The following is a 227,174-nucleotide window of genomic DNA, read 5'->3' as shown; positions in this document are numbered from 1 at the left end:
AGGCCATCGCCGAGAAGACCCTGCGCGACTCCGGCTACGAGGTCGACCCCGCGCAGGTCCTGGTGACCAACGGCGGCAAGCAGGCCATCTACGAGGCCTTCGCCGCCATGCTGGACCCGGGCGACGAGGTCATCGTCATCGCCCCGTACTGGACCACCTACCCCGAGTCCATCAAGCTCGCGGGCGGCGTGCCGGTCTTCGTCGTCACCGACGAGAGCACCGGCTACCTGGCCAGTGTGGAGCAGCTGGAGGCGGCCCGCAGCGAGCGCACCAAGGTCCTGGTGTTCGTCTCCCCGTCCAACCCGACCGGCGCCGTGTACCCGCGCGAGCAGGTCCGCGAGATCGGCCGCTGGGCGAACGGGCACGGCCTGTGGGTGCTGACCGACGAGATCTACGAGCACCTGGTCTACGGGGACGCCGAGTTCTCCTCGCTGCCCGTCGAGGTGCCCGAGATCGCCGACCGCACCGTCATCGTCAACGGCGTGGCCAAGACCTACGCGATGACCGGCTGGCGCGTGGGGTGGATCATCGGCCCCAAGGACGTGGTCAAGGCCGCGGGCAACCTCCAGTCGCACGCCACCTCCAACGTCGCCAACGTCTCGCAGGCCGCCGCCCTGGCCGCGGTCTCCGGCGACCTGGACGCCGTGGCGACGATGCGCGAGGCCTTCGACCGCCGCCGCAGGACCATCGTGCGCATGCTCAACGAGATCGACGGCGTGGTCTGCCCCGAGCCGCAGGGCGCCTTCTACGCCTACCCCTCGGTCAAGGGCGTGCTGGGCAAGGAGATCCGCGGCCGGACGCCGCGGACCTCCACCGAGCTGGCCGAGCTCATCCTGGAGCAGGCCGAGGTCGCCGTGGTGCCCGGTGAGGCCTTCGGCACCCCCGGCTACCTGCGCCTGTCCTACGCGCTCAGCGACGAGGACCTCGCCGAGGGCGTGAGCCGCATCCAGAAGCTGCTGGCCGAGGCCAAGTAGCAGCGCCTCTCTGGGGCTCCGCTGCGCTTCGCCCCGTGTCCGGGCGCCCAAGGAGCGGGAATCGGGTTGAAGCAGGCACAGTGGTGTCTCCGGCGGGTTCGCGCGTTCCTCGCGAACCCGCCTCCGCCACCTCCAGAACCCCGCGGGCACCCGGCCAGAACCCCCTGAAGCCGGGCACGCAGTCACCGACTCCGTTGACGCGCCCCGGGGACCGGTTCCCGGGGGCGCGTCCGCGTGTACGGGGCCGGTCCCCGCGCACCGAAGTGGGGCGTCCTGGCACCGGGGGCACGCCGTATACGGCAGGCTTACGTCATGGAGACACCGACCAGCGCCCGCCGGTTGGACCGGCTGCCCAAAGCACACCTGCACCTGCACTTCACCGGGTCGATGCGCCATCCCACCCTGGTGGAGCTGGCCGCCGAGCACGGCATCCACCTCCCCCAGGCCCTGGTCGAGGAGTGGCCGCCCAGGCTCCGCGCCACGGACGAGCGCGGCTGGTTCCGCTTCCAGCGCCTGTACGACATCGCCCGGTCGGTGCTGCGCAGACCCGAGGACGTGTACCGGCTGCTGCGCGAGGCGGCCGAGGACGAACGCGCGGCCGGGTCCGGCTGGCTGGAGATCCAGGTGGACCCGAGTGGTTACGCGTCGCTCTTCGACGGGCTCACCGCCACCCTGGAACTGTTCCTGGACGCGGCCCGCGCCGCTGAGCGCGCGACCGGCGTACACGTCGGCCTGATGGTGGCGGCCAACCGCACCAGGCACCCGCTGGACGCCAAGGTGCTGGCCCGCCTGGCCCGCCAGTACGCGGGCAGGGGCGTGGTGTCGTTCGGCCTGAACAACGACGAGCGGCGGGGCCGCGCCCTGGAGTTCGAGGGGGCCTTCCGGATCGCGCGCCGGGCCGGGCTGCTCTCCGCGCCGCACGGCGGTGAGCTCCAGGGGCCCCGCAGCGTGCGCGAGTGCCTGGACGTGCTGGACGCCGACCGGATCGGACACGGGGTGCGGGCCGTGGAGGACCCGCGGCTGGTGGAGCGCATCGCCGAACGCGGGGTGACGCTGGAGGTCTGCCCGACCTCCAACGTGGGCCTGGGGGTGTACGACGACCTGGGGCAGCTGCCGCTGCGCACGCTCTTCGACGCCGGGGTGCCGGTCGCGCTGGGCACCGACGACCCGCTGCTGTTCGGGCCGCGCCTGGTGGAGCAGTACCGGATCGCCCGCGAGGTGCTCGGGTTCTCCGACCCGGAGCTGGCCGAGCTGGCACGGATGTCGGTCCGCGGCTCGGGCGCGCCGGAGTCGCTGCGCAAGGAGCTGCTGGCCGGGGTGGACGCGTGGCTGGCCGCCGACCCGGAGCCCGCCGGGGACTGAGCCGCCCGGGGCGCGGTCCCGTGCCCGCCGGAGCGGCCCACCTCCCGGCTCAGGGCTCAGGGCTCAGGGCTCAGGGCTCAGGGCTCAGGGCTCAGCCGAGGAGCATCCAGGCGCCCTGGCCCAGCATGGCCGCGCCCGCGACGAAGAACAGGACGGCCGCGCCGATCTGGATGGCGCGCTCGGGCAGCTTCTTGCCGAGCACGGCGCCCAGCGCGATGGCGATGGCGTCGGCCGCGACCATGCCCACGGTGGAGCCGATCCACACGGGCAGCCAGTGGTACTGGGTGCCGACCGTGATCGTGGCGAGCATGGTCTTGTCACCGAGTTCGGCGACGAGGAAGACCACGAAGACGGTCGCGAACGCGGAGCGGATGCGCCGGGAGGCCGCGCGGGCCTCGTCCTTGTCGCTCATCTCGTCGCCGCGCAGGGTCCACGCGCCGAAGAACAGGAACGCGACACCTGCGGCGAGGGTGAGCCAGTCGGTGGGCAGCGCGGCGCCCAGGACCTCGGACAGCAGGACGCTGCCCGCGTGCACGACGGCGGTGGCGGCGGTGATGCCGAGGACGACCGTGAGGGCCCGGTAGCGGGTGGCCAGGGACATCGCCACGAGTTGGGTCTTGTCACCCATTTCGGCGATGAAGATGGCGAAGGCGCTGAATACCAGCCCGGCGGTGAACCCCGTCATGTTTCCCCTTCCGTCCGACTGTGTCTGGGCAGAAGGCGGCGGACGCCACTTCAACCCGGTCTTTTCCGGGTCAAAGGTCTCGTCCGCTCCTGGCTCGGCACGTCTGGCCTGGCCGGGCTCGTACGACCGGGCCGCGGGGCGGCCAGTGTGTCGATCGCACGCATTGGGGACTACTCCCCTTCGACGCCTCCGACTTTATGGCAGGACAGAAGGGGAATGCAATTCATGGCTTTACTGAATTGTTTTATCAGTCAGCCCTGAAAAACAAGTTCGCCGCGCCCAACTCCGAAATTGGGCGCGGCTGGGGCCGGGGCGGAACCCCGGGTCAGAGCGAGACGCCGACCATCACCGGCTCGTTGACCAGGCGGACCCCGAAGGCCTCCTCCACGCCCGCCCGCACCTCGCGGGCCAGCTCCAGGAGGTCCCCGGTGGTGGCGCCGCCGGGGTTGGTCAGGGCGAGGCTGTGCTTGCCGGAGATGCGCGCGGGACCGTCGCCGTACCCCTTGGTGAACCCGGCGCGGTCGATCAGCCAGGCCGCGGAGAGCTTGACGTCCCCCCGCGCGTCGGGGTGACCGGGCACCTGCACGTCGGCGCCCAGGCGGGCGGCGGCCCGCTCGCGCACGGCCGCGAACTCCTCGGCGGTGACGACGGGGTTGGTGAAGAACGACCCGGCGCTGCGGGTGTCGGGGTCGGCGGGGTCCAGGACCATGCCCTTGCCCCTGCGCAGCCCCAGGACGGTCTCCCGCGCCTGTTCCAGCGGCACCCGGGCGCCCGCCTCGGCCCCCAGGGTGCGGGCCACCTCGGCGTAGGCGACGGGACGGCTGAGCTTGGATCGGCGCAGCGCGAAGACCACCTCGCACACCACATAACGGTCGTCGCCCTTGAAGACGCTGTCGCGGTAGCTGAAGCCGCACCCGGCGTTGGTCATCCGGCGCCGCTCGCCGGTGCGCCGGTCGTGGACGAGCACCTCGCGGATGGTCTGGCTGACGTCCTGGCCGTAGGCGCCCACGTTCTGGATGGGGGTGGAGCCGACCCGGCCGGGGATGCCCGACAGGAACTCCAGCCCGCTGAGGCCCTCGGCGACGACGCGCTCCACCAGCGGGTCCCACTCCACGCCCGCTTCGGCGCGCAGCAGCACGACCGGTTCGCCCGCGTCGTCGGTGCCCGCCTCCTCGAAGGAGACCCCCTTGGAGTCCACGAGGACCACGGTTCCGGGGAACCCGGCGTCGGAGACCACGAGGTTGCTGCCGCCGCCCAGGACGAGGACGGGCTCACCGGCGGCGTCGGCCCCGGAGACCGCGGCGACCAGTTCGTCGGTGGTGCCGGCGACCCGGAAGGTCCGCGCCGGGCCGCCCAGGCGCAGGGTGGTGTACTCGGAGAGTGCGGTCACGTCTACCTCGCCAGGCGCACGGTGGCCTTGGACTGCACCAGGACCTTGGCGCCGCCCGACCGCGCGGTCAGCAGCACCGTGACGGTGCCGTCGTCGTTCTTGGTCTTGACCTTGCCGCCGACGGTGATCTCGGCGCCCTCGTCGTCGTCGGGGACCACCACGGGCGCGGAGAAGCGCACGGAGTAGTCGACGACGCAGCCGGGGTCGCCCGCCCAGTCGGTGAGCACCCGCGCGGCCTCGGCCATGGTGAACATGCCGTGCGCGATGACGTCGGGCAGCCCGACCGACTTGGCGAAGCGCTCGTTCCAGTGGATCGGGTTGAAGTCGCCCGAGGCGCCCGCGTAGCGGACCAGGTCCAGGCGGCGGACCGGGAAGGTGCGCTCGGGCAGCTCGGTGCCGACCTCGACGTCGGCGTGGCGCAGCCTGCTCATTCCTCTCCTCCTCGCGCGACCAGCATCATCGTGGCGGTGACCACGTGCTCGCCGTCGGCGTCGTGGGCCGCGGTCTCCAGGGTGATCAGCTCGTTGCTGCCCAGGGCCCGGATGGCCGTGATGCGGGTGACACTGCTGAGGACGTCTCCGGCGTGCAGCGGACGGCTGTAGCGGAAGCTCTGGTCGCCGTGCACGACCCGGGAGAAGTCCAGGCCGAGGCTGGGGTCGGCGATGGCCTGCGCCGAGCCGGCCATCCCCAGGATGACCGGGAAGGTGGGCGGGGCGACCACGTCGGGGTGCCCGGCCGCCCGGGCCGAGGCCTGGTCGGTGTAGACCGGGTTGGGGTCGTTGACCGCCTCGGCGAACTCCCGGATCTTGCCCCGGGTGACCTCGTAGGCCTCCGGCGCGGGGTACTCCCGGCCGAGGTAGTCAGGGTTGATCGCCACGCTCTCTCCTGTCGTGAAGGGGCCCGGACACGCGAACAGCCCGGTGAGCGGATCGCTCACCGGGCTGGAAGCCTTCGAGAACTGCCTCTGCGACGTCGCGGCGGAGACGATCGCGCTCGACAGGGACGCTCGCGCGGGACTAACGGGTCTCGCGGTGCTCGTTGTGCTTGCGGCAGTTCGGGCAGAACTTCTTGATCGCGAGACGGTCGGGGGTGTTCCGACGGTTCTTGCGGGTGATGTAGTTCCGGTGATTGCACTCCTGGCAGGCCAGGGTGATCTTCGGCCTCACGTCGGTGGCAGCCACTTCGGAGTGCCTTTCTCGCTGGAAACAGTGGTAAACGCCCGCGACGACCCCTGAGATGTGGGCTCAGGGGTCAGCGGGTTGGTAGCGGGGGCCGGACTTGAACCGACGACACAGCGATTATGAGCCGCTTGCTCTACCGACTGAGCTACCCCGCCCCGATCAACGGGCACAACCCTAGCAGGGCTGTGACCCGGCGCAGGCCGGCGGATGCTCCCTCCGGCCACCCACCTGAGTGGACCGTACCCCGTCAAGTGGTGGAGCCCCTTTACGGAATCGAACCGTAGACCTTCTCCTTACCATGGAGACGCTCTGCCGACTGAGCTAAAGGGGCGCGCTGGTGGGGCTTTCTCTCGTCCGCCCCGGGGGTGTTGCCCCCTTGCGCTGGTCATGACTATACAGGGATCCGGGGGTGCTCTGCCAAATCGAATACCCCCGGACCGCGCCCGGGCGCCGAAACCCCTGTTCACAGGGGTTTCGGCGCCACGACTGTGACTCAGACCGCCTCGACCCACACGTTGGACATGGCGTCCCGGTTGATCGTGCGGATGTTCGCGGGCAGGCCCAGCCTGCGCAGGGCGTCGGACAGGCGGGTGTCGTGGGTGAACACGATCAGCTGCCGGTGCCTGCCCACCTCCGCCAGCACCGCGGACAGCCCCTCCACGGTCTCGGTGTCCATCGCCTGGACCGGGTCGTCCAGGACCAGGAAGCCGAAGGGGTTGCCCTCCACCAGGGTGCGCGGCAGGCAGATGGACAGCGCCAGCGCCTGGAACTCGCCCTGGCTCAGGAGTCCGGGCGCGCTGGTCTGGTCCCCGACCCCGTCGACCGACACGTCCACCTCGACCCGGCGCCGGGCGCCCCGGCCGATCAGCCGCATGCCCTGGAGGTCGATGTGGCGCTCCTGGCGCAGGCGGTACCAGACCTGCTCGGCCTGTGCGGCGACCGGTCCCAGCCGCTCCTCGCGTAGGATCCTCGCCTGCTCCGACAGCCAGGTCAGCGCGGCCTCGGCCCCGTTGAGGGCATCGCTCGCCCTGAGGGCGTCCTGGGCGTCGTCCAGCCACCCCGAGAGCTGCTCGGCCAGCTCCGACCAGCCTCCGGTCGGGTCCTCCAGCCGCTCGCTCGCGTCCCGGCGGGCGCTCACCGCGGCCGCGCGCAGCCTGCGGCCGACCGCCTCGACGTGCTCGGCCAGCTCGGCCAGGTCGTCGATGTCCGCGCCGGACTCCCACAGCGACCACACCTGGCCCAGCTCGCTCTCCGGCGGCAGCCAGCCCGGCGCCGGTGACATCAGGAAGCGGGCCTGGTCCCTGGCCGCGTCGGCGCGCTCGTAGGCGGCCGAGACGACGGCCGCCTGCGGCTTGAGGGCGCGCAGCTGGGCGTTGGCCCGGCGCACCCAGTCGGCTCCCAACGGCGCGGTGCACGTGGGGCACTCGGTCTCCGAGGGGTGGCGCTGGTGGTGTTCGAGGGCCTGTTCCAGGAGCCTGACCACCCCGTGCGCGCGGTCGCCCTTGCTGCCCGCGGCCATGGCCAGCTCCATGGACGCGCCCCGGAGCTCGTTGACCACGTCGGACATCAGCGCCCGCTCGGGCACGGCCAGCCGCCGCAGGCGGCGCAGGACCGTGTGCAGCTCGGGGTCGCTGGGCCCGGTGTCGGACGCGAGCCTGCGCAGGGCGTCCATGTCGAAGTAGGAGGCGGTGAGGAGCTGGACGGCCTGGGCGGACCTGGGGTCGTCGGAGGCCCGGAGCGCGTCGAGCAGGTACCGCAGCTCCCGCGAGGGCCGGTCGCGGCGCTTGACGAGCCCGTCGCACACCTTGGCCAGGCGGCGTTCGGCCTCCGCCAGGCCGCTGAGCCCGAGCAGGCCGGTGAGCGTGTCGTACAGCTCGGCCGAGCGCCCGGTGACCGTGCGGCCGAGTTCGTCGTAGGACAGGAACGGGCGGTAGCGCACGAGGTTGTCGCCCCAGTCCATGGTCCTCAGGGGGGAGACCTCGCCGTCCGGGCGGACGACCTCGCCGCGCGCGGAGCGGACGCTCTCGCCCGTCCACCTGCGGGTGATGCGGGTGGAGCCCTCGTCCCCGGCGACGCGGACGTCCACGGTCGCCTCGGTGCGCTCGTCGTAGTGGAGGTTGCGCCAGCCGTCGCGCCAGCCCGTGGGCATGGCGTCCCACCGGGGGTTGCGGCCGGTGAGGGCGGCCTCGGCCGCCTCGGCGAAGCTGGACTTGCCCGAGCCGTTGCGCCCGACGATCACGGTGAGCCCGGGGCCGGCGTCGAAGGTGAGTTCGGCCGGGCGTCCGATGCCCCGGAAGCCCTGGACCCTGATCCCCGTGAGGTAGGTCCGCCGGACCCTGCCCGCGGGCGGCTCGGCCTCGGGTTCCGGCTCGGGGACGCGCTCGCCCCTCAGGCGGGCCTCCAGGGCGTCCTCGCCCCACAGGGCCGCGCTGACCCAGGAGCTGACCTCCCGGGGCAGCCCGGAGCGCGCCAGAGCGTCCAGGAGCGCCGTCCCACCCTCGAACGTCTCGGGTACCCGAGTCACTTCGTCACCCCGTTCATGTGTGGTCTCTGAACAAGCAGACTAGGACAGGCCGGGAGGAAGCACCCGCCGAACGTCCCTCATCGCAGGACACGGCACCCGGCTCCCCCCGCCCCGGGGTTCCCGTTCCTCGGGCGCCCGAACCAGGAGAACACCGCGCGTAGCGCCCGTCGGGGGCGGTGGCCCGCCCCGGCGCGAAGCGCCCCCGCGGGCGGTGGCGGGCGACGGGCGGGCCGAAGCGGGGCGGAGCCCCCGAGGAGTAACCCCTACACCCCCACCAGGCGTCTCCTGCTCCCGTCCCACGTGAAGTGCAGGGTGGCGATCCCGGGCACGTTCGGGTCCCGCAGGCACTCGTAGATGTTCAGGCTGGGGACGCTGGCGAAGCAGCCCCACACCCGTTCCGAGGTCAGGACGAAGTCCAGGTCCAGTTCGACCAGCAGACCCAGCAGGCGCCCGTGCGTGGGCTCGTCGACCTTGGCGAAGGCGTCGTCGAGCAGGATCAGCCTCGGCGCCCACGGCGCCCGGGCCGCCAGGGCGTCGAAGTGCGCGGCGGCGGCCGCGAACAGCACCAGGTAGGCCACCACGCGCTGCTCGCCCTGGCTGAGCGCCGTGCGGTGCCCCAGGCGCCGCTCGTCGCCCGCGCCGTCGGTGACGTACACGGTGAAGGTGAACCAGGACCGGTAGTCCAGGGCCGCGCGCAGCTGCGCGCCCCCCGTGGCGGTGGGGTCCAGGCGGCGGATGGCCTCGATGCAGCGCCGGAGCGCGTCGCGCAGCCGGGTCGTCTGCACACGGGTCCGCTCCCGGGCCGGGGTGGCCAGGAGCGGCACGACCGCCTCGATGTCCGCGCCCGCGTCGGGGGCCAGCCGCCAGTCCAGGCGCACGCCCAGTCCGGCCGAGGTGGTGACGTCCTTGAGGACGTCGTTCATGGTGGCGATGAGGGCCCTGGCCTCCTCCACCTGGCGCGCCAGGTGGCCGGCCAGCTCTCCCAGCAGGTGCCGCTCGAAGGCCTCCTCCTCCGCGATCGCGACGCTCTCCTCGGCCCCGGCGACCGCGGCGGCGATGTGCTCGGCGTAGGCGGTGACGTCGTGCGCGCCGTCCTCGTCGTGGACCGTGAGGCGCTTGACGCCCCGCGGTTCGCTCATCTCGGTGCGTACCTGCGTCCAGCCCGCCGAGGCGAGCACCCGGTCCAGGTCCTCGCGGCTGGCCAGGACCATGCTGTCGTCGACCCGCGGCACGTCCGTCGCGTCGTCGCCCTCAGGGGCGATCAGGCCCTCCTCCATCCGGACGACGAAGGCCTCCAGCAGGGCGAGGCGGGCGTCGGGCCCGGGGGGCGCGGTCTCGGCGCGGGCGGCCAGGTAGGCGGCCAGGGGCGCGCCGTCCTCGGCGCACGCGCCCAGTCCTGCGGCGCGCAGCAGCACGGCGTCGGGGGCCTCGGCCCCGGACTCGTCGGTTCCGGTGACCGCGGAGACCAGCCCGTCCCCGGCCGCGAGCGCGCGGCTCACCAGCTCGGCGCGCTCGCGCGTGGCCGCGGCCAGGCGCGCCTCGGCGCTGACCCGCTCGTCCCGGGCGCGCTGGGCGTCGCGTTCGAGCTCGGGCAGCCGTTGGGCGGCCTCCTCGGCCCTGGCCCCGACCTGCTCGCGGGCGGCGTCGAGCTGTTCGTCGGCCACCCCCCGCGCCCGGTCGCCGAGCTCGATCTGGCGGCGGACGGTGATCATGTCGTCGATCGCCGCGGCGCGGGCGTCCTCGGCCAGCGCCCGGTCGGCCCGGACGGCCCGCCAGGCGGCGACGTGGTGCTCGTGGTCGGCGAGCTCCCAGGCCAGGACGTCCAGGTCGCGCAGAGCGGAGGCGATGAGGACGCGCAGGTGGTCCAGGGCGCGCAGGGCGCTGTCCAGGTCGGCGCGCGCGGTGGGCAGGTCCTTCTCCCCCTCGGCGGGCCCGCCCTCCTCGGTGCCCTCCACCACGGAGGAGCGGCGCAGCCTCTCGCGGACGTCGAGCAGTTCGGCCCGGCAGTCCTCGGCCGTGTCGCGGGCCACGTCGTGGGCGCGGCGCGCGGCGGCCACGTCGTCCCGGGCGGCCTCCAGGGCGGCCCAGGCGCGGATCAGGGGGGCGGCGTCGGGCAGGTCGCGGGAGACCTCCAGGAGTTCGGCGTAGGAGTGCTCGACGGCCCAGCGGCGCTCGCCCGCCTCGGCGAGCAGGGCCTCGGCGATCGCCATGCGCCTGTCGGTGTTGGCGGTGGTGCGGTCGCGGGCCCGTTTGCGTGCGGCCTCGCCGATGTACTCGGGTTCGCTCTTGTAGTGGGCGCCGGAGGCCACGCCCAGGCGCCAGCCGCCGGAGAGGGACATGGCGCTGGAGAGGGCGACGGAGCCGGGGCTGTCCTTGCGGTGCCGGGGCTCGGCCTCGGAGTCCTCGGGGTCGCGGGCCCGTTCCGCCTCGGAGTCCAGGGCGATGGAGGAGAGCAGGGCGCGCAGGGTCTCGGGGGCGACGCCGCGGCCGGTGGTGGGCCCCGCGGCCGGGACGAGCACGTCGAACAGCGTCCGGCCTCGGACGGGGCGCGACAGCGCGGGGACCGGTACCGGGGAGACCATGAGGTCGCGCGTGGTCGGGTCGTGCAGGGAGCCGTCGGCGCGGACCCAGCCCGCCAGCAGTCCGCTGGCCTCCAGGGCGGCCTCCAGCCCGGCCTGCTCGCGCGTGCTGAGCCCGTCCGCGAAGTCGACGGCCAGGTAGAGCGGGACGCCGTCCCCGTCGGGGCGCGGGTAGGTGGCCCATCCGGGGCGCTCGGGTGCGTGCTCGGCGTTCTTGGTGCGCCGGTCCGCCAGTTCCGCGAGTTCGCCGGAGAGCTGGCCCTCCTCCCCGACGGCCACGTCGCGGCGGGCGCGCAGCTCCTCCAGGAGGGGGTCCACGGCGGCGTGCGCCAGGCGGGCCACCCTGCCGGGGACCGCGGGGTCCAGGACTCGCAGCGCGTCGTCGATGGGCAGTTCGACGCTGCCCTCCAGCTCGTGGATGGCCCCGCCCAGGGCGTGCGCGTGGCTGGAGTCGCGCAGCCGGGCGGACCAGTCCCGGACGCCCTCGGCGTAGGCCGCGCTCTGGCGCCGTACGAGGCCGATGGCGTCCTGCTCGCGCTGGTGTGCGCGTTCGAGTACGGCGTCGGCGGACTCGGCCTCGCTGGTCAGCGCGACGAGGCGGCGGTCGGCGGCGGCCTCGACGGCGGTGAGTCCGGTCAGGCGGGCGGCCAGGTCGGCGCGGTCGGCTGCGCGGTCGGCGGCTCCGGTGAGGCGGTCGTGGAGGCGGCCCAGGCGCTCGCGCAGGCCGTCCAGGTCCACGCCCTCGACGGGTTCGCGTTCGACGGCCTGTTCCAGCCCCCGCAGGTCGACCCGGGTGGTGCTCTCGCGGGGCGCGTGGACGGTGGCGACCGGGTCGGGGACGGTACCGAGGACGCCGGGGTCGATCCCCGCCGCGGAGGCGGCGCGCGCGGCCTCGGCGTGGGTCTGGCGCAGGACGTCGAGCGCGCGCTCGATCGTGGCGGTGTCCTCGCCGATCCGCTCGACGGTGTGGCGTTCGACCCGTTCGGCGTGCTCGGCGGCGACCCAGGCGGCCTCGGCCGCGCGGATGTAGGCGCCCACGGCGGCGTCGTAGGCGCGGCGCTCGCCGTCCGTGGCCGTGGCGGCGCCGCCCTGGGCGGCGGCGAGGGTCGTGTCGTCGGACCGGGCGGTGTCGCGGGTGCGGCGGGCCTGGTCGCGCTCCTCGGAGATCTGGCTCTCCGCCGTGATGAGGCTGTCCAGTTCGTCGCGCAGCCGCGCGGTCTCCTCGGTCCGGTCCGCGGCGGCGTCGATCTGCTCGCGCACCTCGGCGGCCCGGGCGCGCAGGGTGTGGACGAGGTAGCCCCGGTAGTCCTCCAGGAACGCGGTGACTCCCGCCCCGGCCTCGGTGAGGGCGTCCTTGTCGGAGCGGGCCCGCTCCAGGTCGGCGATGTTGCGGGCGACCTCGTCCAGGATGGTCTCGTCCATGGGCGGCAGCGCCTCGGACAGGACGCCGACGAGCTCCCCGGCCTCCAGGCGGTCGCCGATGGTGGGGCGGCGCAGCCGGTAGAGCAGGTGGACGAGGTTGCGGTAGCGGACGGAGTCGTCGATGCCGAACAGGTCGTGCATCACGCGGGCCCGGTAGGGGACGGGGCTGGTGAAGCAGTTGTCGGCGCCGATTTCCGAGCGGAGGCGGTCGACAGGCTTGGGACGGCCGTCGGTGACGAGTTCGAGGTCGTGGCCGACCCTGCGGTCGGTGACGAAGAACACGCAGCGCGGGTCGGAGTCGCCGACCGCCATGACGGCCGCGCCCAGGGTCAGGTGGCTGGGCGGGGCGTCGGGGTCGCGGGGCTCCGGCTCCCGCGCCGCCGCGTCGGACTCGGCGGCGGCACTGGCCGCCGCGCTGGCGGCGAGGAGGGCTGAGGCGCTGTTGGCGCCGGCCCCGGCGAGCAGCGCTGAGGCCCCCCGGCCGGTTCCGGGGCGGGCCGCGGCGTCGAGTCCGCGGTCGCCGCGCTCGGTGGTGAACTCCACCCACAGGTAGCCGAGCCGGGTGGCGGGGCCGGAGTCCTCCTCCCCCGCGGGGTCGCCGGACGCGTCGGCGCCGTGCTGGCCGTCCGCGGGACCGTCCTCCGCGTCGGGGCCGCCGAGCAGGTCGGGACCGCCCTCCTCGGCCCCGTGGAGGCGGCCCGGCCGCGTGTCCTCGGCCATGAGCCAGCGCAGGCTGGTGCGGTTGGTGCCCGTGGTGTCCAGGCGGCGCACGTCGCCGTCGAGCAGGAACGGGAGCAGCATCTCCAGCGCCTTGGACTTGCCCGCGCCGTTGCGGCCGCGCAGCAGCAGCCGCCCCTCAGCGAAGTCCAGGACGTGGTCGTCGTACTGCCAGACGTTGCGGATGCCCGCGCGTTCGAGCCGGTAGCGGGGGACGCCGTCGGAGGCGCCGGTACCGGCGGAATCAGCCGGACCCGTCGCCGCCGCCGCTTCCGGGGCCTGGCTGGTCTCCTGAGTCACCACTGGTCGCGCTCACCTTCTCGTTCGCCACCGCTTGCAGCACGGACGCCACCCGGCTCAGGTCGCCGCGGGGATCGGCGGGAGCGTCGGGTTCACCCTCGTCGTCGCCGGGGACACGCACCGGGTCGGGGTGTGTCCGGCTGTCTTCGTCATTGTCCTGGATCGGGGGGACGCGGACGTCCGTTTCGGCTCCGTAGCGGGCGGCCGCGGCGGTGAGCCGCCACCGCCCGGGGGCGCCCCGCAGCAGTCCGAGGTCGGTCAGCAGGACCAGGACCCGCTCGCGGAGCCGTCCGGGATCGGGGACCTCGGGTCCCGCGGTGCGGGCCCACTCGGCCCGCGCGGGTGCGTCGGCGCCGCAGAGGGCCTCCAGCGCGGCGTCCAGCTCCTCCTCCGGAACGGGGGATGAGGTGGCGGGGCGACCGGGGTGCAGGCGGCCGGAGAGGTGGCGGACCAGGGCCAGGGCGACCTGTCCGACGGGGTCGTCGGAGGGGAAGGCGTGGCGGGTCCCCGCCTCGTCGGGCATCACGAGGGCGACGCCCTCGGCGCGGACCTCGGTGTCGCAGCCCAGGAGGTTGCCCAGGGCCGCGGCGGCCCGCCACTGGTGCGCGGCGAGGCGGTCGCGCTGGCGGTCGGGGAGCTCCTCGCGGTAGACGACCGCGGTCTCGGCGAGGAGCCTGCGCAGGGCGGTCTCACTCTGGTGGTCGCCGTCGGGGTCGGTGTCGCGGGCGGCGGCGAGGAAGGAGTCGGGGTCGTCGGAGGCACGGGGCAGGTGGGCGGCGACCGAGCGCAGGACCTGCGTGTGCGGGATCAGCTCCGCGTCGGCGGAGGGGTCCTCCTGGTGGTCGGCGATGGTGCCGAAGTCCTCGGTGAGGGCGCCGAGCGCGACCAGGTGGAGCAGGGCGGCGCAGAAGGCGCGGCGCTCGGCCAGGCCGCGCGTGGGATCGGCGTCGACCCCGGCCTCGTGCGCGGCGGAGCGGACGCGTCCGGCCAGGCCGCGGACGGTGACGGGGCCGTGCTCCTCGACCAGGACGGCCAGGGACAGTGCCAGGTAGGTGTGCGTGCGCGGGGTGAAGGGGGCTCCGGTCCCGCGCGCGAAGGGGCGCGCGACCTCGGTGACGAGACCGCGTTTGACCAGGCGGGCGTGGTCCTCGGCGACGGTCAGGCGGTAGTCGAGCACGCGCTGGAACCGCTGGACGAGCCACTCGGTGTGGGAGCGCACGAGGGCGAGCTCGGCGGGATGGGTGCGCTCGGTGAGCAGGGGGTGCGCCAGGAGGGCGCGGGCCGCGGCCTGGCGTTCGCCGATGAGCGCGGCGTCCTCGCTGTAGGTGTCCGTCTCCATCACTCCCACGATCGCGTCTCGGGCGGATTCGCGGACAGGTCGTCCGGACCGGGGGTGTCCGGGTCCGGCCCAGGGAGGTTACCGGTGGGTTCGGTGTCCTCGGGGCGAGGCGCGGGGGCGGCGGGGGCCGGAATCCCCAGGATGTCCGCGTAGGAGGGGGCGGCGGGGGTCCCGAGGATCTCCGGGGCGGACGGGACACCGGGGTTCGCGGAGTACGGCGGGGCTGCCGGGGACTGGGGGAAGGAGGCTTCTGCCGAAGCCGCCGGGGTCTCGGAGGTGCCGGACGCGGCCGGGGACGGTGGGGTCCCCGTGCTTTCGGGTGCGGCTGGAACCCGTGGGTCGAACGGGGCCGCGGGGCCGCCGGGCGCGGCCGGGGGTTCAGGGGCACCCGTGTTCTCGGAGCGGTCCGAGGCAGTCGAGAGCCGGGGGTCGAAAAGGGGTGCCGGGGCCTCGGGATTCTTTGGGTCTGCCGGGGCGGAGGGAGCCGTCGGGACCTCTGCGTCAGCGGAGCCAGCAGAGGCGTCTGTGCTCACGGAGCGATCCGAGGCGGCAGAGTACCGGGAGACGGTGGGGCTAAGCGGGTCGTTTGAGGTCTCAGCGCTCTCAGGTGCGGACGGGACCTCGGGGTTCGCGGGGTACTGCGGGGCTGCCGGGAAGTGGGGGGAGGAGGGTTCCGTCGAAGCGGCCGGGGCCTCGGGGGTGCCGGGCGCGACCGGGGACGATGAGGTCTCCGGGCTCTCGGGGGTGCCGGGGACCCGCGGGTCGAGCGGGGCCGCGGGGCCGCCGGGCGCGGCCGAGGACGATGGAGCCCCTGAGCTCTCAGAGGCGACCGTGGTGAACGGGGTCCGGAAACCGAACGGCACGGACGGGGCTGCCGGGACACCAGGGGACGCGGGGACGGCGGAGCCGGTGGGGGCCTGCGGGTCCTCGGACGGCTTTTCGGCCTCCTCGGAGAGGTCCTCGTGGTCCTCGGCGGCAGGCGGGTCCGCTTCGGTGGCGGCGGAGCCGAGCGGGTCCGCGTCGGCACCGGCGGCGAGCGGGTCCGCGTCGGCACCGGCGGCGGAGGCGTCCTCCTCCGGAGAACCGTCGGCGAGGGGGTCCGCGTCGCCCTCCTCCGGCTCCTCGGGGAGCGGGGCGAGGTCGCCGGCGCTGTGCTGCTCGTAGGAGGTCACCAGCAGGCGCAGCCCCTCCAGGGTCAGCTCTCCGCCCTCCCCCCGGATGGTGACGTCGGCGCCCGGCGCGGCGACGACGTGCAGGCGCAGCGCGAACTCCAGGTCCCCGGCGGAGGTGGGGCGCCTGCTGGCGTCGCCGGACCCCAGGGCCGCGGTGAGGAGCTCCATCAGGACCTCCATCCCGGCGCCGGACAGGTCCAGGCGGGTGCGGCGTCCCGTGGGCTCGGTGAGCAGGGAGCGGATCTGCGCGGCACCGGCGCGGCGCCAGTGGGCGGAGGACTCGGCGGCGTCGCGCAGGCGCGCCTGCTGGGCGCGGTGGTCGCTCACCGGCTCGGGCGGGCGGGCGCCCGGGTGCTCGGTGACGGTGCTGCGGTCGGCCTCGGCCTGCCACCAGCTGGTGGTGGCGGCGACGCCCTCGTCCACCCTCCCCTCCAGGTGGAGCGCAGGGTGGAGGGCGTACGCGGCCGCAGCGAGGGCGTCGGCCCGGTCCGGGTCGGCCTCCTCGAACCAGGCGGCCAGGCGCAGCAGCGAGGCGCGGCCGTGCCGTGGCGTCGGCCGCCCGTCGGCGCCGCGTCCGTCGTCCGCGTGGTTGTCCGTCCACTGGTTGAGTCCCACAACTCAGCAGACTAGAGACCTCGCGGGCGCGCCACGCCCGTTTCGGCGCCGCCCGGTCCCGGGAAGAGGGCCGCGTCACCCGTTTTGATCAGGCGTTATGTTCTTTTGAGGAACTTTGGCATGATTCTGCGGAGGGAGGCGAAGCTCACTTCCGCCGGATGCGGCGGCGTGGACTCGGCGTCCGGTCCGGATCACCCGGCGCTCGGCAGCAGCAGGGTCCCGTTGTCGACCTCCTCCAGCGTCCCGATCATCTCCTCGGACATCTCCTCGCCGTAGTCGGTGATCGTGTACGTGGAGAAGTACATGGTGCCGTCGACGTCCACCGGGTCGCCCAGCTCGACCTCGACCTCGTAGGGGTCGTCCTGGCACCCCTCCTGCATGCACCAGGTCCCCTTGACCCCTCCCTCGCCGCGCGCGACCTCGTCCGCCCACGTGCCCCACTCCATGTCGGTGAAGGTGGTGGACTCCGTGGCGACGTACTCGGTGGGGGTCTGGTCGTCGAACCCGTTCTCGTTCCCGTAGCGGTTGAGGACGAAGGTCCCGCTGCTCTGGTTGGTGTCCTCCTCCGGAGCGGGCTGCGTCCCCTGCGGGCTGGCCTGCTCCTGCGGGCCGGCGGTCTCCCCCCGCGGGCTCTGTTCCGCCTCAGGGGCGCTGGTGCCCTCGGGCAGGTCGGGCGTGCTCACCTGCTCGCCGCAGCCGGTGACCGCCAACAGCAGCACCGCTCCCGTCAGGATCGTGCGCCTCATCTGGCATCTCCCCCCACGTCGGTTCCCTCAGTTGTCCTACCTGCGACAAGGCCCTCCGGCAGGCTGCCGGAGGGCCTCGACGAACCACTCGCGTTCCGTCACTGCGGGATCGGGGACCCCGCCACTCGAAGGTGGCTAGTACCCGTTGTCCCCGTCCTCACCCTCGCCCTTGTGACCCTCCTGGGAGCCGCTGTCGTGGCCCTCGGAGCTGTCGTGCTGGACGTTGGTGGTGGCGGGGCCGTTGATGCAGTCACCCGTCGTCTGTGGCGACAGGATGGGCACGTTGACCCCGGCCACCCCCACGGCCAGTTCGGCGTTGCAGATCTGGACCGGAACCAGCTGGAGGTTCTGGTTGAACTGCTGACCGCCGCCGTGCGAGCTGGCGAACACGGGCGAGGAGGCGAGCAGCGCGCCCAGGGCGACACCGGCGATGGCGGTGGCCGCCGTGAACTTGCGCAGCATGGGCCGTCCCCTAATCGATGTTGGTGCTGACCGGGCCGTTGACGCAGTCGCCCGTGGTCTGCGGCGACAGGACCGGCACGTTGACCCCGGCCAGGAGGCCGACCACCAGCTCGGTGTTGCAGAGCTGGACCGGAACCAGCTGGAGGTTCTGGTTGTACTGCTGGTCGCCGCCGTGCGAACCGTGCGCCTCACCCGCGGAGGCGGGCGTGGCGGCCAGGATGGCGCCCAGGGCGATCCCGGCGACGGCGGTGGCGGTGGTGAACTTGCGCAGCATGTCGGGACCCCCTAGTCGATGTTGGTGCTGACGGGGCCGTTGGTGCAGTCGCCGGTGGTCTGCGGCGACAGGACCGGGATGTTGACCGCGACCAGGCCGACGACGGCCTCCGTGTTGCACAGCGAGACCGGGATGGCCTGGAGGTTCTGGTTGTACTGCTGGTCGCCGCCGTGCGAACCGCTGGCGGAGGCCGGGGAACCGGCGAGGACGACACCGAAAGCAGCACCAGCGACGAGGCCGGCAACTCCGAGCTTACGCAGCATTGAATTACCCTTCGAGAAAGTTTGAGATAGCGTTTCTTGCGGACGGATTGCCGGAACTAGCTGATGTTGGTGCCGACGGGGCCGTTCACGCAGTCGCCGGTGGTCTGCGGCGACAGGATCGGGATGTTGACCGCAACGAGGCCGACGCTGGCCTCCAGGTTGCAGGACTGGATCGGAACCAGCTGGAGGTTCTGGTTGAACTGCTGGTCACCACCGTGCGAACCACTGGCGTGAGCCGGGGCTCCCATGAGGAGCGCGCCCATCGCGGCACCGGCGACCAGGCCAGCAGCGGCCATCTTCTTGAACATGACTTCCCCCGAGAATCGGTTACGAGGTATTGACAGAAAAAGACTCAGGCGCTTGTTGCACCTGTGTCGCGGTGGACTGGGGCAATCATCATCCGCCCCTCAGTTTTTGTCAACGCCGAAACTCGGAAAGCAATTTGTCCAGATTGTCGCGACCATTCTTTTCGCGCCGACCGCGAATGGCCGCATTGGCCTCCTTTTCGCTCGACACGCTCAAAGGGCCGACGCCGGGCCAAGACGGAGCCGGACCGGCGAAGCGGACACACCACCCGCTATCCGCACAGCCGGGACGGAACTCGCGCGCCAGCCTTCCGAGGGCAGCGACGAAACCGCAGGTCAACGCCCATGCGGGTAGGCATCCCGCGCTCAGCGCACCCACAGGGAGAGCGGAAATCCTCGTTATCCGCCCGTGTCCCGAACGCGATGGATCCGCGATCGGCCGAATCCGGAAAACAGCGCCGCCCGGGGTCCGGAACGCCTTCCGTCCTCCCGGCGGCACAGGGAATGTGACCCGCGTCTCCCCACTGTGGGGCGACACGCCCGCCCCTGGGCGGAGGCGCGCCACGGCCTGGGAGTGTTCCGTGACTGTTCCATGAGCGGTCGTGAACGACCGGGAACGCGAGAAGGCCCCGGTGTCCAGCGTCTCCGCTGGTCACCGGGGCCTTCTCCCCGTGTGGCAGGTCAAGGATTCGAACCTTGGAAGGCAAAGCCGACGGATTTACAGTCCGCTCCCATTGGCCGCTCGGGCAACCTGCCTGGGCTGCGGCGACGTGTTCGTCGCGGCGCATCACCGAGAATAGCGGATGATCCGCCCGAACCTGAAATCGGTTGTTCGGGCGCGCCCCGGACGGGCACGTCGGGCACCCGATCGGCGCGCGGCTAAGCTCTGAGGACCGTCCGCGCAGGATCCGGCGCGGACGACGAGAACCCACGCGGGCGTCCACGGACGCCCGCGACCCATGAAGACCTAGCGGGGTGTGAGCGAACGTGGCCGCCGAATCCAGTTTCGACGTCGTGTCCAAACTCGACCGTCAGGAGGTCGACAACGCGCTGAACCAGACCGCCAAGGAGCTGGCCCAGCGGTTCGACTTCAAGGGCACCGGAACCACCATCGCCTGGCAGGGCGAGGACGGGATCGAGGTCAGGGGCAACTCCGAGGAGCGGGTCAACGCCGCCCTGGACGTCTTCAAGGAGAAGCTGGTCAAGCGCAAGCTCTCCCTGAAGATCCTGGACCCCGCCGACGAGCCCAGGCTCTCGGGCAAGGAGTACCGCCTTCCCGTCGGCCTCAAGGAGGGCATCACCTCCGAGGACGCCAAGAAGATCTCCAAGCTGATCCGCGACGAGGGCCCCAAGGGCGTCAAGGCCCAGATCCAGGGCGACGAGCTGCGGGTCAGCTCCAAGAAGAAGGACGACCTCCAGAACGTCCAGAACCTCATCAAGGAGAAGGACTTCGACCTGGCGATCCAGTTCGTCAACTACCGCTAGCGGTGGCGGACCGGCAGGCGTAGCCGACGGCGAGAAACACGACGGCCGCCCTCCCCCTCGGGGACGGGCGGCCGTCGCCGTCCCGCTTCGCGGTCCTTACCTGTTGGTCTTTCCTTGCCTGCCTGTCGGCCTTTCCCGACCTGCCTGTTGGTCCGTCCTGGCAGACCGTCCCGCCTGTGCTGACTCACCGCACCGGCTCACCCCACCGGCTCAGCGCGCCGTCCCACCGGCACCGCCTCAGTGGCCCAGGTCCCAGCTGCGGCGCAGCTCCCGCAGGCGCCGGACGCGCTCCGCCGTCGGCGGGTGCGCGGCGAACAGGCGGCCCACGCCACTCGGGAACGGGTTGGTGGTCATCAGGTGCGCCGAGGCCAGCAGGCTGCGCTCCCGGGGCAGCGGGTACCGGAACGCGCCCACCTCCAGCTTGCGCAGGGCGTCGGCCAGCGCCAGCGGGTCGCCGGTCAGCCGCGCGGCCTGCTCGTCGGCCCGGAACTCGCGCCGGCGCCCCACCCCGCAGTAGACGACCATGGCCGCCAGAGGCGCCAGCAGCACCGTCATCAGGCCGCCCAGCAGGGTGGGCATGTCGCTCTCCTCGGAGTCCCCCAGCGGGACGAGGAGGGTGATGGCGGTCGTCGCCGTGATCACCGCGGTCAGGGTGGTCGCCACCGAGCTGATCAGCGTGTCGTTGGCCCGGATGTGCGCCAGCTCATGGGCGATCACGCCGCGCAGCTCGCGCTCGTTCAGCGTGCGCAGCAGCCCCGTGGTGCAGCACAGGGAGGCGCGGCGCGGGCTGCTGCCGGCGGCGAAGGCGTTGGGCGAGCGCACGGGCGACAGGTAGAGCCGGGGCATCGGCTGCCGGGCGGCCGTGGCCAGCTCGCGGACGATCCGGTACAGCTCGGGGCGCTCGATCTCGCTCACCGGCCGCGCGCGCATCGCGCGCAGCGCCAGGGACTCCCCGAAGAGGTAGACCAGGACCCCGGCGCACAGCACCAGGGCCACGGAGAACTGGGCGCCCTTCTCGGCTCCGCACAGCCAGCCGACCAGGACGACGAGCACCGCGGCACCGACGAACAGACCGGCCGCGCGGGCCACGCTGACGTGCACGCCACCACCTCCTCGTTCAGCCGACGATGAATGCGTACATGGTGGCAAACGTGCGGGTCGCCGCTCCGCGTTCCCGTTACGGGTCCAACGTCCCAGGCATCACTGATCTCCCCCTCACCTGCTGTCTCCCCCGCACCACCCGCATCTCCATCCACAGCCGCACCCCTCCGAACCCCCTCCGTGTGAGAATGGCCACCCGCCCGCGGTCTCGGCGCCCCCGACGACTTATAGTGCGAACGTGGCCCTCATCACTCCGCGTACCAGGCCGTCGGGACTCCAGCCCCTCGGTCCGGTATGCGGGCGGCCGTGTCGTTGAAGGCTGGCCCCTTCACGACCCGGCCGTCGCGGCGCGGCCGCACCGCGCGAGACCGGGTTGGCGCATCCGGCGATCGCGAGGGCCGCGAACGCTGTCCCCACGTCCCCGAGCCAGACACCCGGCCCGCGACGGCGCGGTCCGGTCGGGGGCGACACCCGAGCGCCGCCGCCCGTCACGACCGGCGGCTCACCAAGGAGGTCGTCGATCTCAGTGGCCAAACAGATCGAACAGCTCGACCGCGTCATCATCCGCTTCGCCGGGGACTCCGGCGACGGCATGCAGCTGACCGGTGACCGCTTCACGCAGGAGACCGCGTCGTTCGGCAACGACCTGTCGACCCTGCCGAACTTCCCCGCGGAGATCCGCGCTCCCGCCGGGACCCTGCCCGGGGTGTCCAGCTTCCAACTGCACTTCGCCGACCACGACATCATGACGCCGGGGGACGCCCCGGACGTACTGGTGGCGATGAACCCCGCGGCCCTCAAGGCCAATCTGGGCGACCTGCCCCGGGGCGCCACCGTGATCGTCAACACCGACGAGTTCACCAAGCGCAGCCTGGCCAAGGTCGGGTACACGGTCGACCCGCTGACGGACGGGACGCTGGACGCGTTCAAGGTGAGCGCGGTGCCGCTGACGTCCATGACGGTGGAGGCGCTGTCCGGCGCCGACATCTCCAAGAAGGACGCGCAGCGGGCCAAGAACATGTTCGCCCTGGGCCTGCTGTCGTGGATGTACAACCGGCCGACGGAGGGGACGACCTCGTTCCTGAAGTCGAAGTTCGCCGCCAAGCCCGACATCCTCGCCGCGAACCTGACCGCGTTCCAGGCGGGGTGGAACTTCGGCGAGACCACCGAGGACTTCGCGGTCTCCTACGAGATCAAGCCCGCGCGGCTCCCGGCGGGCACCTACCGCAACATCACCGGGAACCTGGCCACGGCCTACGGGCTGATCGCCGGGTCCGAGCGGTCGGGACTGCCCCTGTTCCTGGGCTCGTACCCGATCACCCCGGCGTCGGACATCCTGCACGAGCTCTCCCGGCACAAGCGGTTCGGGGTGCGCACGTTCCAGGCCGAGGACGAGATCTCGGGTGTGGGCGCCGCCCTGGGCGCGGCCTTCGGCGGCTCCCTGGGCGTGACCACCACCTCGGGCCCGGGCATGGTGCTCAAGCAGGAGACGGTGGGGCTGGCGGTGATGACCGAGCTGCCGCTGGTCATCGTGGACGTGCAGCGGGCCGGTCCGAGCACCGGCATGCCCACCAAGACCGAGCAGACCGACCTGCTCATGGCCCTGTACGGGCGCAACGGCGAGTCGCCGGTGCCCGTGGTGGCGCCCGCCTCCCCCGCGGACTGCTTCGACACCGCGCTGGAGGCTGTGCGGATCGCGGTGCGCTACCGCACGCCGGTGGTCGTGCTCTCCGACGGGTACCTGGCCAACGGTTCGGAGCCGTGGCGGCTGCCGGAGGTTTCCGAGCTGCCGCGGATCGACCCGGCGTTCGCGACCGGGCCCAACGGGCCGGGTGAGACCTTCCTGCCCTACCTGCGCGACGAGGAGACGCTGGCCCGTCCGTGGGCGGTACCGGGCACGGCGGGGTTGGAGCACCGGATCGGCGGTATCGAGAAGCACGCGCAGAGCGGCGACATCTCGTACACGCCCGCCAACCACGACCTGATGGTCCGCACACGCCAGGCCAAGATCGACGCGATCGCCCGCGACATCCCCGAACTGGCGGTGGATGACCCCGGCGGGGAGGCGGACGTGCTGGTCCTCGGCTGGGGCGGCACGTACGGGTCGATCACCGCGGCGGTGCGCCGCGTGCGCCGCGCGGGCGGCCGGGTGGCGCAGGCGCACCTGCGCCACCTCAACCCGTTCCCGGCCAACCTCGGCACGGTGCTCAACCGGTACGAGCGGGTGGTGGTCCCCGAGATCAACCTGGGCCAGCTGTCCCTGCTGCTGCGCGGCAGGTACCTGGTCGACGTCATCGGCTACAACAAGGTCCGCGGCCTGCCCTTCAAGGCCGAGGAGCTCGCGGGCGTGCTTCAGGAGGTCATCGACCGTGACTGAGAACGTGACGGGTCCCGGCGGCAACGGCCACGTCCACGGGGTGCCGGAGGTCCCGGGCGGACTGCGCCTGGTGCCCAGGACCGACACCGCGTACAGGATGAAGGACTTCAAGTCCGACCAGGAGGTGCGCTGGTGCCCGGGCTGCGGCGACTACGCGATCCTGGCCGCCTTCCAGTCCTTCCTGCCCGAGCTGGGCGTGCCGCGCGAGAACATCGTGATGGTGTCGGGCATCGGCTGCTCCTCGCGCTTCCCGTACTACCTGAGCACGTACGGCATGCACTCGATCCACGGGCGCGCCCCGGCGATCGCGACCGGGCTGGCCACCAGCCGCCCGGACCTGTCGGTGTGGGTGGTGACCGGTGACGGCGACGGACTGTCCATCGGCGGCAACCACCTCGTCCACGCGCTGCGCCGCAACGTCAACATCAACATCCTGCTGTTCAACAACCGGATCTACGGGCTGACCAAGGGCCAGTACTCCCCCACCTCCGAACCCGGGAAGATCACCAAGTCCTCGCCCGTGGGCTCGCTGGACCACCCGTTCAACCCGCTGTCGCTGGCGCTGGGCGCGGAGGCCACGTTCGTGGCCCGCACGGTCGACTCCGACCGCAAGCACCTCACGTCGGTGCTGCGGGCGGCGGCCGACCACCCCGGCGCGTCGTTCGTGGAGATCTACCAGAACTGCCCGATCTTCAACGACGACGCGTTCGAGCCGCTGAAGGACCCGGCGGCGCGGGACGCCCGGCTGCTGCGCCTGGAGCACGGCGAGCCGCTGCGGCTGGGCCCGGACCGGGGCGTGGTCGCCGGGGAGTTCGGCGGCCTGGAGGTCGTGGACGTGGACTCGGTGGGAGAGGACCGGCTGCTGCGGCACGACGCGCACCGGGAGGACCCGGGGTACGCGTTCGCGCTGTCGCGCCTGGACCAGCCCGCGTTCGAGCACGTGCCGATCGGGGTGCTGCGGGACGTGCGCCGCCCGGCCTACGACGAGCTGGTGAACGAGCAGGTCGCCGACGCGCGCGCCGAGCGCGGCGACGGCGAGCTGGCCGCCCTGCTGGCCAGCGGGGACACCTGGAGGGTGGAGTAGGGAGAGGGTGGAGTAGGGACGTGTCCGGGCCCCGTGTGCCCGGGCCCCGCCTGGTGTGGGGGCCCGGGCACACGGGGATCCGTGCGGCCGGGCCCTCCGCCGCTGGTGGGCGGGGCCGACCGTCACCGGTCCCGGACGCACGCGGCGCCGCGCCACCCGCTGCCCGTGGACCGGGCCAGGACACACGGAGAAGCGGGTTGTGACCCGGCGGACAGGGTCGCTACCCCGCTCACCGCCCCGCGAGGGCATACGCTCTCCCCCATGCGTATCGTCATCGCCGGAGGACACGGGAAGATCGCGCTGCGGCTGGCCAGGAAGCTGGCCGACCGAGGTGACGAGCCCGTCGCCCTCATCCGCAACCCCGACCACACCCAGGACGTCGTCGACGCCGGTGCCGAACCGGTCGTGATCGACCTGGAGAAGGCCACCGTCACCGAGCTGACGGAGAAGGTCATGAACGCCGACGGCGTCGTGTTCGCCGCGGGCGCGGGCCCTGGCAGCGGCACCGCCCGCAAGGGGAGCGTCGACCACAAGGCCGCCGTGCTGACCGCCGACGCGGCCTCCCTGGCGGGCGTGCGCCGCCTGGTCCAGGTGTCGGCCATCAACGTGGACGAGCCCGTGCCGGAGGGCACGGACGAGGTGTGGGCCGCGTACGTGGAGGCCAAGCGCGCGGCCGACGCCGACCTGCGCGAGCGCGACCTGGAGCTGGACTGGACGATCCTGCGCCCGGGCCGGCTGACCGACGACCCGGGCACCGGCAGGGTGGAGCTGGGCGGGGAGGTCGAGCGCGACGCGGTGACCCGGGACGACGTGGCCTCGGTGATCGTCGCCCTTCTGGACGAACCGGGGACGGTCGGCAGGGTTCTCAACCTGGTGAACGGGGAGACACCCGTCGCCGAGGCCGTCCGCGCCGCTGCCGCCTCCTCCTGAGGGGGCGCCCACGGCTTTCTGTGGCCAGATGCGCCTCCAGGGGGCATGATGGTTGCGGAGCCCGGCGGAGTCCCGCCACGGTGGACGCGGATGACCGGGTGTCAGCCCGACGAGTACGGCAAGCTCCACGCAGAGCAGATGGGTACGGTTATTCATGAGCGTCACGCAGGTCGTGAGGGACAGCACGGTCGTCGAGCACGCCAAGGTCGCCGCGCAGCAGAAGCGCCGGATGTTCGTCATCCAGCTGGAGGTGAACGCCTACGACGAGGCCTCCAGCAAGCTGCGTCCCGGGCTGACCCGCATCCTGGAGGGGATCGAGGAGGCCGGGTGGCGCCTGGACCTGATCACTCCGGGCGACGAGGGTGACAAGCCCGCCCGTCTGTTCATCTTCCGCCCGGACCCCGACAGCAGGAAGGGCGACGCCGCCAGGGCCGAGCAGCAGCACCAGCAGGAGCCCTCGGGCCAGCAGCACGCCTACCCGCACCCGCCGACGGGCGCGCAGCCGCAGGACCCGTACGCGGGTTACGGCCAGCAGCCCGGATACGGGCAGCAGTACCCGGGCTACGACCAGCAGCAGTACCCGGGGTACGGGCAGCAGCAGCCGGGGTACGGCCAGCAGCCCGGATACGGGCAGCAGTACCCGGGGTACGGGCAGCAGCAGGGCTGGTAGTCCTGCGGCGAAGCTCGTCCCACAGCGAGGCACCAGGCCCGCACGGTCAGCCGTGCGGGCCTTTTTCGTGCGTCTTTCGTGCGTCTGATGTCGGACAAATCCAGGTTCCGTTACATTCGCCGGTCATCGCCTCCGGCCCTGCTTTCGGTTGGGTAAAACCTGTCCCCGGCGAAGCGGCTATATGTCCGGCATGTCCACCCTGAAGCCGAGGAAACTCCAGGGAAACTCTGGATTCTCCCCTGAAAGTACTCCAAGCGCGCTCGCGACTACGCTAAGTTAATTCCGGCGGATGCAGCCACCCTGTTTGGAACTTCCGAAAGGTAAGAAGAATGTCCCGTATTGCCAAGGTTTCCGGATTCGTCCTCGCCACCGGCCTCGCGTTCGGTGCCTTCACCGGGACCGCCGCCGCGGACAACAACGCCGAGGTCCAGAACGTGACGATCCCGATCTGCCTCGACGTCCTCGCGGCCTCCGGCGTCAGCGGCAGCGACTGCAACGTCGTGAGCTGGGAGGACACGAGCGGCATCTCCGTCGAGGACTAGGACCGGGCCGCCCTCGCATTCGGCTCCGTCGCAGCGGGACCCGTGGGTCCTGTCAGCACCAACCATCACACCACGAACCGAAAAGGACCAACACCATGAAGCGTTTCGCCTCCGTCTCCGGCCTCATCCTCGCCACCGGCCTCGCCCTGGGCGCCATGTCCGGCACCGCCTCCGCGGACAACAACGCCGAGATCCAGAACCTCACCGTGCCGATCTGCGCCGACGTGCTGGCCTTCGACGGCTTCACCCTGGGCGGCGACTGCAACGTGGTCTCCGGCGACAGCACCTCCGGCATCTCCGTCGAGGACTAACCGGTCAACCCGACGAACCTCTTGCGTACGACCTTCTGTGGGGGTGGACGCGGGGCACGGCGCACGCCGCGCCCCGCGTTCCGTGTCCGCGCCGGGCGCGACGGTCAGGGCGCGCAGGGCCGCGGTTCGACGCCCTCCACCGGGTCGGTGGCCAGCCGGGCGTGCGCGCCCGTGTCGAAGCGCTCCGCGCCGTAGCGCAGCTTGCTCCGCTCGATCCCCTCCGGACGGAACCCGGACCGGCGCGCCACCAGGCACGACCCCGGGTTGTTCAGGCGGTGCCCCAGCTCCAGCCGGAACAGGCCCGCCTCGGCGAAGGCGTACTCGCTCACCAGCAGCGTCCCGGCCGTGGCCACGCCCCGGCCCCGGGCCTCGGCCAGGGTCCAGTAGGAGACCCAGCCGGTGTCGTGGTTCCTGCTGGTCACGGTGACCTGGACGTGTCCCAGCACCGGCCCGCCCTCCTCGACGACCGCGAAGCCGAAGGCCGTGCCCTCCTCCGCCCGGGCGCGCTGCCGGTCGATCCACGCCGCGGCCAGCTCGGGGGTGTCGGGGACCTCGGGCGACTGCCAGGCCAGCTCCGGCTCGGCGAAGGCCTCCAGCACCCGGTCGGCGTCCCCCGGCTCCCACGTGCGCAGTCGGTACACAGCGGCTGCCCTCCTCCTCGTCCGCGCTCTGACCGCGCCACGCTACTACTGTCCCCGCCTTCGGAAAGGGTGCGCCGACGGGACCCCGCCCACCGGCGGGAGCGTCCCGTCCACCGGACGGGTGGATCCGTTTCGCGGCCGGGGGATGTCACGTACGGACGGAACTGGTACGTCTGCCTGTCATGACCACCGATGTCTTCGAAGAGCGCCGCTCCCTCCTGACCGGCGTCGCCTACCGCATCCTCGGCAGCGCCTCCGACGCGGAGGACGTCGTCCAGGAGGCCTGGCTGCGCTGGTCCTCCGTCGACCCGGCCGCGGTGGACGACCCGCGCGCCTACCTGGTCACCGTCACCTCCCGCCTGGCCATCGACCGGCTGCGCAGCGCCCGGGCCCGGCGGGAGTCCTACGTGGGCGACTGGCTGCCCGAGCCGGTCAGCGACGTCCCCGGCGGGGCCGAGTACGCCGAGCTCGCGGACTCGGTCGAGTTCGCGCTGCTGGTGGTCCTGGAGACCCTCAGCCCGCTGGAGCGCGCCGTGTTCGTGCTGCGCGAGGCCTTCCAGATGCCCTACGCCGAGATCGGCGCGGTGATCGGCCGGGAGGAGGCCGCCACCCGCCAGCTCGCCCGGCGGGCGCGCGAGCACGTACGGGACAGGCGCCCCCGGTTCGAGGCCGACCGGGCCGTGCGGCGGCGGATGACCGAGCGCTTCCTGGGGGCCTGCCTGGAGGGCGACCTGGAGGGGCTCACCGGCCTGCTGGCCGACGACGTCACGCTGGTCAGCGACAGCGGGGGGCGGACCAGGGCGCCGCGCCGGACGCTGGAGGGCGCGGCCAAGGTCGGCCGGTTCCTGTCCGCGCTGTCGCAGCCGCGCAACACGGAGCGCTTCCTCCTCTCGGCGGGCCTGGGAGGCGCGGAGGAGCTGCGGCCCGTGGTCACCGAGGTCAACGGCGGTCCGGCCGCGGCCGTCTCCGTCGGGGGCAGGGTGATCGCGCTCCTGTCCCTGGACATCGCCGACGGCCGTGTGCGGCACGTGTACCTTCTGGTCAATCCCGACAAGATGTCACGTCTGCGGTTGCCCGAACCGTCCTAGGGGCATGGACATCACCGTTGTGGGCGGTGGGCTCGCCGGACTGACCGCGGCCATCGCCAGCGCCGAGAGGGGCGCGAACGTCACCCTGCTGGAAGCGCACCGGACCCTGGGCGGGCGGGCCCGCTCCACCGAACCGCCGTACACGGCCAACGAGGGGCCGCACGTGCTGTACGACGACGGTCCGATGTTCGCGTGGCTGGCCGAGCGCGACCTGCTCCCGCCGTACCTGCCCTTCCCCGCGCGCGGCGTGCCCCGGGTGCGCGTGCGCGACCGGGGACGCGTGGGGGCACCGCCGGTCTCCCTTCTCCGGGCCGCCGCGCGGCGGCGGCTGCGCGCTCCGCACGACCGGGACTTCGGCGCGTGGGCGCGGGAGGCCCTCGGGGAGGAGCCCGCGCGCGTGGCCGCGAACATGATGGGCGTGGCGCTGTTCGACTCCGACCCGTCGCGGTTGTCGGCCGCGTTCGTCTGGGAACGGTTCCTGCGGGTCACGAACCCCGGCTGGCCCTCGCCGAAGTACCTGGTCGGCGGCTGGTCCTCGCTGGTGGGGCGGCTGGCCGCGCGGGCCCGGGAGATGGGGGTGCGCGTGGGGACCGGGGAGCGGGTGGACGCGCTCCCGGGTACCCCGGCCATCGTCGCGACGTCGCTGGCCTCGGCCCGCGCGCTGCTCGGCGACGACTCGCTGGAGTGGGAGAGCGGGCACACCCTCATGGTGGACCTGGGGCTGCGGCGCGGCCGGGACCCCTTCCTCGTCTTCGACGCCGACGAGTGCGGTTTCCTGGAGCGCTACTCGCTGGTGGACCGCACGCTCGCCCCCGCGGGCGAGGAGCTGGTCCAGGCGCAGCTGCCGGTGCGGCCGGGCGAGTCCCGGGCGGGGGTCACCGAGCGGCTGGAGCGGTTCCTGGACCTGTCCCTGCCGGAGTGGCGGGAGCGGGTGACGTGGCGGCGCGACCAGGTGGCGCGCGGCCGCACGGGCGCGCTGGACCTGCCGGGCTACACGTGGCGGGACCGCCCGGCCGTCGACCGGGGCGACGGCGTCTACCTGGCGGGTGACGCGGTGGCGGCGCCCGGCCTCCTGGGCGAGGTGTCGCTCAACAGCGCGGTCGCGGCGGTGGAGGCGGCCACGGGCAGACGCGCCGTCCGCGCCGCGTAGGCGGCCGGGGGCGCCGGTCCGGTTGGGGCGGCGGAGGCCCGTGGAGGCCTCCGCCGTTCCCGTCGCCCGGATCCCGGTGGTGTGCTTGGTCAGGCGGGACGACAGGGTTCGCGGCCGCTCGCGCCGTGGCGTGCTCCAGGCCGGACCGGTCAGGCGGGTGCGTGCGCGACGGCCTCGACGTTGTTGCCGTCCGGGTCGCGGACGAACGCGCCGTAGTAGTGCTCGTGGTACTCCGGCCAGACCTTCGGCTCGTGGAGCACCTCCGCGCCCGCCTCGACGGCCGCGGAGAAGAAGGCGTCCACCGCCGCCCGGTCGGGCGCGGTGAAGGCGAAGTGCGACTCACGGGCCTCACCGGGCGCGGGCGCGGGTCCGATCCAGAAGTCGGGATCGGAGGTGCCGTAGCCGATGGTCTCGCCGAAGTCGAGGATGCGGCGCGCGCCCAGCGGGGCGAGGACGGCGTCGTAGAAGGCGGCGCTGGCCGCGGGGTCACTGACCTGGATTCCGAGGTGGTCCAACATGAGCCGAGTGTGACACGGGCCACGGACACTTCCAGGCGTAAGGGACCAGGTGCCAGGGCGGTTTTCGGACACCCTTGCGAGGCTTTCCCTGCGAAACCCGCCGGTAACCGAGCGTGCATCACCATACTGGCCCTCATGAAGCCGAGGAGGCATGATGTTGGTCATGGCTACCAGGCACCCGGAAGCACCCGAACGACGCCTGACCGTGGACGACCTGGAGAACACGCCGGACGACGGTCGGCGGTACGAGCTGGTCGACGGGCGGCTTGACGTGTCGCCAGCCCCCAAGCCCCTGCACAGCGTCGTGGACTCCCGGCTGACCATGCACCTGGCTCTCAAGGCACCGGACGAGTTCCTGGTCCTTACCGGCCCAGGGGTCAACCTCAACGGAGAGCGAACTCATCACCGTGTTCCTGATCTGGCGGTCTTCGACTGCGAGTTGCCGCCACAGGGCTACTTCGATGTTCCCCCCCTTCTCGCCGTGGAGATCGTCTCCCCGGAGAGCGTCCTACGGGACAACCACACCAAGCGCCACGAATACGCTGCGTTCGGCGTCCCCTCCTACTGGATCATCAACCCCCTCGCCGACAAGGTCGGGCTCGTCGAACTCCGTCTGGAGGACGGCTGCTACCAGGAGGTCATCCAGGTCCACGGCGAGGACGTCTTCGAGACCGCCCTCCCCTTCCCCGTGAGGCTCGTGCCGCACTGGCTGGTGGCCAACGGGCCGTGGAGGAAGCACATCGGCGGCGGGTCCGAGGAGGCTCAGGGCGTCCAGCGGTAGAGGTGTTCGGGGCGGCCCGCCGAGCCGTAGCGCATGCGCAGCTCGGCCCGGCCGACCGCGCACAGGTGCTCCAGGTAGCGGCGCGCGGTCACCCGCGACACCCCGGCGCGTTCGGCCACCTCCGAGGCCGACACGTCCCCCTCCGCGTCCCGCAGCACTCCCGCCACCAGGTCCACGGTGGTCGCGGTCAGCCCCTTGGGCAGTGACCGGCCCCCGGCCGGGCGCAGCAGCCCGAACAGCCGGTCCACCTCCTGCTGGGTGGCCTCACCGTCCGCGTCCATCCTCCGGCGCGCCACGGCGTAGCGCTCCAGCTGGTCGCGCAGCACGCTGAGCGGGAACGGCTTGAGCAGGTAGTGGACCGCCCCGCCGTGCATGGCCGAGCGCACCTGGCCGATGTCGCGCACGGCGGTGATCATCAGGAAGTCCGTCCGCTGGGGCGCGGCGCTGGTGGCGGCGGCACGCAGGGCGCGCATCACCGAGATCCCCGAGGCGTCGGGCAGGTGCAGGTCGAGCAGCACCAGGTCGGGCTGGTGCCCCCGGATCTGGGTGAGGGCGGAGGCGGCCGTGTGCGCCACCCCCGCCACGGTGAACCCGGGCAGCGACTCCACCAGCTCCTGGTGGTTGCGCGCCACCCGCACGTCGTCGTCCACGACCAGCACACGGATCATCGGGCCGCCCCCTGCGGCGCCCCCGACAGGGGCAGGCAGGCGGTGAACACCGCGCCCTCGTCGGCGTCGGGCGCCTCCATCTCCACGCTTCCCCCTCTTCCCTCGCAGACCTGCTTGACCAGTGCCAGGCCCAGCCCGCGCGTGCCGCCGTCCCGGGACGCCTTGGTGGTGAACCCGAGCCGGAAGATCTCCTCCGCCACGTCGTCGGCCACCCCGTGCCCGGAGTCGGTCACCCGGATCTCCAGCAGGTCGTGCGGCAGGTCGGTGCCCTCGGCCCGGTGCAGCCGCACCATCAGCTCCACCCATCCGTGCGGGGACGAGGCCACCGCGTCGAGCGCGTTGTCGACCAGGTTGCCGAGGACGAGCAGCGCGTCGGAGCGCACCTCCCTGTCCAGCGCGGGGGCGCTGGTGAGGGGGGACAGCCGCAGGTCGACGCCCAGCTCGGAGGCCTGCGCGGACTTGGCGATGGTCAGAGCGGCCAGCGCGGAGTCGCCGACGTGCCGGGAGATGTCCTCGCTGGTGCGACTGTGCGTCGCGGACAGGTCGGCGAGGTAGGCGCGGGCCTCGTCGTGGGCGCCGAGTTCGAGCATCCCGGCGATGGTGTGCACCCGGTTGGCGAACTCGTGGGTCTGGGCGCGCAGGCCGCGGGTGACCGTGCGCGCTCCGTCGAGCTCGCCGGTGAGCCGGTCCAGCTCGGTGCGGTCGCGGAAGGTGACGACCGCTCCGGCGTCCTGGCCGCGCACGTGGACCGGCATCCGGTTGGCGACCAGGATGCGGTGCCCCGCCAGGAGGAGGCGGTCGTCGCCGGGGTCGGCGCCGGAGACGATGTCGCGGACGCGCTCGGACAGGCCGAGTTCGTCGAGTCCGCGGCCCTCGGCGTCCTCGGGCAGGCCGAGCATCTCCCGGACGGGCGGGTTGGCCAGGACGAGGCGGCCCGAGCCGTCCACGGCGAGCACGCCCTCGCGGACCGCGTACAGCAGGGCCTCGCGGCTCTCCAGCAGAGAGGTGATGTCGGCGGGTTCGAGGCCGTGGGTCTTGGTGCGGACCTGGCGGGAGAGGGCCCACGCGCCGGCCACGCCCAGGACCAGCACCACGGCCACCGTGCCCAGTATGGCGGGGATCGCGGCCCTGGCCTCGGTGGCGGCGCTGGAGGCGAGGATGCCCAGGGAGACGTAGCCGACCACCTCGCCCCGCGCGTCGCCGCCGTTGACCGAGCCGCCGCCGGAGAACACCGGGACCTTGGCGCGCACGGTGCGCCCCCGGGTCCCCTCCTGCACACCGGTCCACTCCCGTCCCTCCGCGGCGGGTCCGGGCGGGGTGGACACGGTGCGGCCGATGAGTTCGTCGTCGGGGTGGGAGTAGCGGATCCCCTCCGGGGAGGCGATGACCACGAACTCGGTGCCGGTGGCGGAGTCGATCCGGTCGGCCAGGGGGGAGAGCCCGTCCGCCGGGTCGGCGGACTGGAGGCCCTCGACGACCTCCGGCATCACGGCCACGGAGCGGGCCAGGCTCAGGACCCGGTCGGCGTAGTGGCGGTCGGTGGCCCGGTCCATGTGGACGGCCCACAGCGCACCCACGGCGGTGAGGGCCAGTGCCAGCAGGAGCACGTAGCCGATGAACAGGGAACCGGTGAGCGACAGGCGAAAGCGCGCGGGGTACGTGATCATGTGTTCTCCAGGCGCCGTGGCGGGGGACGCGGAAGCCCCTGCCGGGCGAACCCGCAGGTGGGCGTTGCACGAACAATACGACCGAACGTGACGCGGGTGTTAACAGAATCCTGACACGCGCGTGACCCGTGTCACCATCCAGCCTGTTTCGCGGCACTCGGGGAGAGGGCCGGAGGGGGTCGGGACGTGCCGGTCGGGGCGGCGGACCTCAGGCGGCGACGCGCCGGAAGACCTGCCTGAAGTGCCAGTCGACATGGGCGGGTTCGACGGCGGGGCGCCCCGGTACCGGGCTGAGGAGTTCGCGCCCGGCGAGGGAGAGGACGGTCGTCTCGGCCGCGGGAGAGCGGGCCTCGAACCGCGGGGACACCGCGACGGTGAGTTCGCCGGTGAGCCCGAGGACGCCGCGGTCGAACAGCAGGTGGTGCGTCGGGCACAGGCACAGGCCGTTGTCCAGGTCGTTGGGGCCGTCGTGCGACCACCAGCGGATGTGGGCGGCCTCCAGTCCGACCGACACGTCGTCCAGCCGCCCCTCGTACCCGCAGAACGCGCACCGGTGCTCGTAGGCGGTCAGTACGGTCTCCCGGAACCGGGGGTCGCGGACGCCGCCCTCCCCCGGTGCGGGAACCGGCCCCTGGCCCACGCGGAGACCGGTGAGGGCGATGATGCCCTCGTGCAGCGAGGGGGCGAAGTTGTCGTCGAGCAGGTGGCGGCCGATACGGGCGGCCAGAGCGGGGTCCTCCCGCAGGGCCGCGTCCAGGTCGGCGCTCAGTCTGCCCCGCGCCTCCTTCCCGCGCAGCAGGGTCACCCCCGAGCCCGGCGAACCCTCGCCGTCCACCGTGGTGACCCGCCAGAACCCGTCGGTCTCCAGGTGGTGGAAGGGGTAGCCGGGCTTGGTGCCGTTCGCGGGGCCGAACTCCCGCAGGAGCCTCGCCAGCCGGGCCTCGGCCTCGCTGTAGACGATGGGGGTGTTGCCGTGCCGCTGGTGGTGCGCGAGCGCGTACAGCAGCAGGAGGGGCTTATGGGGGGCGCGGACCCCGGCGCGGGTCCACCGCTTGACGGATCCGAGCCTCTGGGTCCAGTCCATAACGGCACACCCTAGTACGGGGCCCCCGTCCACCGCCCCTTCCCCCGGGCCGAGGCCGACCCGGGCCCGGCAGGCCGCGGTACCAGGAACTATCGACGCGGGTCCCCGAAGCCCGGCGGACTACCATCTTCACCATGACAAGCGGGAGCACGGGTCGAAAACGCCCCACGATCAGCGATGTCGCCCGTCGGGCGGGCGTGAGCAAGGGCGCTGTGTCACGGGCGTTGAACACCGGTACCGGTACCAGCGCCAGTACCCGTGAACGCATCCGCCAGGCGGCGGTCGAACTGGGCTGGAGCCCGAGTTACGTCGCACGCGCGCTCAACGGCAAGTCGCTGGGCACCATCGGCCTGGTCGTACGCCGCTCCCCCGAGATCCTCGACTTCGACGCGTTCTTCCCGTCGTTCCTGTCCGGTATCGAGTCGGTGCTCTCCGGCGAGGAGCACGCCACCGTCATCCGCTTCGTACCCGACGAGCGGACCGAGACCGCCACCTACGAGCGGCTGTTCAACGACCACTTCGTCGACGGTTTCCTGGTCACCGACCTGCGGACGGACGACGGCCGCCCCGCGATGCTGCGGCGTCTGGGCGCGCCCGCCGTCGTGGTCGGCGCACCGGAGGGCTCCTCCGACTTCCCCACCATCACCAATGACTCCAGGGAGGCGATCCGCGGTCTGGTCCGCTGCTTCGTGGAGGCGGGCCACCAGCGCATCGCCCACGTCCAGGGCGACCCCCACATGCTGCACGCACTCCAACGCCGACGCCACTGGGAGCAGGCGGTGCGCGAGTTCGGGCTGGAGCCGGGGCCCGTGGAGGAGAACGGCGGCTACACCATCGCGGGCGGGGCCCAGGCCACGGAGCGCATCATCGCCGGGCGCGACGGCGAACGCCCCACCGCCGTCTTCTACGGCAGCGACCTCATGGCCATAGGCGGTTACTCCGTGCTGAGGGAGGCGGGTCTGACCGTCCCCGACGACATGGCGGTGGCCGGGTTCGACGACATCGCCCTGGCCTCGTTCGTCACGCCACCGCTGACGACCGTCCGCAACAGGCACCGCGCGCTGGGCAGTGTCGGCGCCCGCATCCTGTTGGACATGCTCAAGGGGCAGGAACCGCCGCTGTCGACCGTGCTCACCGGCGAGCTCCGCCTGAGGAAGTCGTCCGGACAGCCGGACCCTCACTTGTAACGGTTCCACAACTGACTCTCCTGCCTTTCTGTGATCTCGCCTACACTGGCCAGGTAAACCGGTTTACCTAATCGTCGGACCACGCAGAGCGACATGTGTGGCCCACGGTTTTCGATGCTCTCGCCCGCAGGTCCACGGGCGCGTCCGACCTGCCCGTTCCGTCATCGCCGAGGCTGACGACGGGCCCACACGGCACACAGAGAAACGGAGACGGCCGTGAAGACACCCCCCACAGCACTCCTGTCCGCTTCGACCGCGCTGGGACTGGCCGTCGCGCTGACCGGCTGCGGCTCCGGCGAGGACTCCGGGGACCAGACGCTGACCTACTGGGCCAGCAACCAGGGAGCGAGCGTGGAGGAGGACCGGGAGGTCCTCCAGCCCGCGCTCGACCGCTTCACCGAGGAGACCGGCATCGAGGTCGAACTGGAGGTCATCCCCTGGAGCGAGCTGTACAACCGCATCCTCACCGCGGTCAGCAGCGGCGACGGGCCCGACGTGCTCAACATCGGCAACACCTGGGCGGCCAGCCTCCAGGAGACCGGTGCCTTCGTGCCCTACGAGGGCGCGGACCTCGAGGCGGTGGGCGGCGAGGAGCGCTTCGTCAGCACCAGCTTCGCCACCGGCGGCGCCGAGGGCCAGCCGCCGACGTCGGTGCCGCTCTACGGACTGTCCTACGCGCTGTTCTACAACCCCACCATGTTCGAGGAAGCGGGCATCGAGGCGCCGCCCGCGACCTGGGAGGAGTTCGTCGACACCGCGGACGAGCTGACCAGGGACACCGACGACGACGGTGAGGTCGACCAGTACGGCTTCGTGCTGGAGGGCGGCAACGAGCGGCAGAACTCCCACATGGCCTTCATCCTCGGCCAGCAGCAGGGCGGACGGCTGTGGGGGGAGGACGGGCCCAGCTTCTCCTCCGACGAGCAGGTCACCGCGGTCAAGCAGTGGGTGGACCTGATGGCCGTGGAGGAGGTCGTCGACCCCAGCAGCGCCGAGTTCAGCGACGGCACCCAGGGCATCAGCGACTTCGTCGACGGGCGCGCGGCCATGATCATCGTGCAGGGCAGCGCCCGCACCAGCATGGCCGCCCGCGGATTCGAGGACTACGAGGTCGCCCAGGTGCCCATGCTCGACCCGCTGCCGGGCGAGCCCATCCAGAGCCACGCGGCCGGGATCAACATCAGCGTCTTCAACGACACCGACGACAAGGAGGGCGCCCTGCAACTGGTCGAGCACCTGACCAGCCCGGAGGAGCAGGTGTACCTGTCCCAGGAGTTCCAGACGCTGCCGGTGGCCACCGAGTCCTACGACAGCGAGGAGCTGCGGGGCGACGAGTCGATGGAGACCTTCCGCACGATCCTCACCGAGCACTCCGCACCGATGCCGCTGATCCCCGAGGAGGGCCAGATGGAGACGGTGCTCGGCGAGGCGATCGGCCGGCTCTTCGCCGAGGTGGCGACCGGAGGCGAGGTCACCGAGGCCGACGTCCGCCAGGCCATGGAGGAAGCCGAGACCCAGATGGACGCCGCGAACTAGGCGGTGTGTCCCTTCGGTCGCCCCGTCCCCGCGGCGGGGCGGCCGTCTGATGGAGGCGCTAGATGTCGACTACAGAAGAACAGGGGCCCGGTACCGCTGAGGTCCTGCCCGGGGCCGGCCCCGTGGAAGAACCGGGCAGGCGGCGCACGCGCCGCCCGGGGTGGTTCCTGCCGTACGGCATGCTGCTGCCGGCGGCGGTACTGGAGCTGCTGGTCCATATCATCCCCATGGCCCTGGGGATCTACATCGCGTTCACCTCGCTGACGCAGCTGACCATCCGGCGCTGGACGACGGCGCCGCTGGTCGGCCTCGACAACTTCGTCCGCGGTCTCGATCCCGGGAACGCCCTGGGCAGCGCCCTGTTCGAGAGCCTGTTCCGCACCACCGTCTACACCGTGCTGGTGGTCGGGGTGTCGTGGGTGCTGGGGATGGCCGCCGCTGTCGCGCTGAACACGAAGTTCCGGGGGCGCGGCGTACTGCGCACCCTGTTCCTCGTGCCCTACGCCCTGCCGGTCTACGTCGCCGCGATCGTCTGGGCGTTCATGTTCAACCAGCGCGACGGCATGGTCAACCGACTGCTCGTGGAGGATCTGGGACTGCTGGACGAGCGTCCGTTCTGGCTCATCGGTGAGAACGCCTTCTGGGTGCTGGTGATCGTCTCGGTGTGGCGGCTGTGGCCGTTCGCGTTCCTGATGCTGCTGGCGGCGCTACAGAGCATCCCCGAGGACATGTACGAGGCAGCCGCCATCGACGGCGCCTCGACCTGGAGGCGCTTCACCGGCATCACGCTGCCCATGGTGCGCTCGGCGAACGCGGTCGTGCTGCTCGTCATGACGTTGTGGACGTTCAACGAGTTCAACATCCCCTTCCTGCTCTTCGGCGACACCTCACCCGAGAGCGCGCGGCTGATCTCACCGCTGATCTACGAGCACTCCTTCGTCAACTGGAACTTCGGACTGGGCTCCGCGATGAGCGTGCTGCTGCTCGTCGCGCTGGTCATCGCGTCGGCGGTCTACGTCCGGATGGTGCTGCCCAAGGGGAGTGGCAATGAATGAGACACGGGGATTCCGCTGGTTCCGCCGGATCGTCCTGACCTTCCTCACCGTGTTCACCGTGCTGCCCCTGTACGTGCTGGTGGTGACCTCGGTGAAGCCGCTGGAGAACGTCCGGGGAATGTTCACCTGGTTTCCGGACCGCGTCACCCTCCAGCCGTACGTGGACATGTGGACGACGATCCCGTTGGCCCGCTACCTCACCAACAGCCTGGTCGTCACCACCACGGCGACGGCCCTGGCTCTGGTGGTGGCGGTGCTGGCCGCCTATCCGCTGTCACGGCTGCGCTTCCGCGGCAGGCGGCTGTTCAGCATGACGGTGCTCTCGACGCAGATGTTTCCCGGCATCCTGTTCCTGCTGCCGCTCTTCCTGATCTTCGTACGGATGGAGGACCTCACCGGCATCGAGTTCACCGGCTCCTACACCGGGCTCATCATCACCTACCTGACCTTCGCCCTGCCGTTCTCGATCTGGATGCTGGCCGGGTACTTCAGCGCCATCCCCGAGGGCCTGGAGGAAGCGGCGATGATCGACGGCACCAGCAGGATCGGCGCCCTGGTCCGGGTCATCCTCCCCGTGGCCCGCCCGGGCATCCTCGCCGTCGGGGTGTTCGCGTTCATCACCGCCTGGGGCGAGGTGCTGTTCGCCTCGGTGCTCACCGACACCGAGACCCGCACGCTCTCCATCGGGCTGAAGCTCTACACCAGCCAGACCGACACCCTGTGGAACGAGCTGCTGGCCGCGTCGGTGACCATCTCCCTGCCGGTGGTCGTCGCCTTCATGCTGGTCCAGCGCTACCTCGTGTCCGGGCTGTCGGCGGGCGCTGTGAAGTAGCGCGCGGGCCCCGCCCGTCCCGGCCCCGCCGTCGGCGGGGCCGCGGGGCGCCCCACAGGGCGGTCGGGGCCCTCGTCCCGCCGGGCGCCTCCGACCGGCCCGGCGGGCCCGGCGGCGCCGTCACGCCGACGCGGGCCTGATCGGAGAGGACCCTGCTCACTCCGTGGGCGCCACGCCGATCGGGCAGCTGGCACCGGTCCCGCCGATCCCGCAGTAGCCGTTGGGGTTCTTGGCGTCGGACAGGTACTGCTGGTGGTAGTCCTCGGCGAAGTAGAACGCGCGCAGCGGCGCGATCTCGGTGGTGATCGGCCCGTAGCCCGCCCGGGCCAGCACCGGCTGGAAGGCGTCGCGGCTGGCCTCGGCCGCGACCCGCTGGGCGTCGTCGTGGTACAGGATCGCCGACCGGTACTGGGTGCCCACGTCGTTGCCCTGGCGCATGCCCTGGGTCGGGTCGTGGCCCTCCCAGAACACCTTGAGGATCTCCGCGTACGAGATGCGCTCGGGGTCGAACACCACGCGCACCGCCTCGGTGTGCCCGGTCAGTCCCGAGCACACCTCCTCGTAGGTCGGGTTGGGCGTGTAGCCGCCCGCGTAGCCCACCGCGGTCGTGATGATCCCCCGCTCCGCGCCCAGGCGCCAGAACACGCGCTCGGCGCCCCAGAAGCAGCCCATCGCCACGTCGGCGACCTGGCTGCCCTCCGGGTAGGGCGGGGTGAGGCTGGTGCCCAGCACCGTGTGCCCGAAGGGCACGTCCATCGGGGTGTCCCGACCGGGCAGGGCGCGTGCTGGATCGACCATGGTCGTCTTTGTCCCGAACATGCTCCCCAGGGTATCCACGGGCCTGGTCCGGCGCACGGACGCGATCGAACCTGTGGACGGACGCGGACGGCGGAGGTCACCGCCGCGTCCGCGGGGAAGACACTCCGGACAATTCGTCCTACCATTGCTGGCGTGCCGGAATCCAAGCGTGGTGTCGTCCTCGGGGCGGCCGCCTTCCTCCTCTGGGGTGTGGCGGCCCTGTACTGGCCCCTCCTCTCCTCCTCCGAACCCAGCGAGATCCTCGCCCACCGCATGGTGTGGGCCCTGCTCGCGATGTGCGTCGTCCTCCTCGTCACCCGCCGGGGCTGGTCCTGGTTCCCCTCGGTGCTGCGCAGCCCCCGCCGCCTGCTGCCGGTGGCCGCGGCGGCGGTGCTGATCTCCGTCAACTGGTGGGGGTTCATCTACGCGGTCTCCACCGAGCAGACCCTCCAGGCCTCGCTCGCGTACTTCATCAACCCGCTCATGTCGGTGTGCCTGGGGGTGATGCTGTTCTCCGAGCGGCTGCGGACCCTCCAGTGGGTGGCGGTCGGCCTCGGCGTCCTGGCCGTGGCCGTGATGACCGTCGCCTACGGCGTGGCCCCGTGGCTGTCGCTGCTCATGGCCTCCTCCTTCGCCGCCTACGGCGCGGTGAAGAAGTACGTGGACCTGGACGGCGTGCAGAGCCTGACCATCGAGACCCTGGTGATGTTCCTGCCGGCGCTGGGCTTCGTGGTCCACCTGGAGGCCACCGGTGCCGGAACCGCGTTCTCGGTGTCGGCGGGCCACACCGCCCTGCTGGTCGGCGGCGGCTTCGTGACCGCCCTGCCGCTGCTGCTGTTCGGCGTGGCCGCGCGCCAGGTCCCCCTGAGCGTCATCGGCATCCTCCAGTACATCGCCCCGGTCATCATGTTCTTCGTCGGCTGGCTGGTGCAGGGCGAGGACATGCCGCCCGCCCGCTGGCTGGGCTTCGCGCTGGTGTGGCTGGCGCTGTGCGTGTTCGTCGTCGACCAGGTCCGCGACGTCCGTTCCCGTCCCCGGCCACGCGCCTCCGACCGGGACGGGGAGCAGACCGAGGAACAGCCCGAGGAACAGCCCGGGAAACAACCCGAGGAGCCGACCGGGAAGCAGGACGGGGGCCCCGACGACCAGCGGCGACGGGAGCTCGGGTCTCCCCGGAAGCCGCTTCCGGGGGGACCCGCCCGGCCGGAGCCCGCGGACTGACCCGGCATTCCCTGGTTGCGGAAAACCCAAACTACCCTCTGTGACTCTGTGCTAACGTCAGGTCGCGAGCCGGGGGCCTCTCCCGGCTCGGACCAGGCCGCACGTCCCGGAGGGCCCTCCCATGCCTCGCACCAGCCGAACGGCACGCGCCACGCGCGCCGCCGCGGCCGTGTGCCCCGAGGCGCCCTCCCTGCTCCTGCTGCCGCTTCTGGCCGGGGCGCTGCTGGTCGGCCTGTGGCTGCTCGGCGCGGCCCCCGCCTCCGCTGACTCCGGCGGCTCCGACTCCAGCACGGGCGCCTCCCGCCCCCTGCTCGGCGAGGGTTCACTCACCGCCGGTCGGCTGTCGGACGGCTTCTCCGGCGCCTCCGGGAGCCATGACCGCGCCTCCTCGGAGCGCACCGCCCCGCACCACACCCTGCGGGACCGCGCTTCCTCAGGCCTCGCTTCCTCCGACCGCGTCTCCCTGGACAGCGCGTCCCTGGACGCCTCCTCCCTCCGGCTCGGGGACTCCGGCCGCCTCGGCGAGGTCGTCCCCGAGGGCGTCGGCCAGGTGACCGAGCCGGTCGCCTCCACCCTCGGCACGGTGCACCAGCGCCTCGAACACGGGGCCGGGCGCACCGCCGCCGGGACCGCCGTGGTCCTGCCCGAGGGCGCGTGGCCGGTCGCCGGGATGGGCGAGGGCGCACGGGGCGCGGTCCGCGGACTCGACCGCGACGGCCGCACCGCCGGAGGACTCCTCTCCGCCGTGGCCTCCGCGGTCTCCGACCCCGGCCCGGAGCCTGACGGCGACGGCTCCGGGACCGAACCGCGCGAGCGGGCGGAGGACGACGGCGCCGTTGGCGGGACCGCGCACGGGACCGTCCACGGGCACGGCGCCGTCCTCCCCGCGGACACCGCCGGGGCCCCCGCCGGGGAGGACCTGAGCGAGCGGCCGGGCGCCGCGGCCGCGGTCCCCGGTTCCTCCGCCCACCAGCTCACCACCGGTTCGGCCGCGCCCGCCGGGGGCTCCGCCCCCGTTCCCGCCGTCGCGGGCTACCTCACCGCGGCGCCCGTCACCGCGCCCTCCGCCGACGCCGTCCTGCTCGCCGCCCGGGCCCTGCTCACGGTGCCCGGCGGCCCCAGCGACGACCCCACGGTCTCCCCCGACTAGGACGCGCCCCTCCCGCGCGGACGCACGCTCCCGCGCACGGACCCGTCCCAGCCCGGCCCTCTGGGAGCTGACCTGAGTCCCGTGCCCCGTTCACGGAATTCACGCCAGCCGGTGGTCCACCCCGGCTCCGGCCGAGCGCGCCCCACGCGTTCGGCCCCCGTATCCACTGATCCAGAGCACAACCTCCGAAGGGAAACCCATGACGCAGGTCAAGCGCGTATCAGCCAGGGCCGTCCTCCTCGCCGCCGGAACGGCGGGCTTCGTCGCCCTCGGTGCCGGGGTCTCCGGTGCCGAGAGCCTCTCCTCGCCCGTCCACGAGATCGCTCCCGTCGTCGAGCGCGCCCTGGTGGAGGGCGTCGCCCCCACCGTGAACAGCCTGGCGCCCGAGGGCGTCGGGCCGATCGCCGACAGCGCCCTGTCGGAGCTCCAGGAGACCGCGCACAACCCCGACAAGCCCGCTCCCGACCTCTCCGCCCCGCTGCCCGCGGGGGAGGACATCCGGACCCCGCTCGGCGAGGTGCCCAACCCGACCTCCGAGCTGGCCGACACCGTCTTCGAGGTCCAGGACGCCACCGGCCTGGACGGCGACCCCCACGACACCATCGGCCACGACGCCGGGCGGGCCCTGGAGCACGGCGGCCACCGGGCGGGTGAGGCGGTGGAGGAGACCGCCGTCACGGTGCTGCCGCACACCCTGGAGTCGGTCTACGGGCTGCGCGAGCAGGTGGACCTGCCCCGGGTCGACCAGGTCGCCCAGCTGCCGGACACCTCACGGCTCCACGACGTCGCCAGGCTGCCCGACACCTCGGACCTGTCCTCGGTGACCGGCGGCAACAGCCTGGCGCTGGACGGCGCCGAGGCCCCCGCCCTGGAGGACGCCCTGGGCCTGGGCGGCCCCTCCACCGTGCGGCAGAGCGCGTCGGCGCCCGCGACGCCCGGCCTGGGCGACCTGGCCGACGCCCTCAGGAGCGGTTCCGAGAGCGGCGACCTCCGGACCGCCGAGCTCCAGCCCCTGAACGTGGAGGGCCCCCTGGCCGAGTCCGGGGTGCCCCGCCTCTCCGGCACCGGTGTGCCCGTGGTCGACGACGCGGTGGACTCCGTCGTGCCGCAGCTCGCCGACGCCGGGGTGCCCGGGGTCGCGGAGGGCGTCAACACCGAGACCGCCGAGGACCTGGTGGCCGCGCTGAGCCGGGGCACGGACCTGCTGAACGACGTGGACACCAGCGACCTGCTGTCCGTCGAGGGCGGCACCGTCCCGCAGGAGACCCCGGCGGGCATGACGCAGCACCCGACCTTCATGGACCTGCCCGGTTCCGAGGCCCTGCCCGTCGTGAGCTAGGGCGCGACCCCGCACAGCCGGCGGGCGCGACGGCTCTCCCCCGCCGCGCCCGCCGGTCCCGGGGCGGTCCGCCGGGCACCTGAACGGAATCCCACCGCGACACCGGCGCGGCCTCCCCGCACGGCGGGGCTGAGAGAACGGCGACGGCGCCGCCCCACCGGGCGGCGCCGTCGTCGCGTCACCCGCGCCGGCCCCGGGCCGGAACGCGTTGGTAGCGTCGTCGGGCCCCGACACGGCCCGCTCCGGGCCACGTTCCGAACGCCGAGGTGCCCGAATGAACCCGCACGCCGACCTGTACTGCAAGGTCTTCGTCGGAGGGACGACCGCGACCGACGCGCGGGCCCTGCTGTCCGCGCTCCTCGGCGTCGGTTTCAGCAGGGGCACGGCACGCCTCGGCGACCTCTTCGTCGACGTCCGCCGGAACAAGGAGCACGTGGCGGGCGAGACGGACTTTCTCTTCTGGCCGGTGGTCGTGGAACTCGACAGCGGGGAGAGGGCGGCCGAGGAAAGACTCGTCGAGACGACCGCCGCCGTCCTGCGGGCCCTCTGGAGCGCCGGGTGCCCCGCGATCGCCGCATGCGACTTCGAGGACGTCCTGCCCTGGAACGGGGGCATCGGGAGCCCGGTCATGCCACCGGAGGACGCCTGACGGCCGTAGGGAGCCGCGCGGGGCCCACCCCGCCCCACGAGGAGGGAGAGCGTGACGGACGCCCGGCCCTCGCGCGTCTGTCGAACCTGGAACGTCCACCGGTGGGTACCGAGTTTGGACTGGCCGGAAACGTTGCTGGCGTGATGCAAGGGTTCTGACCTGTGATGATCTTGTACTTATAGCCAACCTCGACGGTCGAACCTCGCTATAAGTACAAGATCACGGCGAAGAGGGCCGCTGCCGCCCACACACGCGGGCGGACGTGCGGAGTGCTGCCCACCGCCCGGGCACAGCGAAACGGCGCCGCCCCACCGGGCGGCGCCGTCGTCAGTCCTTGGGTCCCTTGCCCCTCGGCCGCCGCAGGCGCCCCTGTGGACACCCGCGGGAGGTCAGCCCGAGCGCTCGACCACGTAGTCGCACAGCGCCTCGAAGGCGCCCCTCGCCGGGCTCTGGGGCAGGGTCGCCAGCTCCGCGCGCGCCTTGTCGGCCCAGCCGCGCAGGGTGGCCTCGGCCTCGGTCATCGCCGGGTGCACCCGCAGCAGCGCCAGCGCCTCCTCGGCCTCCTCGTCCCCCAGCGGGCGGCCCAGCAGCGACTTGAGCCGCTCGTCCGCCGCGTCCTGGGAGCGCAGCGCGTAGAACATCGGCAGGGTCAGCACGCCCTCGCGCAGGTCCGTCCCCGGGGTCTTGCCCGAGTCCGTGCTCTCGCTCGCCACGTCCAGCAGGTCATCGGCCAGCTGGAAGGCCATCCCCAGCGCGTCGCACGCCCGCGTGACCGTCCCGATCGTCTCGGGGTCGACCTTGCCGAACATGCCGCCGAACTCCGCCGACGACGCGATCAGGGACGCGGTCTTGTCGCTGATCACCCTCAGGTAGTGGTCCAGCGGGTCGGTGCCCTCCTGCGGACCGGAGGTCTCCAGGATCTGCCCCTGCACCAGGCGCCCGAACGTGGTCGCCTGGAGCCGGACCGCCTCGGTGCCCAGGTCGGCGAGCATCTCCGAGGCGCGGGCGAACACGTAGTCGCCGGTCAGGATGGCGACGCTGTTGCCCCAGCGCTGGTTGGCGCTGGGCTCGCCGCGCCGCAGCTCCGCCTCGTCCATGACGTCGTCGTGGTAGAGCGTGGCCACGTGGGTGAGCTCCACCACGGCCGCGGCCGGGATGAGGTCGGGCACGGACGGGTCCCCGAAGTGGGCGGCCAGCAGCACCAGGGTCGCGCGGAAGCGCTTGCCCCCGGCCGCCAGCAGGTGGGACGCCGCCTCGGTCAGCAGGGGGTCGCTCGACGCGACCGACTCCCGCAGCAGGTCCTCGACCTTCTCCAGGTCGTCCTGGACCTCCCGGGCAAGGGCATCGTCGACTCTCGGCAGAGCGAGAAACCCGCTCGGGACAGCACCGCTCACCGTACAGCTCCACCTGTCGAACGGCACGGAGGTGACCCCGGGTGAGGGGGCCGCCGCGTGCTCAGCACATGAACATGATCCGACTTGCCACGGTATCCGACCCGGAATGAACAGCCAAAGCCACACCCGGGTACGGAACCGGCAGGTGACGAATCCCAGGTCAGACCCGGTAATTGGTCACTCTGCCGGTCACTTGGGGTCAGCGTTCGCACCCGCCTCGGACCCCGCGCCCGTACCCGCCGGTCAGCGCACGTCCACGGCCGCCGGTCACTCCGCGCCTCCGGCGGATCCGGTCTCCGTGGACGCCTGGTCCACCATCACCGAGGTCGGAGCCTGGTCGGCGTCGACCGAGGGCAGCAGGTTGTCGAGCACCGCGCCCGGGTACACGCCGAGCAGCAGCGTCGCCGCCACCCCGATCGCGATGACCCCGCCCGTGGCCGCACCCGCGCGCACCACCGTGGGGCCCTCGCCCTCCGGGTCCCGGAAGAACATCACCACGATGATCCGCACGTAGAAGAACGCGGTCACCGCGCTGCTCAGCACACCCACCACGACCAGCGGAACGGCACCGGCCGCCACCGCCGCCTCGAACACCGCGAACTTGCCGATGAAGCCGCTCGTGAGCGGGATCCCGGCGAACGCCAGCAGGAACAGCGCCAGCGCTCCGGCCAGCACCGGCGAGCGGCGTCCCAGCCCCGCCCACCGGTCCAGGTCGCCCAGCTCCTGGCCGCCGTCCTTGGTCCGCACCAGCGTCACCACGGCGAACGCGCCCAGCGTGGTGAACCCGTAGGCCGCCAGGTAGAACATGGCGCCCGCGAGCCCGTCCGTGCTGCCCGCCACGACCGCGGTCAGGATGAACCCGGCGTGCACCACCGACGAGTAGGCCAGCAGCCGCTTGACGTCGCGCTGGGTCACCGCGATGACCGCGGCCACGACCATCGTCAGGACGGCCACCGCCCACAGCATCGGCTCCCAGGTCTGGGCCGAGCCCCCGAAGGGCACGAAGAACACCCGCAGCAGGGCGCCGAACGCGGCGACCAGCGTGCAGGAGGCCATCAGGGCCGTGATCGGGGTCGGCGCGCCCTGGTACACGTCCGGCTTCCAGTTGTGGAAGGGCACCGCGCCGACCTTGAACAGCAGGCCGACCGCCACCAGGCCGATGCCCATGAGCAGCAGCGGCTCGCCGTCGCCGCCCCGGAAGATGTCCGCGCCGCCCGCCTCGACGGCCGCGCGGATCTCGCCGAAGTTCACCGAGCCCGCGTAGCCGTAGACCATGGCGGCGCCGAACAGGAAGAACGCCGAGGAGAACGCGCCCAGCAGGAAGTACTTGACCGCGGCCTCCTGCGAGAACAGGCGGCGGCGCCGGGCCAGTCCGCACAGCAGGTACAGCGGCAGGCTCATGACCTCCAGCGCGATGAACATCGTCAGGAAGTCGTTCGAGGCCGGGAACATCAGCATCCCCAGCACCGCGAACATCACCAGCGGGTACACCTCGGTGTGCTGGGAGCCCGCCATGATGTGCGCGCGCTCCTCCTCGCTGCCGGGCACCGTCGCCGCCTGCGCGGCGAACGCGTCGCGCCCGTCCCGGCGCTCGGAGATCAGCAGCAGGCTCACCAGCGCCAGCACGGTGATGGTGCCCTGGAAGAAGATCACCGTCCGGTCCACCGCCAGCGCCCCGACGCCGACCGTCACCCCCGGCGCGTCCTCGGGCAGCGAGCCCACCTGGAGCACCAGCAGGACGAACACGGCCAGCAGCGCGAGCGCCGCGAGCCCGATCTGGATGCCGCGGCGCCGCTCCCGCGGGACGAACGCCTCGAACAGCACGCCCAGCACACCGGCGGCGAACACCGTGAGCAGCGGCGCGAGCAGCCACCAGTCCAGCTGCGGCGGCGCCTCGGTGATGACGGGAAGGTCCATGTGGGGGATCACTCCGCGTCTCCTTCCTCTTCCTGGGCGCCCGCGGCGCCCCCGGTCCCGCTGTCAGGGCCCGCGCCGACCTCCACGGTGCGCTCCACCGCGGGGTTGATCACGTCCAGCACCGGCTGCGGGTACAGGCCGAGCAGGAGGATGAGCGCGAGCAGCGGGGCCACCGCCCACGTCTCCCGCGCGGACAGGTCGCGCAGTCCGGTCAGGTCCTCCCTGGTGGGTCCGTTCATGGTGCGCTGGTACATCCACAGGATGTAGAGCGCGGCCAGGACCACACCGACCGCCGCGATGACCGCGGGGGCCGGGCTGAACGCGTACACGCCGACGAACACCAGGAACTCGCTGACGAACGGAGCCAGCCCCGGCAGCGCCAGACCGGCCAGGCCCGTCACCAGGAACACCCCGGCCAGCCGGGGCGCGATCCGCTGCACGCCGCCGTAGTCGCTGATGAGCGCGGAGCCGCGGCGGGCGATCAGGAAGCCCACGACCAGGAACAGCGCCCCGGTCGCGAACCCGTGGTTGACCATGTACAGGGCGGCCCCGGCCTGCCCCTGCGCGGTCAGGGCGAAGATGCCCAGGGTGATGAAGCCGAAGTGGGAGACCGACGTGTACGCCACCAGGCGCATCATGTCGTTCTGCCCGATGGCCAGGATCGCACCGTAGATGATGCTCACCAGGCTCAGCGCCACCACCGGCCACACGAACCAGGACACGGCCGCCGGGAAAAGCTCCAGGCAGTAGCGCAGCATCCCGTAGGTGCCGACCTTGTCCAGCACGCCGACCAGCAGCACGGCGGTGCCCGGGCGCGAGGCGCCCGCCGCCGAGGGCAGCCAGGTGTGCACGGGCCACATCGGCGCCTTGATCGCGAAGGCGATGAAGAAGCCGAGGAACAGCCAGCGGGCCGTGGCCGGGTCCACCGCGGCCAGGGCGCTGCCCTCGCCGACCAGGTCGCTCCACAGGAAGGTGCCGCCGACGACGTACACGCCGATCACCGCGACCAGCATGACCAGGCCGCCGGCGAGGCTGTAGAGCAGGAACTTGACCGCGGCTCTGGCCCGGTCGTCGCCGCGCCCGTAGCGCCCGATCATGAAGTAGACCGGGATGAGCATGGCCTCGAAGAACACGTAGAACAGGAAGACGTCGGTGGCGGCGAAGACGCCGATCATCATCGCTTCCAGGACCAGGATGAGCGCGAAGTACCCGCGCCCCCCGTCCTCGCGGTCGTCGTGCTCGCGCCAGGCGGCCAGGACCACCAGGGGCACCAGCACGGCCGACATCAGGACCAGCGCCAGGGCGATGCCGTCCACGCCCACGGCGTAGCTGACGCCGAAGCGCGGGATCCAGGGGTGGACCTCCTCGAACTGGAGGGCTCCCGCCCGGGAGGTGTCGAACTGGAGGGCCATGGCCCCGAGCACGAGCAGGGTGGCGAGCGAGAAGCCCAGCGTGAGCCGCTTGGCGGTCTCGGCCGGGGCCCCGGCCGCGGCGGCGGGCCGCACGGCCGTCGCCGTGGCGGTGGCACCTCCGGAGGAGGCGGTGGCGGACGAGGCGGCCGAGGCCGCGGCCGTCCGCTCCGTGGCGGTCCTGGCGGTGCGCGGCAGCGCCCAGACCAGGACCGCGCCGACCGCGGGGAGCGCGATCGCGATGGTGAGCCAGGGGATCATGTCAGAACCTCACAGCCAGCGTCGCGGCGACGATGACGGCGCCGAAGAGCATGGTGAGCGCGTACGTGCGGGCGAACCCGGTCTGGACCCGGCCCAACCCGCTGGAGGAGTCGCGCACCCCGGCGCCCAGTCCGTTGACCGCCCCGTCGATGACCTTGTCCTCGATGACGAGCAGGGCCCGGGTGAGCTGTTGTCCGGGCCGCATGAGCAGGCCCTCGTTGATCTCGTTGCCGTACAGCTCGCGGCTGGCGGCGACGGTGACGAGGTTGCCCCGGGGCGCGGTGCGCTCCACCGGCCTGCGCAGGTACACCGCCCAGGCGGCGGCCACGCCCAGGACCATGACGCCCAGGGCGGCCAGTCCGTAGGGCGCGGTGAACGCGTGCACGACGTCGAAGTGGTGCGGGTGGGCCCCGGTGGACGGGGCCAGGAAGCCCGCGAACCGGTCGCCGAGCGTGAGGAAGGCGCCCAGCGCGACCGACCCGACGGCCAGCACCACCATGGGGGCGGTCATGCTGACCGGTGACTCGTGCGGGTGCACTCCCTCGTCCCACCGCTTCCTGCCGAGGAAGGTCATGAAGACCATCCGCGACATGTAGAAGGCGGTGAGCCCGGCGCCGACGATGACGGCGGTCCCGAGCACCATGCCCTGGGTGCCGCCCACGCCGAAGGCCGCGGAGATGATGCTCTCCTTCGTCCACCAGCCCGACAGCAGCGGGAAGCCGATGATGGCCAGGTAGCCCAGGCCGAAGGTGACGAAGGTGACCGGCATGACCCGGGCCAGCCCGCCGTAGCGGCGCATGTCCACGCCGTCGTTCATGGCGTGCATGACCGATCCGGCGCCCAGGAACAGCCCGGCCTTGAAGAAGCCGTGGGTGACCAGGTGGGCGATGGCGGCCACGTAGCCGACCGGGCCGAGCCCGGCGGCCAGGACCATCATGCCGATCTGGCTCATCGTGGACCCGGCCAGGGACTTCTTGATGTCGTCCTTGGCCGAGGCGATGATCCCGCCCGCCAGCATGGTCGCGGCGCCCACGACGGTGACCACGGTCTGGGCCACCGGGGCGCCCTCGAAGATGGGTCCGGCGCGCACGATGAGGTACACGCCGGCGGTGACCATGGTGGCCGCGTGGATGAGCGCGGACACCGGGGTCGGGCCCTCCATGGCGTCGAGCAGCCACGCCTGGAGCGGCAGCTGCGCGGACTTGCCGCAGGCGCCCAGGAGCAGCAGCAGTCCGATCGCGAGCAGCACGCCGTCGCCCGCGCCCGGGACGGCCGCGAACACGTCGCTGAAGCTGACCGCGCCCAGCACCGCGAACATGATCATGATCGCGATGAGCAGGCCCATGTCGCCGACGCGGTTGATGAGGAACGCCTTCTTGGCGGCCACCGCGGCGGAGGGCTTGTACTGCCAGAACCCGATGAGCAGGTAGGACGCCAGGCCCACACCCTCCCAGCCGAGGAAGAGCAGCACGAAGTTGTCCGCGAGCACCAGCACGAGCATGGCGGCCACGAACAGGTTGAGGTAGGCGAAGAAGCGCCGCCTGCCCGGGTCCTCGGCCATGTAGCCGACGGAGTAGATGTGGATGAGCGACCCCACGAAGGTGATCAGCAGGACGAAGCTGATCGAGAGGGGGTCGACGAGCAGGTCCACCCCGGCGGAGAACTCGCCGACGGAGAACCACTCGTAGACGGGGACGGAGACGCTGCGCGCGTCGGCCGCCCTGCCGAGCAGGTCGAACAGGACGAGGAGCGCCCAGGCGAAGGAGGCGACCGGCAGGGCCGTGGCCAGCCAGTGCCCCCACTTGTCGGTGCGCCTGCCGCCGAGCAGCAGGATCGCCGCGCCCGCGAGCGGCAGGGCGATGAGCAGCCATGCGCCCGACAGCACGGCGCTGTCGGCCGCGGTCGCCACCACGGGTTCGGCGGCGAGGTACGCGTGAGATGTCACAGCCACGTCGCCTTCTAGTGCTTGAGCAGGTTGGCGTCATCCAGCGACGCCGACCTGCGGGTTCGGAAGATCTGCATGATGATCGCGAGGCCCACGACCACCTCCGCGGCGGCGACGACCATCACGAAGAAGGCGATGACCTGCCCCTCGATGTCCCCGTGCATCCGGGCGAACGCGACGAACGCCAGGTTGCAGGCGTTGAGCATCAGCTCCACGCACATGAAGACGATGATCGCGTTGCGCCGGACCAGGACGCCGACGGCGCCGATGGTGAACAGCAGCGCCGCGAGGACGATGTAGTTCATCGGGTCCACGAGGACTCGACCTCCTGCCCGTTGCCGTTGCCGTTGCGCGGTCCGTCCACGTCGTCGGGACCGCCGGAGCCCTCGGCCCCGCCGGGGCCGTCGCCCTCGTCGGCGTCGCCCTCGACCCGCGTGCCGGTCTCCACCTGGCCCCCGGGCGCCTCCGCCGCGGGCCGGGCCCGGTCGTCGGCGGCCGGCTCGGCCGTCTTGGACCCGACCGAGTCCGAGGCCCCGCCGGGCAGCGCCGCCTGGCCGGTGCGCACGGTCTCGGGCACCCGGGACTGGTACTCGGGGTCTCGCGCGGTCAGGACGGGGTTGAGCGAGAGCTGGGAGACCGAGCCGTCCGGCAGCAGCGCGGGCATGTCGATCGCGTTGTGCCGGGCGTAGGTGCCCGGTCCCGGCAGCGGTGTCGGGTGGTCGCCACGGATGCGGTCCTCGGCGATCTCCCGCTGTGTGCGGCGCTTCTTGGTGCGGGCGGTGTGCGCCAGGACCATCGCGCCCAGGACCGCGGTGATGAGCAGCGCGCCGGTGGCCTCGAAGGCGACCACGTAGCGCAGCAGCAGCTCGCCCGCGATCCACGGGATGGTGCCCCCGGCGGCCGCGGCTCCCTCGGTGAGGCCGACCGGGTCGCCCACGGCGATGCGGGTGATGCCGGTGGCCAGGGCGCCGACGAAGGCCAGGGCGACGACGGCCGTCATGACGCGCTGTCCGCTGATGGTCTCCACCAGGGAGTCGGCCGAGCTGACGCCGATGAGCATCAGCACGAACAGGAACAGCATGAGGACGGCGCCGGTGTAGACGACGATCTGCACGACCATGAGGAAGGGCGCCGCGTTGATGCCGTAGAACACGGCCAGGCCGAGCATGGTCAGCGCCATGGACATCGCCGAGTGCACGGCCTTGCGGGAGAAGACCACGCCCAGGGCGCCGAGGAGGACCACGGCGCCCAGGATCCAGAACGCGGTCGCCTCGCCGCCGCCGATCGGCGCGGCCAGGTACAGCGGCTGGTCGGACGGCGGGGCGGCGGGGACGCTGGTGAGCGGGTTCAACGGACCGCCTCCGGAGTCTCGGGCGCCTCGTGGCCGTCCTGTGAGCCGTGCTGGCCGCGCCCGGTGGCGTAGTAGTCCTGCTCGGTCTCGCCCAGGCGCATGGGGTGGGGCGGCTGCTCCATCCCCTCGCGCAGCGGGGCCAGCAGCTGCTCCTTGGTCCAGATCAGGCTCTGCCTGCTGTCGTCGGCCAGCTCGTACTCGTTGGTCATCGTCAGGGCGCGTGTGGGGCAGGCCTCCACGCACAACCCGCACAGGATGCACCGCAGGTAGTTGATCTGGTAGACCCGGCCGTAGCGCTCGCCGGGCGAGTACCTGTCGTCGTCGGTGTTGTCACCGGCCTCCACGTAGATGGCGTCGGCCGGACAGGCCCAGGCGCACAGTTCGCACCCGATGCACTTCTCCAGGCCGTCGGCCCACCTGTTCAGCTGGTGCCGTCCGTGGAAGCGCGGCGCCGTGGGGCGCTTGACCTCCGGGTACTCGACGGTCGGCACCTTCTTGAACATCGTGTGGAAGGTGACACCGAAACCCTTGACGGGGTTGAGCCACTCAAGCACCGGTAACCTCCTCACCCTTCTTGTTGCGGTCGGCGGCGGCCGGGGCCGTCCGCGGCGGTTCGGCGAGCATGCTGCTGCCGTAGTGCGGGGCGGCGCTCGGCGGAACCGGGAAGCCGCCGAATGCGGGGTCCCGGTGCGCCCGTCGGGCGTTCTCGGCGCGCTGGCGGGCCTCCTCGGCGCGCTCGCGGCGCGCGTGGCGCAGCCAGGCGGCGAAGGCGGCCACGGTCGCGGCGGTGAAGGCGGCGACCACCGCACCGACGACCACCGGGGAGGCGCCGTCCAGGACGAGCATCCGCACGACGGCGACGGCGGTGATCCACACCAGCTGGATCGGGATGAGCACCTTCCAGCCCAGCTTCATGAGCTGGTCGTAGCGCACCCGGGGCAGGCTGCCGCGCGCCCAGATGAACAGGAACATCACGCAGACGAACTTGAGCAGCCACCACAGGGCGGGCCACCAGCCCTCGTTGGCGCCCGGCAGGAACGCCGTGATCCCGGGCGGGGCGAGCCAGCCGCCGAGGAAGAGCGTGACGGACACGGCGGCGACCGTGCACATGTTCACGTACTCCGCGAGGAAGAACATCGTGAACTTCATGGACCCGTACTCGGTCATGAAGCCGCCGACGATCTCGCCCTCGCCCTCGGCCAGGTCGAAGGGCAGCCGGTTGGTCTCGCCGACCATCGTCACCAGGTAGATGAGGAAGGACGGCAGGAGCAGCACGGCGAACCACAGCCCGCGCTGGGACTCGACGATCCCCGAGGTGGTCAGGGTCCCGGACATGATGAAGACCGCGACGAAGGACAGGCCCATCGCGATCTCGTAGCTGATCACCTGCGCGGAGGCGCGCAGGCCGCCGAGCAGGGCGTAGGGAGACTGGGAGGCCCAGCCGCCGAGCACGAACCCGTAGACGCCCAGCGCGGCGGTGGCCAGGACCACCAGGGCCGCGACGGGCAGGTCGGTGAGCTGGAGCGGGGTGATGACCCCGAACAGGTTCACCTCGGGCCCGATCGGGATCACCGAGAAGGCGATGAAGGCGGGCACGGCCGCGATCACCGGCGCGGCGATGTAGACGAACCGGTCCACCCCGCGCGGGATCAGGTCCTCCTTGAGGGAGAGCTTGATGCCGTCGAAGAGCGACTGGAGCAGGCCGAAGGGGCCCATCCGGTTGGGTCCGTGGCGCTGCTGCATCCGGCCCATGACCTTGCGGTCGGCCATGATCATCATCAGCACGCAGAGCATGAGGAAGACGAAGATCGCCAGCGCCTTGATGGTGGTGATCCACCAGGGGTCGCCGCCGAAGGCGCTCAGTGTCTCCTCGGAGGCAAGGTGGGCGGTGACGCGCGGATCGAGAGCGGCGGGGGTCACTGCTGCCTCCCGTTGGTGCTGGAGGACCCGTTGCTGGCGGTTCCGTTGCTACCGGTTCCGTCGCTGGCGGTTCCGTTGGTGGTGGACGCGGCCAGCAGGACGGTCTGCCCGGCGCCGCCGCCCAGGTCGCGGGGCACGTCGCACCCGTCGGCGTTGGCCGGGAGCCAGACGACCCGGTCGGCGATGTCGGTGACGATGACCGGCACGGAGACCGAGCCGCGGGCGCCGGTGACGTGGAGCGTCCCGCCGTCGGGGACGCCGACCTCGTCGGCCGTGGCCTGGGACAGGTAGGCGCGCGCCTGCCGGGCGGTCCCGGCGAGGTAGGGCTCGCCGTCCTCCATGCGGCCGGTGCCGAGCAGCTGGCGCCAGGTGGACAGCAGGGCCTGGCCTGGCTCGGGCCGCACGACCTCGGCGGGCCGCACGCGGGGTCCGTCCGCGCGCTCGCCGGTCCACAGGCCCAGCTCCATCAGCTCGCCGTAGGCGGACGCGGCGTCGGGCAGGCCCAGGTGCACGTCCATCTGGTCGGCGATCGCGGAGAGCACCCGCAGGTCGGACAGCGCGCCGGGCACCCTGAGCGCGTCGCCGAAGGGCCGGTGGCGGCCCTCCCAGTTGACGAAGGTGCCGGACTTCTCGGCGACGGCGGCCACCGGCAGCACCACGTCGGCGCGGTCGGTGACGTCGCTGGCGCGCAGTTCGAGGCTGACGACGAACGGCACCCGGGCCAGGGCCGCGCGGGCGGCGTCGGGGTCGGGCAGGTCGTCCAGCTCCACCCCGGCGACCACCAGGGCGTCCAGCTCTCCGGCGGCGGCCGCCGCCAGGATGGCGGCGGTGTCGCGTCCGGGGGCCTCGGGCAGGGAGCCCGTGTTCCAGACCCGGGCGACCTCGGCGCGGGCGGAGGGGTCGGTGACCGGTCGGCCTCCGGGCAGCAGGCCCGGCAGCGCTCCGGCGTCGACGGCCCCGCGCTCTCCCGCGCGGCGCGGCACCCACGCCAGGCGGGCGCCGGTCCGCTCGGCCAGGGCCGCGGCGGCGGTCAGGGCGCCGGGCACGGCGGCCAGGCGCTCGCCCGCCAGGATGACCGCGCCCTCCTCGTTCAGGGCGGCCACGACGCCGGGGTCGTCGGTGTCCAGGGCGTTGAGGACGCGGGCCTCGTCGCCGGGCACGGCCCTGACCAGGGTTCCCCGGGTCTTGGTCAGGCCCAGGCTGGCGTGGGAGCCGACCGAGTAGACCTTGAGGCCGCGCTTGCGCACGCCCTTGCGCAGCCGCAGGAAGACCAGGGGCGACTCGTCCTCGGGCTCGAATCCGGCCAGCAGGACCGCGGGCGCCTTCTCCAGGGCGGTGAAGTCCACGCCGACCGGGGTCCCGGCCACGTGGGCGGCCAGGAAGTCGGCCTCCTCGGGCGAGTGCGCGCGGGCCCGGGCGTCCACGTCGTTGGTGCGCAGGGCCACGCGGGCGAACTTGGCGTAGGCGTAGGCGTCCTCGTAGGTGAGGCGGCCCCCGGTCAGGACGCCGACCCGGCCGCGCGCGGCGGCCAGCCCCTGGGCGGCGAGGCCGATGGCCTCGGACCAGGAGGCGAACTCCAGGGCCCGGGACTCCTCGTCGCGCACCAGCGGGCGGGACAGGCGGTCGGACTGGGTGGTGTAGCTGAACGCCCACCGGCCCTTGTCGCAGTTCCACTCCTCGTTGACCTGCGGGTCGTCCCCGGCCAGGCGGCGCATGACCTTGCCGCGCCGGTGGTCGGTGCGCTGGGCGCACCCGTCGGCGCAGTGCTCGCACACGCTGGGCGTGGACACCAGGTCGAAGGGGCGCGACCGGAACCGGTAGGCGGAGCCGGTGAGCGCGCCGACCGGGCAGATCTGCACGGTGTTGCCGGAGAAGTAGGACTGGAAGGGCTCGCCCTCGGCGATGCCGACCTGCTCGTCGGCGCCGCGCTCCATCAGCTCGATGAGCGGGTCGCCCGCGACCTGCGCGGCGAAGCGGGTGCAGCGGGCGCACTGCACGCAGCGCTCCCGGTCCAGCAGCACCCCGGTGGACAGCGCGATCGGCTTGGGGAAGGTCCGCTTGACGTCGGTGAAGCGGGTCTCACCCCGCCCGGTGGACATGGCCTGGTTCTGGAGGGGGCACTCGCCGCCCTTGTCGCAGACCGGGCAGTCCAGCGGGTGGTTGATGAGCAGGAACTCCATGATCCCGCGCTGGGCCTTCTCCGCCACCGGGGAGGTCAGGTGGGTGTTGACCACCATCCCCTCCATGACGGTGATGGTGCAGGAGGCCTGCGGCTTGGGCATGCCGCGCCCGTTGCCCATGTCGGGGATCTCGACCAGGCACTGGCGGCAGGCCCCGACCGGGTCCAGCAGCGGGTGGTCGCAGAACCTCGGAATCTGGATGCCGAGGAGTTCGGCGGCCCGGATCAGGAGGGTCCCCTTGGGCACCTGGACCTGGAAGCCGTCGATGGTGACGGTGACGAGGTCCTCGGGCGGCGGTGCGGGCGCGGCGCCGCCGGAGGAGTTGGAGGTGACGGTCACTGGTGTCCTCCCGTCGTGGTCGGCCGGTCGCCCCAGAGGGTGGCCCGGGAGTGGTCGAAGGGGCAGCCGCCCCGCTCCACGTGGTCGATGTACTCCTGGCGGAAGTGCTTGATCGAGGAGGTGACCGGGCTGGTCGCGCCGTCGCCGAGGGCGCAGAAGGAGCGGCCGAGCAGGTTGTCGCAGATGTCCAGGAGCTTGTCGAGGTCGGCCTCGGTGCCCTGCCCGTTCTCCAGCCGGTCCAGGACCTGGACCATCCAGAAGTTGCCCTCGCGGCAGGGCGTGCACTTGCCGCAGGACTCGTGGGCGTAGAAGGCGATCCAGCGGCCGACGGCCTTCACGACGCAGGTGGTCTCGTCGAAGATCTGGAGGGCGCGGGTGCCGAGCATGGACCCGGCGGCGCCCACCGACTCGAAGTCGAGCGGGGTGTCCAGGTGCTCCTCGGTGAAGATCGGCGTGGAGGAGCCGCCGGGCGTCCAGAACTTGAGCCGGTGCCCGGGCCGCATCCCGCCCGACATGTCGAGCAGCTCGCGCAGGGTCACGCCCAGCGGGGCCTCGTACTGGCCGGGGTTGGCCACGTGCCCGGACAGGGAGAAGAAGCCGAACCCGGCGGACTTCTCGGTGCCCATGGACGTGAACCAGTCGGCGCCGTTGGCCACGATGCTCGGCACGCTGGCGATGGACTCGACGTTGTTGACCACGGTCGGCGAGGCGTAGAGCCCGGCGACCGCGGGGAAGGGCGGCTTGAGCCGGGGCTGACCCCGGTAGCCCTCCAGGGAGTCCAGCAGCGCGGTCTCCTCGCCGCAGATGTAGGCGCCCGCCCCGGCGTGGACGACCACGTCGAGGTCGAAGCCGGTGCCCAGGACGTCCCTGCCGAGCAGCCCGGCCTCGTAGGCCTCGGCGACGGCCCGGCGCAGGCGCCGGATGACGTGCACGACCTCGCCGCGCACGTAGATGAAGGCCTGGCTGGACTTGATCGCGTACGCCGCGATCGCCACCCCCTCCACCAGCGCGTGCGGGTTGGCGAGCATGAGCGGGATGTCCTTGCAGGTGCCCGGCTCGGACTCGTCGGCGTTGACGACGAGGTAGCGCGGGTTGGGGTTGTCCGCGGGCAGGAAGCCCCACTTCATCCCCGTGGGGAACCCGGCGCCGCCGCGGCCGCGCAGGCCGGACTTCTTGACCAGGTCCACGATGGCGTCGGGCTCCATGGCCAGCGCCTTGCGCAGCGCGCCGTAGCCGCCGGTGGCCCGGTAGCCCTCCAGGGTGAAGGAGTCGGGGCGGTCCCAGTCGCGCGACAGGATCGGGGTCAGGGTGGTCACTTGGCGTCCTCCTCACCCTGGTCGGAAGGCTTGGCGGGGAGGTTGTCCGGGTCGGGCGCGGTCCAGCCGCGCTCCCGGGCCAGCTTCAACCCGGCCAGGGAGGGCGCGGCGGCCTGGACGCCCTCGCCCGCGCGGCCGTCGTCGAACCCTGCCAGCACCCGGGAGGCCTGCTTCCAGGTGCACAGGCTGGCGGGGCCGCGCGTGGGCGCGACGTCCCTGCCCAGGCGCAGGTCGTCCACGAGCCGCCTGGCCGTGTCGGGGGTCTGGTTGTCGAAGAACTCCCAGTTGACCATCACGACCGGCGCGAAGTCGCAGGCCGCGTTGCACTCGACGTGCTCCAGCGTGACCCTGCCGTCCTCGGTGGTCTCGTTGTTGCCGACCCCCAGGTGGTCCTTGAGGCTCTGGAAGATCTCGTCGCCGCCCATCACCGCGCACAGGGTGTTGGTGCACACGCCCACCTGGTAGTCGCCGCCGGGGCGGCGGCGGTACATGGTGTAGAACGTGGCGACCGCGTTGACCTCGGCGAGGGTGATGCCGAGCTGGTCCGCGCAGAAGCGCATCCCGGCCTTGCTGACGTGCCCCTCCTCGGCCTGCACCAGGTGCAGCAGCGGCAGCAGCGCCGACCTCGGCCGCGGGTAGCGGCCGATGATCTCCTTGGCGTCCGGCTCCAGCCGTGCGGTGACCTCGGCGGGGAACGCCTCGCGAGGCTCGGCCGTCCCCGCGGTCTCGGTGGTCTCGTGCTCGCTCACCGGTCCACTCCTCCCATCACCGGGTCGATACTGGCCACGGCGGCGATGACGTCCGCCACCGTTCCCCCCTCGCACATGGCCGCGACGGCCTGGAGGTGGGTGAACGAGGGGTCGCGGAAGTGCACGCGGTGGGGACGGGTGCTCCCGTCGCTGACCGCGTAGCAGCCGAGTTCGCCCTTGGCGCTCTCGACGGCCGCGTAGACCTGGCCCGCGGGGACCCGGAAGCCCTCGGTGACCAGCTTGAAGTGGTGGATGAGCGCCTCCATGGAGCTGCTCATGATGTGCGCGATGTGGTCGGGCGAGTTGCCCAGGCCGTCGGGTCCCAGCGCCAGCTTGGCGGGCCAGCCGATCTTGGCGTCCTGGATCATCACCGGGCCGGGCTGGAGCTTGTCCAGGCACTGCTCGATGATCTTCAGGCTCTCGTCCATCTCGGCTATGCGCACCCGGTAGCGGGCGTAGACGTCGCCGCCGTCGGAGACCGGGACGTCGAACTCGTAGTCCTCGTAGCCGCAGTAGGGCTTGGCCTTGCGCAGGTCCCAGGCCAGGCCGGAGGCCCGCAGCAGCGGTCCGGTGACGCCGAGCGCCATGCAGCCGGGCAGGTTGAGGTGGGCCACGTCCTGTGTGCGGGCGAGGTAGACGGGGTTCTCGTCCAGGAGCTTGCGCATGACGGTGATGCGCTTGGGCATCTCCTTGAGCAGCTCGCGGACCTTGCCGACCGCGCCGGGCGGCAGGTCCTGGGCCACGCCGCCGGGGCGGACGTAGGCGTGGTTCATCCTCAGGCCGGTGACCAGCTCGAAGATGTCCAGGATCATCTCGCGTTCACGGAAGCCGTTGGTCATGACCGTGGTCGCGCCCAGCTCCATGCCGAAGGTCGCCATCGCCACGAAGTGCGAGGCCATCCGGTTGAGCTCCATCATCATCACGCGGATGACGTTGGCCCGCTCGGGGATGCGGTCCTGGATGCCGAGCAGCTTCTCGACCGCCAGGCAGTACGCCGTCTCGTTGAACAGCGGCGTCAGGTAGTCCATGCGGGTCACGAACGTGGTGCCCTGCGTCCACGTCCGGTACTCCATGTTCTTCTCGATACCGGTGTGCAGGTAGCCGATACCGACGCGTGCCTCGGTGCAGGTCTCGCCGTCGAGGGTGAGGATGAGCCGGAGCACGCCGTGTGTGGAGGGGTGCTGGGGACCCATGTTGACGACGAGGCGTTCGGCGCTGGTGGCCTGCGCCTTCTCGATGACGTCGTCCCAGTCCCCGCCGGAGGCGTCGATGTAGTCCTCGGTGACGGTCATGCCGGGCCTCCCTTCGTGGCGGAGTGCGTGGGGTTGGCGGGGCTCACTTGTAGGACCTCCGCTCGTCCGGCGGGGGCACGGTGGCCCCCCGGTACTCGACCGGGATGCCGCCCAGCGGGTAGTCCTTGCGCTGGGGGTGGCCGTGCCAGTCGTCGGGCATCTGGATGCGGGTCAGCGCCGGGTGGCCGTCGAAGACGATCCCGAAGAAGTCCCAGGCCTCGCGCTCGTGCCAGTCGTTGGTCGGGTAGACCGACACGATCGAGGGCACGTGCGGGTCGGCGTCGGGACAGGTGGTGGCGACGCGGATCTCGCTGTTGTGGGTGATCGAGCGGAAGTGGTAGACCGCGTGCAGCTCCCGGCCGGTGTCGTCGGGGAAGTGCACCCCCGCCACGCCCGTGCACAGCTCGTAGCGCAGGGCCGGGTCGTCGCGCAGCAGGCGGGCCAGCTCCGGGAGCGCCTCGCGGCGCACGTGGAAGGTCAGCTCGCCGCGGGCGGCCTCGACCCGCTCGACCGCTCCCGCGTCCTCGCCCAGGGCGGCCTCCAGGTCGTCGGCCACCCGGTCGAAGTCGGCGGTGCGCGGGTCCTCGGGGTCGGTGAAGGGGCGCTGGCTGTGCGCGGGAGCGCTCCCCCGCACCCGCAGGCCGCCGAATCCCGAGGTGTCGCCGGTGGTCGTGGCGCCGAACATCCCGGTGCGCCGGATCGGCGCGGCCAGCCGCTCGCGGCCCAGCTTGTCGGGGAGGTTCGCCGCTTCCTCGTCGCGTTCGCGTTCGTTCTCGGTGCTCATGTCAGTCCTTGCTCACCAGCGGCAGCGAACGGCGGAGCATCCGCTCCTCGTTCTCGGTGATCTCCTGCTCCCGGTGGGCGCCGAGCTTGGTGTTCTGCACCTTGTCGTGCAGCTTGAGCACGGCGTCCAGGAACATCTCCGGCCGCGGCGGGCAGCCGGGCAGGTACATGTCGACGGGGACGATGTGGTCCACGCCCTGGACGATCGCGTAGTTGTTGAACATGCCGCCGCTGGAGGCGCACACGCCCATCGCGATGACCCACTTGGGCTCGGGCATCTGGTCGTAGATCTGGCGCAGGACGGGGGCCATCTTCTGGCTCACCCGCCCGGCGACGACCATCAGGTCGGCCTGGCGCGGGGTGGCGCCGAACTTCTCCATGCCGAACCGGGCCAGGTCGTAGTGCGGGCCGCCGACGGACATCATCTCGATGGCGCAGCAGGCCAGGCCGAACGTGGCGGGCCACATGGAGCTCTTGCGGGCCAGGCCCACGACCTGCTCGACGGTCGTGAGCATGATGCCGGTGGGCAGTTTCTCCTCGAGTCCCATCAGCTGTGCTCCTCCTCCGGGCTGGACTGCGGGGTGTGGTCTGCGGAGACCCGGGGCGAAGCGGCGCGGAGCCCCAGGGAAGTACCGGTCAGTCCCATTCGAGGCCTCCGCGGCGCCACTCGTAGGCGTAGGCGATGGAGACGTTCACCAGGAAGAGGACGATCGCGACCAGTCCGAACCAGCCCAGGGCGTCGAAGTGCACGGCCCAGGGGATGAGGAAGATGATCTCGATGTCGAAGACGATGAACATCATGGCCGTCATGTAGTACTTGACGGTGAAGCGGCCGCCGCCCGCGGGCTGGGGCGTGGGCTCGATGCCGCACTCGTAGGCCTGCATCTTGGCCCGGTTGTAGCGCTTGGGCCCCAGGACCGCACCGGCGACCATCGACACCACGACGAACGCGGCGCCGATCCCGCCGAGCACGAAGATCGGTGTGTACAGCTCCACGCTCACCCTCCTCCTGGCTGCTGGGCACGCCCGCGCGGCGTGCCGGGGGCGCTTGTGATTGCTTTCACTTGTGCGGACTCATCTCCGGTCGTCCCGTGTGTCCTGTTGTGGAGCCGGGCTCGACCGCCCGGTGGGTTGTGTGTCCGCCTGGTCCGGCGCCCCGTGTCCGGGGGTCTCGGTGCCGCGGCGCCCGGTTGGCGGCGCTCGTGCGGCTCCGGCCCTCCCCGGGTCGGGCCCCGTCCGGGCGGGTCCGGGCGCGGGCGCCCGGACCCGCCCGTCAGGCCGCGGGGGCGATGCGGGACAGGCCGTTGATGACCCTGTCCATGGCGTCCCCCTGCGTGGGCTCGGTGAGGTTGGCCAGCATCTTCAGCGCGAACTTCATGAGGGTGCGCTGGCGCAGGCCGTACCTGGTCGCGTACTTCATGAACTCGGGCTGGCCGATGACCTTCACGAAGTAGCGGCCGAGCGTGTAGTAGCCGCCGTAGGTGTCGGCGAGCACGTCCGGGTAGCGCAGCAGGGCCCGCTCGCGGGTCTGCTGGGTGGGTCTGCCGTGCGCCTGCACGATCACGTCGGCGGCGATGTTCCCGGCCTCCATGGCGTAGGCGATGCCCTCGCCGTTGAAGGGGTTGACCATGCCGCCCGCGTCGCCGACGAGCATGAGGCCGCGGGAGTAGTGCGGCACCCGGTTGAAGCCCATGGGCAGCGCGGCACCGCGGATGCCGCCCTTCTGGTTCTCCTCGGTGAAGCCCCACTCCTCGGGCATGGAGTCGGTCCAGCGGCGCAGGAGCTTGCGGTAGTCCACGTCCTGGAAGGAGGCGGTGGAGTTGAGGATGCCCAGGCCGACGTTGCTGGTGCCGTCGCCGACGCCGAAGACCCAGCCGTAGCCGGGCAGGAGGACGTCCTTGTCGCCGCTGCGGTCCCACAGCTCCAGCCAGGACTCCAGGTAGTCGTCCTTGTGGCGGGGGCTCTCGAAGTAGGTGCGCACGGCCACGCCCATGGGGCGGTCGTCGCGCTTGCGGATGCCCATGGCCACGGACAGCCGGGAGGAGTTGCCGTCGGCGGCCACGACCAGCGGCGCCCGGAAGGTGACGGGCTCGCGGTCGGCGTCCTTGGCCCGGACCCCGACGATGCGGTTGCTGCGCTCGTCCATGAGGGGGCCGGTGACGGTGGTGCGCTCCAGGAGCTTGGCCCCGGCGGCCACCGCGCGGTTGACCAGGATCTGGTCGAAGTCGTAACGGGTGCGCACGAGGCCGAAACCCGGGTAGGCGGCCAGGTCGGGCCAGGGCAGTTCCAGGCGCACGCCCGCGCCGACGATGCGCAGGCCGTGGTTCTTGATCCACCCCTCGTCCTCGAAGGTGACGCCCATGGCGGTGAGCTGCTTCACCGCCCGGGGGGTGAGTCCGTCGCCGCAGACCTTCTCCCTCGGGAAGGAGGTCTTCTCCAGGAGCAGGACGTCCAGTCCTGCCTGGGCCAGGTAGTAGGCGGTGGTGGAGCCGGAGGGACCTGCGCCGACCACGATCACGTCGGCGTCGTACTCGGTCCGCTCCCGGCCTCGGGGAGAGGAGGTGGCTGTCTCGCTCACGGGTGGGTCCTCGACTGCTCGCGCGGATGCACCGTGGCGGGCCTGCCTGCGGGATGGACCCGCTCACGGGGGGAGTTGTATGGGTGCTGTGGAGAGTCCGTTATGTCCGACATAGAGGCATGTGTCCTATACCTCCTAGACTTGTGAAGCACTTCACAAGCCTCTTTTCGGCAGTCTAGACCCTCCTGGAGTCCGAGGCGAGTCCCCGGGGGGTATTCAGACGGCCTGCTATCAAAGGGGACATAGGCCCCCAGAAGGCTTCACGAGCCCCGAACTGCGCCACTCTCCGTCAGAGCCCCAGATCAGAATGGTGAGCGCCGCCTCAGGCGCCACACGGGCAACACGAAAATCCCGAGGAGCGGGGTGCTCCTCGGGATTACGGAATCCTTATGCCTGATGTGCTCTGGTCGCGCGCGGGGGCGGGCTCATGGGGCCCGCAGGGGCCGCGGGGGCGCAGAGGCCCGCAGGGGTTTCGGCGGCGCGGGAGAGGGACGGCCTTCTCGGCGTGATCTTGCTACTGGAGGCGAGTTCGCAGCCGACTTTGACTCCAGTAGCAAGATCACCGCAGGGGGAACCCCGCGTTTCCCACCGGCCACACTTGCGGCGGGGCCGCTACTCGTCGCGGAAGCCGCGGTGCAGGGCGACGATCCCCGTCGACAGGTTGCGCCAGGCCACCCGCGACCAGCCCGCGCCCTGGAGGCGGCGCGCCAGCTCGGGCTGCTTGGGCCAGGCCATGATCGACTCGGACAGGTAGTCGTAGGAGTCGCCGCTGCCGGACACCATGCCCGCGATCTTGGGCAGGGCGCCCATGAGGTAGGTGGAGTAGAGCCGGTCCACGAACTCGACCGGGATGTGGCTGAACTCGCAGATGACCAGCCGCCCGCCGACCTTGGTGACCCGCCGCAGCTCGCGCAGCGCCTGGTCCACGTCGTTGACGTTGCGCAGGCCGAAGGAGATCGTGACCGCGTCGAAGGTCTCGTCGGCGAAGGGCAGGTGCAGGGCGTCGCCCGCCACGAAGGTCACGCCGCCCCGGGAGGCTCCCCCGCGCCGCCGCACTCCGGCGCGGAGCATGCCGAGGGAGAAGTCGCAGGCCACCACGCGGGCGCCCTTCCTGACGAAGGACTCCGAGGAGGTGCCCGTGCCCGCCGCCAGGTCCAGGACGAGTTCGCCGCTGTAGGCGTCGACCGCGTTGACCGCGGCCTTGCGCCAGATGCGGTCCTGGCCCAGCGAGATGACGTCGTTGACGAGGTCGTACCTGTCGGCGATGCCGTCGAACATCGCCGCGACGTCCTGGGGCTGCTTGTCGAGTTTGGCGCGGGTCATGGGCACAAGACTAAGGGTGCGGCCCGAGCGCCCCGACCCCGCGGGCCCGTACGGGGCGGACTCCGTGGCGCGGAGCGGACAACCCCCTGGGCAGACCGACTGTCCGCGCGCGAGAATAGGGTGTGCACGAGGTTTCCCGAACCACCGCGGGCCTTCGGACGTCACAACGGACGGACACGGCCCGGCTGAGAGGGGGAGTACATGAAGTTCGACCTGGTGGAGCCGAGCGACGAACAGGCCGTCGTCGACGAGGAGCGGCCCGAGGACCCCCGCGAGGGGGCCGCCCGCGGCGTCCACCCCAGGCTCGTCATGGCCTCCGCTCGGATGCGCTCCCGGATCCGGGACGACCTCGCCGCCCTGAACGCGTCCCTGGGCATGCTCAACGAGCAGATCCAGGCCGTCCAGCACCGGGAGGGTTCCGCGACCGCGGACGCGGACGCGGTGCCGCCCGCGAACTTCCGCTCGGGCGCCTTCTCCCGCCCCAGCGACTCCTGAAGCCCCCCGAAGCCCCGGAGAGGAGAGGATCCCGATGTCCAAGTGGAACATCCAGCCCGCTGATGTGGGCGCCGTGCTCACCAGCGTCGCCGGACACATCGGCGAGGAGGGCGGCAGCGACGGTCTCGTCGGCGCCATGACCTCCGCCGAGAGCCTGATCACGGCCATCAACGAGGAGGCGAACAGCGCGCCCGTCAGCGTCGCGCTGGGCGAGTTCGCCGAGCACAACTTCGGTCTCATGGGCGACATGGCCGGGCTGACCGTGAGCGCCGTGACCGGGGCCAGCGAGGCCACCACGCACTACTTCAACGGCAACACGGAGATGGCCGCCGAGGCGCAGGCCAACGCGGGCGTGGTCCCCGAGCCCGAGCCACCCCAGCAGTACGGACCCCACGCGCCCGTGTAGCGGGCACCACGCGGCCCGTGCGGCGGACCCCGCCGCACGGAACCCCGCGCCCCGCCCCCGCTCCTCCCCTGGTCCCCCAGACCCCGGAGACCCCCGACGACCCCACCCTCCCTCCGGTTCCTCAGATGGAGACACCCCTGTGACCGAGATGTGCGTCCCCACGGGCGGCGTGATCGACCCCCGGAACTTCCCCGTCCCCACCGCGAGCCCCGCCACCCTGGAGAGGCAGGCCAGAGACCTGCGCCGAGAGGGATCCAACGTGGCCGGGATCGGCGGCGACATCAAGAGCGCGTGGTCCGGCCTGTCCTCCTGCTACTTCGCCCCCGAGGCCGAGACGCTGTACGCGGTGGTCGACCCGGTGGCCACCGACGGCGACAAGGTGGAGACCTCCTTCGACAAGGCCGCGAGCGCGCTGGAGACCTTCGCCGAGGCCGTCCGCGACATCCAGGCCAAGTGGACCACGCTCACGAGTGACGCCTACACCTTCCGCAACTCCATCGAGGGCGACGACGACTGGCGCGAGGCCGACGGGTTCTTCAACAGCCTCCTGGGCCGCGAGAGCGACAAGGTCGAGGAGCACCAGGCGCTGCTCGACCGCGCGGACGCGCTGCGGCGGGAGTTCGAGGCCGCCGAGATCGCGTGCGCCAACGCCATCAACGCCGAGATCCCCGACCGCACCAACTTCATCGCGGGCGACGGCGACGGGGAGTCCGCGACGGGCGTGTTCGAACACGGCTACGACGGCTACCTCGGCGACGTCGCCATGGCCTGGGGCGGCCCCATGGAGACCGACCACGGCTGGTGGGTCGACGCGGGGGCCGCTGTGGGCGACTTCTTCGTGGGGATCGCCGAGGACGTCGGCGGGATCACCGGGATGTACAGCTCCGAGGGCTGGTTCGAGATGTCCTGGGGCGACGCCATGTGGGAGTACCACGAGGGCAACCTCCAGTCGCTGGCGTCGCTGGCGGGCATGTACGACTCCGAGAGCGACAGCTGGGGCTGGTCGGGCTGGGACACCGTCGGCAACGCCTGGAAGGACGCCGCGCACGCGGTGGTGCCCTGGGAGGAGTGGGGCGAGCGGCCCGGCTACGTCATCGGGACCGCCCTGCTCAACATCGGCGCGACCGTGGGCGGCGCCGTCCTGACCGCGACCGGCGTGGGCGCGGTCGTGGGCGTGCCGCTGATGGCCTGGCGCGGTTCGGCCATGCTCAACAGGATGGGCGGGGACGGGCCGAGCGTCCCCGACGTGGACGTGCCGGACATGAGCCGGATCAACCTGAGCCTGCCGCGGTTCGGCAACGTCTCCCTGGCCGACCTGAGGATCGACCTGGGCCAGCTCCGGGAGGGCGCTTTCAGCACCTCCCGGCTGTCGGAGATGCAGAACCTGCTGAGCAGGTTCACCGGCGGGGGCCTCTTCGGCGGTGGCGGGGACGGCCCGGGCGGTTCCGGCAACGGCTCCGGCGGGGACGGGAACGGCTCCGAGGGTTCCGACGCCCGGCGCGTCGCGAACCACCACGGCGACGAGGAGGGCGACTCCGCCAACACCCGCCCCGCCGTGAACCCGACCACGCGCCAGCTCGACGACAGCCGGGAGCTCCTGGAGCTGCTGGCCTCCCGCCCGGACGCCACCGAGCTGGGCGAAATCGGCCGCCGGGTCCTCGGTGAGGAGGGCGGTGACAGCGGCGCGCCCGGGTCGGACCGTCCGACGCGGTCCGACCTGGAGGAGCTGGGCCTGGACCCGTCCCTGGAGGCGGTGTTGAACGACATGAACGCGCACGCCTCGGACTACCCGGCGTGGGAGGCCAGCCAGTCCCCGGACGGCCCGGACTCGGGCAGGGTGCCCGCCCTCGTCGGCGGCGGCAACAACGACACGTTCGACGCCCAGGCCGATGCGCCCCGTCCAGACACGGTCATCGGTGATCGCAGCGTCATCGACGTCTCGGGCCTCGACGACCTCGGCGACCGGTTCGACGCCGATGGTGCGCAGATGAGCAACACCATGCCGGAGGTCACCAACCGGGACGGCAACGGTGGTGACCCGCTGGACACCGACGGGAACTCCCCCGGCGGCACGGACGTCCTGGACCGGCCCGGCGACGGCGGCACCAGTACGGGCGGCGAAGGCGGAGGCGACCGGCCGGGCGTCCCGGGCACGCCCGTGCTCAACGGGGACGGGACCTCCGGCGGCCGGGGCGGCGACAACGGCGGGGAGAACAACGGCCCGACGAACGCGGACGAGTTCAGGACCCACTCGTGGGGGGACAGGAACGACCCCGCCAATCAGCAGCGGTTCATCGACGACCTCCGACGGCTCCTCAACGAGCGTCAGGGCAACCGCGAGTACAACGACTTCTACCGGGAGTTCTACAAGGAGAACAACGGTCACCGGAAGCGGGCTGACACCGTGGTCGGCGCGGAGAACTGGGAGCTCCCCCGGATCAGCCGGGCCGACAACGGTGACTGGGTTCCGCTGAAGCCCGCGGAGGCTCCGAACTACCTGGGCGAGAAGACGGAGATCCGCCTCGACAGCCAGCGCTTCATACCGGAGAGGGGGGACAACCTCTCAGCCGAGGAAGCGGCACGAATCGACACGGAGATCGCCCGACGCGAACAACTCCGAACCGATCTGGAGGGGCTGGACTCTCTGACAGAAAGGCGGCGCATGGCCATCGACGAGGCCATGGCCGCCGATAAGCACCTGAAGGACATGGAGGAACAGTACGGCAAGTTCAAGGAGGGCGGGCCCAACCATCCCCTGGTGGAAGCCGCCAAGAAGGACTACAGGGAGGCCCATAGCCACTCCACGGACCTCTCCGAGGTGTTCGGCGAGATGACTGCCAGATACGGCGCCAGGTTCGAGTTCGACGGCAGCCCCATTCTGGACAACGACGGCAATCCGCTGATGAGGCACGAGGTCGACGCTAACGGTGACACCGTCTACGAGAACGGTGAACCCAAGCTGGTCGAGCTGAGGCCGAACCTCGAAGGGGCGACCGAGATCCCGGCCTCACCGTTCGCCCCAGGGAACGGAAACCACCAGTTCGACCAGATCTACCGCACCGTGGACGGCGACTTCGTCATCGTCGAGGCGAAGAGCAGTACCAGGACCGAACTCGGCGAGCGCGAGATCAAGGTGCCCGGTGAGGATCCCCGTCTAGTGAGCCAGGGTACGCGAGCCTACCTGGAGGACATCCTCAAGAAGATGGAGGAGAGGGGCAAAAAGCCGGGGAACATCCAGGAACTCATGCTCGCCGATGAGATCCGGGAGAAACTCAAGCAGGGTCGCGTCGTCTACACGGTGTTCAAGGGCGACCCCGTGGACTCCTACCAGCTGAACGAAAAAGGCGAACGGGAGTGGACCGGGGAGTCCACTGCCAACGGCTACGATCATCGCATCTTCGACCTGTCAGATAAGGAGGCCTCGTGACCGTCCACGTCTCCCGGCACGAACTGGACCACGGAGTGGACCAGGACCTCATCGCGTACCAGACCAAACGTCGTGCGAAGTTGGTCAGCAGGTTGGAGCAGGACTGCTCCAACATCGACCTGGACCTGTACCCCATCTTCGACGCAGCACAGACGAGGCTCCTGGTGGACCCCGAGGCCGCGGAAGTGGAGACCTGGGAGGCGTGGACCGTCGCAATGCAGGTCCACAGCGCTGTCTTCGCCGTCTCCGAGGCGGAGAAGGGGACACAGGTCGCGTACCTGATCGACCATGAGGTCCGTGCGCTCACGGCACCCGGGATGCTCCACTGCGCCGACCCTGCCACGTGGGAGAAGGCGTTCTACCTGGCGGTCGTCTGCCGCGACAACGCCCGCGCCGACGCCCTGTGCCGCGTCCCCGTGGAACACCTGCGCCGCGCGGCCGAGGGCGCGAAGGTGCGGTACAACGAGTACACCTACCACTGGATCGCCGCCCTCCAGGCCTACGTCAACGGCACCGATGACCTGGTGAGTGAGCTGCGGTCGGCCATGGAACTGTCCTCTCCCCGAAGCGGCGCATTCGGCGACGATAGCCTCGACCTGTTGGTCTTCCCGAAGATGGAGGTCTTCCGCCGTCTGCTGATGGGTGACTCCACCAAGTTCAACGAGGCGCTCGTCTTCGCTCTGGAGAGTTACAAGCGGTACAACACCACCGAGGAGGCTCAGGCCGGGGTCCAGGGCATCGTTCCGCTGGGGTTGCTGGCGTGGGCCTGCCTGGCCTACGACAAGTCCCAGCGCGGCGACTTCTCCCTCGACGTGGAGTCGGAGTACCTGCCCAAGCACCTCGTACAGCGATCCTGGTACGGCGAGTTCCCCGTCTAGGAACCTACGGCGGAACCCGGGGAGCCGCCCCGGCTACGGAGGACAACCGAGCGGTGAGCCATTTCCAGCGCGGACATCTGGGACCGGAAGAGCAGCAGAAGGTCCTCACGCAGATCGGTGGACGCATCCTCGATGAAGCCCCCGAAGGATGGACAAGGATCTTCTACACCAGGAAATCCGTTATCGAACAGTCCACGAGCACCCTCGTCGTTGAATTCGAGGACGGAACCAGTCAGAGGGAGTCCGTTCCGAGCGGCATGGGGCTGATGCTCGACGATCTCAGGGCGGGGATGTACCAGGAGGGCAAGGGCACCTGGTTCTCCTTCGAGTACGTCATCACCCCGCCCGGCAGGTTCAACGTCACCTACAACTACGACGAGGACCCCGGCATCACCTTCCCCACCGCCTTCGGATTCACCAACGACCTCAAGTACTTCCCGCGCGACGAGGAGTACATCCCCGGCTGGCTCCGCGAGAAGCTCCAGGAAGAGGCCGAAGGCCGCGCGATGGAGTGAGTGCTCCCTTCCTTCGGTCGTGCCCATGTGACACGGCCGAAGGAGCCCCCGTTACACACAGCGGTCCAGAACGCTCCTGACCGGTGAGGCGGCCTTCTCCGCCGCCCACAGTGAACACTCCGTGTAACCAACTCTGCCCGATTTCAGGAATCCCGCGCAGCGCCTGGATTCCCCGGAAAACCTTGCGCACAAGGTGAACCAAAGCCGCGCACCTCCCATCTGACAATACGGACGGTGATCAACAGCGGAGCCGGGGACCTTCCCCGAAGCCACCGCCGAACCACCGCACCAACCGTCGTCAAGAAGGGAGAACCACCGTATGACCAGCTGGAACATCCAACCCGCCGAAGTCGGTGGAGTCCTGACCGCTGTCGTCGGCCACATGGGCGAAGAGGGCGGCGGGGAGGGCCTGATCGGCGCCGCGAACGGCTTCGGGCAATACCTCTTCCTGTGCTTCGAGTCGTCCAACAGCGGCCCCGTCCAGACCTCTCTGGAGGAGTTCGGCGCACACCACCTCGGCCTGATAGGCGACATGGCGGCCCTGGCCTCCAGCGCCGTCCAGGGGGCGAGCCAGGCCACCATGGCCTACATCAACTCCCAGACGGATATGGCCTCCCAGTACGAGGCGGCCGCGGGCGTGGTCCCCGAACCGGAGGACCCCACCGCGGGTCACAGCGAACCGCTCTAGCCGAACGCCCTCGCCCTTCCCCGGGAGAAGATCCCTCCTCCTGCCCTGGCTGAGGCCGCTTTCGCCCCTTCCCCCTCTTTCTCCTCCCCCGCCCCAGGTCCCGGGCGCCCCATCCCACACCCCCCTGGCATCGGATGGAGACACCCCCATGACCGGTGAGTCCGTTGAATCCTGTGTGACCGGCGGCCCGATCAACCCCGCCACCTTCCCCGTCCCCGACATCCACCCCGGCCAGTTGGAGTACCGAGCGGGTCGGCTCCGGGCCAAAGCCGCCGACGTCTCACAGGCCGGGAGCGACATCAAGAGCTCCTGGGCGGGACTGAGCTCCTGCTACTCGTCCCCCGAAGCCGAGACCCTCTACGCCGTGGTCGACCCCGTCGCCACCGACGGGGAGAGCGTCGCGACCGGCGCGGACAAGGCGGCCACCGCCCTGGAGGCCTTCGCCGAGGAGGTCCGCGGCATCAAGGAGCGCTGGGCCGCCCTCACGGCGGACGCCAACGCCTTCCTCGCCAGTGTCGAGGGCGACGACGACTGGCAGAAGGGCGGGTGGTTCGGCGGGGAGAGCGAGAAGGTGGAGGAACACAACCGGCTCCTCGCACGCATCGACCCGCTCCGCCGCGCGTACGAGACCGCCGAGATCGAGTGCGCCAACGCCATCAACGCCGACCTCGCCGTGCGCACACACTTCGTCCACGGCGGCGAAGGCGTCGACGCAGGAGTGCACGAGTACGTGCACGGATACGACGAGGACCTCAGCGGCTACGACATGCCGTGGGGCGGACCGATGGACACCGACGACCGCTGGTACGTGGACGTGGCTCATTCGGTAGGGGACTTCGCCACCGGGGCTCTGGAGGACCTGGGCGCCAAGGCCGGCATGTACAGCTCCGAGGGCTGGTTCGAGATGTCCTGGGATGACGCCATGTGGGAATACCACGAGGACAACATCAGGACCCTCGGCGCGATGGCGGGCGTGTACGACCCCGAGAACGGCACTTGGGGCGAGGTCGACTGGGAGACCTTCGGAAACACCTGGACGGAGGTGGCGCACGCGGTCGTCCCATGGCGGGAGTGGGACGAGCGGCCCGGGTACGTCATCGGCACGGCCGTGCTCAACATCGGCTCGATCGTGGCCGGAACCGTGCTGACCGCGACCGGCGCGGGTGCCGTCGTGGGCGTCCCGTTGCTGCTGTGGCGCGGCTCGGCCATCCTCGACAAGGTCGACCTCGACCTCCCCCGGGGCATGGACGGTTCCTCCCCGAACGGCATCGACGTGCAGCTGCGGCTCAACCTCCCGTACTTCGGCAACGTCGGGGCACCGCTGGCCAGCTTCCGTCTCGATCTGCCCGGCCTGGGGAACTCCCTGAACCCGTCCGAGATGGCCGAGCTCCGGGACGCCCTGAGCCGGCTGGAACAGGCGAACGACGGGGACACCGCGGTCCCCGACCTACCGGACGATCCCACCACCCGTGGCCTCGACGACGGCCTGATCGTCGAGGACGTGCTCAACCCTGCCTCGGCTGAGGCCACCCGTCTGCGGGAGAAGTACGAGGGCGACTTCCTGGAGAACGACGTGCGCGGCGACGGCGCTCCCGACAGCTGGGAGGCCTCCGAGACGGGCGGCGGGTCGAACAACGGCGACCACGACGGTAGCGACGAGAACCGGGTACCCGCCCTGGTCGGCCCACGATCGGACCCGGGTGAGTCGGCCGGAACCCCGGACCCGTCCCCGGACCGGCCGGTCGACCTCACCGGGAACGGCGACGGCTCCCTGGACATCGCCGGCGGCGACAGCCGGGTTCCCGTCGTCAGCAACAGCGTCGACAACGGCCACGCCGCCGATACCCCGGCCCATGACGACCGCGGGTTCACCCATCACGGGAACGACGGGGGAATCCCCTCCGACGGCGGCGGTGGCGGTATCCGCCCGGGCGACGGGTACGGCCCGGACCACGGTGACACCCGCCCGGGCAGTGCCGGGGGCGACCTCACCAGCGACCGGAGCGAGAACGGGCCGGATACTCCTCTGACGGACCAGCCCGCGATTCGCCACGACAGCACCGACCCCGAGATCCAACGACTCGTCCCCGGACGGGGACGGCGCTTCGGCGACGGCGTCGACCTGGAGCCCAACAGCAGATACACACTGTACGCGGACGACAACAAGCGGCACACCGAGTACATCACTGACGCCGACAGCAATATTCGGGAGATCAGGGTCGATTCCGAGGGTTGGGGAAGCAGGCATCCGGAGTTCATGGACCCTCGACCCGATATGACCTACAACGTGGACGGATACGTCTACAGAACCGACGGCCTCAGCCGGACCGTCTCCGTGGAGGGAACGCTTCGCGAGGGGAAGAACGCCCGTAACGACAACGAGCAGAAAATAGTCAACAATCAGGGCTCGCTTTACTATGAAGAACTGAACAAATATAACCAGGAAAAACTCGGCAGCGAAGCCCCACAGTACCGGGAAATCGACTGGAACGGCGGGCACCTGATCGGGTCCAGCGAGTTCTTCGGGATCGGCGAGCGCCTGAACCAGGTCCCGATGCGGTTCGATGTGAATCGGACCCAGCCCTTCAAAGCGCTTGACAAATTATCCGTAGAGCAGCGCAGAAGCCTCGGAGGCAGCTTCCGGAACATAGAGCGCACCTGGAGCGGTCTCATGCGAAAGGGCGAGAGATGGCACGGGTTTCACAATTCGCGCTTCAATGACGGCACCTGGAGCGAAGCCCTCAAAAGCGGACCAGAGAAACCAGAGGAACCCAAGAAAACGAAGATCGATGTGAAGATCACCAACATCTACGACCCTCAGATGCCCGTACTTTCTCACCCGAGCAAGTCAAATAAAAAAATCCTGCCGCCGCCGAGCATGATCGAAGTACAGTGGTCGATCAACGGGACGGCCATGAAGACTCAGACATACAACAACGTCCCGCCCCGTGCCAACTAGGAGGAAGAGGCGAAAGAATGGTCACCCATAGTTTCGAGCGAGGCCATCTGGACCCGGAAGATCAGCAGAAGGTTCTTACCCAGATCGGCCAACGGATCCTCGGCGAGGCGCCCGCAGGGTGGAAGAGCCTGTCCTACCGGGCCCAGACCGTCATCGAACACGGAAGCAGCGAACTCGTCGTCGAGTTCGAGGACGGCTCGACCCGCAGGGAGTTCCCTCCGCCCGGCATGGGCATGCTGACCGACGGCCTCAGGGCGGGGATGTACCAGGAGGGCAAGGGCACCTGGTTCTCCTTCGAGTACGTCATCACCCCGCCCGGCAGGTTCAACGTCACCTACAACTACGACGAGGACCCCGGCATCACCTTCCCCACCGCCTTCGGATTCACCAACGACCTCAAGTACTTCCCCCGCGACGAGGAGTACATCCCCGGCTGGCTCCGCGAGAAGCTCCAGGAAGAGGCCGAGGGCCGCGCGATGGAGTGACCTCTCCGCCCTCATCCTCCGGTCGCGCTCGGCGTGCGCGGCCGGTCCAGCTCGAACCACACCGTGGTTCGACCCCGGTCGTGGAAAGCAGACCTGGAACACCGCGAACGCGCCCGACGCACTACCGGCCGGGTACACCGAGGTCGGCCAGCTGGAGCGCGAGGCGCCTGAGCGAGCAGATCGCGCAGGTCCTGGCCCTGATCGACAGGGAGAGGATCCGCTTCCAGGTGGTCCCCGCCGACGCCGAGTGCCACGCGGGCGGTTCCAGGCCCTTCCGGCTCCACACCTTCCCCGACAGGCACACGGTCACCTCAGCGGAGCACATGGAGGGCGAGCAACTCATGGATGGCATGATGCCGGTGCAGCACTGCGCGACGCTCTTCGGCGTTCTCCAGTCGGAGGCGCTGTCGCCCCGCGCGAGTCGGGATCTGATCAGCAAGGTCAAGGAAGAACTCGATGACGAAGCGTGAACCCCACTGGCGCAAGAGCAGCTACAGCGGCGGATCGGGAAGCTGCGTCGAGGTAGCCGAGGGACAGTCGGTCCTGGTCCGCGACACCCAGAACCGCGAGCGCGGCCACATCGACTACACCCCGGGAGCCTGGACCGCGTTCCTGCGCCACACCTCCCTCACAAACTCCTGAAAACAGGGCATAACAACGGCCGACCAGAATTCTGGTCGGCCGTTTTCTCATTTCCCCCCATATTACTCCCCAGTATTTTGGCATTCCACTCCCACCACCCCTTATCCTCTCTCTCGAACACACAACCCAAATGACCCCGCGACGACTAAATACCGCCCGGGGCCGTGGCCAGCAACATCCATCCCTTTAGCAACAAGGACTGCTAGCATGCGCCAGTTTAGCGCTGCCCTTCTCAGCCGTGCCCTCGGCCCGCTGATCGCCTTCCTCTCCGCGCCCTGCGGACGCCACTCCACGGTGGCCGGTCGCCGCCGACGCCGCTCCACCCGCGTCCGCCGCTACGTCCCCGAAGCCCCGCACGTCTCCGTCCCCGCCGCACCGCGCCTGACGTCTGCGCGCGAGGTCGTCCCGGCCGAGGACGTGGCTCTGGTCCGCCCCTACTTCGCCGCCCACGAGCTTCTGCGCGCGTCCGAGCCGGGCGTCCCCGCGCCCCGGAGTCCCGAACCCGCTCCGGAGACGGACGAGGTCCGGCGCGCGTTCGCCCTCGTCCAACAACGCGCCGCCGCCCTGGTTCGGCAATGGCGGGAGGACCCCGGCGGCGACCTGCTCGGCGAACCCGCACCCCGCTTCGGCGTCATGCGCCCCACCAGGCCCGCGAAGCCCACCGCGCCCACCCGCTACGCCGAGTGGGACGAACTGGCCTCCCTCATCCGGATCTGGGACGAGCAGCGACAGGGGGTTCCGGCATGAGCGCCTCCGGCCCCGACTCCGCCGTCCGCCGCGCCCACGTCCACTGGGAGCACCGCGTCTACCCCGGTTCGCTGTCCCGGCTCTCCGAGGTCCGCGCGGACCTGGCCCGCGACCTGTCCGGCTTCGACCCCGACCTGGTCGACACGCTCACCCTGGTCACCAGCGAACTGTTCGCCAACTGCTGCAAGTACACCGATTCCGGCCGGTCCGACGGCGATGTCCTGCGCGCGCTGTCGATGCCCGGCCCCGGCACCCTGCGCGTGGGCCTGTCCGACTGCGGCGGCGGGGGCGGCGTTCCGGCCGTCCCGCACCAGCGCACGGCCGACGAGTGGGACTGGGCCGAGGGCCAGCGCGGCCTGCTCCTGGTCGAGAACCTGTCCGCCGCCTGGGGCCACTACCGCCTCGCGCCCTGGGCCGACCTGGGCACCCACGTGTGGGCCGCCTTCCCCGTGGACCCGGTCGCGGTGCCGTCCGGCCTGCGCTCCTTCGTGTTCACCCGCTGACCGCGCCGGGCGGACGGGAGCTCGCACCCCGTCCGCCCGGCTACCGGCCCCAGGGAACGGTCGGCTGGAGCACGGCCTCGCTCAGGGCCTCGGTGCGCAGGTGGGTGATTCGCTGGTACTCCGGATCGGCGACCATGCGGCTGAACGCCTCCCGGCTCGGGTAGCGCACGAGCAGCACCGCGTCCCATGCCTGCCCCTCCTCGGCCACCAGGGGCGACGCGCCGTCACCGGCGTAGAGCAGTTCGGCCCCGTAGCGCTTGAGGAACCCGCCCGCCCGCCGTGAGTACTCCTCGTACGAGGGGCGGCCGTCCGGCTTGAACCGGAGCAGGTTGAGCATGACGACCGGGCCGCCGGGGTCCTCGTCCATCAGACGTGCGAGATCCGGTCCCGAGGGGTCGACTGCCATCGGTGCCTCCTTGGCCATCGTCTTCCGTGTCACGAGTGGCAGAAGTCTAGGTGTGCCGCACCCCTTTTGCATACCGTCCGGTTGGTATCTCATGCGAGCGCCGCAACCGGAGACCGCCGCGGCCCCGACTCCAGCCGTGGGACGCCATGGACCATGGCCAGCGCGGTCCGCGTGCGATCATCGCGTTGTGTCAGAGAACGAGGAGGTCCGGGAGCTCCCGGACCGCGCTGGCGCAACTGGACCCCGTGGTCCCAGTCCCGGGCGGTGCGCTCGTTCACCCCTACTTGCTGCGCGACCTCTGGCCGGGACAGTCCCTGGTGAGCGCAGCCGGTGGAACTGCGCCATCTCTGGGCGCGGGAGCCGTTGGGAGCCCAGCCCGGCCTTCCTGGCCCGTGAGAAGGCGGTGTTGCGGTTCACCTCGAGGCGGGCTGCAACCTCAGAGACGCCACCGATCTCGTCCATCAGTCACAGGAATCCGGTCCTGAGTGCCTGGCGGTCCTGCGCAAACGACATGGTGGTCGCAACCCCCTGGAAATCAGGGTGTTGCGCCCACCGCTAGAACCCAAGAACCCAGCGGGCCGTGCCAACGCTGTCCGCCGAACACCCCGGCCGGTTCAACGGACCCGTCGAAGGCACAGGTCGAATCGCAGGATCAGGGGTTCGCGCGGTCGGCGGTCAGCACTCTGGGAGTCTCGTCGAGCAAGGTGCGCAAGCGGCCCGCGGAGAGGGGCGCACCGGGATCCCCGAAGATGTCACCCGGCGGGGTGCGGCCAGCTTGGAGCGCCTTCTTGACTTCGGCCTCGGCGGCCTCCAGGTTGCCGGGGTCCTGGAAGTACGGCACCGCGGACGCGAGCGTCTCCGGTTCGAACCGCCAGCTCTCGGCCAGGGGACCGACATCGACGGTGTCGAAACCGAGTTGGCTGATCAGCTCCGCAGCGGCCGCCTTGGCCCGGAGGCTGTTGCCGGCGATCGGCAGGGCCGAGCGCTCGGCGGAACCCACGGGCCGGGCCAGCGTGAGGATGTGCGTGTCGAGGAGGTTGGTGAACGCCTTGACGGTGTGAGCGTCGGCCAGTTGCTCCTGGACGAACTCGGCCGTGGTGATCCTGCCCGAGTCGAGCACATCGATGTACCCGTCGCGCCACGACGGGTAGTAGTTCGTGGTGTCCAGCACGGTCTTCCCGGCCAGCGCGGTAGCCGGGAGCCGTGGGACGGCTGCGAGTGGGACGCTGACCACCACCCAGTCACCTGCCTCGGCAGCCTCCGCAGGGGTCGCGGCCCGGGCGTTTCCGCCGAGTTCGGCGACCGTTTCCGCAAGGCTCTCCGGGCCTCGGGAGTTGGACAGTACGACGTCGATACCCGCCGCCGTCGCGAGCCGGGCGATCTTCAGACCGATGTTGCCACTGCCGATGAAGCCAAGTGCTGCCATGGACGTCCTGCTCCCCGGATGGATGAACGGATCGAATGGCCTACCACAAAACGGAGCATGTGCTCCGCTTGAATGTAGCATAAGCGGAGCACATGCTCCGATACGTTCGGGCTTGTAATCTGACCTCGTGAGCAAAGCCGATCACCCCGGGAGCGAACCCCTCCCGGCCAAGCGCCCTCGGCGTGCGGATGCCGAGCGCAACCGCAATGCCATCCTCGAAGCGGCCGACCAGGTCTTCGCCGAGCGGGGCAGCGCGGTCGACGTCCGCGAAATCGCCCGCCGCAGCGGCGTCGGCATGGGCACGCTCTACCGTCACTTCCCCACCAAGAACGCTCTGTTCACCACGGTCATGGAACGCGAGTTCAAGGCTTGGGTCACCAACGGTCACCGTGTGGCCGCCGCGACTGAGGACCCATGGCTGGCTCTGACCAGATTCTTCGAGCACACCCTCACTCATCAGGCGCGCAACCGCGCGCTGGTCGAGAGCTACCTCGACACTGGAGGACCCACCCACGAATGCGCCCGGCTCCGCGACTCCTTCCTGGAGGAGCTACATGCCCGCTGCCTCGATGCCGGCGTGCTGCGCGCCGGTGTCACCAGCGCCGATCTGATCTTGCTTCTCGCCTCGCTGAGCCAGGTGGCCCAGACGCCGGGCGATGGCCGCTCTGGTCGGTGGCGCCGCCTACTGCGCATCTCCCTGGACGGTTTGAAGAGGCACAACACCGATCCGCTGCCGGACATGTCGAGTGAGCACGACCCCGGAAGCAACTCATCGGCCTGACCCTCTCGGTGACCTCGGGTGAAGGTGGCCACTCGACCGTTGTGCGACCAGACCCATACGCCCTGCGCACCCCGCTCACCCAGCCGCTGGCCCGCTGGGTCGTGCGCGCCGAGGACGGGAACTGCTTCGACGGTGTCAGCGGCCTCCCCCTGCGCTGGGACCCCGTGCACGCCTACGTTCCCGTCCCGCCCAAGGACGGCGCGCCCGAACCGGCGGAGGGGTTCCTGGACGACTCGCCGACGGGCGCGCACCTGGTCGTGGACCTGTCGGTGCGCCACCGCGGGTCCTTCGCCCCGCCTCTGGGCCGGGCCGTGGAGGTGGTCACCGAGCACCTGGCCGGGACGCTGCCCGCCGGGTGGGGCGAGCACGAACCGGCGCTCGCCCCCTGGGAGCGCGAGCGGCTGGGGCGGGGGGCGGGGCACCGAGCGGATCTCCATGGCCGTCGGCTACGAGGACGCGTCGGCGCAGCCCCTCGACGCGCTGCCCGGCCTGGTGGCGGCCCTCGCTGAGGAGGGTCTGCTGGACGTGCTCCACGTCCGCAGGGCGCGCGGACGCCGCGACGTCACGTACGAACCCCGCTGGCACGGGCTGGCCGTCCCGGTCGGCATGGCCCTGGGCCCGGACGGGGTGCGCCGCGCGGGCGTGGAACACGCGCTGGGCGGACCGCTCCCCGGCACCCTGTTGGGCGGGGAGGGCGCCCCCGCGGTCTGGTACCCCGTACCCGAGGACGCGCCGCGCCACCTCAGGAACCGGGTCGTGGCCGCGCAGACGCGGCACCTGGCGGCGGCTCCGTCCGCCTGACCGGCGCGTCCGGCCCCCTCCACGTCCTGACCGACGCGTCTGGCCCTCTCTGCGTGAGGAAGCCGGAGTCGACCGCGCCACTCTGGTTACTCTTTGTGATTTTGTGGCGACTCTTTGCGAGAATGCGTTCAGTCCTCCTGCCGGTCACCACGCCGACCCGCACACGGTTCGCACGACCCGCACGACCCGCACGACCAAGGGAGAATCCTCCGTGAAACCCAGCCGCCCGCTGCTCGCCCTGACCATGGGCACGCTGCTCCTGCTCCCCGCCGGGGCCGCGACCGCGGCGCCCGCCGCGCCAGCCTCAGACGCCGACCACTCCCGCGTGGTCAGCGAACAGCCCGTGCGGTGGACGCCGCACGTCCTGGACGGGGCGGTCAAGGACATCCTGCGCGTCGGCGACACCGTCCTCGTCGCCGGAAGCTTCACGCAGGTCAGCGCGACCGAGGGGGGCCGCGCACACGACCTGCCCCACCTGTTCGCGTTCGAGCACGGCACCGGGCGGATCCTCCACGGGTTCGAACCCGAACTGGACGGCACGGTCACCACGCTGGCCCCCGGGCCGGACGGAACGGTGATCGCGGGCGGGGACTTCAGCTCGGTCGACGGCCGGCCCTCCACGGGGCTGACCCGGCTGTCGGCCGACGACGGCGACCGGGTGCCGGGGTTCCGCGCCGAACTCGACGGGGGCCGGGTCCACCGCGTCGCCAGCGACGGCGGGCACCTGTACGTGGGCGGCAGCTTCCCCGGCGTGAACGGCGTGGAGCAGCCCGCGCTGGCCCGCCTCGACGCCCGGAGCGGCAAGGTGGACACCGGCTTCACGCCCAGCGTGTCCGAGGAGCGCAACGGCGTACTGAAGGTCCAGGAGCTGGCGCTGAGCCCGGACGGGCGGCGGCTGGTCGTCAACGGGTCCTTCACCAAGGTGGACGGCGAGGACCGCTACCAGATCGCCATGATCGACACCGCGAGCGGTGCGGTCGCCCCGTGGTCCACGTCGGCCTACGAGGCCCCCTGCGAGGACGTGCGGCTGCACACCTACATGCGGCGGATGGACTTCTCCCCGGACGGCTCGTACTTCGCGGTGGTGACGGCGGGCGGCCCGGAGGTCAAGCCGGGCCTGTGCAAGTCCGTCGCGCGCTTCGAGAACACCGACACCCCGGACTCCGACCCCACCTGGAGCAACAAGACCGGCGGCGACTCGCTGTACTCGGTGGAGATCACGTCGGCGGCGGTGTACGTGGGCGGGCACCAGCGCTGGATGGACAACGAGGAGGGCGCCCTCAACCCCGGCCCCGGCTCGGTGGCCCGCGAGGGCATCGGGGCCGTGGACCCCGGGACCGGCAGGGCACTGCCGTGGAACCCCGGCCGGACGCGCGGCCACGGCGTGGAGGCGATGCTCGCCACCTCCGACGGGCTGTACGTGGGCAGCGACACCGAGCGCCTCGCCGGTGAGTACCACGCCCGGCTGGGGATGTTCCCGCTCTCCTGAACCGGGGAGGTCAGGACACGGGGGCGTCCCTGCGGCGCCCCCGGCGTCCGCCGGGCACCGGCGTGTCCACGCCCTTGAGCAGCTGGTGGACGCGCTGGTGCGAGAGGTCGACGACGTCGGCCATGGCCCGCTGGGTGACGCCCTCCCTCCGCATGGTCTCCAGGACACGGGCGCGGGCCCGGTCGCGCTCGGCCTGGGAACGCCGGAACTCCTCCTCCGCCACGAGGTACTGGATGACGTCCTCGGTCACGTCCTCGCCGCCGAACTCGTAACGCCAGGTGATCGTGAAGTCCTCCGGCGCCGACCTCGTCAGGTCGGCGATGAACTCCGGCACCTCGTCCTTGATCTCGGAGAAGTGCAAGTAGTCGGCCACTCCCGCAACGTTCTTCGGTAGACCGTCGATGGTGACGGCCCAGAGGTCATCGTCTCGGATGACGGTCACGGTGTAGTCAGTCATGACTTTTCCCTCCACTTCTCTCCGAACAGATGCTTCAGGCTGTCCTCGACACCTTTCAACACAGTCCAGCTCAGCTTCCTGGGATGGTCCGTTAGACCGAAGTAACCCACTTCCTCCCCTTCGGCACTGACGACGACGTAGTGCTGGTGGGACCCCTTTCCTCGCCGGTGCAGTTCTTCGACACGCAAGTCGTTCTTGCGTGCCATTCGGCGCACCAGGGCGAGCAGGACCCGCGCCTTCATCCGCTTGTTGGCCATGAGCCTCAAGCTAGGCCGGTTGCCACTCAAACGCCTAGGAAACCAGATACATGACTCACGGGCCCAGGGGTTCCGGATTGCCGGAACCTTCCCAAGACTTGTTGGCCAACAACCCTTGGCCAACAACCCTTGGGCGTTTACAGTGAGCGCATGAACGACTCCGCCCCCCGCGACAGCGAGATCCCCGACCGAGCCGACGAGCGAGCCGACGACCGCACCCCCGACCCGGGCCCAAGCCCCGTCCCCGATCCCTTCGCCCGCGCGGCGACCCTCGACGCCCGTTCCCTTCGTGGGCTGGCCCACCCCCTGCGCATCCGCGTCCTCAACCTCCTCCAGCAGCGCGGACCCGCCACCGGCAAGACCGTCTCGGAGCGGTTGGACGTCTCCTCGGCCTCGGCCAGCTACCACCTGCGGCAGCTGGAGGCCCACGGGTTCATCGAGGAGGACCCCTCCCTGGGCTCCTCACGGGAGCGCTGGTGGCGCTCCCGGCACAGGGGCTTCCGCTTCCCCGAGCACCTGGACACCGACGAGCCCGAGCTGAGCACCGCCGTGCGCATGGCCCTGGCCGCCAGTTGGAGCGAGGAGCTGGCCGCGGCCGTCAACATGTGGGCGGCCCAGCCCGAGGGCTGGCGCGAGGCGCAGGTCATGTCCGGGCGGCGCACCGAGCTGACCCTGGACGAGCTCACCTCCTTCCGGGAGGAGGTCCGCGCGCTCTTCGACCGCTACGCGCGCGAGACCGGCGCCCCCGGCAGCCGGCCGGTGCACATCCAGTTCGCCGCCTTCCCCGACCCCGAGGACCGGAACCCGGACGGAGAGGACGCCGGGAGGGGCGTCGGGGAGGCGGGGACGTGAGGGGCGTCGGCGGGCTGGTCGCCGCCCAGGCCCTGTGCTACACCGCCACGCGGCTGGCGATGATCGCCATCCCCTGGTTCGTCCTGGAGACCACCGGCGACCCGGCGTCCATGGGGGTGGTGGCCTTCTTCGAGATCGGCTCCTACACCCTGGCCCGGCTGCTGGGCGGACCGCTGCTGGACCGCATGGGCCAGCGCGCGGTGAGCGTGCGCGCCGACCTCGTCGCCGCCGCGGCGGTGGCCTGCGTCCCGCTGCTGCACGCGGCCGGGCTGCTGTCCTTCCCCGTGCTCCTGGCGCTGGTGACCGTGATCGGCCTGGCCACCGGCCCCGCCGAGGCCGCCAAGGTCTCCATGGCCCCGGCCGTCGCCGAACGCACGGGGACGCGCCTCGAACGGGTCACCGGGCTCACCGGAACCGTGGACCGGCTGTCCACGACCGTCGGTCCGGTGGTCGCGGGCGGACTGGTGTCCCTGCTCGGCGCGCTCCCTGCCCTGTACGCGAACGCCGCGCTGCTCGCCGCGGCGGCGGCGGTGCTGGCCGTCACCCAGCCCGGGGACCGCCCCGCCCCCGGCGAGGACCCCGAGGCGGACGCGGGCTACCTGGCGAGGCTGCGCACCGGCTGGCGGGCGGTCTGGGGCGACGCCACCCTGCGCGGCCTGGTGGTCGTGCTCGCGGTCACCAACATGATCGACATGTCCGTGGCGTCGGTGCTGCTGCCGGTGTGGGTGGACGAGAACGGCATGGGACCCGCGGTGGTCGGGCTCCTGGGCGGCGTGATGGGCGCGGCCTCGGTGGCGGGTTCGCTCGCGGCCACGGCTGTCGGGCACCTGCTGCCCCGGCGGGCGGTGTTCTTCACGGGACTGGTGCTGGCCGGGCCGCCCCGGCTACTCGTGCTGGCCCTGGACGTGCCGCTGTGGGCGGTCCTGGCGGTGTGGGGCCTGTGCGGGCTCGCGGGCGGGGTGCTCAACCCGATCCTGAGCGCGGTCCTGTTCGAGCGCCTGCCCCGCCACACCGTGGGGCGCGGGACGGCGACCATCGGCGCGCTGGCCCGGATGGCGGCGCCGTTGGGCGCGCCCGTGGCGGGCGCGGCGGCCGGGCTGCTCGGAGCGGCGCCGGTGCTGCTGGTGTGCGCGGCCCTCTACCTGGCCGCGGTCCTGCCGCCGCTCGTGGGCCGCGCGGCCGAGGGCATCGACAGGCGCGGGTCGGGGTCGGACCGGTCGCCGGACGGAGCGGACACGGGCTGAGGCGCCGGTCGCCCCGGTCGGGGCACACGGACGCGGGCCGGTGTGCACGGGAGCGCGGAATCCGGCCCCGGCCGGGATGCGGGGACAGCACCGGCAGTCCCCGGCCGGGATGTGCGGGGGCGCGGCGCCCGGTCAGGACTCCCTGGCCGCGGTCGGCGCGTCCTCGCCCTCCGTGCCCTTCCCGGCCCTGGCCTCCTCGGCACCGGAGCCGGCGTCGGCGTCCGTCCCGGCCGGGGCCTCCCCGTGGTCCGGCGCCTCCCGGTCCGCCGCTTCCTGGGCCGGTGCTTCCTGCAAGCCGTCCTCACGGGCGGAGGCGGCCGACAGGCGCTCGGACACGCTGCCCGCCTTGCGGCGCTCCATCCGCTCCACCGCGCCCGCCGAGATCTTGTCACGCATCCCGGACAGCAGGACATAGGAGGCCAGGCCGCTGACCAACCAGGCCAGGATCAGGGCGATCCACGCACGGGCGCCGAAAAGGTAGACCACTCCGAAGGCCGCCGCGAACAGCCCCAGGCGGGCGGCGGTATAGGTCAGCAAGCTACGCATCCAAAAGCCTCACAACAGACGATTACCTGGACTAGATTGGTCGCTACGCCCATCGGCGGCGCGGAACGCCCGGTCAACACCTGTGTCCGGACGTTCCCACACCCGGCACGGGTCGGGCTGACGGCGTCCCACAGGTCCTTATCTCCAGGTTAAGGGCGTGCCCGCTGCGACGGGCATCGGGTCGGTGTGTCGCCTGCGGCACAGGGGAACTGGACATAGGCGAACACGATTCGCATAGTCATGGGATGTTTCCAATCCCGACAGCAGGGTCCGAACATCACGTTCCGGTCACATATCCGGTACTCCTCCCCCCAACACCGCAATTTCTCCGAAAACTAGGGAGGAAACGGTCCAACTCGTGCACACTAGGGGATCAAACGCCCGCCGCCCCCACAGTCCGAGGCGGGCACGATTGGGGGAATGTGAAGGTGGAACGAGCAAGCGAACGCCTGTTGACCCCCGGGGAAGTGGCCTCACTCTTCCGGGTTGATCCCAAGACCGTCACGCGCTGGGCCGCCTCCGGGCGGATCAGCAGCATCCGGACTCCGGGCGGGCACCGCCGCTTCCGCGAGTCGGAGGTGCGCGCCCTCCTGCTCGGGGAGCCGAGCGAGAGCACACCCTGAGTCAGAGCGCCCTGAGACCGAGCGCCCCGAGACAGCCCATCCGGCGGGAGCCAGGGCTCCAGGAGCCACGGGGCTTTCCGGCCGCCCCGTCGGCCGGGCAGCCGCCCCGCGGTCTCCCCCTGCCCTCCGGCCCGGTGTCCCGACCGTGAGGAGTCGACTGCAAGAGTTAGGCTGGAACCATGGTGTGGCTTGGTGGCCTGATCACGCTCGTATCGATCGTTCTCTGGGTGTACGCGTTCTTCGACGCGCTCACCACCCCTTCCTCTGAGGTGCGTACTCTGCCGAAGGTGCTGTGGGTGTTCGTCATCGTGCTGTTCGTGCCCGTCGGCGCCGTCCTGTGGCTCCTCCTCGGCCGCCCGCGCCAGGCGGCCGCGCCCCGCGGGAGCGCGCCCTCCCCGGAACAGACCACGGCCTCGGCCGACGATCTCGACCCGTCCGACTTCACCAAGCCCTCGGGCAGCCCGCACCCGCTCGGACCGGACGACGACCCCGAGTTCCTGCGACGACTCAACCGGCGCATCGATCCGGAGGACTGACCCGGACACGACCGACCCGGACCGGCGCATGACGAAGGTGGGGGCCGCCCGACAGGAGGCGGCCCCCACCGTTGTGTACGGAGCCAGGTACGGAGCGGTACCGGCGTGTTGACCGGAGGCGTCGCCGTCGGGGCGCGGGCGGAGTCCGGAGCCCCGCCCTCCGCCCCGGCGCTCTCCTCGCGGGCACCGGCCGAACGGACCAAACGTCGATGTCACATCCCCGCATCGAAGCCACCGGCCCCGGAACCCGCTCTTCGCGTTCGGCGTCCAGACCCCTGCACGTGTCACCGAGAGTTGAGGAGGCCGCGATGCGGCAGGCCGGACGTAGTCGAATCATCACCGGAACGATGCTGGGCGCGGTGTCCCTGTTCATGGCCACCGGCTGTTCGTTCGAGTTCAGCGCCGGCGGCCCCGCCGCGGTCGACGCCGAGCAGGTCGCCGAACGGTCGAGCGAGATGCTGGCCGAGCAGGTGGGCCAGACCCCCGACGACCTCACCTGCGCCGAGGACCTCCCCGCGGAGGTGGGCGCCGAGATCCGCTGTGAGCTCACCGCCGACGGCCAGACCCTCGGCGTGACCGTCACGACCACCTCGGTCGACGGTGACGACGTCCAGTGGGACGTCAAGGTCGACGACGCCCCGACCGGGGACAGCGCCGCCGAGGAAGGCGCCGCGGATGGCGGCGCGGGCGAGGGCGCCGGCGGGGACGACGGCGCCGCCGCGAGCGACGGAGTCGTCCCCGCCGACCAGGTCGCCCAGCAGTCGGCCGCGCAGCTGGAGGAGGTGGTCGGCCAAGCCCCCGAGGACTTCTCCTGCCCCCAGGGCCTCCCCGCGGAGGTGGGCGCCGAGATCCGCTGCAACCTCGTGGACGGCGGCATGAACTACGGCGTGACCGTCACGACGACCTCCGTCGACGGTACCGACGTCCAGTGGGACATCAAGGTCGACGACCAGCCCCTGTAGCGGCGGCGGTCCGCCCGGCCGGGACCGGGCGGGCCCGCCCCTCGCCACGTGATCACGCCGGGAGTGCCGGGCTCAGAGCAGTCCGGCGCCCGCCTCACGCGGCACGCCGCGGACCGCGTGCACCGGCTCCACCCGCGTGGAGTACTGCGGCACCCAGGTCAGGTCGGTGCCCAGCGCCTGGTCGGGGTAGGCGTCGTTGTGCGCCTCCACCAGGTCGACCTCCGTGACGCGCCCGCGGCCGTCCTCCATCACCGCGTTGCCGTGCTCCACGATGTCGGTGCCGCCCCAGTTGGCGACGACCTCCCCGGCTCCGATGCCGTCGCGCAGGTCGAACAGGTTGTTCTCCGCGTACAGGTGCGACTCGAAGCCCACGCCCAGGCTGTACTGGTACAGGTCCGTGGCCACCGTGTAGTGGTTGTTGTAGACGTGCACCTGCCCGTAGCGCACGCGGGGCGCGCGCTGGCCCAGGCCGTCGAAGTGGTTGTGGTGCCAGGTGGTGCGCAGGTACCCGCGGTCGGTGGTGCGGCCGTCGCTGTTGCCCACCAGGATGGCCTTGTCGCGGCCGTCGAAGTGGTTGTACGACACCGTCACCAGGTCGCTGGCGCGCACGATGTCGAGCAGGCCGTCGTGCACCTCGTACCTGCGCCCGAAGTACTCCGGCAGCTCCGAGCCCGGGTTGTCGCCGTCGTCGAACGTGTTGTGGTCGATCCACACGTTCGTGGAGCCGGAGACCTCCAGGTGGTCGTACTCGGAGTTCCAGTTGCCCTCACCGCCGTCGCCGGGGTCCCAGCCGGGGAAGCAGTCGTGCGTGTCGGAGAGGGTGAGGTTGCGCAGGATGACGTTGCGCGCGCCCACCACCCGGATGCTCATCCCGGTGATCTCGGCGCCGTCCCCGGCCCCCACCACGGTCGTGTTGGAGCCGACCTCCACCCGGATCCGCTCCGCCTGGGCGGCGGACGAGGCCTCGCGGGCCTCCTCCAGCGGGCCGCTGGGGTCCTGCCAGCCCCACACCTCGGGGTCGTAGGCGGCCAGGTAGTTCTCCAGCGTGTAGCCGTCCACGGCGTAGTCCCCGCACGACAGGGGCGTGCCGTCCGGTGCCGTGTTCGCGTCGATGAGGCCCTCGACGTGGACGATCTTGGGCTCGTCGCCGCTCACCGCCTCGCGGAACTCCTGTGCTGTGGAGACGCGGAAGACGTTCTCCGGGGAGGCGTCCGCGCCTCCCGTCGTCCCGCCTCCGGCCGAGGCCCAGCCGTCGCCCTCGGGCAGGACCTGCCTGCCCACGTCGGGCGCCGCCTGGACGGGAGCGACCGCGGTCATCACCAACACCGCGCTCAGAGGGAGTACGAGCCTGCGCATGGTTCTGCTCCTCAGGGGGGAAACTGCAAACGGTTGCAAGAACATCTCCCAGGAGTCGGATCCGCGTCAACCCCTCCCACCCCGGAAAACCCCGGAAAACCAGGCACCGCCCCCCAAAGCACGCACTGGTCAACCACAACCGGTTGCCAGTAACCTCGAACCGTTCCCCACTGAAGGAGGCCACGGGTGGCCGTGACCATCAAGGACGTCGCCCTGGCGAGCGGGGTGCACGTCTCCACCGTCTCCCGGACCTTCTCCGCCGCGCACCTGGTCAACCCCGACACCCGGACCCGCGTGCTCGCCGCCGCCAGCGCCCTGGGTTACCGGCCCAACCGCGCCGCGCGCGCCCTGTCCACCCGCCGCACCGGCAACCTGGGGCTGATCGTCGCCGACATCGCCAACCCCTTCTTCCCGCCCCTGATCAAGGCCGCGCAGGCCCACGCCCGCCGCAGCGACCACCACGTGTTCGTCGCCGACACCGACGAACAGGCCCGCGTGGAGGAGGAGCTGATCCGCTCCATGGCCACGCAGGTGGACGGCGCGCTCCTGGTGGCGCCGCGCCTGAGCAACCGCCTGATCGCCGAACTCAGCGCCGACGTGCCCTTCGTCGTGGTCAACCGCCAGCCCGTCGGGCTGCCCGCCGTCCTCATGGACGTGGCCTCGGGCGCCGCACAGGCCGTGGACCACCTCGCCTCCCTCGGCCACCGCGAGATCGCCCTGCTCACCGGCCCGCGCGCGTCGTGGACCAACCAGCGCCTGGAGCGCGCGGCGGAGGAGGCCGCCCTGCGCCGCGGCCTCGTCCTGCACAACGTGGGCCCCAACCAGCCCACCGAGGAGGGCGGTGCCGCCGCTGCCCCCGGGGTGCTGGCCCTCGGCGCCACCGCCGTCCTGGCCTACAACGACCTGGTCGCCCTCGGTCTGGTCCAGGAGCTCCGCGCCCTGGGCGCGTCCGTGCCCGGCGACCTCAGCGTCGTCGGCGTCGACAACACCCACACCGCCCGCCACTGCGGCCTGACCAGCGTCGACATGCCCACCGCCGCCGCCGGGCGCTCCGCCATCGACCTGCTGCTGCACCGCATCAGCAGCGAGGACTCCCCCGGCACCGTCACCCTGGACACCCGCCTGGTGGTGCGCGGGTCCACCGCTCCCCCGCCCGCCTGAACACGGGGGGCACCGCGCGTAGCGTCCGTTGGGGGCGGTGGCCCGCCCCTGCGCGAAGCGCCCCCGCGGGCGGTGGCGGGCGACGGGCGGGCGGAGCCCCCGGGCAGGCGCGTCCGGGCACCCGCGGGGTTCTGGAGGCGTCGGACGTGGGGCCGCGAGGAACGAGCCATCACACGGGAGGCGGCGAGGGTTCCCGCTCTCCGGACGCCCGGACACGGGGCGGAGCGGAGCCCCGGAGCAAACGGGGCCCCGCCGTGGCGGGGCCCCGTGCGTCAGTCGGGATCAGGCGTAGGAGTGCAGACCGCTGAACATGTAGTTCACCGCGAAGAAGTTGAACAGGATGGTCGCGAAGCCCACCACGTTGATCCACGTGGCCTTGGGCCCGCGCCAGCCGCCGGTGGCGCGGGCGTGCAGGTAGGCCGCGTAGATCACCCAGGAGATGAACGACCAGACCTCCTTGGGGTCCCAGCCCCAGAAGCGGCCCCAGGCCTCGTCCGCCCAGATGGAACCGGCGATGATGCCGAAGGTCCACAGCGGGAAGGCGAAGAGGATGAACCGGTGGGAGATCCGGTCCAGCAGCTCGGGGCTGGGCAGGCGGCCCGCGATACCGGCCACCTTCTCGCCCAGCGCGCGCTTGGCCTCGGCCCGGTGCGCCACGAGGTAGGTGACACCGGCCGCGCCGGAGACCATGAAGGCGCCGCCCGCGATGATCGTCGCGGTCACGTGGATGGGCACCCAGTACGAGTGCAGGGCGGGGATGAGCGGGCCCGGGTCCACGTACAGCCAGCGGACGCCGATGCCCAGCAGGACGAGCACCGGGACCAGCACGAACGCGCCCAGGAAGCGCGCCTGGTACCGGTAGGAGGCGAAGAGCAGACCGCCCACCGCGACCAGGCACAGGGCCACGACGAACTCGAACATGTTGCCCCACGGCCAGCGCCCGGCGGCCAGGCCGCGGGCGATGATCTGGGCGACGCCCATCACGAAGCCGAACGTCGTCACGCCCAGGGCGATCTTGCCCAGGACGCTCTGGGAGGCCCTGGCCTCCGCCTCGGTGCTGCGGACGTTGACCTCGATGCCGTCGTCGGCGCCGGACTCGGCGCCGGCGTTGACCGGCATGAGCCGACCGGCCCTGAGCTTGGTGCGTCGTCCGTAGGCGGCCTCGATGGCGAAGAGGAACAGCGCAGCCGCGTACGTGACGATCATCGCGATGATCAACGAGTCACTGACTGACGTCATCACCTCGTCCACCTGTGCGGCGAGCGTGTACGTCACCGGTCACTCCCTTGTGTCGTCGACTCTGGCGGGTCGGATGGCGGATGGGGGTCGGAGCCCGGAGCCGGGTCCGGGTCGAGGTCCGGCTCGGGGCCCGGAGGGCTGTCCGGTGCGGAGCCGGGGTCCCCGTCGGACCGGCTCCGGAGCCGTCCGGCGAGTTCCGTGGTGAGTTCGTGGAACTCCACGTTGTTGCCCGCCGCCTCGGTCTTGCCCAGGGCGGCCAGCTCCACACGGGTGCGGCCGTCCCCGCCCCTGGTCGCGCGCACCCACACGCGGCGCGGACGGACGAACAGGGTGATGACCAGCCCGGCCACGGCCAGGGAGGCCGCGGTCAGCGCGGGCAGCCGCGCGCCGTCCCGGTTCATCTGGAGGCTGACGTACTCCTTGTAGCCGGAGAAGGTGATCGACCCGGCGCCCTCGGGCAGCTCCCAGGTGTCCCCGATCTCCATCACGGGGGAGCTGCCGAGCTCCTCCATGCCGCCGGTGCGCAGCTGGTAGACCGACTGCGGGTCGACCAGGCCCAGGTCGCCCTGGTAGCCCTCCAGCGTGATCCGGGGGTTCTCGGCGCCCGGGAAGTTGGACACCAGCTCCCCCTCGGACGTCTCCACCGCGCTGGGCAGGAACACGCCGACGAAGCCGAGCTGCTCGCCCCCGGTGTCGGGCACCTTGACCACGCCGTCGGAGGTGTAGGAGGCCGTGTCCCGGTGCAGGAAGGGGACCGCCTGGTCGAAGACCACGTCGCCCTCGCCGTTGCGCACCTCGAACTCCGGCGCGTACCCGTGGCCGAGCAGGTAGACCTGCACGCCGGACACGCTCAGCGGGTGGTTGACCTCCAGCCGGTGCCGCTCCTCCCGCGCGTCGGGGGTCTCCCTGTAGGTGAGGTCGGCGACGTAGGACTCGGCCTGCCCGCGCAGGTCGCCGTCCTCGATGAAGGAGGCCTCGAAGTCGTCCAGGTGGATGGAGAAGGGCTCCAGGGAGTCGGTGTCGGTCCAGTGTCCGGGGTAGATGGCGTCGTAGGAGGTCAGGGTGTTGGCGAACCCGTCGCCCTCCACCAGGAGCATGTTGCCGCGGTAGCCGAGGAAGGACCCGGCGGCCAGCGCCAGCAGCAGGCCCAGCAGGGCCAGGTGGAACAGGACGTTCCCGGCCTCGCGCAGGTAGCCGGTCTCGGTGGAGAGCGAGTCGCCGTAGCGCTCGGCCCGGTAGCGCCGCAGGACCTTGCGGGACTGCTCCAGCACCGTCTCGGGGTCGGCGTCGGTGGTGAACGAGGCCGCGTAGGGCATCCGGCCCAGGTTCTTGGGCGTGCGCACCGGGCGGGCCCGCACCGCGCGGGCGTGCGCCAGCGCGCGGGGGAGCACGCAGCCCGCCAGGGAGACGAACAGCAGCAGGTAGATCGCCGCGTACCAGGGCGAGGAGAACACGTCGAAGAGGTAGAACCGGTCCAGCCAGGGCGCCAGTTCGGGGTTCTCCTGGAAGTAGGTGTTGACCTCGTCGACGCTCACCACGTTCTGCGGCAGGATCGAGCCCGGGATGGCCCCGACCGCCAGCAGGAACAGCAGGATCAGGGCGGTGCGCATCGAGGTGAGGGTGCGCCAGATCCAGCGCAGCCAGCCGACCGCGCCCAGGCCCCTGGGGCTCGGCCGGGCGCTCTCCTCGTCGTGGGAACCGGTTCCGGTCCCCTGGTCGTTCGCGGTCGTGCTCATCAGATCACCGTCTGGAAGTCGGCGGCCCAGCCCTGCATGGCGATGGTCAGCTGTGTCCACAGCCCGGTCACCATCGCCAGGCCGACCAGGACGAGCATGGCCCCGCCGATCACGGTGACCGTGCGGGTGCGGCGCTTGAGCCAGTCGAAGGTGCCCAGCGCGCGCCGGTAGAGGAGGGAGGCCAGGACGAACGGCAGCCCGAGGCCGACGCAGTAGACCAGGGACAGCAGCATGCCGCGCCCGGCGCCGCCCTCGACGAAGGCGAGGGTCTGCACGGCGGCCAGGGTGGGCCCGATGCAGGGGGTCCAGCCCAGGCCGAACAGGACGCCGAGCAGCGGCGCGCCCGCCAGTCCGGCCCGCGGCAGGCGGTGGAAGCGCAGCTCCCGCCCGAAGCCCGGGATGACGCCCATGAAGGCCAGGCCCAGGACGACGGTGAGGACGCCGAGCACCCGGGTGATGGGGTCGGTGTAGTCCATGAGGAGCTCGCCGAGCCAGCCGATGAAGCCGCCGACGGCGACGAACACCAGGGTGAACCCGGCGATGAACAGGACGCTGCCCGTGACCATGGTCCAGCGGCGGGAGGCCAGTTCGGCGTCGACGTCGGCGACGGTGGCGGTGCCGCCCCCCGCGGCCGAGGCGGTGCGCTCGCGGACCTGGGTGCCGCTCATCCCGGTCACGTAGGACAGGTAGCCGGGCACGAGCGGGAGCACGCAGGGCGAGAGGAAGGAGACCAGGCCCGCGGCCAGGGCCAGCGGGATCGCGGCCAGGAGGGAGCCGGTGAGGACGGTGGTGCCGATGGGGTCCATCAGCCCTCGCCCCCGGACCCGCCGTCGTCCTCCGCGTCGCCCGGGCCCGGGTCTGCGGAGTCCGCACCGCCGGAGCCGCCCTCCTCCTGGGACGCCGTCTCCTCGGCCTCCTGCTCCGCGACCCGGGGACGCTCCTCCGGGTCGCCGAAGTCGAACTCGACCACCAGCGGGTTGAGCAGCTCGGTCAGCTGGCCGTAGGTGGTCGGGCCGATGACGCGGGCGGCGATGCGGCCCTCGGGGTCGATGACGAGCGTGCTGGGGATGGAGCGCGGGGGCACGGTGTCGCGGAAGGCCTGGGGCACCGCACCGGGCTGGTCGTACAGGCTCGGGTAGGGGACCCCCATGCTCGCCTGGTAGGACCGCGCGGCCGTCTCGTCGTCCTTGATGTTCACACCGAGGAAGTCCACGCCCAGCTCCGCGTACTCGGTGTGGACCTCGTCCAGGACCGGCTGCTCCGCGCGGCAGGGGCCGCACCAGCTCGCCCAGACGTTGAGGACGACGATGCCGCCCTCGTAGTCGCTGAGGGAGACCTCCTCGCCGTCGAGGGTGGTGCCGGTGACCTCGGGCGCCTCGGTGCGGTCGGCGGTCTCGAAGGCGGTGGCGCTTCCGTCTCCGGAGATGAAGCGGTTCTCCTCGTCGCTGGCCTGGATCTCGTTGCCCCCGGCGCAGCCGGTCAGGGCGAGTACGGCGGCCAGTCCGGCCGCCGCCAGGCGCGGCACGGCACGGCCTCGGCGCGTGCCGGTGCTGGTTCTGGGCATCGAGGGGACCTCGCGAACGGGGTGTGAACAGGGCGGACTACAACAACGACAAAGTGTAGTAGATGCCCTGGAGCCCGTTCGGCCGCCCCGGCACAAGGGGGTACCGCGGCCGGTGGGGGTGGGGACGGCCCCGTCGTGCGCCGGACGGCGCGCGGTGAGGGGGTGGAGGACCCCGGCGGAGGGTGGAGACCCCGGTGGGGGCGGTGGCCGTCAGACACCGCCCCCCGGGTGTGTCGGCTGACCGGGGGCCGGGGGACGGCCCCGGTCGGCCGGGCCCTGCGTCAACCAGCCTCGACGAAAGCCTCGCGGAGGTAGTCGTGCACGGCCCGCTCGGGGACCCGGTAGGAACGCCCCACGCGAATCGCGGGGAGAACTCCCGAGTGCACCATTCGGTAAACGGTCATCTTGGACACACGCATGATCGTGGCTACCTCCGCCACGGTCAGGAACCTGACCTCTTCGAGAGGCGGCTTGCTCCCGTTCATCTTTCGACGCCCTCATTCCCGGACGTGAGCATTGTCTACCCTTGGGACCGGCGCGGTGTGCGGCGGCGACCCCGGTGTGCCCGCCCCAAACCACGCCAGCGTGTCACGCTGTCACTACTGACACGTCCGTTTTCAGAGTAGAGCCGAGTTCGCCTCAGCGAAAGGCCGTTGGGGCTGTCTTCGGCGCTATGTGTTGATGGCGGGTCGGATGAGGTTTAACGGTGGGTATAAATGGTCTTCCCCACTCACAGGAGACCGGCTCGTGCGAGAACGTATTCGCGCAGCGGGGCGTAGTCCTCGGTCAGGTAACCGTCGTCCAAAGGCACCGTGACCAGTAGTTTCCCCTCGGCCTCGGCGAGGAAGAGGGCGGGGTCGTTGCAGTCGGCGAAGCCCATCGCGGGCACTCCCGCCTCACCGGCCGCACCCGCGAACCCGTGATCGGCGATGACCAACTGCGGCCATGCCTCACCGCGGTCCGCGAGGTCCCCGAGGATGGCACGCATGGCGAAGGGGTGGTGGCTGTGGCGTGCGAGGCGACCGTCCGTGACGATGGCTATGTCGTCCTCCCACACCACGATCCTTCGGTTCGGAGGGCGTTCTGTGGTCACTTCGTAGGAATATCCGCCACCAGCGGTGATGATCTGGCAGCCGCGCTCGGCGAGGGCGTCCTTCCAGGCGCGGTAGGTCTCGCGGAGGTTGCGCGGGTGACCGGTGGCGAACATGACCCGCTCCCGGCGCTCGGCGGCCAGGGCCAGCCGGTCAGCGAGGGCCTCCAGGGCGTCGATGGTCAGGTCGGGGTCGATGGTGTCGATCCCCCACACGTAGTCCTCGTCGGCCACCACACCGCAGCGCTTGCTCATCAGCGCCAGGACCTCCGAGAAGGTCCAGTCGTGGGAGAAGGTGAGGCCGAACTGGTGGTAGGGGTCCTTCTGGACGAGCCGCCGGTAGTGCCGCAGGTTGTTCTGTCGCGGGGTGTCGACGTGCCCGGCGATTCCCGTGCGCACCAGATAGGTGATCAGTTCAGCGCGTGTCGGCGGCGTCACCTGGCGCTCCCCTTCCTCGTCTGCGCAGCGAGCGTGCGCCACGCTGGGCGGCCACCACGACGCCTGCTCCTGTTCGCCCGGTATTCAACCTCTGTCCTACCCGCTTCGGACGCGACACGCGCGGCTCCTCCGGAATTCACACCGGTCGACACCGGGGTGTTATGGGAGCCGTCCCGTGAGCTGTTCGGAGCCCCCTGAACCCCTGCCGACACCGGATCCGCGATCCGCGGCCCGGGTCACGGCGGAGCGGAAGGTCCGCTCCCTAGAGGCTCGGGTCGATCCCGTGGCTGGGGAAGACCGCGGTCCGGGTCGCGTGGATGGCCCGGTCCACCGGGTCGCCCGGGTCGTAGCCGTCCACGAAGTGGTCGAAGACGACCTCGCGCCCGTCGGTCATGTACAGCGGCGCCAGCTCCCCCGTGCGCTGTCGCACGAAGTCGCGCCAGCGCTGCGGGGTCTCGGTGTCGGGGTCGATGGGGCGGCCCGCGGCCTCGCCCAGCAGGTGGGTCCAGGCGCGGGGGACGACGTGGACCAGCCCGTACCCCCCGCCGCCGAACAGCAGCCACCGGCCGCCCGCGGTCTTGCGCGCGAGCTCGTGGAGCTCGGCGTAGGCGCGGCGCTGGCCGTCCACGCTCAGGGTGAGGTTGGCGAGCGGGTCCAGGGCGTGGGTGTCGCAGCCCTGCTGGGTCACCAGGATCTCGGGCTGGAACTCGTGCAGCAGCGGCGGCACGACGGCGTCGAAGGCCCGGTGCCAGCCGTTGTCCCCGGTGCCCGCGGGGAGGGCGACGTTGACCGCGTACCCCTCGGCGTCGGGGCCGCCGGTCTCGGAGGCCTGGCCGGTGCCGGGGAACAGCGTCGCCGGGGACTCGTGGAGGCTGATGGTGAGCACGCGCGGGTCGTTGTAGAAGGCGTTCTGGACGCCGTCGCCGTGATGGACGTCCACGTCCACGTAGGCGACGCGTTTGGCCCCCTGCTCCAGCAGCCAGGCGATGGCCAGGGCCGGGTCGTTGTAGACGCAGAAACCCCAGGCGTTGCCGCGCATGGCGTGGTGCAGGCCGCCCGCGATGTTGGCCGCGTGCGCGGTCTCCCCGCTCCACACGGCCCGCGCGGCGGCCACGGACGCGCCGGAGATGAGCGCGGCGGCGTCGTGCATGTCCTTGAAGACGGGGTTGTCGGAGGTGCCCAGCATGTGGGCGTCGTCGGGTTCCAGCGTGCGGCCCGCGCGCTTGACCGCCTCGATGTAGGCGGGATCGTGCACGAGGGACAGGAGTTCGTCCGAGGCCGGTTCGACGTCCAGGAGTCCGACCCCCGGCGCGTCCAGCACGCCGAGCTCGCGGCTGAGCGCCATGGTCAGCTCGACGCGTATCGGCGCCATCGGGTGCTGCGGACCGAAGTCGTAGGCCGTGAGTCCGTCGTCCCATGCCACCCGAAGCGAGCAGGACGTGCGCCCTCCCATGTGGTGACCCCCGTTTCAGGTGTGCGTGCTCCGAAGCACACAGTACGCACAACCGCACGCGTGGACGAACCCCGGGGTTTGGATGGCCCGGTCCGGCACGGGGCCGATCCCCGTGCCGGACCGCGCTGTCCGGGCCTCGGCGTCCGGGCTACTCGGTGACGAAGTAGCAGGACTCGTACAGGTCGCCTCCGGAGAAGTCGACGGTGCCGTGCAGGGGCGCCGCCCCGAAGAGCGAGTCCTTCGAGGTGAGCAGCACCCGGTACTCGCCCGGTTCGAGCTCGACGCGCATGACCTCGCCGTCGTCGAAGCAGGAGTTGCCCGTGGGCGGCGAGCTGTAGACCTCGCAGTTCTCGCACGCGGGGGTGATGATCTCCTCGTGGACGGCGTCCGGCCCGACGTAGAGGAACTGCATCTCGTACGGGGTGTTGTTGGTGATCTCCAGGACGCTCTTGTCGCTGCCGGAGCCGCCGGTGGGAGCGGGCGCGAAGTCGACCTCGCCGATCGAGGTCATGGCGTCCATCCTCTCCTCGATGCGCCCCGCGCCGATGTGGGTGACCATCCGCTCGACCTCGTCGGTCTCGTGGTCGGGGTACTCCGTCTCCAGGAGGACGACCATCTCGTCGGCGGTGTCGAGCGAGCCCCCGTCCACGCTCTCCCAGCCGCAGTTGAACGCGGCGTCGGGGCGCTCGGTGGTGATGCGCTCGGCGATCTCGGGAGCGGCGTCCCAGGCCAGGTCGGAGAACATGTCGATCTGGTCGAAGCCCGCGCACCAGTTCTCGGCGGCGTACTCGGCGGTGCCGGTGCCGTAGAGCTCGGTGAGCGCGGTGGGGACCTGGCCCGCGGCCTCGGTGCCCTCGTAGTCCACCGGGATCACGATGTAGATCTCGTGTGCCCGCCGCATGCTCTCGCGGTACTCGTCGGTGACCTCTCCGCCGAAGTCCTCCTCGGCCGAGGCCACCAGGTCCGCGGCGTAGGAGAGGTGGATGTCGGCGACCTCGCCGTCGGTGTCATTCCAGCGGGCGGAGGGGTGCTCGAAGTAGGCGGCGTAGGAGTCCAGGGCCTGCCCGTACTCCTCGGCGGCCACGTCGGACTGGGCGCGCTCCAGGAGCGCGCAGGCCTCGGCGCCCGCGCGGGCGCGCGACATGAGCGACGGGGAGAAGGAGAGCTGGAAGAGGTCCTCCACGCTCCCGTAGGCGGCGACGGCCTCGGAGGCGCCGCACTCGCCGCGGGCGTGGGCGGCGTCGGCGACGCGCAGCCGCCACTCCCCCGCCTGCCACACGCCGGTGAGGGCCGCCAGCAGGGCGACCGCCAGCCCGGCGGCGGTGAAGAGGGGAAGCGCCCGCCTGGATGGCTGTTCTCCCCCGCCGAGCAGGCGCTCGTCGCGGGAGCGCCCCGCGAACAGGCCGTGCACGGCCGCGGCGACGAACCAGGCCGCGAAGATCGACACCCACAGCAGGAGGTTGTCGGCGGCGCCGAGGACGGCGGCGGTGACCAGCAGGCCGAGGGTGATGACGAGCGCGGCGGCGAAGAACGGCCACTGGCGCAGGTAGGCGTATCCGGCCCCCATGCCCGAGGCGTTGAGCAGCGAGGTGCGCAGCGCGGACGGGGAGGAGAACAGGCCGAGCCTGGGCGGCTTCGGGGGCGGCGGCGGGCCGAACTGCCCCGGGGGCATGCCGCCGGGGGGCATGCCGCCCGGAGGCGGCATCATGCCGGGCGGCCTACCGCCGGGGGGCGGCCCCATGGGGGGCGGCCCCGTCGGAGGCCTCCCTCCGGGGGGCATCCCGCCCGGGGGCGGACCGGGCACACCGCCCGAGTGCATCCCGCCCGCGGGCGTGCCCCCGGCGGGCGCACCGCCGTGGAAGGCCCCTCCGGCTGGGTTGCCACCGCTCGGACCGCCCTGGGCGGGGTTGCCCCCCGTGGGGTTGGCGCCGCTCGGACCGCCCTGGACGGGGTTGCCCCCCGTGGGGTTGCCGCCGCTCGGGACTGAGGGCGTGTGTCCCGGGGGCGGGAAGCCTCCGCCGGGCGGCTGGGAAGGGTCGGGCGGGGGAGGGGAAGAAGTCATGGAGGACCCTGGGATCGGGAGATGGGGGAGATCCCGCGCGTACGGGACCGAGGGGGCCGTGTACACCCTTCACCAAAGACACTACCCAGGACCGCCGACGACGGACCCCGCAGGACGGGCCGCTTCCGGCCATCTCCCCTCGCCTCGTCCGCCGTGATCTTGTACTTGCAGCGAGGTTCGGACGCCGACATCGGCTACAAGTACAAGATCATCGGGGTCGGAACCCCTTGCGTCACACCACCACCGGTTCCGGGTAGCGCGTCAGCTGCCGGAGAGCGCGCCGCTACGGTCCCGGGCCGCCTCGATGGCGTCGGTGAAGGCCGTGCGCACACCGTGCCGCTCCAGCTCGCGCAGCGCGGCGGCGGTGGTGCCGCCCGGCGAGGTGACGGCCTCGCGCAGCACGACCGGGTGCTCGCCCGAGCCGTTGAGCATGGCGGCGGCGCCCGTGATGGTCTGGCCGACCAGCTTCTGCGCGGTGGCGCGCGGCATCCCCATCGCCACACCGGCCTCGATCATCGTCTCGGCGATGAAGTAGAAGTAGGCGGGTCCGCTGCCGGAGATGGCGGTGACGGTGTCCATGTGCTGCTCGCCCACGCGGATGACCTCGCCGACCGTGCCCAGCAGCGCCTCGGCGCGGTCCAGGTGGGACTCTCCGGTGTGGGCGCCGCCCGCGATCGCGGTCATCCCCTGCCCCATCAGGGCGGGCGTGTTGGGCATGGCCCGGACGACGGGGGTCCCGGCGGACAGGTGCTCCTCCAGCACGGCGGTGGTGATCCCGGCCGCGACGGAGATCACGAGGCAGGCGGAGGACAGGCGCGGAGCCAGGTCGTCCAGCAGCGCCACCATGTCCTGGGGCTTGAGCGCGAGCAGGAGGGTGTCGGCGCGCTTGGCCGCGTCCGCGGCCGGGACCACATCGACCCCGTAGCGGGCGCGCAGCTCCCCGGCGTGCTCCTCGCGCGGCTCGGTGACGAGGACGTCCTCCGGCGCGTGGCCCTTGGCCAGCATTCCGGCGAGCAGAGCCTCGCCCATCTTCCCGGCACCGATGATGGCGATCATGAAGGGTCCTTCCTGCGGATACCTCCACGCTAACGGCACGGACTACCCCGCGTGGACACCGCGTCCCACTCCGTGGACTCCCGGTGCGCCCCGGCCCTGCGGCGGGCCGGGCTCACTCGGGGTCGACGACGCCCTTGTCGTCCACGGTGCCGCCCTCGTCGACCGCGAAGCGGCGGGGCGGCTCCGAGGGGGCGCGGCGCAGCAGCGCGATGCGCTCGCGGCGGTCGCGCGTCCGGTCGCCGGGGCCCGCGGTCCGGGCGAAGTGCAGCCGGGTGAAGGCCAGGGCCTCGGCCAGCTCGCGCATGCGCGCCTGGCGGTCGGGGGCCTTGCGGGTGCTGACCTCCAGGACCAGCTGGCCTCCGAAGCCGTTCCCGGCCAGGTACTCCAGGAGCTCGCCCACCGGCTGGCGTCCGCGCCCGGGGATGAGGTGTTCGTCGAGGTTCTGGCCGCCGATGCCGTCGGCCACGTGGATGTGGGAGAGGCGGTCGCCCAGGCGCTTGGCCATGTCCATGGCGTCGGAGCCGGACATGGCGGTGTGCGACAGGTCGAGCGTGACGTCGGGGTAGTCCCGGTCGAGCGGGTTCCAGCTCGGCGCGTAGGGGACGACCTCGCGGTCGCGCACGCGCACCGGGTACATGTTCTCCACCGCGAAGACGACGTCGGTCTCGTCCTGCATACGGGAGATACCGGTCTCGAACTCACGGGCGTAGTCGCGCTGCCATCGGAAGGCGGGGTGCACCACGATCGTCTTGGCGCCCAGGGCCTCGGCCATCTCCTTGGAGCGGACGAGTTTGCCCCAGGGCTCCCTGCCCCACACGCGCTGGGTCAGGACCAGGCAGGGCGAGTGGACCGCGGTGACGGGGATCTGGTGGTAGTCCGAGAGGCGCCGCAGGAGGTCGATGTCCTGGCTTGCCGGGTCGGAGGAGACGAGCACCTCCACGCCGTCGTACCCCAGCTTCGCGGCGATCTCGAAGGCGGCCGGGGTCTTCTCCGGGTAGACCGACGCCGACGACAGGACGACGGGCGCGTCTGGGACCTGGATAGGGCTCACGCGACCCAGACTATGCGCTAACGCGCCTCGTGTGCGTACCGCCCGCGTGAACGCGGCGTGCCGTTCTCCCCACGCCCTCCCCCACGGAGGGTGCGGGTCCCCGTCGCGCGACGGTGGTGAAGGGGTCCGCGGGTGCACCCGCGGAGCCCTGGTTCGTGGTTGCCGACCGCCACGTCGTCGGGGCGGTCGTGCGGGTCGTGTCGCCCTCCGTGCCTGCCGCGCCGCCGTCGGGTCCGTGCGCGGGACCACGCGGCCGTGTCGCGGTGGAGGCGGGGCACCTGGTGCAGGGGTGCCGCTCGGGGCTGGCCGGGTTCACTCCCCGGGGCGTGCGGGGCGGCCGTCAGCGCGCTGCGCGAGGCCTGCCCGTCTCACAGCCGCACGGCACCTGCGAGATCGTGTTTGTGGACGCCCCGCTCACGGACGTGGTCCCCCGAGTTCGGCGCGTCGATCATGCGCCCGTCGCCGAGGTAGATGGCGACGTGGTAGGCGTAGCCGCCGCTGTCGGCCCAGTACAGGATGTCCCCCCTGCGGGCGTCGGAGTAGGGGACCCGCGTTCCGGCGCCGACCTGGTCGTGGGCGATGCGGGGCAGTTCCACCCCGGCCTGCTTGTAGGCCCACTGCACGAGTCCCGAGCAGTCGAAGCCGTTCGGGCCGGTGCCTCCCCAGCGGTAGGGGGTGCCCTTCTTCGACTCCGCGGCGCTGATGGCGTCCTCCACCGTCGACGTGGCCAGGGACAGGTGGACGCGTCGCGGTCCGGCGGAGTCCTGCGCGGTGGCCGCGGCCTGCTGCGCCGGTCGCACCGGCTGCGGCGGCTGGAGCGGCTGGGCGAGCGCGGGCGCCGTACCGGCGGTCAGGGCGGCCGCGGTGAGCGCGGCGACGGCGAGCGCGCGCCCGCCGCTCCGGCGCGGAGAAACGGGCGAGGCCTGCCGCCCCGGGTCCGTGGAACGACAGGCCTGCGTTTGCTCGTGGTGACGCGGTATTCGCATGACGGTGGTTCTCCCGCTCTCGCTCGGAGCGCCGCGGCGCCCACGTCACTGTGACGCGGATCTCCCTGTCGCGACGCCCTCACCATTCGTCACACAGACCACGCGATATGTCACTCTCCGTAGTTCGATCAGCCATCAAAGAAGGTAAAGAGTCCTTGACCTTCGGAGGACGAAAGCGGTCAGGTCACCATCGAACGGGCTCCCCTCCTCGGAGGTCGATCACCCTGGGCTACGCGGCGTCGTCCACGGGCACCGGCACCCCCAGCTCGGCCCCCACGAAGTCGGCCGTGGCCACCATGCCCTTGTAGTTCGGGTGCACCGGGGCCCCGTTCTCGGGGATCAGGCCCTCCACCCAGCGGGTGTCGGAGGACTGGCAGACGTCGTGGCCGCGCTCGAAGACGTCCACGAAGACCGCGCCCTGGGCCTCGGCCTCCTCCGCGATCATCGCGTTCAGCGAGGTCTGCGCCTCGTCCAGGAAGGGCACGTCGCCCACCGCGATGGGCGTGCTCGGCCAGCAGCCCCAGCTCTCGGGCAGGATCTGGAGGTAGCCCACGGCCAGGACGGTGGCGTCGGGGCTGCGCTCGGCGATGTCGGCGTAGACCCCCGCGACCACCGGGCGCAGGTCCTCGACGCGCTGGTCGAGTTCGTCGCCGTAGTGCTCGGCGCACGGGTCGCCCAGCGGGTTGGTCAGGCTCTGCTTGGCGCACTCCAGGAGCACCTCGGAGAAGCCGAAGTCGTTGCCCGCGATCCCGACCGTGACCAGGTCGGTCTCCGGCGTCAGGGCGTCGAACTGGGGCGGCGTGTCGTCGAACTGCGGCTCGTAGAGGTCGTTGACGACCGCTCCCGAGCAGCTGGCGTCCGTGAAGTCGGTGACGCCCAGCCGCTCGGCGAGCATCGTGGGGTAGTTGTTGGAGGTGCGCAGGCAGCCCAGCAGCGGCATGCTGCTGCTGACCCGCTCCTCCCGGATGAGCGGACCGGCGACGAAGGAGTCGCCGAGGGAGACGTAGCTGTCGAAGGCGGGCGCCTGCGCGGTCTCGGCGGTGGCGGGTGCGGCGGCCAGGAGCACCGACCCCAGCGCGGCGGCGGCCACGGGGGCCAGGGCACGGCGCGGGAATCGGGACGCGGCGGTGGCGGATGTACGGGGCACGCGGGTTTCCTCTCCGTGGAGCGGGGGCGTTGGAGCTGTCGGACCCTAGGAATTCTTTAACACGCCCTACGGGAGAAGGCCCCTAACTCGTAGGTAACTTTCATGTGTCTCCGAAAGGTCCCTTTACTCCTTCCGGCGGGGTTGTCCCAGGGAGCCGCTAGCGTTGCCACCATGGCGAAGGCAGCGAAGACCACGTTCCGGTGCGCCGAGTGCGGATGGAGCACCCTCAAGTGGGTGGGGCGCTGCGGCGAGTGCCAGGCCTGGGGCACGGTCGAGGAGGCCGGCGCCCCCGCGCCCTCCGCCGTCGCGCCCGCGCCCGTCACCTCCCGGGCCCGGCCCATCACCGAGATCAGCGTGGAGAGCGCCGAGGCCGTCCCCACCGGCGTCGACGAGCTCGACCGGGTGCTGGGCGGCGGCGCGGTCCCGGGCGGCGTGGTGCTGCTCGCCGGTGAGCCCGGCGTGGGCAAGTCCACCCTCCTGCTGGAGGTCGCCGCGATGCGCGCGGCCGAGGGGCCCGTGCTGTACGTGACCGGAGAGGAGTCGGCCGGACAGGTGCGGCTGCGCGCCGAGCGGCTCGGCGCGCTCTCCGACAAGCTCTACCTGGCCGCCGAGACCTCCATCGCCTCCCTGGCCAGCCACGTGGACGCGGTCGGTCCCCGGCTGCTCATCGTGGACTCGGTGCAGACCATGGTCTCCCCCGACACCACCGGCGTCCCGGGCGGTGTCACCCAGATCCGGCAGGTGACCGGCGCCCTGATCCAGATCGCCAAGGAGCGCGGGATCGCCACCGTCCTGGTCGGCCACGTCACCAAGGACGGGTCCATCGCCGGTCCGCGGATGCTGGAGCACCTGGTGGACGTGGTGCTGCACTTCGAGGGCGAGCGCCACTCCCAGCTGCGGCTGCTGCGCGCGGTCAAGAACCGCTACGGGCCCACCGACGAGATCGGCTGCTTCGAGCTGACCGAGTCCGGCATCGTCGGTCTGCCCGACCCGAGCGGACTGTTCCTCACCGAGCGCACCGACCCGGTCCCGGGCACGTGCGTCACCGTCACCCTGGAGGGACGGCGACCGCTCATCACCGAGGTCCAGGCCCTGGTCGCGCCGACCCCGCTGCCCGCGCCGCGCCGGGCCACCTCGGGCCTGGACACCTCGCGGGTGAACATGATCCTGGCCGTGCTGGAGAAGCGCACGGGCATGAAGCTGGCCAACATGGACGTGTACGCCTCCACGGTGGGCGGCGTGAAGCTGACCGAGCCCGCCGTGGACCTGGCGCTGGCCATGGCGGCGGCCAGCTCCAACAACGACGTCGCGCTGCCCGTCGGCTTCATCGCGATCGGCGAGGTGGGCCTGGCGGGCGACGTGCGCACCGTGAGCGGCGTGCGGCGCCGGGTGTCGGAGGCGCAGCGGCTCGGCTTCACCGAGGCGGTCGTGCCCAAGCACTTCGGCGACCCGATCCCGGGCATCCGCGTCCACGAGGTGGAGGAGCTGAGCGAGGCCCTGAGCCGGGTGGCCCGGCGGTCCCGGCGGGCCCGCGCCCCCCGGGACGAGGACTGAGCGCCAGCGCGCCCGGGTCGAGCAACCACTGGCGGACGCCCTGAGTACAAGAACATCACGGTCCGGGGCCCCGCGCCGCACCGGCGGCGCTTCCGGCCAGCGCGTCAGAAGTCGAAGACCGCGCCCTTCTCGCTCATGAGCACGCACTCGTTGGAGAACTCCTCCCGGTAGTCCTCGGTGCCGTAGGCCACGGCGACCACCGGGTCGTAGACGAACGGGCAGGCCTGCTCCTCACCCCTGACCTCCGCCAGCGAACCGGCCTCGGCGATGGCCTCGCAGGCCTCCTCGGCTCTGGGGTGCGTGCCCGCGGCGACGGGGGCGCACACCAGCGTGGCCTCCCGCGTCTCGCCACTGGTGAGGCCGTGGACGCGCAGGATGTAGCCGTTGTCGCCGGTCTGCGCCGCCTCAGCGGCGTGCGCGGGCACGGCGAGCGCCAGGGCGAGGACGGGAGCGGCGGCCAGGGCCGGGACGGTGCTATTCACGACAGCCTCCAGGGACGTGCGGATTCCAGACAGCACGGATGGTAATCGAACCATTACGCGAAGCTGCCACTTTTCCGCGAGGTCGCCGGAATTTCCCTGCGCCGGGGTTCCGGCCAGGCCCGATTTCCGGGCGAAAAGCAAGGAAATAGGGGTTATGTCGGAGTCCCCGTCACCCCCGTGCCGACACTCCCGCCAGGTGCCCCACGACTCCGTAGCCGTCGGGCCGCAGGTCTCCCCCCGCGTCGGCCGTCCAACGACTGACCGAGGCCGCCGCCGCGGGCTCCCCCCTGCTCACCCGCCACACCTCGGCCTCCTCCAGGCCCTCCAGGATCCCCCGGAGCAGGACCACGACCGGCTCGTGGGCGAACAGCAGCACACGCTCGCCCGGGTACTCCGCGCACAGGTCGCGCAGGAACGAGCGCAGCCGCAGCAGGACGTCGGCCAGGGACTCACCGCGCTCGGGACGGTGGTGCGTCCGGTCGGCCAGGCGCCGGGGCGCCTCGCCGGGGTCGTACTCGTCGACCATGGCCGGGGTCATGAACGTGAAGGGGCCGCCGTCGTGGTCGCGCAGCCGCTCGTCCGGGTGCACGGGCAGGTCCAGCCCGGCCGCCTCCAGCGCCAGCCCGGCGGTGCGGCGGGCGCGCAGGTAGGTGGAGGAGAACACGACGCCGGGCCGCCGGTCGCCGGGCAGGGGTGCCAACCAGCCCGCGCCCACGGCGCGGGCCTGGCGCTCGCCCAGCGGGGTGAGGTCCACGTCGGCGTTGCGCGCGGGCAGGTCCGCCGCGTCCAGGCGCCCGCCGTCGCGCGCGGCGGCGGCCAGGGCGGCGTTGAACACGCTCTGCCCGTGGCGGACGACCGTCAGCTCCGCCGGTCCGCGGTAGCGCATCGCCGCGCCCTCCTCCGTGTCGGCCCATGGGGCGCCAGTGGAGACTCCCTGGGAGGCGAGAGCGGGCACCCCCGGAGGAGCGCCCGCTTGGGAGCGCTCCCAACCGCAGGAAGAGTATCCCCCAACTCCGGTGGCGTAAAGGGGCCCTCCGCATCGCGGAACCGTCACCGCGGGGCCGGGGGGTCGCGCGTCCCCCGGCCCCGTGTCGTGCGGCGGCTCAGGCCTTGAGCTGGAACGGCAGCTCGGGCTGGTCCCCGGCGTAGTCCCCGTGCAGGTTGGCCCGGTACCAGCCGGGCTGGGCCGAGGCGTCGGTGCCGCGGCAGTCCTCGAAGGAGCGCAGCCGCTCCCAGGTGAACGTGTACTCGTGCGGGACGCCCCTGCTGATCTGGCGCTTCTCCGCGCTCTTGTTCTCCGCGCAGTCGGCGGTGGAGAAGATCCGGTCGTCACCCGAGTGGATGCGGATCTCCATGGCCCCGCCGCCCACGTCCACGGTGCAGGTCTGCTCGGCGGTGTTGACCACGGTGATCCTGAAGCCCGGGTTGACGCCGGCGCCGTAGACCTCCTGGCCCTCCTCCGCGTACTCGAAGGTCACCACGACGTCCTGCGGGCGGCAGAGGTCCTCGGGACGCTCCGGAGCGGGCACCTCGCCGCCCTCCCCGCCCCCGGCGGAGCCGCCGTCACCGGCCGCGGCGCCGTCGGAGCCCTCGGAGTCCTCAGCGCCCTCGGAGGGGTCGGCGCTCTCCCGCGCCCCCTCGGAGGGGTCGGCCCCGGGTTCCTCGCTCGCGTCCGCGGAGGGCTCGGTGGGTGAGACACTGGGAGAGGCCTCGATGCCCGCGTCCGAGCGGGTCGGCTCGCCGCTCCCGTCGCCTGAGGGACGGCAGGCGTACGCGATGAGCGCGAGCACCAGCAGGGCCCCGGCCAGCACGAAGGCACGCCGCTTCCAGTAGGTCTCGCGGCTGACGGCTCCTGGTTGTCCGGTACTTGACGCCATGCGCCGTAGTATTGCGGTTTTGCGTGTACCTCACCTACTCAACCCGCCGATTCCCAGTTAAAGATGAGCGATAACCCTTACAGCACCCCGGTTCTGGCGTGGTACGAGAGCCACGCCCGCGACCTTCCCTGGCGTCGGCCCGACGCCTCCCCGTGGTCGGTCCTGGTCAGCGAGATCATGCTCCAGCAGACGCCCGTGGTGCGCGTACTGCCCGCCTGGAGCGCCTGGATGGAGCGCTGGCCCACCCCCGCCGACCTGGCCCGGGAGCCCTCCGGGGAGGCGGTGCGCATGTGGAACCGGCTCGGCTACCCCCGCCGGGCGCTGCGCCTGCACGCGTGCGCGGTGGCGATCACCGGGGAGCACGGCGGGCGGGTCCCCGACGACCACGCCACCCTGCTGTCCCTGCCGGGCGTCGGCGCCTACACCGCCGCGGCGGTGGCGAGCTTCGCGTTCGGTCAACGGCACGCCATTCTGGACACGAACGTTCGACGTGTCCTGGCGAGAGCCGAAACCGGGGTCCAGTACCCGCCGAAAACACAGACGAAGGCGGAGACCGCCCTCGCCGAGTCCCTGCTGCCGTCCGCGCCCTCGGTGGCCGCCCGCTGGGGTGTGGCCGTCATGGAGCTGGGCGCGCTGGTGTGCACCGCGCGCACGCCCGCGTGCGCGGACTGCCCGATCGCCCACCAGTGCGCCTGGCGGCTCGCGGGCAAGCCCGCCTACGACGGCCCGCCCCGACGCGGCCAGACCTACGCGGGCACCGACCGGCAGGTGCGCGGACGGCTGCTGGCGGTGCTGCGCGACTCCGCCCACCCGGTGCCCAAGGGCGCGCTGGACGTCGTCTGGGACGACCCCGTCCAGCGCGAGCGGGCCCTGGACGCGCTGGTCTCCGACGGCCTGGTGGACCCCCTGGACGACGGCCGGTACGCCCTGCCGGGCTGAGCGCGCCCCGGCCCGGGCAGGCCGGTCGCCGCACGGCGTCCCGGACCGGCTCCGCCTTCGGTCAGCGGCCGGGAGGCGGGCGCGTCCTGCTCCGGTGCCGTCCCCGGACGACGCGGCCGGGGGCTCCTCAGGTCCGCGGGTCGGAGTACCGCGCCGCGGCGGTCCCGGTCTCCCCCGCGGGGTCGGCCTCGGTGCCGGAGTGGCCGTCGCTGCACGGCGCGCCCGGTTCGGGGGTGTTCTCACCCTGGACGAACTCGACGAGGTACTCCGCCAGGCGCGGGTCCTCCGGGTCCTCCAGGAGGATCTGGGAGCCCCAGGCCGACGCCACCACAGGGGCGGGCAGGCCCTCCACGGGGCTGACCACCAGGTAGTCGCCGGGCGAGTAGTACCCGGCCAGGGTCTGGACCTGGGCCTGGGAGAGCCCGGGGTCGTAGGCGATCCACACGGCGCCGTGTTCCTGGGCGTGCACGACGTACTCCGAGCGCAGGGGCTGGTCGTAGACGCCGCAGTTCTGCCAGATCGGGTAGTGCGCTCCGCCCGCGGGCGGGAACATCTCGTAGTCGACGGTCTCGCCCTCGTCCACGTGCTCGCTGGACAGGCCCTCGTAGTACCGCACCTCGCCGACGCCCTCCGCGGAGGCGCCGCCACCGCCACCGCCGCCGGAGAACAGTGACACAGCGGCGATCCCGCCGCCCGCCATGAGGACGACGACCAGGACGACGGCCCCGATGATCAGGCCGGTCCCGCCCCTCCTACGCGGCTGGGGCTGGTTCGGGTGCGGACCGGGCGGGCCGTAGGGGCCGTGGGGACCCTGGGGGCCGGGCGGACCTCCGTGGGGTCCCTGCGGCCCCATGGGCGGCGCTCCGCCCGGGGGGAACTGCCCTGGGGGGAACTGCCCCGGGGGAGGCGGCCCGCCGGCCGGGGGCTGGCCTCCGGGAGGCGGCCCGCCGACCGGGGAAGGGCCGCCGGGCGGGACCGCGCCGTGGTGTCCTGGGGACGCCTCACCCGGCCGGGGACCGTGGGGAGCGGGTCCGGGCTGCGGCTGCCGCGCCTGCCACGGATCGTGCTGTCGGGGATCTGGATGAGTCACGTTCGCACCTTAGAACATGTCCGGCGGCCACACACCCCGCTGTGCGACGGGCGGCGTCCGCCGGACACGTCCCGTCCCCACGACGAAGGGGGCACCCCCGAAGGGGTGCCCCCGATGTCAGGTGCGACCGGGCGGTACTACTCCCGCTTGCCCGCGGCCGACTCCTCGACCTCGGGCGTGTCCGGCACCTCGGCCGGCTTGGGCACGCCCTTGAAGGTGAACTTGGCGTCCGTGCCCTCGCCCTCGGCGTCGATCACCACGATCTGACCCGCCTTGAGGTCGCCGAACAGGATCTTCTCGGACAGCTGGTCCTCGATCTCCCGCTGGATCGTCCGGCGCAGCGGGCGGGCGCCCAGCACCGGGTCGAACCCGCGCTCGGACAGGACCTTCTTGGCCTTGGGGCGCAGCTCGATCCCCATGTCCCGCTCCTTGAGACGGCCGTCCAGGTTCGTGATCATCAGATCCACGATCTGGAAGATCTCCTTCTCGGTCAGCTGGTGGAAGACGATGATGTCGTCCACACGGTTGAGGAACTCGGGCCGGAAGTTGGTCTTGAGCTCCTCGCTGACCTTGGCCTTCATCCGCTCGTAGTTGGTCTGGGCGTCGTCCTCCTTGGCGAAGCCCATGGCCTGGCCCTTGGAGATGTCCCGGGTACCCAGGTTGGTCGTCATGATGATGACCGTGTTCTTGAAGTCGACGATGCGACCCTGGGCGTCGGTGAGACGTCCCTCCTCCAGCACCTGGAGCAGCGAGTTGAAGATGTCGTTGTGGGCCTTCTCGATCTCGTCGAAGAGCACCACGGAGAACGGCTTGCGGCGCACCTTCTCGGTGAGCTGGCCGCCCTCCTCGTAGCCCACGTACCCGGGCGGGGAGCCGAACAGCCGCGAGACGGTGTGCTTCTCCATGAACTCGGACATGTCCAGCTGGATCAGCGCGTCCTCGTCCCCGAACAGGAACTCGGCCAGCGTCTTGGACAGCTCGGTCTTACCCACACCGGACGGACCGGCGAAGATGAACGAACCACCCGGACGCTTGGGGTCCTTGAGCCCGGCGCGGGTACGGCGGATCGCCTGGGAGAGCGCCTTGATGGCGTCCTCCTGGCCGATGACGCGCCGGTGCAGCTCGTCCTCCATCCGCAGCAGCCGGGAGGACTCCTCCTCGGTGAGCTTGAAGACCGGGATGCCGGTGGAGGCGGCCAGGACCTCGGCGATGAGCTCCTCGTCCACCTCGGCCACGACGTCCATGTCGCCGGCCTTCCACTCCTTCTCCCGCTGCGCCTTCTTGCCCAGGAGCTGCTTCTCGTCGTCGCGCAGGGACGCCGCCTTCTCGAAGTCCTGCGCGTCGATCGCGGACTCCTTGTCACGGCGCACAGCGGCGATCTTCTCGTCGAACTCGCGCAGGTCCGGCGGAGCGGTCATCCGGCGGATGCGCATCCGCGAGCCCGCCTCGTCGATGAGGTCGATCGCCTTGTCCGGCAGGAACCGGTCGCTGATGTAGCGGTCGGCCAGCTGCGCGGCGGCCACCAGCGCGCTGTCGGTGATGGAGACCCGGTGGTGGGCCTCGTAGCGGTCGCGCAGGCCCTTGAGGATCTCGATGGCGTGCTTGATGGTCGGCTCGTCCACCTGGATGGGCTGGAAGCGGCGCTCCAGCGCGGCGTCCTTCTCCAGGTACTTGCGGTACTCGTCCAGCGTGGTCGCGCCGATGGTCTGGAGCTCGCCCCGGGCCAGCATGGGCTTGAGGATGGAGGCGGCGTCTATGGCACCCTCCGCCGCGCCCGCTCCGACCAGCGTGTGCAGCTCGTCGATGAACAGGATGATGTCGCCGCGGGTGCGGATCTCCTTGAGCACCTTCTTGAGGCGCTCCTCGAAGTCACCGCGGTAACGGCTGCCCGCGACCAGCGCGCCCAGGTCCAGCGTGTACAGCTGCTTGTCCTTGAGCGTCTCGGGGATCTCCCCCTTGACGATCTTCTGGGCCAGCCCCTCGACCACGGCCGTCTTGCCGACGCCGGGCTCACCGATCAGGACCGGGTTGTTCTTGGTCCTGCGGGACAGGACCTGCATGACGCGCTCGATCTCCTTGTCCCTGCCGATGACCGGGTCGAGCTTGCTCTCCCGGGCGGCCTGGGTCAGGTTGCGACCGAACTGGTCCAGCACCAGCGAGGTGGAGGGGGTGGACTCCGACGAGGCGCCGGTGGCCTGCGGCTCCTTGCCCTGGTAGCCGTGCAGCAGCTGGATGACCTGCTGGCGCACGCGGTTGAGGTCCGCGCCCAGCTTGACCAGGACCTGGGCGGCCACGCCCTCGCCCTCGCGGATCAGGCCCAGCAGTATGTGCTCGGTACCGATGTAGTTGTGGCCCAGCTGAAGCGCCTCGCGCAGCGACAGCTCCAGGACCTTCTTGGCCCGCGGGGTGAACGGGATGTGCCCCGACGGGGCCTGCTGCCCCTGGCCGATGATCTCCTCAACCTGCTGCCGAACCGCTTCGAGGCTGATACCAAGGCTCTCCAGAGCCTTGGCGGCGACGCCCTCACCCTCGTGGATGAGGCCGAGCAGGATGTGCTCCGTACCGATGTAGTTGTGGTTGAGCATCCTGGCCTCTTCCTGGGCCAGAACCACCACTCGCCGCGCGCGGTCGGTAAACCTCTCGAACATGTCTCGTCGCTCCTCTACAGAGCGGTCAGGCAGGGACGGTTCACTCCGACCCAACTCTTCCGCATATCGGCCCCACAGGGATGAACCGCCCCGGGGAGCGCTGTCGCACCCGTCCGAACGGTCGACCGGCTGCCGACCAGACGTAGGCCTCCGTACGGTCGGCCGCAGCCGTCCGTGCCAGAGACTTTCCCCGACGATAGGGCGTTCACCCAACATCCAACTACCAATTGCGGCGTCAGATTTCCCTGTACGCCGAAGGCGAACGGCCCAGGCTCTCCCTGTGTCACAGGAGTGCCCGGACCGCGCACGTGTAAGCGTTATCGGCTCTGAGCGAACAAGCCGCGTGTTGTTCTTCCGACCGGACCGTTCGGGCGGGGAAAGCGGAAAATGCGCGCCGTCGACCGGAGCCGGGAGGGGTGCTGCTCGGGTCCCGCGACCGGGGTCGCGGGACCGGAAGCGAGTGCCTTTCCCCGGCGCCGGGAGGTCGCGTGCGGTCCCGTCGCGTGCGGTCCCGTCATGCGCGGGCGGTCGCGCGCGGGCACGGCGTCGCGGCGCTCCGGCGGACTGCCCCGGCCCGCCTCGCCGTCCGGCCCAACCCGTGGGTGTGGCGGCGGAGGCCTGGAGCCGCAGGGCCGGAAGACCGCTGTCATCGGCGCGGAGCCCTGTCCGGTGCTCCGTACCGCCCGAAGGGCCCGGCGGGCCCGGTGTATCCCCTGGCATCCCGTGTCACTGGGCCGCTCCGCGGCCCGGGATGGTCGGGTTCGGGTGTCTCCCCTCGGCAGGTACCGACCGTAATTCGATCAAGACCTGACAACATTTCGGTGACCGGGGGTCGGCGGCAAACCTAGCCCTTGATGGCCTCATATTCGGCGACGATCGCCGCGGGGATACGGCCGCGCTCATTGACCGGCTTGCCCGCGGCCTTCGCCCAGGCGCGAATCTCGGCGCTGCGCTCACGGCTGGGAGCATTCCGGCTGCCGGTACGGCGGCCCGCGCTGCGGGACGCCTTGGCCGGAGCCTTGCGGGCGGCGTCGACGAACGGAGTAAGGGCCTCACGGAGCTTGGCCGCATTACCCGCGCTGAGGTCGATTTCGTACACGGAGCCGTCCAGACCGAACGTCACCGTCTCCTCGGCCTCGCCGCCGTCGAGGTCGTCGACCAGGAAAACCTGGACCTTCTGTGCCATGGAATCAAACCTTTCAGAAGAGCGGTGTCTCCACACCTGAATGTAAAGCTATCTCGCGAGAACGCGGAAGACAATTCCCGGCGTGCCTGAAATCACCCGGACACCGTCTCGGGTTTCGGGGGTCGCCGACAGGCGCGCGGGATCGGCGAGATGGCCCGCGCACGCGCGTGGCCGGTTCGCCGCGCCCCGCGGGCGCGTGATCGGTTGAGTACCGTATCAACGACCGTCGGATTCGGTGCGTTCCCCACCCTGGACAATCGGCGTCGCGTTCGCGGCTCCCGGCTCTGCGGCCCCGGAACCCTCCCTGCCCCCACCCTCACCCTCGGCGGCCCCGTCCTTGCTGACCAGGCTTCCGTCCATCCGGCGGGGCGCCATCTCCTTGCGCAGCAGCTGGACGACGAAGGTGCAGAAGACGGCACCGACGACCACCGGTGGGATGAGCGCCGACAATACGTCGATCAGTCCAGGGGGAAGCACCGACGACAAAAAGTTCCCCATCGAAGCCGTCCACCCTTCCTGGTTGTTACTTATTGCAGCAAATACCCGACTCCGTGTCGGCTGCTCCTGGGGGATGGCTCGCCGGGCACCCGGGCAAACGCATACCGGACATCATAGACATCGTTTGCCCCCGGTTTGACACCGGACGTACCCGAGACACCTCCGGCAAACCCGATGAGGGGTCAATGTCCGACCGTGCGTTCGGCGTCCTGGTGTGTCCGCGGGGGAACACCGTGTCCACCGGCGTCAAATCCCGACCCTTCGCCACCGCTCCGTGGAACTTCCTTCAACGTGTGGACGGGACCCTGCCCCCGGGGTACACATTACCCGCCCCCTTCCCCGGCCCCGCCATCCGGTTGTGCATAAGCTGCGCGGACGCGGGGAGGACGCGGTGTTGGCCCGGCTGCGGCCCGTATGGGGAACTTGGTCCCGAGTGAGCGCGAAAACCTTTAGGTCCGGGCGGTTCACGTTGCCGCGTCGAGGTGCACAAGCATGCGGGTGTTCCCAAGGGTGTTGGGCTTAACCCGCTCCAAGTCGAGAAATTCGGCGACGCCCTCGTCATAGGAACGCAGGAGTTCCTCGTACACGCGGGAGGAGACGGGCGTGCCCTGGATCCGGGCAAAGCCGTGTTTGGCGAAGAAACCGGTCTCGAATGTCAGGCAGAACACACGGCGCACGCCCAACTCCCGAGCGGTGTCGAGCAGCGCGGACACGATCCGGTGGCCGACGCCGAACCCGCGCAGGGAGGGGTCGACGGCAACGGTGCGCACCTCCGCCAGGTCCTCCCAGAGCACGTGCAGAGCGCCGCAGCCCACCACGCGGTACTCGGTCCCGGCGACGGGGGGCTCGGCGCGGTCCGCTCCGGGCACGGGGGCGCCGGGGAAGGGTGTGGCGGACGGGGAGGCGGGGTCCGGGGGGTCGGGCGCCACCTCGGCCTCGGCCACCCAGAACTCCTGGACGTCCTCGTAGAGGTTGACGGTGCTCTTGGAGAGCACGCGCCGGTCGACGGTGTAGGTGTCGACGAGGCGTCGGACGGCGGCGACGTCGCGCGTCCTGGCGCGGCGCACGTGAACATGGCGAACGGGCATAGCCGGACCAGACTACGCCCGGGCCCCGCGCCCGGCGGACGCGCGCGGTCCGAAAACGCGTCGGCACCCACCGGTGTTCCGGTGGGTGCCGTGGTGGGTGCCGCGCCCACCGGAGCGCTCTTCCTCCGGAGGGCGCCCCGCTCCGCCGTGCGCCCGCGGCCCCGTGCCGCGGACGGCTCAGATGAGCTGGCGCCGCGCGGCCCAGACGACCGCCTCGATGGGTGTGTTCACGCCGAGCACGTCGCAGATGTTGCGGATACGGCGACGCAGGGTGCGCGCGCTGAGTTCGAGGTGCCGGGCCGCCACCTCAGTGGTGACACCGGTGGCGATCTCGGCGAGCAGTTCGAGTTCCTCGTGGTTCAGTTCCACCGGCGCGTAGGGGCTGCTCACAGCCGTCTCACGCGGGCGGGCCTGCAAGGGGACCACGTTCTCCCGGTGCTCCCTCGTCTGAAGGGTGCCCTGGTCATCAGCGGTGCGTCGTACGAGTGTGGCCTGTTCCACTCCGTCCTCCCTCATCATGTGAGTGCGGAACATCGACTCGTCACCTGGTGGACGCGAGCGCGCCGGACACGGGTCTCCCCTGCTTCCGGCGCGACGGATACCCCCGGGCGCACCGCTGTCCCCCACGCATCCCTCTGGCACAGGGACTGGGGGCGGGCGCACGGACGTCGCAGGGGCCGGTTCGCTGGAGGCTGGGACGGACAGACTCCACCGAGGGCACACATGCGCGCGGGGGGCGCGGACCGCGTCCGGCGGCCCCTCTCCCCGCTTACCGTCGTTCTCGATCCACTTCGGCAAACTCCACGGGTCTCGACCCGCTCACAGCACGCTAGGCCGCAGAGATGGTACCGTCAAGACCCGATAAATCACCATGTGTAGTTATAGTGAGCCCTTCCGTGACAAAGTAATGGAAGGGAAAATACGCTGACTACATTGACCTGCGTAAACAATGTTGAGCGGAGAGTGGTCGCCTTCTCCCCGCCTCGCTCGGCAAAAACCTCGGAACTGTCCGGCGGGACACGCATCCGTGTCCGCCGGTTCGCCCGCCCTGTCCGGCCGGGAGGACGGAGCCCGTGGTGCGGGCCCTGTCCCGGCGGAGGGGACGGGGCCGCCGCACCGCGTGCGCGACGGCCCCGCTCCGCCTTTCGGTCATCCGACCGATGCCGTTATATCCCCGGTAAATCCGGGCCCATGGTGCTCCGGCTCAATCCCCGGAAGGCTTCACAAGCGGGAAAAGGACAGTTTCCCGGATGTTCTTTCCGGTGAAGGCCATGAGCAGGCGGTCGATACCGACTCCTACACCGCCGGTCGGCGGCATTCCGTACTCCAGGGCCCGCAGGAAGTCCTCGTCCAGCTGCATCGCCTCGGGGTCGCCCTCCGCGGCCATCAGCGACTGCCGGGTGAGGCGCTCGCGCTGCTCGACCGGGTCGACCAGCTCCGAGTAGCCCGTGCCCATCTCCATGCCGAACCCGATGAGGTCCCACTTCTCGGTGAGCAGCGGGTCCTCGCGGTGCTGCCGGGTGAGCGGGCTGGTCTCCACCGGGAAGTCGCGCACGAAGGTGGGCTGGACGAGCGTGCGCTCCACCAACTCCTCGAAGAGGTGCTCGACGAGCTTGCCCTGTCCCCAGGAGGGGTCGTACTCCACGCCCCGGGAGTCGGCCAGGCGGCGGACCTCGTCGATCGGCGTGCGCGGGTCGACCTCGGCTCCCAGCGCCTCGGACACCGCCCCGTACAGGGTGACCTGCGGCCACTCCCCGCCCAGGTCGTAGGTCCGCCCGTCCCGCTCGACCACCGTCGAGCCGAACACGGCGCGCGCCGCCTCCTGGATGAGCTCGCGGGTCAGGTCGGCCATGACGTTGTAGTCGGCGTAGGCCTGGTAGAACTCCAGCATCGTGAACTCGGGGTTGTGCGTGGAGTCCGCGCCCTCGTTGCGGAAGTTCCGGTTGACCTCGAAGACCTTCTCCAGGCCGCCCACGACCAGCCGCTTGAGGGACAGCTCGGGGGCGATGCGCAGGTACAGGTCCATGTCGTAGGCGTTGATGTGGGTGGTGAACGGGCGCGCCGTGGCGCCGCCGTGCACCTGCATCAGCATGGGCGTCTCGACCTCGACGAAGTCGCGGGAGGCGAGCCCCTCCCGGATCGCGCGGATGGCGGCCGAGCGGCGGCGCACCATCTGCTGGGACTCGGGGTTGACGATGAGGTCGACGTAGCGCTGGCGCACACGGGCCTCGGGGTCGGTCAGGCCCTTGTGCTTCTCCGGGAGCGGACGCAGGCACTTGGCGGTCAGTGTCCAGCCGGTCACCAGGATCGACAGCTCGCCGCGGCGGGAGGTGATGACCTCGCCCTCCACGCCCACGTGGTCGCCGAGGTCGACGTCGGCCTTCCAGGCGTCCAGGCGCTCCCGGCCCACCTGGTCCAGGGACAGCATGATCTGGATGTCGCCGGTCTCGTCGCGCAGGGTGGCGAAGCACAGCTTGCCGCCGGTGCGGTAGAGCATGACGCGTCCGGCGACGGAGACCTCCGCACCCGTGCGGGTGTCCGGCTCCAGTCCCTGGTGTTTGTCGCGCACGGCCCCGATCGACGTGGACCGCGGGAAGGTCACGGGGAAGGGGTCGGTGCCCTCCTCCCGCAGCCGGTCCAGCTTCTGGCGCCGGACCCGCATCTGTTCGGGCAGGTCGTCGTAGGTGTCGTCGTGCGCGTCATTCACGCGCACGATCCTACCGGCGGCCGCGGTCCGGCCCGACCGGTCGTCGCCCGCGGGCGGGCGGGCCGCGGCCCGCCCGGGGAGGGGCACGGTGGGCGCCGACGTGTCGCGGATCACTAGTATTGCGCTGCCCTGCCCCGCGCCTTCGCAGCCGAGAGCAGTACCTACCGAGAGATGGACCCCACTGGTGAGTGTTGAGGGAAGCACGAGAGCCGTCGTCACGGCGCTGTGCGCGAATCTGGGAATCGCCGCGACGAAGTTCGTGGCCTACCTCCTGACCGGCTCGTCGTCGATGATGGCCGAGTCCATCCACTCGGTCGCCGACTCCAGCAACCAGGCGCTGCTGCTCATCGGCGGCAGACGGGCCCGCCGGGGCGCCACCGAGGAGCACCCCTTCGGCTACGGCCGCGAACGCTACGTGTACGCGTTCATGGTGGCGATCGTGCTGTTCAGCCTGGGCGGCCTGTTCGCGCTCTACGAGGCCTGGCACAAGATCTCCCACCCCGAGCCGATCACGGCCTGGCAGTGGGTCCCCGTGGCCGTGCTGCTGGTGGCGATCGTGCTGGAGTCGTTCGCCATGCGCACGGCGGTCAAGGAGTCCAACGCGGTCCGGGGCAAGGCGACCTGGGTGCAGTTCGTCCGTCGTTCCAAGTCCCCCGAGCTGCCGGTGATCCTGCTGGAGGACGCGGGCGCGCTGCTGGGCCTGGTGTTCGCCCTGGCCGGTGTCAGTCTGACCCTGGTCACGGGCAACGGCCTGTGGGACGGCCTGGGCACCGCCGCCATCGGCGTTCTGCTGGTGATCATCGCGATCGTGCTGGCCGTCGAGGTCAAGAGCCTGCTCATCGGCGAGTCCGCCACGAGCGAGAACGTGCGGGCCATCCGCCGGGCCATCGAGTCGGTCGAGGACATCGACCGGCTGATCCACATGCGCACCCAGCACGTGGGCCCCGAGGAGCTGCTGGTGGCCGCCAAGGTGGCCGTGGACGCGCACGACGACGCGGGCCGGATCGCGCGGGCGATCAACGAGGCCGAGGAGCTCATCCGGACGGCGGTGCCCATCGCCACGCTGGTCTACATCGAGCCGGACCTGTTCCGGAGCGACGCCTCGCCGGAGGCGTCCCCCGGCACCGCCTCCTCGGGCTGAACCGGGGGGCGGTGGCGCGGCGGCCGGGACCGGTCGCCGCACCACCGCGGGCGCGGACCCCTGGCAACCGCTCACTTACACACAGCAACAGGCGCAACCTGGGTGTATGAGTCGCACCAACATTGACATCGACGACGAACTGGTCACTACCGCCATGGAACGCTTCCAGGTGGGCACCAAGCGTGAAGCCGTGGACATCGCCCTTCGCCGAGCCGTGGGCACACCTCTCACCAAGGAGTTCCTCCAACGCCTCACCGACGGCCTGATCCAGCTGTCCTTGGACAACAGGCTCGACTTCCACCATTCGGCGGGCATCTACCGTGAGGCCCGCTCCAGGGGCAAGAGGATTCGCAAGCTCTACGACTGCCTCATCGCGGCCGTGGCCCTGCGCACCGACGCGGTCCTCGTGCACTGCGACCGCGACTTCGACCACCTCGCCGAGGTGTTCCCCGGCTGCGCGTGCAGCGGCACGACCGGGCCTGAGCCCGCCGGGGCGGAAGACCCCCCGCTCCCCCCGCCCCGGGCACGGATCAGCCGACGTTGCGCCCGTAGACCAGGCGCAGGCCGATGAGGGTCAGCCACGGCTCGTGCAGGTCGACGGTCTCGCACTCGGCCACCACGATGGAGGCGAGCCCCCCGGTGGCCACCACGGTCACGTCGTCGGGCGCGTCGGTGAGCTCGGCGACCATGCGGTCCACGATCCCGTCCACCTGGCCCGCGAACCCGAACACGATGCCCGAGCGCAGCGCCTCGGTGGTGTTCTTGGCGATGGCCGAGCGCGGTTTGACGATCTCCACCATGTGCAGCTGGGCGCCGCGCCGGGACAGGGCGTCCACGGAGATGTCGATGCCCGGGGCGATGGCTCCGCCCACGTACTCCCCGCGCGCGCTGACCGCGTCGAAGGTCGTCGCGGTCCCGAAGTCCACCACCACCGCGGGGCCGCCGTAGAGGTGGTTGGCGGCCAGCGCGTTGATGATCCGGTCGCTGCCCACCTCCTTGGGGTTGTCCATCCGGATCGGCACCCCGGTCTTGACCCCGGGTTCGACGATCACGGCCGGGACGTCCCCGAAGTGGCGGCGGAACATGTCCCGCATCTCGTGCTGCACCGACGGGACCGAGCAGCACATGGCGATCCCGTCGATGTCCTCGGGGCGGCCCAGGCTGCTGCCGTCGACGAGTCCCCGCAGGACCACGGCCCACTCGTCGGCCGTGCGCCTGGTGTCGGTTCCCACCCTCCAGTGTTCGAGAAGGTCGTCGGATGCGAAGAGACCGAAGACCGTCTCGGAGTTGCCGACGTCGATCGCGAGCAGCATGCTGGGGGCCTCATCTGTGGTCGAAGTGGTGTGTTCTCAAGGAATCTTCCACCACCCGGGCCGCTCACAACAGGTCAAGTGCGATATCCAGCGCCGGGCTGGAGTGGGTGAGCGCCCCGACCGCCAGGTAGTCCACCCCGGTGCGGGCCACGTCACCCGCCACGTCCAGGGTCAGGCCGCCGGAGGACTCCAGCCGCGCGCGGCCCGCGACCAGCGCGACGGCCTCGCGGAGCCGTTCGACGGTGAAGTTGTCGAGCAGGATCTCCTCGGCGCCCGCGGCGATGGCGTCCTCGATCTGGTCGGTCCGGTCCACCTCGACCTCCAAAGGCAGGTCGGGGAAGCGCGCGCGGATGGCGCGGACCGCCTCGCCGACACCGCCCGCGGCGACGACGTGGTTGTCCTTGACCAGTCCGGCGTCGCTGAGGCCGTAGCGGTGGTTGACCCCGCCGCCGCAGCGCACGGCGTACTTCTCCAGCGCGCGCAGTCCCGGACGGGTCTTGCGGCTGTCCCGGATCCGGGCGCCGGTACCGGCCACGGCGTCCACCCACGCGCGGGTGGCGGTGGCGATTCCGGACATGTGGGTGAGGAAGTTGAGTGCGGTCCGCTCCGCGGTGAGCAGGTCGCGGGTGCGCGCGGTGACCGTCATCAGGACGTCGCCGCGCTTGACCGCGTCGCCGTCGGCCACGGTCCGGTGCGCCTCCAGGGCCCCGTCGGCGACCAGCCAGAAGACGAGTTCGGCGAGCGGGAGGCCGCTGACGGTGCCGTCGGCGCGGGCCACCACGTGCGCCGTGCGCACCTGGTCGCCGGGGATGGTCGCGACGGTGGTGACGTCGATGCCCGGTCCCGCCGTGAGGTCCTCGGACAGGGCGCGGCGGACCAGGTCCACGTGGGACTGCGAGGGGGCGGTGTACGGGAGGGTGAACTCGGCGCGCGCGTCCGGGTGGGCGCCCGGGCTGTGCTTGCCTTGGGGCTCCGCTCCGCTTCGCCCCGTGTTCGGGCGCCCCGAGAGGCGGGAACCGGCGAGGGGGAGGGCGATGGAGTCCAGCTCCGCGGTGAGCGCGGGCGGCAGCGAGGGCGTCCAGTCCTCATCCGTGGTCACGATGGTGTTCCCTTCCAGTCGGACGACGACGGGTCGGATCCGGAACCCGGGTACGGGCTCGGGGTGGTCGGCGCGCTGGTGGGCGCCCCTGCTCTCGGTCCTGTGCAGCGCGGCGGCGGCCACGAGCCGGGCCGCGGTGAGCAGGTTGGCGGTCTCCCAGGCGGCCACGTCGGGGGTGGCCGGGGAGCCGGGGCGGGCGAGGGCGTCGAGTTCGGCGGTCAGCTCGGCGAGCCCCTCGCCGGTGCGCAGCACCCCGGCGTGGCGTGACATCAGGGTACGCACGCGTGCGGCGGTGGCGGGGTCGGGAAGCGGCGTGACGGTGCCGGTGGCCTCGGCCCGCGCTGGCCGGGGGGCGGGGTCCTCCGCCAGGCGGGCGGCGATCCGGTCCGCGTAGACCAGTCCCTCCAACAGGGAGTTGGAGGCGAGCCGGTTGGCGCCGTGCACCCCGGTGCGGGCGACCTCGCCGACGGCCCACAGCCCGGGGACCGAGGTGCGGCCGTCGATGTCGACCTCGGCGCCGCCGGACGCGTAGTGGGCGGCGGGGGCGACGGGGACCGGCTGGGCGAGCGGGTCGATGCCGTGCTCGCGGCAGGAGGCGAGGATGGTCGGGAAGCGCCTCTCCCAGGTGGCCCGGCCGAAGTGGCGGGTCTCCAGGTAGACGTGGTCGACGCCCTGCTCGGCCATCGTGCGGGCGATGGTGCGGGCCACCACGTCACGGGGGGCGAGGTCGGCCAGCTCGTGGACGCCCTCCATGATGCGCCTGCCCCCGGCGTCCACCAGGTAGGCGCCCTCGCCGCGCAGGGCCTCGGAGACCAGGGGCTGGCGGCCGCGCGCCTCGGGGCCGAGCCAGAGCACGGTGGGGTGGAACTGGATGAACTCCAGGTCGCGCAGGCGCGCCCCGGCGCGGGCGGCCAGGGCGAGGCCGTCGCCGGTGGACACGGGCGGGTTGGTGGTGGCGGCGAAGACCTGTCCCATGCCGCCGGTGGCCAGCACCACGGCGGGGGCCAGGACCGCGCCGACGCCGTCGCGGGCGCCCTCCCCCATGACGTGCAGAGTGGCTCCGCACACCGCTCCCGTGCCGGGGTCGCGCAGGGCGTCCAGGGCCACGGCGTGCTCGACGGTCTCGATCCGCTCCTCGGCCAGGACGGCGGCCACGAGTGCGCGCTGGATCTCGGCGCCGGTGGCGTCGCCGCCCGCGTGCGCGACACGGTCGGCGCGGTGGCCGCCCTCGCGGGTGAGGGCCAGGGCGCCGTCCTCGGCGAGGTCGAACTCGGCGCCCAGGCCGATGAGCCAGCGCAGGGCGTCGGGGCCCTCGGCGGCCAGGACGTTGACGGCGTGGGGGTCGGACAGCCCCGCCCCGGCCAGGTGGGTGTCGACCATGTGGGCGACGGGCCCGTCCTCGGGCGCCATGGCGGCGGCGATCCCGCCCTGGGCGTAGGCGGTGGAGCCGGTGGACAGGCGGTCCTTGGTGACGAGCACGACCCGGCCGCGCTCGGTGCGCTGGACGTAGCGCAGCGCGGTGCTCAGACCGGCGATGCCCGAGCCGACGACCGCGACGTCGGCCTCGACCGTCCACCCCGGCTCGGGCGCGTCGAGCCGTGTCTGGAGGGGTGTGCTCATCTGGTTCTCTCTTCCGGGGTGCCGCCGGTACGCGGCGCTGGTGTGCGACGGGTCCGGCCCTCCCCTGGGACTCGGGGTGGGGGTCTGCTGTGGACTGACCGGAACCGTTACCGGTGTGCCACGAGGGTTCCGACCTGCGTCTCAGCGAGGTTGGACTGTCGAGACTCGCCATAAGTTACGAGATCACGGCGGAAGGGACGGGGGACGGCTCAGAGGGTCAGGGACACGTTGTCGATGAGCCGGGTCGCGCCCACGCGGGCGGCGACGGCCAGGACGGCCCCGCCCGTGTGGTCGGCGGGGGCGTCGGCGAAGGTCGCGGGGTCGACCAGCGCGAGGTAGTCGAGCTCGACGGGGGGCTCGGCCCCGGCCGCGTCGTCCAGGACGGCCCGGGCCGCGGCGCGGACGGCGTCGGGGCCTCCGGCGGAGGCGGCCCGGCCCGCCTCCAGGGCGCGGGACAGGGCCAGGGCGCTGGCGCGCTCGGCCCCGGACAGGTAGACGTTGCGGCTGGAGGTGGCCAGGCCGTCGGGGTCGCGCAGGGTGGGCGCGCCGACGATCTCCACGGGCATGTTGAGGTCGGCGGCCATGCGGCGGACCACGGCGAGCTGCTGGGCGTCCTTGCTCCCGAAGACCGCGAGGTCCGGGCCGACCAGGTGCAGGAGCTTGCTGACCACGGTGAGCACGCCGGTGAAGAACCCGGGGCGGGAGGCGCCCTCCAGCCGGTCGCCCATCGCGCCCGCGTGGACGGTGACCGTCTGTTCGGCGGGGTACATGGTGTCGACGCCGGGCGCGAAGACCACGTCGACGCCCTCCTCCGCGCACACGGCGGTGTCGGTGTCCAGGGTGCGCGGGTAGCGGTCGAAGTCCTCGTTCGGCCCGAACTGGAGCGGGTTGACGAAGACGCTGACGACCACGGTGTCAGCGCGTTCGCGGGCCAGGCGCATGAGGCTGCGGTGGCCCTCGTGCAGGGCGCCCATGGTGGGGACGAGGGCGACGCGCCCGGCGTCGGCGAGGGCGCGGCGCAGCTCGTCGGGCGTGTGCGCGACGAGGGGGCCGGAGGTGGCGGAGCGGGGTGCGGATGCGGATGCGGTCATCGGTGGTTTCCCGTGGTGGTGTTCTGCGTCGCGGCGGCCGTGCGCGCGCCGGACCCTGCGCTTCCTCAGCGGCGGAGGACGTCGAGCAGGCGCGCGGCGTCCTCGGGCTTGAGCATTCCGGCGTTGATGGCGCGGTCGGCGGTGAGACGGGCGAGTTCGACGTAGCTGGCCACGCTCTCGGGGGCGTTCTCCCGCAGCTGCTCGATGTGCCCGGCGACGGTTCCGGAGTCGCCGCGCAGGACCGGGCCGCTCAGTCCGTGGATGCCCAGGCGCAGGGCGTTGTCCAGGGCCGCGCTGAGCATGGGGGCGAGCATGCGGCCGGGTTCGGGGACACCGGCGGAGGCGAGCAGGGCGGCGCTGTCGGAGACCAGGGTGACCAGGTGGTTGGCGCCTCCGGCGAGGGCCGCGTGGTAGAGGGTGCGCTTGTCCTCGGTGATCCACACGGGTTCGGCGCCCATCTCGACGACGAGGGCCTCGGCGATGGGGCGCAGCTGCTCGGGCGCGGTGACGCCGAACGCGCAGTTGGCGAGGCGGTCGACGTCCTCGTCGCGCCCGGTGAAGGTCATGGCGGGGTGGAGCGCGAGAGGCAGCGCGCCGACGAGGGTGGCGGGGGCCAGGACGCCGTAGCCGTGCGCGCCGCTGGCGTGGACGAGGATCTTGCCGCGCAGGTCGGTACCGGTGGAGGCGAGCCCCTCGGTGAGTTCGGGGAGGGCGTCGTCGGGGACGGTGAGCAGGACGAGGTCGCTGGCCTCGGCGACCTGCGCCGGTTCGAGCACGCGCGCGGTGGGCAGGCGGTCGGCGACGCGGGCCCGGGAGGCGTCGGAGACCGCGGAGGCGGCGACGACCTTGTGCCCGGCCCGGCCGAGGGCCTGGCCGAGGACGGAGCCGACCCGTCCGGATCCGATGACCCCGACCCGCAGTCGGGCGGGGCGTCCCTGCGTCGTCTCCATGTGTGCCCCCTCGTGGTCCGAATGCGTCAGGCGCGTCCGGTTCCCGTCGTGCCGGGGCGCCTGAGCACACGATAGTCCTCCCCGGCCGGTGACCTGCCGACCCGCCCCCGCGCACGAGTGTGGGGGCGGACACCGCGTCCGCCCCCGCACCCCGCTCCGTCAGCCCCCTCCGCGGGGCCGGTCGGATCAGTCCTGGATGATCACCCCGGTGTTGAAGCACGAGCCCAGGGACTGGCCGAAGGCGGCGTTGGAGTTGCCGCAGCCCACGTTCCCGTTCGTCAGGCCGTTGATGTAGGAGAGGTTGCCGCTGAAGTCGGAACCGTAGTTGGAGGTCCAGGTGCCGACGTTCGCGGCCGCCGGTGCCGCGGTGAGGAGGACCCCGGCGGAGGCGAGGATCACGGCACTGGTGGCGAGCGTCTTCTTGAGCACTGCGCGTCTCCTTCTGTGTCCGGTCGGGGGGACCGCCGGACGAGTGGTTGTGTGGTGGCACCCTGGGGAGCCGCTCACGAAATTACCCCCGAAGAGCCCTCACTTCCCCGACCTGAACTGGCCTTATAACGAGAAACATCCTTATGTTCACCCTCCGTGCGCACGCCTCTCGGGTGCGATCGGGACAAAGGCTCCGACACCGGTGGGAGGCGCGTGCGCGCAGCGTCACCGGCTTGACGGTTTCCAGTCGGACGACAATTGCGGTTGCGGTCGAGTGGAAGGGGCGGGTCGCAGCCGGGGTTCGCGGGGCGGATCCGGGAGAATCGCGTGCGGGACGCGGACACGGCGAAGGCGCCACCCCGTCGTCACGGAATGGCGCCTCGCTCGGGAGCCCGTCGCCCGGCGGGGCCGGGTCGCCCGGAGCTGCTACCAGTTCTTCACGGTGGCGCCGGAGTCGGTGCAGTTGGCACCGGCCACACCGAGGACCGCGATGGCGTTGCCGCAGACGTTGATCGGCACGTCCAGGTCGGCCACGAGCTGGTTGCCCCCCAGAATGCTTCCGTTGCCGGAGGTCGAGACGTTGCTGTTGGCCATGGCCGGAGCGCCGGTGAGCAGGACGCCCGCGGCGGCGGCGATGGCACTGGCGGCGAAAGCCTTCTTCAGCATGTGGTTTCTCCCGTCGGACCGGTTGGCGGGGGGCGCCAACCGGTCGATACCATTGACTATGCGTATGACAGTGAACACTCCTCGTGTTCGGTCACCATTTAGCCATACTCCCTCGCCCCACGTGGCCATAACGCGAAAGCGTTTCGCGGCCGCAAGCTGGAAGTATCACCATCCGTGCACATCCATGTCCGACATGTGAACCACAAAAGGGAGACTGAGAGCCCCTTAATGTGACGCACGACACATCAGCGTTCGGGGGTGTCCCGGGTCCCCTCCGTACCGTCCTCGGCGGAGGTGTCGCCGGTGCCGTTTTTCCCGGCTTCCGGAGCCCCTGGTCCCGGATTCTCGGTTTCGGGACCTTCGGCCCGCGGTTCCAGGAACCGCGGACGGCCGCTCGGCGGCGCGGCGGGAGCCGGGTCCTCCGCAGGTGGCGGACCCTCGACGGGCACCGGCGCCCCGGAGGGCGCGGGCTCCCCGGGTCCGGTCGCCTCGGAGGGGGGCGGTCCTGCGGCCCCGGGCCGACGGGTGAGGGTGGCGCGGGTCGCCCAGCGCTCCGTGCCCGCCGCGGGTCCCCGGGCCCGGCGCCCGTGTTCGGCCAGGGCGTCCAAGAAGCTGCGCGCCTCCAGCGCCTCGCGCCCGTGGGCCCTGGCGCGGACCGGCCCCGGGGGCGTGTCCACGTCCACCGCGACACGCCCCGTGACGCGGGCCAGCGGTCCGGCCACCAGGCGCACCGTCTGGACGCGTTCCACCGGGACGATCTCCGTCACCAGGCAGAACAGGCCGCGCGTGCTGACGAAGAGGTGCTCGTCCACGCCCACCAGGCTCGGCACCGGCCTGTCGTTGGGCACGAGCGGCACGTGGGCCGCCTCGCTCTCCGGGAACAGCTCGTTGACCAGCGCGAAGGCCGTCCGGCGCGGCGCCACGGGCAGCAGGGTGGCCGAGTCGCCCTGGCGTGCGCCCGCGTAACCGGCGACGTTGGCCTCGACCCGCGCCACGCCCAGGGCTCGCCAGAGCAGGGGCTCGACCACGCGCACGGCCTGCACGCGCCCCGGCGGGACGGTCTGCATGCGCCGCTGGAACATGCCGTAGCGCAGACGCAGGCCGTCGGAGGACAGGGAGGCGTAGTAGTCGGTGTAGCGGGCCAGGGGCCCCCAGAAGTAGCGCAGCAGCCCCAGGGTGAGCGGCAGGAGCGCGCCCACCACGCCCGGTTCCGCGAAGACCGCGCCTGCGGTGGCGAGCATGAGCAGCGCGATGAAGGACAGCAGGACCGGCACGCGGAAGGTCAGCGCGCCGAGCAGCAGCAGGAAGGGCAACCGGTAGAACGGCCACTCCGGCGCCTCCGGCGAGCGCCCGGGAAGCCCTGCGGCGTGCGCGAGGACGGCCACGCGCAGGCGCTCGGCCAGGACCCGGGGCAGACAGCGCAGCCGGATGTCGCTCCCGTCGCCGCCCGCCAGCTCGATACGCAGTTCGGCCATGCCGAACACCTGGAGGAACAGGGGCCGGACCACGTCCACCGCCTGGAGGCGGCTGAGCGGGACCTCCCGCGAGCTGCGCCTGACCAGGCCGCTGTGCACGACCAGGTGGTCCTCGCGCAGTCCGAAGGTGGCGTACCACCATGCGGGCAGGGCGTAGGCGAGCGTGCCGAAGACGACGGCCACCGCCATCATCACGACCCAGGCGAGGCCGAAGGTGTTGAGGATCGGGCCGACCAGCGCCACGAAGACCAGGGTCACCGCGATGACCTGGAGCGGGACACTCATCCAGTGCGAGCGGAACACGCCCGTGGTGACGTCGTCCTCCGGCCGCGGGGGCCGGAGCGGCGGGGGCCGCCACCCGGACGGCGGCAGCAGGGCGGGCGGCGGCCCGAACGGCGGCCCCGGGGGTCCCGGCGGCCCGAAGGGGGGCCCTGGAGGCCCCGGGGGGCCGGGAGGGCCCTGGTACCCCGGAGGCCCCGGTCGGACGTACGGGCCCGGAGGGCCCTGCGGCGGCTGAGCTGGTCCGTGCACTTACAACCCCGTCGAGAAGCTCTCACTGCGCGCCGCGAGCCGGTCGCGCATCCGGACGGCCTCGGCCAGCGGCAGCCCGACCACCCGGGTGTCCGCGGTACTGGCGGCGGTGCGCACCTGCACGGTGGCGATGCCCAGGGCCTGTTCGAGGAGGTCGGCGGTGACGTCCACGACCTGCATCCGACCGTAGGGGATGACCACCAGCTGCCTCACGAACACCCCGTAGGTGAGGTAGAGCTCCTCGGAGGCCTCCGCGTAGCCCCACGAGCGGCGGAAGAGCCCGGCCAGGACCCAGCCCGCGACCAGGACCGCCGCGGCCAGCACCGCCCAGGCGGCGGCCCAGGGCCAGGAGGTCCGCACGAGCAGCAGCAGAGCGCCCCCGCCCCCGGCGATCAGGCACAGTACGCCCACCACGATCCGGCGGTACCAGGCCAGGGCGGGCGACACACGGCTCCAGGAGGCGTCCCCGGGCGGTGCGAACGCCGCGTCGAGCGGCCTGGAGGGCCCGGGCGGCGGTGTCGTGTCACTGGTCTCCACGGAGCCAGTCAACCATCCGGGGGCAAGCGCAGGCAGACCGACGCGGCGCGCAGGCGAATTCGGACGAAAGACCCCGAGGCGTCAGAACCGGGCGCCGTCCGGCGGATCGTCGTCCTCGGGGACCCGGCAGGCGTGCTCCAGGTACAGGGCGGCGGCCAGCAGCAGCCCCGACGACAGGGCCGTGCCCAGCGCGGTGAGGAACACCTCCCGGTGCACGGGCAGCACCAGCGTGTCCGACACCGACAGCGCCATCCCCGCGAAGAAGCCCAGTGCCAGGGACGCGAACAGCGCGCTGGCCTTGGCCAGGGCGACCAGGCGGGCGGCGCTGAGCGGCTGCATCGGCTCGGTGCCCGGCTCCCGGCGGATGCGCCTGCGGGTCCGCCCCGCCGTGTAGCCCTCGGCGACCGCGAGCAGCAGCAGGGTCGGGATCGCCGACCACGGCAGCAGCGGCAGACCCGACAGGGAGTTGGTGATCAGCACCCCCGCGAGGGCGCCGACCACCGCCAGCAGGGACGGCACCCGCCACCCGGTGGGGCGCATCCGCCCCTCCTCGTCCTGGGGCATCAGTCGCGCCCCGGCAGACGCAGCCGCAGGTCGTCGCGCCGGTGCAGCCCCTGCTCACCGCAGGCGTCCAGCAGGTCGGCGACCGGCCCCCTCCCGGGCAGACGCGCCCCGGGGTCGGCGTCCAGCCAGGGCCGGAGCACGAACCCCCTCTGGTGGGCGCGCGGATGCGGCAGGGTCAGCTCCGGGTCGGCGTCGCGCACGTCCCCGAACGCGATGACGTCCACGTCCAGCGTGCGCGGCCCCCAGCGGACCTCGCGGACGCGGTCGAAGGCCCGTTCGGCCGCCCGGGCGCGCTCCAGCAGGGCGCGGGGCGGGCCGTCGGTGTCCACGACCAGGACCGCGTTGAGGAAGGCGCCCTGTTCGGGTCCGCCCACCGGCGCGGTCTCGTAGACGGGGGACACCGCCACCGGGACCGGCGCGTCCGCGCCGCCCAGCAGCGTGTCCACGGCCCCCTGGAGGGTCGCCATGCGGTCCCCAAGGTTGGACCCCAGGGAGAGCACGGCACGCCGTGTGGAGAGGTCGCGTCGCGCCCGGACCACGGTGACGGCCACGTCGGCGAACTCGTGCTCGATGGGCGCCGACGGCTTGTGCACCGTCACCTCCGCCCGCTCGACCAGCGGTTCGGCCAGGCACTCCCGGGCCAGCCGCTCGGCGAGGGTCTCGATCAGGTTGACCGGATCCCCGGTCACGATCGCGACCAGCCGGTCGGCGAGCAGGCCGTAGTGGACGGTGTCGCCCACGTCGTCGGAGGCCGCCGCGGGGGCGGTGTCCAGGTACAGCACCGCGTCGACCACGAAGTCCTGGCCCTCCCGGCGCTCGAAGTCGAACACGCCGTGGTGGCCGCGTGCCCGCAGTCCGCGGAGCGCGACGCGATCGGGCATCAGGCCTCGACCTCTCCCTCGTCCTCGTCGTCCTCCATGAGCACGGGCGAGGCGTGGTGCGACCACAGCCGCCACCCCTGGTCGGTGTCCACGAACAGGTTGGTGGTGACCACCTGGCCGCCCGCGACGAAGCCGGGGCTGTCCTCCTCTGCGGTCAGCACGTTCTCCTCGCACGTGACCATGGCGATGTCGCCGCCGATCCCGATGTGGGTCTCGGTGAGCACGTACTGGATGTAGGTGACGTTGGCCATGATCAGCGACCAGGCGCGCATGATCTCGGTGCGCCCGCGCAGCAGCGGCCAGCCGGGGTTCACGCACACCAGGTCGGGCGCCTCGTGCTCCTCCGCCCAGACGCTGCGCATCAGGTCGATGTCGCCGTTCTCGATGGCGCTGTAGAACTGCGCGTTGGCCTCGGCCACGCGCTCCATGACCTCCTGACGCGACTTCACAGGCGGCCCTCCACCGGCTCGGCGCGTCCCTCGTCCAGACGGGCGCCCCCGTCGGACCAGGCCGCCGCCACGCGGACGGCGTCGGCGCTGGGGCGGACGTCGTGCACCCGCACGGCCCACGCCCCCCGGTCCGCGGACAGGGTGGTGACGGCCGCGGTGGCGGCGTCGCACTCGGCGAAGGGACGGTCCTCGCCCTTGGCGTCGCCGAGCAGGCGGCTCAGGAACCGCTTGCGCGATCCGGCCACCAGCACGGGGCGTTCCAGTTCGTGGAAGCGCTCCAGCTGGTGCAGGAGCGCCCAGTTGTGCGCCTGTTCGGGGCGCTTGGAGAATCCCAGCCCGGGGTCCAGAACGATCTGGCCGGGGTCGACACCTGCACTGATCATGGCCTCCATACGGTCGCGGAGCTCATCGAGGACCTCCTGGACGACATCCGTGTACACGGCACGGCTCTGCATGTCATGACTATGCCCACGCCAGTGCATCAACACGTAGGCAACGCCGGAAGAGGCCACGAGTCGGGCCATGGCCGGATCGGCCAGCCCGCCGCTGACGTCGTTGACCAGGACGGCCCCGGCCTCCACGGCCTTCTCGGCGACCTCGGCGCGCATGGTGTCGACGCTGACGAGGACACCCCGCGCGGAGAGCTCCCGCACGACCGGTTCGACCCTGCGCAGCTCCTCCTCCGCGGAGACGCGCTGCGCACCGGGACGGGTGGACTCACCGCCCACGTCGATCATGTCCGCGCCCTCCTCGACCAGGCGCGTCCCGTGTTCGATCGCCCTGTCGGGGTCGAACCACGCGCCGCCGTCGGAGAACGAGTCGGGGGTGACGTTCACGACCCCCATGACCAGGCACCGCCCGCGGTCAGGCAGGCCCGGAAGTGTGTGTTTCGGCCGCATAAGGATCACCCTACGCGTACGCCGGAAAACCGGAGGCGCGCGCCCGGGGCTTGCGCCCGCCCGGGAAAACACGGAACCCTCCCCGGTGATCTCGGCCGCCGGGGAGGGTTCAGGGGAAGGACGGGCCCGGCCTCCCCGGGGAGGCCCCCGGCGCGGCCCTACCGCTGGCTCAGGATCAGGCTCATCGCCTCGGAGCGGGTCCGGTCGCTGCTGCGGAAGATCCCCCGCACCGCCGAGGTGACGGTCTTGGCCCCGGGCTTGCGCACCCCGCGCATGGTCATGCACAGGTGCTCGGCCTCGACCACGACGATCACCCCGCGGGGCTGGAGGAACTCCATGATCGCGTCCGACACCTGGCCGGTGAGCCGCTCCTGCACCTGCGGGCGGCGCGCGTACACGTCCACCAGGCGGGCGAGCTTGCTCAGACCGGTGATGCGGCCGTCCGAGCCGGGGATGTAGCCCACGTGCGCCACCCCGTAGAACGGCACCAGGTGGTGCTCGCAGGTGGAGTAGAGCTCGATGTCCTTGACCAGGACCATCTCCTCGTGCCCGGCCTCGAACACGGTGGTGAGCACGTCCCCGGGCTTTTGCCCCAGTCCCGCGAACTGCTCCTCGTAGGCCCTGGCCACCCGCTCGGGTGTCTTGGCCAGGCCGTCGCGGTCCGGGTCCTCGCCGATGGCGAGCAGGATCTCGCGGACGGCCCGCTCGATGCGCAGACGGTCCACGGATCTGGGAGGTAGTTCCTCAGCCGCGCTCACGCCCCGTCCCCCTCACCTCTGGCGGACGGCCCCGGGAGCTGTCCGTTGGCCGAGGAGCCCCGGACCGCCTGGGGGTCCTCGACGTCCGTGGAGCCCTGCACCGCACCGGCCCCCGTGACCTCGGCGCCGTTGAGCACGGCCAGCTCCTTCTTGGAACGCACCGGGGGCCGCTCCGAGGGCTGGCGCTTGCCGTACCCCGTGTAGGAACCGCGGGACGGGCGCTTGACCACCGGCGCGAAGATCTCCAGCACCTGGGCCTTGGACAGGGTCTCCTTCTCCAGCAGCGCCACGACCAGGTCGTCCAGGACGTCCCGGTACTCGACGAGGACGTCGTAGGCCTCGTCGTGCGCGGACTCGATGAGGCGGCGCACCTCCTCGTCGATGATGGAGGCGATCTCCTCGGAGTACTCGCGGGCGTGCGACATCTCCCGGCCCAGGAAGGGCTCGGTGTTGCCGGAGCCGAACTTGCGGGCGCCCAGGCGCTCGCTCATGCCGTACTCGGTGACCATGTTGCGGGCCAGGCTGGTGGCCTTGTCGATGTCGTTGCCCGCGCCGGTGGTGGGCTCGTGGAAGACGAGCTCCTCCGCGGCGCGGCCGCCGAGCATCATCGCGAGCTGGTCCATCATCTGCGAGCGCGAGGTGAGGAACTTGTCCTCCGTCGGCACCGACATCGTGTAGCCCAGGGCCCGGCCGCGCGGCAGGATGGTGATCTTGTGCACCGGGTCGGAGTTGGGCAGCGCGTGGCCCACCAGGGCGTGGCCGCCCTCGTGGTAGGCGATGACCTTCTTCTCCCGGTCGGACATCACCCGGGTCTTGCGCTCGGGACCGGCCATGACCCGCTCGATCGCCTCCTCCAGGACGGCGTGGGTGATGACCTTCTGGTCGCCGCGCGCGGACAGCAGGGCGCCCTCGTTGATGACGTTGGCCAGGTCGGCGCCGGTCATCCCTGCGGTCTGGCGGGCGATGACGTTGAAGTCGACGTCGTCCGCCATGGGCTTGCCCTTGGCGTGGACCTTGAGGATGTCGCGGCGGCCGTCCATGTCCGGGCGGTCCACGACGACCTGCCGGTCGAAGCGGCCGGGGCGCAGCAGCGCCGGGTCGAGGATGTCGGGCCGGTTGGTGGCGGCGATGAGGATGACGCCGCCCTTGACGTCGAAGCCGTCCATCTCGACCAGCATCTGGTTGAGGGTCTGCTCGCGCTCGTCGTGCCCGCCGCCCATACCGGCGCCGCGGTGGCGGCCGACGGCGTCGATCTCGTCGATGAAGATGATCGCGGGGGCGTTGGCCTTGGCCTGCTCGAACAGGTCGCGCACGCGGGAGGCGCCCACACCGACGAACATCTCGACGAAGTCCGAGCCGGAGATGGAGTAGAACGGGACCCCGGCCTCACCGGCCACGGCGCGGGCCAGGAGGGTCTTACCGGTTCCGGGCGGGCCCATCAGGAGCACGCCCTTGGGGATCTTGGCGCCCATCGCCTGGAACTTGGCCGGGTTCTGGAGGAACTCCTTGATCTCGTGGAGCTCCTCGATGGCCTCGTCGGCCCCGGCGACGTCGGAGAAGGTGTTCTTGGGCGTGTCCTTGGTGATGAGCTTGGCCTTGGACTTGCCGAAGTTCATCACGCGCGAGCCGCCGCCCTGCATCTGGCTGAAGATGAACCAGAAGATGACGATGATGATGACCAGCGGCAACAGGCTGAACAGCGCGGTGGTCCACACCGGCGTGGTGGCGACCGAGACCTCGTAGGACTCCAGGCTGGAGCCCTCGCTGTCCAGGGAGGACTGGAGCATCTCCGCGAGCTGGAGGCCCTGCCCCTCGACCCAGTACGCCTCGTAGATCTCGTCGTCCACGGTGGTCAGCACGATGCGCTGGTCGCGGTCGACGATCTCGGCGTTGTCCACCTCGTCCTGCTCGATGAGCTGGTGGACGGTCGAGATGTCGGTCTCCGTGGGTTGGGGACCGCCACCGACGTCGAACACGCGGAAGCCGATGATGAGCATGAGGCCGACGGCCAGGATCCAGATCCACGGGCCGCGGAAAAAACGCTTCAGATTCATGTGAGCGGAACCCTGTCGGGTCCGTCCCTCCTGACCAGGCCGCCCCACCCCAGAGGAGTTTCCGAAGCAGGACCTATCGGACACGTGGTTCCCCGGAACGTCGCCGGGATATTCGACGGTACACCTCGCCCCCAAGGGCGGGCACGCCCGCACGGACGACCGGACGGGAACCGTCATGAAGGCAACGACGACACCCCACCGCGTTGTTCCCGTGGCTCTCCCCGCAGCCTCCGTGCGGGTCCGCGCGAGCCCGCGCGGAGACGGAACGGAACGCCCGGTGACCGAAAAGGTTCACCGGTCCGGCGCTGTCCAGCGTGATCTTGTACTTATAGCGGGTCTCGACCGTCCAACCTCGCTACAAGTACAAGATCATCACGGAGGAAACCCCCTGTTGCACACCAGCGACGTTTCCGGCCAGACCGCTAGCCCTCGTAGACGTGCGGGGCGAGGGTGCCGATGAAGGGCAGGTTGCGGTACTTCTCGGCGTAGTCGAGGCCGTAGCCGACGATGAACTCGTTGGGCAGGTCGAAGCCGACGTACTCGACGTGCAGGTCCACGTCGAAGGCCAGCGGCTTGCGGACCATGGTGCAGACCTCCACCGAGCGGGGTCCGCGCGACTTCAGGTTGCCGATCAGCCACGACAGGGTCAGACCGGAGTCGATGACGTCCTCGACGATGAGGACGTCGCGGTCCTTGATGTCGGTCTCCAGGTCCTTGAGGATGCGGACCACCCCGGAGGAGGTGGTCCCGGCCCCGTAGGAGGAGACCGCCATCCAGTCCATGGAGACCGGGGTGTGCAGTACCCGGGCGAGGTCGGCCATCACCATCACCGCGCCCTTGAGCACACCGACGATGAGCAGGTCCTTGTCCGCGTAGTCGGCGTCGATCCGTGCGCCGATCTCCTCCAGGCGGGCCTTGATCTCTTCCTCGGTGACCAGGACCTTCTCCAGGTCCCGACCCATGTCTTTGGCGTCCACGCTGATGTCCTCGCTGCTGGGTTCCCCGTTTGCGGCAACCAGGATAAACGTGCCGAACACGGCGACGGAGCCGGACCGGCCCGCCTTCCCCCACGACGGTGCGTCCCGCGGGCCGGACACGCCGGGCACAGCCGGACCTCAGCCCTCGAAACGGACACGGCCCGCGACGCGAAGGCCCCGGACGCCTCCGGGCAGGTCGATGTGGGCCTGGCCACGCCACGCGGTGACCAACCGGTCCAGTTCGCGCACGTGCCGGGCGGTCAGCGCGCTGGCCGGACAGCCCGCGGCGAGCGCGGCGCGGCGCAGCACACGGGTGCGCAGGGACTCGGGGGCCCGCTCCAGCGGCGCCACCGCCAGGGCGGGCCCGGCCGGGCGCGCGTCCCCGCGGTCCCCGTCCCCCGGGGCGGACGCCTCCTCGAAGAGGCCGTCGGCGAGCAGGTCCAGGGTGTCGGCGTCCGCGCGCAGCATGCCCGCCGTGCGGGCGAGCGCGGCGGCGATCCCCGGCCCCAGCGCGCGCTCCAGGGCGGGCAGCGCCTCGTGGCGCACCCGCGACCGGGCGAAGCGGGGGTCGAGGTTGTGCGGGTCCTCCCACGCGTCCAGCCCCATCCGGGCGCAGGCCTCGCGCACGGTGGCGCGGTCCAGGTCCAGCAGGGGGCGCAGGCGGTGGCCGGTGCGCGGCGCCATGCCCGCCAGCGATCGGGCCCCGGAGCCGCGGGCCAGACCGAGCAGGACCGTCTCGGCCTGGTCGTCGAGGGTGTGGCCGAGCAGCACCACGGCGGGGGCGCGGTCGGCGACCGCTCCGTCCAGGGCCTCGTAGCGGGCGCGCCGGGCGGACGCCTCGGGCCCGCCCGGGCCGGTCACCCGCACCGACCTGACCAGGACGGGGTCGAGCCCGAGCCCGGCCAGGACCTTGGCCACGGCTTCGGCGCGCTGGGCCGATCCCTCCTGGAGCCCGTGGTCGACGGTGACCGCCCCCGCGGCCCGGCCGACGCGGGGGGCCTCGAAGGCCACCGCGCCCGCCAGCGCCAGGGAGTCGGCGCCGCCGCTGCACGCCACGAGCGCCGTGGTGTCGGCGGACAGGTCGCGCAGCACCCGCCGGACCGCCGAGCGCACGGCGGCGACGGCGGGGTGCGGACCGCTCACTCGGTGATGGCGGCCGGGCGCACGACCCGGTCGATCCAGGCTGTGGGGTTGCGGATCTCCGCCAGGGTGGGCAGGGTCTCGGGCGAGGTCCACACCCGGTTGAACTCGGTCATCCCGACCGCGGCCACCACGGCGCGGACGAAGGCGGCGCCCTCCTCGTACTGGCGCATCTTCATGTCCATGCCCAGCAGCTGGCGCATGATCCGGTCGACCGGGTTGGCGGACTCGCGGCGCTTCTGGAAGCGGGCGCGGATGGTGGCGACGGTGGGCACCACCTCGGGACCGACGGCGTCCATGACGAAGTCGCCGTGGCCCTCGGCGAGGCTCATGACCGCGGTGACCCGGTCCATGATCTCGCTCTGCTCGGGGCTCTGGATGGCGGTGATGAGGTTGCTCTCGCCCCCGCCCCGGACGGCGTCGGCGACGGCCTCGCCCGCGGCGCGCAGCCTGCTGATGAGGTCGCCCGCGTCCATCTCCGACGACAGGAGCAGCTCCTGCATGAGGTCCTGGACGTGGCCGCGCAGCCACGGCGTGGCCGTGAACTGCATGCGGTGGGTCTCCTCGTGCAGGCACACCCACAGCCGGAAGTCCCGGGAATCGACGTCCATCTCGCGTTCGGCGTTGACGATGTTGGGCGCCACCAGCGTCAGACGGCCGGTCGGCAGGGTGCCGTCGGGGTCCGGTGGCAGGAAGAGTTCGTACTGACCGAGGACCTTCCCCGCCAGGTAGGAGAGCACCGCTCCGAGCTGCACCCCGGTGATCCGGGAGCCGACCGCGCTGGTCAGGTTCCCGGCCGGGCTGTTGTTGAGCCGGTCGGCGCCCATCTGTTCGAGTACGGGTTCGATGACCACTCGGAACCCGTCGACGTTGGCTCGGATCCAGCCGGGGCGGTCCACGATGACCGCGGGGCCCGCTGGTTCGAGGGGGTTCATCCCGGTGAATTCGCGTACGTGTCCGGCCGCCACGGTGGAGAGTTCGCGCAACTGCGCGACGGCCTGCCGCGCGTCGGACAGGTCCACCTGCGGGCCCGGGCGCACGAGGCGGACACCGGTGTTCACGGCTACGTCCCAGTCGATCACAGTCACACCGCCAGCCTACCCACGAGGCGCGGCACGGCACGGGGATCAGGGCGGGAATTCCGGGTACCGCCCGGGATGACCCTGAGGACGACCGGTTTCCCCGGTACCACCGGGCGGTCCCGCGCCGCCGCCGTCCGGACACGCGGACGGCGGCGGGTGCACGTGGTGACCGGTCAGGAGCAGCCGCACCGGCTGAGCGCGGCGGCCAGGGGGTCCAGGCGGGGGCCGGCGGCGGCGGGGTGGTTGGCCATGAAGGCGAACAGGAGCACGTTGCCCTCCTGGTCGCGGACGGCCCCGGCCAGGGTGCTCACCCCGTTCAGGGTGCCGGTCTTGCCGCGCACCAGCCCCGCGCCCTCGTGCGCCGTGGAGTGGGCCGAGTAGCGGCCCCCGCTGGCCAGGGTGCCCGTGGAGTTGGCCGTGGGCAGCCCGGTGATCGCGGCGTTGAGGTCGGGGCGGTCACCGTTCGCGGCCAGCCGCAGCAGTTCCACCAGGGCACGCGGTGTGATCCTGTTCTCCGTGCTCAGACCGCTGTTGTCCGACAGCCGCACGCCCTCCACGCCCAGGTCCGCCATGATCTGGTGGGTGGCCGCGGTGGCGCCCGCGAAGGTGGCCTCGTGACCGGTCTCGACCGCGACGGCCCGGGCCATGGCCTCGGCCATGATGTTGTCACTGGAGAGCATCATGTTCTCGACCAGCACGGACATCGGGGCCGACGCCACCGAGGCGATCGGGTCCCCCGACGCGCTGGCGGGGACGGGTTCCCCCTCGACCGTGATCCCCGCCGCCTCCAGCTGCTCCGCGAAGGCCCGGGCCGCGTGCTGCGACGGCTCGGTCGTACGCGAACCGGAGCCCGAGGCGTCGGGCGAGACCCGACCGGAGTCGAGCATCAGAGCGGTGACCGGGGCGGCGTCCCCGTCGGAGATGTAGTTGGGCTTCCAGCCCGGCGGAGTGCCGGGTCCGGTGAACAGGGAGTCGTCATAGCCGAGGGAGACGACGTCCACGCCCTCCGCCGCCAGGGCGCTGGCCGTGCGCTCGGCCAGCTCCTCCAGGGTCGCTACCTGCGGGTAAGCTGCGGAGTCGGCGGTCGCGGTCAGTGTCGCGTCGCCCCCTCCGCGCAGCACGACCCGCTCCTCCCCGGGGACGAGGTGGGCCTGGGTGCTGAGTACGTGGTCGGGGCCGAGGGCGGTCAGCACGGCGACGGCCGTGACGATCTTCGTGGTCGAGGCCGGGGTCACGGGGGCGTCCGGGTCCAGCTCGAAGAGCGTCTCACCGGTGGCGGCGTCCGCGACGAAACCGGAGAGGCCCTCCTCGATCCCGGAATCCGACATGGGATCATCGAGGATGTCCGCGATCCGTTCCGGGTCCGCCGGCGTCGAGGCCGCGGGTTGCGCCGCCGCCACGCCCTCGGCGTCCGTGACCGGGTTGGGCGCCGCGGGAAGGGGGCGGGCCCCGATCACGTCGAGGGCGACAAACCCGGCGATCAGCACGAATATGTTGAGCAGGGCCAGCGCGAGGAGCGCCTCGCCTCGTACCCGTCGCACTCGGGGGCACCTGCCCTTCCTTCGGTGTAGCGGCCTGACGTTGTAGTTATACGGCGACATTAGTCGCATTGGGAGCCGAGATCAGCATGGAATTCGACGTTACGATCGAGATCCCCAAGGGGGAGCGCAACAAGTACGAGGTGGACCACGAGACCGGTCGTATCCGTCTCGACCGCATGCTGTTCACCTCCACGACCTACCCCGCCGACTACGGGTTCGTCGAGGGGACCCTCGGCGAGGACGGCGACCCCCTGGACGCCCTCGTCCTGCTCAAGGCCCCGACGTTCCCGGGCTGCCTGATCCGGGCACGCGCCATCGGCATGTTCCGCATGCGCGACGAGGCGGGGGGCGACGACAAGCTGCTCTGCGTCCCCGCGACGGACCCGCGCCAGGAGCACCTGCGTGACATTCACCACGTGAACGAGTTCGAGCGCCTGGAGATCGAGCACTTCTTCACGGTGTACAAGGACCTGGAGCCCGGCAAGTCCGTGGAGGGCGCCACCTGGGTCGGCCGCCACGAGGCCGAGCAGGAGATCGTGGCCTCGGTCAAGCGCGCCGAGGAGGCGGGCGTGCACGGCGACGCCTCGCACATCTCCGAGGTCAAGGAAAGCTAGTGCGGTGACCGAAAAGGTTCACCAGCTCGGCACTGACCAGTGTGATCCTGTACTTGTAGCGCACCTCGGACGTCCAACCTCGCTATAAGTACAAGATCACCATGGAGGAAACCCCCTGGTTCACACCAGCAACGTTTCCAGCCAGACCACTAGCGGCTCCCGAACACACGTGTCCCGGCGTCGCCGCGACGGCCCGGCGGAGGACTCCCCGCCGGGCCGCGTCGTGTCCGGGCCCGGGTACGGCGCGCGTGACGGTGGTCTCAGCGCTGGCCGCGCGAGGCGACCGCCCCCGGGCCGGGGAAGGGCTCGTGCGCGGAGTCCGTGGTGAGCACGTACCCCGCCAGCGCGATCAGCAGCAGGGCGCACAGCAGCGCCAGCGCGACGGGCAGCAGGGAGACCAGGCCGCGGGTCAGAACCGGGTCTCTCGGCGGTTTGGGGAAGCCCTCGCGGTCGAAGCGGTCGGCGCGCACGGCCACGTGCGTGCGGTAGCCGTCGAGTTCGGGACCGGCCATGCCGTTGAGCACCCGCAGCGGGACCAGCGCGGTGTTCTCCGGCAGCGCCAGCTCCCGCGGCACGCCGCTCCGCGGGCCGTTGGCCCGGTGGCGGGCGCACTCGGCCTCGGCGAGCGCGTGCAGCCACTCCCCCAGCCGGTCGGCGTCGGCGAGGCGCCCGATGTGCGCGCGGGCGACGATCAGCGTGTCCCTGAGCACCACGTGCGCGGCGTCGCGGTCGCGCAGGACCAGGATGCAGCGCCGGTACAGCTCCGCCCCGTACGCGTCGAGAAGCCTGGCGTAGGCGTCCTCCGGCGGAGTACGGCCGGAGCGCAGGGCGTGGAGGAGATCCCGGTCCGTCATAGACCAAGAATCTACGCCGCGCGCGGCACGGTGCTCACCGCTTTGTCGAAAGAGCGTCCGGCGGCGTGGCGCGTACGGCCCCGACGGCGGGCGACCGGGCTCAGCCCTCCTCCGGGGGGCGGCGCGGGTCCGGCCCCCGGAGGGTGTCCGGCCGCGGCGCGGCGGGCACTCCGGCGCGGGCGCGCAGCCACAGCAGCACGAAGGTGAGTGCGGTCAGGACGGCGACGAGCAGGGCCTCCCCCGGTCCGAGGAAGCCGAGCGCCATCACCCAGGCGGCCGCGACAACGAGCGCGCGCACCAGCACACGCGCCCACAGTCCCGGTGCCTCGGTGCTCAACTGCGCCTTCCGGGGACGGATGCCATAACGGCCGCTCCTGTCACTACGGCTGGGGGATGGAGCCCTTTCCGGCGGTGGCTGCACGCCGTACTCGGGTTCCACATGTCACCACCACGGAGCGCCGCCCGCAACACGCACCGGGAACGCCGGGGTGAGGGGAACGACACGCGCGGCCACCGGACCGTCGCTTGACTCCTCCCGGCCTTTGCTGGTCTCCTTACACCCATGTATCCGCGCACGCGCACCGACGCCATGGCTCGTACGGCCCCCGGGGCCTCCTGCCACCTGGCCCGTGCGGCGTGTCCGTGTTGTCGTCGCTGAGTCGTCGCCGAGGCGTCCTCGTACGCCGCCGACCGACCGCGTGCCCCTCCGCGCCCCCCACTCCATCGTGGACGCCGGGCGCTGGGCACCTCCCCGCAGGGTGATCTCCGTCTCCGCGTGAATCCGCGGGGCCGCTTCCCCTGCCTCCCCGGTGCACCGGGGCTTCCAGACGACATCCGCGCGCTCCCGTTCCCGGGGCGCGCACACGTGAAGGATCCTCTCACGATGCCCCAGCGCACTCTCTCCGGCACTGCCGTACTCCCCGCTCCCCAGAACGCCGCCGGACCGGCCGCCGAAGCACCGGTCCCGTCGACCGCGCCGACCGCGTCCGTCTCCCTGGAGGGGATCGGCGACGTGGTGGACGCCGGACGCCGCTCCGGCTACGCCCACCTGGACGGACGCCGCATGCCGACCCTCGGCCGCCTGGCGGCCGCCGCCCGGGGCGCCGCCGACTCCCTGAGCAGGCCCGCGCTGTGGCCGTCCCGGCGGGGGCACTGGCAGCTCGTCCCCCGCGCGGCCCGGCGCCACGCGGGCGGCAGGCTCCGCGTGACCGCGGTGGCGCTCGAACCCAACAGCTTCGTGTCCGGCCCCGCTCCGCGCCCGTCCCGACAGCACGGCATGGAGGTGCTGTACCTGGTCAGCGGGCGCGCGCACCTGATCGCCTCCGCCGCGGACGGGCAGATGCGCTCGGCGTCGGAGCTGTCCGCGGGCCGGGCCCGGGTGGTGGGCTCCGCCGAGGGCAGCGGTGGCAGCCACCACCTCGTGAACACCGGTGACGAGGTGGCCGTGGTGGTCCGGGTGACCGCCTGACCAGGAGCCCGGGTACGCGACCTCACTCATCGCCGCCCCGTTCGGTCGCGCTCGCGCGCAGGGCGGCGTCGACCGCCTCGACCGACCTGAGGACGGCGGCCATGCGCTGTCCCTCCGCCAGGTAGGCGTTCATGACCTGGTCGAGGGCGTGCGGGGGCATGTGGTCGCGCAGGTCGACCCTGGCGGTCCGGTAGCCCTCCCGGGCGGCCTCCAGCGCCGAGGAGACGTACTGGCGGGCCAACCGGGACAGGGCGACCGGATGGCGCCGCAGGACGCCGTGCAACCGGTAGTCGGCGGGCACGTGGTCGAACAGCCACACCAGGGCCGTCTGTTCGAAGGAGTCCGCCCCGGGCGGGTGGACGCTCGCGGGCCAGTCCGGCGTCAGCGGCTGATCGGGCATGCCTCCGATCATACCCGCTGTTCGAAAACCTGTTCGATGTGACCAGGGGTCAGTCCACGGTCCCGGAGGATTCGGACGTGCCGCCCTCGGCGGACTCCCGTCTCTCCATCTCCACCCGGATGGCCTGCTCCGCGGCGTCCACGGCGGCACGCGCGGTGATGGCGTTCGTGTGCGCCCGGTCCAGCTCCTCCAGGAGGATGCAGTCGAAGGACACGCGGGCGTCGTGGATGGCTGCTTCGAGTTGACGTGATGCCTCTTCCAGACTCATGTCCCTCTTCCTTCCCCAGAAGTCGGCACTTGCACATCACGTGCCCCAGGCGTCTCCCGCACGCGGTGGCCGCGGCACGCTTTCCCGGCGGACTGTCGCCGCACCGTTCTACGATGTTCACGAATCGCCGCTGTTCACGGCAGTGTCGACCATCCGGCCGAGAGGATCCCATGCGCAACCGCTATTCCGGGACATGCACCGACTGCCAGTCCTCCGTCGGCGCCGGCGAGGGTGTCGTCGTCAAGGAGGACGGCCGGTGGCGCACCTACTGCGCCGAGCACGAGCCGCGCCCCGTCCCTCCCGCCCGGGGCGGCCACCCCGGCTGGCACACCACCCCCCTGCTGGGCTTCGACACCGAGACCTCCTCCCGCGACCCCGACACCGCCTTCCTCGTCTCGGCCGCGCTGGTGGACCGCGAGGGCAAGGCCCGCACCTGGCTGGTGGACCCGGGCCCCCGCGAGATCCCGGCGGACGCCGTCGCCGTCCACGGCATCAGCACGGAGCGGGCCCGGGCCGAGGGCCGCCCCGCCGGGGAGTGCCTGGAGGAGATCGGCCAGGCGCTGGCCGACCAGCTCTCCTCCGGACAGGGGCTGGTGGTCTTCAACGCCCCCTACGACCTCCGGGTGCTCTCCGGGGAGATGCGGCGGCACGGACTGACGCCCCTCGCGGAGCGCCTGAGCGGCCCCCTGGTGCCCGTGGTGGACCCGCTGGTGATCGACCGGGGCGTGGACCCCTACCGCAGGGGCAAGCGCAACCTGGGCGCCATGTGCGAGTACTACGGCGTGGAGCTGACCGACGCCCACACCGCGACCGCCGACGCCTCGGCGGCGCTGGCCCTGGCCGAGGAGATCGGCGCCAGGCACCCCGACCTCGCCGCCGCCAGCCTGGCCGAGCTGCACCAGCGCCAGGTCGACTGGTCCCTGGCCTTCGCCCGCAACCGCCAGGAGTGGCTGGACCGCAGCAAACCCGGCCACGGGACCGTGGTGGACGGCACCTGGCCCTGACGGGCCGACCCGCGACGCTGCCGGTGCGCCCTCCCGGGCGGCGCACGGGACCGTCCCGTCCGGGCACACGCGCCCGGGAGCCGCGGCGTCGGGGAAACACGCCGTGGCGGGCCTCCCGATGTGTGCGGCCCGGCGCGGAACGGGTAGGTCCCGACCCAACGCGATCCTGGGGGACGACATGGTCTACTTCATCCTGGTGCTTCTGGCGGTATGGCTCATCCTCGCCATCCTGGGCATGGTCATCAAGGGCCTGCTCTGGCTCGCCGTCATCGGCGCCGTCCTGTTCGTGGCCACCGCCGTGTGGGGCTGGTTCCAGAACCGGCAGCGCGCCTGAGGGGCGCGCGGGGCCCGGGCCGGGGCGGCTCAGGAAGCAGCTCGGGCCCGCCCGGTGATCACCGAGGGGGCACACACCATGGGGGACCTCTTCGCCGAATAGGCGTTGGCCACCCAATTGGTCACCTACGCAAAACGCCACCCCGGACCGGGGTGGCGTTTCGGCTGGAGCCGCCTGTCGGAATCGAACCGACGACCTATTCATTACGAGTGAATCGCTCTGCCGACTGAGCTAAGGCGGCGCGCCGCCGCGTGTTCCACGCGGCGATGCGGTCACCATTCTAGCCCCTCGGCGGAGTGCCGGGGACACCCGAGCCCCTCACCCGGCCGTCCGCGTCAGGCGCAGGCCATGCCGTCCTCGGGCACGGTGAGATCGACCAGGTAGGCGTCCACGATCTCGTCGATGCACTGGTCGCCCTTGCGGTAACCGGTGTGGCCGTCGCCGTCCCGGGTCACCAGGAAGCCCGGGTCGAGCTGCTCCGCGAGCGCCTCGGACCACGCGTACGGGGTGGCCGAGTCCCGGGTGGTGCCCAGCACCATGACGGGGGCGGCGCCCGCCCCGTCCAGCTCGGGGTGCGGGTCGACCGCCTCCTCCGGCCAGTACGCGCAGGGCAGGGCGCCCCACGCCAGGCCGGGGCCGAAGATCGGCGACTCCTCACCGGCCTGGGCCGCGGCCTCGGCGTAGGCCTCCACGTCGCGCGGGCTGGGCGAGTCGGAGCAGTTCACCGCGATGAGGGCCGCCGTGGAGTTGACGTAGGCGCCCGTGTCACCGCGGCTGTAGAGGTCGTCGGCGAGCTGGAGCAGGAGGGTGCCGTCGCCCTCCTCCACCGCGACGGTGAGGGCCTCGCGCACGCTGGGCCAGTAGGCCTCGGTGTACAGCGCGGCGAGCACGCCCAGCTCGGCGCGGGCCCGGTTGACCTCGCGGTCGTCCATGCGGTTGGACAGGGGGTTCTCGGCGGTGTCCGCCAGGAAGGCGGTCAGCGCCTCGACACCGTCGTCCACTCCGTCGCCGGGGCCGCCGAGCGGGCAGTCCGACCGGCCCAGGCAGTCCTCCACGAAGGCCCGCAGCGCGGTCTCGAACCCGGTCGCCTGCTGCACACTGAGGTCGAGCTGCCCCTGGCTGGGGTCCACGGCGCCGTCGAGCACCAGGGCGCGGACCCGCTCGGGGAACTGCTCGGCGTAGTGGGCGCCGATGCTGGTGCCGTAGGAGAAGCCCAGGTAGGTGAGCTGCTCGTCGCCGAGCAGGGCGCGCAGCAGGTCCATGTCGCGGACGACGTCGGCGGTGCCCACGTGCAGCATCAGTTCGGGGTGGTTGGCCTGGCAGGCCTCGACGAAGCCGCGGCTGTCCTCCTCCAGCTCGGCCAGCTCGGCCTCGGAGACCTCGGACATGTCGCCGTCGCCCTCGACGCTGTCCACCCCGCCGAGGAACTCGTCGACGCCCTCGGCGTCCAGGCAGGTCAGCGGTGAGCTGCGGCCGACGCCGCGCGGGTCGAACCCGACCACGTCGAACCTCTCGCGCACCGCGTCGCTGACCGTGGAGGGGGCGTGATCGACCAAGTCGTACCCGGAGCCGCCGGGCCCGCCGGGGTTGACGAGCAGGGAGCCGAGGACGTCATCGCCCTCGGAGGGGAAGCGCTTGACCGCGATCTCGATGCGCTCGCCGTCCGGATCCTCGTAGTCGAGGGGCACCTCGTAGGTGGCGCACTCGGTGCCGGGCGCTCCGCTTTCGCACTCGCCCCAGGCCAGCTCCTGGTCGGCGAAGGCCACCAGGTCCTCCGAGAGCCCGGGCGCGACGCTCCCCTCCCTCTGCTGGTCGTCCTGCGCCGTGCACGCCGTCACCAGCAGCACGGACCCTGCGAGCACGGCCGCCCACGGTCCCCGAACCCTCGTCGCCAACGGTGTCCCGCCCTCTCGTCATGTCCGACCGCGACCGACGTGTCGTCGGCGCCGACCCATTCTCCACGACCGGTGCGGCCCGCACCGGCCCAACGCGCGTTCTCCGTCCCCGGCCGGGCACGGTGTCCCGTTTCCTCCCACCGTCGCGCGGGGTCCGCCGCCCGGTCCCCTGCGCCGCCGCACCGCCCCGCGGCGGGTCTCCGCACGAGGGGGCCGCGCCTTCACGAGATCGTGGGGACGGCGATCCGGGCGGCTGGTTCGCGCTCGGGGAGACCGGGAGCGGGGCCCCACGGCCCGTGAGCGCGGGGAGGACTCCCTATCCGGCCAGGAGGGCGGAGGTCATGGCCTCCATGGCGATCTGGGGGTGCACGTTCGCGGCGATGCGCTCACGGCACTCCATGATGGCGTCGATCCTGCGCAGCGTGGACTCCGGGGTGCTGGAGCGGGCGATGCGCTCCAGGTCGCCGGAGCGCTCGGCCGTGGACAGCTCCACCCTCGCGCCCAGCTGGAGGGTGAGCACGTCCCGGTAGAACGCGACCAGGTCGAGCAGGGCCCGGTCGTAGGAGTCGCGCTTGATCCGGGTGGCGCGGCGCTTCTGCCGCTCCTCCAGGTCCTTCATCGCTCCCGCGGAGCCGCGCATCGCCTTGGCCACGCCCTTGCCCGTGGAGCCCTCGCCGAACGCGGCCCGCAGCTCCTCCCTCTCCTTCTCGTCGAGCGCCGTGGTGAGGGCCTTGGACTCCTCCTCCGCGATCTCGTAGAGCCGGGCGGCGGAGGTGACGCACGCGCCGAGTCCGTCGAGCCGTGCGGGGATGGACAGCACCTCCTCCCGGCGTCTGCGCGCCTCGGGGTCGGTGGCCAGCTGCCGGGCCCGGTCGATCCGCCCGGAGGCGGCGGCCGCGGCGGCGCGGGCGGTCTCCGCGTCGATCCCGTCGCGCTGGACGAGGGCGTCCACCAGTTCCCGGGTGCCGGGCGTGGCCAGGGTGACCATGCGACAGCGGGAGCGGATGGTGACGAGGAGGTCGTCGGGGGTGGGGGTGCACAGCAGCCACACGGTGCGCGGCGAGGGCTCCTCCACCGCCTTGAGCAGGGCGTTGGAGGCGGCCTCGGTGGCGCGGTCGGCGTCCTCGAACAGCACGATCCGGAACCGCCCGCCTGAGGGCTTGGAGCCCGCGCGCAGCACGAGGTCGCGGGTGGCGGCCACGCCGAAGCTCAGTCCGCTGGGCCGCACGTACAGCAGGTCGGGATGGGTCCCGGTGAGGGTCTGGTGGCAGGAGGCGCAGTGCCCGCAGCCGCCGTCCGGGCACTGGAGGGCGGCTGCGAAGGCCCGGGCGGCCTCCGATCGCCCCGAACCGGGCGGCCCGGTGAACAGCCAGGCGTGGGTCATCCCCGTGCCCCGTCCGCCGGAGACGAGGTCGGCGGCCCCGGCGACGGCCCGCTGGAGCTGGCCCACCGTGGACCGCTGGCCGATGAGGTCGTCGAAGACCGTCATGCTTCCCTCCCACCGCTGGTGTCCGGTCTTCAGGATAGGAGTCGGCGCCGACGTCCGGGCCGTTGTCCACAGGCCGGTCCTCCCCGCCCGCGCCCCGTCGCGCTCCGGTCGCCGTTCCCAGTCGTGACCCATGCGCCTCCTCCGTCGCACAGCCGTCCACCCGCTCCCCGAGGAGTGCCCCGATCGGCGCGGACGCTGGGGGGACGATCAGGTTGTCGCAGGTCAGACAGTGTCCGCATGAGGCCAGGACGTGTATTCCCCCGAACTCCGCGGGCCTTCCGGAGATCCTCTTCCATGTGACCGGCGACACGGTCGGGCGCGGAGGACACCACGGAGGGAAAACACATGTCGAACACGCACGAGAAGAACACGCAGACGGCCGCCGGATGGCCCGAGCTGGCGGAGGGGCAGCGGGACTGGAGGGTCGCCGTCGTCAGCTTCCTGCTCCACCACCTCGGTTACTACGGTCGTGAGGAGGTCGGCGACGAGTTCCACTGCGGCCTGGTCGAGGTGGTCGTCGCCTACCAGCGCGCCAGGGACCTGGAGCGCAACGGCAGGGTCGACGCCGCCACCTGGAAGCAGCTGACCCGCGACCTCGGCGTCGTGCGCCAGGGCGACGGGGGGACCAGGGTCAAGGCCGTCCAGGAGGCGCTGATCTCCGGCCACGGCCACGACCTCGTCCTGGACGGGGTCTTCGGCCCGGCGACCCTGGCCGCCGTCCGGGCCTTCCAGAAGGGGGCCGGGATCGCCATCGACGGCGAGGTCGGCCCGATCACCTTCGAGGAGCTGATCGTCCCCGACGCCTGAGCCCGGGCCGGGACCGCTCGGCCCGGACACCGGGGACACGAACGAGGGCTCCCTCCCGCGAGCGCGGGGAGGGAGCCCTCCACGTGTGCCGGACGGCCCGGGCGCCGCCGAGCCGGTCGTCCGGACCTCAGCCCTGTCCGACCTCGTCGTTCCTGATCACCGGAATCATGCCGGTGACGGCCTCGGAGCTGCTCGGGACCGGGTCGGGCAGCAGGGAGCGCACCCGGCGCTGGATCTCGCGGGTGGTCCTGTCCTGCGGCTCGCGGGCGTCGAGCACCAGGTAGCGCTCCGGCGCGGCCCGGGCCAGCTCCAGGAAGCCCCGGCGGACACGGTCGTGGAACTCCGCCGACTCGCCCTCGATGCGGTCGGCCGGACCGCCCAGGCGGGACAGGCCGTCCTCGGGCCGCACGTCGAGCAGCACCGTCAGGTCCGGGACCAGGCCCTGCGTGGCCCAGTCGCTGATGCGGCGGATCTCGTCCGGGGACAGGTCGCGGCCCGAGCCCTGGTAGGCCAGCAGGGAGTCCACGTAGCGGTCGCTGATGACGACCGCGCCGCGCCGCAGCGCGGGCAGGATCTCCTGCTGGACGTGGTCGGCCTTGTCGGCCGCGTAGAGCAGCACCTCGGCGCGCGGGGTGATGTGCGAGTTCTCCCGGTCCAGGAGCAGGCCGCGCAGGCGCATGCCGAGCTTGGTCGCGCCCGGCTGGCGGGTGCCGACCACCTCGAACCCCTGGTCGCGCAGCCACACCGTCAGCTCGCGCACCTGGGTGGACTTGCCCGCGCCCTCGCCGCCCTCGACGACGATGAACGCGCCCGCGGGCTTGGACTCCTCGTCCTCCTCCGGCGCGATCGCGACGCCGCGCAGCGCCGCGAACAGCTCCGGGAGCAGGCCGGGACCGGCCTCGGGGTCGTCCCGGCGGTTCATCTGCCGGTAGCAGACCAGCGCCACGACCAGGGCGAGCAGGCCGGAGACCATGAGGACGACACCGCTGCCGCGCAGGTCGTAGGTCAGGGGGCCGACCGGGATCTCGTAGCTGCCGATGAGCCCGGCGACCAGAGGCGCGAGCACCGCGGCCGCGACCAGGGCTATGCGGGCGGCGCCGTGCAGGAAGGCGAAGGCGCTGTCCCGGTGCTCGTCCTCCACCTCGCGGTCGAACACGGCCAGGCCGATCACCCAGGCGGTGCCCGCGCCCACGCCGAGCAGCGCGGCGAGCACGGCGGTGAGCACCATGTCGGCGACGGCCCCGGCGAACAGCAGGGCCAGCCCGGCGAGGGCGATGCTCAGGCCGAACAGGCGGCTGCGGCTGAACTGCTTGAGGACTCGCGGCCCGGCGAGCATGCCCAGGGCCATGCCCGCGAAGACCGCGGCGAAGACCACGCCGAAACCGGCGTTGCCCGCGCCCAGGCCCTCGACGTGCACGCGGCCGACGCCGATGACCGCTCCTTCGGCGGCGAGGACGCCGAGCATGCCCAGGACCAGGCCGCGCACGCGCGGCGTGCCGCCCGTGTGGCGCCGACCGGTCGCCACCGCGCGCAGGATGCCGCTGTCGCGGGTGTCGCTCTCGGCGTCCTTGGAGGGCTTGTGCCTGGGGATCGGCAGTCCGGCCACGACGATCGCCGCGACGACGAAGGTGAGGCCGTTGAGGTAGAGGGCGACGTCGGCCTCGGGGCTGGCCATGGAGGGCAGGAGCGCGCCGAGCACGTTGCTCACCGAGGCGAGCGCGGCGAACAGCAGGGCGGCCACGGGCGCGGTGCCGTAGGTGGTGAGCAGGCTCAGCCGGTTGGCCTGCCCCAGCAGCTTGCGGGGCACCAGGTTGGGGATCGTGGCGTCCTTGGCCGGGGCCCAGAACAGGGCGACGACCTCGGCCAGGAGGGTGGCGATGAACAGCCACTCCAGGGCGAATCCGGGAAAGAGGAGGCCCACGAGGGGGATGGAGACGTACAGCAGGGCGCGCAGGACGTCGCCGACCACCATCGTCCACTTGCGGTCGAGGCGGTCGGCGACCGCCCCGGCCAGCGGGCTGAGCAGGATCGACGGGGCGAGCTTGATCGCCACGACGCCGCTGACGGCCAGGTACTGGACGAGCTGGGAGCCGCCGGCGGTGAAGACGGTCGCCAGGGACACCAGTGCCAGCAGGCTGAGCCAGTCGCCCAGGCTGGAGAGGGAGAGAGAGATCCACAGCCTTCGGAAGGGTGTGATCGCAAGAACGTTGCGCGCCTCGGCCGGCGCTCCCAGGGGTGCAGATCTGCTCATAGCGCTCAAGATTATCGGTGAGGGGGAGAGGGAACGACGGATCACGGGTCCGCCTCAGATTCGGTGGATACCTCGGGGGATCGCGCACGTTTCTGCGCCCCCGTCAGTCCTGCCAAGCGTAGTACGGAAGGCTGCTCCCGCACAGGGGTGAGAATGCGCCCACCCGGGGTGAACGCGGAGAAGAGTACCCACCCGGCCACCCCCGTCGGGAGGTGTCCGGGTGAGCCTACGCGCACGGGGCTCCGGGAGACGAATTCCGGCCCGTCACCCACCGCCCGCGCCCTACTGCCCGCGCCCTACTGCCCGCGTCCTGCTTCCCGGGCCTCACGCCCGCGTGTCCTGCTCCCGCGGGTTCTCACTCCTCGGGGGCGGGGTCGGAGGCGCCGGCCCTCCTGGCCGGGGACTTCCTGGCGGCCGTCGTGGAGGTGGACGCCTTCTTGGCCGTCGTGCCCGTCTTCTTGGCGGGGGCCTTCTTCGCGGCGGGCTTCTTGGCCGCGGGCTTCTTCTTGGCGGGCGCCTTGGCCCGGCGCTCGGCCAGCAGCTCGGCGGCCCGCTGGTCGGTGATCGACTCCACCTCGTCGCCCTTGCGCAGGGAGGCGTTGACCTCCCCGTCGGTGACGTAGGGGCCGAACCGGCCGTCCTTGATCACCATCTTGACGCCCGAGGCCGGGTCCTCCCCCAGCTCGCGCAGCGGCGGGGTGGCGGCGCGGCGGCCGCGCTGCTTGGGCTGGGCGAACAGCGCCGCGGCCTGCTCCAGGGTGACCGTGAACATCTGCTCCTCGGTCTCCAGGGAGCGGCTGTCGGTGCCCTTCTTGATGTAGGGGCCGAAGCGGCCGTTCTGCGCGGTGACGTCCTCGCCGTCGATCTGGCCGACCACGCGCGGCAGCGACAGCAGGCGCAGCGCGTCCTCCAGGGTGACGGTGTCCAGGCTCATCGACTTGAGCAGCGAGCTGGTGCGCGGCTTGACCTTGGCCTTGGCCCTGGTCTTCTTGCCCTCCTCGGCCTCCTGCGGCTCCTCGACCACCTCGGTGACGTAGGGGCCGAACCGCCCGGTCTTGGCCACGACGACGCGGCCGGTCTCGGGGTCGGTGCCCAGCTCGCGGTCGCCGCTGGGCTGGGCGAACAGCTCCTCGGCCTTGTCCTTGGTCAGCTCGTCCGGCGCCAGGTCCTCGGGCACGTTCACCCGCACGCCGTCCCGGTCCAGGTAGGGGCCGTAGCGCCCCACCCGCAGCACGATGTCGGTGCCGGGCAGCGGCAGGGAGCTGATCTCCTTGGGGTCGATGCCGGAGAGGTTGTCGCTGACCAGTTCCTTGAGCCCGGTCTCCCGGTGGCCCGCGGTGTCCTCGCCGCCGAAGTAGAAGCGGCGCAGCCACGGCAGGCTCTCGGCCTCGCCACGGGCGATGTCGTCGAGCACGTCCTCCAGGCGCGCGGTGAACTTGTAGTCCACCAGGATGCCGAAGTGGCGCTCCAGCAGCTGCACCACGGCGAAGGCCAGGAAGGACGGCACCAGGGCCGTGCCCTTCTTGAACACGTAGCCGCGGTCCTGGATGGTGCCGATGATCGAGGCGTAGGTGGAGGGGCGGCCGATCTCGCGCTCCTCCAACTCCTTGACCAGGGTGGCCTCGGTGTAGCGCGCGGGGGGCCGGGTGCTGTGCCCCTCGGCCTCCAGGTTCTGGGCCTTGACCGGGTCGCCCTCGGACATCGCGGGCAGGCGGCGCTCGCGGTCGTCCAGGTCGGCGGCCGGGTCGTCGGATCCCTCCACGTAGGCCTTGAGGAACCCGTGGAAGGTGATGACCTTGCCGGTCGCGCTGAACTCGGCGACCTCGCCGTCGGAGGAGGTGCCCTCGATGCGCACGGTGACGGACTCGCCGACCGCGTCCTTCATCTGGGAGGCGACGGTGCGCTTCCAGACCAGCTCGTAGAGCCGGAACTCGGGACCGGACAGGCCGGTCTGGGCGGGCGTGCGGAAGGTGTCGCCGGACGGGCGGATCGCCTCGTGCGCCTCCTGGGCGTTCTTGACCTTCTTGGCGTACACGCGCGGCTTGTCGGGCAGGTAGTCGCCGCCGTAGAGGCTGCGCACCTGGGAGCGGGCGGCCTTGACCGCGCTCTCCGACAGCGTGGTGCTGTCGGTACGCATGTAGGTGATGTAGCCGTTCTCGTACAGCCGCTGGGCGACCTGCATGGTCTGCTTGGCCGACAGGCCGAGCTTGCGGGACGCCTCCTGCTGGAGGGTGGTGGTGCGGAACGGCGCGTAGGGCGAGCGGCGGTAGGGCTTGCGCTCCACCGCGGAGACCGAGAACCCGGCGCCGGTCAGGCGCTCGGCGAGGCCGCGCGCCGCGGCCTCGTCCAGCTGGCGGACGGGGCGGTCCGAGCGCAGCGTGCCCTGCGGGGTGAAGTCGCGGCCCGCGGCGACGCGGGCGCCGTCCACGGAGACAAGGGCGGCGGGGAAGGTGGCGGGGCCTTCGGCGACACCGGCCTCGGTGGCGTCGAAGAGGGCCTTGAGGTCCCAGTACTCGGCGGAGGTGAACGCCATGCGCTCGCGCTCGCGCTCGACCACCAGTCGGGTGGCCACGGACTGCACGCGGCCCGCCGAGAGCTTGGGCATGACCTTCTTCCACAGCACGGGGGAGACCTCGTAGCCGTAGAGGCGGTCCAGGATGCGCCGGGTCTCCTGTGCGTTGACCAGGCGGGTGTTGAGGTCGCGGGTGTTGAGGGCCGCGCGCTGGATGGCGTCCTTGGTGATCTCGTTGAACACCATGCGGCGGACGGGGATGCGGGGCTTGAGCTCCTCCATCAGGTGCCAGGCGATCGCCTCGCCCTCGCGGTCCTCATCCGTGGCGAGGAGGAGTTCGTCGGCGTCGGCCATGAGCTCCTTGAGCTTCTTGACGTGCGCCTTCTTGTCGGTGTTGACCACGTAGAGCGGCTCGAAGTCCCCGTCGACGTCCACGCCGAGCCTTGCCCAGGCCTGTCCCTTGTACTTGGCGGGGATCTCGGCGGCCTTGTTGGGCATGTCGCGGATGTGGCCGATGCTGGACTCCACGACGTAGCCGCGCCCCAGATAACCGGCGATGGTCTTCACCTTGGTCGGCGACTCGACGATGACCAGGGCGGTGCCCGCCCCCTGCCGTCCGCTGTCCTTCGAGCCGTTCTTGCCGGCGCTGCCCTTCGTGGGTGGCACGCTCTTCCCCTACGTCTAGCCCTACGTGATCTTTCCGGCCGCGGTCTGTCGGAAGCCCCTGGGAACCGACAGTAACCGAAACTCCAGGCGCTCCCCTCGTCGGTGGACGGGAGGGACTCCACCCTCCGCGGGTGAGGGTCCCGTCGCTCTGGGTGGACACCCGGCCCACGCCCACCGGCACCCGCAGAATAAGCGCTTCCCGAACCGGTACCGGTCCGTAGCGTACGTGAGCCGCCCCGGCAACGTGGGCCGGTTGACCATCACTGCCTCTGACGAGCACCCATAACGACTCTCGCGAGTGACTTCGGTCACACTTGATGGTGGCCGAGTGTCTACTTTCCCCAGAATGCGGCGAGTCCTCCCGGATATTCCCGGGAGGACTCGGCTCACGTCACGGGCTGACGGCCAGCTCCTCCGCACTCCCGCAGTCCACCGCGTTCCTCACGGAACGGGAGCGCGGAGGCGGGTCGTCGCGGCCCGTCGACGCGTACGGCACTCAAGGTGCCGGTCCGGGATCGCGCTCCGTGTCCGACGCCGCCCTGTGGGATACGGCACCCCGCAGTCCACCGCGTTCCTCACGGAACGGGACGCCGTACTCCCTCAGACCCGCGCGGCCGCGGGCACGATCCCCTGTTCTGTCGTTACAGGCCCACGCCCGCGGCGCCGAGCAGCTCGTTGACCGGGTCGGCCACGCCCACGGGGGCGGACTCGGGCAGCGCGTCGGCGTGCTCGGGAGCGTGCTGCTCCACGGCCTGACGGGTGGTCTCGCTCACCTCGTAGTTGACGGGCAGCATGTCCGAGACCGGGACCTCGGGCAGCTCCTCCACCAGGGGCAGGGAGCCCAGGGCGCTGGACTGGGCCTCGGGGGCGCTCTGGTGCACGACCGCGGCGCCGTCGTCGGTGCTGCTGGCGCCGGCCAGGCTCGCGACCGCCGCGATGGCGTTGCCGGAGACGTTGACCGGGACCTCGCCGTCCGCGACCAGCTGGTTGCCGCCGACCGCGGAGCCGTTGCCCGACGTGGCGACGTGCTCCTCCTCCTCCAGCACCAGGGCGCCGGTGTCGGTGGAGGCCGCACCGGCCACGCCGCCGACCGCGCCGATGGCGTTGCCCGCGACGTTGACCGGCACGTCCAGGTCGACCACGGCCTGGTTGCCGCCCACCAGCGAGCCGTTGCCCGAGGTCGCGACGGACTGGTGCTCGCGCGGGGCCGACTGGTGCTCACGGGGCGCCGACTGGCGCAGCACGCCCGTGTCCACGCCGGAGGTGTCCGGCAGCGGCAGGATGGTGGCGTTCTTGGCGGCCTCGTTCACCAGGTCCATGGCCGTGTACTCCGCGGGCGCGGAGTGGTGCTCGCGGTGCCCGTGGCCGTGGCCGTCGTGCACCAGGGCGCCGGTGTCGGTGGCCGCGGCGCCGGCCACGCCGCCGACCGCGCTGATCGCGTTGCCCGCGACGTTGACCGGCACGTCCAGGTCGACCACGGCCTGGTTGCCGCCCACCAGCGAGCCGTTGCCGCTCGTGGCGGCGTCGGGGCCGTGGTGGTGGTGACGGTGGCCGTGGTGGTGCTCGACCACCGCGGCGCCCGTGTCGGTCGTGCTGGCGCCGGCGATCCCGGCCACGGCGGCGATGGCGTTGCCCGAGACGTTCACGGGAATCTCGCCGTCCACGACCAGCTGGTTGCCGCCGACCGCGGAGCCGTTGCCCGACGTGACCGCGTCGGGGCCGTGCTGGTGGTCGACCACGGCCGCGCCGGTGTCGGTGCTGCTGGCGCCGGCCGTGCCCAGGACGGCGCCGACCGCGTTGCCGGAGACGTTCACGGGGACGTCCCCGTTCACGACCGCCTGGTTGCCGCCCAGCAGGGAGCCGTTGCCGCTCGTGGCGGCCTCACTGTCCGCGAAGGCCACGCCGCTGCCCAGCGCGACGAAACCCGCCGTCAGGAGCACCGACTTCGCGGATGTGCTGACCCACTTACGCATGTGGGAGGTCCTTTCAAACATGTCGATGAGAAGGTGTGTGCTCGGGCCACAGGCCGTTCCACGCCCCTGGGTGGGGTGCGGGCCTTCGGCCAAGGCCGGGGATCGTCCGGCCCGCCTCGCACCTGGGAGATGCGTGCGACCGGTGCTGGGAGAGTGCGCCGCGGTCCCGCTCCGCTGGTTGCGGCCGAACGCGCGCACCCCGTCCATCAGCCCCGCCCCGGAGGGCGGCGGCTGACGTGAACCCCGCGCACATGGCCTTGGCCGGTGCTACGGGACTCGCGTCAGCCCCCGGGCCGCGAACGGCCCGGGAGGCCGGGGTCAGGCGCGGGCGCGGCGCCTGCCGAACAGGAGCAGTCCGGCGCCCGCGGCGATCGCGGCGGCGGCGCTGGCGAGCAGACCGCTCAGGGCGCTGCCGTCGGTGCCGGTCTGGGCGAGCTCCGGGCCGGGGGCCGGGGGCTCCTCGTCCGTGGCGGGCGGGGAGACGGGCTCCTCCGGCGTACCGCCACCGCCGCCGTGGTCACCGCCGCCACCGCCGCCGTGGTCGCCGCCGCCACCGCCGCCACCGCCGCCGTGGTCACCGTCGCCGTAGCCGTCGTCGTGCCCGCCGTCGTGGCCGCCGTCGTGGCCGCCGTCATCGTGCCCACCGTCGTGCCCACCGTCGTGGCCGCCGTCATCGTGCCCACCGTCGTGCCCGCCGTCGTGGCCGCCTCCGTCACCGGGCTCCTCCCCGTAGCCGGGCTTCTCGGGCTCCTCCGGGGTCTCCTTCCCGGGCTCCTCCGGCTTCTCGGGGGTCTCCTTCTCGGGCTTCTCCGGCTTCTCGGGCGTCCAGGTGGAGCTGTCGTCCTCCACCACGGCCCCGCTGTCGGTGCACTGGGCGCCCGCGAGGCCGAGGACGGCGATCGCGTTACCGCAGGCGTTGACGGGAACATCCAGGTCGGTCACGATCTGGTTGCCGCCGAGGATGGAGCCGTTACCGCTGGTCGTGGTGTCGGCGTAGGCGACTCCGGCACCGGCGGCGGTGAAGAATCCCGCGGCCACCAGTGCGGCGATACGGGCGTGCGTGTCGTAGGTCATCGCGTGTCCTTTGGTCAACGAGAAAGATCGGCCAGCTGCTCGTGGACCGCGGACGGAGAGCTTCGTGCTCCGGAAAGCCGGGGAGAAGGCACGCCCGCCGGAGTCGGCGAGGCGGCTGCGCGCAGAGGAGCGCACGGACCGGCCGCGGTCGTGGAAGACGCGGCTAGTCGGGAGCGAAGGAGGGGTCGTCCGCGGCGTCGCGGACGACCAGGGTGGGGTCGCCGGGAAGGGCGACCCGCTGGGCCCGGGGAGCCAGGTGGTCGGCTCGGGCCGTCAGGAACCCGGCGGCACCGGGCGCGGGGAAGGACGGAGCCGCGGCGCCGGTGGCGTCCGCTCCGGCCTGGTGGTACCCGCCGCCCGCGATGAGGCGGATGCGCTCACCGGGGTCGTCGTCGGTCGGCGCCCTGTCGGCGCCCCCGTCGGCGACCCGGTGCCAGACGGACGGGTCCACGGGAGCGTGGACGGCCGTCACCGCACCGGTGCGGTCCCCGTCGCGTTCGGCGTCGGAACCGTCGTCCTCGTCGGACGCGGAGCGCTTGGACGCGGACGGGGAGAGTTCGTCGGCGCCGCCGAGAACGGGCAGGCCGAGCGGCGCCGCGGTACCCGCGGAGCCGCCGATGCGGTCCTGGACGGCCCGGGTGGACTCGGTGAGCCCCTCCGAGACCGTGCCCACGAGGCTGCTGTCACGCAGCGAACGGTCGGTGGACTCCACCATGTCGTGGCCCGTGCGGGCGAGGCCCCCGACGAGGTCGCCCGCGCCGCGCGCGGTCTCGTCGACGGCCCGGGTGGTGTCCTCGACCGCCCTGTTGGCGGCGGATCCGGTCCTGGTCCGCTCCAGGGCCGCGATCACGCCGGTCCCGTGCAGGGTGTCGGCGGGAAGAGCGGCCGTCTGGGGCACCACGGTGTCGGTGAGCGACTCCGTGGCCGACGCGGTCCGGGCCGTGGCGTCGGAGAGGCGGGCGCCGCGGATCTCCTCGGCGGCGGCCTGTCCGGTGCGTCCGGCCTCGTCGCCGACCTCCAGCACGCGGTCGACCAGGCCACCGGACTCGGGGGTGGTCTCGCCGTGGGCGACACCGATCCCCCCGGCCAGCCATGCGACGGCGACGATGCCGGACAGGAGCAGCAGCCGGGCGCAGGGGCTCAGGGCGATGCGGGCAGCGCGACTGGAGACCAGCCACTCCTTGCCCGCGAGCACCATGGATGCCCCCCGTTTCGCTGCTACTGGACGGTCCCGCGCGGTGGTCCCGCCACGGTCACACGCCGGTGCCGTTCCGCGCCCGCGAAGGCGGACGGGGAGCCGAGCACCGTCGAACTCACAGCAACACTAACATCACGCTCGGTGATGGGAGGCCGGATTGCGAACCGCGCCGAAAAAGTTCTCGGCGCGGTTCGGCTGGGGGGACGGCGCAAAGCGCCCGGGGTCAGCTCAACCCGACGAAACGGTCCAGGACGCGGACCCCGAACCGGAGGCCCTCGACCGGGACGCGCTCGTCCACCCCGTGGAACATGCCCGCGAAGTCCAGCTCCGGGGGCAGCTGAAGGGGGGCGAAACCGTAGTTGCGCACCCCGAGGCGGGAGAAGCTCTTGGCGTCCGTCCCCCCGGAGAGGCAGTAGGGGACGGCCTTGGCCCCGGGGTCCTCGGCCAGCAGCGACTCCGACATGGCGCTGACCAGGCCGCCGTCGAAGGAGGTCTCCACGGCGGGCAGGTGGTGGATGAACTCGCGGCTGACCTTGGGGCCCAGCAGCCGGTCGATCTCGGCGAAGTACGCGTCCTCGGTACCCGGCAGGAAGCGGCCGTCCACCTGGGCGGTGGCCTCGCCCGGGATGACGTTGGCCTTGTAGCCGCCGCCCAGGACCGTGGGGTTGAGGGTGTTGCGCAGGGTGGCGCCGATCATGCGCGCGATGGGGCCCAGGCGGGCGACCGTGGCGTCGACGTCCCGATCGTCGAAGGGGATGCCGAACTCCTCGCAGATCTCCTCCAGGAAGGTCCGCACGGTCGGGGTGAGCTGCACGGGGAACCGGTGCTCGCCCAGCCTGGCGACGGCCGCCGCCAACTCGGTGACGGCGTTGTCGGTGTTGACCATCGAACCGTGCCCGGCGGTGCCGCGCGCGGTCAGCTTCATCCAGGCGATGCCCTTCTCGGCCGTCTCGATGAGGTAGAGGCGCCGGTTCTCCTTCACCGTGAACGAGAAGCCGCCGACCTCGCTGATCGCCGAGTCGCAGTCGGCGAACAGGTCGGGGTGCTCGTTGACCAGGTACTGGGCGCCCCAGGTTCCCCCGGCCTCCTCGTCGGCGAGGAAGGCCAGCACGATGTCGCGCGGGGGGCGGCGGCCCTCGCGCAGGCGCTGGCGCAGCATCGCCAGGACCATCGCGTTCATGTCCTTCATGTCGACCGCACCGCGGCCCCACACGCAGTCGTCGGCGATCTCGCCCGCGAAGGGGTGGTGGGTCCAGTCCTCCGGGGCCGCCGGGACGACGTCGAGGTGGCCGTGGATGAGCAGCGGGGGACGGCTGGAGTCCTCCCCCGTGATCCGGGCCACGACGTTGCTGCGCCCCGGGTGCTTCTCGTAGATCCTCGACTCGACGCCGACCTCGTCGAGCTTGGCCGCCACGTACTCGGCCGCCTTGCGCTCCCCGGGACCCGAGTGGTCGCCGTAGTTGGAGGTGTCGAACTCGATGAGCTCCCGGCACAGGTCGACCACCTCGACCTCGGCCGCGCTCAGTTCCCTGCCTGGCTCCGCCATCTGACGCTCCCGTCCAGCCGCACCTTGTCGCCCTACTGTTCCACCGACCCTGCCATGTCTTCCACCGGCGGAAAACATGGTCCGGGTGGTGTTCGACCTTTGCTATGGTTGACGTGTTCGGCGCGGGAGCGCCGAGCGCGCCCGGTCCGGGTGGCGGAATAGGTAGACGCGCTAGCTTGAGGTGCTAGTGGCCGTTAAGGCTGTGGGGGTTCAAGTCCCCCCTCGGACACAAACGAAGGCCCTGCTCGCAGGGCCTTTTTTGTTGCCCGGACCGCGACGGAGGGCGTACCGGGTGGTGGGCCGCGCCGGGACCGCGAACGGGATTGCCGTCGCGGCCCAGGGCGCGTCAGACCAGTCGACCAGGGTGGTTCAGGCGGACGCCGCACCGGTGAGGGCGCAGCCCCGGCGTGACAGGTCCAGCTCCGAACGGTCGGTCAGGCAGGCCGGAACCATGTGGACCTGCTGGCCGTAACCACGTCCCTGCTCGAAGGCCACGTTTCCGTCCGCGTCCACCTCGCAGGGGTTGTTGTCGGTGCACTCCTCACCGTCCCTGTTGTGGGTGTTGTGGACGCCCACGACGGTGGAACCGTCGGGCGCCAACAGCACCGAGCCGGACAGGCCGGGATAGGGGAGGCACCCCTCGCCGGAGGCGTAGCGGATCGGGTCGTCCTGTTGGTAGCCGCCCTCGCGCAGGTGCGCGGGCACGGCCTCGACGGAGCAGTCCGAGCGGGTGCTGGGGGAAACCATGGTCACCCCGTCGCCGGGGCGCACGGGGGTGGTGCCGAGTTCGAAGACCTTCGCACCCCGCGATTCCAGCTGGTCATAGGTCCGGTCCAGGCGGTAGAGCGCGACGTCGGTCCCGGTCATCGTCGCGTACACCAGGCGCTCGGCCCGGGCGGTGACCCGGGGATAGCCCTGGGGACCGGCTACGGGCACCTCCAGGTCGGCGGGCCGGTCCACGAGTGCGTCTCCCGGCGCCGGCCAGTCCTCCTGTACGCAGTGGCCGTTGGTCAGCATCAGCGCTGGCGCGTCCGGCTCCGAGACCGGGGTGCGCACTACCGAGCCCACGCAGCCCTGGAGGTCCACCATGCCCCCCACGTCCGGAATCTCGTCGTCCGGGGGCACGGCGGTACCGGAGACGACGCCGTCGATCCACCCGGTGTGCCGGGTGGCGTCGGTGAACAGCGTGGGCGCCCCGTCCCCGCTGGGGCCGCTGACCACCCCGGCCAGCGCCCACGCGCCGTCCTCGCGGACCAGCGCGGGCCCGCCCGAGTCCATGTTGGCCGCGGCCACGCTTCCGTCCCTGCTGCCGACGCACAACTCGCCCACGGCCTCGGCGCCGGGGCACACCGAGAGCGGCTGCACCACGGTGTCGGCCTCCTGCAACCGTGTCGGGAAGCAGTCCGGGTCCCCGGTGTCGTCGCACGTCATCCCCCAGCCCATGATCCGCACCGGCGTTCCGGCCGGTGGCGAGGCCGAGGCGACGGGCACCGGTTCGGCCTCGACCGGGTGCTCCAGGTGCAGCAACGCGAGGTCCCTGCCCCAGAACCCTCCCTCGTCCCTGCTCGTGGCCAGCCGGTAGTAGTGGTCGACCCGGACCACCTCGCCTCCGGAGTCGGAGTCCGGCGACCCGACGCGGACGCTCCAGCCCTGGGGAACGCCCACCTGCGCGTTGGTCGGGTTCCTACCGGCGCAGTGGCTGGCGGTCAGCACCCACTGGGGTGCCAGGACGACGACCCCGCACCCGTGGCCGTCCGGGCGCGGCGGCGCGGGGTGGTCCGGCTGGAACGAGCCCATGAACGCATACGCCTGTGTTGACGGGCCTCCTCCCAAAATGGCATGCGCGGGGACCGCGGTGACCACGGTCGCGGTCACCGCCAGGACGAGACCGGAAAGGAGAGTACGACTTCTCATGCGCCTGACCGTAGGAGGGCGGTTGTTGCGCGGATGTTTCGTCCTCGTCCTCGGACCCCCCGAGTGTGCCCCGGGCGTTCCCGCGGCGGCGGGCCCACCACCCGGACGCGAGGCGACCGGGTGGCCGGAAGGGGCGTCGCACGTGCGCGTACCGGCACCCAACGTTTTCGCAACAGGCCCCGACCTATGCTGAACGGCCACGGATCCGGGTCTCGGGGACCCGGCACCGCCGGCGGGACGTGCCGGGATGTGACAACGGTCGGAGCGGGAGGGGACGCCGTGCGTGTGCTGATCGTCGAGGACGAGGTCTTCATGGCCGAGGCGCTCCAGGCGGGGCTGCGCCAGGAGGCCATCGCCGCCGACATCGTCTTCGACGGCGACCAGGCGCTGGAGCGCGCCTCGGTCAACGACTACGACGCGATCGTCCTCGACCGCGACATCCCCGGGACCCACGGCGACGACGTGTGTGCCGCGGTCGTCCGCGACCACCCCGGGACCAGGGTTCTGATGCTCACCGCCGCGACCCGGCTACGGGACAAGGTGGACGGGTTCACCCTGGGCGCCGACGACTACCTCACCAAGCCCTTCGCCCTGGAGGAGCTGGTCGTGCGCCTGCGCGCACTCGCCAGGAGGCCCGCGGCGTCCGTTCCGCCGGTGCTGGAATGGGGCGGCCTGCGCCTGGACCCGTACCGCAGGGAGGCCGAACGGGACGGACGCCGTCTGAGGCTGACCCGCAAGCAGTTCGCCGTCCTGGAGGTGCTCATCAGGGCGGAGGGGGGCGTGGTCAGCTCCGAGACGCTGCTGGAGAAGGTCTGGGACGAGAACGCCGATCCGTTCACCAGCGCGCCCCGGGTGACGATGTCGCAGTTGCGCGGGGCCCTGGGCGCTCCGGATCCCGTCGTCACCGTCCCCGGAGCGGGGTACCGGCTCGCGGCCCCCGGGGACGCGCGGTGAGCGCGCACGTCCCCGGCCCGCCCGTGCGGAGGGGCAGCGCGCGCCTGCGCCTCACCCTGAGCTACGCCGGGTTCCTCGTGGCGGCGGGCCTGGCGGTGCTGGCCGGGGTCTACGTGGTCCTGCGCTACGTCCCCGACTACCCGCTCACCGCGGCCAACCCGCGTGACTCCGGCGGCCTGGTCGTCCCCACGCGCGGGCAGATCCTCGACGCCGTCATCATGGTCTCCGGGGCCGTGCTGGTGGTGTTGGCCGTGATCGGGCTCGTCGGCGGGTGGTTCCTCGCGGGATGGGTGCTCCGTCCTCTGCACCAGCTCAACGAGGCCGTCCGGATCGCCGCCGCGGGGCGTCTGGAGCACCGCGTCCGGCTCTCCGGACGCAACGACGAGTTCCGGGAGCTCGCCGACTCCTTCGACCACATGCTCGACCGCCTGGAGAACGCGTTCGAGACACAGGAGCGCTTCGCCGCCAACGCCTCCCACGAGCTGCGGACCCCGCTGGCCGTGACGGCGACCCTGCTGGACGTGGCCCGCCGCGACCCGGAGGGACAGGACGTCCCACGCCTGGTCGAACGGCTCAGCATCACCAACGCCCGGGCGATCGAGCTCACGGAGGCCCTCCTCCGGCTGGCCGACGCCAATGCCGTGACCGCCGTCTCCGCACCGGTCGACCTGGCCGGCGTCGCCCGCGGTGTCGTGGCCGAGAGCGCGGCGGAGGCCGAACGTCTGGGGGTGCGGCTGGACCTCGCGTCGGCGTCGGCGCCGACGCTCGGCGATCCGACCCTGCTCACCCAGCTCACGCAGAACCTGGTGCAGAACGCCTTGCGCCACAACGTGGGGAGGGGCGGGACGGCTTCGGTCAGCACCGACCGCGCCCCCGGCGACGGCGTCGTCCTGCGGGTCGACAACACGGGCCCGCACCACACGGCCGAGACGGCGGCCCGGCTGCACGAACCCTTCCTGCGCGGACAGGGCAGGTTCGGGGCCGGGGCGGGCCACGGGCTGGGCCTGGCCCTGGTCTCGCGGGTGGTCGAGGTCCACGGCGGCGTACTGGACCTGCGACCGCGCGCGGGCGGGGGACTGACCGTCACGGTCACGCTCCCCCGCCTGCGCGGTCACCTCGCGCAGTCGCCGTAGAGGGGCGCTCGGCGGCCGAGCGGCACGGTGTCCGGCCCCTTGGCGCTCACGCCCGCCCCGACGGGGAGGCCGAGGACAAGATCCCTCTGCCCTCCGTCCTGGGATACGAGGACTTCGCCACCAGAGACTGGCAGGACGGGGCGGCGCGTGCCGGAACTCGAAGGCCTCCGAACGGACGGAGGAAGCCCGCTGGCCCTGCGGCCCTCTTCACCTGTGCAAGCCAGGGCGAGGGCCATCGACCTCGGTGGTCGATACACCTATGCGTTCAGACCACCTTCGCCAGGAGACGGATGTGTCTGTGAGAAGTGCCTGAGGAAACTGGCGTCCACATCGATGTCCCCGGAAAGCCGCCAGGCGCGGCGTTCGAAGGAGAGGTCACCTGTCACAACAAGTGGAAGATTCCTCTGATAGGCGATGATCGCCCATCGATGGTTCTCGCCTTCGAGTGACACGTGGACGTTTCTCGTCTTCCCGCTCACCTCGGTCAGGAGTGTGACGTCTGCCGCCTCCTCCTCTCCCGGTGGAGTTTCCTCGCGCTCCAGACTCTTCACGATTCCGATAAGCGTCATCCTGCGCGACGGTTCCTCCCTTCGCACAAGGCGCTCACGAAGGCGCGGCAATTCCACGATGACATCACGGTCGAGGACTATGGTGGACTCGGCCACGTCAGGAGGCGCTTTCGCTGCCGCCCATTGGAAGGAGATGTCCACGGAGCGGAGTCTGTCCGGGCGTGTCATCTCCTCCATGGACTCCACCAGGGCCGCGCTCAGCCCGAGATCCGATGGTGAGTCGAGCACACGCTCGTCCCAGTGCAGGGCCAGGCGACGAGCGGACTCCAGCCCACGGGCGAGTGTGGCCATCACGAGTCGCGCGAACGCCGGAGGACCAGCGGATTCACCGCTTTCTCCGTCCTCTGGCGGATCATCTCCGAGCAACGCCGAGACGGTGAAGACGAAACTTCCCTGCTTCGTCTGCCCCAGTCGGACGCTCTCATCCAGGAAGTCGGCCACGATCGCAGGCCTCCGACCCCTGTGGGAATGGAGAGGACCAGCGGCTGTCGTGGCCGCCGCCTTCAGCATCCTGAACAGGGAATCGACTGTACTTCCGGCCTGGCGGAAGGGTATCGATCCATCCGACATTGGTTGGTTAATGCGCACGAAGAATATGTCTGAATGTGTCGCGGTGACGCGTTCCCGAAACTCAACAGCATCTGTCATGTACACATGACAGAGAGATTCGATGGCGTCCTTGAATCTGGCTCGGAAGTCCACGAAATCTGTGGCGAGAGGCAGCATGACACGAGCAGAACCGAATTCGGGAGACTGGTCCAACCGCCAGATCTCTCGAATACCCGGTTGTCTGCCCTCCAGTTCCCATCCGTGTGTCGCCAGGAACCGGGATACCGACTGAGGTGTGAGCTGAGAAGCCGCTTCGCTGAGGGAATCAGGCGCGGTGGGGGTCATCAGAAGCCTCCCTCCTCGCCGAGCTTCTTCATGATGCCCAGAAGCTGCTCCGGGGTAAACAGGTTACTGCGCGGCAGGTGAACGGTCCGGGTCTGGCCGACCTCGCCCGTCGACACGAGCTCGGTCGCGGCCTGCCAGTACATCCTGCTCTCGGTGACCAGTCCGCGCTCGTCCACCGAGAGCCAGCGGTCGGGGTCCTCCGGAACGAGAAGGACTCCGAGGTAGGCCGGAACGTACCGTTTCCCTCTGGTGAGCTTCCGGAAGGGCTTCCCCTTCATCGGCCACGCCATGTGGTCGTCAGCAAGGTAACGGGCCTGGGTCGTGCACTTGAGCTGAAGCTCGAACTGGGGAGCGTAGAAGCGCTTGTACTCGGCGGCCGAGGCCAACGTGATGTCGACACCGTCGTAGTCGGTCTCGTGCGTCTTGATGGTGCAGCCCGCCGTGTACGCCACCAGACGGGTGAAGGCCAGGCTGAAGTGCTCCTGGCGGGCGTTCATGGGCAGTTGGCCGTCAACGAGGTCTTCCTTCCCCATGGGACCTTCGTCGTCGACCGCGGCCATCCGTCTCCCGTTGAAGCCTTGAGATGTACGACACCACTGTAGCCACTTCGCCACACCCGCCACTCCGGTCCGCTGTGGAGCGGGACGAGCTCGTACATACGGGGAGCAGGACACCACAGCCGCGATCACGACCAGCCCCAGAACGGCGGCGACGGCAGCTCAGCGGAAAGGGCCCGTTCCAGCTGGCCGCCTGCCGAGCGACAGACCAGGGCTCGGGGCCAGCGGGTCCGGGCCCTCGGGGGAACGGTCGGAACACCCCCTCCGGCACGGACGAAGATCCTGTTCGCGGGACCTTCGTCCGTGTCCGGGCCGCGACCCCGCGCGTCACCGGCTCGCGGTCACACGTCCCAGGTGACCGGGAGGCTCTTCAGCCCGTGCAGGTCCGCGGTCTCCGGACGCAGCCCGGCCTCGACCTCCTCGGCCGGCACGGCCAGGCGCAGCGTGGGGAAGCGGTCGAACAGCGCGGGCAGCGCGACCCGCATCTCGACGCGGGCCAGCTGCTGGCCCAGGCACTGGTGGACGCCGTGGCCGAAGGCCAGGTGCCCGCCCTCGCGCCTGCCGACGTCGAGGACGTGGGGGTCGGTGAAGCGCTCGGGGTCGCGGTTGGCGGTGTTGAGCGACAGGAGGACCGTCGTACCGGCCTCGACGGTCCGGCCGTCCAGTTCGACGTCCTCCAGCGCCGTCCTCGTGAACATCTTGGCCACGCTCAGGTACCGCAGCAGTTCCTCCACGGCACGGTCGGCGAGCGCGGGATCGGCCCGCAGCGCGGCCAGCTGCGCCGGGTCGCGCAGCAGGGCGAAGGCGCCCAGCGCCAGGGTGTTCGCGGTGGTGTCGAACCCGGCCGCCAGCAGGACCAGGCTCATACCCCTCAGCTCCTCGTCGGTCAGGTCGCTGTCGGTGAGGTCGCTGAGCACGTCGTCGGTGGGGTTCGCGCGCTTGGCGGCCACCAGCTCCGCGAGGTAGCGCTGGGTCGCGGTGTAGGCCGCGGTCAGCTCCTCGTCGCTCGTCTCCCCGCTCATGAACTTGTCGATGTTCTCCTGGAAGGAGCGCCGGTCCTCGTACGGCACCCCCAGCAGCTCACAGATCACCATGGTGGGGACGGGCTTGGCGAACGCGGTCACCAGGTCCGCCGTCGGCCCGGCCGCCTCCATGGCGTCCAGGTGCTCGGCGGTGATCTCCTCGACGCGCTCGGTGAGCAGCCGCATCCGCCGCGCGGTGAACCTGCCCACCAGCGGTTTCCTGTAGCGCCCGTGCTGTGGCTCGTCCATGAGGAGGAACTCGCCGGGCGGTGCCGGAGGGACCTCGATGTCGCCGTAGTCGATCAGCGGGTGGTGGCGCATGAGCTCCTTGCGGGAGCTGAAGCGCGGGTCGGCCAGGACGGACCGGACCAGGTCGTATCCGGTGACCAGCCAGCCCTGGTGGCCGTCGGGGAAGGCGTAGCGGCTGATGGGACCGTGCTCGCGTGCCCGGAGCAGTTCCTCGGGCGGGTCGAAGGGGCAGCCGGGCCGACGCGCCGTGGGCAGCGCCGTGACGGTGTGGAGGGGTTCGCTCATGGCCGTTCCTCGTCTGGTGGTGGTGGGTCCGACACGGCCGGGGGACCGCGTCGCGTCGTCGTCCTCGCCGGGTGCCGGTCGGCACCCGGGCCGACCGGACCGGTCGCCGTCCGTCTCCGCGGCCGGGCTAGGCCGCGGGGTCGCGGTTGTACAGCCTCCTGGCCCACAGGTAGGAGACCAGGGCGATGCCCGCGCACCAGGCGACCGCCGCGACTCCGCTGTCACCGGTCCCGGTGCCCGTCAGCAGCCCGCGCAGCGTGTCGATGACGGGCGTGAACGGCTGGTACTCGGCGAACCAGCGCAGGCCGCTCGGCAGCGTCTCGGTCGGCACGAAGCCACTGCCGAGGAAGGGCAGGAAGAGCAGTGGCATGGGCAGGTTGCTGGCCGACTCAACGGTCTTGGCGAACAGGCCCAGCGCCACCGACAGCCACGTCAGGGCGAACGAGACCATCGCCAGCAGGCCGACGGCCGCCAGCCACTCCGCCGGTCCCGCGCTGGGCCGGAACCCGATGAGCAGCGCCACCGCGGTGACCATGCCCGCGCTCAGCATCGCCTGGACCAGGCTGCCGACGACGTGTCCGGTCAGCACCGACACCCGGGCGATGTCCATGGTGCGGAACCGGGCGATGATGCCCTCGGTCATGTCCATCGCCACCGAGATGGCCGTCCCCTGGGCCGCGCTCACCACCGCGATCAGGATGATCCCGGGTGCGATGTAGTCGAGGTAGTCGGCGCGGCTGGCCGCGGCCCCGCCCGCGCCGGGGCCCATCGCGCCCCCGAAGACGTACACGAACAGCAGGAGGAAGAAGATCGGCATCCCGGCCAGGAGCAGCGTCATGGACGGGTAGCGCAGCATGTGCCGCAGCTGGCGGGACACCATCGTGGCCGAGTCGCCGACGGCGTGGGTGAGGGCGGTCATCGGTTCGCCTTCCGTGCGTTGTCGTCGGCGCTCCGGTGGCCCGTGAGCGCGAGGAAGACGTCGTCGAGGGCCGGGGTCCGCACCGACAGCTCCTCGGGGGTGATCGACGCGGTGTCGAGGCGGTCCAGGAGGTCGCGCAACGAGGCGACCCCTCCTCCGCCGGGCACCCTGAGCGCCAGCGCGTCGGCGTCGGCCTCGCCGCCCAGGACCCGGGCCGCCGACTCCAGCGACTCGGCCTCGGTGAAGCGCAGGAGGACGTGGCCGCCGGGGACGCCGCGCTTGAGCTCGGCGGCGGTGCCCTCGGCCACGATCGTGCCGTGGTCCAGGACCGCGATGCGGTCGGCGAGCTGGTCGGCCTCCTCCAGGTACTGCGTGGTGAGGAAGACGGTGACGCCGTCGGCCACGAGGTCGCGGATGATCTGCCACATGTCCCGGCGGCTGCGCGGGTCCAGGCCGGTGGTCGGTTCGTCGAGGAAGATCAGCCGCGGCCCGCCGACCAGGGTCATCGCCAGGTCGAGGCGGCGGCGCATGCCCCCGGAGTAGGTGGAGGCGGGCTTTCCCGCCGCGTCGGCGAGGTCGAAGTGCTCCAGGAGCTCGGTCGTGCGCCGGGCGGCGCGGCCCCGCCCCAGACGGTGCAGCCGCGCCATGAGCGTCAGGTTCTCGCGGCCGGTGAGCAGGCCGTCCACCGCCGAGTACTGCCCGGTGACACCGATCGCGGCGCGCACAGCGTCGGGCTCCGTCGCCACGTCGTGCCCCATGACCCGGGCCCGGCCGCCGTCGGCGCCGATCAGCGTGGACAGGATCTTGACGATGGTGGTCTTGCCCGCGCCGTTGGGCCCCAGCAGCGAGAACACGGTTCCCGCGGGGATCTCCAGGTCGACGCCGTCCAACACGGTGTGGTCGCCGTAGGACTTGCGCAGTCCGGTGACCGTGACGGCCGAACGGGGGGTCTGCTGGTTCATGTGCGGTCTCGTCTCTGTCTGTTCAGGACCGGTGGACCATGACGTCGCCGTGGACGCTGCGGGCGCGGATCTCGACGGTCTCCTCGGCGGGGCCGGGTCCCTCGGCGGCCTCCAGGGAGCTGCGCACGACGCCCTTCTTGGACACCGCGTCCAGCCAGGCGGCGGTGCCCTCGCGGACGCCGATCTCCAGTTCGCCGAAGGCGGTCTCGATGTCGACGCCGCCCCGGACCACCTGGCCGAGTCGGATGCTGCCGTGGTGGGTGCGCGCGGTGACGGAGGCCAGGGCGCGGTCGGCGGTGATGTCACCGTGCGCGGAGTTGGCCCGCAGGTCTCCGGTCACGGTGCCGAGGGTGAGGGCCCCGCCCGTGGACTTGACCACGGCGGAGCCGCCGATCTCCCCCGCGCGGATCCAGCCGTACCCCGTGGTGAGCTCGGCGTTGCCGGTGACGCGGTCCACGGCGATGTTTCCGTGGGAGAGGGCGATCTCGGACGCGCCCAGGGGCCCCTCGCAGCGGACGCTGCCGAAGCCGCCGGTGGCGTGGACGCGCGAGCCCGCGGGCAGTTCGACGGTGATGTCGACCATGCCCTTGCGTCCGATCACGCGGCCCAGGCCCGAGGGCTGGGGGTCCCTCACCTGGAGGCGGCCTCCGGCGTAGTCGACCTCGACCTGCCCGGCGGCCCGCACGTCACTCTCCTTGGCCTCGTCGCGCGGGCGGACCTCGACGGTGGTCTCGGTGCGGCCTCCGGCGCTGATCTGGAGGTTTCCGGCGACCAGGGTGATGTCGGCGGTGACGGGTTCGGGGGTGTCGAAAGTTGGCATGGCTGTCTCCCTGACGTGGCGCTGGTGGTCGTCTCCGCTGGTGGGAGACGCGGTGGTGGTGGAGGTCCGGCGGCCGGGTCCGGTCAGCGGACCCAGCCGGTGTAGCCGCGGCCGATCTGGCGTGCCCGGGTGTCGGGTCGGCGCCTGCCGCTGTCGAGCGACGCGGTCACCGCGCGCACCAGCCAGGCGTTGACCGACAGCCCCTCGCCGCGGGCCGCCTCCTCGACGTGCGGCTTGAGGCGGTCGGGCAGGCGCAGGGTGATCCGCGACGTTCCCCCGTCCTCGGCGTCGGCCCGGAGCTGCTCCGCGAGGACCCGGTCGACCTCTGTGACGTCACTCTGGCGCGCCTGCGGCGTCGACAGGCCATCATCTTCGGCGTCCTCGAAATCGGGTGACGTCACGATGAAGTCGGTCTGCCGCCCGCGCAGCCGGACCTCGACCGAGCCGGGCGCGAGGTCGCGCGTGATCTCGTCCGCGGCGGCGGAGAGCGCGTCCAGCAGGGTCAGCCGTGCAGCGGGCTCCAGGGCTGCACTGAGGCGCTCGGCGATGACCCGGGTGTCCTCACTCCCGGCTTCGGCGGCCACCTGGAGCTGGCGGCGGAGTTCGTCGACGTACGGCATCAAATCCATGACGTCATTATGGCGTCAATAATGACGTCATGTCAAGCCCCACCGCCCGAGCCCGACGCCACACCCGCCCGCCCGCGCCACCACCTGACGCCTCTACTTGCCCACTATTCCTACCAACATGGTAGATTTACCTCCGTCGCCAGGTCGGCGCCGGATCCGGCGCCGAGGGGGCCCGGCCCCGGGTGCTCCGGTCCGGGGCCGGACACCGCGCCGACCTCCACCGCCCCCCGCGTATCCCTCCCCACCGGAAGGCCCACATGCGCACGCTCGTCCTCCTCGCCGTCGCGGGATTCCTCGCCCAGCTCGTCGACGGCAGCCTCGGCATGGCCTACGGCGTCACCTCCACCACCCTGCTCCTGCTCTTCGGCACCAACCCGGCCGCGGCCTCGGCCACGGTCCACCTCGCCGAGATCGGCACCACACTGGCCTCGGGCGTCTCGCACTGGCGCCTGGGCAACGTCGACTGGAAGGTCGTCCGGCGCATCGCGCTGCCCGGCGCGGTCGGCTCGTTCGCCGGGGCGACCTTCCTGAGCTGGCTGTCCACCGAGGCCGCCCAGCCGGTCATGTCCGGCATCCTGCTCGCGCTCGGCCTCTACATCCTCATCCGCTTCACCGCGTGGGGCACCCCGACCCGGAACCTGGACAAGCCCCTGCGCCGGCGCTTCCTGGCGCCGCTCGGTCTGGTGGGCGGGTTCGTCGACGCCACCGGGGGCGGCGGCTGGGGCCCGGTCGGCACCCCCGCCCTGCTGGCCAGCGGGCGCATGGAGCCGCGCAAGGTCGTCGGCACCATCGACACCAGCGAGTTCATCGTCGCCCTCGCGGCCAGCCTCGGCTTCCTCGTCGGGCTGGGCGCGGCCGGGATCAACGTCGGCTGGGTGCTCGCGCTGCTGGTCAGCGGGATCATCGCCGCGCCGATCGCCGCCTGGATCGTGCGCTACATCCCGCCCCGGATCCTCGGCTCGCTGGTCGGCGGTCTGATCGTGCTGACCAACACCCGGACGCTGCTCGGCACCGACTGGCTGTCCCCTCCCCCGGCACTCCAGACGGCCGTCCACGTGCTCGTGTGGGCGGCGTGGACCGGCGCCGTGGCCTGGTCGCTGCGCGCCCACCTCGTCGAGCGCCGTACCGCCCCCGCGGTACCGGAGGAGGGCGCGGAGCCGGACACAGCGCGCGACACGGAGCAGGAGGAGCGGCGGTCCTCCGGCACCGCCTCCTGAGGGAGGCCCCGGCGCGGGGCGCCACAGCGTCCGGCCCGGGCCCGCGGGCGGGTCAGTCCAGCTCGCGGGCCAGCAGCGGGATCTGGCCGCCCGCCAGCACCGCCTGAACCTGCGCCGGGGAGAGCTGGTGGTCCAGCCGGTACTCCTCGTCCCTGGTCGTGTTGCGCACGGTCAGCTCGGAGCCGGAGGACAGGGCCTCCTCCAGGCCGTCCAGGACGAGGACGTCGCCGGAGCCGACGCGGTCGTAGTCGTCGGGCTCGGTGAACCGCAGGGCCAGGACCCCGAAGTTGGCGAGGTTCTGCCAGTGGATACGGGCGAAGGACTTGGCGATCACCGCGCGCAGACCCAGGTAGCGGGGGGTGATCGCCGCGTGCTCGCGGGAGGAGCCCTGCCCGTAGTTCTCCCCGCCGACCACGACGTGGCCGCTCTCGCGGCCCGCCTCCCTCGCCCGGCGCGGGTAGTCCTCGTCGATCCGGGTGAAGGTGAACTCGGCGAGCTGGGGGACGTTGGAGCGGTAGGGCAGCGCGCGGGCGCCCGCCGGGGAGATCTCGTCGGTGGAGACGTCGTCGCCGACCTTGAGCAGCACCGGCGCCTCGATCCGGTCGGGCAGCGGCGGGAAGTCCGGCAGCGCGGAGATGTTGGGCCCCTTGACGAGTTCGACCCGCGCGGCCTCCTCCGGCGGCAGCGGCGGGACCAGCATCGCGGTGTTGACCGTGGCCCGCTCCGGCAGTCGCAGGTCGGGGTGGGCCGTGCCCAGCTCCCCGGCCAGGTCGCGCGGGTCGGTGATGACACCGGTGAGCGCGGAGGCGGCGGCCGTCTCGGGTGAGCACAGCCACACCGCGTCCTCCTTGGTGCCCGAGCGGCCGGGGAAGTTGCGCGGGAAGGTGCGCAGCGAGTTGCGGCCGACGGCGGGCGCCTGGCCCATCCCGATGCAGCCCAGGCATCCGGCCTGGTGGATGCGGGCCCCGGCCTGGATGAGGTCGAGGGTCGCTCCCATGCGGGTCAGGTCGGAGAGGATCTGGCGCGAGGACGGGTTGACGTCGAAGCTGACCGCGCTGTCGGTCTGGCGGCCCCTGACCATGGCGGCGGCGATCGCGTAGTCGCGCAGCCCCGGGTTGGCGGAGGAGCCGATGACGACCTGGCTGACGTCGGTGCCCGCCGCCTCGCGGACCGGGACGACGTCGCCGGGCGAGGAGGGACGGGCGATGAGCGGCTCCACCCGGGACAGGTCGATCTCGTCGGTCACGTCGTAGTCGGCGTCGGCGTCGGGCAGCAGTTCGGTGAAGTCGTCCTCGCGGCCCTCGGCGCGCAGGAAGTCGCGTACCGCGCCGTCGGAGGGGAAGACCGTGGTGGTGGCGCCCAGCTCGGCGCCCATGTTCGCGATGACGTGGCGGTCCATGGCGGTGAGCGTGGCGACCCCGGGGCCGTGGTACTCGATGATCCGGTTGAGCCCGCCCTTGACCCCGTGCCGCCGCAGCATCTCCAGGATGACGTCCTTGGCCGAGGTCCACGGGGGCAGCTCGCCGGTGAGGCGCACGCCCCAGATCCGCGGTGCCCGGACGCGCAGCGGGCGCCCGGCGATGGCCATGGCGACCTCCAGGCCGCCGACGCCGACCGCCAGCATGCCCAGCGATCCGGCGGCGCAGGTGTGGGAGTCCGAACCGACCATCGTCGCTCCGGGCACCCCGAAGCGCTGCATGTGCGTGGGGTGGGAGACGCCGTTGCCGGGCTTGGAGTACCACAGGCCGTACCGGCGCGCCGCCGAGTGCAGGAACGCGTGGTCCTCCGCGTTCTTCTCGTCGGTCTGGAGCAGGTTGTGGTCCACGTACTGCACGCTGACCCCGGCCCGGGTGCGGTCCAGGCCGAGCGCCTCCAACTCCTGCATCACCAGGGTGCCGGTGGCGTCCTGGGTGAGGGTCTGGTCGACGGAGAGCCCGATGACCTCTCCGGGCACCATCTCCCCCTCGACCAGGTGCGCGTCGATCAGTTTGCGCGCGACTCCGCGTCCCATGGCGATCTCCCCTCGTCCGCCTCCCCCCGCTCCTGACCGCACGGGCGCGCGGCAAACGGCGCCCGGCGAACGGGGGTGCCGCCGGTCCGGTGCGCGACGGGCCGGGGACCGCCGGGCGGAGGCGGCCCGTCCGACCCGTCCCGCGGGGGATCTTCCGATGAGGGGGTTGTCACACGGGGGCGTGGTTCCTACCATGGTGCCCGCCAGTCGAATCGATTCGACGAATCCGTGCGACGGATTGTCGAAGCGATTCGACAATCATGAGGGGGAGGGAGCGCGATGGTGACCATCAAGGACGTCGCCGCGGCGGCGGGTGTGGCCCCGAGCACGGTGTCCTACGTGCTCAGCGGCTCCCGCAGCGTCTCCGAACGGACCCGGACCGCGGTGCGGACGGCCATCGACGAGCTGGGCTACCACCCCAACGCGGGCGCGCGCTCCCTGCGCAGCTCCCGCACCCGCGTGATCGCGCTGGCCCTGCCGCTGGCCTCGCCCGGCTACCTGCCGGTCGGCGGACGGTTCATGTACGGGCTGAGCCGCGCCGCCGGGGAACTGGGCTACGACCTGCTGCTCCTGACCGTCCGCGACGACGACGCCGGGGCGTACGGACTGGAGCGCGCCGCGCGCAGCAGGCTCGCCGACGTCGCGGTGATCATGGGCGTGGAGATGGAGGACCCCCGCATCGGCGCGATGGACGCGCTGGGGTTCCCCGTGGTCGTCCTCGGCCGCCCCTCCGACGAGGACGCCGCGCCCTGGGCCGACCTCGACTGGGAGGAGGCCGCGGCCGCCTCGCTGCGCCTGCTGCACGGGGCAGGGCACCGCGACCTGTGCTTCGTGTCGACGGTGGAGGAGGACATCGCCTCGGGCCGCAGCTACTCCGTGCGCGGTCTGCGCGGCGCCGAACGCGCCGCCGCCGAACTCGGCGTCCCCGTGCGCGTCCTGCCCTCGGCGAAGGACCCCGCCGAGCTGCACCGGCGGCTGGACGCGCTCTTCGACGGCGCGCACCCGCCCACCGCGCTCGCCGTCCAGCACCCCGCCGCCGTGCCCGGCGTCCTGCGCCACCTCGCCGCGCGCGGCACCGACGTGCCGGGGGACGTCTCCCTGGTGGCCATCGGCAGTTTCCCCGAGGACCTCGGAGGACTGGACGTGACCCGGATCGAGCTGCCCGTCGAGCGGATGTCGGCCGCCGTGACCCGGCTGGCCGCCGAGGCCGCGCGCGGCAGCCCGGCCCTCCTCGGAGCACGGAGTGAACTCATCCCACCCGAGATCACCCCCGGGGGGACGGTCGCCGCTCCCCCGGCCTGACCGCTCCCCCACCTGTCCCGACGACCCGCTCGCCGGACCCGACGGCCGGTCGCGGCCCCGGCGGCGCCTGCCCCCGGCCCGACGCGACCGACGCGCTGATCCCCGACCCCCGCCGAAGAGGCCCCCCGACATGCACGAACACCCACACCGCCCACTACGAACGGCGTCGGCGGCCGCCTGCGCCGCGGCGCTCGCCCTGACGGGCGTCGGCTGCGCGGCCGAGCGCGACCCGAGCGTGTACACCGTCATGAACTCCAGCACCGACGAGCCGTACCACACCTGGGACCAGGAGGCCATGGACGCCTGCGGCGAACAGGTGGGCGTGGAGGTGCGCCAGATCAGCGTGCCCGCCGACCAGCTCGTGCCCAAGGCCCTGCGGATGGCCTCCTCCGACTCGCTCCCCGACGTGCTCTCGCTCGACGGCTCGGACCTTCCGCAGTTCGCGGCGGCCGGGGGCCTGGTACCGCTGGAGGACCTCGGCATACCCACGGCGGACCTGTCCGAGGGCGCGCTCTCCATCGGCAGCTACGAGGGCGTGTACTACGGCGCCGCACGGTCGGTGAACTCCCTGGGGCTCTTCTACGACACGGCCGCCCTGGAGGAGGCGGGCATCGACCCGCCCCGGACCTGGGCGGAGCTGGAGGAGGCCGCCGCGGAGCTGACCGGGGGCGGGCGCTACGGCCTCGCGATCAGCGCCCTGGCCACCGAGGACGGCGTCTACCAGTTCCTGCCGTGGCTGTGGTCCAACGGCGGCGACGAGAGGGAGCTCGCCTCGCCGGAGTCGGTGGAGGCGCTGGAGTACGTCACCTCGCTGGTCGAGGCGGGATCGGTCTCCCCCTCGGTGGTCAACTGGACCCAGGCCGACGTCAACGACCAGTTCATCGCGGGCAACGCGGCCATGATGGTGAACGGCCCCTGGCAGCTGCCGGTCCTCCAGGAGCACCCCGACCTGGAGTGGGCCGTGGCGGAGATCCCCGTGCCCGAGGCCGGGGACACCTCGGTCGCGCCGATCGGCGGAACCACCTTCACCGTGCCGGTCAACGGCGAGGACCCCGACCGCGAACGCGTGGCCGGCGAACTCGTGGCCTGCCTGACCACGGCTGAGGCGCAGCTGGACTGGTCGACCAAGGGCAGCAACGTGCCCGTCGACACCGAGGCCGCCGAGCGGTACCGCGACCTGGTCCCGGAGCTGGCCCCGTTCGTGGACCAGGTGCGCACGGCGCGCAGCCGGACCGAGTACGCCGGTACCGAGTGGAACACCTACTCCCAGGCCATCGGCACCGCGCTACAGGCGGCGCTCACCGGTGAGGCGAGCCCCCAGGAGGCCATGGAACGCGCCCAGGCGCGGGTCGAGGCGGAGTTGGAGGGCCGCTCGTGACGACAACGACGACGACAACGACGGCGACGACCGCGCCGCGCGGGCGCCGGAACCCCGCGAACCAGAACCTCGCGAAGTGGCTGTTCGTCGCCCCGGCGCTGCTGTACATGCTGCTGTTCTTCGGATACCCGCTGGTCCGCAACGTGGTGATGAGCTTCCAGGACTACACCTTCTCCACGTACTTCACGGGGGAGGCGCCGTTCAACGGGCTGGACAACTGGCGGGCGGTCTTCGCCAACGAGCTGTTCGGCGCGTCCCTGTGGCACACCCTCCTGTTCACGCTGGGGTCCCTGGCGGGCCAGTTCTGCATCGGCATGGCGCTCGCGGTCTTCTTCAGCCGCCGCTTCCCGCTGTCCGGGATCATGCGGTCCCTGCTCCTGCTGCCGTGGCTGATCCCGATGGTGGTGGCCGGCACCGTCTGGCGCCGGGTCCTGGACCAGGAGACCGGCGTGCTGAACGAGTCGCTCCAGGCGCTCCAGATCACGTCGTCGGCCGTGCCCTGGCTGAGCAGCCCCGACTTCGCGCTGCTGTCGGTGGTGCTGGTCAACATCTGGATCGGCATCCCCTTCAACATGGTGATCCTCTACGGCGGGCTCCAGGAGATCCCCGCGGAGCTGCGCGAGGCGGCCGTGCTCGACGGCGCTGGCCCGCTGCGCACCTTCTTCGGGGTGACCCTGCCCCTGCTGCGGCCCGTCGTGACCGTGGTGCTGGTGCTGGGCTTCATGTCGACCGTGAAGATCCTGGACCTGATCCTGGCGCTGACCAACGGCGGCCCGGCGCACTCCACGGAGACCCTGGGCACCCTCACCTACCAGCTGTCCTTCCTCCAGCTCGACTTCGGCCAGGGAGCCGTGGTCGGCAACGTCCTGATCCTCGTCAGCATGGTGTTCGCGGTCATCTACCTGCGCGCCAACCGTGGAGGTGTCACCCGATGAGCGCCGCACCCGAGAGCACCGCCCCCGCCCCGGCGGGCCCGACCCGGCACGGCGGGGCACCGGCCGCCGCACGGCCCCGGCGCCCGCTCATGACGCGCAGGGCGCGGGGCGACGCCGTGAGCGCCGTGCTCGGCGTCCTGATCCTGGCCGTGCTGCTGTTCCCGCTGTACTGGATGGTCAACACGGCGCTGCAACCGGGCGCCGCGATGGTGGAGCTGCGGTGGTTCCCGCGCACGCTCGACCTCGGCAACTTCCAGCGGGCCTGGGAGTCGCAGGCGGGCAACCTGCTCACCTCGATCCTGGTGGCGCTCGGCGCGGTCGCGGTCTGCCTGCTGGTGGCCGCCCCGGCGGCCTACGCCCTGGCGCGGTTCCGGCTGCGCGGCGCGGAGACGGTCGTGTTCGCCACCCTGATCACGCAGATGGTGCCGGGCATCGTCGTGGCCAACGCGCTGTACAACGCCTACGTCGAACTGGAGCTGGTCAACTCCTACCTCGGGCTGATCCTGGCCGACGCGTCCCTGGGCATCCCCTTCACGATCGTCCTGCTGCGCGCGTTCATGGTGTCCATCCCCGAGGAGGTACTGGAGGCCGGGATGCTCGACGGCGGCGGACGCCTGCGCGTGCTCGTCTCGATCGTGCTGCCGATGAGCCGCAACGCGCTGATCACGGGCAGCCTGTTCACCTTCCTGTTCGCGTGGTCGGACTTCCTGTTCGCGCTGACGCTGAACACGACCGACGCGGTCAAGCCCGTGACGCTCGGCATCTACGAGTACATCGGCGCGCACGTCGGCGACTGGGGCGCCGTCATGGCCGTGGCCGTCCTCTCCTCCATCCCCGCGGCGGTGCTCCTGGTCGTCGCGCAGAAATACGTGGCGGCCGGGATCTCCGGGGGGTCGATCAAGTGACCCGCCGCCGCCCGCACCACCGGCGAACCGAGACCACGACGACAGGGAAGGGCCGCCCATGAAGTTCACCGACGGTTTCTGGCAGATGAGGGAGGGAGTGCGCGCCAACCGCGCGCACGAGGCCCGCGACGTGCGGGTGCACGACGACCGGTTCACCCTCTACGCCCCGGTGCGCCCGATCGGGCACCGGGGGGACACGCTCAACACACCGCTGATCACGGTGGACTGCTGGTCGCCCGCGCCCGGCGTGATCGGCGTGCGGACCACGCACCTGGCGGGCTCGGTCCGGCGCGCGCCGGAGTTCGACGTGCGCAGCGACCCCGGCGCCGCGCCCTCCGTGAAGCGGGACGGTTCCTCGGTGGAGCTGACCAGCGGGGACCTGTCGCTGCGGGTGGCCACCGAGGGCCCCTGGCGGATGGAGTTCCGCGCGGGCGGCACCGTGCTGACCGGCTCCGACGCCAAGGGCACCGCCTTCGTGGAGGACGCGGACGGCTCCCACCACATGCTGGGGCAGCTGTCACTGGGGATCCGCGAGCTCGTGTACGGCATGGGCGAGCGGTTCACGCCGTTCACGCGCAACGGCCAGACCGTGGACATCTGGCAGGCCGACGGCGGCACGAGCAGCGAGCAGGCCTACAAGAACGTGCCGTTCTACCTGACCAACCGGGGCTACGGGGTGTTCGTGGCGCACTCGGGCCCGGTGTCGTTCGAGGTCGGCTCGGAGTCGGTGGGCCGCGTGCAGTTCAGCGTGGAGGACCACGCCCTGACCTACTACGTCGTCCACGGGGAGAGCCCCAAGGAGATCCTGGCCCGGTACACCGCGCTCACCGGCCGCCCCGCGCTGCCGCCGGAGTGGTCGTTCGGGCTGTGGCTGTCCACGTCGTTCACCACCTCCTACGACGAGGACACGGTCAACCGCTTCATCGACGGCATGGCGGAGCGGGGCGTGCCGCTCAGCGTGTTCCACTTCGACTGCTTCTGGATGCGCGAGTTCCACTGGTGCGACTTCGAGTGGGATCCGGCGCTGTTCCCCGATCCCGTGGGCATGCTCTCCCGGCTCAGGGACCGGGGGCTGCGGACCTGCGTGTGGATCAACCCCTACATCGCCCAGCGGTCGGCGCTGTTCGAGGAGGGGTCCCGGCTGGGGCACCTGGTCCGGCGGCCGGACGGGACCGTGTGGCAGTGGGACATGTGGCAGGCGGGGATGGCGCTGGTCGACTTCACGTCCCCCGACGCCCGCGCGTGGTACGCCGGGAAGCTCAAGGCCCTGCTCGACATGGGTGTGGACTGCTTCAAGACCGACTTCGGCGAGCGGGTGCCGACCGACGTGGTCTGGGCGGACGGCTCCGACCCGCAGGCCATGCACAACTACTACACGCACCTGTACAACGAGACGGTGTTCGACCTGCTGACGCGCGAGCGCGGTGAGGGGGAGGCCGTCCTCTTCGCGCGCTCGGCCACGGCGGGCGGGCAGAGCTTCCCGGTGCACTGGGGCGGCGACTGCGCCTCGACGTTCGAGGCGATGGCGGAGAGCCTGCGCGGCGGCCTGTCCCTGGGGCTGTCGGGGTTCGGCTTCTGGAGCCACGACATCGGCGGCTTCGAGGGCACACCCGACGCCGCGGTGTTCAAGCGCTGGCTCGCGTTCGGCCTGCTCTCCTCGCACAGCAGGCTGCACGGCAGCCGCTCCTACCGGGTGCCGTGGGACTTCGACGAGGAGTCCACCGAGGTGGCCCGCGCGTTCACCCGGCTCAAGTGCACGCTCATGCCCTACCTGTTCGGAGCGGCCGTGCAGGCCCACCGGGAGGGGACGCCCATGATGCGCGCGATGCTGCTGGAGTTCCCCGACGACCCGACCTGCGACCACCTGGACACGCAGTACATGCTGGGCGAGGACCTGCTGGTCGCCCCCGTGCTGAGCCCGGACGGCTCCGTGGAGTACTACGTCCCCGAGGGCGTGTGGACCCACCTGCTCACGGGCGAGACGGTGCGGGGCCCGGCCTGGCGCCGCGAGACCCACGGGTTCGACTCCCTGCCCCTGCTGGTGCGGCCGCACGCGGTCCTGCCGGTCGGCGCGGTGGACGACCGTCCCGACTACGACTACACGGACGGGCTGACCCTGCACGTGTACGGGGCCGGGGACGCGGCCCCGGCGTCCACCACGGTCGTGCCGTCCGCCGACGGCTCGGCCGCCGCGGTCTTCCGGACCGAGCGCTCGGGGGACGGGGTCACCGTGGAGGCCCAGGCCGCTCCGTCCCACGGGTGGCGGGTGCTGCTGGTCGGCGTGCGCGCGGCCGGGGCCGACGGCTCCGACGCGGAGGTCACCGTGACTGACGACGGCACCCTGGTGTCAGTCCCGGCCGGGACCGCCCGCGTGGGCCTGCGCCTGACCTGACACGCGAGGCCCCCGGCGCGGTGCGCCGGGGGCCTCCACGCGTCGCTCCGCCGTGCCGCGCCCGGCGGACGCGGCGCCGTCACTCAGCCCGCGCGGACCGGGCGGAACCGGCGGACGCGCGGGCGGACGAAGGCCCGGCGGCGGTCCCGGGTGCGCAGGCGGAACGCCGCCCCCGCCACTCCCACCGTGGCCAGGAACCACGCGGGTCCCAGCAGCAGGTACGGGAGCGGCACCGAGTCCTGGAAGCCCGCCGCGACCCCGGTCTGCATGGTGCCGTAGGCGGGCAGGTAGCGCACGACGTCACTGTCCGAGGACGGGTTGGACACCGGGTTCTGCAAGCCCATGTCGATGATGGACAGCATGACGATGCAGAACATGCCCTCCAGCTCGCCCCGGAGCAGGGCCGCCAGCATCACCCCGATCCCGCCGAAGGCCAGCGCGGACCCCAGCAGGGAGAGCCACAGCATGAACGGCTGTTCGGGGACCCAGTACCAGCAGATCACCGACACCGCGTAGGCGCAGACCAGCGCCGAGGCCGCGACCAGCGCCGTGAGCTTGGCCGCGAGCAGGTGGAGGCGCGGGTACCCGGCCATCGCCAGCCGCTGGTCGAACCCGAAGGAGCGGTAGGTGACGATGAACATCATGAACCCGACGATCAGCGTGACGGCGTTGACGGCGCCGGAGATCTTGCTGACGTGGTTGCCGTGCACGGTGACGGTCTCCCCGGTGGCGCGCAGGAGGAACCGCGCGTCGGCGTCGGCGATCACCAGGTGGACCAGGGTGATCCAGGTGGGGATGAAGAGCACCACCAGGACCAGGGCCAGCCGGTTGCGCAGGTGCTCCAGCAGGGCCATGCGGGTGGCGGTGGCGTAGCGGGTCCAGGCGCGGCGCATCACCGGCCACCCGCCGCCGTGGGAGCGGAGGGGGCCGGCGAGGACGCCCCCTCCACCAGGCGTCCGCCCTCCAGCCGCCACAGGCGGTCGAAACGCACCGTGTCGAAGGCGATGTGGGAGACCACCAGCACGGAGCGGCCCCGGTCGCGCAGGTCCGCCGCCAGCCGCCAGAACCGCTCGTAGGTGTCCCAGTCGAACCCCTGGTAGGGCTCGTCCAGGAGCAGCAGGCGGGGGTCGTGCATCAGCGCGAGGGTGAGGTTGAGCTTCTGGCGGGTGCCGCCGCTGAGCGTGGAGACCCGGTGGTGGAGGTACTCGGCGAACCCGAGGGCGTCGAGGAGTTCGCGGGCGCGGGACAGGTCGGGCAGGTCGTGCGCGACCTGGAAGAGGCGCAGGTGCTGGGCGACGGTGAAGGCCGGGTTGAGCACCGTGTGCTGGGGGCAGTAGCCCAGGCTGCCGGGGTGGTCCACGGTGCCGCGGTCGGGGGCGAGGACGCCCGAGAGGATACGCAGCAGGGTGGACTTGCCGGAGCCGTTCTCCCCGACCAGTCCGGCCAGGCAGGCCCCGGGGAGTTCGAGTTCGGCGCCGCGCAGCACGTGGTGGCGGCCGTAGGACTTGTGGACGCCGCGGACCCGCAGCGCCGGTGTGGGGGTGGATGCGTGTGTCATCGGTCTGCTCACTCGTGAGGGAGGGGGAGGGGGCGGTTCCTACTCGCGTTCCCGGCGGGCGGCGTAGGCGCCGAGGGCGCCCATCATGACGGAGGTCCACGTGCAGGGCACCAGGTCCCGCAGGGGCTTCCACGTCCGCTCGACCAGGCCCTGGGCCTCCACGGTGCAGGCGGTGACCGCGCCGCACTCCTCCAGGGAGGCCGCGGCGGCGGCCACGGTCGCCTCGTCGGCGTCGCCGTCGCGCACCGAGTACCAGAGCTCGCGCACCCGGCGGGGCGGAAGCAGGGCCACGGCGTGGGCCAGTGGCATCGTGACCTTGCCCGCGCGCAGGTCCTCGGCGGTGTGCTTGGTCGCCGAGCGGCCGCCGCCCTCGACGGGCGCGGTGAGGCCGCGCAGGTCCATGACGTCGTCGGAGATCTGGTAGGCCAGCCCCACGGCGTCGAAGTACTCGCCCAGCGCCCGGAACTGCTCCTCCCGGGCACCGGCGACGAGCGCGCCGATCTCGGCCAGCCCCCGCACGGGCGCCGCGGTCTTGAGCCAGTGGCCCGATCGCACCCGCCTCAGGAGCGCCTCGGCGTCGCCCGTCTCCACGGCCGCGTCCATCGCGGCCCGGTGGCCCGCGATGTCGATCGCCTGACCGCCGTGTCCGGCCCGCAGCGCCCGGAGGTAGACCTGGTAGACGCGCAGCCTCAGGGCCGTGTCGTCGGGCAGAACCCGGTTCAGGACGCGGTCCAGCGCGAAGTAGGCCGCCGTCCCCGCGTTGATGGAGGCCGCCTCGCCGAAGACGACGTGGGCCGCGGGTCGGCCCCGCCGCAGCGGTGAGCGGTCCTCGACGTCGTCGACCATGAGGCAGCCGGTGTGCAGGAGCTCGGCGGCGGCCACCAGCGGCCGGTAGGGGCCGCTGTCGACGCCGAACAGCTCGATGGCCGCCATCGAGACGTAGGAGCGCCAACTCCTGCCCAGGCCCGCGGTGGTGTGCCGGACCGGGCCCACGAGCGACGCGTGCAGGTCCTCCAGCACCGCGTCGTCGAGCCGCTCGGGTCGGTGCTCGGTTCCGGCCAGCTCGGCCAGGGAGCGCGCGTCCGGCTCCGCCGGGTAGAGGCGGTCGATCTCCTGGCGGGTGATCGCGCGGACGCGGGTGACGTGGCGTTCGAAGTCCTCGATCCGGGTGTCGGGGAAGACCTCCCACAGCCCGTGGCCGCGGACCGGCCGGCCGCCCATCGTGCCCTCGGCGTCGGCGTGGGCCTCCAGCGTCCCGGAGTGGGCGGTGACCGAGGCCGTCTCCTGGCGCGGGAACCACGCCGCGGCCCGGAGCCGCAGACCCAGGAGCGGAACCTCCACGTCACAGGCCGTGGGGTAGGTGTTGAGGGTGGTCAGGGAGGTCCAGGGGCACAGGCCGCGCAGGGTCGCGGACGCCTCGACGCGCTCCCCGCCCGGGGAGGACAGCACGGCCGTCGCCTCGTGCGCGCTCGGGGCCCCGTCCGGGGCGTCGGCCCCGCCGGTGCGGTGGACGGCCAGGTCCCATCCGTTGTCCAGGCGGATGCGGGCACGGGACCAGGAGGTGTCACGTCCGTCCCGCGCCGGGAGGAGGTCCCCGCCGAAGGCGCGCTCGTGCCAACCCAGGCCGGTGACCCGCACGGAGCGCTCCCGCAGGCGGAGGACGCCCGTGGCCTCCAGACCCGGAGTCTCCGGGTCCGTCGCCGTGCGGGCGCGGACCGTGTCGGTGTACTCGCGCGGGTGGCCGTCGTCTCCGGACGCGCCTCCCCCGGGTGCGCCGTCCCCCGGCGGGGACAGCCGCAGCCGGAAACCGGACTCCTCCCCACGCGCCTCGACGAGGAGGCCGCCCCGCCCGTCCTCGCGCAGACGCGCCACACCCCCGGCGTCCAGGTCCAGGGGTGCCTCCCGCCACCGCGCTCCGCGCGGGAGCAGGCGGTCGGGTTCCGGCAGGCGCCCCTGGGAGAGGGCGTCGAGGAGCGCCCGGCGCATCCGCGGATCGGTCGCCCGGTCGGACCCGACGAGGGCGCGAACCGTGTCGACGCACGCCTGGTCCACCCACGACTCGCCGCCGTGCTCACGTGCGCGGCGGTCGGCCACGTACCAGACCGCCTGGTGGGCGTCCGAGCCCTCGGCCGCCGCGTCGCCGAGGCGGGCGAAGGAGAACACCAGACCGTACTCGTCCGCGCCGTCGACGAGGCGGAACACGAACCGCCGCCTTTCGGGCCCGCCCCACGGGTCTGGTGCGTCCGGCTCCGCGCCGGAGCGCGCGCCCCTCCCCCGCCCCTCGGAGTCGTCCCGTGTCTCCGGGTCCCCGCCATGTCCCCACGCGTCCATCGCGCCCACTTCCCGCTCGTACGGCCCGGGGCCACCGCCCCGGGTACAAACGGAGAGTATCGGATCAATTACCCAACGGGGTAACCGGTGGGAAGAGCGGCTGAGCTCCGGCCCACCGGGCATACCCGGGAGGCTGGGAGCGAGCCGTTCCGCCTGGCGTTCCGTGATGTGACCACCGGCGAGGGGTTCGTCGCCATGCCCTTCGCCGCGCCCCGGGGCCGCCTCATTCCAGCAGGCGACGCGCCATCCAGCCCAGAGCCCGCGCCATGCGCTCGGTGTCCATCCCGGCGGCGTCGCGCTGGTGGGCGAAGAGGTCGGGGTCCAAAGGCGCGAGGAGCTGGTCCACCAAGGCCTCGCGGTCGACCCCCGGGGTGTCGACGAGCAGCGTGCCGACGTGCGCACGCCAGAAGGCGTAGGCGCCGGTGGCGAAGCGCTTCCGGCCGGTCTCAGCACCGAGCACGAGTGGCAGGTGGCGATCCAGGAGGTCCATGGCCGCGGCGTAGAAGGCGGCCAGGCGCTCGGCGGGCGCGGCTCCAGGACCGAGCGGGGGCGGCCCGTACATGATCTCGCCCTGGAGACGGCGCTCGTGCTCGTCGAGCAGGGCTACAGCCACCGACCCCGTGTCCGGATAACGGCGGTAGAGGGTGGCGCGACCGACACCGGCCGCCTTGGCGATGTCCCCCATGGTCACCGTGCGGGGGTCGGCCTCGGCGAAGAGGCACTCGGCCACGGCCAGGATCCGCGAGCGGTTGCGTGCGGCGTCCGCGCGCTCGCGCGGCTGACCGCCTTCCGCAGAGTGCGCGATGGGGAGCGGGACCGCGCCGGCCGGTACGACGACCTGATGCGGAGCGTGTTCGTCACCGTCTTCCATATGCGAATGGTACGGCACCCCGAAGCCATGTGGACACCACGTCCGCTTACGTGCTACTGATGGACCGTAAGCGGACATTGTGTCCACATCATCTTCGAGGAGAGCCATGCACACCGCACTGCTCGCGGCGGCCCTGTTGATCGGCTGTCTGCTGGCGATCCAGGCCTCGGTGAACCAGCAGCTCAACAAGGCTGTCGGCACTCCCTACGGCGCGTCGGCACTGCAACTCGCCCTGGCCACCGGTCTGCTCCTGCTCCTGAGCGTGTTCGCGGGCACGGTCACCGACCTCACCGGTGTGACCGACGCCCGGTGGTGGTACCTGCTGGGTGGCCTGGCCAGCCCCTTCTACATCACCAGCGGCATCCTGCTCATCCCCCGGTTGGGAGCGGTCACCACCGTCGGACTGTTCGTGTCGGGACAGACGTTCGCCTCCATCGCCCTGGACCTGACCGGGGTCTTGGGCATCGAGCAGCGACCGCCATCCCTCGGCATGTTGGTGGGCGGCTTGTCCGTACTCACCGGGATCATCGTGATCGTGCGGGTGCAGAGCCGCGCCGCGGCGCCCCTACCCGTACCGGCCGCCACGGGCGGTGGGGGCGTCGGCACCGCCCCCCAGCATGACCGTCGACTCTCCCCTGGACGTCTGGGCTGGCCGGCCCTCGGACTGGCGGCGGGCGGAGTCCTGCCGGTGCAGGGCGCGGTCAACGCACAGTTGAGCGAGGTCCTGAGCGCGCCCCTGGCAGTGGCGACCGTCAGCTTCATCGTGGCGACCCTGGCCATCACCGTGTCGCTGCTGGTGCTGCTCGCCACGCGCCGAACGCCCCGGCCCCGGATGGAACCGCTTCGGCACATGCCGTGGTGGGGTTGGCTGGGCGCCGCCTGCGCGGTCGGCTACGTCACCGGCACCTTCCTGCTCATTCCCCTGATCGGCGCCGCCGTGACCGTGGCGTTGACCGTCAGCGGCCAGCAGATCGCCTCGGCCGCCACCGACCATTTCGGCCTCTTCCGCCTTCCCCGGCGCCCACTGACCTCAGCGCGGGCCACGGGCCTGGTCCTCCTCGTCGCCGGTGCCTTTGTCATCCAACTCCTCTGAGGGCCCCGTGAGAGAGCCCTACCGGGTCGCCCCCGGCATCCACGCCCTACCCCCGAGCTGCCCATCCCGGGACTGGGCCTGCATCCCGTCAACGCGTTCCTCGTCATGGCGGCGGAGCCGATACCCGTCGACGCCGGCATGCCAGTCGACTGCACCGCCTTCGAACAAGCCCTGTGCTCCCTGATAGACCCCGCCGATCTCCGGTGGATCGTGATCACGCACGACGACCGGACCGCACCGGGCTGCTGCCGCCTGCTGGAGACGGCCCCGTGCGCCCCTGGTCGCCCACCCCGTACCGGTCACCCGTTTGGCTGAGGAGTTCCGGTCGCCGCGGGAACGGGTCGTCACCGCCGCTCCGGGCGGACGGCTGCGGACGGCCGACCGCGTACTCAGCTTCCACCGGCCGCCGGTGTTCGACTCCCCGGGCGCCCTCGCGGTCCATGACCACGCCTCGGGGACCCTGCGGCGGTGGACTCCGCTTGAACCCAATTTCCGCACCTACCTTCCGAGGAGAAAAGCCATGACTGAAAACCTGACCCCACCGCCGGGAACCATCATCGTTTTTTCCGATATCTGGTGCTCCTTCGCCCATGTCGCCATCCACCGGCTACACGCCGCACGCAGCACACTGGGCCTGGAGAACGAGGTCACCCTCGACCACCGCGCCTTCCCCCTGGAGCTGCTCAACCGGGCCCCAAGCCCGCGTTCGGGCACCGACAGCGAAGTCGGCCGCATCGCCTCACTCGAACCGGATGCGGGCTGGCAGCTGTGGCAGGCGCCGGACTGGCTGTACCCGTCGACGACACTGCCCGCCCTGGAGGCGGTGCAGGCGGCGAAGGAGCAGGGCCCACGCGCCTGCGAACAGCTGGACCTCGCCCTGCGCAAGGCGTTCTGGGCCGAGTCGCGCTGCATCGCGAACCGGACGGTCATTCTCGAAGCCGCGGCCTCCGCCGACGGTGTCGACCCCGACCACATCGCGGCCGCGCTCGACGACGGCCGCGCACGCAGGTCCCTGTCCGAACAGGCGGCGGTCTCGGCCACCGACCAGGTGAACTGCAGCCCCCACCTCTTCCTGCCTGACGGAAGCGACCACGCCAATCCCGGTATCGACGTCGCCTGGGTCGGCGACTACGGCACCGGCTGGCCCGTCATCTCCTCTGAGGACCCCAAGGCCTACGAGGACCTCGTCCGCCGCGCCGCGGCCTGATCACCGGCCGCCCCGCCGAGGAGGAAGGACCCCTGGCTTCTTGGGCGCCCGGACGAAGGCCGGAGTGAAGCGGGGCCCGAGAGGACACTGCCTACCCGAGAAGGCCCCGCCGGTAGGCCTCGGCGACCGCCGCGGCCCGGTCGCGCACGCCGAGCTTGTTGTACACGTGCTGGAGGTGGGTCTTGATACTCGCCTCGCTGATGAACAGCCGCGCCGCCGCGGCCCGGTTGGACGCGCCGCCGGCGACGAGCCCGAGCACCTCCAGCTCACGGTCGCTCAGACTCTGCCCGGCGGGTCTGCGGACCTGCCCCATCAGGTGCCTCACCGCGGTCGGCGCCAGGACGGAGTCCCCCCGGTGCACCGCGCGCACCCCGCGCAGGAGTTCGTCGGGAGAGGCGTCCTTGAGCAGGTAGCCCGTGGCTCCGGCCTCGATCGCCGGGAGTACGTCGCTCTCGCTGTCGAAGGTGGTGAGGACGAGGACGCGCACGTCCGGCCACCCGCGGGACAGGACGGTGATCGCCCCGACGCCGGAGAGGACCGGCATGCGCAGGTCCATCAGCACCACGTCGACGGCCAGCCGTCCGACCAGCTCGACCGCCTCACGGCCGTTGGCGGCCTCACCGACCACCTCGATGTCGTCCTGCGCGGTGAACGCGCCGCGCAGGCCGTCGCGCACGACAGGGTGGTCGTCGGCGATCAGGACCCGGATCACGCCGCCTCCACCGGGATCGCGGGCACCGTGGCGCTGACCGCGGTGCCCTCCCCCTCGCCACTCTCGATCTCCACCGTTCCTCCGATCCCGCGGACGCGCTGGCGCATGCTCCTGAGCCCGAACCCGTGCTGGTTGTGTCCTGTGATGCCCCTGCCGTCGTCGCGCACGTCGAGCAGGACGACGTCGTCGGAGTAGGACAGGGTCACGCCCACGCGCGAGGCGTCGGCGTGCCTGGCGACGTTGGTGAGCGCCTCCTGGGCCACCCGGAAGAGGACCACCTCGATCGCCGGGCTCAGGGCGACGCGTTCGCCGGTGACGTCGAGGTCGGGGCGGAGGCCGTGCTCCTCCGCCCAGCGGCGGGTGAGCTCGCCGAGGGCCTCGGGCAGCTGGCTCTCCGCCAGCTGCCCGGGGCGCAGCGCCTGCACGGAACGCCGCGCCTCGGTCAGGCTCTCCCGAGCCAGGCCGAGCGCTCGGTCCGCGTGCGGACGCGCCGCCCCGGGGTCCTCCCACACCCGCTGCGCCGCCTGGATCTGCGTCACGATCCCGGCGAGCCCCTGGGCCAGGGTGTCGTGGATCTCCCGCGCCATCCGCTGGCGCTCGTCCAGCACCCCGGCCTCCCGGGCCTGGGTGAGCAGCTGAGCGTGCAGCCCGGCGTTCTCCTCCAGGGCCGCCTCCAGCCTGGCCACCGTCACCCGGCGCTCCCGGTGCTGCTCGGCGGTCTTGGACGCGATCACGAGCCCCCCGCCGACGGCCACGGTCTGGACGGTGATCGTGCCGACGTAGATGAACAGGTGTTCCGGGAACGGCAGCTCCGCGCTCGTCCCGGGGAACCCCATGGTGTTCGTGTACAGGGCGATCGAGGTGGCCGCGATACCGACGAAGGTCAGCTGCCGGGGCAGCGTCATGGCGCGGAAGAACAGCCCGATCGTGAACATCAGGAACAGGATGTCGCGTGTCATCAACACCCAGGCCAGCACGAGGAGCACCGCGAAGTGGACCCCGGAGGGCAGCGGACGGCCGCCCCTCCACGGCAGCGCGTAACCGAGGAGCGCCCAGACGGCGGTGAGCACGGTCAGTCCGACGGTGACCGCGTGCTCGGTCCAGTCCGACACGGGCCGGAACAGCACCAGCGCCGCCGAGGGCAGCAGCAGGGCCCAGGGGACGACGGCGACGAACCCGTCCCACCACCGGTCCCAGTCCCGAACGGTGTCCGCCCCGGTGCTCCGTCGGCTCATCCGCCGCTCACCCCCATCGGAACGTTCTGGCCGCCAGCGCGGCGGCCGCCACGGCGACCCCCGCCATTATCGCCAGCTGGGCGAGTTGCGGGAGTCCCGCGTCCCCGGCGGTCCCCGACCAGCTCTCCAGCAGGAGCTGTGCGCCGGGAGGCGTGAACTCCCCCATGCGCACCAGGAAGCCGGGCATGACGTGCGGCGGCAGGAAGACCCCGCCCACGAGCAGCACCAGCATGTACAGGACCATCGACAGGCCGTTGGCTGCGCCCGCGCTGGGCGCCACGGCGGCGATCAGGACCCCCAGCGCGATGAGCGAGGCGGACCCGACGACGAACGTGGCTGTGAACAGCAGCGGCTGGCCCGGCGGTTCGACGTCCAGGACCAGCCAGGAGGAGAGCACCAGGAGCACGGCGGAGACGACCGCCGCCGCGAACACCACGATGATCTGCGCGGTCAGGAGCATCCCGGGGTGCATCGGCGTGGTCGACATCCGGCGCAGCACGCCCTGCTCCCGGTAGGCCGCCACGGCGGACGGCAGGTGCTGGACGCACAGGATCCCCATGCCGAGGATCAGGGCCATGGGTGCCCAGGTGTCGACGAAGCGCAGGCCGCCGAACTCCGGGGCGGGCTCCCGCAGCGTCGGCAGCGCGCCGAGCCCCAGCAGGAGCACGGTGGGCAGCAGGATCCCGACGCTGACCGCCACGGGCTCGCGCGTCAGCAGCCGGGCCTCGGTCACGGTGACGCGCAACAGGGTGGACACGGGGGTTCTCCTCCTGGTGTCGGTGCTCATGATTCGAGGGCCCGACCGGTCAGGGCGACGAACGCGTCGTCCAGGCTGGAGCGCTCGACGCGCAGGTCCTCGGCGACGACGTGTTCGCGGGCCAGGACTGAGGTCACGGCGTGGAGCAGGTTGCCCTGGCCGGTCACCCGGACACGGATTCCCCTGCGGTGCGCGGAGACCACCTCGGGCCGCGCGGCGAGGACCTGCTCGTCGAACTCCGGGGGCGCGCGGAAGGTCACCTGCTGCTCCGGGCTGGCCCGCGTGACGAGCCCGGACGGGGTGTCCAGGGCGGCGACGCGGCCCGAGTCGATCAGCGCGAGCCGGTCGCAGAGCCGCTCGGCCTCGTCCATGAAGTGCGTGACGAGCACGACCGTGACGCCGGAGTCGCGCACGTCCTCGACGAGGTCCCAGGTGTCCCGCCGCGCCTGCGGGTCCAGGCCCGTGGTCAGCTCGTCGAGGATGGTCACCGCGGGGCGGCCCACGAGGGCCAGGGCGATGGACACCCGCTGTTTCTGCCCCCCGGACAGCCTGCGGTACTGGGTGTCGCGCCTGTCGGCGATCCCCAGCCTCTCCATGAGCTCCCCCGTGTCGGCCGGGGAACGGTAGAACGAGGCGTAGAGGTCGAGGGCCTCCCCGACCCTCAGCCGGTCGGGCAGCCGCGCCTCCTGGAGCTGCACGCCGAGGCGCTGGCGGACCTCGTCCCGCTCCCGCCTCGGGTCCCGGCCGAGCACGGTGACCGAACCGGAGTCGGCGGGGCGCATCCCCGCGACGCACTCGACCGTGGTGGTCTTCCCGGCCCCGTTGGAGCCGAGGATCCCGAAGATCTCGCCCTCCTCGACGGTGAAGGACACGTCGTCGACGGCGACCTTCTCCCCGTAGCGCTTGTGCAGGTTCCTGACGTCGATGATCGGCATGCCCCGAGCATCGCCCGGAGAGGGCGTGCCGGGCATCGCCCGCCCGGCCACGGGATCGGTGGATCGCGGCGTCAACCGATCGGTTGATCCGCCCTCAGCGGACGGTGTACGGAGGTCGTCTGTTATGCGAAGGCCGAAAGTTATGGCAGAGAACTGAGATAGCACTGTGGCCTCATGCGCTACCAGAGGGTAATATCCTCAAACGTCGACATTTCTGTTACATTGCCACAACAGGTACAGTGAAGGGGGTAGTGGGCGTTGAAACGACCGTCGCTCACCCCTCACGTGGCATTCACAGCTATCCGAACCTTGGATGGACGCTGAATCCGGAAGAAGACGAGGCAGCGATGAGGGTTCCCGACGCCCCCGCTACTGCCGAAGGAGCGCTACGCCCGTTCCCTTCGTCCCAGCCCGCGCACACGGCCCCGTCAGGAGCGCCGGAGGCTGGGAACGCCCGAAGGGCGGGACCGGCGGTCAGGCCGGTCCACCCGTTCCCCGGGGGACCGCCGGGCCAGCGGTGAGCTGAGCCCCTCCCCCCGCGCGCGTGCGTCCGATCGCTCGGCCCCACACGCACCGAACCCGCACGCGTCCGTCCCGGCCGGGGAACCGGCGGGGAGAGCGCGCGCCCACACCTCCAGCATGACTACGCTCCGTCACCACGGTGGTACGTGCGACCCCGTGGCACAGCCCTTTCCGCAACCCGATTGGAGGCTTCCTTGTCTCCCCGTTCCATCGAAGAGGTCCCGCTCCCAGCCCCCGCCGTCATCGAGGCGGTCCGGCAGTCGTGCTCCGCGTTACCGCCCGGCTCCACCCGCCTGGCCGACCGCTTCTACCAGAACCTGTTCGAGATGGCGCCCGCCGTCCGCGACATGTTCCCCGCGAACATGCAGACGCAGAAGGAGCGCATGGCCTTCGCCCTGCTGGAGGTCGTCCGCTACCTCGACGAGCCCGAGGAGGTCGCCGGGTACCTGAGGCGGCTGGGCGCCCAGCACAAGCGGGACATGGACATCAAGCCCGAGCACTACCCCTTCGTGGGCCGCGCCCTGGTGCGCGCGGTCAGCGAGGTCTCGCCGACCTGGTCCTCCTCCATGAGCTCGGCCTGGATCGTGGTCTACGAGTGGATCACCGCCAACATGCTCGCGGGCGCGCGCGAGGCCGAGGCGGCCCAGTCCGGCGGAGCCCGGGAGGCCCGGCACGGCGGAACCGCCGCGTCCCCGGCCGGAGAGCGCCCCGCGCCCCCCTCGCCCGACCCCTCCGCCGACGCGTCCTCCCCCCACCGGCGGGCCGACGCACCGACACGCTGAGCCGTGCAGCGCTGACCGGCACCCCGACACGCCGGGCAGCGCCCCGGCGCACCGACACGCCGAGCGGTGCGTCCGCACTCCCTTCCCCGACACCAGCGGCCCTTCCGTCCCTGGCCAGCCACACCAGCCCCACCAGTCCATCGAGAGGCAGTGATGCGCGAGACCTCCCCACGGCACGTCCCCGGCAGCGAGGGTGAGCACCGCGTCCAGGCGCTGAACGGCACGAGCGAACGCGCCGAACGCTTCTACCGAGACCAGATGCTCGACCACCTGAACCCGCGCATGCGCGAGTTCGTCGCCCACCAGGAGATGATGTTCATCGCCACCTCCGACCGGCGCGGCGAGTGCGACTCCAGCTTCCGCGCGGGGCCGCCCGGCTTCGTCCACGTGATCGACGAGCACACCCTGACCTACCCCGAGTTCCGGGGGAACGGCGTCTTCGCCAGTGCGGGCAACATCCTGGAGAACCCGCACGTGGGCCTGATGTTCCTGGACTTCACGCACGAACGCATCGGGCTGCACGTCAACGGCCGCGCGTCCCTGCTGGAGGACGTGGAGCTGCGGCGCCACGTCCGCGGCCTGCCCGAGCCCGAGGTCCCGGGGCAGAAGGCGGTGCTGTGGACCGTGGTGCACGTGGAGGAGGCCTACATCCACTGCCGCAAACACATCCCGCACCTGCGCAAGGTCGGGCGCGACGAGTCCTGGGGCACCGACGACGCCCTGCGCAAGGGCGGAGACTTCTTCGGGTCCAAGGGCACCCCCACGCGGTGGGACGCGCCCCAGACCCCCGTCTACCAGATCTGACCGGGCCCGCCCCGAACGCCGCCGGGTCCACGGACGACCGTTCGCCCGGAGCTCCGCGCGGCGGATCGGGGGGCGGCGGACCGGCGGGTCGCGGTGGACACGGCGCGTGGGGCCCTCCCCCTCCGGAAGGGCCCCGCGCCGGTGCGGTCAGCGGCGTTCGGGCACCCGCGCCAGCACCGCCCTCTGCAACGCCTCCAGCGGCCCCGCCCGGAAGCGGCGCAGCCAGAGCGTCGACACGGCCAGGAGCAGGGCGCACACCGACGCCCACAGCCCCATCACCCACCACGGTCCGGTGTCGGCCAGGCGGGCGGCCAGTCCCAGGCCGAAGCCGTAGCAGACCAGCATGCAGACGACGTTCTGCGCGACGTAGCCGCTCATCGCCATCCGCCCCAGGGAGGACACGGCGGTGACCGCACGCCCGGCGGGGTTCGCCCGGTCCACGGCCCAGCCGACCGCGCCGACCAGGCCGAGCGCCACGACGGGCGCGGCGACGTAGCGGTCCAGCATGAACAGGTCGGGACCGGCCAGGGACGTGGCCAGGTTGACCGGCAGCCCGACCCCCAGTCCCCAGACGAGCAGGCGGCCCCGGATCCGGCGGCCGGTGTCGTCGCCGCCGAAGGCCCCGGCGCGGAGGAGCCGCACGCCCAGCAGGAACATGAACACCATCAGGGCGAAGGTGATGACCGGTTCGGCGCGGAACAGGAGCGCGTTGTCGAGCCGGAAGGCGACCTGCTCCAGGTAGCCGCCCCCGGCGTACAGCTCCACGGCCTCGGACGGGACCTCGGCGCCCTGCGGGTCCGGTTCGTACAGGAGCACGGCCGTGACCAGGCCGACGAAGGCCAGGTGGAGGGCGGCGGACGTCCACATGACCGTGTTCCGCGTCCTTCCCGACCGGGTGAGCAGCCAGGCCACCACGATCGAGGCCGCCGCGTACCCCATGAGCACGTCCGCGGCGAAGACCAGCGTGAAGTGCACGAGCCCCTCGGCGAACAGGAACAGCGCCCGCCACTTGTAGGGGCCGGGCCAGCGCCCGCCGCGCCTGGCCGCGGAGCGGAACTGGATGGCCAGGCCCACACCGAAGAGCAGGGTGAGCAGGGCCAGGAACTTGCCGTTGGCGGCGAAGGCGAACAGGCCCTGCGCCAGGGTCGACGCCGACGGGTCCTCGCGGAAGGCCGTCATCGGGCCGAGCGCGTCCGGGACGAAGATGATGCCCGCCTCGGCGCCCGGTGCGGCGAACAGCCACACGTTGGTGCCCAGGGTGCCCATGATGGCGACGCCGCGCAGGACGTCGAGCAGGGGCAGCCGGGTGCCCGGGCGGGCCGGGGCCGTGCTCTGCGGTGTCGTGCTGGTCATGCCAGCCCCCTCGGTGTCTCGTTCGTACGGGGTCACGGGCCCTCGGGGGCGGGGAAGAGCCGGTCCAGGTGGGTGGCGAGCGCGGTGCTGACCGCGCTCTCGGAGAAGGCGTCGCCGCCGGTGATGAGGTGGTGCACGGTCAGGCCGTCCACGAGGGCGACGAGCCCGGCGGCCTCGGCCGCCGTGTCCGTGCCGGGCGGGAGCTCGCCCCGGCGCACCGCCTCGTCCATCGCCTGCGCGAACGCGCCCACCAGGTCGGCGGTGGTGTCCCTGTGCAGGCGCGACATCTCCGGGTCGGTCATCGTGGTCGGGAGGAACTCCAGCCACACGGTCAGCTCGGCGCGGCGTTCGTCGTCGAGCGGCAGGAGGGTCTCCGCCGCGCGGGAGATCCAGTCACGGACCGAGGTGATCGGCGGCCCGTCCGCGCCCACCGCCGTCAGCCGGTCGGCGCCCTGTTTGTAGAGGTACTCCACGCCGAAGCGCAGCAGCTGCGACTTGGTGCGGAAGTAGCGCTGCACCAGGCCGACCGAGACGCCCGCCCGGTCGGCGACGTCGGCGAGGGTGGTCCGTGCCAGTCCCCGCTCCCCCACCGTGCCCAGGAGCGCGCGGGCGACCTGCCGCCTGCGCTCCTCGTGGTCCGCTGTTCGTGCCATGAAAAAATAATACGGTAATATTTTTCTGCCGTCGAGGCCCTCAGGATCCGGCCGGGCGTGTGGAGCCCGCGACCGGTCGGACGGCCGTCCGGTCGGGCGGCCCGCGGCCCGGGCGTCGCGGAGCGGCCGCCGCGCGACTGCCGCCGCGCGACTGCCGCCGCGAACTGGGGGAACGTCCGGTCTATCCGCTGTGGTGCAATTGTTCGGGGGTTCGCGGGCAGGTGGGGGCTGCGGACTCCGCGACAGCACACCAAGACGAGGGGGTTTCCCGATGACCAACCGCGCGTACGTGATCGCAGGGTCGGAGGCCACCGGCGGCGCCGGTATCCAGGCCGACCTCAAGGCCTTCCAGGAGCTGGGCGTCTACGGCATGGGGACGATCACCTGCATCGTCTCCTTCGACCCGAAGAACGGCTGGGGCCACCGCTTCGTCCCCGTGGCCCCCGAGGTCATCGCCGACCAGATCGAGGCGGCGACCTCCTGCCACGACCTGGACGTGGTCAAGATCGGGATGCTCGGCACCCCGGACACCATCGACGTGGTCGCCGAGGGGCTCCGGCGCCAGCCGTGGCGGCACGTGGTCCTGGACCCCGTGCTGATCTGCAAGGGCCAGGAGCCGGGCGCCGCCCTGGACACCGACAAGGCGCTCACCGCGCAGATCCTGCCGCTGGCCACCGTGATCACGCCCAACCTCTTCGAGGCGCGCACCCTCGCGGGGATGGAGGCGCTGGAGACGGTGGACGACCTGGTCGAGGCCGCCCGCCGCATCCACGAGCTGGGGCCGCGGCACGTCATCGTCAAGGGCGGCGTGGAGCTGCCGGGCACGGACGCGGTGGACGTGTACTTCGACGGCGAGGAGACGACCGTCCTCAGCGCCCCGAAGATCGGGAACGCCAGGGTGAGCGGCGCGGGCTGCACCTTCGCCGCCGCGATCACCGCCGAGCTGGCCAAGGGCGGCGAGGTGGGACCGGCCGCGGACGTGGCCAAGGAGATGGTGCGCGAGGGCATCAGCCACCGGGTGGACACGCACGCCCCGTTCGACTCGGTGGCCACGATCGCCCCCGGAGCCTAGGCAGCACTCCCCCTTTTGCCCTTTTTGTCGGGATTTTTATCGTGAGCACGGTTCGTGCCCCCGTCCGGCGGTCAGGTCTGCCCACAGGAGCGAACACCGAGGGGGAATGCCACATGTCCGCAGGCGACCAGGCCAGGAACAAGGCCGACGAGTTCAAGGGCAAGGCCAAGGAGAAGCTCGGCGAGGCCACGGACAACCAGCAGTGGCAGGCCGAGGGCAAGACCGAGAAGAACACCTCGAAGTTCAAGCAGGCCGGCGAGAAGGCCAAGGACGCCCTGACCCGGGACGACAAGCCGGGGAGGTAGGGGGTCCGCGCGATCCGGGTGGGGAGGCACCGATCGGTGCCTCCCCACCCGCGTGCGCGCCCGCCTCACTCCCGGGCGGGGCGCCTCACTCCCGGGCGGGGCGCCCGCGCAGCGCGAGGACGACCGCCCCGATCACCGTGAGCAGGAGGGCGAGCCCGCCCCAGACGGCGTCGGCGCCGACGAGCATCTCGCCGCTCTCGGCCCCCGGGGTCCTGCCCCCGTCGCGGCCGGTGACGGTCACGACGAGCAGGACGACGACGGTGGCCGCGACGCCCAGGCGCGCCCCCGCGCGGGCGAGCGCCCTGAGCCTGCGCCCACCGGCGAGGTCGCCCGGGGTGAAGCGCTCGTCCGCGCGCAGCGGCGCCAGCAGCCGGGCCAGCAGCAGGAGGGCCACGGGGAGCTGGAGCGCCCACACCGCGGTGCGGAACCAGCCGTCGAACCACACGTTCGTGCCGTAGAGCAGGGTGTGCCACACGCTGAGCGCGTAGACGACGATGACGAACCGGTGCAGGGCCCGCCACAGGCGCGTCCCGGTCCAGAGGCGCACGTAGTAGGCGAGGCTGAGCGGGATCGCCAGGTAGAGGGCGATCAGGCCGATCAGGATGGCGACCTGCCCGGTCCCGGAGGAGTAGCCGCCGGGCACGAAGGTCTCCACGAACGCGGAGGACAGGCGTCCGCCCCAGCCCAGTCCGTACTCGTTGTCCCGGACGAGTTCGAGGAAGAACGCGAGGGCGTGGGCGAACATGAGCCCGATGGTGGTCAGGCTCGTGACGCGGTGCCAGCGTTCGATCCGGGCGTGGGAGACCGGTGACCCGGGCAGGGGGGCGGTCGAGCGGAGCAGGCCGAGCATGACGGTGATCCAGGCCCACAGCAGCGCGGACCAGCCGAAGGCCTGGCAGAGCCAGTACAGCCAGTACTCGCCCGCGTCGGCGAGGAAGGGCATGACCACGAGGGTCTGCGAGGTGCCCGCCTCGACGCGGGAGTAGAGGAGGACGAAGAGGACGAGGGTGACGGCGAGGGCGGCGGCGGTGTCGGGTATCAGGCGGCGCAGGTCGGCGCGTAGGGACCTGCGGTCGATCCGGGGGGCTCCCCGGGCGGGGGAGGCGGCGGGTCCGGTCGGCTCTGCCATGGGCGGAACCCCTTTCGTGGCGGGGGTTCCATCGCAGCAGCGCCCCGGGGCCGCGGCCACCCCTCCTGCGCGGTTTCCCGGCTGCGGAACGGGCTTTGCGTCGTGAACGCGGCCGCCCGGCACCGGCCAGAGTCTTCCTGCCCCGGACGGGGTCCTCGCGCCCGTGCGGACCGGGCCGCCCGGCGTCAGCCTTCGGCCCCCTCCGGCAGGGTGTCCCCCAGGGAGAGCAGCAGCGTGCGCAGCAGTCCCTCCAACTGCTCGCGCTGCCCGGCGTCGAGCCCGCCGAGCAGGCGCAGTTCGTTGGCGACGTGCCCCTCCAGGACCCGGTCCACCAGGGCCAGCCCCTCAGGGGTGAGTTCCACCAGAACGCGGCGCCGGTTGCCGGGATCGACCCCCCGGGTGACCAGGCCCCGGTCAACCAGCCGGTCCACCCGGTGGGTCATGGCGGCGGAGCCGACCATGGCCATGGCGACCAGCTCCTTGGCGGCCAGGCGGTGGGGCGCGCCCGAGCGGCGGAGCGTGGCCAGCACGTCGAACTCCCAGACCTCCAGGCCCTCCTCCGCGAAGAAGTCCTCGATGCCCCGCGACAGGAGCCGGTTGGCCCGCTTGATCCGCCCGATGACCCCCATCGGAGCCGCGTCCACGTCCGGGCGCTCACGGGCCCACTGGCTGAGGAAAACGTCGAGGGCGTCGTTCATCCGGCGATCATAGCGGCGCGGCCTTGACGAACCGGAGCACCCCGCCCTAATCTTTCGACATCGAAATGTTCGATATCGAAAGGTTTGCTCCGATGAGCAGGAACCTCCCCGTCGCCGAGATCATCCGCTCCCGGCGCAGCGTCCGCCGCTTCCTTCCCGACCCCCTCCCCGACCCGCTGCTCGACGAACTCCTGGACATGGCCGTGGAGGCCCCCTCCAGCTGGAACTTCCAGTCCCGCTCGGTGGTCGCGGTCCGCGACCCCGGCAACCGCGAGGCCCTCGCCCGTGCCGCGAACGGCCAGCGCCAGGTCCGCGAGGCCCCCGTCACACTGGTCTTCGTCGCCGAGAACGAGTCCTGGCGCGGGGCCCTGGACGACATCTGCGGGACGGCCACGCGCAACGGGGCGTGGGACGACGACTTCGCCCGCGTGACCGCCACCGTCGGGGCCGACTTCCAGGGCGACCTGGCCGCGCGCGGGCTGCTCCGCGAGTACGCGGTCAAGGACGCCATGATCGCCGCGACCTACGTGATGCTCGCCGCCGCTGACGCGGGGCTGGGCACCTCCCCCATGAACGGCTGGGACGAGGCCGAGGTCAGGAAGGTCATCGGCGTCGACCACCGGGACGACCTCGCCGTCGCCCTCCTGCTCTCCGTCGGCTACCCGGCCGAGCGCAGGGCCCACCCCGGACGCCGGTCACGCGAGCACGTCGTGTTCGGCGAACGCCACGGAAGGACACTGGTGTGAGCCGCGGACGCCTCGCCCTGGACTCCCTGGTCACGGCCCTGGCTCCGGCCGTGTGGGGCAGCACCTACCTGGTCACCACCGAGCTCCTGCCGCCCGACCGCCCCCTGCTCGCCTCCGCCGTGCGCGCCCTGCCCGCCGGGCTGGTGCTGCTGGCCGTGACGCGGACCCTGCCCTCGGGCGCGTGGTGGTGGCGCGCCGCGGTCCTGGGCACGCTCAACATCGGCGTGTTCCTCCACCTGCTCTTCGTCACCGCCTACCTGCTGCCCGGCGGAGTGGCGGCCCTGGTGACGTCGGTGCAGCCGCTGCTGGTGCTGGTCCTGGCCGCGCTGCTGCTCGGCGACCGGATCCGACCGGTCCACGTCGTGGCCACCCTGCTCGGCGCGACGGGCGTGGCCCTGCTCGTCCTGGGTCCGGAGGCCGCGCTGGACCCGGTCGGGGTGCTGTCCGGACTGGCCGCCGCGGCCTCCATGGCCACCGGGGTCGTGCTCACCAAGCGGTGGGGGCGCCCGCCGGGCGTGGGCGTCCTGGCCATGACCGGATGGCAGCTGACCGCGGGCGGGCTCCTCCTCACGCCCGCGGCCCTGCTGGTGGAGGGCCTGCCCGACCACGTCACCGCGCCGAACGTGCTCGGGTTCGCCTACCTGAGCGTGGTCGGCGCCCTGCTGGCCTACGCGATCTGGTTCCGGGGCCTGGAACGCCTGCCCGCGGTGACGGTGTCCTTCCTGTCCCTGGCCAGCCCGCTGACCGCCACGGTCCTGGGTTTCCTGGTCCTGGGGGAGAACCTCACCCCCGTGCAGATGACGGGCGCCCTGGCGGCGGTCGCGGCGGTGGTGCTGATCCAGCTCACCACCGCGCCGCGACCGTCCGTGACCTCAGCCCAGCGGGACCAGGGCGAGCCGGAGCCGGTGGCTCCCGGCGGCCAGGCGGTGGGCGGGGAGCACCCCGGGGCCGCACGAGGCTGAGCCGACGCCCTGGTGCGCCTGGTCCAGGTGCAGGTGGATCCGATCGCCGGGGACCAGCTCGTGCGGGTGGTCGGCCGCGTCGAGCGCCGCCGTGTCCCAGCGGCGCGCGGTGAAGTCGAACACCGGGTCGCCCTCCACCCGCAGGCCCGTCCCGTCCGCCGCCCGCAGGACGAGCCACCTGGTGTCCACGCGGTTGCCGTTCTCCTGGGGCCGCAGGTAGGGCGTCTGGAGACCGTCGACCGTGTCGGAGAAGCGGCCGACCCGCGCGGCCTGGGACACGTCCCGGTAGGCCTCCCCCGGTCCGCGGCCGAACCACTCCGCCTCCCCGAGCGAGGAGGGCAGGCCGACGTGCACGCCGAAGCGCGGCAGCGGGCAGGGCCACTCCCCCTCCGCCTCGGCCTCCACGGTCAGGAGCAGGCGCTCCCCGTCGGTGTCCCACCGGTAGGCGGCGCGCATGCCGAACTCCTGGGCCGCCGGGGCCAGCCGCGTGCGGACGACGAACCCGCCGTCCTCCCAGCCGGTGGACAGCAGGCGTTCGGTGAGCCGGTGCAGTCCCGCCGCGCGCCACGGGACGGCCACGGAGTCCCCGTGCCGGGCCACGTCGTTGTCGGTCGGGGCGCGCCACAGGTCCACGACCGGCGCGTCCACGGACAGGCCGCCGACGCGGAGCAGCGCGCCGGTCTCCGCGTCCAGCAGGCCGGGGCCGATCCGCACGGTGCCGTCCTGCTCGACGGACGGCGGGGGCGCGGCGGAACCGTCCCCGGCTTCGGGCGCCCGAAGCACGGCGCTCCCCTCAGTCCCCGCACGCGCGCCCGACTCCTCCGGCACACCCGGCCCTGCCGACGCATCCGCACCCCGCGCCCCGGAAGCGCCCACCTCGGCCTGGCCCCAGGCCAGCTCGTGCCCGGCCGGGGCCCAGGGCTGCTCTTCGGCCAGCCGGACGGACACGGTCAGCCAGGTCTCCCCGGACGGCTCGGGCAGCGCGGGCAGCGCCGCCTCGGCGCTCTCCCCGGCCGCGAGCACCGGCACGTCCAGGACGCCCTCCCCCAGCAGGGTTCCCTCCCCCTCGACCCGCCAGGCGAAGACCAGGCCCGCGGTGTCCCGGAAGTCCCAGGTGTTGGTGACGCGGACGGTCCCGGCGGCCGGGTCGGGGAGCACGCGGACCGGTTCGACGGTCTTGGCGTAGGCCTCCAGCCCGGGGCTGGGCGTGCGGTCGGGCAGCAGCAGGCCGTCGGCGACGAAGTTGCCGTCGTGCAGCGCCTCGCCGAAGTCGCCCCCGTAGGCGAACCACGCGGTGCCGTCCGGCTCGCGGCGGCGGACCCCGTGGTCGATCCACTCCCAGACGAACCCGCCCTGGCAGCGCTCGTGCCCCTCGAAGAGCCGCTGGTACTCCTCCAGCCCGCCGGGTCCGGTGCCCATGGCGTGCCCGTACTCGCACAGGATGAACGGCAGTCCGCGCCGGTGCGCGTCGGCGGCCGGGTCGGCGGTCGGCGCCTCCTCGCGGCGGCCGATGGCGTCCACCTCGTCGTGCGGCGCGTACATGCGTGAGTACACGTCCACGTACGCGCTGTCGCGGTCCCCCTCGTAGTGGACCGGCCGGGAGGGGTCGTGCCCGCGGGTCCACTCCGCCATGGCCCGAAGGTTCTCCCCGGTCCCGGCCTCGTTGCCCAGGGACCACAGGATGACGCTGGGGTGGTTGCGGTCGCGCGCGACGGTGCGGCGCATCCGGTCCAGGTAGGCCTCGCGCCAGCGCGGGTCGTCGGAGGGGTTGCCGCGCCAGCCGACCTCCTCGAACCCGTGGGTCTCCAGGTCGCACTCGTCCACGACCCACAGGCCCAGCTCGTCGCACAGGTCGAGGAAGTCGGGGTGGGGCGGGTAGTGGCTGGTGCGCACGGCGTTGACGTTGTGCCGCTTCATCAGCAGCACGTCCTCGCGCATGGTCTCCCGGGGCACGGCACGGCCGTGGTCGGGGTGCCACTCGTGGCGGTTCACGCCCCGCAGCAGCAGCGGCCGGCCGTTGACCCGCAGGAGTCCGCCGGAGACCTCCACGGTCCGGAAGCCCGTCCGCGCCCGGACCCGCTCCCCCGGTGTGCGCACCTCCAGGTCGTACAGGCGGGGCGCCTCGGCCGACCACGGCTCGACCGCGCCGACCTCGTGGTCCACACCGGCGGCGGCGTCCACCAGCCCCAGTTCGGGGACGCTGACCAGGGCCCGCGCGGACCCGGCCACGTCCACGCGCAGGGTCCCCGTGCCCGTGGTGTGGTCGTAGGCGGCGCTCACCGCGAGGTCTCCGACCCCGTCGGCGGGCCGCGCGAGGAGGGTGACGTCGCGGAAGATCCCCGACAGCCACCACATGTCCTGGTCCTCCAGGTAGCTGGCCGCCGACCACTGGTGGACGCGGACCGCCAGGGTGTTGCGCCCCGGGCGCAGCAGGTGGCCGACCTCGAACTCGGCGGCCAGGCGGCTCCCGGTGGAGAAGCCCAGCTCGGTGCCGTTCAGCCACGCCCGGAAGCAGGAGTCGACCCCGTCGAAGCGCAGGACCGCCGACCCCTCGGGCCACTCCCCGGGCAGGTCGAAGACGCGCCGGTGGTCGCCGGTCGGGTTGTCGTCGGGCACGTACGGGGGGTCGATCGGGAAGGGGTAGGAGATGTTGGTGTAGGCGGGGGCGCCGTGGCCGTGCATCTGCCAGTGGGCGGGCACCGGCAGTTCGGCCCAGCCGGAGTCGTCGTGGCCGGGCTCCTCGAACCCGTCGGTGTCGGCCCGCGCGCGGTCGAGCAGCCGGAACCGCCACGTGCCGTTGAGGTCCAGGGACGGGGCGTCGGAGGAGAAGCGGGCGCGGGGCGCGAGGGTCCCCTCGGAGGGCGCGAAGTCCTCCAGGTAGGCGGGCTTGCGGATGGCGGGCACGTCAGGCCTCCCTCAGGTGCAGGAGCAGGGCTTGGGACGGGTTGAGGTTGGGCAGCTGCACGCCCGAGCGGGTGAGCACCGCCCCCGACACGGTGGCCCCGCCGCTGGCGAACCACTCCGGGGGCACGCGCTGCGTGGTCGAGGGCCGGCCCGCCTCCGGCCGCCACGCCAGGCGGTAGACGCGGTCCTCGCGCAGGCCGGGCAGCCGGACCCGTCCCGGCAGGGCGCGGACGGAGGTGGCCAGCCGGGCGTAGCGGAACACCGCCTCGCTCCCGTCCGGGGCGACCACGCCGTCGAGCTGTTCGGCGGGGTCGGGCGCGTCGGCGTGCACGGCCTCGCCCGAGTGCAGCAGCGGGCGCAGCTCCTTGTACAGCGCGATCCACGAGGTCAGCGCGGTCAGCTCGTCGTCGGTGCAGCGGGTGACGTCCCACTCGATCCCGGCGTGGGACAGCAGGCTGGTCAGACAGCGGAAGGACAGGTCGGCGTCGCGGCCGGTGGTGTGCGCGGTGCGCCCGCCGACGTGGCTGCCGACCAGCTCGGGCGGCAGCAGCAGGGAGGTCCAGCGCTGGACGACCAGCCGCTCCAGGGGGTCGTTGGTGTCGGAGGCCCACACGCGGTCGGTGCGCTCCAGGATCTCCAGGTCCACGCGGCCCCCGCCGGAGGAGCACGACTCGATCTCCAGGCCGGGGTGCTCCGCGCGCAGCCGGTCGAGCAGCGCGTAGACGGCCAGGGTCTGGCGGTGGGTCCCGGCGGCGCCGGTGGGGGCGTGCACGGGTTCGAGGAGGTCGCGGTTGTGGTCCCACTTGAGGTAGTCGGGCCGGTACTCGGCGACCAGCGCGTCCAGGTGCTCGAACACGTACTGGAAGGCCTCGGGGCGGGACAGGTCCAGGAGCTGTTGATGGCGGCTGGGCGGAGCCGGGCGCCCCTCGGCGGTCAGGACCCACTCGGGGTGGGCGCGGGCCAGGTCGGAGTCGGGGTTGACCATCTCCGGCTCCACCCACAGCCCGACCTGCATGCCCAGGGAGCGCACGTGGTCGAAGAGCGGGTGCAGGCCCTCGGGCCACACGCCGGTGTCCACGGTCCAGTCGCCGAGCCCCGCGGTGTCGTCGCGGCGTCCCCGGAACCAGCCGTCGTCCAGCACGAACCGCTCCACGCCGATCCGCGCGGCGGTGTCGGCGAGCCGTTCGAGGGTGGTGAGGTCGTGGTCGAAGTAGACGGCCTCCCAGGTGTTGAGCACCACCGGGCGCGGGGTGCGGGGGTGGCCGGGCCGGGCGCGCAGCCAGCGGTGGATCCGCGCGGACATCCCGTCCAGCCCCCGGTCGGACCAGGAGAGGAACACCCACGGGGTGGAGTAGGAGTCGCCCCGGTCGAGGCGGACCTCGCCGGGGTGGAGCAGCTCCCCGCCCGCGAGCACGGCGTCGGCCTGCCCGGCGCCCTCGGGGAGGCGTTCGGCCAGGTGGACGTGGTCGCCGCTCCAGGCGGTGTGCACGCCCCACACCTCGCCGTGGCGGAACCCGAACCCGGGGGTCCCCGCGGCGAGGACCAGCGCGGCGTCGTGGCCGGTCCGGCCGCGGCGCGAGGCGCGCAGCCGCGTGCCCGTCGCCAGTTCCTGGCGCTGGGGGGAGCGCTCGCGGCACCAGCGGCCGGTCAGGTCCAGGACCTCGCCCGCCTCGCGGGGCAGGGGCAGGGTGACCCGCAGGGCGTCCAGGGTCCACGGCGCGGCGTCGGTGTTGGTGACCGTGTTGCGGGCGCGGACCAGCCCGGAGGGCTCCATGCGCAGCTCGCAGCGCAGTGCGATCCCGTCGGCCTCGGCCAGGACCGTGAGGGCTCCGCCCACGCCGGGGTCGGCGTCCTCCAGCGGTTCCACGGAGACCTCGCGCACGGTCCAGTCCGGGAAGGTGGCCCGGCCCTCGTGGTGCCCGGAGATCCCGGGGTGGCCGCGCCAGCCCTCCCCCTGGACGGGCACCAGCGACAGCCGCTGGGGCGCGTCGACGTCGTTGTGCGCGGCGGAGGGCGCCGCGACGGCGGCCAGGCCCCCGCTGTCGGGCAGGTCGGCGCCCCAGTGCAGGACGTGCGGGAGTCCGGCCTCGGGCACGGCGAGGACCAGGGCGGTCCCCGCCGCGCGGAGGCTGATGGTGCGGTACGTCATCCTTTGCTGGCTCCCAGGGTGAGTCCGGCGACGAAGTGGCGTTGCAGCGCGAAGAACACGACGAGCGTGGGCAGGGCGACGATGATCGACCCGGCCGAGAGCAGGTTGTAGTCGACGAAGAAGGCGCTCTGGAGGTTCTGCAGGGCGGTCGTGATGGGCAGCTTGTCCCCGCTGGACAGCAGCGCCAGCGCCCAGAAGAAGTCGTTGTAGATCCAGGTGACCAGGAGGGTGGCCAGCGCCGCCAGACTCGGACGGCACAGCGGGAGCACCACCCTCCAGTACTGCTGGAAGACCGACGCCCCGTCCACCCGGGCCGCCTCCAGCAGGGAGGCGGGCATGGCCTTCATGAAGTTGCTCAGCACGAACGTGCAGAACCCGATCTGGAAGGCCGTGTGGATGAGGACGACGCCGATGTGGCTGTCGTAGAGGGAGCCGGACTCGCTGATCCAGTACGGCAGGGGGATGGAGGTGTAGAGCCGGAACAGCGGGACGAGCAGCGCCTGGGCCGGGAGCAGGTTCGCGGCCAGGAACACCGCGAGCATCGTCAGGTTGAACCTGCGCGAGTAGTTGGAGAGCACGAAGGCCGCGCAGGAGGACAGGAACAGCGTCAGCAGCACGGCCGGGACCGTGATGACCAGCGAGTTCCAGAAGTAGCCGGGCAGCTCTCCCTCGTTCCAGGCCCGCGCGTAGTTGTCCAGGGTGAACCCGCCCAGGGACAGGTAGCCGTGCAGGGCGGTGTACTCGTAGTCGCGCAGCGAGTTGACCAGCGCCCACAGGATGGGGAAGAACCAGGCCAGCGCCGTGACGCCGAGGAAGGCGTGCAGCACCGCCCGGGCCGGGCGGATCCTGGGTCGGCGGTACCGCCGGGGGGCGTCGGGGAGGGTCGTGGCGGTCACCGGTAGGCCCCTCTCAGCATGGTGGAGACGTAGACGGCGATGAACACCAGCGAGATCACCAGCATGACCACGGCCAGCGCCGAGCCGAAGCCCACCCGGCTGGCCTCGCCGATGACGTTGGAGGTCACCAGCGCCGAGATCAGCTCCAGGCCGTTGCGGCCGCGGTTGATGATCCACACGATGTCGAAGGCGCGCAGCGCGTCGATGACGGTCACGACGAGCACGACCAGGTTGATGGGCAGCAGGGCCGGGAAGACGACCTTGGTGAACGTGCGCACCGGCCCGGCGCCGTCGATGGCGGCGGCCTCGCGCAGGGACGGGTCGACCGCCTTCAGTCCAGCCAGGTAGAGCAGCATGATGTAGCCGGTGTGCCGCCACCCGGCCGCGACCAGGACCGCGTACAGGTTGATGTCGGAGTCGCCGAACCAGTCCACGGGCGGGACGTCGGCGACCACGGCGAGGAAGGCGTTGAGCAGCCCCTGGTCGCGGGAGTAGACGAGCTGCCAGATGAACCCGACCAGGGCCAGCGACAGCACGACCGGCATGTAGAAGACGCCTTGGTAGAACGACCCGCCGCGCAGCTCGCGGTCGAGCAGCACCGCCAGGAACATCCCGAGGACGGTGGGGACCGCGAACAGCGCCACCAGCCAGACCAGGTTGTTGCGCAGCGCCGGTGCGAAGGGCGGGTAGATCGTGAACGCGTCCGTGTAGTTCTGCGTGCCGATCCACTCGATGGTGTCCAGGCCGCCGATGCCGTCCCAGCGGGTGAAGGACAGGATGATCGTGGCCATCGCGGGCAGCCACACCAGGCCCACCACGAGCAGGGCGGGCACGCCCAGCATCAGGCCGAGGGCGATCCGGTCCCCTCGGCTGTGGCGCATGCTCCCGCGTGCGCGCGGGGAACGGCCGGGCGGGGCGCCCTGTGCGGACCCGGGGGCCGGGTTTCGAGGCGGTGAGGGGGCGTTCGACACCACACCTGCTCTCCCTTCTGGTTCAGCCGCCGAAGATGGAGACCTTCTGGCGCTGGATGCTGGCGGTCAGGTCGGCGATGTCGTCCGGCTGTCGGAGGAAGCGCTGGAGCGCGGGGATCATGACGACGGACGCGAAGTCGGGACGGGTGTCCCGGTCCATGTACTGGGTGAGCGCTCCCGCGTTGGCGACCATGTCGTTGACCTTGGCGTCGAGGGCGCTGAACCCGCTGGTGTCGGCGTCCAGGTGGGTGGGGAGCGCCTGCGGGTCGATCGCGGTGTAGATCTCCTGGGCCCGGAGGGTGCCCATGTGTCCCACGAGTTCGCGGGCCCCGTCGGGGTTGCGCGGGTCCCCGGAGAGCATGAACCCGTCGATGGGCGCCTCGACGGCGTCGGCGCCGATCGCGGGGTCGAACTCGGGGAAGGTGAAGCAGTCCAGGTCGTCCAGGTCCTCCTCGGGGAAGGAGTGGGCGATGAACATGCCGCAGAGCATCATCCCGGCCTCGCGCCGGACCAGGGCGGTCTGCGCCTCGTTGATCCCCCGGCCCAGGGGGTCGGGCTGGTGGTGGGGCAGCAGCTCGGCCCAGGCGCCGAAGACACTCCTGACCTCGGCGGAGTCCCAGGAGTGGTCGCCGTTGAGCAGCTCCAGGTGGAAGTCGGGGCCGTTCAGCCGCAGGTTGAGGTGGTCGAACATGCCCATCGCGGGCCAGCCCTCGCGGATGCCGGAGGCGAGCGGTTCGAGCCCGTCCGCGCGCATGCGCCCGCACAGCTCCTCGAACTCCGCGCGGGTGGCGGGGACCTCGTAGCCGTGCTCCTCGAACACGCTCCTGCGGTGGAAGACCGCCCAGGGTGCGGTGGAGTCGGGGACCATGTACTGCCTGCCGTCGTCGGCCGTGCACAGCCCGCGCACCTGGTCGGTGAACGCGTCCCCGAAGTGGCGGTCCCAGACCCCGGAGACGTCGCTGATCAGGCCGCGTTCGGCGAAGAAGCGCATCCGGTAGCCCGCGAACCAGCCGATGACGTCGTCCGGGGTGCCCTGGAGGTAGTTGTTGATGCTCTCCTGGAAGGCGGTGGACTGGAAGGTGTTGACCTCCACGGCCAGCCCGGAGTCCGCCTCGAAGAGCCCGACGCTCTCGGCGACGGCCTCCTGCTGGGCGGGGTTGGCCCGGTTGGAGGCCAGGGTGACCAGGTCGGGGTCCCCGCGTCGGCCCGCGCCGCACCCCGCCAGCGCGGGCAGGGCCAGCAGCGTTCCGGCCCCGGCCATTCCTCGCAGCAGGGTGCGGCGCCTCAGGCCCGGTGGTCCCGATGGGCCCGGTGCTCCCGGTGGTCCGTGGTACATGGGGGCCTCCTTCGAACGGGGGGTCGCAAACACATGTGAAGGCGGTCACACGAACGTTTTAATATGTTCGACACTCACCCCCGGCCCTGTCAACAGGTACCAACGTTTTCCAACAGTTTTCCGGGAAGGAGGCGGATACCATTGACACGAGAGGGGAACCTGGAACACTAGATCAAACAGATTTCCACATTTTCGATCATCCCTGGGGGGCGGATGCTGGCTGCGCAACGACAGGAGCTGATCCTCGAACAGGTGCGGCGCGTCGGGGCGGTGCGGGTGTCCGACCTCGTCGAGAGCCTCTCGGTGTCGGACATGACCGTGCGCCGCGACCTCGACGCCCTGGAGGGCCGGGGGGAGCTGCGCAAGGTGCACGGCGGGGCCGTCGCACCGGACGGCGCGCGCACCGAGGAGCCCGGCTTCGAGGCCAAGTCCACCCGCCAGGAGGACGAGAAGCACGCCATCGCCCGGGCCGTGGCCGACCTGGTCGAGCCGCACAGCGCCGTGGGCCTGTCCGCGGGCACCACGACCGCCACCGTCGCCGAGTACCTCGCCGACACACCGGGGCTGACGGTCGTCACCAACTCGCTGCGCGTGGCCGAGGTGTTCCACCGGGCCGCGCGGCCCGACCAGACCGTGGCGCTCACCGGCGGCTTCCGCACGCCCTCCGACGCGCTCGTGGGTCCGCTCGCGCTCGCCTCCGTGCGCGGCCTCAACCTGGACGTCCTCGTCCTGGGCGTGCACGGCATGCAGGAGCGCGCCGGGTTCACCACGCCCAACCTCATGGAGTCCGAGACCAACCGCGCCCTGGTGGAGGCCGCCGCCTCCCTCGTGGTCGCCGCCGACCACAGCAAGTGGGGCACGGTCGGGATCAGCACCATCGCGCCGCTGGACCGCTGCGACGTGCTGGTCACCGACTCCGGAACCGACCCGGCCGTCCGGGCCACCCTGACCGAGCACGTGGGCCGCCTGGTGGTCGCCGACGTGCGACCGAGGAAGAAGGAGGAGGGATGAGGAGGACCTCGGCCCGGCTGGCCGACGGCCGCGAGATCGTCTACTTCGACGAGGGCGACACCGCCCGCGAACCCGCACCCGACCTGCGCGAGCTGCCCCCGTCCGCGACGGGCGCGGAGATGCGCTTCGACCCCCTGCTGCGCGAGTGGGTGGTGGTGGCCTCCCACCGGCAGGGCCGCACCCACCTGCCCTCCAGCCACGACTGCCCGCTGTGCCCCTCCGGCGAGGGGCGCCTGACCGAGGTCCCGGCCGCCTCCTACGACGTGGTCGCCTTCGAGAACCGCTTCCCCTCGCTGGTGCGCGACGACGGCCGCGCCCTGGAGGGGGTCGGGGAGCTGGAGCCGTCCCGGCGCGTGGCCGCGGGCCGCTGCGAGGTCCTCGTCTTCGGCTCCGACCACGACGCGTCCTTCGCCGACCTGGGCCCCGAGCGGGCGCGCACGGTCATGGCCGCCTGGGTCGACCGGACCGAGGCGCTGTCGGCGATGCCGGGCGTGGAGCAGGTGTACTGCTTCGAGAACCGGGGGCCCGAGATCGGGGTGACCCTGCACCACCCGCACGGACAGATCTACGCGTTCCCCTTCGTCACCCCGCGCACCCGGCGGATGCTCGACTCCGCCGAGGAGTACCGCGAGCGCACCGGGGGCTCCCTGTTCGCCGACGTGCTGCGCGCCGAGCAGGAGGCCGGGGTCCGCGTGGTGGCCAGGACCGAGCACTGGACGGCCTTCGTCCCGGCCGCGGCCCGCTGGCCCGTGGAGGTGCACCTGTACCCGCACCGGCGGGTGCCCGACCTGCCCGCGCTGTCGGAGGAGGAGCGCGAGGACTTCGGCCGCCTCTACCTGGACGTGCTGCGCCGCTTCGACGCGCTCTACGACGCCCCCCTGCCCTACATCTCCGCCTGGCACCAGGCGCCCGTGCGCGACCGGCGCGACCTGGCCCACCTGCACCTGGAGCTGTTCTCGGTGCGGCGCGCGCCGGGCAAGCTCAAGTACCTGGCCGGGACCGAGTCCGGCATGGGCGCGTTCATCAGCGACGTCGCGCCCGAGACCGTCGCCGAGCGGCTGCGGGAGGTCGCACCGTGAGACTGCTCGTCACCGGAGGCGCCGGGTACATCGGGAGCGTGGTGACCGCCCTGCTGCTGCGGGCGGGCCACGCGGTGACCGTCCTGGACGACCTGTCCACCGGGCACGCGGACGCCGTCCCCGAGGGTGCCCGCCTGGTGGTCGCCGACGTGCGCGAGGCCGCCGACGTGCTGGACCCGTCCGTGGACGCCGTGCTGCACTTCGCCGCCAGGTCCCTGGTGGGCGAGTCGGTGGCGGACCCGGGCAGGTACTGGCACACCAACGTGTCGGGGACGCTGGCGCTGCTGGAGGCCGTGCGGCGCCACGGCGTGGGGCGCGTGGTGTTCTCCTCCAGCGCCGCCACCTACGGCGACCCCGCCGGGGACGCGCCGATCCGCGAGACCGACCCGACGGCGCCCACCAGCCCCTACGGCGCGAGCAAGCTCGCCGTCGACCACATGCTGGAGTCGTGGGCGACGGCGCACGGGACCGGCGCGGTGAGCCTGCGCTACTTCAACGTGGCCGGGGCTCACCTGGGCTTCGGCGAGCGGCACGAGACCGAGACGCACCTGGTGCCGAACCTGCTGCGGGTGGCCGCCGAGGGGAACGGGCACGCCAGCGTGTTCGGCACCGACTACCCGACCCGGGACGGGACGGCGGTGCGCGACTACCTGCACGTCGCCGACCTGGCCGACGCGCACCTGCGCGCCCTGGAGAGCGTGCGCCCGGGCGTCTTCCGCGTCCACAACCTGGGCACGGGCGGCGGGCACAGCGTGCGCGAGGTGATCGAGGCGGTCCGGCGGGTGACCGGCCGCCCGGTGCCCGTGGTGGACGGCCCGCGCCGCGCGGGCGACCCGGCCGTCCTGGTCGCGGCCAACGACCGGGCCCGCGAGGAGCTGGGCTGGACGCCGGGGCGCACGCTGGACGAGACCGTCGCCGACGCCTGGGAGTTCGTCCTGGCGCGGCGCGGCACGGCCTGACCCCCATCGCACAGCAGGAAGGCAGGACCTCGTGGACGACGTGACGACCGCGTTCCACTCGGTGTTCGGATACGGGCCCGAGGGCGTGTGGACCGCGCCGGGGCGGATCAACCTCATCGGCGAGCACACCGACTACAACGACGGGTTCGTGCTCCCCTTCGCCCTGCCCCACGCGCTGACGGCCTCGGCCGCCCGGCGGGCGGACGGGCGGGTGCGGCTGCTCTCCCGGCAGTCGCCGGAGGAGCACGCGGCCCCGCTGGAGGGCCTGTTCCCCGGCGCGGTGCGGGGGTGGGCCGCCTACCCCGCCGGGGCGCTGTGGGTCCTGCGGGACGAGGGCCACGCGGTGGGCGGGCTGGACCTGCTGGTGGACAGCACGATCCCCAGCGGGGCGGGCCTGTCCTCGTCGGCCGCGCTGTCGTGCGCGACCGTCATGGCCGCGGCCTCCCTGTACGGGGTCGGCCTCGCGCCGGACGAGGTGGCCCGGCTGGCCCAGCGGGTGGAGAACGACTTCGTGGGCATGCCCTGCGGGATCCTGGACCAGTCCGCGTCCATGCTCTCCACCGAGGGGCACGCCCTGTTCATGGACACGCGCACCCTGGAGACCGAGCAGGTGCCCTTCGACCCCTCCGCGCAGGGGCTGACCGTGCTGGTGGTCGACACCCGCGCCCCGCACCGGCACGTGGACGGGGCCTACGCCGAGCGCCGCCGCTCGTGCGAGGAGGCCGCGCGCGTCCTGGGGGTGGCGGCCCTGCGCGACGTCACCGACCTGCCGGGCGCCCTGGCCGCGCTGCCCGACGACGTGTCCCGCCGCCGGGTGCGCCACGTGGTGACCGAGAACGAGCGGGTGCTGAGGTCCGTGGACCTGCTCCGGTCCGGGCGCACGCGGGAGGTGGGGCCGCTGCTCACCGCCTCCCACGCCTCACTGCGCGACGACTACGAGGTGAGCGTCCCCGAGGTGGACACCGCGGTGGACTCCCTCCTGGCCGCGGGCGCGCTGGGGGCCAGGATCACCGGCGGCGGCTTCGGCGGGTGCGTGGTCGCCCTGGTGGAGACCGAGCGCGTGGAGGGCTGCGGGAAGGCGGTGCTGGAGGCCTACCGGGAACGGGGCTTCGAGGAACCGGCCGTGTTCGGGGCCCTGCCGTCCGAGGGAGCGCGCCGCCTGCACCCCTGAGGCGCCGGGCCGGGCACCGCACGCGGGCGGCCCCGCCCGAGGTTGTGGGAGCGCTTCCATGGACAATGGTGAGACGGTGGACACAAGGGACGAGGGAGTACGCATGGGACTCAGGTTCGGTCTGCTGGGCACGGGCTACTGGGCCGCGGAGACGCACGCCGCGGCGCTGGACGCCCATCCCGGCGCCACCCTGGCGGGGGTGTGGGGACGCGACGAGGCCAAGGCGGCGGCGCTCGCCGAGCGCTACGGCACCCGGGCCTACGCGGACTTCGAGGCGCTGCTGGCCGACGTGGACGCCGTGGCGATCGCGCTGCCGCCCCACATCCAGGGCGACCTGGCCCTGCGCGCCGCGCAGGCCGGGAAGCACCTGCTGCTGGACAAGCCGCTGGCGCTGTCGACCCTGGCGGCCGACGCGGTGGTCGCCGAGACCGAGGCGCGCGGGCTGGCGTCGGTGGTCTTCTTCACCAGCCGCTTCTCCGAGAACGTGGTGGAGTTCGTGGACTCGGCCGCCGCGGAGGGCGGCTGGAACGGCGTGCGGGCGACGCTGTTCGCCTCGATCTTCGAACCCGGCAACCCCTACGGCGGCTCGCGCTGGCGCCGGCAGAAGGGCGGCCTGTGGGACGTGGGACCGCACGTGCTGTCGCTGGTGCTGCCGGTCCTCGGCCCGGTCACGCAGGTGACGGCGCTGGCGGGGCCGCGGGACACCGTGCACATGCTCACCCGGCACGAGAGCGGTGCGGTCGGCTCGTTCGCGGTGACCGTGGACGCCGCTCCCGAGGCGAAGACCTTCGAGGTCGTGCTGCACGGCGAGCGGGGCTGGGTGCCGGTGCCCGGCGGCGACCGGAGCCCGGTGGAGGCGTTCGGCGCGGCGGTCGACCGGCTGCTGGCGCAGGTGGAGGGAACGGTGGGCGACCCCTGTGACGTGCGCTTCGGCCGGGACGTGGTGGCCGTGCTGGAGGCCGCCGAGGCCTCGGTGCGCCTGGGCCGGGCCGTGGGCGTGGACGAGGCCGCCGGATAGCGATCCGGCGGCAGTGTCTTTCGGGACCTCCGCTTCGCTTCGGCCCGTGTTCGGGCGCCCGCTCCGGACACGGAGCTGATGCCGTGGCCACGAGGGTTCGCCGGGGCCGCCCCCTCCGCCGTGATCTTGTACTTATAGCTCGTCTCGACTGCCCGGCCTCGCTGTAAGTACAAGATCACCGCAGTTCAGAACCCTCGTGGCACACCAGCAACAGTTCCGGTCAGGCCACTAGGCGGTGCGGCCCTTGGCTCCCCTGGAGCCCCTGGAGTAGAAGCCGTCGGCCAGGTAGACGATCGCTGCGGCCACCAGCACCTGGATGATCAGCGTGATGATCCATCCGGCGCCGAAGATCCCCGCGGCGATCCAGCCGCCGATGAAGGCGGCCACGATGCCCAGGATCAGGGTGAGCCAGATCGGCAGGTGCTGTTTACCGGGGACGATGAGGCGTCCCAGTGCGCCGACGATCAGGCCGACGACGATCGCACTGATGATTCCGGTGATCTCCATCTGTTCCTCCCGGATGTTGACGCCCTCACCCCCTGCCCGCTCGGTGACGGCGAAAACACGCGGGACACGCGCACGGAACCAAGGCTTTGCGCGTTCCGTGCCCGGCCATGGCCTGGTCGGCGGCGGACGCCCGTGCCTACCGGCTCCCGACCGCCTGGAGGGCCGGGCGCGATGGGGCCGCGCGTCCACAGCACGCACCCGCGCGCGGTCGCGAACTCCTCCCGGGGCGGGGCGCCGACAGCGGATGCGCGCACCCGCCGCCCGGACGGTTCTGCCCTTTCTGCCCTTCGCAGAACGCCTGTGGACGCACTCCCCCACAAGACGGCGGCGGCGTAGGCTCGTCGGGTGAGACCGTCGCGCACGACAACCGTGGAGGCCCGATGACCGACGTCCTGAGTTCGCTGGACGAGGCCCGCGCGGGCAGGCCCGCCGAGGAGCCGCAGGATCCCCTCATGCGCGACCTCGTCGGCGACCTGCTGCGGCGCACCCGGACCGAACAGGGCCGCACGCTGCGCGACGTGGCCGAGGACGCCCAGGTCTCGCTGCCCTACCTGTCCGAGATCGAGCGCGGGCGCAAGGAGGCCTCCTCCGAGGTGCTCGCCGCCGTCTACCGCTCCCTGGGGCTGAGCCTGTCCGACGTGCTGGGCGAGCTGTACGAGCGGACCGTGACGGCCGGGCTGACCCGGACCGGCACCGCTCTGGGCGACTACCGGCCAGCCGCCGCGCCCGCCCGCCAGGCCCGGGTCCTGTCGCTGGCCGCCTGAGGGCGGCGGCCACCCGGGCCGGGGCGTTCCGCGCGGCGGTCCCCCGGCTCCGGGCGGTCCCTACGCGGCGGCCCTCCCGGCCGCCGGGTGCGCCTGACGGGTGGTGATGATCCCGTCCACCAGGCCGTAGTCCTTCGCCTGCTGGGCGGTGAAGATCTTGTCCCGGTCGGTGTCGGCGCGCAGCCGCTCCTGCGTCTGCCCGGTGTGCCGGGCCAGGATCTCCTCCACCTGCGAGCGGACCCGCAGGATCTCCTCGGCCTGGATCTCCAGGTCGGCGGCCACGCCCTGGCCCTCCCCGGAGGGCTGGTGCAGCAGCACCCGCGCGTGCTCCAGGGCCGTGCGCTTGCCCGCCGTGCCCGCCGCCAGCAGCACCGCCGCGGCGGAGGCCGCCTGGCCCATGCACACCGTGGCCACGTCCGCGCGCACGAACCGCATGGTGTCGTAGATGGCGGTCAGCGCGGTGTTCGAGCCGCCCGGCGAGTTGATGTAGAGCTGGATGTCGGTCTCGCTCGACTCGTAGTCGAGGTGGAGCATCTGCGCCATCACCACGTTGGCGACGTCGTCGTCGATCGGCGTGCCCAGGAAGACGATCCGCTCCGACAGCAGCCGGCTGAACACGTCGAAGGACCTCTCGCCGTGGGGCGTGCGCTCCACCACCATCGGCACCGTGTAACGACCGCTCATCGGTCCTCCCCCTTCACGTACGTGGCGAACCCGGGCGCCCCGGCGCCCAGGCGGACACCGCCGCCGTCCATCTCCGAGGCGGACGCGACCACGTGGTCGACGAACCCGTACTCCCTGGCCTCCTGAGCGGTGAACCAGGCGTCGCGGTGCTGGTCCCGGGAGATGGTCTCCTCGGTCTGGCCGGTGTGCCGGGCGATCAGCCGCACCATGGTCTGCTTGGTGTGCGCGAGGTTCTCGGCCTGGATGGCGATGTCGGCGGCCGTCCCGCCGAGGCCGCCGGAGGGCTGGTGCATCATGATCCGCGCGTGCGGCAGGCTGTAGCGCTTGCCCGGTGTGCCGACGCAGGCCAGGAACTGGCCCATGCTGGCCGCGAACCCCATGACCAGGGTGGACACGTCGTTGGGTACGAAGTTCATCACGTCGTAGATGGCCAGCCCGGCCGACACCGAGCCGCCGGGGCTGTTGACGGCGAGCGTGATGTCCTTGCGCGGGTCCTCGTCGGCGAGCAGCAGGATCTGCGCGCACACCCGGTTGGCGCTGGTCTCGTCGACCTGCGTGCCCAGCAGCACGATGCGGCTGCGCAGCAGGCGCGCGGCCAGCTGGTCGTCGAAGGCACCGCCGGAGGTCTCGTCCGAGGCGGCGACATGGGTCGGCATGGCACTCTCCCTTCACCGGCCCCTCGCGGGCCGGTGATCCCAGCCTGCGGCGGCGGAGAGGGAGACTTCCACCGTTTCGGCCCGGGGCAGATCTGCCCATGGCAGAGGCCCCGGACGCACGGCCTCCGGAGGAGGGGAGAGGGGTCAGGGGGACCCGACGAGGCGGTCGACCACCTCGTGCGCCCCGGCGCGGATCCGCTCCGCGCTCATCCCCCGCGTCCGCCGCTGGTGGACGTAGAGCGCGGCCTCCAGCGGGGTGAGCAGGGCGTCGGCCAGGTAGGCGGCGTCGGAGTCCGGGCGCAGCCGCGCCACCAGGGCCGACAGGTGCGCGTGGTGGGCGGCGTAGGCCCCGCTGCGGTAGCGGGCCTGGGTGGAGGCGGTCTCAGCGACGGCCAGGAGCTCGGCCTGGGTCTCCAACCGGTCGATGAAGGCGTCGGCGAAGGCGTGCAGGCGTTCGAGGGGCGGCGCCCCGGGGCCGAGTGGCGGCGGCCCCTGGAGGAAGCCCTGCTGGAACCCGTGCTCCTCACTGTCGACCATCGCGTGGGTGAGCCCGGCCAGGTCCCCGAAGCGCCGGTAGACGGTCCCCACTCCGGTGCCCGCGCGGGCGGCCACGGCCTCCAGGGTCAGGCCTCCGGTGCCGAGTTCGGCGAGGAGTTCGTGCGCGGCGGCGACGAGAGCGCGGCGGTTGCGCGCGGCGTCGGCGCGCTCGGGGCGGGCGGCCCCGGCCATGGGCAGCGCGCGGCGGCGGGGCGCGGTCCCGCTCATCGGGCGCCCCCCGAGGCTTCCTGCGGGGCTTCCCGGCGACCTGCGGACACGCGGCGAGTATAACCAGCCCCCTCCGCGCCTTGTAAGTGGAATTAATTCCACTTAATATCGACCGGGCAGGGAACAACGGAAACAACGACACCAAGGAGCCGACATGCCCCCCAGAAGTTCCCCAGGCCCCCTCACCGGGCGCGTCGCCCTGGTCATGGGAGGCAGCCGCGGGATCGGTGCCGCCGTCGTCCTCAGGCTCGCCGCCGAGGGCACGGACGTGGCGCTGACCTACCGGGACTCGCGGGAGCGCGCCGGCTCCGTGGTCCGCAGGGCCCAGACGCACGGGGTACGCGCCCTGGCCCTACGCGCCGACTCCGCCGATCCCGAGGCGGTACGTGACGCCGTCGACCGGGTCCACGAACAGCTCGGCGGCCCGGACGTGCTGGTCAACAACGCGGGGATCGCCCCCTTCGGCCCCTTCTCGGAGGTCACCGTGGCCGAGTTCGACCACGCGATGGCCGTGCACGCCCGCGCGGCGTTCGTCGCGGCGCAGGCCGCGGCCCGGTACATGGGGGACGGAGGGCGGATCATCAGTATCGGGACCAACCTGAGCGAGCGCGCCCCGAACGCGGAAACGACCCTGTACACGACGAGCAAGGCGGCGCTGCTGGGGCTCACCCGCTCCCTGGCGCGCGAGCTCGGCCCGCGGGGGATCACGGTGAATCTCGTCCACCCCGGGTCCACCGACACCGAGATGAACCCGGCGGACGGGCCGGAGGCGGAGGCCGAACGCGCGCTGACCGCGTTGGGGCGCTACTCCTCGCCGGAGGACGTGGCCGCGTCCGTGGCCCACCTCGCAGGGCCGGGCGGGCGGAGCATCACCGGAACCTCGATCCTGGTCGACGCGGGGGCGAACGCGTGAGTGGAGGCCCGGGCCTGCCCGGCTGGTTCCCCGCGGCGTGGCTGCTCCTGGGGGCCGCCGCCGCCCTGGAGGTGGTCTGGGCGCTGGCCCTGAAGGAGTCCCACGGCTTCACCCGGCCGTGGCCCGGCGCCCTGGCTGTCGGCGGCGCCGCCGCCAGCTTCGGATTGCTCGCCCTGGCACTGCGCGACCTGCCCGTGGGCACGGGGTACGCGGTGTGGGTCGGTCTTGGCGCCGCGGGGGTGGTGCTGGCCGGGATCACCTTCCTCGGCGAGGACGCCAGCCCCCTGAGGATCCTCTTCGTCGCACTCATCCTCACCGGGGTCGCCGGACTGCACGTCTTGGACGGGCGTACCGGGTGAACACCGCCCCCCGGCCGCCGGGCCGGGCTCCCGCGGGTGCGGGTGCCCGGCCCGGACCGGCGCGGGGGCTCAGGTCTCGTCGAGGGCCTCGCGCAGATCGCGCAGCAGGGTGAGCACCATCGGCCGCAGCGACGGCCTTATGGCGTCGAACACCTGGCGCTGCTTGCGCTCCATGTCCCTGCGGCGGATCGCGAGCACCCGCTCGCCCTCCTCGGTGATGGTCACCACGGTGCTGCGCTCGTCGCGCTCGGAGCGGCGGCGCGCCATCATGCCCTTGCGCTCCAGCTGTTGGATCATGCGGGTGGCGGAGGGGGAGGAGACGCCGACGATGTGCGCGACGGCGCCGACGCTGGGGCTGTCCATACCGCGGACCGCCTCCATCAGGAGCGCCTGCGTGAGAGTGAGATCCTCGGCACCCCGGTGGCCGTGCCCGCTGCGCGAGCGGGCGTGGATCGCCGCGTTGATGAGTTCGGTCCAGGCGCGCTGGAACTCCTCAAGCTCGGAACCGTGCTGCTCGGCACGGGGTTCGTGGGTCTCGTCGGGCACGAAACGGTCCTCGCATGCTGGGCGGGCACCGCGGGTCCACGACCCGCGCGGTGGTTTGACGTTTGTGTAGTGTAACTATTAAATAGCTAAGGCACGCAAGTTCACATACATCCTTGCCCCCACAAACCGTAGCGACACCTCTCATCCACTGACCGGTCGTCCACTGACCGGTTGTGGACGCGGCGCGGGGCAGTGGACGTCCGTCCGACACCAGGGCGGGCCCGGACAGGTCCGGGAGGGGCGCATTGACAACAGTGCTGATCGCGCATTTCATCGCAGCTGCGATCGCGCCGTTACTGGTGCGCCAGTGGGGCCGTAACGCCTTCCTCGCGCTCGCCGTCGTCCCGGGTGTGTCCACCGTCTGGGCCCTCTTCCAGATCCCCGCCGTGATGCGCGGCGAGACCCTCTCGACCTCCATCCCCTGGGCACCGGAGTTCTCCCTCCGGCTCGGCCTGTACATGGACGGCCTGAGCCTGGTCATGACGCTCATCGCCGCGGGCGTGGGCGCCCTGATCCTGGTCTACTGCGCCCGCTACTTCGACGACTCCGAGCCGGGCCTGGCGCGCTTCGCCGGGGTGTTCGTCGCCTTCGCCGGGGCGATGCTGGGCCTGGTGCTGGCCGACGACCTCATCCAGCTCTTCGTGTACTGGGAGCTGACCACGGTCTTCTCCTACCTGCTCATCGGGCACAGCACGGAGCTCAAGGAGAGCCGCCGGGCGGCGATGACGGCCCTGACCGTCACCACCTTCGGCGGACTGACGATGCTGGTGGGCATGATCATGCTCGGCGAGACCGCCGGGACCTACGTGATCTCCGAGATCGTCGCCTCGCCTCCGAGCGGCACCCTGGTCAACGTCGCGCTCGTGCTCGTCCTGGTCGGCGCGATGTCCAAGTCGGCCCTGCTGCCGTTCAGCCTGTGGCTCCCCGCCGCCATGCGCGCCCCCACGCCGGTCTCCGGCTACCTGCACGCCGCGGCGATGGTCAAGGCGGGCGTCTACCTGGTCGCCCGGCTCACCCCCGCCTTCCACGACGTCGCCGTGTGGAAGTACACGGCCCTGTTCTTCGGCACGCTCACCATGGTCCTCGCGGGCTGGAAGGCGCTGCGCCAGTACGACCTCAAGCTGGTCCTGGCCTACGGCACCATCAGCCAGCTGGGCTTCCTCATCACCCTGCTGGGCGCCGGAACGCAGGCCGGCGCCCTGGCCGGGATCTCCATGCTCGTCGCGCACTCGCTGTTCAAGGCGCCGCTGTTCCTCGTGGTCGGCGTCATCGACCACGGCACCGGAACCCGCGACCTGCGCGAGCTGTCCGGCCTGCGCTCGTCCATGCCCGTGACCTTCTGGACCACGGTCGCGGCGCTGGCCTCCATGGCGGGCCTGCCGCCCACCCTCGGGTTCGCGGCCAAGGAGCTGGCCTTCGGCGCCTTCGAGCACGGCGGCGGCGTCGACGTCGCCGTCCTGGCGGGCCTCGTGGTCGGCTCCACCTTCACCGTCGCCTACAGCCTGCGCTTCCTGTGGGGCGCCTTCTGGGACAAGGAGAACGTCCCCCCCACTCCGGTCCACGCCCCCGGTCCGCTCTTCCAGGCGCCCGCCGCGGTCCTGGCGGGGCTCGGCCTGCTCGGCGGCCTGCTCTCCACCCTCGTGGACCCCTTCCTCGCCGTGTACGCCGACACCGTCCCCGTCGCCGAGGGCGACTACGTCAAGCACCTGGCCCTGTGGCACGGCCTGGGACTGCCCCTGCTGCTGTCGGCGGTGTGCGTCGCGGGCGGCCTGGTGCTGTTCCGGTTCCGCCACGAGATCGTGTGGGTGGGAACGCGGGCCGCGCTGCCCGACGCCGACCGGGTCTACCGCCGGATGCTCGCCGCGCTGGAGAACCTGGCCCTCCAGGTCACCGGCGGCACCCAGCGCGGTTCGCTGCCGATCTACCTCGGCACCATCCTGATCACCCTGATCGTCGCCGCCGGGTGGTGGATGGTCAGCGGCCGGATCTGGGAGGGCGACTACCCCGCGGTGCGCCTGTGGGACAGCCCGGTCCAGATCATCCCGGCCGTGATCATCAGCGCCACCGCCCTGCTGACGCTGTTCGTGCGCCGCCGCCTGTTCGCGGTGATCCTCGTGGGCACCGGCGGCTACGGCGTCGCCGCCCTGTTCTACCTGATGGGCGCCCCCGACATCGCGCTCACCCAGTTCCTCGTGGAGACCGTCAGCCTGGTGGTCTTCGTGCTGGTGCTGCGCCGCTTCCCGGCCCGCTTCTCGGCGCCCGCACTGCGCGGGCGCCGGATGTGGAACCTGGCACTGGGCCTGGCCACCGGCGTCCTGGTGGCCGCGATGAGCTGGTTCGCCCTGGCGGGCCGCCAGGAGCCCTCCGTCTCGGCGGGCTACCCGGCCGCGGCCGAGGAGGCGGGCGGCTACAACATCATCTCGGTGCTGCTGGTCGACGTCCGCGCCTGGGACACCATGGGCGAGATCTCGGTGCTCGCCGCCGCGGCCGCCGGTGTGGCCAGCCTGATGTTCGTGCGCCGCCGCGCCCAGCCCCGCAAGACGCCCGGGGGACTGATGGCCCTGTCGGTCACCAAGCCGCCCGAGCCCGGTGACGGCCAGCGCGGGCTCGAGCTCGGCGGCCTGCGGTTCGCCCCCCGCACGATGCACGTCGAACCCCGGTGGCGGCACACCTGGCTGCCGGGCGCCGACGCCCTGCCCACCAGGCGCCGGTCGGTCATCTTCGAGGTCGTCTCGCGCTTCCTGTTCCCGGTGGTCATGGTCATCTCGGTGTACCTGCTGCTGACCGGCCACACCGCCATCGGCGGCGGCTTCGCGGGCGGCATCGTCGCGGGCCTGGCGTTCATCGTCCGCTACCTGGCCGGAGGCCGGTTCGAGCTGTACGCCACCGCGTGGGTGCAGCCGGGCGCGCTGATCGGCACGGGCCTGGCCGTGGCCACCGGCACCGCGCTGGGCGGGGCGATCTTCGGCACCGACGTCCTGGCGGGAGGCGACGCCTACATCGACTTCTGGATCCTGGGCGAGGCCCACGTCACGGTGTCCCTGCTCTTCGACTTCGGCGTGTACCTGCTGGTGATCGGGCTCATCCTGGACATCCTGCGCAGCCTCGGCGCCCGCATCGACGAGCAGATCGAGCGGGACGCCGCGCAGGCGGAGACCAAGGCCAGGACCGGAGTCCCCGAGCGCCCCGAGGAGGTCATCTCGTGAACGAGTCGCCCAGCCTGCTCCTCGTCATCGTCATCGGCGTCCTCGTCGCGGTGGGCGTCGTGCTCCTGCTGGAGCGCAGCCTCACCCGCGTGCTGCTCGGCTTCATCGTCATGAGCAACGGGGTCAACCTGCTGATCCTGTCCATGGCGGGCGAGCCCGGCGGTCCGCCGATCCTGTGGCTCACCGACCCGGAGGAGATGACCGACCCGCTGCCGCAGGCGATGATCCTGACGGCGATCGTCATCACCCTCGGCATCACGGCGTTCCTGCTGGCCATGGCCTACCGGAGCTGGCAGCTGGAGGGCAACGACGAGGTCCAGGACGACGCGGAGGACCTGCGCATCGTCCAGGGCGAGGGGCGCCGCGCGGTGCGCCAGCGCTTCCGCAAGGAGCGCCGCAGGCTCCAGGCCGACATCCGCCGCCAGCGGGCCGAGCTCCAGGCGACCATCGCCACCGCCGACGCCCGCGAGCTGGCCGAGCAGGCCCGCATCAAGGCCGAGATCGCGCGGGCGCAGGCAGAACTGGCCCGCTACGAGCTGGAGGCGGAGGACAGCGCTCCCGACAAGCGGTCCCAGGAGACCATGCGCCGCCTGAGCGACCGCGCGGAGTCCATGAGCGCCCAGATCCAGGAACTGCGGGGACACATCCGCCAGGGGCGCAGGCGGCTGCGCGAGCACAGGCGGGCCGACCGCGCCGCCGAGCGTGAGCTGTGGCGCGAGCTGCGGCGCCGCATCCGCTCGCAGCGCCGCCAGGCGCGCCAGACCATGCGGGCCGAACGCGAGCGCCTGGCCCGCGCCGAGGACAGCGACCTGCAAGGGAGCGAGTGACCATGGGGACGGACTACTTCGTCGGTCTGCTGCACTACTTCATCCCGCTGCCGGTGGTGCTCCCGCTGTTCGCGGCCGGGGTGAAGCTGGCGCTCGGCATCCGCTGGCCCCGCCTCCAGCAGGCGCTCAGCGTCATCTCGCTGGCCCTGGTGCTGGTCATCGGCCTCGTGCTGATGCTCGGCTCCCACGCCTACGGCCCGCAGGTCGTGCAGGTGGGCGGCTGGGAGGCGCCGATCGGCATCACCCTGGTCGCCGACCGGCTCTCCGCGCTGATGGTCACGGTGTCGGCGGCGATCACGCTGGCCGTGCTGGTGTACTCCATCGGCCAGGGCATGGCGGGCAAGGCCGAGGTGGCGCCGCTGTCGGTGTACCAGCCGACCTACCTGATCCTGGTGGCGGGCGTGTCCAACGCCTTCCTGGCCGGGGACCTGTTCAACCTGTACGTCGGGTTCGAGATCCTGCTGACCGCCAGCTACGTGCTGCTGACCCTGGGCGGCACGCAGTCCCGGATGCGGGCGGGCGCCATCTACGTCGTGGTGTCCCTGGTGTCGTCGGTACTGTTCCTCATCGCCATCGCGCTGGTCTTCGGCGCGACCGGCACGGTGAACATGGCCCAGCTCGGCGAGCGGCTGCCCGAGCTGTCCACCGACCTGAGGGCGATCCTCCAGGTCATGCTGCTGTTCGCCTTCGGTATCAAGGCGGCGGTCTTCCCGCTGGCCGCGTGGCTGCCCGACTCCTACCCGACGGCGCCCGCGCCGGTCACCGCGGTGTTCGCGGGCCTGCTCACCAAGGTGGGCGTGTACACGATCATCCGCACGCAGACCCTGCTGTTCCCCGGCGACCAGCTCAACGACCTGCTGATGGTCGTGGCCCTGGCGACCATGATCATGGGCATCCTGGGCGCGGTCGCCCAGACCGACATCAAGCGTCTGCTGTCCTTCACGCTGATCAGCCACATCGGGTACATGGTGTTCGGCGTGGCCCTGGGCAGCGAGCAGGGCATGGCGGGCGCGGTGTTCTACATCGCGCACCACATCACGGTGCAGACCACGCTGTTCCTCGTCACGGGTCTGATCGAGCGCCGCGGCGGATCGGCGTCGCTGGACCACCTGGGCGGCCTGGGCAGGATAGCGCCGATACTCGCGGTCCTGTTCTTCGTCCCCGCGATGAACCTGGGCGGCATCCCGCCGCTGTCGGGCTTCCTCGGCAAGCTCGGCCTGATCCAGGCCGGGGTGGAGGCGGGCACCCCGCTGTCCTACACCCTGGTGGGCGCGTCGGTGCTCACGAGCCTGCTGACCCTGTACGTCATCGCCCGGGTGTGGAACTACGCGTTCTGGCGGACGCCGTCCGAGGGGATGGTGGCCGAGCCCGGCACCGTGCTGGAGGACACCGAGACCGACGACCCCTCCACCGCGGCCCTGGGCCCCGGCGAGGCTGTCGGCCCGTCCTCACGGCTGAGCGACACCTCGACCGCGGCCACGCCCGTGGTCACGTCCGTCGCCCTGCCGAAGAGCATGGTCGGCGCCACGGTGGCACTGGTGGTGTTCGGCCTCGCCCTGACGTTACTGGCCGGACCGCTGATCGAGTACTCCTCGGACGCGGCGGTCGAACTCCAGGCGCGCAGCCCCTACGTCGAGGCCGTTCTCGGAGGCGACCGGTGATCGACCTACAGGAGAAGAAGAAGATCGGCCTGACCGCGCTGCGCAGGCGCCTGGGCAAGGTGCAGATCCCGGTCGCGCTCGGCATGACCCTGGTGTGGATGCTCCTCTTCGACGGCTTCCAGCTCCGCCGGGAGTCCCTGGGCCTGCTCGTCCTGGGCTTCCTGGTGTCGGTGCTGATCATGCTGCTGTTCCCGCTGCCGCCGATCACCCCGGTGCCCCGCTTCCACCCGGTGAACCTGGTCCGGCTGCTCGTGCACGTGGCCGTCGAGATGGTGGCGGCCAGTTTCCAGGTCACCGTGCTGACCTTCAGCCCCGGACAGGTGCGCAGCTCGGTGGTGGCGGTGCGCATGCGCACCGAATCGGACCTGACGATGGTGAGCACCGCGATCGCCACCTCGATCATCCCGGGCACCCTGATCGTCGAGGTCAACCATCCCGAACGGATCCTGTACGTGCACATGCTGGGGGTGGAGAGCGAGGAGGACGTCGAGCGGGGCCGCCGGGACATCTGGAGGCTGGAGAAGCGCTTCGTGATGGCGCTGGGCACACACGAGGACGTCGCCGCGCTGCGGGCGGGCGGACCCGAGAACCTCGACGGGGAGGAGAGGTCGTGAACGCTCTGTGGATCGCCATCGGAGTCATGCTCGGCGCGGCGGCTCTGCTGGGCGTGATCCGGATGCTCATCGGTCCGAGCATCCTGGACCGGGCGCTGTCCGTGGACGTGCTGCTCGCCTCGGCACTGACCGGCGTGGGCGCCTACGCGGCCTTCAACCGCGACCCCACGGTGCTGCCGACCCTGCTGGTCCTGTCCCTGCTGGGATTCGTCGGATCGGTCAGCATCGCCAAGTTCGTCGCCCGCCGGGTACACGATGAGCAGGAGCACATCGCCACGCCGACCGAGGCCCACCCGACCTCCGCGGCGCCCACCGACGCGGTTCCCGAATCGGAACGGCGGGAGCAGGAGAAGGGGGAGACCTCGTGAGCGACCAACTCGCCACCGTCCTGGACTGGGCGGCGGTCCTGTGCATCCTGGCCGGGGCCATGCTCTCCCTCGTCGCGGGCGTGGGCCTGATCCGCTTCCCCGACCTGCTCTCGCGCATGCACACCGCGGCCAAGCCGCAGATCCTGGGGCTGCTGCTGGTGCTGGTGGGGATCGGCATCCGGCTGATCCCCGTGGAGACCAACGTCTTCAGTGCCGGAACGCTGGTACTGGTGGCGCTCTTCCAGGTCGTGACCGTCCCCGTGGCGGGCCACATCACCGCCCGCGTGGGCTACCGGACCGGGCGCATCGAGGAGAAGCTCATCGTCCGGGACGAGCTGGCCGAGCGCCTGGAGGCCGAGCACGAAGGCGGCGCGGACGGCGCCTCCCGGTAGGCGGCGGGCAGAAGTCAGCGCGAGGGCCCCGGAGGGCGGCTGAGCCTCCGGGGCCCTCGCCGCGTTCGCGGCCGCCTCATCCGTCCCCGGAAGAACCGTCGCGCAGCCTGGTGTTCTCCTCCTCCAGTTCCAGGATCCGTCCGATCCCCGCGAGGTTCACCCCCTGGGCCGCCAACTCGGCCACCCGCCGCGAGCGGGCGACGTCGTCGTCGCTGTACAGCCGCGTGCCGCCCCCGGTGCGCGCCGGGGCGACCAGGCCCCGCTCCTCGTAGGAGCGCAGGGTCCTCGGCGCGACACCCGCCAACTCCGCGGCCACGGAGATCGTGTACAGGCCCCGGGCAGGGCCCGGACGCGGTTCCGTCATCAGCACGTCCTCCCCGACGGGACCGCCCGTGGGCCCCGTGCGCTTACCCCTGGCTTGAGAAAACCTTTGTCGGACACAGTTGTTTACCTCTCCAGCATGAGGTATAAAACTTGCGTCACCTCGCATCAGGTTTTCTAGTAGAGCCAAGGGAGGTTTCCATGATGCTGATGCGTACCGACCCCTTCCGGGACATCGACCGCCTGACACAGCGGATTCTGGGCGAGGCGTCCCGACCTGCCGCGATGCCGATCGACGCCTACCGCGACGGTGACGTCTTCGTCGTCTGCTTCGACCTGCCGGGCGTGCGCGCCGACTCCATCGACCTGGAGGTCGAGCGCAACGTGCTCACGGTGACCGCCGAGCGCCCCGACACCGTGCGCGACCGCGAGTCGGTGGTGGTCGCCGAACGTCCCACCGGCACCTTCTCTCGGCAGCTGTTCCTCGGCGAGACGCTGGAGACCGACGCCATCCAGGCCGACTACACCGACGGCGTCCTGACCCTGCGCATCCCGGTCGCCGAACAGGCCAAGCCGCGCAAGATCAGCGTCGGCAAGGGCGGGGGCCAGCCCCACAGCATCCGGGCCTGAGCCCCGGCGGTCCGGCTCGGGCCGGACCGCCGCCCCTGAGCAGTTGTCCGTGCCCCTCTCCTCGGGAAGCAGTGATCCGATGCCTTCCACACTTCGCAGGACCCGCGCGGTGGCCGAGCACATCCAGCGCCACGACCACCGGGAGACGACCCATCTGGCGTGCGTCCGTTTCTTTCGCGCCCTCCGGGCCTACGAGGCCGCGTGGGGGAGCACGCCCGGGCGTCTCCGCCAGGCGCTGGAGGACCTCAGAAGCGCCACCGCGGACCTGACCGGCGACCCCGACGCCTTCCGGCGGGCGTGCCGGGACCCCCGCCACGGGGGCCTGCCGCACAGCCTCGACGAGCCGCTGGCCGAACAGCTGCGGGCGTCCCTGGCCGCCCCGGCGTACGCCGGGGCGGCCTGAGGCCGCGCCCCCAGAAAACCTGCTCGCGGGACACACCGAAATCTGCATCGGCCAGAGTAGACATCCACTGGAAGCACTGATACATTTCCTGTCGTAGCCACAGAGATCCACGGGGTGGACCACCGGATACGCCGGTGGAGAGCAGGACCGGTGTCCCGCCAGCACGGGGGGCGCCGTAGCGACAAGGGAAACGCGGTAGGGCTCGACCGGCGCACGAATGCTGGACAGCGCCGGGAGCCGGTAGGACCGCAGTGACGCAGGACCGGTTCCTCGCCAAC

Annotated in this window: 209 protein-coding genes, 5 tRNA genes and 2 pseudogenes (1 of these 216 only partly in view); 83 read left to right on the top strand and 133 right to left on the bottom strand. The window is 72.0% G+C overall.

The window, feature by feature from the left end; all coding sequences use genetic code 11:
- Together FYW99_RS02245 and FYW99_RS02240 are read left to right on the top strand one after the other, a co-directional pair.
- Window positions 1-974, top strand: the 3' portion of a protein-coding gene (locus FYW99_RS02245; protein ID WP_190394512.1) for a pyridoxal phosphate-dependent aminotransferase. 235 nt of this gene lie to the left of the window's left edge; the window shows 974 of its 1,209 coding nt (coding positions 236-1,209); the start codon falls outside the window, past its left edge; it ends in the stop codon at window positions 972-974.
- 312 nt (window positions 975-1,286) lie between these two features.
- On the top strand, window positions 1,287-2,336 hold the full coding sequence (locus FYW99_RS02240) for an adenosine deaminase (RefSeq protein ID WP_150249525.1): 1,050 nt from the start codon (window positions 1,287-1,289) through the stop codon (window positions 2,334-2,336).
- A gap of 91 nt (window positions 2,337-2,427) precedes the next feature.
- Here FYW99_RS02240 and FYW99_RS02235 read toward each other — a convergent pair whose 3' ends face one another.
- The 17 genes from FYW99_RS02235 to FYW99_RS02155 form a co-directional block, all read right to left on the bottom strand.
- Window positions 2,428-3,021, bottom strand: coding sequence for a TMEM165/GDT1 family protein (locus FYW99_RS02235; RefSeq protein WP_150249522.1), 594 nt, complete (start codon window positions 3,019-3,021; stop codon window positions 2,428-2,430).
- A 325-nt stretch (window positions 3,022-3,346) separates the two neighbouring features.
- Window positions 3,347-4,411: a UDP-N-acetylmuramate dehydrogenase gene (locus FYW99_RS02230; RefSeq protein WP_150249519.1), complete on the bottom strand. Its 1,065-nt coding sequence runs from the start codon at window positions 4,409-4,411 to the stop codon at window positions 3,347-3,349.
- 2 nt (window positions 4,412-4,413) lie between these two features.
- Entirely contained in the window at window positions 4,414-4,842 is a 429-nt protein-coding gene (locus FYW99_RS02225; RefSeq protein WP_097636072.1) for a MaoC family dehydratase, read from the bottom strand.
- On the bottom strand, window positions 4,839-5,288 hold the full coding sequence (locus FYW99_RS02220) for a MaoC family dehydratase N-terminal domain-containing protein (RefSeq protein ID WP_150249514.1): 450 nt from the start codon (window positions 5,286-5,288) through the stop codon (window positions 4,839-4,841). The genes FYW99_RS02225 and FYW99_RS02220 overlap by 4 nt, the downstream gene beginning before the upstream one ends.
- Window positions 5,289-5,427: 139 nt before the next feature.
- Window positions 5,428-5,592: a 50S ribosomal protein L33 gene (rpmG, locus tag FYW99_RS02215; RefSeq protein WP_013156089.1), complete on the bottom strand. Its 165-nt coding sequence runs from the start codon at window positions 5,590-5,592 to the stop codon at window positions 5,428-5,430.
- Between the two features lie 79 nt (window positions 5,593-5,671).
- Window positions 5,672-5,747, bottom strand: a tRNA-Met gene (locus tag FYW99_RS02210).
- Window positions 5,748-5,847: 100 nt separating this feature from the next.
- Window positions 5,848-5,923, bottom strand: a tRNA-Thr gene (locus FYW99_RS02205).
- A 162-nt stretch (window positions 5,924-6,085) separates the two neighbouring features.
- Window positions 6,086-8,116, bottom strand: coding sequence for an ATP-binding protein (locus tag FYW99_RS02200; protein ID WP_150249510.1), 2,031 nt, complete (start codon window positions 8,114-8,116; stop codon window positions 6,086-6,088).
- Between the two features lie 263 nt (window positions 8,117-8,379).
- Window positions 8,380-13,137, bottom strand: a complete 4,758-nt coding sequence (locus FYW99_RS02195; protein ID WP_150249507.1) for a TIGR02680 family protein — start codon at window positions 13,135-13,137, stop codon at window positions 8,380-8,382.
- On the bottom strand, window positions 13,079-14,473 hold the full coding sequence (locus FYW99_RS02190) for a TIGR02678 family protein (protein WP_150249503.1): 1,395 nt from the start codon (window positions 14,471-14,473) through the stop codon (window positions 13,079-13,081). The genes FYW99_RS02195 and FYW99_RS02190 overlap by 59 nt, the downstream gene beginning before the upstream one ends.
- Window positions 14,473-16,260 (bottom strand): DUF2397 family protein, encoded by a 1,788-nt coding sequence (locus tag FYW99_RS02185; protein ID WP_150249501.1) that lies wholly within the window; start codon window positions 16,258-16,260, stop codon window positions 14,473-14,475. The genes FYW99_RS02190 and FYW99_RS02185 overlap by 1 nt, the downstream gene beginning before the upstream one ends.
- A gap of 191 nt (window positions 16,261-16,451) precedes the next feature.
- Entirely contained in the window at window positions 16,452-17,006 is a 555-nt protein-coding gene (locus FYW99_RS02180) for a hypothetical protein (RefSeq protein WP_150249497.1), read from the bottom strand.
- A 135-nt stretch (window positions 17,007-17,141) separates the two neighbouring features.
- A complete protein-coding gene (locus FYW99_RS02175) occupies window positions 17,142-17,468 on the bottom strand; it encodes a hypothetical protein (protein ID WP_150249495.1) in 327 nt (108 codons plus the stop codon).
- Between the two features lie 10 nt (window positions 17,469-17,478).
- Window positions 17,479-17,742: a hypothetical protein gene (locus FYW99_RS02170; RefSeq protein WP_150249491.1), complete on the bottom strand. Its 264-nt coding sequence runs from the start codon at window positions 17,740-17,742 to the stop codon at window positions 17,479-17,481.
- 11 nt (window positions 17,743-17,753) lie between these two features.
- Complete coding sequence (locus FYW99_RS02165; RefSeq protein WP_150249487.1) at window positions 17,754-18,005, bottom strand: hypothetical protein; 252 nt, start codon at window positions 18,003-18,005, stop codon at window positions 17,754-17,756.
- Window positions 18,006-18,061: 56 nt separating this feature from the next.
- Entirely contained in the window at window positions 18,062-18,313 is a 252-nt protein-coding gene (locus FYW99_RS02160) for a hypothetical protein (protein WP_017567271.1), read from the bottom strand.
- A 671-nt stretch (window positions 18,314-18,984) separates the two neighbouring features.
- A tRNA-Tyr gene (locus FYW99_RS02155) sits at window positions 18,985-19,066 on the bottom strand.
- Between the two features lie 231 nt (window positions 19,067-19,297).
- Here FYW99_RS02155 and FYW99_RS02150 point away from each other — a divergent pair.
- On the top strand, window positions 19,298-19,795 hold the full coding sequence (locus FYW99_RS02150) for a YajQ family cyclic di-GMP-binding protein (RefSeq protein ID WP_061079572.1): 498 nt from the start codon (window positions 19,298-19,300) through the stop codon (window positions 19,793-19,795).
- 237 nt (window positions 19,796-20,032) lie between these two features.
- Here the strand turns inward: FYW99_RS02150 and FYW99_RS02145 are convergent, their stop codons facing one another.
- On the bottom strand, window positions 20,033-20,896 hold the full coding sequence (locus FYW99_RS02145; RefSeq protein ID WP_150249484.1) for a M48 family metalloprotease: 864 nt from the start codon (window positions 20,894-20,896) through the stop codon (window positions 20,033-20,035).
- A gap of 526 nt (window positions 20,897-21,422) precedes the next feature.
- Here FYW99_RS02145 and FYW99_RS02140 point away from each other — a divergent pair.
- The 6 genes from FYW99_RS02140 (at window position 21,423) to FYW99_RS02115 (ending at window position 26,810) form a co-directional block, all read left to right on the top strand.
- Complete coding sequence (locus FYW99_RS02140) at window positions 21,423-23,273, top strand: 2-oxoacid:acceptor oxidoreductase subunit alpha (RefSeq protein ID WP_150249480.1); 1,851 nt, start codon at window positions 21,423-21,425, stop codon at window positions 23,271-23,273.
- Entirely contained in the window at window positions 23,266-24,357 is a 1,092-nt protein-coding gene (locus FYW99_RS02135; RefSeq protein ID WP_223838640.1) for a 2-oxoacid:ferredoxin oxidoreductase subunit beta, read from the top strand. Before FYW99_RS02140 ends, FYW99_RS02135 begins: the two co-directional genes overlap by 8 nt.
- Before the next feature lie 261 nt (window positions 24,358-24,618).
- Window positions 24,619-25,287, top strand: coding sequence for an SDR family oxidoreductase (locus FYW99_RS02130; protein ID WP_150249477.1), 669 nt, complete (start codon window positions 24,619-24,621; stop codon window positions 25,285-25,287).
- A gap of 154 nt (window positions 25,288-25,441) precedes the next feature.
- Entirely contained in the window at window positions 25,442-25,957 is a 516-nt protein-coding gene (locus FYW99_RS02125; RefSeq protein WP_150249474.1) for a hypothetical protein, read from the top strand.
- A gap of 329 nt (window positions 25,958-26,286) precedes the next feature.
- Window positions 26,287-26,499, top strand: coding sequence for a hypothetical protein (locus FYW99_RS02120; protein WP_150249471.1), 213 nt, complete (start codon window positions 26,287-26,289; stop codon window positions 26,497-26,499).
- Window positions 26,500-26,594: 95 nt separating this feature from the next.
- Window positions 26,595-26,810: a hypothetical protein gene (locus FYW99_RS02115; protein WP_150249468.1), complete on the top strand. Its 216-nt coding sequence runs from the start codon at window positions 26,595-26,597 to the stop codon at window positions 26,808-26,810.
- 104 nt (window positions 26,811-26,914) lie between these two features.
- On the opposite strand, the gene FYW99_RS02110 is transcribed toward FYW99_RS02115, so the two are convergent.
- Window positions 26,915-27,451 (bottom strand): GNAT family N-acetyltransferase, encoded by a 537-nt coding sequence (locus FYW99_RS02110; RefSeq protein WP_150249465.1) that lies wholly within the window; start codon window positions 27,449-27,451, stop codon window positions 26,915-26,917.
- A gap of 182 nt (window positions 27,452-27,633) precedes the next feature.
- On the opposite strand from FYW99_RS02110, the gene sigJ reads away from it, so the two are divergent.
- Together sigJ and FYW99_RS02100 are read left to right on the top strand one after the other, a co-directional pair.
- Window positions 27,634-28,539 carry an RNA polymerase sigma factor SigJ gene (gene sigJ / locus FYW99_RS02105; RefSeq protein ID WP_150249462.1) on the top strand — a complete coding sequence of 302 codons (906 nt, stop codon included), beginning with the start codon at window positions 27,634-27,636 and terminating at the stop codon, window positions 28,537-28,539.
- A 4-nt stretch (window positions 28,540-28,543) separates the two neighbouring features.
- Window positions 28,544-29,689 (top strand): FAD-dependent oxidoreductase, encoded by a 1,146-nt coding sequence (locus FYW99_RS02100; protein WP_150249459.1) that lies wholly within the window; start codon window positions 28,544-28,546, stop codon window positions 29,687-29,689.
- A gap of 149 nt (window positions 29,690-29,838) precedes the next feature.
- Here the strand turns inward: FYW99_RS02100 and FYW99_RS02095 are convergent, their stop codons facing one another.
- Complete coding sequence (locus tag FYW99_RS02095) at window positions 29,839-30,207, bottom strand: VOC family protein (protein WP_150249457.1); 369 nt, start codon at window positions 30,205-30,207, stop codon at window positions 29,839-29,841.
- A 163-nt stretch (window positions 30,208-30,370) separates the two neighbouring features.
- Here FYW99_RS02095 and FYW99_RS02090 point away from each other — a divergent pair, with 163 nt between their 5' ends.
- Window positions 30,371-30,988 carry a Uma2 family endonuclease gene (locus tag FYW99_RS02090; protein WP_150249454.1) on the top strand — a complete coding sequence of 206 codons (618 nt, stop codon included), beginning with the start codon at window positions 30,371-30,373 and terminating at the stop codon, window positions 30,986-30,988.
- Here the strand turns inward: FYW99_RS02090 and FYW99_RS02085 are convergent.
- The 3 genes from FYW99_RS02085 to FYW99_RS02075 form a co-directional block, all read right to left on the bottom strand.
- On the bottom strand, window positions 30,970-31,656 hold the full coding sequence (locus tag FYW99_RS02085) for a response regulator (protein WP_150249451.1): 687 nt from the start codon (window positions 31,654-31,656) through the stop codon (window positions 30,970-30,972). The two genes, FYW99_RS02090 and FYW99_RS02085, sit on opposite strands and share 19 nt — an antisense overlap.
- A complete protein-coding gene (locus tag FYW99_RS02080; RefSeq protein ID WP_150249448.1) occupies window positions 31,653-33,323 on the bottom strand; it encodes an ATP-binding protein in 1,671 nt (556 codons plus the stop codon). The genes FYW99_RS02085 and FYW99_RS02080 overlap by 4 nt, the downstream gene beginning before the upstream one ends.
- A 208-nt stretch (window positions 33,324-33,531) precedes the next feature.
- A complete protein-coding gene (locus FYW99_RS02075; protein WP_150249445.1) occupies window positions 33,532-34,407 on the bottom strand; it encodes a phosphorothioated DNA-binding restriction endonuclease in 876 nt (291 codons plus the stop codon).
- A gap of 134 nt (window positions 34,408-34,541) precedes the next feature.
- Here FYW99_RS02075 and FYW99_RS02070 point away from each other — a divergent pair, with 134 nt between their 5' ends.
- The 4 genes from FYW99_RS02070 to FYW99_RS02055 all read left to right on the top strand — a co-directional run bounded on the left by FYW99_RS02070 (window position 34,542) and on the right by FYW99_RS02055 (window position 39,017).
- Window positions 34,542-35,594: a LacI family DNA-binding transcriptional regulator gene (locus tag FYW99_RS02070; protein ID WP_150249442.1), complete on the top strand. Its 1,053-nt coding sequence runs from the start codon at window positions 34,542-34,544 to the stop codon at window positions 35,592-35,594.
- Between the two features lie 216 nt (window positions 35,595-35,810).
- On the top strand, window positions 35,811-37,130 hold the full coding sequence (locus tag FYW99_RS02065; RefSeq protein WP_150249439.1) for an extracellular solute-binding protein: 1,320 nt from the start codon (window positions 35,811-35,813) through the stop codon (window positions 37,128-37,130).
- Window positions 37,131-37,192: 62 nt separating this feature from the next.
- On the top strand, window positions 37,193-38,185 hold the full coding sequence (locus tag FYW99_RS02060) for a carbohydrate ABC transporter permease (protein WP_150249437.1): 993 nt from the start codon (window positions 37,193-37,195) through the stop codon (window positions 38,183-38,185).
- Window positions 38,178-39,017: a carbohydrate ABC transporter permease gene (locus FYW99_RS02055; protein WP_150249433.1), complete on the top strand. Its 840-nt coding sequence runs from the start codon at window positions 38,178-38,180 to the stop codon at window positions 39,015-39,017. Before FYW99_RS02060 ends, FYW99_RS02055 begins: the two co-directional genes overlap by 8 nt.
- 156 nt (window positions 39,018-39,173) lie before the next feature.
- Here FYW99_RS02055 and msrA read toward each other — a convergent pair whose 3' ends face one another.
- Window positions 39,174-39,836, bottom strand: coding sequence for a peptide-methionine (S)-S-oxide reductase MsrA (gene msrA, locus FYW99_RS02050; RefSeq protein WP_150249430.1), 663 nt, complete (start codon window positions 39,834-39,836; stop codon window positions 39,174-39,176).
- A gap of 132 nt (window positions 39,837-39,968) precedes the next feature.
- Between msrA and rarD the strand changes: the two genes are divergently transcribed.
- The 4 genes from rarD to FYW99_RS02030 all read left to right on the top strand — a co-directional run bounded on the left by rarD (window position 39,969) and on the right by FYW99_RS02030 (window position 44,174).
- Window positions 39,969-41,036 carry an EamA family transporter RarD gene (gene rarD / locus FYW99_RS02045; RefSeq protein WP_150249427.1) on the top strand — a complete coding sequence of 356 codons (1,068 nt, stop codon included), beginning with the start codon at window positions 39,969-39,971 and terminating at the stop codon, window positions 41,034-41,036.
- Between the two features lie 121 nt (window positions 41,037-41,157).
- On the top strand, window positions 41,158-42,186 hold the full coding sequence (locus FYW99_RS02040; RefSeq protein ID WP_150249424.1) for a flagellar associated protein: 1,029 nt from the start codon (window positions 41,158-41,160) through the stop codon (window positions 42,184-42,186).
- 199 nt (window positions 42,187-42,385) lie between these two features.
- Window positions 42,386-43,525, top strand: coding sequence for a hypothetical protein (locus FYW99_RS02035; RefSeq protein WP_150249420.1), 1,140 nt, complete (start codon window positions 42,386-42,388; stop codon window positions 43,523-43,525).
- A 274-nt stretch (window positions 43,526-43,799) separates the two neighbouring features.
- Window positions 43,800-44,174 (top strand): hypothetical protein, encoded by a 375-nt coding sequence (locus tag FYW99_RS02030; protein WP_150249416.1) that lies wholly within the window; start codon window positions 43,800-43,802, stop codon window positions 44,172-44,174.
- 389 nt (window positions 44,175-44,563) lie between these two features.
- Here FYW99_RS02030 and FYW99_RS02025 read toward each other — a convergent pair whose 3' ends face one another.
- From FYW99_RS02025 to FYW99_RS01945, 17 genes are all read right to left on the bottom strand, one after another.
- On the bottom strand, window positions 44,564-45,568 hold the full coding sequence (locus FYW99_RS02025) for a polyprenyl synthetase family protein (protein ID WP_150249413.1): 1,005 nt from the start codon (window positions 45,566-45,568) through the stop codon (window positions 44,564-44,566).
- Between the two features lie 267 nt (window positions 45,569-45,835).
- Window positions 45,836-47,485, bottom strand: a complete 1,650-nt coding sequence (gene nuoN, locus FYW99_RS02020; protein ID WP_150249861.1) for an NADH-quinone oxidoreductase subunit NuoN — start codon at window positions 47,483-47,485, stop codon at window positions 45,836-45,838.
- A gap of 8 nt (window positions 47,486-47,493) precedes the next feature.
- Window positions 47,494-49,155 (bottom strand): NADH-quinone oxidoreductase subunit M, encoded by a 1,662-nt coding sequence (locus FYW99_RS02015; RefSeq protein WP_150249411.1) that lies wholly within the window; start codon window positions 49,153-49,155, stop codon window positions 47,494-47,496.
- A 1-nt stretch (window position 49,156) separates the two neighbouring features.
- The gene (nuoL, locus tag FYW99_RS02010; protein ID WP_150249408.1) at window positions 49,157-51,100 is read right to left on the bottom strand and encodes an NADH-quinone oxidoreductase subunit L; all 1,944 of its coding nucleotides are present in this window, start codon (window positions 51,098-51,100) and stop codon (window positions 49,157-49,159) included.
- 14 nt (window positions 51,101-51,114) lie between these two features.
- A complete protein-coding gene (gene nuoK / locus FYW99_RS02005; protein ID WP_013156051.1) occupies window positions 51,115-51,414 on the bottom strand; it encodes an NADH-quinone oxidoreductase subunit NuoK in 300 nt (99 codons plus the stop codon).
- A complete protein-coding gene (locus FYW99_RS02000) occupies window positions 51,402-52,451 on the bottom strand; it encodes an NADH-quinone oxidoreductase subunit J (protein WP_150249405.1) in 1,050 nt (349 codons plus the stop codon). Before FYW99_RS02000 ends, nuoK begins: the two co-directional genes overlap by 13 nt.
- Window positions 52,448-53,005, bottom strand: a complete 558-nt coding sequence (gene nuoI, locus FYW99_RS01995) for an NADH-quinone oxidoreductase subunit NuoI (protein WP_013156049.1) — start codon at window positions 53,003-53,005, stop codon at window positions 52,448-52,450. The genes FYW99_RS02000 and nuoI overlap by 4 nt, the downstream gene beginning before the upstream one ends.
- Window positions 52,998-54,371, bottom strand: coding sequence for an NADH-quinone oxidoreductase subunit NuoH (nuoH, locus tag FYW99_RS01990; RefSeq protein ID WP_150249400.1), 1,374 nt, complete (start codon window positions 54,369-54,371; stop codon window positions 52,998-53,000). The genes nuoI and nuoH overlap by 8 nt, the downstream gene beginning before the upstream one ends.
- Complete coding sequence (locus FYW99_RS01985) at window positions 54,368-56,890, bottom strand: NADH-quinone oxidoreductase subunit G (protein ID WP_150249398.1); 2,523 nt, start codon at window positions 56,888-56,890, stop codon at window positions 54,368-54,370. The genes nuoH and FYW99_RS01985 overlap by 4 nt, the downstream gene beginning before the upstream one ends.
- Complete coding sequence (gene nuoF / locus FYW99_RS01980; RefSeq protein ID WP_150249395.1) at window positions 56,887-58,206, bottom strand: NADH-quinone oxidoreductase subunit NuoF; 1,320 nt, start codon at window positions 58,204-58,206, stop codon at window positions 56,887-56,889. The genes FYW99_RS01985 and nuoF overlap by 4 nt, the downstream gene beginning before the upstream one ends.
- A complete protein-coding gene (gene nuoE / locus FYW99_RS01975; RefSeq protein ID WP_150249392.1) occupies window positions 58,203-58,955 on the bottom strand; it encodes an NADH-quinone oxidoreductase subunit NuoE in 753 nt (250 codons plus the stop codon). Before nuoE ends, nuoF begins: the two co-directional genes overlap by 4 nt.
- A complete protein-coding gene (locus FYW99_RS01970; RefSeq protein WP_150249388.1) occupies window positions 58,952-60,247 on the bottom strand; it encodes an NADH-quinone oxidoreductase subunit D in 1,296 nt (431 codons plus the stop codon). Before FYW99_RS01970 ends, nuoE begins: the two co-directional genes overlap by 4 nt.
- Before the next feature lie 43 nt (window positions 60,248-60,290).
- Window positions 60,291-61,031 carry an NADH-quinone oxidoreductase subunit C gene (locus FYW99_RS01965; RefSeq protein ID WP_150249385.1) on the bottom strand — a complete coding sequence of 247 codons (741 nt, stop codon included), beginning with the start codon at window positions 61,029-61,031 and terminating at the stop codon, window positions 60,291-60,293.
- Window position 61,032: 1 nt separating this feature from the next.
- Window positions 61,033-61,578 carry a NuoB/complex I 20 kDa subunit family protein gene (locus FYW99_RS01960; RefSeq protein WP_150249382.1) on the bottom strand — a complete coding sequence of 182 codons (546 nt, stop codon included), beginning with the start codon at window positions 61,576-61,578 and terminating at the stop codon, window positions 61,033-61,035.
- Window positions 61,579-61,666: 88 nt separating this feature from the next.
- Window positions 61,667-62,026, bottom strand: coding sequence for an NADH-quinone oxidoreductase subunit A (locus FYW99_RS01955; protein WP_026114451.1), 360 nt, complete (start codon window positions 62,024-62,026; stop codon window positions 61,667-61,669).
- A gap of 277 nt (window positions 62,027-62,303) precedes the next feature.
- Window positions 62,304-63,608: a geranylgeranyl reductase family protein gene (locus FYW99_RS01950; protein WP_150249380.1), complete on the bottom strand. Its 1,305-nt coding sequence runs from the start codon at window positions 63,606-63,608 to the stop codon at window positions 62,304-62,306.
- A gap of 612 nt (window positions 63,609-64,220) precedes the next feature.
- The gene (locus FYW99_RS01945) at window positions 64,221-64,931 is read right to left on the bottom strand and encodes a demethylmenaquinone methyltransferase (RefSeq protein ID WP_150249377.1); all 711 of its coding nucleotides are present in this window, start codon (window positions 64,929-64,931) and stop codon (window positions 64,221-64,223) included.
- A gap of 201 nt (window positions 64,932-65,132) precedes the next feature.
- On the opposite strand from FYW99_RS01945, the gene FYW99_RS01940 reads away from it, so the two are divergent.
- The 12 genes from FYW99_RS01940 (at window position 65,133) to FYW99_RS01885 (ending at window position 76,676) form a co-directional block, all read left to right on the top strand.
- The gene (locus FYW99_RS01940) at window positions 65,133-65,426 is read left to right on the top strand and encodes a hypothetical protein (protein WP_150249374.1); all 294 of its coding nucleotides are present in this window, start codon (window positions 65,133-65,135) and stop codon (window positions 65,424-65,426) included.
- A 34-nt stretch (window positions 65,427-65,460) separates the two neighbouring features.
- Window positions 65,461-65,832 carry a DUF6507 family protein gene (locus FYW99_RS01935; protein ID WP_150249371.1) on the top strand — a complete coding sequence of 124 codons (372 nt, stop codon included), beginning with the start codon at window positions 65,461-65,463 and terminating at the stop codon, window positions 65,830-65,832.
- 148 nt (window positions 65,833-65,980) lie between these two features.
- Window positions 65,981-69,259, top strand: coding sequence for a hypothetical protein (locus FYW99_RS32105; protein ID WP_223838662.1), 3,279 nt, complete (start codon window positions 65,981-65,983; stop codon window positions 69,257-69,259).
- Window positions 69,256-70,137, top strand: a complete 882-nt coding sequence (locus FYW99_RS01925) for an immunity 49 family protein (protein WP_150249369.1) — start codon at window positions 69,256-69,258, stop codon at window positions 70,135-70,137. The genes FYW99_RS32105 and FYW99_RS01925 overlap by 4 nt, the downstream gene beginning before the upstream one ends.
- 53 nt (window positions 70,138-70,190) lie before the next feature.
- Window positions 70,191-70,652 (top strand): antitoxin YezG family protein, encoded by a 462-nt coding sequence (locus FYW99_RS01920; protein WP_150249366.1) that lies wholly within the window; start codon window positions 70,191-70,193, stop codon window positions 70,650-70,652.
- 319 nt (window positions 70,653-70,971) lie between these two features.
- Entirely contained in the window at window positions 70,972-71,340 is a 369-nt protein-coding gene (locus FYW99_RS01915) for a DUF6507 family protein (RefSeq protein ID WP_150249363.1), read from the top strand.
- 148 nt (window positions 71,341-71,488) lie between these two features.
- Window positions 71,489-74,299 carry a DNA/RNA non-specific endonuclease gene (locus tag FYW99_RS01910; RefSeq protein WP_150249360.1) on the top strand — a complete coding sequence of 937 codons (2,811 nt, stop codon included), beginning with the start codon at window positions 71,489-71,491 and terminating at the stop codon, window positions 74,297-74,299.
- A gap of 17 nt (window positions 74,300-74,316) precedes the next feature.
- On the top strand, window positions 74,317-74,784 hold the full coding sequence (locus FYW99_RS01905; protein WP_150249357.1) for a hypothetical protein: 468 nt from the start codon (window positions 74,317-74,319) through the stop codon (window positions 74,782-74,784).
- Window positions 74,785-74,864: 80 nt separating this feature from the next.
- A complete protein-coding gene (locus FYW99_RS01900; protein ID WP_223838638.1) occupies window positions 74,865-75,254 on the top strand; it encodes a Scr1 family TA system antitoxin-like transcriptional regulator in 390 nt (129 codons plus the stop codon).
- A complete protein-coding gene (locus tag FYW99_RS01895; protein WP_150249354.1) occupies window positions 75,241-75,426 on the top strand; it encodes a DUF397 domain-containing protein in 186 nt (61 codons plus the stop codon). The genes FYW99_RS01900 and FYW99_RS01895 overlap by 14 nt, the downstream gene beginning before the upstream one ends.
- 207 nt (window positions 75,427-75,633) lie before the next feature.
- Window positions 75,634-76,173, top strand: coding sequence for a hypothetical protein (locus FYW99_RS01890; RefSeq protein WP_150249351.1), 540 nt, complete (start codon window positions 75,634-75,636; stop codon window positions 76,171-76,173).
- On the top strand, window positions 76,170-76,676 hold the full coding sequence (locus tag FYW99_RS01885) for an ATP-binding protein (RefSeq protein WP_150249348.1): 507 nt from the start codon (window positions 76,170-76,172) through the stop codon (window positions 76,674-76,676). Before FYW99_RS01890 ends, FYW99_RS01885 begins: the two co-directional genes overlap by 4 nt.
- Before the next feature lie 40 nt (window positions 76,677-76,716).
- Here the strand turns inward: FYW99_RS01885 and FYW99_RS01880 are convergent, their stop codons facing one another.
- On the bottom strand, window positions 76,717-77,082 hold the full coding sequence (locus FYW99_RS01880; RefSeq protein ID WP_150249346.1) for a DUF1330 domain-containing protein: 366 nt from the start codon (window positions 77,080-77,082) through the stop codon (window positions 76,717-76,719).
- A 652-nt stretch (window positions 77,083-77,734) separates the two neighbouring features.
- Complete coding sequence (locus tag FYW99_RS01875) at window positions 77,735-78,589, bottom strand: NADPH-dependent F420 reductase (RefSeq protein ID WP_263364035.1); 855 nt, start codon at window positions 78,587-78,589, stop codon at window positions 77,735-77,737.
- Window positions 78,590-78,635: 46 nt separating this feature from the next.
- Between FYW99_RS01875 and FYW99_RS01870 the strand changes: the two genes are divergently transcribed.
- The 3 genes and pseudogenes from FYW99_RS01870 to FYW99_RS01860 all read left to right on the top strand — a co-directional run bounded on the left by FYW99_RS01870 (window position 78,636) and on the right by FYW99_RS01860 (window position 81,579).
- Window positions 78,636-79,289: a TetR/AcrR family transcriptional regulator gene (locus FYW99_RS01870; protein ID WP_150249340.1), complete on the top strand. Its 654-nt coding sequence runs from the start codon at window positions 78,636-78,638 to the stop codon at window positions 79,287-79,289.
- Between the two features lie 8 nt (window positions 79,290-79,297).
- Window positions 79,298-80,090 (top strand): annotated as a pseudogene (locus FYW99_RS32770) (DUF6177 family protein).
- A gap of 211 nt (window positions 80,091-80,301) precedes the next feature.
- Entirely contained in the window at window positions 80,302-81,579 is a 1,278-nt protein-coding gene (locus FYW99_RS01860; protein WP_150249337.1) for an SMP-30/gluconolactonase/LRE family protein, read from the top strand.
- 10 nt (window positions 81,580-81,589) lie between these two features.
- Here FYW99_RS01860 and FYW99_RS01855 read toward each other — a convergent pair whose 3' ends face one another.
- Together FYW99_RS01855 and FYW99_RS01850 are read right to left on the bottom strand one after the other, a co-directional pair.
- A complete protein-coding gene (locus tag FYW99_RS01855) occupies window positions 81,590-82,036 on the bottom strand; it encodes a hypothetical protein (RefSeq protein WP_150249334.1) in 447 nt (148 codons plus the stop codon).
- The gene (locus tag FYW99_RS01850) at window positions 82,033-82,293 is read right to left on the bottom strand and encodes a hypothetical protein (protein WP_150249331.1); all 261 of its coding nucleotides are present in this window, start codon (window positions 82,291-82,293) and stop codon (window positions 82,033-82,035) included. Before FYW99_RS01850 ends, FYW99_RS01855 begins: the two co-directional genes overlap by 4 nt.
- Before the next feature lie 150 nt (window positions 82,294-82,443).
- On the opposite strand from FYW99_RS01850, the gene FYW99_RS01845 reads away from it, so the two are divergent.
- Window positions 82,444-83,145, top strand: coding sequence for an ArsR/SmtB family transcription factor (locus FYW99_RS01845; protein WP_150249328.1), 702 nt, complete (start codon window positions 82,444-82,446; stop codon window positions 83,143-83,145).
- Window positions 83,142-84,389 carry an MFS transporter gene (locus tag FYW99_RS01840; protein ID WP_150249325.1) on the top strand — a complete coding sequence of 416 codons (1,248 nt, stop codon included), beginning with the start codon at window positions 83,142-83,144 and terminating at the stop codon, window positions 84,387-84,389. The genes FYW99_RS01845 and FYW99_RS01840 overlap by 4 nt, the downstream gene beginning before the upstream one ends.
- A 132-nt stretch (window positions 84,390-84,521) precedes the next feature.
- On the opposite strand, the gene FYW99_RS01835 is transcribed toward FYW99_RS01840, so the two are convergent.
- The gene (locus tag FYW99_RS01835; RefSeq protein WP_150249322.1) at window positions 84,522-84,935 is read right to left on the bottom strand and encodes a DUF4229 domain-containing protein; all 414 of its coding nucleotides are present in this window, start codon (window positions 84,933-84,935) and stop codon (window positions 84,522-84,524) included.
- A gap of 422 nt (window positions 84,936-85,357) precedes the next feature.
- Here FYW99_RS01835 and FYW99_RS01830 point away from each other — a divergent pair, with 422 nt between their 5' ends.
- From FYW99_RS01830 to FYW99_RS01820, 3 genes are all read left to right on the top strand, one after another.
- Complete coding sequence (locus FYW99_RS01830; protein WP_017535950.1) at window positions 85,358-85,558, top strand: BldC family transcriptional regulator; 201 nt, start codon at window positions 85,358-85,360, stop codon at window positions 85,556-85,558.
- A gap of 179 nt (window positions 85,559-85,737) precedes the next feature.
- The gene (locus tag FYW99_RS01825; RefSeq protein WP_061082945.1) at window positions 85,738-86,094 is read left to right on the top strand and encodes a PLD nuclease N-terminal domain-containing protein; all 357 of its coding nucleotides are present in this window, start codon (window positions 85,738-85,740) and stop codon (window positions 86,092-86,094) included.
- A gap of 281 nt (window positions 86,095-86,375) precedes the next feature.
- Window positions 86,376-87,056, top strand: a complete 681-nt coding sequence (locus tag FYW99_RS01820) for a DUF4333 domain-containing protein (RefSeq protein ID WP_317846876.1) — start codon at window positions 86,376-86,378, stop codon at window positions 87,054-87,056.
- A 72-nt stretch (window positions 87,057-87,128) separates the two neighbouring features.
- Here the strand turns inward: FYW99_RS01820 and FYW99_RS01815 are convergent, their stop codons facing one another.
- Window positions 87,129-88,412, bottom strand: a complete 1,284-nt coding sequence (locus tag FYW99_RS01815) for a pectate lyase family protein (protein ID WP_150249319.1) — start codon at window positions 88,410-88,412, stop codon at window positions 87,129-87,131.
- A 186-nt stretch (window positions 88,413-88,598) separates the two neighbouring features.
- Here FYW99_RS01815 and FYW99_RS01810 point away from each other — a divergent pair, with 186 nt between their 5' ends.
- The gene (locus FYW99_RS01810) at window positions 88,599-89,573 is read left to right on the top strand and encodes a LacI family DNA-binding transcriptional regulator (RefSeq protein WP_150249316.1); all 975 of its coding nucleotides are present in this window, start codon (window positions 88,599-88,601) and stop codon (window positions 89,571-89,573) included.
- A 282-nt stretch (window positions 89,574-89,855) separates the two neighbouring features.
- On the opposite strand, the gene ccsB is transcribed toward FYW99_RS01810, so the two are convergent.
- The 12 genes from ccsB to FYW99_RS01750 all read right to left on the bottom strand — a co-directional run bounded on the left by ccsB (window position 89,856) and on the right by FYW99_RS01750 (window position 103,395).
- Entirely contained in the window at window positions 89,856-90,848 is a 993-nt protein-coding gene (gene ccsB / locus FYW99_RS01805; protein ID WP_150249313.1) for a c-type cytochrome biogenesis protein CcsB, read from the bottom strand.
- Window positions 90,845-92,548, bottom strand: coding sequence for a cytochrome c biogenesis protein ResB (resB, locus tag FYW99_RS01800; protein WP_150249310.1), 1,704 nt, complete (start codon window positions 92,546-92,548; stop codon window positions 90,845-90,847). Before resB ends, ccsB begins: the two co-directional genes overlap by 4 nt.
- Window positions 92,548-93,354, bottom strand: a complete 807-nt coding sequence (locus FYW99_RS01795) for a cytochrome c biogenesis CcdA family protein (protein ID WP_150249307.1) — start codon at window positions 93,352-93,354, stop codon at window positions 92,548-92,550. The genes resB and FYW99_RS01795 overlap by 1 nt, the downstream gene beginning before the upstream one ends.
- A complete protein-coding gene (locus FYW99_RS01790; protein ID WP_394350322.1) occupies window positions 93,354-94,112 on the bottom strand; it encodes a TlpA family protein disulfide reductase in 759 nt (252 codons plus the stop codon). The genes FYW99_RS01795 and FYW99_RS01790 overlap by 1 nt, the downstream gene beginning before the upstream one ends.
- 281 nt (window positions 94,113-94,393) lie before the next feature.
- Entirely contained in the window at window positions 94,394-94,597 is a 204-nt protein-coding gene (locus FYW99_RS01785; RefSeq protein WP_013155995.1) for a helix-turn-helix domain-containing protein, read from the bottom strand.
- A 245-nt stretch (window positions 94,598-94,842) separates the two neighbouring features.
- Window positions 94,843-95,640, bottom strand: a complete 798-nt coding sequence (locus FYW99_RS01780) for a phosphatase (protein WP_150249304.1) — start codon at window positions 95,638-95,640, stop codon at window positions 94,843-94,845.
- A gap of 262 nt (window positions 95,641-95,902) precedes the next feature.
- Complete coding sequence (locus tag FYW99_RS01775) at window positions 95,903-97,063, bottom strand: acetoin utilization protein AcuC (RefSeq protein WP_150249301.1); 1,161 nt, start codon at window positions 97,061-97,063, stop codon at window positions 95,903-95,905.
- A 178-nt stretch (window positions 97,064-97,241) separates the two neighbouring features.
- On the bottom strand, window positions 97,242-98,801 hold the full coding sequence (locus FYW99_RS01770) for a DUF1109 domain-containing protein (RefSeq protein WP_223838636.1): 1,560 nt from the start codon (window positions 98,799-98,801) through the stop codon (window positions 97,242-97,244).
- A gap of 615 nt (window positions 98,802-99,416) precedes the next feature.
- Window positions 99,417-100,211, bottom strand: a complete 795-nt coding sequence (proC, locus tag FYW99_RS01765; protein WP_150249298.1) for a pyrroline-5-carboxylate reductase — start codon at window positions 100,209-100,211, stop codon at window positions 99,417-99,419.
- Between the two features lie 112 nt (window positions 100,212-100,323).
- Window positions 100,324-101,262 carry a sugar phosphate isomerase/epimerase family protein gene (locus tag FYW99_RS01760; protein WP_150249295.1) on the bottom strand — a complete coding sequence of 313 codons (939 nt, stop codon included), beginning with the start codon at window positions 101,260-101,262 and terminating at the stop codon, window positions 100,324-100,326.
- Between the two features lie 368 nt (window positions 101,263-101,630).
- Complete coding sequence (locus FYW99_RS01755) at window positions 101,631-102,248, bottom strand: C40 family peptidase (RefSeq protein WP_150249292.1); 618 nt, start codon at window positions 102,246-102,248, stop codon at window positions 101,631-101,633.
- Window positions 102,249-102,477: 229 nt separating this feature from the next.
- On the bottom strand, window positions 102,478-103,395 hold the full coding sequence (locus tag FYW99_RS01750) for an SGNH/GDSL hydrolase family protein (RefSeq protein ID WP_150249289.1): 918 nt from the start codon (window positions 103,393-103,395) through the stop codon (window positions 102,478-102,480).
- Between the two features lie 171 nt (window positions 103,396-103,566).
- Here FYW99_RS01750 and radA point away from each other — a divergent pair, with 171 nt between their 5' ends.
- Window positions 103,567-104,949, top strand: a complete 1,383-nt coding sequence (gene radA, locus FYW99_RS01745; RefSeq protein ID WP_150249286.1) for a DNA repair protein RadA — start codon at window positions 103,567-103,569, stop codon at window positions 104,947-104,949.
- 104 nt (window positions 104,950-105,053) lie between these two features.
- Here the strand turns inward: radA and FYW99_RS01740 are convergent, their stop codons facing one another.
- The 3 genes from FYW99_RS01740 to FYW99_RS01730 form a co-directional block, all read right to left on the bottom strand.
- Window positions 105,054-105,431, bottom strand: coding sequence for an SSI family serine proteinase inhibitor (locus FYW99_RS01740; protein ID WP_150249284.1), 378 nt, complete (start codon window positions 105,429-105,431; stop codon window positions 105,054-105,056).
- Between the two features lie 169 nt (window positions 105,432-105,600).
- On the bottom strand, window positions 105,601-106,317 hold the full coding sequence (locus FYW99_RS01735; protein ID WP_150249281.1) for a histidine phosphatase family protein: 717 nt from the start codon (window positions 106,315-106,317) through the stop codon (window positions 105,601-105,603).
- Between the two features lie 217 nt (window positions 106,318-106,534).
- Window positions 106,535-107,242, bottom strand: coding sequence for a hypothetical protein (locus FYW99_RS01730; protein WP_190394527.1), 708 nt, complete (start codon window positions 107,240-107,242; stop codon window positions 106,535-106,537).
- Between the two features lie 129 nt (window positions 107,243-107,371).
- Between FYW99_RS01730 and FYW99_RS01725 the strand changes: the two genes are divergently transcribed.
- Complete coding sequence (locus tag FYW99_RS01725) at window positions 107,372-108,247, top strand: HhH-GPD family protein (protein ID WP_150249276.1); 876 nt, start codon at window positions 107,372-107,374, stop codon at window positions 108,245-108,247.
- Window positions 108,248-108,374: 127 nt separating this feature from the next.
- On the opposite strand, the gene FYW99_RS01720 is transcribed toward FYW99_RS01725, so the two are convergent.
- The 7 genes from FYW99_RS01720 to lysX form a co-directional block, all read right to left on the bottom strand.
- Window positions 108,375-109,100: a DUF3105 domain-containing protein gene (locus FYW99_RS01720; RefSeq protein ID WP_150249850.1), complete on the bottom strand. Its 726-nt coding sequence runs from the start codon at window positions 109,098-109,100 to the stop codon at window positions 108,375-108,377.
- A 374-nt stretch (window positions 109,101-109,474) separates the two neighbouring features.
- A complete protein-coding gene (locus FYW99_RS01715; RefSeq protein ID WP_150249273.1) occupies window positions 109,475-111,985 on the bottom strand; it encodes an ATP-dependent Clp protease ATP-binding subunit in 2,511 nt (836 codons plus the stop codon).
- An 844-nt stretch (window positions 111,986-112,829) separates the two neighbouring features.
- Window positions 112,830-113,171, bottom strand: coding sequence for a histone-like nucleoid-structuring protein Lsr2 (locus FYW99_RS01710; protein WP_013155980.1), 342 nt, complete (start codon window positions 113,169-113,171; stop codon window positions 112,830-112,832).
- Window positions 113,172-113,387: 216 nt separating this feature from the next.
- The gene (locus FYW99_RS01705) at window positions 113,388-113,669 is read right to left on the bottom strand and encodes a hypothetical protein (protein WP_150249270.1); all 282 of its coding nucleotides are present in this window, start codon (window positions 113,667-113,669) and stop codon (window positions 113,388-113,390) included.
- A 464-nt stretch (window positions 113,670-114,133) separates the two neighbouring features.
- Window positions 114,134-114,757 (bottom strand): amino-acid N-acetyltransferase, encoded by a 624-nt coding sequence (locus FYW99_RS01700; RefSeq protein ID WP_150249268.1) that lies wholly within the window; start codon window positions 114,755-114,757, stop codon window positions 114,134-114,136.
- Between the two features lie 177 nt (window positions 114,758-114,934).
- A complete protein-coding gene (locus FYW99_RS01695; protein WP_026114460.1) occupies window positions 114,935-115,258 on the bottom strand; it encodes a LuxR C-terminal-related transcriptional regulator in 324 nt (107 codons plus the stop codon).
- 703 nt (window positions 115,259-115,961) lie between these two features.
- On the bottom strand, window positions 115,962-117,464 hold the full coding sequence (gene lysX / locus FYW99_RS01690; protein WP_150249264.1) for a bifunctional lysylphosphatidylglycerol synthetase/lysine--tRNA ligase LysX: 1,503 nt from the start codon (window positions 117,462-117,464) through the stop codon (window positions 115,962-115,964).
- Between the two features lie 184 nt (window positions 117,465-117,648).
- Between lysX and FYW99_RS01685 the strand changes: the two genes are divergently transcribed.
- Together FYW99_RS01685 and FYW99_RS32100 are read left to right on the top strand one after the other, a co-directional pair.
- Window positions 117,649-118,605: a cation diffusion facilitator family transporter gene (locus FYW99_RS01685; RefSeq protein WP_150249261.1), complete on the top strand. Its 957-nt coding sequence runs from the start codon at window positions 117,649-117,651 to the stop codon at window positions 118,603-118,605.
- Window positions 118,606-118,711: 106 nt separating this feature from the next.
- Window positions 118,712-119,176, top strand: coding sequence for a type II toxin-antitoxin system VapB family antitoxin (locus FYW99_RS32100; protein ID WP_223838634.1), 465 nt, complete (start codon window positions 118,712-118,714; stop codon window positions 119,174-119,176).
- Here FYW99_RS32100 and FYW99_RS01675 read toward each other — a convergent pair.
- The 19 genes and pseudogenes from FYW99_RS01675 to dacB form a co-directional block, all read right to left on the bottom strand.
- Window positions 119,136-119,918 carry a type III pantothenate kinase gene (locus tag FYW99_RS01675; RefSeq protein WP_150249258.1) on the bottom strand — a complete coding sequence of 261 codons (783 nt, stop codon included), beginning with the start codon at window positions 119,916-119,918 and terminating at the stop codon, window positions 119,136-119,138. The genes FYW99_RS32100 and FYW99_RS01675 overlap by 41 nt on opposite strands.
- A gap of 64 nt (window positions 119,919-119,982) precedes the next feature.
- Window positions 119,983-122,637: an L-aspartate oxidase gene (locus tag FYW99_RS01670; RefSeq protein WP_150249255.1), complete on the bottom strand. Its 2,655-nt coding sequence runs from the start codon at window positions 122,635-122,637 to the stop codon at window positions 119,983-119,985.
- A gap of 209 nt (window positions 122,638-122,846) precedes the next feature.
- On the bottom strand, window positions 122,847-123,728 hold the full coding sequence (panC, locus tag FYW99_RS01665) for a pantoate--beta-alanine ligase (RefSeq protein ID WP_150249252.1): 882 nt from the start codon (window positions 123,726-123,728) through the stop codon (window positions 122,847-122,849).
- 65 nt (window positions 123,729-123,793) lie between these two features.
- A complete protein-coding gene (locus FYW99_RS01660) occupies window positions 123,794-124,678 on the bottom strand; it encodes a Rossmann-like and DUF2520 domain-containing protein (RefSeq protein WP_150249250.1) in 885 nt (294 codons plus the stop codon).
- 186 nt (window positions 124,679-124,864) lie between these two features.
- Window positions 124,865-125,107, bottom strand: a complete 243-nt coding sequence (locus FYW99_RS01655; protein ID WP_047870919.1) for a hypothetical protein — start codon at window positions 125,105-125,107, stop codon at window positions 124,865-124,867.
- 426 nt (window positions 125,108-125,533) lie between these two features.
- A complete protein-coding gene (locus tag FYW99_RS01650) occupies window positions 125,534-125,773 on the bottom strand; it encodes a chaplin family protein (RefSeq protein ID WP_150249247.1) in 240 nt (79 codons plus the stop codon).
- Between the two features lie 245 nt (window positions 125,774-126,018).
- Complete coding sequence (locus FYW99_RS01645; RefSeq protein WP_150249848.1) at window positions 126,019-127,623, bottom strand: PH domain-containing protein; 1,605 nt, start codon at window positions 127,621-127,623, stop codon at window positions 126,019-126,021.
- A 156-nt stretch (window positions 127,624-127,779) separates the two neighbouring features.
- The gene (locus FYW99_RS01635; RefSeq protein WP_150249845.1) at window positions 127,780-128,226 is read right to left on the bottom strand and encodes a PH domain-containing protein; all 447 of its coding nucleotides are present in this window, start codon (window positions 128,224-128,226) and stop codon (window positions 127,780-127,782) included.
- Window positions 128,227-128,397: 171 nt separating this feature from the next.
- The gene (locus tag FYW99_RS01630; protein ID WP_190394509.1) at window positions 128,398-128,880 is read right to left on the bottom strand and encodes a DUF3180 domain-containing protein; all 483 of its coding nucleotides are present in this window, start codon (window positions 128,878-128,880) and stop codon (window positions 128,398-128,400) included.
- The gene (gene folK / locus FYW99_RS32095) at window positions 128,880-129,419 is read right to left on the bottom strand and encodes a 2-amino-4-hydroxy-6-hydroxymethyldihydropteridine diphosphokinase (RefSeq protein ID WP_263364040.1); all 540 of its coding nucleotides are present in this window, start codon (window positions 129,417-129,419) and stop codon (window positions 128,880-128,882) included. The genes FYW99_RS01630 and folK overlap by 1 nt, the downstream gene beginning before the upstream one ends.
- Window positions 129,402-129,761 (bottom strand): annotated as a pseudogene (folB, locus tag FYW99_RS32090) (dihydroneopterin aldolase); the annotation flags it as partial. The pseudogene folB and the gene folK, both read right to left, overlap by 18 nt.
- Window positions 129,761-130,210 (bottom strand): nuclear transport factor 2 family protein, encoded by a 450-nt coding sequence (locus FYW99_RS01620; RefSeq protein ID WP_017563059.1) that lies wholly within the window; start codon window positions 130,208-130,210, stop codon window positions 129,761-129,763. The gene FYW99_RS01620 and the pseudogene folB, both read right to left, overlap by 1 nt.
- Window positions 130,207-131,109 carry a dihydropteroate synthase gene (folP, locus tag FYW99_RS01615; RefSeq protein WP_449289641.1) on the bottom strand — a complete coding sequence of 301 codons (903 nt, stop codon included), beginning with the start codon at window positions 131,107-131,109 and terminating at the stop codon, window positions 130,207-130,209. The genes FYW99_RS01620 and folP overlap by 4 nt, the downstream gene beginning before the upstream one ends.
- Before the next feature lie 158 nt (window positions 131,110-131,267).
- Window positions 131,268-131,867: a GTP cyclohydrolase I FolE gene (gene folE, locus FYW99_RS01610; RefSeq protein WP_150249237.1), complete on the bottom strand. Its 600-nt coding sequence runs from the start codon at window positions 131,865-131,867 to the stop codon at window positions 131,268-131,270.
- Window positions 131,864-133,921 carry an ATP-dependent zinc metalloprotease FtsH gene (ftsH, locus tag FYW99_RS01605; protein ID WP_150249232.1) on the bottom strand — a complete coding sequence of 686 codons (2,058 nt, stop codon included), beginning with the start codon at window positions 133,919-133,921 and terminating at the stop codon, window positions 131,864-131,866. The genes folE and ftsH overlap by 4 nt, the downstream gene beginning before the upstream one ends.
- Window positions 133,922-134,343: 422 nt before the next feature.
- Window positions 134,344-134,898, bottom strand: a complete 555-nt coding sequence (gene hpt / locus FYW99_RS01600) for a hypoxanthine phosphoribosyltransferase (protein ID WP_190394508.1) — start codon at window positions 134,896-134,898, stop codon at window positions 134,344-134,346.
- 138 nt (window positions 134,899-135,036) lie between these two features.
- Window positions 135,037-136,041, bottom strand: a complete 1,005-nt coding sequence (gene tilS, locus FYW99_RS01595) for a tRNA lysidine(34) synthetase TilS (RefSeq protein WP_150249228.1) — start codon at window positions 136,039-136,041, stop codon at window positions 135,037-135,039.
- Entirely contained in the window at window positions 136,038-137,120 is a 1,083-nt protein-coding gene (locus FYW99_RS01590) for a zinc-dependent metalloprotease (protein WP_150249837.1), read from the bottom strand. Before FYW99_RS01590 ends, tilS begins: the two co-directional genes overlap by 4 nt.
- A gap of 173 nt (window positions 137,121-137,293) precedes the next feature.
- Window positions 137,294-138,661, bottom strand: a complete 1,368-nt coding sequence (dacB, locus tag FYW99_RS01585; protein ID WP_223838632.1) for a D-alanyl-D-alanine carboxypeptidase/D-alanyl-D-alanine endopeptidase — start codon at window positions 138,659-138,661, stop codon at window positions 137,294-137,296.
- Between the two features lie 86 nt (window positions 138,662-138,747).
- On the opposite strand from dacB, the gene FYW99_RS01580 reads away from it, so the two are divergent.
- Complete coding sequence (locus FYW99_RS01580; RefSeq protein WP_013155954.1) at window positions 138,748-139,275, top strand: inorganic diphosphatase; 528 nt, start codon at window positions 138,748-138,750, stop codon at window positions 139,273-139,275.
- A gap of 260 nt (window positions 139,276-139,535) precedes the next feature.
- Here FYW99_RS01580 and FYW99_RS01575 read toward each other — a convergent pair whose 3' ends face one another.
- Together FYW99_RS01575 and FYW99_RS01570 are read right to left on the bottom strand one after the other, a co-directional pair.
- The gene (locus tag FYW99_RS01575; protein WP_150249221.1) at window positions 139,536-140,129 is read right to left on the bottom strand and encodes an RNA polymerase sigma factor; all 594 of its coding nucleotides are present in this window, start codon (window positions 140,127-140,129) and stop codon (window positions 139,536-139,538) included.
- A 100-nt stretch (window positions 140,130-140,229) separates the two neighbouring features.
- On the bottom strand, window positions 140,230-140,466 hold the full coding sequence (locus tag FYW99_RS01570; RefSeq protein ID WP_150249218.1) for a hypothetical protein: 237 nt from the start codon (window positions 140,464-140,466) through the stop codon (window positions 140,230-140,232).
- A 546-nt stretch (window positions 140,467-141,012) separates the two neighbouring features.
- Here FYW99_RS01570 and FYW99_RS01565 point away from each other — a divergent pair.
- Window positions 141,013-141,597 (top strand): hypothetical protein, encoded by a 585-nt coding sequence (locus FYW99_RS01565; RefSeq protein ID WP_150249215.1) that lies wholly within the window; start codon window positions 141,013-141,015, stop codon window positions 141,595-141,597.
- A gap of 22 nt (window positions 141,598-141,619) precedes the next feature.
- Here FYW99_RS01565 and FYW99_RS01560 read toward each other — a convergent pair whose 3' ends face one another.
- The gene (locus tag FYW99_RS01560; protein WP_190394507.1) at window positions 141,620-142,009 is read right to left on the bottom strand and encodes a hypothetical protein; all 390 of its coding nucleotides are present in this window, start codon (window positions 142,007-142,009) and stop codon (window positions 141,620-141,622) included.
- A gap of 37 nt (window positions 142,010-142,046) precedes the next feature.
- A complete protein-coding gene (locus FYW99_RS01555) occupies window positions 142,047-142,265 on the bottom strand; it encodes a hypothetical protein (RefSeq protein ID WP_061081550.1) in 219 nt (72 codons plus the stop codon).
- Window positions 142,266-142,435: 170 nt separating this feature from the next.
- Between FYW99_RS01555 and FYW99_RS01550 the strand changes: the two genes are divergently transcribed.
- Entirely contained in the window at window positions 142,436-143,269 is an 834-nt protein-coding gene (locus FYW99_RS01550; protein ID WP_150249210.1) for an exonuclease domain-containing protein, read from the top strand.
- A 178-nt stretch (window positions 143,270-143,447) separates the two neighbouring features.
- Window positions 143,448-143,603 carry a hypothetical protein gene (locus FYW99_RS01545; protein WP_017563073.1) on the top strand — a complete coding sequence of 52 codons (156 nt, stop codon included), beginning with the start codon at window positions 143,448-143,450 and terminating at the stop codon, window positions 143,601-143,603.
- Between the two features lie 165 nt (window positions 143,604-143,768).
- Here FYW99_RS01545 and FYW99_RS01540 read toward each other — a convergent pair.
- The 3 genes from FYW99_RS01540 to FYW99_RS01530 form a co-directional block, all read right to left on the bottom strand.
- A tRNA-Thr gene (locus tag FYW99_RS01540) sits at window positions 143,769-143,844 on the bottom strand.
- Between the two features lie 94 nt (window positions 143,845-143,938).
- Window positions 143,939-145,465, bottom strand: coding sequence for an alpha/beta hydrolase (locus FYW99_RS01535; RefSeq protein WP_150249207.1), 1,527 nt, complete (start codon window positions 145,463-145,465; stop codon window positions 143,939-143,941).
- A gap of 349 nt (window positions 145,466-145,814) precedes the next feature.
- Entirely contained in the window at window positions 145,815-146,987 is a 1,173-nt protein-coding gene (locus tag FYW99_RS01530; RefSeq protein ID WP_150249204.1) for a DNA polymerase III subunit delta', read from the bottom strand.
- Between the two features lie 345 nt (window positions 146,988-147,332).
- On the opposite strand from FYW99_RS01530, the gene FYW99_RS01525 reads away from it, so the two are divergent.
- Window positions 147,333-147,794, top strand: coding sequence for a peptidoglycan-binding domain-containing protein (locus tag FYW99_RS01525; protein WP_150249201.1), 462 nt, complete (start codon window positions 147,333-147,335; stop codon window positions 147,792-147,794).
- A gap of 127 nt (window positions 147,795-147,921) precedes the next feature.
- Here the strand turns inward: FYW99_RS01525 and tmk are convergent, their stop codons facing one another.
- The 6 genes from tmk to FYW99_RS01495 all read right to left on the bottom strand — a co-directional run bounded on the left by tmk (window position 147,922) and on the right by FYW99_RS01495 (window position 159,014).
- Window positions 147,922-150,045 (bottom strand): dTMP kinase, encoded by a 2,124-nt coding sequence (tmk, locus tag FYW99_RS01520; protein ID WP_150249198.1) that lies wholly within the window; start codon window positions 150,043-150,045, stop codon window positions 147,922-147,924.
- A 355-nt stretch (window positions 150,046-150,400) separates the two neighbouring features.
- Window positions 150,401-153,223 carry a type I DNA topoisomerase gene (gene topA / locus FYW99_RS01515; protein ID WP_150249195.1) on the bottom strand — a complete coding sequence of 941 codons (2,823 nt, stop codon included), beginning with the start codon at window positions 153,221-153,223 and terminating at the stop codon, window positions 150,401-150,403.
- 641 nt (window positions 153,224-153,864) lie between these two features.
- Window positions 153,865-155,196 carry a hypothetical protein gene (locus tag FYW99_RS01510; RefSeq protein WP_150249193.1) on the bottom strand — a complete coding sequence of 444 codons (1,332 nt, stop codon included), beginning with the start codon at window positions 155,194-155,196 and terminating at the stop codon, window positions 153,865-153,867.
- A gap of 318 nt (window positions 155,197-155,514) precedes the next feature.
- Window positions 155,515-156,270: a chaplin gene (locus tag FYW99_RS01505; protein ID WP_150249190.1), complete on the bottom strand. Its 756-nt coding sequence runs from the start codon at window positions 156,268-156,270 to the stop codon at window positions 155,515-155,517.
- 163 nt (window positions 156,271-156,433) lie between these two features.
- Window positions 156,434-157,468: a hypothetical protein gene (locus FYW99_RS01500; protein WP_150249187.1), complete on the bottom strand. Its 1,035-nt coding sequence runs from the start codon at window positions 157,466-157,468 to the stop codon at window positions 156,434-156,436.
- Window positions 157,469-157,691: 223 nt separating this feature from the next.
- On the bottom strand, window positions 157,692-159,014 hold the full coding sequence (locus FYW99_RS01495) for a M20/M25/M40 family metallo-hydrolase (RefSeq protein WP_150249184.1): 1,323 nt from the start codon (window positions 159,012-159,014) through the stop codon (window positions 157,692-157,694).
- 144 nt (window positions 159,015-159,158) lie between these two features.
- On the opposite strand from FYW99_RS01495, the gene FYW99_RS01490 reads away from it, so the two are divergent.
- Window positions 159,159-159,243 (top strand) — tRNA-Leu (locus tag FYW99_RS01490).
- A gap of 140 nt (window positions 159,244-159,383) precedes the next feature.
- Here FYW99_RS01490 and FYW99_RS01485 read toward each other — a convergent pair.
- Window positions 159,384-160,928 (bottom strand): trypsin-like serine protease, encoded by a 1,545-nt coding sequence (locus FYW99_RS01485; protein ID WP_150249181.1) that lies wholly within the window; start codon window positions 160,926-160,928, stop codon window positions 159,384-159,386.
- A gap of 279 nt (window positions 160,929-161,207) precedes the next feature.
- Here FYW99_RS01485 and FYW99_RS01480 point away from each other — a divergent pair, with 279 nt between their 5' ends.
- Both FYW99_RS01480 and FYW99_RS01475 read left to right on the top strand, forming a co-directional pair.
- Window positions 161,208-161,882, top strand: coding sequence for a response regulator transcription factor (locus FYW99_RS01480; protein ID WP_150249178.1), 675 nt, complete (start codon window positions 161,208-161,210; stop codon window positions 161,880-161,882).
- Window positions 161,879-163,015, top strand: a complete 1,137-nt coding sequence (locus FYW99_RS01475) for a sensor histidine kinase (protein ID WP_150249175.1) — start codon at window positions 161,879-161,881, stop codon at window positions 163,013-163,015. Before FYW99_RS01480 ends, FYW99_RS01475 begins: the two co-directional genes overlap by 4 nt.
- Window positions 163,016-163,272: 257 nt before the next feature.
- Here FYW99_RS01475 and FYW99_RS01470 read toward each other — a convergent pair whose 3' ends face one another.
- The 7 genes from FYW99_RS01470 to FYW99_RS01440 all read right to left on the bottom strand — a co-directional run bounded on the left by FYW99_RS01470 (window position 163,273) and on the right by FYW99_RS01440 (window position 169,921).
- Window positions 163,273-164,310, bottom strand: a complete 1,038-nt coding sequence (locus FYW99_RS01470; protein WP_223838631.1) for a hypothetical protein — start codon at window positions 164,308-164,310, stop codon at window positions 163,273-163,275.
- 167 nt (window positions 164,311-164,477) lie between these two features.
- Window positions 164,478-165,011 carry a DUF4365 domain-containing protein gene (locus FYW99_RS01465; protein ID WP_223838630.1) on the bottom strand — a complete coding sequence of 178 codons (534 nt, stop codon included), beginning with the start codon at window positions 165,009-165,011 and terminating at the stop codon, window positions 164,478-164,480.
- A gap of 365 nt (window positions 165,012-165,376) precedes the next feature.
- The gene (locus FYW99_RS01460; RefSeq protein WP_150249166.1) at window positions 165,377-166,591 is read right to left on the bottom strand and encodes a cytochrome P450; all 1,215 of its coding nucleotides are present in this window, start codon (window positions 166,589-166,591) and stop codon (window positions 165,377-165,379) included.
- A 127-nt stretch (window positions 166,592-166,718) separates the two neighbouring features.
- Window positions 166,719-167,510, bottom strand: a complete 792-nt coding sequence (locus FYW99_RS01455) for an ABC transporter permease (protein WP_150249163.1) — start codon at window positions 167,508-167,510, stop codon at window positions 166,719-166,721.
- On the bottom strand, window positions 167,507-168,472 hold the full coding sequence (locus FYW99_RS01450; RefSeq protein ID WP_150249160.1) for an ATP-binding cassette domain-containing protein: 966 nt from the start codon (window positions 168,470-168,472) through the stop codon (window positions 167,507-167,509). The genes FYW99_RS01455 and FYW99_RS01450 overlap by 4 nt, the downstream gene beginning before the upstream one ends.
- Window positions 168,473-168,494: 22 nt before the next feature.
- On the bottom strand, window positions 168,495-169,292 hold the full coding sequence (locus tag FYW99_RS01445; RefSeq protein ID WP_150249157.1) for a DUF4097 family beta strand repeat-containing protein: 798 nt from the start codon (window positions 169,290-169,292) through the stop codon (window positions 168,495-168,497).
- 83 nt (window positions 169,293-169,375) lie between these two features.
- Window positions 169,376-169,921, bottom strand: a complete 546-nt coding sequence (locus tag FYW99_RS01440; RefSeq protein WP_317846867.1) for a histidine kinase — start codon at window positions 169,919-169,921, stop codon at window positions 169,376-169,378.
- Between the two features lie 257 nt (window positions 169,922-170,178).
- Between FYW99_RS01440 and FYW99_RS01435 the strand changes: the two genes are divergently transcribed.
- A complete protein-coding gene (locus FYW99_RS01435; RefSeq protein ID WP_150249155.1) occupies window positions 170,179-171,138 on the top strand; it encodes a sulfite exporter TauE/SafE family protein in 960 nt (319 codons plus the stop codon).
- Between the two features lie 52 nt (window positions 171,139-171,190).
- Here FYW99_RS01435 and FYW99_RS01430 read toward each other — a convergent pair whose 3' ends face one another.
- On the bottom strand, window positions 171,191-173,149 hold the full coding sequence (locus FYW99_RS01430) for an aconitate hydratase (protein WP_150249152.1): 1,959 nt from the start codon (window positions 173,147-173,149) through the stop codon (window positions 171,191-171,193).
- Window positions 173,150-173,428: 279 nt separating this feature from the next.
- Here FYW99_RS01430 and FYW99_RS01425 point away from each other — a divergent pair, with 279 nt between their 5' ends.
- The 5 genes from FYW99_RS01425 to yicI all read left to right on the top strand — a co-directional run bounded on the left by FYW99_RS01425 (window position 173,429) and on the right by yicI (window position 180,061).
- Entirely contained in the window at window positions 173,429-174,451 is a 1,023-nt protein-coding gene (locus FYW99_RS01425; protein WP_150249149.1) for a LacI family DNA-binding transcriptional regulator, read from the top strand.
- Window positions 174,452-174,581: 130 nt separating this feature from the next.
- Window positions 174,582-175,829, top strand: a complete 1,248-nt coding sequence (locus tag FYW99_RS01420) for a sugar ABC transporter substrate-binding protein (RefSeq protein WP_150249146.1) — start codon at window positions 174,582-174,584, stop codon at window positions 175,827-175,829.
- Entirely contained in the window at window positions 175,826-176,764 is a 939-nt protein-coding gene (locus tag FYW99_RS01415) for a carbohydrate ABC transporter permease (RefSeq protein WP_150249143.1), read from the top strand. The genes FYW99_RS01420 and FYW99_RS01415 overlap by 4 nt, the downstream gene beginning before the upstream one ends.
- Complete coding sequence (locus FYW99_RS01410) at window positions 176,761-177,669, top strand: carbohydrate ABC transporter permease (protein WP_150249140.1); 909 nt, start codon at window positions 176,761-176,763, stop codon at window positions 177,667-177,669. The genes FYW99_RS01415 and FYW99_RS01410 overlap by 4 nt, the downstream gene beginning before the upstream one ends.
- Window positions 177,670-177,727: 58 nt before the next feature.
- Window positions 177,728-180,061, top strand: coding sequence for an alpha-xylosidase (gene yicI, locus FYW99_RS01405; protein ID WP_150249138.1), 2,334 nt, complete (start codon window positions 177,728-177,730; stop codon window positions 180,059-180,061).
- Window positions 180,062-180,144: 83 nt separating this feature from the next.
- Here the strand turns inward: yicI and FYW99_RS01400 are convergent, their stop codons facing one another.
- The 4 genes from FYW99_RS01400 to FYW99_RS01385 all read right to left on the bottom strand — a co-directional run bounded on the left by FYW99_RS01400 (window position 180,145) and on the right by FYW99_RS01385 (window position 184,821).
- A complete protein-coding gene (locus tag FYW99_RS01400) occupies window positions 180,145-180,954 on the bottom strand; it encodes an ABC transporter permease (RefSeq protein WP_150249135.1) in 810 nt (269 codons plus the stop codon).
- Window positions 180,954-181,619, bottom strand: coding sequence for an ABC transporter ATP-binding protein (locus FYW99_RS01395; RefSeq protein WP_150249132.1), 666 nt, complete (start codon window positions 181,617-181,619; stop codon window positions 180,954-180,956). Before FYW99_RS01395 ends, FYW99_RS01400 begins: the two co-directional genes overlap by 1 nt.
- Before the next feature lie 39 nt (window positions 181,620-181,658).
- Window positions 181,659-183,821, bottom strand: coding sequence for a polyprenyl synthetase family protein (locus FYW99_RS01390; protein ID WP_223838629.1), 2,163 nt, complete (start codon window positions 183,819-183,821; stop codon window positions 181,659-181,661).
- A 352-nt stretch (window positions 183,822-184,173) separates the two neighbouring features.
- Window positions 184,174-184,821, bottom strand: coding sequence for a TetR/AcrR family transcriptional regulator (locus tag FYW99_RS01385; RefSeq protein ID WP_150249127.1), 648 nt, complete (start codon window positions 184,819-184,821; stop codon window positions 184,174-184,176).
- 106 nt (window positions 184,822-184,927) lie between these two features.
- Between FYW99_RS01385 and FYW99_RS01380 the strand changes: the two genes are divergently transcribed.
- Both FYW99_RS01380 and FYW99_RS01375 read left to right on the top strand, forming a co-directional pair.
- Window positions 184,928-185,914 (top strand): DMT family transporter, encoded by a 987-nt coding sequence (locus tag FYW99_RS01380; RefSeq protein ID WP_150249124.1) that lies wholly within the window; start codon window positions 184,928-184,930, stop codon window positions 185,912-185,914.
- Between the two features lie 520 nt (window positions 185,915-186,434).
- Entirely contained in the window at window positions 186,435-187,121 is a 687-nt protein-coding gene (locus tag FYW99_RS01375) for a DsbA family oxidoreductase (RefSeq protein ID WP_150249121.1), read from the top strand.
- 91 nt (window positions 187,122-187,212) lie between these two features.
- Here FYW99_RS01375 and FYW99_RS01370 read toward each other — a convergent pair whose 3' ends face one another.
- Genes FYW99_RS01370 through FYW99_RS01355 form a run of 4 tightly spaced genes read right to left on the bottom strand, consistent with a single transcriptional unit; the run spans window position 187,213 to window position 190,760 of the window.
- The gene (locus FYW99_RS01370; RefSeq protein WP_150249118.1) at window positions 187,213-187,833 is read right to left on the bottom strand and encodes a response regulator transcription factor; all 621 of its coding nucleotides are present in this window, start codon (window positions 187,831-187,833) and stop codon (window positions 187,213-187,215) included.
- Window positions 187,830-189,068 carry a sensor histidine kinase gene (locus FYW99_RS01365; protein WP_150249115.1) on the bottom strand — a complete coding sequence of 413 codons (1,239 nt, stop codon included), beginning with the start codon at window positions 189,066-189,068 and terminating at the stop codon, window positions 187,830-187,832. The genes FYW99_RS01370 and FYW99_RS01365 overlap by 4 nt, the downstream gene beginning before the upstream one ends.
- Before the next feature lie 7 nt (window positions 189,069-189,075).
- Window positions 189,076-189,825 (bottom strand): ABC transporter permease, encoded by a 750-nt coding sequence (locus tag FYW99_RS01360; RefSeq protein ID WP_223838628.1) that lies wholly within the window; start codon window positions 189,823-189,825, stop codon window positions 189,076-189,078.
- Window positions 189,826-189,851: 26 nt separating this feature from the next.
- Window positions 189,852-190,760: an ABC transporter ATP-binding protein gene (locus tag FYW99_RS01355; protein WP_150249109.1), complete on the bottom strand. Its 909-nt coding sequence runs from the start codon at window positions 190,758-190,760 to the stop codon at window positions 189,852-189,854.
- Between the two features lie 716 nt (window positions 190,761-191,476).
- Here FYW99_RS01355 and FYW99_RS01350 point away from each other — a divergent pair.
- Window positions 191,477-192,064: a globin domain-containing protein gene (locus tag FYW99_RS01350; RefSeq protein WP_150249106.1), complete on the top strand. Its 588-nt coding sequence runs from the start codon at window positions 191,477-191,479 to the stop codon at window positions 192,062-192,064.
- Window positions 192,065-192,217: 153 nt separating this feature from the next.
- Window positions 192,218-192,868, top strand: coding sequence for a pyridoxamine 5'-phosphate oxidase family protein (locus tag FYW99_RS01345; protein WP_150249103.1), 651 nt, complete (start codon window positions 192,218-192,220; stop codon window positions 192,866-192,868).
- A gap of 147 nt (window positions 192,869-193,015) precedes the next feature.
- On the opposite strand, the gene FYW99_RS01340 is transcribed toward FYW99_RS01345, so the two are convergent.
- Complete coding sequence (locus FYW99_RS01340) at window positions 193,016-194,221, bottom strand: DUF418 domain-containing protein (RefSeq protein WP_150249101.1); 1,206 nt, start codon at window positions 194,219-194,221, stop codon at window positions 193,016-193,018.
- A 32-nt stretch (window positions 194,222-194,253) separates the two neighbouring features.
- Complete coding sequence (locus FYW99_RS01335) at window positions 194,254-194,874, bottom strand: TetR/AcrR family transcriptional regulator (RefSeq protein ID WP_150249098.1); 621 nt, start codon at window positions 194,872-194,874, stop codon at window positions 194,254-194,256.
- A gap of 271 nt (window positions 194,875-195,145) precedes the next feature.
- Here FYW99_RS01335 and thiD point away from each other — a divergent pair, with 271 nt between their 5' ends.
- Both thiD and FYW99_RS01325 read left to right on the top strand, forming a co-directional pair.
- Window positions 195,146-195,946 (top strand): bifunctional hydroxymethylpyrimidine kinase/phosphomethylpyrimidine kinase, encoded by an 801-nt coding sequence (thiD, locus tag FYW99_RS01330; protein ID WP_061079340.1) that lies wholly within the window; start codon window positions 195,146-195,148, stop codon window positions 195,944-195,946.
- A 113-nt stretch (window positions 195,947-196,059) separates the two neighbouring features.
- Entirely contained in the window at window positions 196,060-196,251 is a 192-nt protein-coding gene (locus FYW99_RS01325) for a CsbD family protein (protein WP_150249094.1), read from the top strand.
- An 85-nt stretch (window positions 196,252-196,336) separates the two neighbouring features.
- On the opposite strand, the gene FYW99_RS01320 is transcribed toward FYW99_RS01325, so the two are convergent.
- On the bottom strand, window positions 196,337-197,380 hold the full coding sequence (locus FYW99_RS01320) for a ferric reductase-like transmembrane domain-containing protein (RefSeq protein ID WP_150249091.1): 1,044 nt from the start codon (window positions 197,378-197,380) through the stop codon (window positions 196,337-196,339).
- 185 nt (window positions 197,381-197,565) lie between these two features.
- The gene (locus FYW99_RS01315) at window positions 197,566-198,078 is read right to left on the bottom strand and encodes a MarR family winged helix-turn-helix transcriptional regulator (RefSeq protein ID WP_150249089.1); all 513 of its coding nucleotides are present in this window, start codon (window positions 198,076-198,078) and stop codon (window positions 197,566-197,568) included.
- A gap of 92 nt (window positions 198,079-198,170) precedes the next feature.
- Here FYW99_RS01315 and FYW99_RS01310 point away from each other — a divergent pair, with 92 nt between their 5' ends.
- Together FYW99_RS01310 and FYW99_RS01305 are read left to right on the top strand one after the other, a co-directional pair.
- The gene (locus tag FYW99_RS01310; protein WP_150249086.1) at window positions 198,171-198,824 is read left to right on the top strand and encodes a nitroreductase family protein; all 654 of its coding nucleotides are present in this window, start codon (window positions 198,171-198,173) and stop codon (window positions 198,822-198,824) included.
- Window positions 198,821-199,786 (top strand): EamA family transporter, encoded by a 966-nt coding sequence (locus FYW99_RS01305; RefSeq protein WP_150249083.1) that lies wholly within the window; start codon window positions 198,821-198,823, stop codon window positions 199,784-199,786. The genes FYW99_RS01310 and FYW99_RS01305 overlap by 4 nt, the downstream gene beginning before the upstream one ends.
- Here FYW99_RS01305 and FYW99_RS01300 read toward each other — a convergent pair.
- The 5 genes from FYW99_RS01300 to FYW99_RS01280 form a co-directional block, all read right to left on the bottom strand.
- Window positions 199,697-202,690, bottom strand: coding sequence for a glycoside hydrolase family 2 TIM barrel-domain containing protein (locus tag FYW99_RS01300; protein ID WP_150249079.1), 2,994 nt, complete (start codon window positions 202,688-202,690; stop codon window positions 199,697-199,699). The genes FYW99_RS01305 and FYW99_RS01300 overlap by 90 nt on opposite strands.
- 1 nt (window position 202,691) lies before the next feature.
- A complete protein-coding gene (locus FYW99_RS01295) occupies window positions 202,692-204,839 on the bottom strand; it encodes an alpha-galactosidase (RefSeq protein ID WP_150249076.1) in 2,148 nt (715 codons plus the stop codon).
- Entirely contained in the window at window positions 204,836-205,735 is a 900-nt protein-coding gene (locus FYW99_RS01290) for a carbohydrate ABC transporter permease (protein ID WP_150249073.1), read from the bottom strand. The genes FYW99_RS01295 and FYW99_RS01290 overlap by 4 nt, the downstream gene beginning before the upstream one ends.
- The gene (locus FYW99_RS01285; RefSeq protein ID WP_150249068.1) at window positions 205,732-206,616 is read right to left on the bottom strand and encodes a carbohydrate ABC transporter permease; all 885 of its coding nucleotides are present in this window, start codon (window positions 206,614-206,616) and stop codon (window positions 205,732-205,734) included. The genes FYW99_RS01290 and FYW99_RS01285 overlap by 4 nt, the downstream gene beginning before the upstream one ends.
- A gap of 112 nt (window positions 206,617-206,728) precedes the next feature.
- Window positions 206,729-208,042 (bottom strand): ABC transporter substrate-binding protein, encoded by a 1,314-nt coding sequence (locus FYW99_RS01280; protein WP_150249065.1) that lies wholly within the window; start codon window positions 208,040-208,042, stop codon window positions 206,729-206,731.
- A 213-nt stretch (window positions 208,043-208,255) separates the two neighbouring features.
- Between FYW99_RS01280 and FYW99_RS01275 the strand changes: the two genes are divergently transcribed.
- The 5 genes from FYW99_RS01275 (at window position 208,256) to FYW99_RS01255 (ending at window position 213,280) form a co-directional block, all read left to right on the top strand.
- Window positions 208,256-209,053, top strand: a complete 798-nt coding sequence (locus tag FYW99_RS01275) for a DeoR/GlpR family DNA-binding transcription regulator (protein ID WP_150249062.1) — start codon at window positions 208,256-208,258, stop codon at window positions 209,051-209,053.
- Window positions 209,050-210,132, top strand: coding sequence for a galactose-1-phosphate uridylyltransferase (gene galT / locus FYW99_RS01270; protein WP_150249059.1), 1,083 nt, complete (start codon window positions 209,050-209,052; stop codon window positions 210,130-210,132). Before FYW99_RS01275 ends, galT begins: the two co-directional genes overlap by 4 nt.
- Window positions 210,129-211,091 carry a UDP-glucose 4-epimerase GalE gene (gene galE, locus FYW99_RS01265; RefSeq protein WP_150249056.1) on the top strand — a complete coding sequence of 321 codons (963 nt, stop codon included), beginning with the start codon at window positions 210,129-210,131 and terminating at the stop codon, window positions 211,089-211,091. Before galT ends, galE begins: the two co-directional genes overlap by 4 nt.
- 31 nt (window positions 211,092-211,122) lie before the next feature.
- Window positions 211,123-212,262, top strand: coding sequence for a galactokinase (gene galK / locus FYW99_RS01260; protein WP_150249053.1), 1,140 nt, complete (start codon window positions 211,123-211,125; stop codon window positions 212,260-212,262).
- Between the two features lie 103 nt (window positions 212,263-212,365).
- Window positions 212,366-213,280: a Gfo/Idh/MocA family protein gene (locus FYW99_RS01255; RefSeq protein ID WP_150249050.1), complete on the top strand. Its 915-nt coding sequence runs from the start codon at window positions 212,366-212,368 to the stop codon at window positions 213,278-213,280.
- A 228-nt stretch (window positions 213,281-213,508) separates the two neighbouring features.
- On the opposite strand, the gene FYW99_RS01250 is transcribed toward FYW99_RS01255, so the two are convergent.
- Complete coding sequence (locus tag FYW99_RS01250; protein ID WP_150249047.1) at window positions 213,509-213,787, bottom strand: GlsB/YeaQ/YmgE family stress response membrane protein; 279 nt, start codon at window positions 213,785-213,787, stop codon at window positions 213,509-213,511.
- Between the two features lie 380 nt (window positions 213,788-214,167).
- Here FYW99_RS01250 and FYW99_RS01245 point away from each other — a divergent pair, with 380 nt between their 5' ends.
- Entirely contained in the window at window positions 214,168-214,551 is a 384-nt protein-coding gene (locus FYW99_RS01245; protein WP_150249044.1) for a helix-turn-helix domain-containing protein, read from the top strand.
- A 60-nt stretch (window positions 214,552-214,611) separates the two neighbouring features.
- On the opposite strand, the gene FYW99_RS01240 is transcribed toward FYW99_RS01245, so the two are convergent.
- From FYW99_RS01240 to FYW99_RS01230, 3 genes are all read right to left on the bottom strand, one after another.
- The gene (locus FYW99_RS01240) at window positions 214,612-215,235 is read right to left on the bottom strand and encodes an ATP-dependent Clp protease proteolytic subunit (RefSeq protein WP_150249041.1); all 624 of its coding nucleotides are present in this window, start codon (window positions 215,233-215,235) and stop codon (window positions 214,612-214,614) included.
- Window positions 215,232-215,891, bottom strand: coding sequence for a ClpP family protease (locus FYW99_RS01235; RefSeq protein ID WP_150249038.1), 660 nt, complete (start codon window positions 215,889-215,891; stop codon window positions 215,232-215,234). Before FYW99_RS01235 ends, FYW99_RS01240 begins: the two co-directional genes overlap by 4 nt.
- A gap of 144 nt (window positions 215,892-216,035) precedes the next feature.
- The gene (locus FYW99_RS01230) at window positions 216,036-216,656 is read right to left on the bottom strand and encodes a TetR/AcrR family transcriptional regulator (RefSeq protein ID WP_150249035.1); all 621 of its coding nucleotides are present in this window, start codon (window positions 216,654-216,656) and stop codon (window positions 216,036-216,038) included.
- A 154-nt stretch (window positions 216,657-216,810) separates the two neighbouring features.
- Here FYW99_RS01230 and FYW99_RS01225 point away from each other — a divergent pair, with 154 nt between their 5' ends.
- Together FYW99_RS01225 and FYW99_RS01220 are read left to right on the top strand one after the other, a co-directional pair.
- Window positions 216,811-217,569, top strand: a complete 759-nt coding sequence (locus FYW99_RS01225) for an SDR family NAD(P)-dependent oxidoreductase (RefSeq protein WP_150249032.1) — start codon at window positions 216,811-216,813, stop codon at window positions 217,567-217,569.
- A complete protein-coding gene (locus tag FYW99_RS01220) occupies window positions 217,566-217,928 on the top strand; it encodes a DMT family transporter (RefSeq protein WP_223838627.1) in 363 nt (120 codons plus the stop codon). The genes FYW99_RS01225 and FYW99_RS01220 overlap by 4 nt, the downstream gene beginning before the upstream one ends.
- Window positions 217,929-217,997: 69 nt before the next feature.
- Here FYW99_RS01220 and FYW99_RS01215 read toward each other — a convergent pair whose 3' ends face one another.
- Window positions 217,998-218,474, bottom strand: a complete 477-nt coding sequence (locus FYW99_RS01215; RefSeq protein ID WP_150249028.1) for a MarR family winged helix-turn-helix transcriptional regulator — start codon at window positions 218,472-218,474, stop codon at window positions 217,998-218,000.
- Between the two features lie 254 nt (window positions 218,475-218,728).
- Between FYW99_RS01215 and FYW99_RS01210 the strand changes: the two genes are divergently transcribed.
- From FYW99_RS01210 to mnhG, 6 genes are read left to right on the top strand one after another with little or no spacing between them, the layout of a single operon-like run.
- On the top strand, window positions 218,729-221,680 hold the full coding sequence (locus tag FYW99_RS01210) for a Na+/H+ antiporter subunit A (RefSeq protein WP_150249829.1): 2,952 nt from the start codon (window positions 218,729-218,731) through the stop codon (window positions 221,678-221,680).
- Complete coding sequence (locus FYW99_RS01205) at window positions 221,677-222,507, top strand: Na(+)/H(+) antiporter subunit C (RefSeq protein ID WP_150249025.1); 831 nt, start codon at window positions 221,677-221,679, stop codon at window positions 222,505-222,507. Before FYW99_RS01210 ends, FYW99_RS01205 begins: the two co-directional genes overlap by 4 nt.
- A gap of 2 nt (window positions 222,508-222,509) precedes the next feature.
- Window positions 222,510-224,168, top strand: a complete 1,659-nt coding sequence (locus FYW99_RS01200; protein ID WP_190394526.1) for a Na+/H+ antiporter subunit D — start codon at window positions 222,510-222,512, stop codon at window positions 224,166-224,168.
- A complete protein-coding gene (locus FYW99_RS01195) occupies window positions 224,165-224,782 on the top strand; it encodes a Na+/H+ antiporter subunit E (RefSeq protein WP_150249019.1) in 618 nt (205 codons plus the stop codon). Before FYW99_RS01200 ends, FYW99_RS01195 begins: the two co-directional genes overlap by 4 nt.
- A complete protein-coding gene (locus tag FYW99_RS01190; RefSeq protein ID WP_150249016.1) occupies window positions 224,779-225,150 on the top strand; it encodes a monovalent cation/H+ antiporter complex subunit F in 372 nt (123 codons plus the stop codon). Before FYW99_RS01195 ends, FYW99_RS01190 begins: the two co-directional genes overlap by 4 nt.
- The gene (mnhG, locus tag FYW99_RS01185; protein ID WP_150249013.1) at window positions 225,147-225,542 is read left to right on the top strand and encodes a monovalent cation/H(+) antiporter subunit G; all 396 of its coding nucleotides are present in this window, start codon (window positions 225,147-225,149) and stop codon (window positions 225,540-225,542) included. The genes FYW99_RS01190 and mnhG overlap by 4 nt, the downstream gene beginning before the upstream one ends.
- Before the next feature lie 76 nt (window positions 225,543-225,618).
- On the opposite strand, the gene FYW99_RS01180 is transcribed toward mnhG, so the two are convergent.
- Window positions 225,619-225,906 carry a MerR family transcriptional regulator gene (locus FYW99_RS01180; RefSeq protein ID WP_150249010.1) on the bottom strand — a complete coding sequence of 96 codons (288 nt, stop codon included), beginning with the start codon at window positions 225,904-225,906 and terminating at the stop codon, window positions 225,619-225,621.
- Window positions 225,907-226,064: 158 nt separating this feature from the next.
- Here FYW99_RS01180 and FYW99_RS01175 point away from each other — a divergent pair, with 158 nt between their 5' ends.
- Both FYW99_RS01175 and FYW99_RS01170 read left to right on the top strand, forming a co-directional pair.
- A complete protein-coding gene (locus tag FYW99_RS01175; RefSeq protein ID WP_150249007.1) occupies window positions 226,065-226,493 on the top strand; it encodes an Hsp20/alpha crystallin family protein in 429 nt (142 codons plus the stop codon).
- A gap of 79 nt (window positions 226,494-226,572) precedes the next feature.
- Window positions 226,573-226,896 (top strand): hypothetical protein, encoded by a 324-nt coding sequence (locus tag FYW99_RS01170; RefSeq protein WP_150249004.1) that lies wholly within the window; start codon window positions 226,573-226,575, stop codon window positions 226,894-226,896.
- The last annotated feature ends 278 nt before the right edge of the window (window positions 226,897-227,174 follow it).

Origin of the sequence: Nocardiopsis deserti (genome assembly GCF_008638355.1) — a bacterium.
In the GTDB taxonomy this organism is placed as follows: domain Bacteria; phylum Actinomycetota; class Actinomycetes; order Streptosporangiales; family Streptosporangiaceae; genus Nocardiopsis; species Nocardiopsis alborubida.
This window is presented reverse-complemented; position numbering and strand designations above follow the sequence as displayed.

Excerpts from the sequence above, each read along its gene's own strand:
- FYW99_RS02240 (WP_150249525.1), top strand. The coding sequence starts at position 1,287 with ATGGAGACACCGACCAGCGCCCGCCGGTTGGACCGGCTGCCCAAAGCA.
- FYW99_RS02235 (WP_150249522.1), bottom strand. The coding sequence starts at position 3,021 with ATGACGGGGTTCACCGCCGGGCTGGTATTCAGCGCCTTCGCCATCTTC.
- FYW99_RS02225 (WP_097636072.1), bottom strand. The coding sequence starts at position 4,842 with ATGAGCAGGCTGCGCCACGCCGACGTCGAGGTCGGCACCGAGCTGCCC.
- FYW99_RS02190 (WP_150249503.1), bottom strand. The coding sequence starts at position 14,473 with ATGGAGACGGACACCTACAGCGAGGACGCCGCGCTCATCGGCGAACGC.
- FYW99_RS02180 (WP_150249497.1), bottom strand. The coding sequence starts at position 17,006 with ATGAGGCGCACGATCCTGACGGGAGCGGTGCTGCTGTTGGCGGTCACC.
- FYW99_RS02175 (WP_150249495.1), bottom strand. The coding sequence starts at position 17,468 with ATGCTGCGCAAGTTCACGGCGGCCACCGCCATCGCCGGTGTCGCCCTG.
- FYW99_RS02170 (WP_150249491.1), bottom strand. The coding sequence starts at position 17,742 with ATGCTGCGCAAGTTCACCACCGCCACCGCCGTCGCCGGGATCGCCCTG.
- FYW99_RS02165 (WP_150249487.1), bottom strand. The coding sequence starts at position 18,005 with ATGCTGCGTAAGCTCGGAGTTGCCGGCCTCGTCGCTGGTGCTGCTTTC.
- FYW99_RS02160 (WP_017567271.1), bottom strand. The coding sequence starts at position 18,313 with ATGTTCAAGAAGATGGCCGCTGCTGGCCTGGTCGCCGGTGCCGCGATG.
- FYW99_RS02130 (WP_150249477.1), top strand. The coding sequence starts at position 24,619 with ATGCGTATCGTCATCGCCGGAGGACACGGGAAGATCGCGCTGCGGCTG.
- FYW99_RS02125 (WP_150249474.1), top strand. The coding sequence starts at position 25,442 with ATGAGCGTCACGCAGGTCGTGAGGGACAGCACGGTCGTCGAGCACGCC.
- FYW99_RS02120 (WP_150249471.1), top strand. The coding sequence starts at position 26,287 with ATGTCCCGTATTGCCAAGGTTTCCGGATTCGTCCTCGCCACCGGCCTC.
- FYW99_RS02115 (WP_150249468.1), top strand. The coding sequence starts at position 26,595 with ATGAAGCGTTTCGCCTCCGTCTCCGGCCTCATCCTCGCCACCGGCCTC.
- sigJ (WP_150249462.1), top strand. The coding sequence starts at position 27,634 with ATGACCACCGATGTCTTCGAAGAGCGCCGCTCCCTCCTGACCGGCGTC.
- FYW99_RS02100 (WP_150249459.1), top strand. The coding sequence starts at position 28,544 with ATGGACATCACCGTTGTGGGCGGTGGGCTCGCCGGACTGACCGCGGCC.
- FYW99_RS02095 (WP_150249457.1), bottom strand. The coding sequence starts at position 30,207 with ATGTTGGACCACCTCGGAATCCAGGTCAGTGACCCCGCGGCCAGCGCC.
- FYW99_RS02090 (WP_150249454.1), top strand. The coding sequence starts at position 30,371 with ATGGCTACCAGGCACCCGGAAGCACCCGAACGACGCCTGACCGTGGAC.
- FYW99_RS02085 (WP_150249451.1), bottom strand. The coding sequence starts at position 31,656 with ATGATCCGTGTGCTGGTCGTGGACGACGACGTGCGGGTGGCGCGCAAC.
- FYW99_RS02080 (WP_150249448.1), bottom strand. The coding sequence starts at position 33,323 with ATGATCACGTACCCCGCGCGCTTTCGCCTGTCGCTCACCGGTTCCCTG.
- FYW99_RS02075 (WP_150249445.1), bottom strand. The coding sequence starts at position 34,407 with ATGGACTGGACCCAGAGGCTCGGATCCGTCAAGCGGTGGACCCGCGCC.
- FYW99_RS02070 (WP_150249442.1), top strand. The coding sequence starts at position 34,542 with ATGACAAGCGGGAGCACGGGTCGAAAACGCCCCACGATCAGCGATGTC.
- FYW99_RS02060 (WP_150249437.1), top strand. The coding sequence starts at position 37,193 with ATGTCGACTACAGAAGAACAGGGGCCCGGTACCGCTGAGGTCCTGCCC.
- FYW99_RS02055 (WP_150249433.1), top strand. The coding sequence starts at position 38,178 with ATGAATGAGACACGGGGATTCCGCTGGTTCCGCCGGATCGTCCTGACC.
- msrA (WP_150249430.1), bottom strand. The coding sequence starts at position 39,836 with ATGTTCGGGACAAAGACGACCATGGTCGATCCAGCACGCGCCCTGCCC.
- FYW99_RS02040 (WP_150249424.1), top strand. The coding sequence starts at position 41,158 with ATGCCTCGCACCAGCCGAACGGCACGCGCCACGCGCGCCGCCGCGGCC.
- FYW99_RS02035 (WP_150249420.1), top strand. The coding sequence starts at position 42,386 with ATGACGCAGGTCAAGCGCGTATCAGCCAGGGCCGTCCTCCTCGCCGCC.
- FYW99_RS02030 (WP_150249416.1), top strand. The coding sequence starts at position 43,800 with ATGAACCCGCACGCCGACCTGTACTGCAAGGTCTTCGTCGGAGGGACG.
- nuoN (WP_150249861.1), bottom strand. The coding sequence starts at position 47,485 with ATGGACCTTCCCGTCATCACCGAGGCGCCGCCGCAGCTGGACTGGTGG.
- FYW99_RS02015 (WP_150249411.1), bottom strand. The coding sequence starts at position 49,155 with ATGATCCCCTGGCTCACCATCGCGATCGCGCTCCCCGCGGTCGGCGCG.
- FYW99_RS01970 (WP_150249388.1), bottom strand. The coding sequence starts at position 60,247 with ATGACCGTCACCGAGGACTACATCGACGCCTCCGGCGGGGACTGGGAC.
- FYW99_RS01965 (WP_150249385.1), bottom strand. The coding sequence starts at position 61,031 with ATGAGCACCGAGAACGAACGCGAACGCGACGAGGAAGCGGCGAACCTC.
- FYW99_RS01960 (WP_150249382.1), bottom strand. The coding sequence starts at position 61,578 with ATGGGACTCGAGGAGAAACTGCCCACCGGCATCATGCTCACGACCGTC.
- FYW99_RS01945 (WP_150249377.1), bottom strand. The coding sequence starts at position 64,931 with ATGACCCGCGCCAAACTCGACAAGCAGCCCCAGGACGTCGCGGCGATG.
- FYW99_RS01940 (WP_150249374.1), top strand. The coding sequence starts at position 65,133 with ATGAAGTTCGACCTGGTGGAGCCGAGCGACGAACAGGCCGTCGTCGAC.
- FYW99_RS01935 (WP_150249371.1), top strand. The coding sequence starts at position 65,461 with ATGTCCAAGTGGAACATCCAGCCCGCTGATGTGGGCGCCGTGCTCACC.
- FYW99_RS32105 (WP_223838662.1), top strand. The coding sequence starts at position 65,981 with ATGTGCGTCCCCACGGGCGGCGTGATCGACCCCCGGAACTTCCCCGTC.
- FYW99_RS01915 (WP_150249363.1), top strand. The coding sequence starts at position 70,972 with ATGACCAGCTGGAACATCCAACCCGCCGAAGTCGGTGGAGTCCTGACC.
- FYW99_RS01910 (WP_150249360.1), top strand. The coding sequence starts at position 71,489 with ATGACCGGTGAGTCCGTTGAATCCTGTGTGACCGGCGGCCCGATCAAC.
- FYW99_RS01905 (WP_150249357.1), top strand. The coding sequence starts at position 74,317 with ATGGTCACCCATAGTTTCGAGCGAGGCCATCTGGACCCGGAAGATCAG.
- FYW99_RS01895 (WP_150249354.1), top strand. The coding sequence starts at position 75,241 with ATGACGAAGCGTGAACCCCACTGGCGCAAGAGCAGCTACAGCGGCGGA.
- FYW99_RS01890 (WP_150249351.1), top strand. The coding sequence starts at position 75,634 with ATGCGCCAGTTTAGCGCTGCCCTTCTCAGCCGTGCCCTCGGCCCGCTG.
- FYW99_RS01885 (WP_150249348.1), top strand. The coding sequence starts at position 76,170 with ATGAGCGCCTCCGGCCCCGACTCCGCCGTCCGCCGCGCCCACGTCCAC.
- FYW99_RS01880 (WP_150249346.1), bottom strand. The coding sequence starts at position 77,082 with ATGGCAGTCGACCCCTCGGGACCGGATCTCGCACGTCTGATGGACGAG.
- FYW99_RS01875 (WP_263364035.1), bottom strand. The coding sequence starts at position 78,589 with ATGCTACATTCAAGCGGAGCACATGCTCCGTTTTGTGGTAGGCCATTC.
- FYW99_RS01855 (WP_150249334.1), bottom strand. The coding sequence starts at position 82,036 with ATGACTGACTACACCGTGACCGTCATCCGAGACGATGACCTCTGGGCC.
- FYW99_RS01850 (WP_150249331.1), bottom strand. The coding sequence starts at position 82,293 with ATGGCCAACAAGCGGATGAAGGCGCGGGTCCTGCTCGCCCTGGTGCGC.
- FYW99_RS01845 (WP_150249328.1), top strand. The coding sequence starts at position 82,444 with ATGAACGACTCCGCCCCCCGCGACAGCGAGATCCCCGACCGAGCCGAC.
- FYW99_RS01835 (WP_150249322.1), bottom strand. The coding sequence starts at position 84,935 with ATGCGTAGCTTGCTGACCTATACCGCCGCCCGCCTGGGGCTGTTCGCG.
- FYW99_RS01825 (WP_061082945.1), top strand. The coding sequence starts at position 85,738 with ATGGTGTGGCTTGGTGGCCTGATCACGCTCGTATCGATCGTTCTCTGG.
- FYW99_RS01815 (WP_150249319.1), bottom strand. The coding sequence starts at position 88,412 with ATGCGCAGGCTCGTACTCCCTCTGAGCGCGGTGTTGGTGATGACCGCG.
- resB (WP_150249310.1), bottom strand. The coding sequence starts at position 92,548 with ATGAGCACGACCGCGAACGACCAGGGGACCGGAACCGGTTCCCACGAC.
- FYW99_RS01795 (WP_150249307.1), bottom strand. The coding sequence starts at position 93,354 with ATGGACCCCATCGGCACCACCGTCCTCACCGGCTCCCTCCTGGCCGCG.
- FYW99_RS01790 (WP_394350322.1), bottom strand. The coding sequence starts at position 94,112 with ATGCCCAGAACCAGCACCGGCACGCGCCGAGGCCGTGCCGTGCCGCGC.
- FYW99_RS01785 (WP_013155995.1), bottom strand. The coding sequence starts at position 94,597 with ATGAACGGGAGCAAGCCGCCTCTCGAAGAGGTCAGGTTCCTGACCGTG.
- FYW99_RS01770 (WP_223838636.1), bottom strand. The coding sequence starts at position 98,801 with ATGATGCCGCCTCCGGGCGGCATGCCCCCCGGCGGCATGCCCCCGGGG.
- proC (WP_150249298.1), bottom strand. The coding sequence starts at position 100,211 with ATGATCGCCATCATCGGTGCCGGGAAGATGGGCGAGGCTCTGCTCGCC.
- FYW99_RS01755 (WP_150249292.1), bottom strand. The coding sequence starts at position 102,248 with ATGCGAATACCGCGTCACCACGAGCAAACGCAGGCCTGTCGTTCCACG.
- radA (WP_150249286.1), top strand. The coding sequence starts at position 103,567 with ATGGCGAAGGCAGCGAAGACCACGTTCCGGTGCGCCGAGTGCGGATGG.
- FYW99_RS01735 (WP_150249281.1), bottom strand. The coding sequence starts at position 106,317 with ATGCGCTACCGCGGACCGGCGGAGCTGACGGTCGTCCGCCACGGGCAG.
- FYW99_RS01725 (WP_150249276.1), top strand. The coding sequence starts at position 107,372 with ATGAGCGATAACCCTTACAGCACCCCGGTTCTGGCGTGGTACGAGAGC.
- FYW99_RS01720 (WP_150249850.1), bottom strand. The coding sequence starts at position 109,100 with ATGGGGCCGCAGGGACCCCACGGAGGTCCGCCCGGCCCCCAGGGTCCC.
- FYW99_RS01715 (WP_150249273.1), bottom strand. The coding sequence starts at position 111,985 with ATGTTCGAGAGGTTTACCGACCGCGCGCGGCGAGTGGTGGTTCTGGCC.
- FYW99_RS01710 (WP_013155980.1), bottom strand. The coding sequence starts at position 113,171 with ATGGCACAGAAGGTCCAGGTTTTCCTGGTCGACGACCTCGACGGCGGC.
- FYW99_RS01705 (WP_150249270.1), bottom strand. The coding sequence starts at position 113,669 with ATGGGGAACTTTTTGTCGTCGGTGCTTCCCCCTGGACTGATCGACGTA.
- FYW99_RS01700 (WP_150249268.1), bottom strand. The coding sequence starts at position 114,757 with ATGCCCGTTCGCCATGTTCACGTGCGCCGCGCCAGGACGCGCGACGTC.
- FYW99_RS32100 (WP_223838634.1), top strand. The coding sequence starts at position 118,712 with ATGAGTCGCACCAACATTGACATCGACGACGAACTGGTCACTACCGCC.
- FYW99_RS01675 (WP_150249258.1), bottom strand. The coding sequence starts at position 119,918 with ATGCTGCTCGCGATCGACGTCGGCAACTCCGAGACGGTCTTCGGTCTC.
- FYW99_RS01670 (WP_150249255.1), bottom strand. The coding sequence starts at position 122,637 with ATGAGCACACCCCTCCAGACACGGCTCGACGCGCCCGAGCCGGGGTGG.
- panC (WP_150249252.1), bottom strand. The coding sequence starts at position 123,728 with ATGACCGCATCCGCATCCGCACCCCGCTCCGCCACCTCCGGCCCCCTC.
- FYW99_RS01660 (WP_150249250.1), bottom strand. The coding sequence starts at position 124,678 with ATGGAGACGACGCAGGGACGCCCCGCCCGACTGCGGGTCGGGGTCATC.
- FYW99_RS01650 (WP_150249247.1), bottom strand. The coding sequence starts at position 125,773 with ATGCTGAAGAAGGCTTTCGCCGCCAGTGCCATCGCCGCCGCCGCGGGC.
- FYW99_RS01630 (WP_190394509.1), bottom strand. The coding sequence starts at position 128,880 with ATGCCCCAGGACGAGGAGGGGCGGATGCGCCCCACCGGGTGGCGGGTG.
- folP (WP_449289641.1), bottom strand. The coding sequence starts at position 131,109 with ATGCGGCCGAAACACACACTTCCGGGCCTGCCTGACCGCGGGCGGTGC.
- ftsH (WP_150249232.1), bottom strand. The coding sequence starts at position 133,921 with ATGAATCTGAAGCGTTTTTTCCGCGGCCCGTGGATCTGGATCCTGGCC.
- FYW99_RS01580 (WP_013155954.1), top strand. The coding sequence starts at position 138,748 with ATGGAATTCGACGTTACGATCGAGATCCCCAAGGGGGAGCGCAACAAG.
- FYW99_RS01575 (WP_150249221.1), bottom strand. The coding sequence starts at position 140,129 with ATGACGGACCGGGATCTCCTCCACGCCCTGCGCTCCGGCCGTACTCCG.
- FYW99_RS01565 (WP_150249215.1), top strand. The coding sequence starts at position 141,013 with ATGCCCCAGCGCACTCTCTCCGGCACTGCCGTACTCCCCGCTCCCCAG.
- FYW99_RS01560 (WP_190394507.1), bottom strand. The coding sequence starts at position 142,009 with ATGATCGGAGGCATGCCCGATCAGCCGCTGACGCCGGACTGGCCCGCG.
- FYW99_RS01555 (WP_061081550.1), bottom strand. The coding sequence starts at position 142,265 with ATGAGTCTGGAAGAGGCATCACGTCAACTCGAAGCAGCCATCCACGAC.
- FYW99_RS01550 (WP_150249210.1), top strand. The coding sequence starts at position 142,436 with ATGCGCAACCGCTATTCCGGGACATGCACCGACTGCCAGTCCTCCGTC.
- FYW99_RS01545 (WP_017563073.1), top strand. The coding sequence starts at position 143,448 with ATGGTCTACTTCATCCTGGTGCTTCTGGCGGTATGGCTCATCCTCGCC.
- FYW99_RS01530 (WP_150249204.1), bottom strand. The coding sequence starts at position 146,987 with ATGACGGTCTTCGACGACCTCATCGGCCAGCGGTCCACGGTGGGCCAG.
- FYW99_RS01525 (WP_150249201.1), top strand. The coding sequence starts at position 147,333 with ATGTCGAACACGCACGAGAAGAACACGCAGACGGCCGCCGGATGGCCC.
- tmk (WP_150249198.1), bottom strand. The coding sequence starts at position 150,045 with ATGAGCAGATCTGCACCCCTGGGAGCGCCGGCCGAGGCGCGCAACGTT.
- FYW99_RS01510 (WP_150249193.1), bottom strand. The coding sequence starts at position 155,196 with ATGCGTAAGTGGGTCAGCACATCCGCGAAGTCGGTGCTCCTGACGGCG.
- FYW99_RS01505 (WP_150249190.1), bottom strand. The coding sequence starts at position 156,270 with ATGACCTACGACACGCACGCCCGTATCGCCGCACTGGTGGCCGCGGGA.
- FYW99_RS01500 (WP_150249187.1), bottom strand. The coding sequence starts at position 157,468 with ATGGTGCTCGCGGGCAAGGAGTGGCTGGTCTCCAGTCGCGCTGCCCGC.
- FYW99_RS01495 (WP_150249184.1), bottom strand. The coding sequence starts at position 159,014 with ATGGCGGAGCCAGGCAGGGAACTGAGCGCGGCCGAGGTCGAGGTGGTC.
- FYW99_RS01485 (WP_150249181.1), bottom strand. The coding sequence starts at position 160,928 with ATGAGAAGTCGTACTCTCCTTTCCGGTCTCGTCCTGGCGGTGACCGCG.
- FYW99_RS01470 (WP_223838631.1), bottom strand. The coding sequence starts at position 164,310 with ATGCTGCCTCTCGCCACAGATTTCGTGGACTTCCGAGCCAGATTCAAG.
- FYW99_RS01465 (WP_223838630.1), bottom strand. The coding sequence starts at position 165,011 with ATGGGGAAGGAAGACCTCGTTGACGGCCAACTGCCCATGAACGCCCGC.
- FYW99_RS01460 (WP_150249166.1), bottom strand. The coding sequence starts at position 166,591 with ATGAGCGAACCCCTCCACACCGTCACGGCGCTGCCCACGGCGCGTCGG.
- FYW99_RS01455 (WP_150249163.1), bottom strand. The coding sequence starts at position 167,510 with ATGACCGCCCTCACCCACGCCGTCGGCGACTCGGCCACGATGGTGTCC.
- FYW99_RS01450 (WP_150249160.1), bottom strand. The coding sequence starts at position 168,472 with ATGAACCAGCAGACCCCCCGTTCGGCCGTCACGGTCACCGGACTGCGC.
- FYW99_RS01445 (WP_150249157.1), bottom strand. The coding sequence starts at position 169,292 with ATGCCAACTTTCGACACCCCCGAACCCGTCACCGCCGACATCACCCTG.
- FYW99_RS01440 (WP_317846867.1), bottom strand. The coding sequence starts at position 169,921 with ATGGATTTGATGCCGTACGTCGACGAACTCCGCCGCCAGCTCCAGGTG.
- FYW99_RS01435 (WP_150249155.1), top strand. The coding sequence starts at position 170,179 with ATGCGCACGCTCGTCCTCCTCGCCGTCGCGGGATTCCTCGCCCAGCTC.
- FYW99_RS01430 (WP_150249152.1), bottom strand. The coding sequence starts at position 173,149 with ATGGGACGCGGAGTCGCGCGCAAACTGATCGACGCGCACCTGGTCGAG.
- FYW99_RS01425 (WP_150249149.1), top strand. The coding sequence starts at position 173,429 with ATGGTGACCATCAAGGACGTCGCCGCGGCGGCGGGTGTGGCCCCGAGC.
- FYW99_RS01420 (WP_150249146.1), top strand. The coding sequence starts at position 174,582 with ATGCACGAACACCCACACCGCCCACTACGAACGGCGTCGGCGGCCGCC.
- FYW99_RS01410 (WP_150249140.1), top strand. The coding sequence starts at position 176,761 with ATGAGCGCCGCACCCGAGAGCACCGCCCCCGCCCCGGCGGGCCCGACC.
- yicI (WP_150249138.1), top strand. The coding sequence starts at position 177,728 with ATGAAGTTCACCGACGGTTTCTGGCAGATGAGGGAGGGAGTGCGCGCC.
- FYW99_RS01400 (WP_150249135.1), bottom strand. The coding sequence starts at position 180,954 with ATGCGCCGCGCCTGGACCCGCTACGCCACCGCCACCCGCATGGCCCTG.
- FYW99_RS01395 (WP_150249132.1), bottom strand. The coding sequence starts at position 181,619 with ATGACACACGCATCCACCCCCACACCGGCGCTGCGGGTCCGCGGCGTC.
- FYW99_RS01385 (WP_150249127.1), bottom strand. The coding sequence starts at position 184,821 with ATGGAAGACGGTGACGAACACGCTCCGCATCAGGTCGTCGTACCGGCC.
- FYW99_RS01380 (WP_150249124.1), top strand. The coding sequence starts at position 184,928 with ATGCACACCGCACTGCTCGCGGCGGCCCTGTTGATCGGCTGTCTGCTG.
- FYW99_RS01375 (WP_150249121.1), top strand. The coding sequence starts at position 186,435 with ATGACTGAAAACCTGACCCCACCGCCGGGAACCATCATCGTTTTTTCC.
- FYW99_RS01365 (WP_150249115.1), bottom strand. The coding sequence starts at position 189,068 with ATGAGCCGACGGAGCACCGGGGCGGACACCGTTCGGGACTGGGACCGG.
- FYW99_RS01355 (WP_150249109.1), bottom strand. The coding sequence starts at position 190,760 with ATGCCGATCATCGACGTCAGGAACCTGCACAAGCGCTACGGGGAGAAG.
- FYW99_RS01345 (WP_150249103.1), top strand. The coding sequence starts at position 192,218 with ATGCGCGAGACCTCCCCACGGCACGTCCCCGGCAGCGAGGGTGAGCAC.
- FYW99_RS01340 (WP_150249101.1), bottom strand. The coding sequence starts at position 194,221 with ATGACCAGCACGACACCGCAGAGCACGGCCCCGGCCCGCCCGGGCACC.
- FYW99_RS01335 (WP_150249098.1), bottom strand. The coding sequence starts at position 194,874 with ATGGCACGAACAGCGGACCACGAGGAGCGCAGGCGGCAGGTCGCCCGC.
- thiD (WP_061079340.1), top strand. The coding sequence starts at position 195,146 with ATGACCAACCGCGCGTACGTGATCGCAGGGTCGGAGGCCACCGGCGGC.
- FYW99_RS01325 (WP_150249094.1), top strand. The coding sequence starts at position 196,060 with ATGTCCGCAGGCGACCAGGCCAGGAACAAGGCCGACGAGTTCAAGGGC.
- FYW99_RS01320 (WP_150249091.1), bottom strand. The coding sequence starts at position 197,380 with ATGGCAGAGCCGACCGGACCCGCCGCCTCCCCCGCCCGGGGAGCCCCC.
- FYW99_RS01315 (WP_150249089.1), bottom strand. The coding sequence starts at position 198,078 with ATGAACGACGCCCTCGACGTTTTCCTCAGCCAGTGGGCCCGTGAGCGC.
- FYW99_RS01310 (WP_150249086.1), top strand. The coding sequence starts at position 198,171 with ATGAGCAGGAACCTCCCCGTCGCCGAGATCATCCGCTCCCGGCGCAGC.
- FYW99_RS01295 (WP_150249076.1), bottom strand. The coding sequence starts at position 204,839 with ATGACGTACCGCACCATCAGCCTCCGCGCGGCGGGGACCGCCCTGGTC.
- FYW99_RS01285 (WP_150249068.1), bottom strand. The coding sequence starts at position 206,616 with ATGCGCCACAGCCGAGGGGACCGGATCGCCCTCGGCCTGATGCTGGGC.
- FYW99_RS01280 (WP_150249065.1), bottom strand. The coding sequence starts at position 208,042 with ATGTACCACGGACCACCGGGAGCACCGGGCCCATCGGGACCACCGGGC.
- FYW99_RS01275 (WP_150249062.1), top strand. The coding sequence starts at position 208,256 with ATGCTGGCTGCGCAACGACAGGAGCTGATCCTCGAACAGGTGCGGCGC.
- galT (WP_150249059.1), top strand. The coding sequence starts at position 209,050 with ATGAGGAGGACCTCGGCCCGGCTGGCCGACGGCCGCGAGATCGTCTAC.
- FYW99_RS01255 (WP_150249050.1), top strand. The coding sequence starts at position 212,366 with ATGGGACTCAGGTTCGGTCTGCTGGGCACGGGCTACTGGGCCGCGGAG.
- FYW99_RS01250 (WP_150249047.1), bottom strand. The coding sequence starts at position 213,787 with ATGGAGATCACCGGAATCATCAGTGCGATCGTCGTCGGCCTGATCGTC.
- FYW99_RS01245 (WP_150249044.1), top strand. The coding sequence starts at position 214,168 with ATGACCGACGTCCTGAGTTCGCTGGACGAGGCCCGCGCGGGCAGGCCC.
- FYW99_RS01240 (WP_150249041.1), bottom strand. The coding sequence starts at position 215,235 with ATGAGCGGTCGTTACACGGTGCCGATGGTGGTGGAGCGCACGCCCCAC.
- FYW99_RS01235 (WP_150249038.1), bottom strand. The coding sequence starts at position 215,891 with ATGCCGACCCATGTCGCCGCCTCGGACGAGACCTCCGGCGGTGCCTTC.
- FYW99_RS01230 (WP_150249035.1), bottom strand. The coding sequence starts at position 216,656 with ATGAGCGGGACCGCGCCCCGCCGCCGCGCGCTGCCCATGGCCGGGGCC.
- FYW99_RS01225 (WP_150249032.1), top strand. The coding sequence starts at position 216,811 with ATGCCCCCCAGAAGTTCCCCAGGCCCCCTCACCGGGCGCGTCGCCCTG.
- FYW99_RS01200 (WP_190394526.1), top strand. The coding sequence starts at position 222,510 with ATGGGGACGGACTACTTCGTCGGTCTGCTGCACTACTTCATCCCGCTG.
- FYW99_RS01180 (WP_150249010.1), bottom strand. The coding sequence starts at position 225,906 with ATGACGGAACCGCGTCCGGGCCCTGCCCGGGGCCTGTACACGATCTCC.
- FYW99_RS01175 (WP_150249007.1), top strand. The coding sequence starts at position 226,065 with ATGATGCTGATGCGTACCGACCCCTTCCGGGACATCGACCGCCTGACA.
- FYW99_RS01170 (WP_150249004.1), top strand. The coding sequence starts at position 226,573 with ATGCCTTCCACACTTCGCAGGACCCGCGCGGTGGCCGAGCACATCCAG.